We start from the raw sequence: 224590 nt of genomic DNA on the forward strand, positions 1-224590 counted from the left end.
CGAAGTGGCAGCCAAGGCGTCGCGGCTGCTGGTGGTCGTGGCAGTCGCCCGAACGCTGGACGCGGGCGCCATCGGGATCGCCGCCGCCGCCATGGCCGCCGCCGATATCCTCAAGGCCCTGACCGAGACCGGGGTGAACCAGCGCATCATCGCCGCCCCTCGGGGCGAACTGGAGGCCACCTGCCGCACCGCGCGGCGGATCTTCGACGGCTGGTGCCTCGGGCTTTTCGGGCTTCAGATGGTCCTCGGCGCCGCGCTCTGGCTGGCCGGGGGCGAGGCGCTGCTCTTTGCCCTGATCGCGATCCTCGCGGGGGAATACCTCTTCATGCCGCGCGGGCTGGTGCAATGTGCGCTCGCCATGCGGGCGGGCAAGATGCGCCAGACCGCGGCCATCGCCGCCGGTCAGGTGGTGGGGGCGAATATCGCCACCGCCGTGCTGGTGCTGGTGCTGCCCGGGCCGCTGGCGCTGGTGCTGCCGCGGCTGCTGGCCGCGCCGATCTGGCTGATCGCCATGCGCCGCCTCCACCCCTGGCGCCCGGACCGCAGTGTCGCGCCCGCGCCGCTGGCGCCCTTCGCCCGCTACGGCTGGGCCGTGCTGGGGGTCGAACTGGTCAAGGCGCTGCGGCTGCAGGCGGACAAGCTGGTCGTCGGCCTGCTCATGGGCCCCGAGGTTCTGGGGCTCTACTTCATGGCCTTCAACGCGGGCCTCGGCCTTGCGAATTCCTTCTCCCAGGCGCTCTCCGTCGCGCTCTTCCCCTCGCTCTGCGCCGCCGCGGACCGCGGGCTGGAGCTGCGCCGCGCCCTGATGCTCTCGGTCGGGATCATCGCCCCGGTGGTCGTGCTGCAGGCCTTTGCCGCGCCGCTCTACGTGCCCGTGCTCTTCGGGGATCAGTGGGCCGGGCTGGCCAAGGTGGTCTCGATCCTCTGCCTTGCGGCGATCCCGGGCGTGATCTGGTCCGCCGTGGCGCAATACCTGCGCGCCGAGGGCCGCCCGCAGCGCGAATTCACCGTCACGCTGGCGATGACCGCCGCGCTGATCGCCAACACCGCCCTCATGGCGCCGCACGGCCTGACCGCGCTCGCCTGGGGCTACCTCGCCGTCGCCGTTGTCACCCAGGCCGCAAGTGCGCTGCCCGTGCTGTTGGCGACCCTGCATTCCCCGCTGATCCGGAGGGCCTGACATGCCGTATTTCTCGATCCTCATCCCCTGCCTGAACGCCGCCGCCACCCTTGGCGAGACGCTCGACAGCCTGCTGGCCCAGACCGACGCCGACTGGGAGGCGCTGATCGTCGATGACGGCTCTTCCGATGGCAGCTGGTCGCTGGCGCTTGCCTATGCCCGCCGTGACACCCGCATCCGGGTGATGCGCAATCCGGGGCAGGGGCCCAGCACCGCCCGCAACCTCGCCATGTCGCTGGCTGGCGGCGAGGTGGTGGCCTTCTGCGATGCCGACGACCTCTGGGACCGGGCCAAGCTGGCCTGCATGCGCGCGATCTTTGCCGACCGTCACGTGGACGCGGCCTATGCGCAGATCGCCTTCTTCGACGCGCGCGGCTCGCGCACGCTCTCGACCGTGCCGAGGGGCGCGCTGACCGTACCGCAGCTCATGGGGGAAAACCCGGTCTGCACCATGTCCAACCTCTGCGTCCGCACCCGCGTGCTGACGGCCACGGGTGGCTTCGACCCGGCCATGGTGCACAACGAGGACCTTGAATGGCTGATCCGCCTTGTGGGCCTCGGCCACCGGGTGATCGGGCTGGACCGGCTGCTGGTGCATTACCGGACCTCGCCCACCGGCCTCTCCGCCGATCTGGAGAAGATGCGGCTGGGGCGCGAGGCAGCACTGGCCACGGCGGCGCAGCTCGGCTTTCGCCCCGATGCGCGGGCCGAGGCGATCCACCTGCGCTACCTCGCCCGCCGGGCGTTGCGCACCGATGCCCCCGCACGTGAGGCACTGCGGCTGGCGCTGCGCGGTGCCTGCCTCAGCCCGCTGGGGTTCTTTTCCGACCTCAGGCGCGGCGGGCTGACCTTCGCCTGTGCCGCCGCCGCCCCCCTGATGCCGCGGACCCTGCGCCGGGCGCTCTTTTCCCACTGAACTACTCACCCACCGAGAGGAGGCTTTCCGATGTCCAACCGCACCCCCAGGGCCACGATCGTGGTGCCCGCCTACAACGTCGCCGAAACCATCGGTGAGACGCTTCAGAGCCTGCTGGCGCAGACCTTCACGGATTTCGAGATCGTGGTGGTCGACGATGGCTCCCACGACCGGACGCTGGCCGTGGTCCGCGCCATGGGCGATCCCCGCATCCGGGTGATCCAGCAGCCGAACCGGGGCCTTGCCGGGGCGCGCAACACCGGGATCAATGCCGCACGGGGGGCCTATATCGGTTTCTGCGACAGCGATGACCTCTGGCGCTCGACCAAGCTGGCCGCCCATGTGGCGCACCTGGAGGCCAACCCGCAGGTCGGCCTCAGCTACTCCGGCTCGGAACTGATCGACGCCGCCAGCCGCCCGATGGGCCTTGCGCAGCGCCCGCGCCTGCGCGGCGTGACGGCGGCCCATGTGTTCCGGCGCAACCCCGTGGGCAACGGCTCGGCCGCTGTCCTGCGGCGCGCGGCGCTCGATGCCATCGCCTTCCGTCCCGCCTACGAGGAGAGCCGCGACTGGTGGTTCGACGAACGCTTCCGCCAGTCCGAGGATATCGAGTGCTGGATGCGCCTGATGTTGACCACCGACTGGGAGGTGGAGGGCGTGCCGGGCCTGCTGACCCGCTACCGGGTCGTGCCGGGCGGGCTCTCCGCCGGGATCGCGCGGCAGTACCAGACGTGGGAGGCCGTGGTGGCCAAGCTGTCGCGCCTCGCGCCCGGTTTCGTGGCCGCCCATGCCCCCGCCGCCCGGGCCTTCCAGCACCGCTACCTCGCCCGTCGGGCGATCAGCTCCGGCGACGGGGCCGAGGCGCTGCGCCGCAGCCGGGCCGCATGGGCCGCCAGCCCGCGCGCCCTGCTGCGCGAGCCGGTGAAGACCGCCACCACCACGCTGGCCGCCGGGGTGCTTGCTGCCCTCGGCCCCAACGCCATCGCCCGTCTGGCCCGCGTCGCCGGCCGCCGCGCCACCTGATCTGCCCGTCGGAGGACACCCCATGATCCGCATTGCCCATCTCGTTGACGACACCACCGCCGGCGGCGTGACCCGCTACCTCGATTTCCTGCGGCAGGACCCGAAGATGGCCCGCATCGCCGACCATCAGGTCTGCGTCGTGCCGCGCCATGCGCCTGCGCGCGCCGGGATCGACGCCGACATGATCGTCTCGCATCTGGCGATCACATGGCGCGGGCTGCCGGGGCTGATGGCCCTGCGGGCGCGTCACTCCGGCCTGCCGCTGGTCCATGTGGAGCACAGCTATTCCGAGGGCTTCACCGCCGCCAATGTCACCCATCGGACCCGCTTCCACCACCTGCTGCGCTGCGCCTATGCGCTCTTCGACCGGGTCGTGGCGGTGAGCGCGGCGCAGGCCGGCTGGATGGAGCGGCGCGGGCTGGTGCGGGCGCAGGCGCTCGACGTGATCCCGCCCTGTGTCGACCTTGCCCCCTGTACCGCGCTGGAGGCCCCGCGTGGCCCGGTGCGGGTGCTGGGCGCCGTGGGGCGGTTCGAGGCCCAGAAGGGCTTCGACGTGCTGATCCGGGCGTTCCGGTCGCTGCCCGACCCCTTCCTGCGGCTGGCGCTCTTCGGCGAGGGTGCGGCGCGGGCGGAACTGGAGACGCTCGCCGCGGGCGATCCGCGCATCCTCTTCCCCGGCTTCACCGCCCGCCCCGAGGAGGCCTATGCCGCCTGCGACGCCATCGCCATGCCCTCGCGGTGGGAGCCCTATGGCCTCGTCGCGCTGGAGGCCAATGCCGCCGGTCGCCCCGTGCTGATGTCCCGCGTGGACGGGCTGAAGGACCAGGTGGCGCGCGGCAATATCCCCGTGACGGAGTTGAGCGAGGAGGCCTGGACCGATGCCATCGCCCGGCTGACGGAAGCGGAACGCTCCGAGATCGACCGCAGCCTTGCCACCGCGCGGCCCACCCGTGACGGCTGGGCGCGGCTGGTGGAGGACCTGCTGGGCGAGAACGAGGGCGAGAGGCTGGCGCAGACCGCCTGAGGGCGAGCCATCGGGGCAGCGCGGTCGGGCACGACGTCCGTCGATGCCGGGCCGGGCATGGGACACGGCCCGGCTGACCCCCGGGACAGGTCCGGGCAGGGGGCGCGGCCCTGCGTAGCCTTGCGCGGGACCCGGTGCAGTGCGTGACTGCGGTGGCGAGGCGCGGCGGAACGCTCCCCGCCCCGCCAGCCCCTCAGAGGTCGAAGATCCGCCCCCGGTTCAGGATGCCGTTCGGGTCCAGCGCCCGTTTCAGCCGCCGCATCACCCCGATCTCGCCGTCGCTGCGGGCGAGGGGAAGCCACGGCTTCTTGTCCACGCCGATCCCGTGTTCGGCCGAGATCGCGCCGCCATGATCCGCCACCACGTGATAGAGCCGGTCCAGCGCCGCCTCCTTCCGCGTGGTGGTGAAGACGTAGTGCAGGTTGCCGTCGCCGATGTGGCCGAACATGTAGAAGTTCGCCCCCGGATCGACCTCCCGCACCGCCTTTTGGCTGGCCACGGCAAAGTCGGCCATCCGCGTCAGCGGGACCGAGATGTCGCCGCTCGCCGTATTGTCGAGGTGACGCACGAATTCCGCCCCGCCGTCGCGGATCTCCCACAGCGTCTCGTATTCCTTGAGCGATTGCGAGACGACGGCATCCAGCGCCAGCCCGTCCTCGATCCCCTCCATCAGCGTGTCGAGGAAACCTTCTGCCGCGCCGCCGGGCGTTGGGGACTGGCTCTCGGCCAGCAGGTAGAAGGGCGCCTCGGTTGCAAGTGGCGGGGTGCGGCCCTGATGGCGGCAGATGCCGAAATAGGCGCCGGGCCACATCACCTCGCAGGCGGTCAGCCGGGGGCCGAGTGCCGCGCGCAGCCGTTGCAGAAGGCTCAGCGCCGCCTCCAGCGAGGGCACGGCGAGGAGGGCGTTCATGGCATCCGCCGGGGCCGGGTGTAGGCGCAGCAGGGCCTTGGTCACCACGCCCATGGTGCCCTCGCTGCCGATGAAGAGCTGGTTCAGGTCGCAGCCGCTGTTGTCCTTCTCCAGCCCGCGCAGGCCCGACAGGATCGTGCCATCGGCCAGCACCGCCTCCAGCCCGGCCACCTGTGCCCGGAACATGCCGTAGCGCAGCACCCGGATGCCGCCCGCGTTGGTGGCGATATTGCCGCCGATGGTGGCGGTGCCGCGCGCGCCGATGTCCACGCCGAAGGTGAACCCCGCCGCACTTGCGGCCTCCTGTACGGCTTGAAGGGGGGCACCGGCCTCGGCCAGAACGGTTGCGCTTTCGGTCGAGATGGCGCCGACGGCGGTCATGCGCTCCAGCGAGAGGACGGCCTCGCCCTCCACGATGCGATGCGCGCCCGAGAGGCCGGTACGCCCGCCATGGACCACCACGCGCTGCCCGGCCGCATCGCAGAGCCGCAGCGCGTCCGAGACCTCCTGCGTCGTGGCAGGCCGCAGCACGAAGCGGGGCCGGGCCGAGACGCGGTCGCGCCGGTCCTCCTGATAGCGCGGGTCGATCCTGTCTCCGGTCAGCAGGGCCTGCGGCGGCAGCACCGCGCCCAGCCGTTCGATCAGGGCCTCCTCGACCCCGCTCAGTACCTCTGTCATCCGCTCCTCCCCAGGACCTGTGATGGGCAACGCAACGACGGTCGCAGAATTAACCTATTTGTCAAACCTTTTAATCTTTTGCGCGCGGTGCTAGCCTCCGAGTCGCTTGAGAGGGGGACCGCCATGGCGCTCGGCAGTGGGCTACAGACAGGATTGCAGACCGGTTTGCAGACCGGAGAGATCGTCCGTGACGGGCTGTCGCGGCAGGTGGCCGACCAGCTGCGCGCCGCGATCCGCGACGGGCAGCTCAAGGTCGATGACCGGCTGCCGAACGAGGAGGACCTCGCGAAGCATTTCGGCGTGTCCCGGCCCACGATCCGCGAGGCGCTCAAGATCCTCGCGGCCCAGAACCTGATCCGCTCGCGCCGCGGCCCCGCCGGGGGCACCTTCGTCTCGCGTCCCGATCCGCAGGGGCTGGGAGAGGCGATTGCCGATGCCGCCACGCTGCTGGTGGGCACGGGCGATATCGACGTGGAGGAGATGCTGACCGCCCGGGCCGAGACCGAGGCCGTCTGCTGCCGCCTTGCCGCCACCGCCCGGACCGAGGCGGACCTCGCCGCGCTGCGGGCCGAGGTTGCCCTGCAACGGGACGAGAACCTGCGCGATGAGGACTTCTGCGCCTCCGACGTGCGGTTCCACCGGGCGCTGGTGCAGGCGACGCACAACCAGCCGCTCAAGCTGATGATGTACGCGGTGATCGAAAGCTTCATCCCCGTGACCAACATGCTGATCTACCGCGAGCATGAGCGCCGCCGCTCGGTCGATCTGCACGACCAGATCACCGAGGCGATCGCGGCGGGCGAGGGGGCCCGCGCCGCAGAACTGATGGGCCGCCACCTCGAGGGGATGCGCGACCTGCTGAATGCCACGCTCGACCGGCGGGCTGCGGGGCGCCCCGGTTGAGACGGCACGCTGACACACCACCAAGAGATCTATTCCGGGAGGAGAACGGAAATGAGCGAAACCTTTCGCGCCATGATGATCACCGATGTCGAGGGCAAGCCCAAGGCGAGCTTTGCCGACATCACGCTGGCCGATCTGCCCGAGCACGAGGTGCTGGTCGAGATCGCCTATTCGACCGTGAACTACAAGGACGGGCTGGCGGTCAGCGGCAAGGGCCGCATCGCGCGCCGCCGCCCCATGGTGGCGGGGATCGACCTTGCCGGCACCGTGGTGGAAAGCGCCTCCCCGGCATGGAAGGCGGGCGACAAGGTCGTGGTGAACGGCTGGGGCCTGTCCGAGACGGAATGGGGCGGCTACAGCCGGTACCAGCGGCTCAAGCCCGAATGGCTGACACGTCTGCCCGAGGCCTTCAGCATGGAACAGGCCATGGCGATCGGCACCGCGGGCTATACCGCCGCGCTCTGCGTGGATGCGCTGGAGCAATGGGGCGCGATCCAGCCCGGCGGTGGCGAGGTGCTGGTGACCGGGGCGGCGGGCGGCGTCGGCTCCACCGCGATCAGCCTGCTCTCGGCCAAGGGCTATACTGTCACGGCGGCCACCGGCCGGCCCGAGACCCATGACTACCTCGCAGGCCTCGGTGCCAGCGGCTTTGTCGCTCGCGCCGATCTGGCCGAACCGGGCGGCGTGCTGCAGAAGGAACGCTGGGCGGGGGCGGTGGATTCCGTCGGCTCCACCACGCTGGCGAACGTGCTGGCGCAGACCTGCTATGGCGGCGCCGTGGCGGCCTGTGGCCTCGCAGGTGGGATGGACCTGCCGGGGTCGGTCGCGCCGCATATCCTGCGCGGCGTGGCGCTTCTGGGGATCGACAGCGTGATGGCCCCGCAGGCCAAGCGGGACCGGGCCTGGGCGCTGCTGGCAGAACATCTCGACACCGCCAAGCTGGCCGAGATCGCCCATGTGGAGCCGATGTCCAACCTGCCGCAACTGGCCGCAGATATCGTCGCGGGCAAGATCCGGGGCCGGGTGGTGGTGGACGTCACCGCCTGAGGGCCTGTCCTGTATGCGGCCTGACACTGGGCCTGCGCCCCCGCCTTTGGTCTCGCCCGCGCCTTTCGGGGGGCGGGCGTGCCACGCTTTGACCTTGGCCGGTGGGCTGCGCTATGCTGCCCGCCGGGACACGGGAGGGTGCCATGGCCGGTGGATGGGCGCGCGACGGCGCGGTGAGCGAACAGATCGAAGCCTCGATCAGCGATGAGTTGAAGCGGATGCAGGCGCGCCGCGGCCCCGTGGGCGAGAGCCTGACCCATTGCGCCGAATGCGAGGAGGAGATCCCCGAGAAGCGCCGCGTGGCGATCCCGGGGGTGAAGCTCTGCATCGACTGCCAGAACGAGCGCGACGGCCGTGCAACGCAGCGCGGCGGGATCAACCGTCGCGGATCGAAGGACAGCCAGTTGAAGTGACCTGAGCCGGGCCATCGCTTGCCCGGCGCTTATCCGGCGCAGCGGACTTCTCCACGCGGAATGGTCTCGGTGACGGGACAGGGGACTGCCTCCGCGAGGCCTGCGTGCAACGTCTCAGGCGGGATCCGGAATTTTCAAAAATTCCGGTCCGTTTTCTTCGAAGAAAACGGGCAGGGCCTCGGATGCGCAGCATCACGTGAGGGCCTTGCCCGGGAGAGAGGCGACCGAAACCCGGCCGCCGCGTCCGTCATTCCGCAGCCATCATTCCGCAGCCACGCCTGCGGCCATTGCCTTGGCCCGCTCGCGCAGCACGAACTTCTGGATCTTGCCGGTCGAGGTCTTGGGCAGATCGTCGAAGACCACCCGCGCGGGGCATTTGAAATGCGCCAGCGACCCCCGGCAATGGGCGATCAGCTCGGCCTCGCTCAGCACGCGGCCCGGGCGCAGTTCCACGAAGGCCGCGGGCCGCTCGCCCCATTTCTCGTCCGGCATCGCAACCACGGCGCAGAGCGACACGTCGGGGTGCCGGAAAAGCGCCTCCTCCACCTCGATGGAAGAGATGTTCTCGCCGCCCGAGATGATGATGTCCTTGGACCGGTCCTTCAGCTGGATATAGCCATCCGCATGCATCACGCCGAGGTCGCCGGTGTGGAACCAGCCACCGCCAAAGGCCTCCTCGGTCGCCTTCGCGTTCTTGAGGTAGCCCTTCATGATCACGTTGCCGCGCAGCATCACCTCGCCCAGCGTCTCGCCGTCGGCGGGCACCGGCTGCATCGTCTCGGGGTCCAGCACGGCGGCCTCGGAGAGCGAGAGGTAGCGCACGCCCTGACGCGCCTTGTGGGCGGCCTGATCGGGCAGGGACAGGGCGTCCCAGTCGCGGTTCCACTCGTTCACCACGGCGGGGCCGTAGGTCTCGGTCAGGCCGTAGAGGTGCAGCACCCGGAAGCCCGCGTCCTTCATGGCGGCCAGCACCGCCTCGGGCGGGGGCGCGGCGGCGGTGATGAAGATCGCCTCCTGCGGGAAGGTCCGCTTGTCGGCCTCCTCGGCGTTGAGCAGCGTCGACATGACGATGGGCGCGCCGCAGAGGTGGGTCACGCCATGTTCGGCGATCAGGTCGTAGATCGGCTTGGCCCGAACCCAGCGGAGGCAGACATGGGTGCCCGCCTGCACTGCCACGGTCCAGGAGAAGCTCCAGCCGTTGCAGTGGAAGAGCGGCAGCGTCCAGAGGTAGACCGGATGCTTGCCCATCTCGCCGTGGATCACCTTGTTCAGCGCCATCAGCGCCGCGCCGCGGTGGTGCAGGACGACGCCCTTGGGGTTGCCCGTGGTGCCCGAGGTGTAGTTGAGCGAGATCGCCTCCCACTCATCCTCGGGCGGCGGCGCGACATAGGCGGGATCGCCCGAGGCGAGGAACTCGGCATAGTCCCACGTCCCGATGGCCGGTCCCTTGGGATAGGGCGCATCCTCGGGATACTCGGGATCGTCGTAGTCGATGATCAGCGGCGGATTTTCGAGGCCCGCCACCGCCTCGGCGGCCAGCGTCGCGAACTCGCGGTCCACGATCAGCACCTTGGCCTCGGCGTGCTCCAGCTGGAAGGCGATGGCCGGCGCGTCGAGCCGGTAGTTCAGCGAATGCAGCACCGCGCCCTCGGCCATGGCGACGCCGTAATGCGCCTCCACCATGGGCGGCGTGTTGGAGAGCAGGACCGAGACCGTATCGCCGCGCCCGATGCCGTGGCGCACCAGCGCCGAGGCGAGGCGGCGGCAGTTCTCCCAGAGCTGCGCATAGGAGGTCCGCTGGCTGCCGTGGACCACGGCGAGGTGGTCGGGATAGGTCAGCGCCGCCCGCTCCAGATAGGAGATCGGCGTCATCGGCTGGTGGTTGGCCGGGCAGGGGGCGAGCCCCTCGTCGTATTTGGTCATCTGTTCCTCCACCGGTCTGGCCCGGTCTCCTCGTGGCCCCGGGGGCCAACTGCCGACCCCCGCGCGGGCGGCGGGGGCGTCCTCGTACTTGGGGGCCGGGGCGCGGGGCCGTCAAGCCCGCGGCGCCGCCGGCGGCAGTCGCCTCAGGCGCTGCGCTTTTCCTTCTCGGCGGTGGGGTGGCCGTCCTTCTTCCAGCCGCCGAAGCCGCCGCGCAGGCTCTGCGCGTCCAGCCCCATCTCCTGCCCGACACGGGCCGCCAGCAGCGACCGCCAGCCGGAGGCGCAGTAGAAGACATAGGTCTTGCCCTCCGCGAACCACTCCTTGTGGTAGGGGCTCTCCGGGTCGATCCAGAACTCCAGCATACCACGGGGCGCGTGTTTTGCGCCCGGGATCATGCCGTCACGCTCCAGCTCGCGCGGGTCCCGGATGTCGACCAGCACGATGCCCTCGTCCTCCAGCTTGCCTGCCATCTCCTCCGCAGTGACCGAGGTCACCATCGCGTCGGCCTCGTCGAGCATCTGCTTGTAGCCTTTTGCCATCGTTCAACGTCCCATGCTGTAGAATTCGGGGTTCGGTTTCATGCTGGTCAGGTTGGCCAGCCGGTTCGACATGCCGAAGAAGGCGGTGATGGCACCGATGTCCCAGATGTCCTCATCCGTGAACCCGTGCCCGTGCAGCACCGCGATGTCCTCCTCGCCGACCTCGTAGGCACGCTCGCAGACCTTCATGGCGAAGTCGAGCATGGCCTTCTGGCGGTCGGTGATCGCCGCCTTGCGGTAGTTGATCGCCACCTGGTCGGCGATCAGCGGGTCCTTGGCGCGGATGCGCAGGATCGCGCCGTGGGCCACGACGCAATACTGGCACTGGTTCAGGTTCGAGGTGGCGACCACGATCATCTCGCGCTCGGCCTTGGTGAGACCCTCCTTCTTGTCCATCAGCGCATCGTGATAGGCAAAGAAGGCCCGGCATTCGTCGGGGCGGTGCGCCAGCGTCAGGAAGACATTGGGCACGAAGCCGGATTTCTCCTGCACGGCGAGGACTTTCTCGCGGATGTCCTCCGGCAGGTCGGCGATTTCCGGCACCGGAAAGCGGCTGATCGGGGTCTCGGTCATCTTGGTCCTTTCTCAGGTTTCGGCGGCAGCCAGAAGCTCCGCCTGGTAGGTCTCGATCGCGTCACCGGCGGGGCCCTGGTAGGGCGCCACGCGGATCAGGCAGGTATGGGCCGAACAGCCCTGCCCGAACTTGGAAGAGCCCACGTCCACGGTCAGCACGTTGGCATTGCCCGCCAGCTCCGGCCCCTGCGCCTGCGGGGTGAACCACGCGCCGGTGGGCAGGACGGCCACGCCCGCGCGCTGATCCGTCGTCAGCGTGGCGGTGGCGAGGCACTCGCCACGGTCGTTCCAGACCCGCACGGTCTGGCCGTCGCTGATGCCGCGCGCCGCCGCATCCTCGGGATGCAGGCGCAGCTGTTCGCGGCCATGGCGTTTTTCGGCAAGGCTCGCAGCCCCGGTTTCGAGCTGCGAATGCAGCCGCCCCTTGGGCTGGTGCGAGATCAGGTGCAGCGCCTCGCCACTGGTGTCGTTGCCGAGCCATTCGACCGGCTCGATCCATGCGGCGTGGGACCAGCAGTCGTCGTAGTCGAGTTCCGCCAGCTTGCGGCTGCCGAGGACGATCTTTCCGCTTTCGGTCGCCAGCGGGGCGGCCTCGGGGTCGGCGCGGAATTCCTTGAGGTAGGTGTGATGCCGCTCGACCGGGGCGGGGGTGTGGCCCTGCGCCCAGAAGGTGTCGAAGTCGGGCATCTCGAACCCCAGCCGCTCTGCCGCATCGGCCCGCGTCTGGTCATAGAGGTGGCGGATCCAGCCCATCTCGTCCCGGCCCTCGGTAAAGGCCTCCTCGACCCCCAGCAGGGCGGCAAGGCGCGAGAAGATCTCGTAATCCGACAGGGCCTCGCCCACGGGCGGGATCGCCTGACCCATGGCCAGCACGTAGTCCGACCGGCGGGCCCCCGCGATGTCGTTGCGCTCCAGCGAGGTGGAGGCCGGCAGCAGGATGTCGGCGCGCCGCGCGGTGGGGGTCATCATCGGCTCCTGCACGATGATGGTCTGGGGCCGGGTCCAGGCCTCCGACAGGCGGTTGAGGTCCTGATGGTGGTGGAACGGGTTGCCGCCCGCCCAGTAGACGAGGCGGGTATCGGGGTAGGTGCGGGTTTCGCCCTCGTAGGTGAACTCCGCCCCCGGGTTCAGCAGCAGGTCGGTGATCCGCGCCACGGGGATGAAGCTGTCGATCACGTCGCGGCCCTTGCTCATCGCGGGCAACTTGCCCCGCGCGATGGGGGAGCCGACACCGCCGAGCGAGCCGTAGCCATAGCCCACGCCGCCGCCGGGCAGGCCCAGCTGGCCGATGACGCAGGCAAGCGCCAGGGCGGCCCAGAACGGCTGTTCGCCGTGATGCGCCCGTTGCAGCGCCCAGCTGACGGTGATCATCGAGCGGGAAGCCAGCATGGCCTCCGCCTGCGCGCGGATCGCCGGGGCCTTCAGCCCGGTGATGCGCGCGGCCCAGTCGGCGTCCTTCACGACGCCGTCGGCGCGGCCGTCGAGATAGGCCAGCAATTCCTCCGACCCGCTGGTGTAGCGGTCGAGGAAGGCGGTATCGGCGCGGCCGGTCTTCACGATCTCGCCCGCCATGCCCAGCATCAGGGCCGCGTCGGTGTTCGGGCGGATCGGCCACCACTCGGCCTCCAGCCACTCGGGCAGGTCGTCCTTCAGCGGCGAGACGAGGGTCACCTTGATACCGCGTTCCTGCATCCGGGCGAGGAATTTTTCCAGCTGGTGGGTGCCGATGCCGCCGGCTTCGCTCTGCGCGGTGCGCGGCGAGAGCGCGCCGAAGACCAGCAGGGTCTCGGTGTTCTCAGCGATGGAATCCAGCGTGTTGGCCCCGCCGCCGCAGGCCTGATCGTCGCCCAGCGTGTGGCGCAGGATCACGGGACCTGCGGCGATGGAATAGGTGTCGCGGTGGCCGGTGTAGCCGCCCACGAGGTTCAGTACCCGTTTCAGCAGGGTCGAGGCATGGTGGAAGCGCCCGCAGCTGGTCCAGCCGTAGGAGCCCGCGAAGATCGAGTCATTGCCGTGGTCCCGCGACACGCGGGTGATTTCCTCCGCCACCAGCGACAGGGCGACGTCCCAGCTGACCGGGATCATCTTTTCCGACCCGCGCCCGCGGCGGTTGCTGTCCAGACGCTTCTCCAGCCAGCCCTCACGCACCATGGGGCGCAGCACCCGACGCTCTTCCTTGGCCCATTCCGGCACGGAATGGATGATGGGCGAGGGCGCGGGATCGGCGGCGAAGGGCTCGACCCCGGTGATCTGGTCGCCCTCCACCAGCAGGGTATAGGCGCCCCAGTGGCTGCAATGCGGAATGCGTCGGGTGGTGGTCATGTGTCGATCCCTCAGATCATGGCTTCGATCAGGAAGGGGCCGGGACGGGACAGGGCGGCGGTAAGCAGATCGGCAAAGCCCTCTGCGGTGTCGGCGCGGGCCGCTTCGACCCCCATTCCGTTTGCCATTTGCACCCAGTTGAGCGCCGGGTCATCCAAATCCAGCATCTTGCGTGCATTTTCACCGGGGTCCCCGGCGCCGACGCCTTTCAATTCACCATGCAGGATGTTGTAGCGCCGGTTGGCGAAGACGATGGTGACCACGTCCAGCCGCTCGCGTGCCTGCGTCCAGAGCGCCTGCACCGTGTACATGCCCGAGCCATCCGCCTGCAGCGAGATCACCTTGCGGTCGGGGCAGGCGACGGCGGCGCCGGTGGCCATGGGCAGGCCGAGGCCGATGGCCCCGCCGGTCAGTTGCAGGAAGTCATGCGGGGCCGCGCCATAGGTGGTGCGGAAGAAGTCCCGCCCGGAAGAGACGCTCTCGTCGCAGATGATCGCGTGATCGGGCATGTGACGGGCAAGCGCCACGGCGATGACATCGGGGGTCAGCGCGCCGGTGGGCATGTCGGGCGCCCCGCGCGCGGCCAGCTGGGCCGCGGGCGCGTCCGCGAGGCCCACCTCGTCCGCAAGCGCCGCGATGGCGGCGGGCACGTCATGGGCGCCGGTGGCCATGTCGATGACGGTGCAACCCTCGGGCAGCATGTTGCCGGGCTGGCCGGGGTAGGCAAAGAAGCCGACAGGCGACTTGGCCGAGATCAGGATCACCTGTTCCGTCTCGGCAAAGGTCTTGAGCGCCAGTTCTATCTTGTAGGGCACCCGGTCAAGCAGCGGGCGGCCCGCGCCCCGTTCCATCCGCCCGTTCGACTGCTGCGCGATCAGCCGCGCGCCGGTCTTGCGGGCGATCCGGTCCAGCACCGCCTGCTGCTCGGCGCGCAGGGCCTTGCCGGAGACGATGATCGTGGTGCTCTTGCCGTTGCGCAGCGCCTGCGCGGCCGCGCGGATCTGCGCGGCCTCGGGGGGCAGCGGCGCGGGCGGGATCAGGGCGGCGGGCACCGCCTGCTGCGCCGCGCCCCAAGAGGCATCGGCATGCAGGGTCAGCGTGGCGATCCGACCGGGCGCGGTCATCGCCTCTGCGATGGCCTCCTCGGTGCGGTCCACGACGGTGTCGGGGCTGTCGGCGCGGCCGACCCAATGGGACATCGGCGCGGCGAGGCTGTCGATGTCCGAGGTCAGCGGCGCGTCGAGCGCGAGGTGATAGGTCGCGTGATCGCCCACCACGTTCACCATCGGCGTGTTCGCGCGCTTGGCGTTGTGGACGTTCGCCAGCCCGTTGGCGAGGCCGGGCCCGAGGTGCAGCAGCGTGGCGGCAGGTTTCTCGGCCATGCGGGCATAGCCGTCGGCGGCACCGGTCACCACGCCCTCGAAGAGCCCCAGCACGCAGCGCATCCGGGGCTGCCGGTCAAGGGCGGCCACGAAGTGCATCTCGGAGGTGCCGGGGTTGGCGAAACAGGTGTCGATCCCGTTGGCCAGCAGGGTTTCGCAAAGCAGGTCGGCGCCGATGGTCATGCGTATTCCTTGTCGTGCAGGGGGGCGGCCTTGGCCGCGAGGTCTGAAAGCACGGCCCAATGGGGCCGGGTCGTGTCGATGAGCTGCCGGAAGGCGGCGTATTTGCCTTGCGCGTAGTCAGCGACGGGGCCGGTGTCTGGGATCAGCCGTTCCTCTGCCGGGCCGATCCAGTGCAGGGCGATGTCCTCTTGTCCGGCGTCCAGCAGGTGGGTCGCCGCTATGGCCGCAAGGCCGCGCGGCCCGGCGTGGGCGGTGGGCGAGCGCAGCACCGGCACCCCGGTGCAGGTGGCGAGGAAGCGGGCGAAGGCCGCATCCCGCGCCAGCCCGCCGCCAAGCGAGAGCGCCCCGCCGGGGGCCCCCATCATCGCGTGCGACGTGCAGGCCACGAAGGCGAGCGCCTCGCGCCCGGCCCAGGCGATTTGCGCGGGCGTGGTGGCGGCGGTCAGGCCGAAGAGCGCGCCGGAGGCCTGCGGATCGGTCCAGGGCGCGCGTTCGCCCCCCGGTTCGAGGAAGGGATGCAGGATCAACGGGGAATAGGCGGGCTCATGCGGGGTGGCGGGATCGCGGAAGACGCCGCCCAGATGGGCCAGCACCGTCGCCCCGTTGAAACAGGGGTGGAAGCAGAGGTAGCCCTCGCCGAGGACGTATTTCTGCACCATCGCCCCGCGCGGCGCCTCGGGCATCGTGTCGGGATCGTCGAGCAGGCAGGCGTGAATGGCGCTGGTCCCGAAGACCGAGGCGCGGGTGACCTCGGGCCGCGTGCCAAGGCCGAGGCCGATCAGCGTGGACTGCACATCGCCCGGCCCCAGCAGCACCGGCAGCCCGGCGGGCAGGCCGGTGATCGCGGCGGCGGCAGGCGAAAGCGCGGCACGGGCCTCGCCCACGGGGGCGAAGGCGGGTTGCAGCTCGACCCCGCGGGTCAGGCCGAGGGCTTCCTGCACGAGGCGGGAGGTCTCACCGCTGCGCCAGCTGCCCCAGACGGGCAGGGCGGCGGTGGGCTCTGCCAGCAATGTGCCGGTGAGCGTGTAGAAGAGCCAGTCCTTCAGCCGCAGGGCATGGGCAATGCGGGCAAAGCGTTCGGGCGCGTTCTGTTGCAGCCAGAGCAGTTGCAGCGATTGCGCGGCGGCGGTGGGGCGGGCGCCGGTGACGGCCTCGATCGCGTCCAGCGCGGGCGCCATGGCGGCGGCGAGCGCACGGGCCCGCCCGTCGAGCCAGGTGAAGGCGTTGCCCACCGGGCGGCCCTCGGCGTCCACGGGCCAGAGCCCGTCGCCCTGACCGGTGAGGATCAGCCCCTCGGGCCGGCCCTGCGCCTGCGCGGCCACATCGCGCAGCACCGCCATGGCGAGGTCACGGCTCGCCTCCATGTCCTGTTCGACCCGCGCGCCCTCACGGCGCAGCGCGGTGTTCGGCCGTTCGGCCGAGGCCAGCAGATGCCCCGCGAGGTCGAAGGCCGCAGCCTTGACCGCCGTGGTGCCGCTGTCGAGACAGATCAGGAGGCGGGTCATGGATCAGGACGCCTTGCGCAGCCCTTCCAGCGTGCCGGGGCTCTGCTGGCCATAGGTCTTGAATTTCACCAGCACCTCGGCGATCTGCGCCTCGGAGAGGGCAGGCGGCTCGCCCATGGGCAGCAGGAGCAGCAGCTGCGTCGCCAGTTCCTCGACCGTCACGGCAAGGGAGAGGGCGCGCGCGATGGAGACATGACCGGCGATGACGCCGTGATGTTCCATCAGGCAGGCGCGGCGGCCCTCCAGCGCCTTGACCACCTGATCCGCCAGCTCCTGCGAGCCGAAGATCTCGTAGGGCGCGCAGCGGATGCTGTCGCCCCCGGCGGCGGCGATGGAATAGTGGATCGCGGGAATGTCGCGGCCCAGGATCGAGACCGAGGTCGCCTTGGTCGAATGGGTGTGCACCACGGCGTTCAGGTCGGGACGCGCCTGCAGGATATCGCGGTGGAAGCGCCATTCGCTCGACGGCAGCACGTCGCCCTCGAAGGTGGCGTCCCAGTTCATTGCCACCACGTGTTCGGGGGTCAGCTGGTCATAGGGGATGCCGGTGGGCGAGATCAGGAAGCCGTCGCCATGACGGACCGAGATATTGCCGGACGTGCCCTTGTTGATGCCAAGGCCGTTCATTGCCTGACAGGCCTTGATCAGCTCCTCGCGGAGTGCGTATTCCTCGTCGGTCATCTGTCCCTCCTCACTTGCACAGATGGCGCGGGGTGTCGCCGGCCAGGAACCGGGCCACATCCTCCGCGATCAGGGTGGCGGCCTTCTTGGCCGAGTAGCGCGAGGCCCCCGCGATATGCGGCGAGAGCGTCACGTTGGGCAGTTGCAGCAGCGGCATGTCGGCGGGCGGCGGCTCGGGCGTGAAGGTGTCCAGCGCGGCCCCCTTCAGGTGCCCCGAGACGAGCGCATCGTAGAGCGCGTCATAGTCCAGCACCTGCCCGCGGGTGGTGTTCACGATGTAGCCGCCGGGCTTCATCATCGCGATCCGCTCGCGGCTGATCATGCCCTTGGTCTCTTCCGTCACCCGGGGATGCAGGGTGATCACGTCGGCGCGCGCCATCAGCTCGTCCAGCTCGGCCTTTTCGTAGCCGTCCGCGATCTCCTGCTCCGTCAGGGGCTTGAAGGGATCGTAGATCAGCATCGAACAGCCGAAGGGCTGCAGCAGCTTGGCCACCCGTGTGCCGATGTCGCCATAGCCCACGATGCCCACCGTCAGCTCGCAAAGCTCCCGCCCCGCGTTGTCGTAGTGGTAGTAATCGCGGCTGAAGGTGCCCGCCCGCACGGCGAGGTGGCCGCGGATCAGGTTGCGCGTCTCCGCCAGCAGCGAGGCCACGGTGAATTCCGCCACCGCCGAGGCATTGCGCCCGGGCGTGTTGATCACGGTGATGCCCCGTTCGCGGGCCGCCGCCATCTCGATGTTCACGGGCCCGCCGCGCGACACGGCGATCAGGCGCAGGTCGGGGGCGTGCTTCAGGCTCTCCGCCGTGATCGGCGCGAGGTGGGTGACAAGGATGTCGAGCCCCTCGAGGAAGCCGAAATATTCCTCCGGCCGGCCGAGGAATTCCGCCACCGGCAGGGTCGGGTCATACTTGGTGGTCTTGGCGTTCAGCGGCCAGTCGACCTCCATCTGGCGGTAGTCCACCGGGCGCGATCCCAGCCGCGCGGCCAGCGCCTCCTGAAACCGGTCCGGCTTCATGAAGCCGTCGCCGATCACGCCAATGGTCAGCGGTTTGGTGTCGAGCGTGCTCATCCCATGCCCTCCTCAGGCGGTTTCGTCCGTCTTCACCGGGGCGAGCCCGGGCAGGACCTCGGCAAATTGCTCCGTGTCCAGCCCGTATTGCGCCATGACCTCGGCGGTGTGCTGGGCAAAGCGGGGCGGGGCGGTGCGGTAGCTGACCGGGGTGCGCGACAGCTTGATCGGGCTGCCGGTGCCGCGATAGGCGCCGATGTCCACCACCATCTCGCGGTGTTTCGTGTGCGGGTCCGCCACCACTTGGTCGATGGTGCGCACGGCGCCGCAGGGGACGCCGCCCTTGATCAGCGTGTCGGAGAGCGTGGCGCAATCGTGCGCGGCCATCGCGGCCTCCAGTTCGACCTTCAGCGCATCCTGATGCGCCAGCCGGTCGGCGTTGGAGGCAAAGCGCGGGTCCTCGGCGATCCCGGGCCGCCCGATGGTGGCGCAGAGCTTGGCGAACTGGCGGTTGTTGCCGACGGCGAGGAAGAGCGGCGCGTCCTTGGTCTGGTAGGTGTCATAGGGGCAGATGTTGGGATGCGCGTTGCCCGTGGGCGCCGCGACCTTGCCCGAGAGGTAATAGTTCGGCAGGTGCGGGTGCAGCAGCGAGACGCCGCAGTCATAGAGCGTCGCCTCGACGAACTGGCCCTTGCCGCTCTGTGCGCGTTCGTTCAGCGCCATGCAGACGCCGAGCGCCGCGTTGAGGCCGGTCACCATGTCCACCACGGGCAGGCCGACGCGGGTCGCCTCGCCGCCCTTTTCGCCGTTCACGCTCATGATCCCGCACAGCGCCTGGATCGCGGCATCATAGCCCGGCAGCCCGCCCATGGGGCCATCGGCGCCGAAGCCCGACACGCGGCAATGGATCAGCTTGGGAAACCGCTCCGACAGCTCGTCATAGCCGAGGCCCCAGCGCTCCAGCGTGCCGGTCTTGAAGTTCTCGATGAAGACATCGGCGCCCGCCAGCAGCTCCAGCAGAAGGTCGCGGCCCGCGTCCAGCGACAGGTCCACGGCGATGCCGCGCTTGTTGCGGTTCAGGCCCTGAAAGTAGCTCGCCGCCCCGTCGAGGAAGGGCGGGCCCCAGCCACGGGTCTCGTCCCCCGCGGGCGGCTCCAGCTTGATCACGTCGGCGCCGTGGTCTGCGAGGATCTGGCCGCAGTAGGGACCGCCGAGGACACGGCTGGCGTCGATGACCTTGAGATTGGCAAGGGAACCGGTGCGGGGGATCATGGAGCTCTCCGTCTCGTCAGGGGGCGTGGGAGGGGCCCGGGGCCGGGCCGCTCAACGTTTGGTCGCAGGCAGGTCGCGCTCTGATCGCGGTCTGCGCGCTCAGGCCGGAACCGACAGCGCGGCGAGGTCGCGGCGCCAGTCGGCGGCAAAGGCGGGGTAGGTCTCTTCCAGCTCGTCCAGCACCCGGGTGCGCAACAGTTCCAGCGTGGCGGCATCGGGCGCGGGCGTTTCGGGCACGCTGTCGGCATGCTCGAAGGCAAAGCCCGTCGCCTCCTGGATCGAGGCCAGGCTCTCGCCCTCGTGGGTGCTTTCCAGCGTGAAACCGGGCCGGGTCTTGTCGAAGCTGAAGAGCCCCTTGCCGGTCAGCAGGGCCACCGGCCCGCCGGGGCGGTAGACCTCGGGGTCGGAGACGCCGGGGGCGGAGACGAAATCGACCTTCTCGACCATGACGCGGGGGGTGTGTTCCTCGCGGAAGAGGATCACCTTGGGCACCACGAAGTAGAGATAGGCCGAGCCGAAGGAGCCGGGCCAGCGGACCTTGATCTGCGGGTAGTGGCCTACGCCTACGAGGTTCACGTTGGCCTGTCCGTCGATCTGGCCGCCGCCGAGGAAGAAGGCGTCGATGCGCCCCTGTCCGGCGCTGTCGAAGAGCTCGCACGAGCCGTTGGTGAAGAAGTTGTGCTCCACCGAGCCGAGGATCGAGAGGCGCACGGTGCGCTCGTTCTCGTCCAGCGCGCGGCGCAGCATCGCGCCCGCGGCCGGCATCGGGGAGGAGGCACCGACGGCCACGTGGCGCACGCCCTCCAGCAGCCGGGCAATGGTGGTGATCAGGATCTCGCGGGGCAGGACATTGCTCATGCGGGCTCTCCCTGTTGCGCGGTCTCGGACATGTAGGCGTCAAAGCCCTCCTGCGTACGGGCGGCGGCGGCGTAGCGCTTCAGCTCGTCCACGTCGGCGGGGTATTCCCCCCAGAGCCCATAGGGCCATGCGCCCTTCGGCGCCTCCGCCACGGCGGAGACATAGAGCGCGGGCAGGACACCGGCGCCGGTCATCTCGTCCGCCAGCAGGTTGCCCTCGACGATGCGGTCCACGGTCACGTAGGTCTCGCGCGCGGCATAAGCCATGGGGGCCAGTTCGCGGCGGCGGCCGATCCAGACGTTGCCGTGCCGGTCCGCCATGGGGGCATGGAAGATCGCCACGTCGGGATGGATCGCGGGGATCAGCACCACGGGATCCTTCTGATCCGACAGGGGGTTGTCGATCACCTTCCAGTCCGGGCGGTTGGCCAGAACATCGGTGCCGATCAGCCCGCGCAGCGGCAGGAAGGGCGATCCCTTCTGGGCCGCGATCAGGCCCGCGTGGACGGCGGGGCAGGTGGCGTCGATCACCTTGATGCTCCCCTCCTTGACCGCGGCGTTGAACCGGGGCGCGCCCCCGGCCTCGCCGAGGCTGACGGCGCTGGTCTCGACAGAGCGGACGCAGCCTGCGCCCACCAGCATGTCGACCTGCAAGCCGCCCGTGGGTACGCAGACCAGATCGAGATCGCGCAGGCCGGCCTCGATCATCGGGCGCGTCAGCGCCATGGAGACACCGGCGTAATCCACCGGCACCGCAATGCGCATACCGCTGCGCAGCTTCGAGACGATCCCTTTCAGGTCGCTTTGCATGGGGTCCTCCTCCCTCGCGCCCCTCTGGCGCGTGTTCCGAATTGTGGAACGATGCTTCGAAATCGAACATAGGTTAGGGCGCTTGCCACTGTCAATCGCCCAATTCATGCTGCGCCGCCGCAAATGACGCTGCGGAATCCGGGGCATTGACAGAAATGGAATCGTGATCAAAGATAAAACTCGGAAAATCGTTCTATTATATGGAACGCAAGGGAGGAAAACATGATCGTCAACCTGGCAGAGCGCCCCGGCGCCTCTGATCCCGCCGCCCTATCCGGTGCGGGGCCGCAGCCCCAGACCGGGATCGGTTCGGGCATTTCCATTCGCGACGCGGTCAAGCGCTACGGCAGTTTTGCCGCCGCCGACCACATCAGCCTCGACATCCGGCCGGGCGAATTCGTCACGCTGCTGGGGCCCTCGGGCAGTGGCAAGACGACGCTGCTGAACCTGCTGGCGGGCTTCCAGCAGCTGAACGCGGGCGAGATCCTCGTGGACGGCAAGGCGATCCATAACGTGCCGGTGCACAAGCGCGGCTTCGGCATGGTGTTTCAGAGCTATGCGCTCTTCCCCAACATGACCGTGGCGCAGAACGTGGCCTTCCCGATGCGGATGGCGGGGCTCGACCGGGCCACCAGCGACCGCCGCGTGCACGAGACGCTGGAGATGATGCGCCTGACGGAACACGCGCAGAAGATGCCCTCGGAGATGTCGGGCGGCCAGCAGCAGCGGGTGGCGATCGCGCGCTCGATCGTGATGCGCCCGCGGGTGGTGCTGATGGACGAACCGCTCTCGGCCCTCGATCGGCGGCTGCGCGAGTCGATCCAGATCGAGATCCGCGAGATCCACCGCACCATCGGCTCCACCTTCCTCTTCGTGACCCACGACCAGAGCGAGGCGCTGACCATGTCGGACCGGATCGCGGTGATGGATGCGGGCAAGATCATCCAGGTCGATACGCCCGATGAAATCTATCGCCGTCCGCGCAACCGCTTCGTGGCGTCCTTCATCGGCGAGAGCAACCTCGTGGAGGCCGAGATCCTGCGCCGCGAGGGGGGCGCGCTGACCCTGCGCACTCGCACCGGCCACCAGTTCCGCGCCGAAAGCCGCGACGAGGTGACGGGCCGCAACGTGACCGTTCTGGTGCGCCCCGAACGGCTGCGCCTGCATGAGGCCGCGATGCCCGGCTCGATCCCCGCCAGGGTGCGCTCGGCGCTCTTCCTGGGCGAGGTGCTGCGGATCGAGGTGGAGCTCGACTCGGGCGAGGTGATGCTGGTGCGCTGTCCTGACCGGGCCGGGCAGGTGCTGCCCGATCCCGGCAGCGAGGTGCATGTCAGCTGGGGGGCCGAGGACGGCTGGGTGCTGGCATGACCGATGTGCCCGCCGATGCGCTGACGGCACCGCGCCGCTCCCTGCGCCAGAGGCTGAGCAATCCGGCCCTGCTGCTGCTGCCGGCCTTCGCCTTCCTCGCCTTCATCTATGTCCAGCCGCTGATCGACCTGATGATGACCTCGGTCGAGGGCGAGCCGTGGTATGCCGACCTCGCGCGGGTCTTCTCGACCCCGCTCTATTTCGACAGCCTGATCCGCACCATGCAGATCGCCCTGACGGTGGCGCTGCTCTGTGCGCTTTTCGGCTACCCGGCGGCGCTGCTGATCCAGCGCACCCGGGGCGTCACGCAGATGCTGGTCGCCACGGCGATCATCCTGCCGTATTTCATCGCGATCCTGATCCGCACCTATGCCTGGATGGTCCTTCTGGGCCGCAACGGGCCGATCAACAAGGTGGCGGTCTGGCTGGGCATCTTCGACGAGCCGCTGGGTCTGCTTTTCAACCGGGGCGCGGTGCTGCTGGGGATGACGGCGGTGCTGCTGCCGATCATGGTGCTCTCGATCTATTCCAGCCTGACGCGGGTCGATCCGGCGCTGAAACGCGCGGCCATGGCCAATGGCGCGGGGCCGCTGGCCGCCTTCTGGCGGGTGCTGCTGCCGCTGACCCTGCCGGGTGTCGGCGCGGGCTTCCTGCTGGTCTTCGTGCAGGCGCTTGGCTTCTTCATCACGCCGACCCTGCTGGGGGGGCCGGGCGACATGATGTTCGCCATGCACATCACCCAACAGGCCGACAGCGTGACCGGCGAAGGCTTCCTGCAGGCGCTTGCGGTGGTGCTGCTGGTGATCACGCTGGTGACCGTGGCCATCGCGGGCCGCCTGCTGGGGTTCGAGTTCATCTGGGGCGGCACCCGCGCCGCACCTGCGCCGAAACCGGCCAAGGCGGTGGAGCGGACCCCGCGTCGCGGGCTGTCGGCCACCGTGGCCGATACCGTGGGCTGGCCGCTGCTGCGCATGGTCAGCGGCTTGCAGGCCCGCTGGGGCGCCTGGACCGTGCGGTTGATGGGCGGCTTCATCGTGGCGATGCTGGTGATCCCGATCGTCGTGGTGATGATCATTTCCTTCAGCAAGGCCAGTTACCTGACCTTCCCGCCGCCGGCCTATTCGCTGCGCTGGTACGAGAAGTTCTTTTCCGACAGCAACTGGATGGATGCCTTCTGGAACTCGCTCGGCATCGCCTGCCTCTCTGCCGGGATCTCGGTCTCGCTGGGGGCGACGGCAGCGATGGGGATCGTGCGCAGCACCATCAAGTACAAGTCGACCGTGATGCTGCTGCTGGTCAGCCCGATGATCGTGCCGCCGGTGGTGCTGGGCCTGTCGCTCTACTCGCTGTTCCTGAAGTTCGAGCTGGTAGGCACCTACCTTGGCCTTGCCGCCGCGCATTCCATCGGGGGCATTCCCATCGTGGTGGTGATCGTCGCCGCCGCGCTGCAGGGGGTGGACCGCCAGCTGGAGCAGGGGGCGGCCGTGCATGGCGCCTCGCCGCTGACGGTGTTCCGCACCGTGACCCTTCCGGCCATCGCGCCGGGGCTGGGGGCGGCGGTCTTCTTTGCCTTCCTGCATTCCTTTGACGAGCTCGTGCTGACGCTGTTCCTGTCCAGCCCGCGCATGAAGACCCTGCCGCTGATGCTCTGGGGGGACATCAACTACCAGCTGAACCCGGTCCTGGCCGTGGTCTCGACGCTGGAGGTCCTGCTTGTCGTCGGCGGCATCATCCTCGCCCGGCCGGTCCTGACCCGGCGGGCGGGGGCCAATTAACCAAAAGCACCGTAAACAGTGGAGGAGAACACGATGCTGAAACTCACGAGGAGGACCCGCCGGCTGCTGGCGTTTGCCATGGCCGCGATGCTGATGGGCGGGGCGCAGGGCGCGCTCGCCGAGGGCGAGGTGATCATGCAGGACCCGGGCGGCAGCTACGGCGACGCGCTGCGCTCCGTCATGTACGACAACTTCGAGAAGGAGACCGGGATCGACGTGATCACCGTTCAGGAAGCGCGCTCCGGCCCGCGGATCAAGGCGCAGGTCGAGGCCGGCAAGGCCGAGTGGGACCTGACCTTCATCTTCGACCAGGAGACCAAGCTGCTTGGGGATTGCTGCCTTGCGGACATCGACTATGACAAGCTGTCGGACACCGCCAAGGAAACCCTGGCCACCATGCCCGACAACCTGAAGCGGCCCAAGGGCGTCGCGCTGCAGGTGATCGGTGTGGGCCTCGTCTACAACACCGATGTCTACAGCGACGAGAAGCCCACCACCTGGGCCGATTTCTGGGACCAGGAGAAGTTCCCGGGCAAGCGTTGCCTGCCGGCCTGGCCGCGCTTCAACATGGAGGCCGCGCTGATGGCCGACGGGGTGGCGAAGGAGGATCTCTACCCGCTCGACATGGAGCGCGCGCTGAAGAAGCTGGAGGAGATCAAGCCCTACGTGACGAAGTGGTGGACCACCTCGGCGCAGTCGCCCCAGCTGCTGCTGGATGGCGAGGCCGACATGTGCATGGCCTACACCGGCTCGACCTCGCTTCTGGCGCTGGAAGGCGCCCCGATCGAGGTGGAGTGGAACCAGGGCTTCGTCTACTACGACTTCTTCTCGATCCCCAAGGGCGCGCCGAACTATGACAACGCGCTCAAGCTGCTGTCCTGGCGGCTGGACCCCGACCTGGCGGCCGAGCTGACCTCGACCTACCCGGTCGCGCTGCCCTCGCCGCTGGTCTTCGAGAAGGCCGACCCCGAGATCAGCATCTACTGGGCCAACAACCCCGACAACGTGTCGAAGGCGATCGAGTGGAGCCCCGAGTTCTGGGGCGCGATGACCGCCGACGGCAAGATGACCAACGAGGAATGGGGTCAGGAGAAGCTGAACGAGCTTCTGGCGAAGTAAGCCCCCAGTCGCCGGAATGACGTGGCCGCGGGAGGCTCCCTTCCGCGGCCACTGCTTTGGGGTGGGGTGTTGCGCGGTTTTGCGGATGTCGGCTTGCTATGAGGTTTGGCTTGGGGTGCGACAGGGCGAAGGGCTGAGGGGTAAAGGGCTTTTCGCGCCCGGGCTTCCCTTGTCATGCAATAGGCGTTTCCCTCGGGGCTTAGCCCCGCAAGCTGGCACATTACTAAGGTTCCCTCTGGGCTTGGGGCTTAGCGTCGCAATCGGGCACTTAGCCACTGTTCCCTCGATAGGTCCCGCCCGGCCTCAGGCCGGGCAGCGCCGACCCGCCCCCCTGGGGCGGCGCTGCCCTTTGTGGGGGCCAGTGGGAGAGCAGTGGGGGAGTAGTGGGGTCCAGTCGGGCCAGTTTGGGGCAGTGGGATCGGGGACCGAGAACCCAACCACCCCCACACCATCATTCCCGGGTTTGCTCGGCCCCGGGAACATCGTATTGCTGAGTGAAACAGGTTCGGGGACGGAATGGACAAGGCATTCGTGAAGGGATTGCGGCTGATCGAGGCCATGGCGGCCAGTGACGGCGCCCGCGGCGTGACCGATCTCGCCAAGCAGCTGGAACTGACCAAGAGCAACGTCCACCGGCTGCTCACCACGCTGTCCGCCCATGGCTACATCCGGCAGGACCCGGCCAGCAGCGGTTACGAGCTGACCACGAAACTCTGGGAACTGGGCAGCAAGGTCGTCGGACGGCTTGACCTGACCAAGGTCGCGCGCCCCGCGATGGAACGGCTCGCTGCGCTCACCGGGGAGACGGTGCACCTGTCCGTGCTGGAAAACGAGGATGTGGTCTATCTCGACAAGATCGAAAGCTCGCACCACATCCGCGCCTATACCAGCGTCGGCCAGCGGGCGCCCGCCTATACGATGGCCACTGGCAAGGCGATGCTCTCGACCCAGCCGGATGCCTATCTCGAACGCTACCGAAACCGGCTCCAGCCTTTCACGGAATACACCGTCACCACGATGGATGCGCTCTACCGCGACATCGAGGAGGTGCGCCGCACGGGCTATGCGCAGGTGCTCCATGGCCAGTGGCGCACCGGGATCGCCGCCTGCGCCTGTCCGATCCGCGGGCCGCTGGGGGACCTCGCGGGGGCCATCGGTGTCTCGGGGCCCGATACGCGGGTGCAGCAGGCGGAACTCGATGCCTTCGCGCCCCATGTGGTGACCGCAGCGCAGACGATCTCGCGCGCGCTCGGCTACACGGGCGAGTAGAGCCACCGTCGCCCTCAGGCCACCGTCGTCCGCTCCACCAGCTCCACCGGCACGGCAAAGCGCGTGGGCGGGGCCTCGGCCGGGCGGTCGATGGCCTCCAGCGTGGCGGCGGTGAGCGCGTCGAGCGACTGGCGGATCGTGGTCAGCCCGTGGGAGGACCACTCCGAGATCGGCGCATCGTCGAAGCCGATGACCGAGAGGTCGCCGGGCACCGACAGCCCCAGTTCATGCCGCGCCGTGTTCAGCACGCCGAGCGCGATTTCATCCGTCACGCCGAAAATCCCGTCGAGCCCCGGCCGCGCCAGCAGGCTGCGCGCCGCCTCGACCCCGGTGGCATAGGCATTGGCCCCGTCGGCCCATGTGGTCACCGCGACGCCCCGCGCGGCCATGACCGCGCAGAAGGCCTCGGCCCGGGCCTTCTTGGCCGTGGTGCGCGAGCCCGAGACCACCACCGCCACCCGGCGGCAGCCCGCCGCGATCAGCCGCTCCGCCGCCAGCCGTCCGCCCCGGGCGCTGTCGGCGAGGATCAGGTCGGCCTGCGTGCCCTCGGGCGGGGGCGGGCGATTGATCAGCACCATCCGTGCCCCGTTCTGGGCGCAGAGCCGGATCAGGTCATCGGGCGCGGCCCCGGAGAGCAGCACCACGTTGCGCACCCGGTAATCCAGCAGCCGGGCCAGATGTTCGGAGACATCCGCCCCGGCGGTGGCGGTGTTCATCAGCAGGCATTGCAGCCCGCGCCCCTGCAAGGCGCAGGAGAGCGCGTCAAGCTGCGCCGCGATATAGGGGTTGGAGAAATTGCCGCCCACGAGGCCGACAAGGTCGGAGCGGTCCTGATGCAGGGTCCGCGCCAGCCGGTTGACCCGGTAGCCCAGTTCCTCCGCCGCCGCATGGATCCGCTTGCGCGCGGCCTCCGAGACGGCGGCGCCGGGGGTGTAGGCCCGGCTGACGGCAGAGCGGGACACGCCCGCCAGACGCGCCACGTCCGCGGCCGAGACGAAGCGCGGCTTTGTCATGCCGGGATCAGGCCGCGGTCCAGCGCCGCGCGGGCAAGGGCGATCATCGGCGGCAGGGGATAGCTCTCATCCTGTCCGCGGACCTGCCGCAGGTGGTGCAGCGCCGCGTCCAGCGTCGGGAAGGCCTCGCGCCGCCGCATGTGCAGCCAGAGCGCCAGCACGGTGACCGAGCGTGAGCGCCCGCCCCGGCAATGGACCAGCAGGCCGCCCTTGGCGTGCGGCGGGTAATGCGGCTTGCCGGGCACGTAGACGCGCGCCAGCCCGTCCACCAGCTGCACGGCGGCGGCCAGCATGGCTGGATCGTTGCCGGGCCCGTCGAGCATCCCGATCTGGTAGCGCCGCACATGGACCCCAGAGGGCAGCTGCACCGGCCCGGGGAAGATGTTGATGGCGAGGTTCAGCGTCGCGGTGATGCCCGCCGCCTCCAGCGCCTGCGCATCCTCCGCCGCCGTCAGGTTGCCAAGCCAGAGCTGCGTCAGCCCCGGTTCCGCCGCGCTGACCGGGAACAGCAGCGGGCGGGCATCCTCCAGCGCCTCGGCCTCGGGCGTGGCATCGGGGAGGAAGTGGCGGGTGGTCTCGGTCATTCTCATACCTCTGCGCAGGTCGCGCGGTTCAGTCTGTCCCCGAGGGCGGCCACAAGGCGTGGCGCCGCGTCGAGGTCGAGGAAGGCGGGCAGCACCTGCCGCGCACCGGTGGACTGCGCCAGCGAGACGAGGTCATCGAGGCGGGGGTGGACGTTCCAGCCCATCCATTCTGCCGCACCGCTGGCGATCATGCCATGGGCCGGGCTGCTGCGCGGCACGTGGGAGGAGAAGATGAAGCGGAAGCCGGTGCGCCACCGCAGCGCGGCGGGCAGCCCGTGTTCCGCGTTGGGGCCATCGGCGACGATCACCATGCCGGGGCGGGCGGTGTCCTCGGTCACGGCCTTGGGCAGGGCAAACCCCAGCCGGGCGCATTCGGCGGCGATCACCGGGCAGGCGTGGACGGTCAGCCCGGCCTCGGAGAGCCCCGCCACCATGTCCGGCCCGCGCCCGTCGGCGGGGCAGGGCAGCACGGCCCCGCCACGCGCCGCGCGCGCCAGCCGCTCGATCTGGTCGGCGAGCGCCTCGTCCCGGTCGCCGTAGGAGGCATCGGCCAGCACGCTGGCGGCACGCGGGAAGGGATCGCAGGAGAGCAGCGCGCCCTCGGTGCTGAAATCGCCGGTATAGAGGAAGCCCCCCGCCTCGGTCTCGAAGCGCATCCAGATGCCACCGGGCGCATGGCCCGCGCGGCCGGTTTCCACCGTCAGCCCTGCCACCTCGGCCAGGCCCGTTTCGGGTAGGGCCTGCGCACTCGCGGGGCGGGTGCCGTTCAGCTGGCGCAGGCATTCCGCGCTTGCCAGCACAGGGGGCGATCCGATCTCGTCGAGCCGGTTCAGGGCCCCTGCGTGGTCGATATGGGCATGGCTCAGCAGCACCGCATCCACCCGGCCCGCGCCGGAGAGGTCGGGCACTTCGCCCACCTCCAGCCCCGCGCCGAGGTCCAGCAGCAGGCGGCGGTCGTCGATTTCCAGCAGGAAGATCGCGGCGCTCTTGCGCCCGATCCCGCTGAGGGCGGTCAGTCGCGCCATGGCAGCACCCCCTCGGGCAGGCGGCGGCCGAAAGCGAGGCTCAACCCCATCAGCGCCAGCACCAGCAGCACCATCAGGCAGCCCACCGCCGCGGCCAGCGTGGAGGACCCGGCCTCTTCAAGGAAGATGATCATCGGCCCGATGGTCTGGGCCCGCGAGGAGACGAGCAGGACCGAGGTCTGGATCTCGTTGATCGCGGTCATGAAGACGAGGATGCCCGCCGCCGTGGCCGCAGGGGCGACCGAGGGCAGGATGATCGTGCGCAGCCGGGTGAAGATGCCGGCGCCTGCCAGTTGCGCGGCCTCGTCCAGCGCCCGGTCGATCTGGGCATAGCCGCCGAGGACCGGCCGCAGGGCGAGGGCGAGGAAGTTCGAGAAATAGGCCGCGAGGATCACCCAGACCGTGCCATAGAGCCCGGTGCCGATGAAGGGGAGCGGGCGCAGGAAGAAGAGGATCATGGCCACGCCGATGATGATGCCCGGCAGCGCATAGGCCAGTTCCGAGGCCAGCCGCAGCAGCTTGGCCACCCAGCCGCGCCGCCACGTCAGCACGTAGCCGAGGGCGACCGCCACCGGGATCAGCACGGCAACGGTGGTGCAGGTGATCCAGAAAGAGGTCACGAAGGCCTCGCGGATGCCCTTGTGGTGGAAGAGCGCGTTGGCGAAGTTCTCGAAGGTGATCGTCTCGGCGCTCAGCGGCTGGCCATAGCCGCGCACGAGGGCGGCGGCGAAAAGCGCGCTCAGCGGCAGGGCGAGGCAGACCAGCAGGTAGCCCCATGCGGCGAGGCCCACGGGCCATTGCCAGCGGCCGAGGCTCATCCGGGGGGCGCGGTGCGCGCTGTCGACCCGCTGGTCGCCCTTGCGGCCCAACCACGCGGTCAGGGTCATGCCGATGACGGTCAGCACCGCCAGCAGCAGCGCCAGCAGCGCCATGTCGTTGAGCGCGGAGGGCCCGTAGGAGTTCAGCCGGCGATAGATCATGGTGATCAGCGTCTCGACCCGCGCGGGAATGCCCAGCATGGCCTGGATGCCGAAGTTCCCGATCGAGGAGACGAAGGCGAGCGCGGCACCCGCAAAGACGCCGCCCCGGATCAGCGGCAGGATGATGTCGCGGATCACCGCGCCCCGGCCCGCGCCGTTGGAATGGGCGGCCTCGATCAGCGCGGCGGGCAGCCGTTGCAGGCTGGCCCGGACGGACAGGAACACCAACGGCGCATTGTAGAGCCCCAGCAGGAAGATGATGCCGCCCATGGAATAGAGCGGATGGCGCGTGCCCGGCGGCAGCGACAGCCCGAGCGCACCCAGAACGGGGCTCGAGGGCGAGAAGGCCTGCACCCAGGCCAGCGCGGTGACCTGCGGCGGGATCATAAGGGGCAGCACGAAGCCGAAGACCCAGAGCGTGCGGGCGCGCATGTCGGTCAGCGTGGTCAGCAGCGCGGCCAGCGTGCCCGCGACGGTGGCAAGGCAGGTGGCGGCGACGGAAATCCAGATCGTGTTGAGCGTGGCCCCCACGACGCGGCGCCCGCCGAGGATGTCGGCGATCCGGCTGGCATCGAACTGGCCCTGCGGAAGAAGCGCGGCCCAGGCGAGGCGGGCCAGCGGCGCGATGGAGAGGACGCCCACGAAGAGCACGAGCGCCAGCATCAGGGCGGCTTCGCCCGTCAGCCATCGCGGCAGCCGAAGCGCCCGCAGGGGGCGCTTCGACAGGGTTTCGGTCAGGCTCACAGGCTCAGAACCCGAAGATATCGGCGAACTTGGCGCGGACCTCTTCGTTGGTCTTCACCGCCTCGTCGGCGTCGTAGCCCAGCAGGGTCAGGTCCTCGATCGCGGGATAGCCCTCGGGGCCGGCGACGCCGGGCAGGATCGGCAGGTTGCCCTGCTTGGCAACCAGTTCCTGGCCTTCGCGGCTCAGCAGGAAGTCGATGAAGAGCTTGGCGGCCTCGGGCTCATCGGTGGTCGACATGATCGCGGCCGGTTCGGTGATGAAGGAGACGCCGTCCTTGGGGGTGATGTAGTCCACCGGCGAGCCGTCGGCCTTGGCGCGCAGGGCGTTGGCGTCGACGATGATGGCGTATTTCGCCATGCCCGAGGCGACGGCCTTGGTCGCCGGGCCATTGCCGCCCTCGGGGACGATGTCCAGATCGGCGAGGCCTTCGTAGAAGTCCCAGCCGATGCCGTCTGCGTTGATCAGCGCGTGCAGGTGGTTCAGCGCGGCGCCGGAATAGAGCGGCGAGGGCACGGCGATCTGGCCGCGGTTCTCTTCCTTGAGCAGGTCCATCCAGCTCTCGACCGGCTCGGCGGTGTTGGTGTTGAAGGCGATGCCCGTGGTCAGCGCCTTGGTGCCGAAGAAGGTCATGTCCGGGTCATAGGTGGCGGCATCGTAGTCCGCGACGGGCGCCTCCGGGTAGGCCATCAGGTGCCCGCCGGCCTTCAGTTCGCCGAGGTTGATCACATCGGCCACCAGCAGCACGTCGGCCTGCACCTGGCCGGCCTCGATCTCGGCGCGCATGACGTTCATCAGGGCCGAGGTGCCGTTGCGGGTCCATTCCACGGTGATGTCGGGATGCGCCGCTTCGAAGGCGTCCACGGTTTCCTGCGCCTGTTCCGGCGCCTGGCTGGTGTAGAGCGTGAGCGTGGTTTCGGCATAGGCCGCCGAGGAAAGCAGCGTGGCCGCGAGGGTGAGGGAGGCGAGTTTCATGTCTCTGTCCTTGGTTCGGGTCAAAGGAGGGGAGGAGGGTCGTCAGGCGGCTGCGTCGGGAATGACCCAGCCGTCGCGCAGGGCGAGGGTGATCCGCTGGCCGCGCGTCAGCGAGGCGGGGGCGGCGATGTTCACGGAGAGGGGCACATGGCCCCCGGGGCCCGCCATGACCTCGGCGCGCAGGTAGGCGCCGCGATAGGTCGCGCGGGTGACATTGGCTGCGATGCCCTGCGTCTCGGTCAGGTGCAGGTCACCGGGGTGGAAGGAGATCTTGGCCCGCCCCCGGGCGCGTTCGCCCGGTGCGCAGCGCAGCTCGACCGGCTGGCCCATGAGCGAGGCGGCGGCGCGGCCATTGCCGAGGAGGCGGATATCCTCCGCCTCCAGCACGCGGCCCTCGCCGATGAAGCCCGCGACGGTCTCGGATGCAGGCTGGCTGAAGAGCGCCTGTGGCCGGTCGAACTGCAGGATGCGGCCCGCGTTCATCACCGCCACCCGGTCGGCAAGGGCGAGCGCCTCGGCCTGGTCGTGGGTGATGTAGAACATGGTCGCACCCGAACGGGCGTGGAAGGCGGCAAACTCCTCCTCCAGCGCGCCGCGCAGGTGCACGTCGAGGTTGGCCAGTGGCTCGTCCAGCAGGACGACGCGGCTTTCCATGGCGAGGCAGCGCGCCAGCGCCACCCGCTGCCGCTGCCCGCCAGAGAGGTCGGCGGGGCGTCGGTTCGCCAGCGGGCCAAGCGCGACGAGGTCCAGCACGCGGGACACCCGTTTCGTGCGCTCGGCCCGGGGGATGCCGGCGATCTTGAGCCCGTAGGCCACGTTCTGAGCGACGCTCATATGCGGCCAGAGGGCATAGTTCTGGAAGACCACGCCAATGCCGCGGCTTTCGGGCGGGACATGGGCGCGGGGCGTGGAGACCGCCTCGCCGCCGATGGCGATGGCGCCCCCGTCGAGCCGCTCGAACCCGGCGAGGCAGCGCAGAAGCGTGGTCTTGCCACAGCCCGAGGGCCCCAGCACGGCGACGAATTCGCCCGCCTCGATGGCAAGGGAGACGTCCTTCAGCACCTGCGTCGGGCCGAAGGATTTCGAGATGGCGTCGATGCGGATGTTGCTCACGTCGGGTCCTGTCTGCTGTCACTGCACAGCTGTGCAGTCGGTGCGGCAGATGTGCCCGGCGCAGGCAACAGGTCGGTGACGGCCCTGTGACGGTTTGGTGAAGATCGGCCCGGATCATGTCCGGATCACACTTGGAGTCCGCGGGCAGGGGCGCATTCATGAAATCGACACATGATGGCAATCGGAAACCGGCCTCTAGGCTAGTTTTCGCCCGTTCCTATCTGGAAGGGAGACCCGGAGCAGAAAGACAGGGGCAACAGGCCGCCATGAAGAGAATACTCGTGATCGGGGCCGACGGGGGTATTGCCCGTCAGGCCACCCGCGCCTTCGAGGCGCGATTCGACTGTGCCCCCACGCTTTACGTGTGCGATGCGGGTACCCTTGCGGACAGCCCGCACCCGGTGATCGAGGGGGCGGCGTCCGACGGGGCCGCTTTGCGCGCGGCCATGCAGGGACAGGACGTGGTCTTTGCCAACCTGTCGCAGGACATTCCGCAGGCGGCTCAGGCCATCGTGGAGGCCATGTGGGACAGCGGGCCGACCCGGCTGATCTTCGTCACCCGCATGGGGATTCACGACGAGGTGCCCGACATGCTGCCCTCTGCGCGGCCCTGTGCCAGCCTCGACCCGCACCGGGAGGCGGCGCGGATCATCGAGGGCTCGGGTCTCGACTACACCCTGGTGCGCCCGGGGCGGCTGACCGACCGGGCCGAGATCGCCTATGCCACCACCCGCCGGGGCGAGCCATTTGCCAATCCCACCGGGAAGGTCTCCAACCGTTCGGTCGCGAACCTCGTGCTGCGGCTGGCGACGGAACCCGGCTTTGGCCGGGGCGAGAGCTTCGGCGTGCACGCGCTCTGAGGGACACACGCAAACGGGCGCCCGCAGGCGCCCGTCGATCCCCGCCGCGTGGGCAGGGCATGTCTCGGATTGCTCACATCGCGAAGGAGGTCCCGCAGCCGCAGCTGGAGGTGGCATTCGGGTTCTCGATGACGAAGCGCGCCCCGATCAACTCGTCGGTGAAATCGATCGTGGCCCCAGCGAGGAAGGGCAGCGAGATACTGTCCACCACGACCTTCTGGCCCTTGCCCTCCAGCACGAGGTCATCCTCGGCGGGGGCATCCAGCGTGATCTCGTACTGGAAGCCCGAGCAGCCGCCGCCTTCGACGGCGACGCGCAGGGCCTGACCCTGGGTGTCCGCGCCGATCTCGGCGAGGCGGTCGAAGGCGCGATCGGTCACTTGCGGCGGCAGGTTCATGGTCTGGTCTCCTGACAGGACGGGGTCGGGTCGAGCGGGGCGTGGAGGGCAGGCAGGGCGCGTGGTGCTTCCGGCCGGCGCTTTTTGCCAACTCTTTTTGCATGTTACGTCCCCGCAATATAAGGGGTGCACTCAAGGGCGACAAGAACGCCGGACAGACTGAACGTGGGACTTTGACATGCGTGCCTCCTATGCCTCCGACCCGGCCCTGACCCGTGGGCGGCTCTTCCCGGAGGAAGAGAGCCATTTCCGCTCGCCCTTCCAGCGCGACCGGGACCGGATCATCCATGCCTCGGCCTTCCGCCGGCTCAAGCACAAGACGCAGGTCTTCGTGGAGCACGAGGGCGATTACTACCGCACGCGTCTGACCCATTCCATCGAGGTCGGACAGGTGGCGCGGACCATCGCCGGCACGCTGGGCCTGAACCAGGAGCTGACCGAGGCGGTGGCGCTGGCCCATGATCTCGGCCATCCGCCCTTCGGCCACACCGGCGAGGACGCGCTGGAAGAGCTGATGGCGCCCTACGGCGGCTTTGACCACAACGCGCAGGCGATCCGCATCGTGACCAAGCTGGAACGCCACTATGCCGAGTGGGACGGGCTGAACCTGACCTGGGAAACCCTCGAAGGCATCGCCAAGCACAATGGCCCGGTGGGGGGCGAGATCCCCTGGGCGCTTGCCGAGTACAACGCCCGCCACGATCTGGAACTGCACACCCACGCCAGTGCCGAGGCACAGGTGGCCGCGCTCTCCGACGACGTGGCCTACAACAACCACGACCTTCACGATGGCCTGCGGGCGGAGCTCTTCTCGACCGACGAACTTGCCGAGATGCCGATCCTCGACACCTGCTTCGCCGAGGTCGACAAGAAGTATCCCGGCCTCAACTACTACCGCCGCCGCCACGAGGCGCTGCGCCGCTTCTTCGGCGTACTGGTGGAGGACGTGATCTCGGTCTCGCAGGCCAACCTGAAGGAGCTGAAGCCCCAGCGGGTCGAGGACATCCGCGAGGCGGGCCGCATGATGGTGCAGTTCTCACCGGGGATCTGGAAGGACCTGAAGGTGGTGCGGGAGTTCCTCTTCCACCGCATGTACCGCGCCCCCGACGTGGTCGAGACCCGGCGTATCGTCACCCAGATGGTGCGCGACCTCTTCCCGCTCTTCATGGCCCAGCCGGAACTGCTGCCGAAGCAGTGGCGCAAGGACGTGGAGGAGATCGCGGGCGACCAGACCGCGCTGGCCCGGATCGTCAGCGACTACATCGCCGGCATGACCGACCGTTTCGCGATCCAGGAACACGCCCGCCTGCTGGACGGGCCGGGGCTGGACGTGCTGCGCGGCTCGGGCCCGGGCCGCGTGCGCCAGGGCTGAACGGCAAGCTCGGATTGAGTATTTGTAGAAAGATGAAGACCCCGGAGATCGCCTCTCCGGGGTCTTTCACATCCACTGTTCCCAAATATCCTCGGGGGGAGGCCCGCAGGGCCGGGGGGCAGACAGCCCCCTCCCACGGCCGACTTCCGGGGCCAGTCTCAGGCGCCGTAGGTGCCGCGCAGCGCGAGGGCGGCGGCGAGGATCTGCCCCGTGGCAGCCTCGGCTTCCGTGAAGGGCGCCCCGCCGCGCAGGAAGTTGATCGTCCCGATCACCTGGTCGGCGCGGATCACCGGCACGTTCAGCACCTCCGTCAGGCCGAGCCCGAGGATCGTCTCGTGGTCCGAGAAGGCCCAGGCGATGTCATCGGGGCCGGAGCCGAGGTTGGGCCGGCGCTGCACCAGCACCTTGGTGCCCCACTCGGTGTCGCGCTTGGGCTTGCGGCCCGAGACCGGGTAGACATCGGGCATCGAGGAGAAGAGCCGTTCCACCTCCATCGCATCTTCATGGAACCGCATCGCGGTGAAGAGCCCGTTGGGGATTGCCGCATTGCAGAGCGCAAGCGCCTCGTCCTGCGCGACGGCGGGGTCCATGATCCGGGCGAGCGTCTCGGTGAAGGCGGTCATGCGGTCTCTCCTGTGGTGGCCGTGCCCGCGCGGCGCGGATCGGCGATGGCGATGGTGGTTCCGGCCTCGCGCAGCGCGACGCAGAGGCCGCCGGCCTTCCACGTCAGCGCGGGCCATGGCTCGAGGTCGTGGCCCCGGGCGGCAAGGTCGGCCTGTTGCGCCTCGGGCAGGTCGGCCTCGTAGAGCACCTTGTTGGGGTGCACGTCATGGGGCGCGAAGCTGCCCGGATAGGCGTAGGTCGCCACGCGGGGCGCGTTGATCGCGTCTTCCAGCGGCAGGCCGAGGTCGAGCATCTGCACCAGCACCTGCGTCATCGCCTGCACCTGCACGTCACCGCCGGGTGTGCCCATGGCTATCCAGGGCTTGCCGTCCTTCAGGGCGAGGATCGGGTTCGGCGTCAGCCGGGGCCGCTTGCCGGGGGCGAGCGCGTTCAGGTGGCCGGGGATTGCGCGGCTCTGCGACCCGCGGGAGGAGACGGAGAGCCCGGTGCCGGGGATCACCACGGTGTCATAACTGGGATCGGAGGGTGTGGCGGAGAAGATGTTGCCCGCCGCGTCGATCACGCTGACATGGGAGGTATCGGCGCAGCCCGCGCGGAAGACCGGCGTCTCGCCACTGTCGGTGACGGGGGCGGGGGCCGCTCCGGGGGCAGGGGCCGCGTCCCCGGGGGCGGGCAGGGGATCGGAGGTGCCGGTGATCGTCGCGAGGCGGTCGCGCAGGAAATCGGGGGCGAGCAGGGCGCGCTCCTCCACCTGCATGTAGCGCGGATCGGTGACATAGGCCTCGCGGTCGGCGAAGACCCGTTTCAGCACCTCCAGCAGGAAGTGCAGGTCCGGCGCGCCGTCCTTCACGGTGGCCCCGGGGCCCGCCGCCTCGATCATCGAGAGTGTCTCGGCCATGGAGATGCCCTGACACCATGCGCCGCAGCAATGCACTTCGGCCCCGCGGAAGGCGACCTTGTGGGTGGGCTCCTCGCGGACCTCGTAGGTGGCGAGATCCTCTGCCGTCATCAGCCCGCCGTTCCGGGTGTGGAAGGCCACGATCTTCTCGGCGATCGGGCCCTCGTAGAAGGCGGCGCGGGCGGCATCGAGGCCGGCAAGGCGATCCCCGCCTGCGGCCAGTGCGGCGGCCTCGGCGTCGATCATGCACTGAAGCGTGCGCGCGAGGTCGGCCTGAACGAAGGTCTCACCCACCTTGGGCGGCTGGCCATCGGGCAGGAAGATCGCGGCGGTGGAGGGGAAGCGGCGGTATTTCTCGACCCGTGTGGCGACGAAATCGGCGAAGAGCGGGTAGACCTCGAACCCGTCGCGGGCGGCCTCCAGCGCATCCTGCGCGATCTCGGCGAAGCTGCGGGTGCCGTGGCTGCGCAGGGCCTTGATCCAGCTTGCCGGGGCGGCGGGGATCACGGTGCGCAGCAGGCCCTCGGGGACGTGATCGCCATGGGCGGCGTGCATCGCCTCGACATCCGCCGCGGCGGGCCAGGGCCCCACGCCGTCATAGCTGGTCACCCGGTCTTCACCGGCAAGGTACATCACGATGGGCGCCACGCCCGCGACCGACACCAGATCGGGCTGCACCACCCCCAGCGTCAGCCCGGCGGCGACGCCCGCGTCGACCGCGTTGCCGCCCGCCTTGAGGATTCGCTCCGCCGCCTGCGTGGCGCGGGGATGACCGGAAGCAACCGCCCAAGTCTCGCTCATGTGCCTGTCCCTGTATAACTTTCTGTGTATATACAGTGGATATTGATTAACTACGTAGTTGACAAGATCAAAACTATTCTTTCTACCATAGTTTTCATGAGCGAACCGATGACCAAACTCTCGCTGGAGCCGCTGGTGCAGGCCTGGGAAGCGCAGGACAGCGCGGCCCCCGGGACGACGAAATATGCCCGCCTGGCCGGGGCCTTCGGCGACTGCATCGAAAGCGGCGCCTATGCGCCGGGCGATCACCTGCCGGGCGAGACCGAGATCTGCGCGGCGCTGCCGCTGGGGCTCTCCACCGTGCAGAAGGCGCTGTCGCAGCTGGTCGAGGAGGGGCTCATCGTGCGCCGCCGCAAGGCGGGCAGCTTCATCGCCGATCAGCGCCACCAGGTGCCCGAGGTCCACGTCTACCGGTTCCGTGATCCGGTGAGCGGCGAGATCCTGATGCCCTTCACCCGCATGGTGGGCGTGCACCGTGTCGCCACCGCCGAGTTCGGCCCGCTGCTGACGGGCTTTGGCTGCGAGGAGGCGATCCGCATCGACCGGATGGTCTGGGTCACCGGCGAGCCGCCGGCGTTTTCCTCGCTCTTCCTGCGGCCGGAGCACGGCGGGCACCTGCCGGGCCAGTCGCTGGAGGCGCTGCACGGCATCTCCTATCACCGGCTGCTCTGGGAGGACTTCCGCGTCCGGACCCACAGCGTGCGCCACTCGGTCTGCGCCGACCTGCTGTCGCGGCAGGCCTGCGCCAGCCTCGACCTCGCCGCGCCCCACGTGGGCATGGTTTGGGATGCCTACGAGGAAGACCGCGCGGGCAAGTTGCAGCTCGTCCAGCGGTTCGAACTGCCCCGGGGCCACAGGCCCATGGAACTCATCGAAGCGAAGGCCGGGTTCTGATCCGCGCCTCGCTCCCGTCACCACCAACAACCGAATGACCAACAGGAGAACGACATGAAACGCACCCTCATGATGACCGCATCGCTGATGATGCTGGCCGCCCCCGCCTTCGCGGAGTGGAACCCCGATGGGCCGATCCGCCTGTGGATCGGCTATGGCGCCGGCGGCGGCACCGACGTGCAGGGCCGGACGCTCGCCAAGGAGATCGAGGCCAAGCGCGGCTGGCAGGTGATCCCCGAGAACAAGGCCGGTGAAGACGGCACCGTGATGTCGGCGCAGCTGAAGGGCGAAGAGCCCGATGGCCAGACGCTGGGCTTCGCGATCACCACGACCTACGACTTCGCGCCGATGAACTCGGACAACCTCACGCCCGAGGATTTCACCTACATCACCACCACCGCAGGGTCGCAGATGGCCGTGCTGGCGCGTGCCGAAAGCGGCTGGACCTCGATCGAGGACATGGCGGCAGCCGCGGCGGCCGGGGAACAGATCGTCTGGGCCAACTGGGGCACCCAGGTGGAAGCCGGCGCCGAGATCGTGGCCCGTGCGCTTGGCATCGAGGTCAACCACCTGCGCACCAAGGGGGGCCGCGGCGCGCTGAACGCGCTCGTCTCCATGGATGCGAACGTCGGCTGGGGCGGTGGCGTCCAGAAGCCGCTGGTCGAAGCCGGTGAACTGGTGATCCTCGCCTCCGCCGAGAACGGTCCGGTGGCCCTGGCGCCCGAGCAGCCCACGCTGAAGGACCTCGGCGTAGAGCTGAACCTCGGCTACCAGTACATCATCACCGCGCCCGCCGGCATGTCCGACGAGATCCGCGACGAGATCGCCGGTGTCGTGGCCGAGATCCTCGCCGATCCGGAAAGCGAAACCCGCCAGTTCATCGAGAAGCAGTATCCGCCCGCGCCGATCGTCACTCAGGGCGCAGAGCTGCGCGAGCAGATCCTGACCACCTATGACGCCAACGTCGCCATGATGAAGGCCCTCGCGGAATGAGCGAGCGTCCCGTGGAAACCGATGCCGCCCCTCAGCGGGGCGGCCGCTGGAACCTCTGGCTCGGGCTTGGCACGCTGGTCTTCGCGGCCGTCTGCCTGCTGATCTGGTTTCCGCGGGACATCGGCAGCGGCTTTCTCCAGACCAACCTTACGGGGCGTCTGGTGCCGGGCGATGCCTTCTTCCCGATCCTGCTGGTGGGGCTCATGGTCCCGCTGGCGCTGCTCCTCGTCTTCAGCCAGCTGCGCGGCGGGACCGCCCGCGGCGGCGAGGCAGTGGGGGACATCAGCGGCGCGAACCTCCTGTTCCTGCTGCGCGCGATCCTCTTCGTCACCATCTCCCTTCTGGTGATGAACTGGACCGGTCCGGCGCTGGTCTGGTTGACCAACACGCTGGGCCTGACCGAGGTCAGCGGCTACCGCGCCGTCTCCGGCACCTTCCCCTTCCGTGCCAGCGGCTTTTTCGTCGGCGGCACGCTGCTGACCTCGGGCTTCATCCATACCACGCGGCACAGCCTGCGCCCGCGCGACGTGCTTGTCGCGGCGCTGACCACCGCCTTCCTGATCCTGATCTTCGACGGCCTGCTCGACAACGTGCAGCTGCCGCCCAACGCCGACCTCTGAAGGACATTTCATGGACCTCGTGCTGCAATATATCGGCCTCGGCGTGACCTCTGTCTTCACCGGGGCAGAGGGCGGGCTCTGGCTCATGCCGCTGGCCATGGTGGTGGTGGGCGTGCTGGTGGGCATCCTCGTCGGTGCCACGCCGGGCCTCTCGGGGCCCTTTGCCATGGCCATCGCCCTGCCGGTGCTGGTCTCGGTCTTCGGCTATTCGAACGAGGCGCTCTATCCCGTGCTGGGCTGCCTTGTGGGGATCATGAAGGGCGCCACCGTGGGCGGCGCCGTGCCCGCGATCCTCTTCAACACGCCCGGGACACCAGATGCCTTCCTGACCACGCTCGACGGCAACCCGATGGCCCGCAAGGGGCTGGGGCGCAAGGCGATCCAGACCGCGCATTTCTCCTCCGTGATGGGCGACAACTACTCGGACATCGTGCTCTTCGTGGCGGCCCCGATCATCGCCGTGACGGTGGAGCGGGTGCTGGGCCTGCCGGAGAAATCCGCGCTGATCATCCTGTCGCTGTGCTTCATGGCCGCCGTGGTGGGCGGGGCGCCGCTGAAGGGGCTGATCGGCGGGCTTCTGGGCATGTTCGTCTCGCTCGTCGGCTCGACCCTGTCGGGCAACGGCCCGCGGCTGACCTTCGGCATCCCCGAGCTTGGCGGCGGCCTGCCGCTGACCTCCTGCGTGCTGGGTGTGCTGGTCCTGTCCGAGGTGCTGATCTCGATCGAGGACATGCGCAACGAACGCCGCCGGCAGACCACCCTGCCCGAGGCGCCCGAGATGGGCCCCAGGCTGACATGGGGCGAGCGCGGGCGCATGCTGCCCGGCATCCTGCGCGGCGCGACCATCGGCACGCTGATCGGCGCGCTGCCCGGCATCGGCACGACCACTGCCGCGACGCTGAGCTACGACACTGCCAAGCGCCGCTCGAAAGAGCCCGAGACCTTCGGCAAGGGCAATCCGCAGGGCGTCGTGGCGACGGAATCCGCCAACTCCGCCGTGTCGGGGGCCAACCTGATCCCGGTGATGAGCCTTGGCATTCCCGGCAACTTCGCCGCCGTCTTCATCATCCTCGCGGTCGAGACCATCGGCGATTTCGCCTTCGGCCCGCAGGTCTTCCGCTTCACCCCGATCCGCGAGATCGAGGGCTTCGACACGATCCTGAACAAGGACCTCGTGATGGCCTTCGGGCTCTTCACCATGATGGTGATGGCCAATGCCGTGAACTGGACCGTGGGCGGCGTCCTGATGGGGCTTCTGGGCTACCTCGTGCGCATCCCGAAGGACGTGATGCTGCCGGTGATCCTGACCGTGTCGCTGACCGCGGCCTATGTGCAGGACGGTGGCTACCTCGGGCTGCTGAGCGCCTGTGGCTTCGCGGTGATCGGCTACGGCCTGCGGCGGCTCGAGATCTCGATCCTGCCTTTCGTCATCGGCTTCCTGCTGGCACCGACGCTGGAGGGGCTGGTGCGCGGGGCCTATACCGCCTCGGGCGGGGATGCGCTCTTCCTGCTGAAATCGCCGATCGCCCTGGTGATGCTGGCGCTCTCGGTCTTCCTGCTGGTGCGCATGGTCCGGCAGGCCCGGCGCGCCTGAGCCCGCGGGCGGCGCGGGGCCCCGCATCCGCACCGCCTTGAATCCGCCCCGCGATTAATCGAGCGAACGCTCAGACGGGCGGTAGCCGGGGACGCGTTCCCCGGCTATGAAGTTCCCGAAGAGGCCATTTCAAGGCCCGCACTCGACACTCCGAGGAGACATCCGAATGAACATTGATCCATCCACCCTGCTGACCCTGATCGCCGTGGCCGTGGGGGCCGGTATCGTGGGCGGCGTGCTGGCGGGCCTGCTGGGCGTCGGCGGCGGCATCGTCATCGTGCCCGCGCTCTACTTCGCGCTTTCGCTGACGGGGATGGAGCCGGGCCTCGTGATGCAGGTGGCCGTGGGGACCTCGCTGACCACGATCATCTTCACCTCGCTCTCCTCGGCCTCGGGGCACTACAAGAAGGGCGCGGTGGACTTCGCGCTGCTGAAGCTCTGGGCCCCCTCGATCCTCGTGGGCGTCTTCCTCGGCTCGGCCGCGGGCGGTCTGATCGACGGGCGGATCCTGATGGGTGTCTTTGCCGTGGTCGCTGCCGTGGTGGCGCTGAACATGGTCTTCGGCAAGAAGAAGACCGAGGTCGAGCCCAAGGGCTTCTCCAAGCCGGTCTGGGCCGGTTTCGGTGTCTTCGCCGGCGCGATTTCCTCGATGATGGGGATCGGGGGCGGGACGGTCTGCGTGCCGCTGCTGAACATCCTCGGCTACGACATCCGCAAGGCGGTGGGGACCTCGGCGGCCATCGGTCTGGTGATCGGCCTGCCGGGCGCAATCATGTACATGATCACCGGTTTCGGGGTCGAGGGGCTGCCGCCGTTCTCGCTGGGCTACGTGAACCTCGTGGCGGCAGCGGTGATCATCCCGCTGACCGTGGTCTTTGCCCGTGTCGGGGTTGCGATTGCCCATTCCATCCCGCAGCGGGTGCTGCAACTGGCCTTCGGCCTGTTCCTCGGCCTGACGGCGGTGCGCATGGCGCTGGACCTCTACCACTCGCTCTGAGCGGTTTGGCTGACGTGAAGGGGGCGGGGGTGTCATGCGACGCCCCCGCCTTTTTCCTGTCCGCGTGGGTCTTGCGCCTGAACGGCACCCCTCGATATGTCCCGCCCGGCCGAGAGGCCGGGCAGCGCCGACCCGCCCCCATGGGGCGGCGCTTGCGCGCCACCCCGCGGGTCGGCACTGCCCGGCGCGAAAGATGGAGAGGGGCGGGGCGTCGCGTTGGGCAATAAAGGCGGCACTCTTCCACGGGGCGCGTCACCCGTGGGCCGGCACTGCCGGTGGAGATAGATCAACCGACCGGGCAGGGCCGACCACGCCCGATCCCCCAAATCCCCCGGAAACTTCCCGCTTTCCGCCGCTCCCTTTGTTGACGCGGGCGGGCGGCGTGATAAACCCCTGCCACCAGTTCCAGGAGCCACCATGAACCTCTTTTCCGATATCCGGACCGTCGTGATCTCTGCCCTCGAGACGATGATGGCCGAGGGCCGACTGCCCGAGGGGCTCGACCTCGCCAATGTCGCGGTGGAACCGCCGCGCGATGCCGCCCATGGCGACATGGCGACCAACGCGGCCATGGTGCTGGCCAAGCCCGCCAAGATGAAGCCGCGCGACATCGCGGAGGACCTCGCCGCACGGCTGCTGGCCGATGACCGCATCGCCACCGCCGAAGTGGCCGGCCCCGGCTTCCTGAACCTGCGCCTCGCGCCCGCCGTCTGGCAGGGCCTCGTGGGCCTCGTGCTCAGGGACGGTGCGGCCTTCGGCAAGTCCGACCTCGGGCAGGGCAAGAAGATCAACGTCGAATACGTCTCGGCCAACCCGACCGGGCCGCTCCACGTGGGCCACACCCGGGGCGCGGTCTTCGGCGATGCGCTCGCCTCCCTGCTGGATTACGCGGGCTACGACGTGACCCGCGAATACTACATCAACGACGGCGGCGCACAGGTCGACGTGCTGGCCCGCTCGGTCTACCTGCGCTACCTCGAAGCCCACGGGCAGGAGGTCACCTTTGCCGACGGCACCTATCCCGGTGACTACCTGATCGAGGTCGGCGAGGCCCTGAAGGCCAAGGTCGGCGAGGCCTACATCGGCCAGCCCGAGGAGGTCTGGCTCGAGGAAGTGCGCGAGTTCGCCACCGAGCGGATGATGGACCTGATCCGCGAGGACCTGAGGGTGCTCGGCGTCGAGATGGACGTCTTCTACTCCGAGAAATCTCTCTATGGCACCGGCCGGATCGAGGCCGCGCTGGAGACCCTCGAACAGAAGGGCCTGATCTACGAGGGCGTGCTGGAGCCGCCGAAGGGCAAGGTCCCCGAGGATTGGGAACCGCGCGAGCAGACGCTCTTCAAATCCACCGAACACGGCGATGACGTGGACCGGCCGGTCAAGAAATCCGACGGCGCCTGGACCTACTTCGCGCCCGATATCGCCTATCACTACGACAAGATCTCCCGCGGGTTCGACGCGCTGATCGACGTCTTCGGCGCCGACCACGGCGGCTACGTCAAGCGGATGAAGGCGGCGGTCTCGGCACTCTCCGATGGCAAGGTCTCGGTCGATATCAAGCTGTGCCAGCTGGTGAAGCTCTTCAAGAACGGCGAGCCCTTCAAGATGTCCAAGCGGGCAGGGACCTTCATTACCCTGCGCGACGTGGTCGACCAGGTGGGCCCGGACGTGACCCGCTTCGTCATGCTGACCCGCAAGAACGACGCGCCGCTCGACTTCGACTTCGACAAGGTGCTGGAGCAGTCCAAGGATAACCCGGTCTTCTACGTGCAATACGCCCATGCCCGGGTCTGCTCGGTGCTGCGCAAGGCCGTCGAGGCGGGGATCGCCGTCGATGACGCCACGCTGGCGGGCGCCGACCTGTCGCTGCTCGACCACGAGGCCGAGATCGCGGTGGCCAAGAAGATCGCCGAATGGCCGCGTCTGGTCGAGATCGCCGCACGCACCAACGAGCCGCACCGGGTGGCCTTCTACCTCTATGAACTGGCGGGCGATCTGCACGGCCTGTGGAACCGCGGCAACGACGACATGTCGCTGCGTTTCCTTCAGGAGGACAACCCGGCAGCATCGCAGGCGAAAATCGCCCTAGCGCGAGCCGTGACCGTTGTTATTTCCGCAGGCCTTGGTATTCTTGGCGTGACCCCGGCGGAAGAGATGCGTTAACAAACCGCGCCTCCGTCGGTCGAGCAGTTCGGACAGCCGGGACCAACCCGGGCACGAAGGTGAGGCACATGGCGGAGTATCAGGCGGACGGGGCTTACGAGGCCCCGCGTGGCGTTTCTGTACAGACGATGGTGAACTGGATGGGCGCAGCCGCGTCCGTCGCCCTGGTGGCCGGGATCGGCTACTGGGGATACAAGATGGTCATGCGGGATGTTTCCGGCGTGCCGGTCGTGAAGGCCATGGAGGGCGAGATGCGCATCGCCCCCGAGGATCCGGGCGGGCAACCCGCCGCGCACCAGGGCCTCGCGGTGAATGCCATTGCCGCCGACGGCGTGGCCGAGGAGACCGCGGACACGCTGCATCTGGCGCCCAAGGCGATGACCCTGCGGGCCGAGGACGTGCCCACCGGCGCGATCCCCTCCGAGGAGACCCGCGCCCTCGTTGCCTCCAGCGAGCCCAAGCCCGACGCCAACCGCATGGCCTCGATCCAGGCGCTGGCCGACCGGCTGGCGCAGGGCGCCGCGCCGCTGTCGGGCTTTGCCGCTGACGAGAGCACCGCGCCGGACGCTGCCGCCACCGGGGAGGCCGGCATCGCCGAAGAGGACCTGCCCGCCGACATGACGGCGCAGGAAGAGGGCGAGCCGCAGGTGCAGGATGACGCCGTCGACCTTGCCGCCGTCGCCCAGGGCATCGTCGAGGAGACCCAGGCCGGCATCGAGGAGGTGGTCGCACAGTCCGCCGCCCAGACCCCGGAAGAGAAGGCCCTTGCCCTCGCGCTTGCCACCGCCGCCGCGGAGCAGACGCTGGAGGAAGAGGAAAAGCTGATGAACGCCCCGCAGGAGGGGGCCGTGGTGCATTCGCTGCGTCCCAAGACCCGCCCGCTGAAGCTGGCCTCGGTCATGGCGACGGCCACGCCCACGCTGGCCTCGGTCGAGACCGGGCAGGTGGCGGAGGCCGCGACGCCCGCAGTGGGCGGCCTCGACGTGTCGGCGACGGATGTGCCCGCGGGCACCCGTCTTGCACAACTCGGCGCCTTCGAAAGCGCCGAGGTGGCCCGCTCCGAGTGGGATCGCCTGAACGGGCGGTTCAGCGAGTTTCTCGACGGCAAGCAGCGCGTGATCCAGCGCGCCCAGTCCGGCGGGCGGACCTTCTACCGCCTGCGCGCCATGGGCTTCGAGGACCTCGCCGATGCGCGCCGTTTCTGCGCGGCCTTCGTGGCCGAGAAATCCGACTGTATCCCGGTGGTGTCCAAGTGAGCAATTTCGGCGCAACGATCCTCGACGCGGAGGGTCTCCGCCTGACCGAGCCCGAGAAGCGGTTCTTCCGCGACGTGCGGCCCTTCGGCTTCATTCTCTTTGCGCGCAACATCGACACGCCGGACCAGGTCCGCGCCCTGACCGACGAGATCCGGCAGGCAGTGGGCCATGACGCGCCGATCATGATCGACCAGGAGGGCGGGCGCGTGCAGCGCCTGCGCGCGCCGCACTGGCGCGAGTGGCTGCCGCCGCTCGACTTCGTGGAGCGCGCGGGCGAGAACGCCGACAGCGCCATGCTGCTGCGCTACCGGATCATCGCCGCCGAGCTGCGCGCCCTTGGCATCGACGCCAACTGCGCCCCCATGGTTGACGTGGCCCGGGCCGAGACCCACGACTTCCTTCGCAACCGCTGCTACGGCGACACGCCTGACCGGGTGGCCGACCTGGGCCGCGCCGCGGCCGAGGGGCTGTTGCAGGGCGGCGTGCTGCCGGTGGTCAAACATATCCCCGGCCATGGCCGCGCGATGGCCGACAGCCATTTCGACCTGCCCCACGTGACCGTGCCGCTCGATGAACTCGACAGCGTCGATTTCGCGCCCTTCCGGGAACTCCGCGACCTTCCGATGGGGATGACCGCCCACATTGTCTATGACGCAATCGACGACCGCCCGGCGACGCTGTCGCCCGACGTGATCGGGGTGATCCGTGGCCAGATCGGCTTCGACAACCTGCTGATGACCGACGACATCTCGATGAAGGCGCTCTCGGGCACGCTGCCGGATATCACCCGCGACAGCCTCAACGCGGGCTGTGACGTGGTGCTTCTGTGCAATGCCACGCTGGCCGACCGGGCGCGGGTGGCTGGTGCCGCCGGAGAGATGACGCCGATGGCGCAGCTCAGGGCCGAGCGGGCGCTCGCCGCGCGCAAGACACCGGCTGAGGTTGACATTGCGGCGCTGGACGCGAAGCTGGACAAGCTTTTTGCCACGTCCGGGGCCTGACATCGCCTGATGACCACTGCCTGATGACCACTGAATGACCGAACGGGATCTCTTCGAGGACGACGAGAACCGCTCCGTTGCCGAACGCCTGGCAGCGGAGGCGCTGATCGTCGACGTGGACGGGTTCGAGGGACCGCTCGACCTGCTGCTGACCCTTGCCCGGACGCAGAAGGTGGACCTGATGAAGATCTCGGTCCTGCAACTGGCGCGTCAGTACCTCGCCTTCGTGGAGGAGGCCAAGCGCCTGCGGATCGAACTGGCGGCGGATTACCTCGTCATGGCGGCCTGGCTGGCCTTCCTGAAATCGCGCCTGCTGCTGCCGCCCGACCCCGAGGAAGAGGGGCCGTCGGGCGAGGAACTGGCCGCGCACCTTGCCTTCCAGCTGGAACGGCTCTCGGCCATGCGCGAGGCCGCCGCGCAGCTGATGGCGCGCGACCAGCTGGGGCGGGATTTCTTTGCCCGGGGCCAGATCGAACAGGTCGAGCGGGTCCGGAAGGTGAAATACACCGCCACGCTGCTGGACCTGATGCAGGCCTATGCCCGCATCCGCACCAAGGACGATTTCCGCCCCTTCGTGATGGACCGCGACAACGTCTTTACCATGGAACAGGCGCTCGACCGGATGCGCGGCATGATCGGCTTCGCCGGGGCCTGGACCGATATTTCCTCCTACATGCCCATGGGCTGGGACAAGGACCCGATGCGCCGTCGCTCGGCCACTGCCGCGACCTTCGCCGCCTCGCTGGAACTGGTGAAGGAGGGCAAGGCCTTCATCCGCCAGTCCGAGACCTTCGCGCCCATCCAGCTGCGCCGCAGGGACAAAGACAATGAGTGACGAGACCGACAACCTGCCCGGCCCCCTCGTGGAGGAGACGCAGGACACGCTCTTCGAGGCCCCGCCGATGGCGGAGCAGGAGCGGATGGTGGAGGCAATCCTCTTCGCCTCGGCCGAGCCTGTGACCGTGGCCGACCTGAACGCCCGGCTGCCGCATGGCTGCGACGGGGCGACCGCCGTGGAACTGGTGCGCCGCCGCTACGAGGGCCGGGGCGTCCACGTGGTGCGCGTGGGCGAGGCCTGGGCCATGCGCACGGCTGCCGATCTCGCCTTCCTGATGCAGAAAGAGACCGTGGAGATGCGCAAGCTCTCCCGCGCGGCGATCGAGACGCTGGCGATCATCGCCTACCACCAGCCGGTGACCCGGGCCGAGATCGAGGAGATCCGCGGCGTCTCCGTCTCGCGCGGGACGGTGGATCAACTGCTCGACATGGAGTGGATCCGCTTCGGCCGGCGCAAGATGACCCCGGGGCGGCCCGTGACCTTCGTGGTGACGCCGCATTTCCTCGACCATTTCGGGCTGGAGAACGCCCGCGACCTGCCGGGCCTGAAGGAGCTGCGCGCCGCGGGCCTGCTCGACAACCGGCCGCCGCCGGGGCTGCACCTCGTCGAGGACGATCCCGAGGACGACGACGGCGAACAGGGCGAGATGTTCGAGGAGTAGGGCCTGCGCGCGCCGGTGCATCGGGCGCGCGGATCTGGTAGTCTTGCGGCAGAGCAGAAGGGACACCCCAGATGAATACCGAAGGACTGATCCGCATGTTGCTGCGCCGTTTCGGCTTTGGCGCAGTCAACAAGGGCATCCGCAAGATGGGCCAAGGCGGTCCGCAGACGGACGGGCGGAAAAGCGGGCAGGGCGAGCCGATGACCCCCGCGCAGCGCAGGCAGAAGCAGCAGGCCCGTCAGGCCGCGAAACGCGCCCGTCAGGCGGCGCGGCTCACCCGGCGCCTGGGGAAATTCTGAAGCTTCTGAGAGGCACCAGCACCTCGACCAGGCAGAGCGCAAGCGCCGTGGCCGAGACCACGGTGCAGCCCATCATGCCGAAGGCATCGTAGACCGGGCGGTAGAGCGCGATGGCGATGCTCACCGCGAGGTAGGTCACGGCAGAGTTCAGCCCCATGATCGCGCCCCTCTGGCGCGGCTCCAGCGCGGCCAGCCGGGAGACGACGTAGTTCAGCCCGAGGTGCTGGATCACGCCCCAGACCAGACCGAAGAGCGCCATGGGCCATATCCCGCCCGAGAGCGCGCCCAGCATCAGGTAGGTCAGCGACAGCAGGCCGAAGACCCAGAGCCCGGCCATCCGCGCCGACATCCGGTCGATCCAGGGATCGGCAAAGACAGACAGGCCGAAGCCCACGCCATAGCCCAGCACCACCCAGCCGGTGCCCGTGGCCCCCAGCCCAAGGTGATCCGCCACATGGGCGCCGAGGAAGCCGAAGGTGCCGTAGAAGCCGAACATCAGCAGCCCGGCGGAGAGCAGCCCGCGCGGCACGCCCTCGACCCGCAGCGCGGTGAGAGGCGAGGTCCGCGAGACGGCCACGCGCGGGACCGAGAGGTCGCTGCGCAGCATCGCCACCAGCAGCACCGCCATGCAGCTGGCCAGCACCGCGTAGACCGTCCGCCAGCCCGCCGCCCCCGCGAGGAAGCCCGAGCCCGCGACGCCTGCCACCAGGGCCAGCGTCCAGCCCGTCAGCACGAGGCCGGTGGAGCGTTTCTCCTCGCCCGGCGGGCCGACCTGCGGGGCCAGCGAGTAGATCGCCGGCAGCGCCATGCCCGCGCCGATCCCGCCGATCGCCTGCGCCACGGCCAGCACCAGCAGGCTGGGCGCGAGCATCGAGGTGACAAGCGCCACCAGCAGCAGGGTGACCGCCTGTTTCAGGGCCTTGTCCGGGCCGATCATGTCCGCGCGCGGGGCCAGCAGCAGCGCCGACAAGGCGGTCGAGAGCCCGAAGGCCGCCACGGCACGGGTGATGTCCGCCGGCGCTCCGCCGAGGTCGGCTGCGACCGCTGCGGTGATCGGGGCGAGAACCATGGAACTGCCGCCCACGACGCCGATGGCACCGGTGAGCAGGGCAAGCTTGCGGGGGATCATGCGGGGAACTCCTGTTGCCGCGCGACACTACAGCGGAGGCAGGCAGAGGCAAGAGGGGGCGGGTCTCTCCCGGGGACAAGAGCGGGAATGCGGCTTGCGGTTGCGGAGGGCGCAACGAGCCTGTTCCCGGCAGGAGGCAGGAGGCAGGAGGCAGGAGGCAGGAGGCAGGAGGCAGGAGGCAGGAGGCAGGAGGCAGGAGGCAGGAGGCAGGAGGCAGGAGGCAGGAGGCAGGAGGCAGGAGGCAGGAGGCAGGAGGCAGGAGGCAGGAGGCAGGAGGCAGGAGGCAGGAGGCAGGAGGCAGGAGGCAGGAGGCAGGAGGCAGGAGGCAGGAGGCAGGAGGCAGGAGGCAGGAGGCAGGAGGCAGGAGGCAAGGTGCCCCGGGGGCGCGATTTCCGTCTTGGCGACCCGGCGGGCGAGGGATACTCAGGAGGCATGCGAGTGCCCCTTGTCCTGTTCTGCGCCGCCGTTGCGGTTGCCCTTGCCGCCGTCACCCAGCCGTCGATGGCGGATTTCCTCATCCCCGCCCTGGCGGCCGCGCTTGCGGCGCTGGTGCTGCTGGTCGCGGCGCTCCGCGACAGGCTGCGGCGGCGCCCGGTGCTGGTGGATGGCTCCAACGTCATGCACTGGCGCAAGGGCGCGCCGAGTGTCGAGACGCTGCGCGCCGTGCTGGGGCTGCTGCGGCGGCAGGGCTACCGGCCGGGCATCGTCTTCGACGCCAACGCGGGCTACAAGCTGGCCGATCGCTACATGGACGATCGCGAAATGGCCAAGGTGCTGGGGCTGCCCGCGAACCGTGTCCTCGTGGTGCCGCGGGGCGAGCCCGCCGATCCCACCCTGCTGCGCGCCGCGCGGGACATGGGCGCCCCGGTGGTGAGCAACGACCGGTTCCGGGACTGGGCACAGGCCCATCCGGAGGTGAGCGAACCGGGCGCCCTGATCCGCGGCGGCTTTCGCGATGGCAAGCCCTGGCTGGAACCGCGCCAGTAGGCCCGGCGGCTTGTCATGACGCGGTGCGATCAAGGATTAAGTCCGCGAAAACAGGAGGCTGCCGGGCTTGGCTCATGTGATCTGGATGCGGCCCGGCGTCTGAGCAGCCGCCAGCTCGAGCCACGAGTTGGGTCGCGGGTTGAGCCACACGCGCGCTGCCCTGTGACGGCGGCGGTATCGGCCCCCGGCGTCAGTGCCGTCGGCGTCCCAGTCTCACCCCTCGCAAGAACGTCCGGGGCGTCTCTCTTGACGGCCTACGCGACGGCTCTCGCGACAGCCCATCCATCAACTCATGTGGAGGCTCATCTGGCGGCACCAGCAACGGCGCCTGCACCGGCTCTCGTGGACGCGGGGAGCCCGCTCAGGCGCTCTTGAAATGCTTCGCCAGCTTCAGCCCCTGGCCCTGGTAGTTCGAGGCGATCTCGCGGCCGTAGAGCGTTTCCGGGCGTTCGCCCATGCGCTCGTAGACCAGGCGGCCCACGGTCTGCCCGTGTTCGAGGACGAAGGGCGCCTCGTGGCAGCGCACCTCCAGCACCCCGCGCGAGCCGGTGCCCCCGGCGCCGTCATAGCCGAAGCCGGGATCGAAGAAGCCCGCGTAATGCACCCGGAACTCGCCCACCATGGCAAGGAAGGGCGCCATCTCGGCGGCGTAATCGGGCGGAATGCAGACTGCTTCCCGGCTCACGAGGATGTAGAAGGCCCCGGGATCGAGGATGATCTGGCCGTCGCGGCTGTGGAGCTCCTCCCAGTACTCGGCGGGGTCATAGTGGCCGATCCGGTCGAGGTCGATGATCCCGGTGTGCGGCTTGGCGCGGTAGCCCACCAGCGTGCCCTCTGCCGGCTCCAGATCGACCGAGAAGCCGAGGCCCTCGCCGATCACCGGGGGCGTGTCCACGAGCGGCGTCTCGGCGTGGAGCGCGCGCAGTTCGGCATCGGTGAGGATCGACTGGCCCTGCCGGAAGCGGATCTGGTTGAGCCGCATGCCCGGACGCACGAGGACCGAGAAGCTGCGCGGGCAGATCTCGGCGTAGAGTGGCCCGGTGTAGCCGGCGGGGATGCGGTCGAACTCTGTCCCGCCATCGGTGATCGTGCGGGTCAGCAGGTCGAGCCGCCCGGTGGAGCTCTTCGCATTGGCGACGGCCTGCATGTCGTCGGGCAGGTCGAGGGATTCGAGCAGCGGCACCACGTAGACGCAGCCCTTCTCCAGCACCGCGCCCTGGGTCAGGTCGACCTGGTGCATCTCGAACTCCGCCAGACGCTCGGCCACGGTGCGGCCTTCGCCTGCGAGGAAGGAGGCGCGCACCCGCCAGGCCCGCGTGCCGAGGCGCAGATCGAGGCTCGCCGGCTGCACCTGTTCGGGCAGCACCGCGGGTTCGGCGCTGATCTGGCCGGTCTCGATCATGGCGCGGATACGCTGGCTGGCGCAGATCCCTGTCATCGCTGTCCCCTTGCTCGGGCCCTTTTGTTCTGGCCCCTTGGTCTGGAGGGCGAGACTAGAGCGCAGGGGCGGGAAAGAAAAGATCGCGCCGCCCGCCGTCGGGACGGAAAATTCTTCGAAGAGTTTTCCCAGGAATTTCTGAAAATTCTTGGTTGCCGGACGGAGACGTGTCGTGAGGAAGAGAGTGGGATCCCGGTGTCGGACGCCACCCCGGAGGGTGGCATCCCTTGCGGGATGTACCGTCGGTCATTTCGCGATATTCGTGAAATGGTCGGGCTAGCAGGACTCGAACCTGCGACCTTCCGTCCCCCAGACGGACGCGCTACCAGGCTGCGCTATAGCCCGACGGTGCGCGCTTAATATCCGATCTGACGGTGGGAGCAAGAGGGGATCGCGACTTTTTTCGCCCGCATCGCCCGGCTGTCCCTAGGTCACCCGCGCAGACGAAAACGGGGCGCCGCGCGCCCCGTTCCGGTCCCCTTGGGACGCCTTGGCGAACGGCCTTATTGTGTTGGGCTTTCGGCGAATTGCGCCAGCCGCGCCGCCAGCGGGCGGATATGGGCGAGGTCCTGCGCCGAGAAGCCGGTGCGCCGCTCGCTGATCCGGCTGAGCAGGCCGGGCGCTGCCACCAGCTCGGAATCGGCCGGGTCGGGCGGCGTCGTGACGGAGGTCGCGCGGGGGCCGGGCGTGGGCGTCACGGGCTCCTGCGTCATCGCGAAGAGCGAAGGCCGCGGGGCGGGCGGTGCGCGGTGCGCAAAGATATCGGTGGGCGCCTGCGCCTCGTCCTCCTCGGGCTCGGCCTCGATGAAGGGCGCTTCCTCGATCTCCCCGGAGTGCGCCGGGTCCTCGTAGATGGCCTCGATGAAGGGGGCGGCCTCGATCTCGTCCTCCTCCGCGAAGGCGGCGGGGGCGATCTCATCGCCTGTCTCGTCGCCTGCCTCGGAGGCAGGGGGCTCGGGCGTGAAGGCCGGGTCCGGGGCGGCGGGCGAGAGAGCCTCGACCGGATCGCCGAAGGGCAGGGCGGGCGTGTCATCCTCGCCCTCGTCGACGGTCTCGCCGGTTGCGGCGGTGACCTCCTCGGAGGCGGTGTCCGGTGCGGCGGTGTCTTCGGGCGCGGGCTCCTGAAGGGCGCTCGCCTCGACGGGCTCCCCGGCAGGAGGCTGCGACTCAGCGGTCGGCTCTTCCGGGGAGGTAGCGTCGATGGATGCTTCGGCCGCAGTCTCGTCGGCCACAGTCTCGTCGACCACAGTCTCTTCCGCCGTGGTCTCTTCAGCGACGGGCGTTTCGACCGGCGCTGCCTCGGCCGCGGGGGCGTCGGGCTCGGCCTCGGTCGCTTCGGTGGAGGCCTCGTCGGGCTGCGCGACCGGTGCGGGGCGCGCGGCGACCGGGAAGGTGACGACTTCGGCTTCCTTGGGCGGCGTGATCGCATTGGCCTCTTCGACCTCCGAGTCGCCGTCCAGCGGCGGGGCGAGGCCCGCCACATGGCCCACGCCCTTCTCGCGCAGGAGCTTCTGCACGCCCTTGATGGTCATGCCATCCTCGTGCAGCAGCCGCTTGATCCCGCCAAGCAACAGCATGTCCGCGGGGCGGTAGTAGCGCCGCCCCCCGGCCCGTTTCACGGGTTTCACCTGGGTGAACTTGCTTTCCCAGAACCGCAGAACATGTGCCGGCGTGTCGAGCCAGTCGGCCACCTCGCTGATGGTGCGGAACGCGTCTGCGGACTTGCTCATTGCCTCAGGCCTTGTTGCCCGCGGCGACGCGCTCTTTCATCAGGTGGGAGGGCCGGAAGCTCAGCACCCGGCGCGGATTGATCGGCACTTCTTCACCGGTCTTCGGATTGCGGCCGACGCGGGCGGCCTTGGACCGGACCGAGAAGGTCCCGAAGGAGGAGATTTTCACCTGCTCCCCGTCCACCAGCGCGTCCGACATGTGCTGCAGCACCGATTCAACGAGCTGTGCAGATTCGTTGCGGGAAAGGCCCACCTCGCGGAAGACGGCCTCACTCAAATCCATACGCGTCAGCGTCTTGTCACTCATCCCTGTCCCCTCTTGGCTGCGTTAAGCATAGGGGGTGCGATTTTTCCGAGTCAATATCAACCACTTGGATGGGTGAATTAAAGAGCCTCGGCAGGACACCGCCTTACCAGCGCAGGATCACCGATCCCCAGGCCAAGCCACCGCCGATCGCCTCCATCAGGAGGACCTGACCGGGCTTGATCCGGCCCTCGGCGACGGCCACCGACAGCGCCAGCGGGATCGAGGCGGCCGAGGTGTTGCCGTGGTCCTGTACCGTGACCACAACCTGTTCCATCGGCAGGCCCAGTTTCTTGGCCGTGCCCTGGATGATCCGGATGTTCGCCTGATGCGGAACGATCCAGTCCAGCTCCTCGGCGGGCATATTGATCTTGGCCAGCGAGGCCTCGGCCGTGGCGGCCAGCTTGCCGACCGCCTGGCGGAAGAGCGGGTTGCCCTGCATCCGCAGCTTGCCCGACTCACCCGTGGTGGAGACGCCGCCATCGACGTAGAGCATGTCGCGGTAGTTGCCGTCCGAGTTCAGGTCGGCGGCGAGGATCCCGCGGTCGTCATTGGTGCCGCCGCCATCCCGGCCTTCAAGGACGAGCGCGCCTGCGCCATCGCCGAAGAGAACGCAGGTCGAACGGTCGGTCCAGTCCATGATCCGGCTGAAGGTCTCGGCCCCGATCACGAGGATGCGGTTGGCCTGACCGGAGACGATCATCGCGTTGGCGGTTGAGAGCGCATAGACGAAGCCCGCGCAGACCGCCTGCACGTCGAAGCCGAAGCCCCGCGTCATGCCGAGCCCCTGCTGCACCATGGTGGCGACGGAGGGGAAGGTGAGGTCGGGCGTCGAGGTGGCCACGATCACCGCGTCCATGTCGCTGGCGGCAAGGCCGGCCTGCGCAAGCGCCGCGGTCGCGGCCTTGATGGCCATGTCCGAGGTGGTCTCGCCTTCGGCGGCGAAGTGGCGTCTCTCGATCCCGGTCCGGGCCTGAATCCATTCGTCCGACGTATCCAGCGTCTTCTCGAATTCGGCATTGGGAACGATCCGCTCGGGCAGGTAATGGCCCACACCAAGGGCCACGGCGCGCATCGTCATTGTCTTATTCTCCCTCAGCTCGCCCGGTATCCTGCGGCGGCTGTACGGCACTTGCAACCCGGGCGGCGAGCTTGTCGGTAAAACCTTGCTGAGCCAGTTGGAAGGCCAGCTTGATGGCGGCCGAGACACCCATGGCGTCGGCCGACCCGTGGGACTTCACCACCGTCCCGTTCAGTCCGAGGAACACCCCGCCGTTCACCCGCCGCGGATCGATCCGCTTCTGCAGGCGCCGCAGCGAGGTCATGGCCAGAAGGGCCGCGACCTTGGACAGGGGGGAATACTGGAAGGCTTCCTTCAACAGGTCCCCGATGAGTTTCGCGGTGCCTTCGCCGGTCTTCAGCGCAACGTTCCCGGTGAAACCGTCGGTGACGATCACGTCACAGACATCGCCCGGAATGTCGCCGCCTTCGACGAAGCCCACGAAATCGAAATGCGCTTCCTCCGCCTGCGAGGCGATCAGGTCATGGGCGAGTTTCAGCTCGGCCCGGCCCTTGTGCTCCTCGGTGCCCACGTTCAGCAAGCCGATGCGCGGACGCTCGAGGTGCATGCCGTTGCGGGCATAGGAGGCGCCCATCAGCGCGTATTGCAGGAGGTCCTGTTCGTCGGCGCGGATGTCTGCGCCCACGTCCAGCATCACGTTGAAGCCCTGCGGGTTGCGCGACGGCCAGAGCACGGCGATGGCAGGGCGGTTGACGCCCGGCAGCTTGCGCAGCCGCACCATCGACAGCGCCATCAGCGCACCGGTGTTTCCGCAGGACACGGCGACGGTGGCTTCGCCGTTGCGCACGGCGTCCAGCGTCGACCACATGGAGGTGCCCTTGCCGTGACGCATCACGTGGCTGGGCTTGTCGTCCATGGTCACGACGCCGCCGGCGTCGCGGATCTCGATCCGGTCCCGCAGCCACTTGCGGCGCCCGATGAGCTTCTCGAGCTCGTCCTCGGGGCCGTGCAGCAGAAAGCGGATATCCGGATTCTTCTTGGCAGAGCGCGCGATGCCGGCAACGACTGCCGCCGGCCCACGGTCACCGCCCATGGCATCGATGGAAAGCACGTAGGATGCGCCGGCCTTGCTGCCGGCGGCATCCACCGCGGAACCCGTCGTGTCTGGAGCTGCGCTCATGCGATTGCCGCCCGGGCGTTCTTTCAGGCGGCGTCGTCTTCCAGATCGATTTCGTCGGCCTGAGCCACGACTTCACGATCGGCATAGTGGCCGCAGGCGCCGCAGACGTGGTGCGGACGCTTCAGCTCACCACAGTTGGAGCATTCGTTGGGGTTGCCGGCGACAAGCGCGTCATGGGCGCGGCGGTTGTTGCGGCGCGACTTGGAAACTTTGTTCTGTTGGACAGCCATGTCACAACCTCTGTTTGATGGGCCGCGGCCCGGTTTCGTTTTCGGTGCGGAGCCGACGGGCAGGGCCCGGATCGGATCCGCAGAATGGGTGAGGGGCTCTTAGTCTGCCCAAGGCCCCGGCTTCAACCCAAAATTCGGATGAGGGCGCGAAAATACGTCTATTTCCGAAAACCGCAAGCGATTCGTCGCCGGTCTTCCGGGGACGTGTCGCCGCGGCTGCGCCTTGCAGCAAAGGGCCCTGCGCGTCCCGGCGCCGGCTGCGCGGGCCCGATCGCGCGTCGCCTCTCACTCCTCGGGTTTTTCCAGCTTTGCCTTGAGGGCCGCCAGACCGGCAAAGGGTTTCGTCTCCTCGTCGGTCATCGCCTGCTTGCCGGGCTCGGTGAACTGCGCCTCTTCGATCTCGGCGCCTTCGGCGCGGGGGTAGAGCGGCAGCGCAAGCGCGAGCGCCTCGGCCAGGACGACGCCCGGGTCGATCACCTCTCCGAGAGGTTCCACGGAATCATCTTCGGGCATTTCCATCTCGTCGATCTCGGGCGCGGCTTCGAGGGTGGGGTCGTAGCGGCGCACCACCTCCTCCTCGATGCGGGTGGTCACCGGGGCCAGGGTCACGATGCAGGGCTGCACCACGGTGGCGCCCAGCTTGCCCTTCAGACGCCAGCGGCGCTTGCCCTCGGCCTTCACCTCGCCGGTGAAGCTGACCTTGCGCAGGTCGCTCAGCTCCAGTTCGGTGGCCAGACGCTCCATCTGCGCGGCATCCGGCCTGATCTCGAATGACGTGGGCCGCGAGGTCGGCAGATCGGCCACGCGCAGCGGCGTGAAGAGAGGGCGGGCGGGGTCGGCGTCGGCCATGGGGCGGCGGTTCCTTCCTTGAACGGGGGGCTTTCCTTCTGTAATGGCAGATAGAAGGCGGAAGACGCCGGAGCAAGAGGGCAGGAATGCTGGGCATGACGAATTGGGCGAAACGGGCCGTGGCCGTACTTCTGGTTATGGCGGCGGCTTCCTGCACGGCACGCTACCGCGACCACGGCTATGTGCCTCTGGACAGTGATCTTTCCCAGATCACCATCGGCAAGGACACCCGCGAGACCGTGACCGAGAAGGTCGGCGCCCCCTCCACCTCAGGCATGCTCGACGGTGGGAATTATTACTACGTGCACAGCCGCGTGCGCCACTTCGCCTATACCGAGCCGGAAGTGGTGGAGCGCGAGGTGGTCCAGGTCGCCTTCGACCAGCGCGGCCTCGTCTCCAACGTCTCGCGCTACGGCCTCGAGGATGGGCGCATCGTGACCCTGTCGCGCCGCGTGACGCTGGATGACGGCAGTGGCAACAACATCATTGCGCAGCTTCTCGGCAACCTCGGCCAGTTCACCGCGAGCGATTTCGCGAACTGATCCCCCATGCCGGGCCTCCGCAAGGGGCAGCGAGAGATCACAAGGCGCGGCGCCGGACAACGGCCCGCGCCTTTTGCGTCTCGGCACGTTGGCCCGGCCGCGTGCCATGACCGCGACAGGGACCGCGACAGGGACCTCCGCGGTCACTTTCCAGCCGGACATATCCCGGACCGGGGCCGCGCCCCGGTGCAGGCTTTCTGTCCGCGAGACCTCCCGCGAAACCATCCCCGCCGGCCGCCCGATCCCTGCATCCGTCACGCCGCTGTCATCCCTTGTATGATAGGTCACGCGCGAATACCCTGACTGCATCGCCCCGGAGGCCTGCCATGCTGTCGCTCATGAAGGGACGTTACCGCGCCCGCTTCGCCGAGACCCCCGATGACATCCTCGCCGCACAGCGGCTGCGGACCCTGTGTTTCCACGGCGACCCGGACAGCCATCCCCTCGATGCCGATGCCTTCGACGCGGTCTGCGCCCATGTGCTGGTCGAGGATCAGCGCGACGGCGCGCTCGTCTGCTGCTTCCGTATCCTGCCGCTGACCGGCGGGGACGAGATCGCGCGCAGCTATTCCGCGCAATACTACGAGCTCTCCGCCCTGAAGGATTTCGAGGGGCCGATGGTCGAGATGGGCCGCTTCTGCATCCACCCCGAGGCCCGCGACGCCGACATCCTGCGGGTGGCCTGGTCCGCGATGACGCGCTACGTGGACGAGAACGGGGTCGAGATGCTCTTCGGCTGTTCCTCCTTCCATGGCACCGATACGGCCGATTACCTCGACGCCTTTGCCATGCTGAAGGAACGCCACCTCGCGCCGAACCGATGGCTGCCGCGGGTCAAGGCGCCCAATGTCTTCCGCTTTGCCCAGAAACTGCGGCGCAAGCCGGACGCGAAACAGGCCATGCTGCGGATGCCGCCGCTCCTGCGGACCTACCTGCTGATGGGGGGATGGGTCAGCGATCACGCGGTGGTCGACAGCCACATGAACACGCTCCACGTCTTCACCGGGCTCGAAATCAAGGCGATCCCGCCCGCGCGCAAGCGCCTGCTGAGGGCCACGGCGGGCTGATCTATCCGCGTTGATCAATCGGGCTGTCCGCGCAGCCTGATCCGTTTGGCGTCCGGGGCGGCCTGATCCGGCAGCGTGCTCGTCCGGGCCGCAGCCGGGCATCCGTCTCTGGCATCGGGTTCTGCCATCGAGGCTCGGCCGGACATGCAAACGCCGCCCCGGGTAGGGGCGGCGCCTTGGAAATCTCTTGTCTGGCTCCGGGGGGCAGACCCGCGGGCGGAGCCTCAGAACGGGATCTCGTCGTCGAGATCGCGCGAGGGCGCGCCGCCGCCGGAACGGCCGCCACCGCCACCGCTGCCACCGTAGCCGCCACCCGAGGGGCCGTCATCGTAGCCGCCGCCGTAATCGCCGCCGCCGCCACCACCGTAGCCGCCGCCCGATCCGCCGCCGAAGCCGCCACCGCCGCCGCCTTCACCGCGGCCGTCGAGCATCACCAGAGTGCCGCCGAAGCCCTGCAGGACGACCTCGGTCGAATAGCGGTCCTGGCCGGACTGGTCCTGCCACTTGCGGGTCTGCAGCTGGCCCTCGATGTAGACCTTGGAGCCCTTGCGCAGGTACTGTTCGGCCACGCGCACGAGACCTTCCTGGAAGATCGCGACCGAGTGCCACTCGGTCCGCTCGCGCCGCTCGCCGGTGTTGCGGTCCTTCCAGTTTTCCGAGGTCGCGATCCGCAGGTTGCAGACCTTGCCCCCGTTCTGGAACGACCGGACCTCCGGGTCGCGGCCCAGATTGCCGATCAGAATGACCTTGTTCACCGATCCCGCCATGAGACCCCCTGTGTCGAATCCGAATTCAATGATCCCGGCGTTAAAGCAGGCACCGCCGCCCGCCGCAACCGCCGCCGTGCGGCAATGGAAGCGCAACACGGTTAATCCAACGTTAGCGGGGCCGGAGCGCCTGAGCAATGCGCCAAGATGCGGCGCGGCGGGCCGGTGGTGTGGCGGCTGAACTGCCCGGGGGCCTGAGGAGAGAGCCGCCGGTGGTGACGGGCCGCGTCGGCCGGCACCGAGCTGCGGGGGAAGCGCCGACCGGGGCTGTGACCGGTCGTGCCCGGTGGCGCCCGTCCCGCGAGGGGCCCGCCGCCGCCGATGGGCCCGAAACGCCCGGAAATCGGCCCTAAACTCCGGTTATAGGCGGGTCGTTCGGCACTCCGGACGGATCGCGCGGCCCGGTGCGGCGGGGCAGATGGGAGGGGCAGGGCGCCAGATGGTCTGGCCCCCCCACATCGGAGAATGAAGATGCTGAAATCCCCAAGGCTGCAATCCCTCTGGAACGCGACCGCCCTCGGCATTGTCACCGTCACCGGTACGCTGGCGCTCTGCCTCGTCACCGCCTCTGCCGCCTTCGCCTCGGGGATGCCCGACGATGCCACCAAGGCCCAGATCACAGAGAAGCTGACCGCGGAGGGCTACGAGGTGCGGCGCATCGACATGGAGGACGGGATGATCGAGGTCTATGCCCTCAAGGACGGCAAGAAGCTCGAACTCTACCTCGACGAGGCACTGAACATCGCCAAGGTCCACGGCGATGACTGACGCGGCCCTCGCGGGTCGCACGGTCCGGAGCGCCCGTAGTGCGCGCCGGGTCTGGGATCCGCTGGTGCGGGTGTTCCACTGGTCCCTGGTCGTGCTCTTCGCCTCGAACGTGCTGATCACCGACCCGGAGAAGGACCTGCACCACCTGATCGGCTACGCGGTCGTGGCCCTCGTGGCGGTGCGGCTGGTCTGGGGGCTGATCGGCTCCCGCCACGCAAGGTTCCGGGACTTCCCGCCCTCGGTCTCCGCAGCGCTCGGCCAGCTGGGCGATATCGCGAAGGGGCGGCGCAGGGTGCACCTCGGGCATACGCCGCTGGGTGCGCTGATGATCTACAACCTGCTGGCCACGATGCTGCTGATCGGGCTGACCGGCTGGATGATGACCACCAACGCCTACTGGGGCGTCAAATGGGTCGAGGAGATGCACGAATTCTTCGTCACCTGGGCCGAGATCTGTGTCGCAGCCCATATTGCCGCCGTGATCTGGGAAAGCCGCCGGACCGGTGTTAACCTGCCACGAGCCATGGTGACGGGGGTTAAGATGATAGAGCCGCGCGATCTGCCGCAGTCCGGACAGCCGAAATCCGGCAAGCCGACCTCCGGACACGCCTCCGAATGAGCGAGGTCAAACCGACGAAGAACAGCCTGGCGCTTGCCTGGCTGATCCTCGTTCAGGCGCTCTGCACCACCTTCTTCATCGCCGATGCCATCGCGGACACGATCGACGAGGGGCGGAGCATCCTGACCGATCCGGGCCAGATCATCGAGGGGCTGGCGGCGCTCTCGCTGCTGTTTGCCCTCGGGGTCGAGATGCGGGTGCTGATGATCCTGCTGCGGCGCCAGAAGGACCTCGAACGCACCCGCACCGTGGCGCAGGGCGCGCTGCACGAGGTGATCCAGGCCTATTTCGAGGACTGGGCCCTGACGCCCTCCGAGGCGGACGTGGCGGGGCTCACGCTCAAGGGGCTCTCCATCGCCGAGGTGGCGGAAATCCGCGGGTCGGCGGAGGGCACGGTGAAGGCGCATCTCAACGCGATCTACCGCAAGGCCGGTGTGCAGGGGCGCAACGGGCTGATGTCGCTGCTGATCGAAGACCTGATGGGGGCGCCACTGGTGCCGCATGAGACACCGGAGGATGCGGGGGCGACCCTGCGGACGGGGGGTGGCAATTCACGCTCCGCCGGATAGAATGCCGGCCAACAAGAGACATCTGAACGGACGGGACAATGCAGAGATACCTCGGGGTAGCCCTTGGCGCCGTGCTGGCGCTTGCCCAACCGGTGAGTGCGGACGTGTTGTCGTCCAAGTCGCGCGTGAAGCTCTTCAAGTCCCAGACCTCGATCCTCGACGGGCGGGCCTCGCAGCAATACAACAACTCGGTCCGGCTGCAGCCGCAGGCCGTGGTGGTGCCCTCCAAGTTTCCGATCAAGCCCTTCGCGGGCAAGTACACCGGCCCCTACCTCGACGTGGCCCGCTCGGCCGCCAAGCGGCACGGCATTCCCGAGGATCTCTTCCTGCGCCTCGTGCAGCAGGAGAGCGGCTGGAACATCCACGCCAAGAGCCACAAGGGTGCCCTCGGCCTCGCGCAGCTGATGCCGGACACGGCGCGGCACCTCGCCGTCGATCCCATGGACCCGGAACAGAACCTCGAAGGCGGCGCGCGCTACCTTGCGCGGCAGTACCGTGATTTCGGCAACTGGCGGCTGGCACTGGCGGCCTACAATGCCGGGCCGGAAGCGGTGCGCAAGTACGGCGACATCCCGCCCTACAAGGAAACCCAGAACTACGTGAAGGTGATCTGGGGCCACTGAGCCCCGGAGGCTATCTCGGACGCAATCCCGGTTCAGGGGCCCGGATCATGGGCCCTGATCACGAGGTGGGCGTCCTGACCGAACCCTCGCCCGCAGGTTGCGGGGCGGGGCAATCCGCGATCGGCGGAATTCGACCGATGCCCGGACGGGTTCTTTTCGTCCCGATGGAACCGATACGGGCGGCTAACGTTCTCTCCCCACAAGCGAAACAGATGCGGCACCGCGCTGCCACCGACCCCGGAAGAGGGGTCGGGCGCGTGCCAGGAAAGGACGTAAACATGTTGAAACGGACCCTGATCGCCCTTGGTATGGCCACTGCCGTGGCTGCTCCCGTCTATGCGCTCGACAACCCGCAGGTGAGCAGCGTCGATGTCGCCGCCGGCGCCGAGCTGGACGGAAACGCGTCGCTGGGCCAGTTCCCGACCCTGAGCGACGACCTGTCGAAAACCATCACCGCCGCGCTCAACGACCAGCCGGTCGGCGTCGAGCCGGGTTACAAGGTTCAGGTCGAGTTGACCGAACTCGACATCAGCCCGAACCCCACGGAATCCTTCGTCGAAGGCTTCAACAAGCTGGCCGGCACCGTCACCGTGATGGACCCGGGCGGCGAGGGCGCCATCGGGGCCTTCCCGATCGAGATCAACGCCCAGTCGATTCTGCCGGCGCCCGGCACGCTGACCGTGGCCCCCTCGGACGAGGAACTCTACACAGCCATGCTGGTGGGCTTCGCCGAGGCGACCGAGAACGGCATGGACAGCATGTCCGACGCGACGACCGACGCGAACGACCGCTGACACATACGACGTCCCCGGGACGGTTCTCCCCAGGACCGTCCCTGTCTCACCCCCCGAGACGCAGCCCCCCCGGTGCCCCAAGCGCCGGGGGTGTCTGTTTGTGCAGCGGTCTCGTGGCTGGCCCCCGGGGATCAGCCGGCGAGATCAGCCTTGGGACTCAGTCTGCCGCCTGCCGCAGCACCGGCGACATGCCCTCCAGCACCTCCGGGTCGAGATGACAGCGGATCTGATGCGCGCCGAATCGGCGCATCTCGGGCAGGTCTGTCGCGCAGCGGTCGCCCGCGACCTGCGCCTTCCAGCGGCAACGGGTCTGGAACGGGCAGCCCGGCGGCGGATTGGTGGCCGAGGGCAGCTCCCCCTCCAGCACGATTCGCTCCTTCTCGACCGAGGTATCGGCAATGGGCACCGCCGAGAGCAGCGCCTCGGTATAGGGGTGGTAGGGCGGCGCGAAGACCTGCTCCACCGTCCCCAGTTCGACCACGTGGCCGAGGTACATGACCAGCACCCGATCCGCGAGGTAGCGCACCAGCGACAGGTCGTGGGAGATGAAGATCAGCGTCGTCTTCTCGCGCTTCTGGATCTCCATCAGCAGGTCGGTCACCGCCGCCTGAACCGAGACATCCAGCGCCGAGACCGGCTCATCCGCCACCACGATCCGTGCGCCGCCCGCAAAGGCCCGCGCGATGCCCACCCGCTGCTTCTGCCCGCCCGACAGCTGGCGCGGCATCCGCTCGGCGAAATCGCGCGGCAGCTTTACGAGGTCGAGCAGCGTCAGCATCCGTTCGCGCCGCTCCGCATCCGAGGCGCCATAGCCGAACAATTCCAACGCGCGGGTGATCTGGCGCCCCACGGGGATCGAGGGGTTGAGCGTGTCGAAGGGGTTCTGGAACACCATCTGCAGATCGCTCAGCAGGCCGCCGTCCCGCGCGGCCACTGGCAGGTCCTGGATTTCCCGCCCATCGAGCAGGATGCGCCCCTCGGTCGCCGTCTCCAGCCCCATGAGCATCTTGGCCAGCGTGGATTTCCCGCAGCCGGATTCCCCCACGATCGCCAGTGTCTCGCTCTCGCGGGCGTCAAACGTGAGCGCCTCGTTGGCCTTCACCACCTGCGTCGCGCCCCCGAAGAGCGCATTGGCCCCGGTCTCGTAATACTTCTTCAGCTGCTCGACGCTGAGGACGACCTTGCCGGGCGTTCGGGCCTCCGTTTCGGCCTCGGCCTCCGGAACGGCCGTCCAGTCGATCTCCTGCGTGCGCAGGCAGCGGGTGGCATGGCCGGGGCGGACATCCTGCATCGGGATCGCCTGCGCATCGCAGCGCCCGGCCTCGAAGTAGCTGCACCGCGGGCCGAAGTTGCAGCCCGGCGGGCGCTGGTGGGGCAGGGGAAAGTTGCCGGGGATCGCCTGCAGCGGGCGGGCCGTCTTGTCGGCCCCGGGCAGCGGGATCGCGCGGAAGAGCGCCTGCGTGTAGGGATGGCGCATGGTGTCGAAGACCTCGGCCACGGTGCCGGTCTCGACCGCCTCGCCGGAATACATCACGCAGATCCGGTCGCAGGTCTCCAGCACCAGCCCGAGGTTGTGCGAGATGAAGAGCATCGCCGTGCCGTACTTGCGCCCCAGATCGCGGATCAGCTCCACGATGGCCGCCTCGACGGTGACGTCGAGCGCGGTGGTCGGCTCGTCGAGGATCAGCAGCGCGGGTTTCGACATCAAGGCCATGGCGATGACGATGCGCTGCTGCTGCCCGCCGGAGAGCTGGTGCGGATAGCTGTCGAGGATGCGCGCCGGATCGGGCAGCTTCACGTCGTCCAGCATCTGGAGCGCGCGGGCGCGGGCCTCCTCGGCCGTCACGTCCTCGTGGATCATCGGCACTTCCATCAACTGGCGGCCCACCTTCATGGCAGGGTTCAGCGAGGCCATCGGCTCCTGGTAGATCATCGCGATCTCGTTGCCGCGGATGCGGCGCAGCTCGGCCTCCGACATCTCGGCCATGTCGCGGCCCTTGAAGCGGATCGTGCCGCCCGCGATGCGCCCGTTGCGGCCCAGATCGCGCATGACGCCAAGCGCCACGGTGGACTTGCCGCAGCCGCTTTCGCCCACGAGGCCCATGGCCTCGCCCGGTTGGACCGAGACGGAGAAGTCCATCACCGCCGGGATCTCGGCCCGGCGGGTGTCGAAGGAGATCGAGAGGTTGTCGATGGCGAGGATGGGCTCTTGTGTCATGGCCTCAGTCCTTCAGGCTTTCTTCGCGCAACCCGTCGGCCAGCAGGTTCAGGCCGAGGACGAGCGAGAGCAGCGCCACGGCGGGCGCGATGGCGGGATGGGGGAAGATCGACAGCAGTTTGCGGCCCGCGTTGATCGTGGTGCCCCAGTCGGGGCTGTCCGGCGGCAGGCCGAGGCCGAAGAACCCCAGCGTGCCCAGAAGGATCGTCGTGTAGCCGATGCGCAGGCAGAAATCGACGATCAGCGGCCCGCGCGCATTGGGCAGGATCTCCCACAGCATGATGTACCACGGGCCTTCGCCCCGGGTCTGGGCGGCGGCGACGTAATCGCGGGTCTTGAGGTCCAGCGTCAGGCCGCGCGTGAGGCGGAAGACCGTGGGCGCGTTCACGAAGATGACCGAGACGAAGACCACGAGGATGCCGCCCGGCACATCGAAGAGGTCGTGCGTAGCGGGCAGGAGGTCGAGCGCCGACCCCTCCGCCGAGATCAGCGAGAGATAGGCCCAGCCGAGCGGCAGCAGCACCACGGCCAGCAGCATCCAGCGGCGGCGCGGATTGGTCCGGGCACGGGCGTTGATCAGCAGGCCGAGGAAGACGAGCGGCAGCAAGAAGAGCCCGGCAGAGAGATAGGCGGGCAGGCCGCTCTCCACGATCTCGGGGGTGACGAGGAGGTAGAAGAGCAGGATCACCGGGAAGGCGAGGATCAGGTTCGCCGCGAAGGTCAGGACGCTGTCCAGCCGCCCGCCGAAGTAGCCCGCCGGCAGCCCCAGCGTGATCCCTGCCATGAAGGCAAAGAGCGTGGCCAGCGGCGCGATCTGCACCACGATCCACGATCCCGCCACCATGCGCGAGAAGACATCGCGCGCCAGCCCGTCGCCACCCAGCAGATAATAGGGATAATCCCCATCCTCGGCCCCGCGCAGGGGCGTGCCGGGAACCTTGTTCTTCATGCCGGATACGGCGGTCAGCGGGTCATGGGTGGCGATCCAGTCGAAGAGCCCGGCGGCAAGCGCGGTATAGACCCAGAAGAGCGTCAGGAAGAGCCCGATCAGGCCAATGCGATTGTCGAAGAGTTTACCGTAAAGGCCCAATCTTGAACGATAAACCCACGACAGGCCAAAGGTCGCGGCAAGGGCGATCCAGACCGGCAGGAACTGCAACAGGATGCGGGCGGCGATGGCGCCCCAGCTCAGCGGTTCCATGCGGTGGCCTCCGGTTTGGCAGCGTGCGGGGCGGGTGTCGTCATTCTCGGCGCCCTCATGCGATCCGGATCCGGGGGTTCAGATAGACGTAGCCGATGTCCGAGATCAGCTGCGTCAGCAGCACCACCACGACCGAGACCAGCGAGATCCCCAGCAGCAGGTCCACGTCGTTGTTGCCCGCCGCCTGTACCAGAGCCCAGCCGAGGCCCTTGTAGTTGAAGAGCGTCTCGACGATCACCACGCCGTTCAGCAGCCACGGGAATTGCAGCATGATCACCGTGAAGGGCGCGATCAGCGCGTTGCGCAGCGCGTGTTTCAGCACGATCTCGCGGAAGGGCAGACCCTTGAGCCGCGCGGTGCGGATGTACTGCGAGGTCATCACCTCGGCCATGGAGGCGCGGGTCATCCGGGCGATGTAGCCCATGCCGAAGAGCGCGATGGTCAGCACCGGCAGGAAGAAGTTCTCGAAGGTGGCGTTCTCCATGGCGGAGGTGGCGGTGCCCTTGAACCATTTCAGCCCGAAGGCGGAGGAGGCGAAGACCGCGATCAGGATCACGCCCGAGACATACTCCGGCGTCGCCGTGGTCAGGATCGAGAGGGTCGAGAGGCCGCGGTCGAGCTTCGAGCCCTCGCGCATGCCCGCCAGCACGCCGATCACCAGCGCCATGGGCACCATCAGCACCATGACCCAGAACATCATCTTGCCGGTCAGGGCGAGGCGGGTGGCGATGAAGGGGCCCACGTCTTCGCGGAAGACACGGCTTTCGCCCCATTCGCCCTGCAGGATGCCGCAGCGCGCGGGGCTGTCGGCAATCGTGCCGCCCACGGGGACGCAGCGGCCATATTCGCCGCTCTCGTCCGTGCGGGTCCAGCCGGGCCATGCGCCCAGCCATTCGCCGTAACGCACCAGCATCGGCTGGGCATAGCCGTTCTTCTCCAGCCAGCTTTCGACCTGCGCATCGCTCATCCGGGCGTTGCCCTCGAACTTGGCGATCTTCTCGAGGTTGGCGGGCAGGTTCGTCAGGGCGAAGACGATCAGCGACAGGCAGAGCGCCGTCAGGAGCATCACGCCGAGGCGGCGGAGCAGGAAGAGGATCATGGGGCCGTCCTGTCTGTGGCAGGCCCCGCGAAAGGCGGGACCGGGCCGGGATGGGAGCCGTCACGGGACATGCGCTGCGCCGGGCTGATCGGGCGCCCGCGCCCGCGAGTGTCCGGGCGGCTGGCCGCGAGGCACGGGGCCGGGCCGCAGCCGGGATGGATCAGACCGATGTCGGGGCCACCCTCAGGGCGGCCCCGGGCAGGGCGCGGGCCGGTGGCCATGGGCTGTGCCAGGGCGCTCAGGCCCGGATCCACCACTTGTCCATGTGCATCTCGAAGGTCGGATGCATCTCGGTGCCCATGACGTTTTCCTTCATGTGGCGGAAGAGCGAGCGCCAGTAGGGCTGGATCGTCACGCCCTCGTCGAGCATGATCTGCTCGAGCTTCGCCATGACCTCGCGCCGCTTGTCGGCATCGGCAATGGCAAGCGCCTCGTCCATCAGGCTGTCGAATTCGGCATTGGCGAAGGCGGTCTCGTTCCAGGCTACGCCGGACTTGTAGGCCAGCGACATCACCTGCACACCCAGCGGGCGCATGTTCCACTCGGTCGCGGACCACGGGAAGGTGAGCCAGTCGTTCCAGAAGGTCGAGCCGGGCAGGATCGTGCGTTTCACGTTGATGCCCGCATCGCGGCACTGCGCCGCCACGGCGTCACAGGTCGCCGACTGCCATTCGTCGTCGATCGAGATCAGCTCGAACTCGGTCTCGGCATGGCCCGCCTCGGTCAGCATCTGCAGCGCCGCGTCCGGGTCCGGGCTGATGCCGGGGATGTCGGCGTATTCCGGGTGGATCGGGCAGACGTGGAAATCCTTCGCCACGGTGCCGAGGCCGGAATAGCCCAGTTCCAGCACCACCTCGTTGTCCACCGCCGTCATCAGCGCGCGGCGCACGTTCACGTCGTCGTAGGGCGCGTTGGTCTGGTTGAAGCGCACGCAGATCGTGGCCGCCGTCACCGCCTCCGAGACCTTCCAGCCCATGGCCGTCAGCACGTCGACGAATTCGCCGGTGGACTGGTAGGTCATGTCGATCTCGTCCGCGTCCGCCGCCGCGACCCAGGAGGCCATGTCGGTGCCGAAGTCGATGAACTCGATCCGGTCGAGGTAGGCGCCTTCGCCCCACCACTGGTGATCGGCGTTCTTGACCAGCACCTGGCGCACGCCGACCTCGTTGCTCTCGGGCAGGAAGGGGCCGGTCCCGATGGGGTTTTCCGACGGATCGCCGCCCGCGTAGGAGGGGTGCACCACCGCCGCCGGGTAATCGGAGAAGCCCGCGGGCAGGGTGATGTCGGGGCTTTGCAGGATCAGGCGGACCGTGAAGTCATCGACCTTCTCCACCGCGCCCTCGCGCAGCTCCTGCGTCTCGCTGTCGATCAGCGCGCCAAGGCGCGAGGCCATGGAATTGCCCTCGACCCCGGCCTCGCACCAGCGGGTGAGGTTGAAGATCACGTCGTCGGCGGTGAAGGGATCGCCGTTGTTCCAGCTCACGCCCTGACGGACATGGAGCACGTATTCGGTGGCGTCCTCGTTGACCTCCCAGCTCTCCAGCAGGCGGCCCTCGAAGGAGCCGTCGGCGTTGTACTGCACGAGGTATTCCAGCCAGCCGCGGGCGAAGTTCGCCATCTCCGACCAGTCGAAGTTGCGCGGGTCCTTCAGCGCCTTGGTCTGCATCTGCACCCGCAGCGTGCCGCCCGGGGTGGGGGCCTCCTGCGCCATCACCGGCTGTTCCAGACCGCCGAGTGCATAGACCAGCGGCGTGGCGACCCCCAGCGACGACGCGCGGGTGATGAATTCCCGACGGCTGAGTTTCCCGGCCTTGAACTCTTCGGCGTACATGCGGGCACCGGGGTGCACGGTGCCGGTCAGCTCGGTCTCTGGCTTGGTCATGGTTCTCTCCCTGTGACAGTTTGTCTGTCTGTCTGTCTGTCTGTCTGTCTTGCCGCGCGAGCGTGGCGGTTTCGTGAAGGGCGCCGGGGCGCTTGGGTCGACAGGATAGGAGCGCGATTGCCGCCTGCGTCAATGGCCCGGTCCGGTCTCACGGCCTGCGAGCGCCGCAGACGGGGGCAATCCTCCCCGTACTGGCTTGATTGCGACATTTATCATGTCGCAAATGGACTGCCACCGATTTTCGCCCTTCGGGGGCGTATGGGACGCGATTTCCAGGGGCCGGGGTGTCAGGCCGCCATCATGCCCGCACCGGCTGGGCCGAGAGCGGGGCGGACTGGGCCTGCTTTCGCAGGGCCGAGGGCGTCATTTTCGTGTGGTGCTGGATGAAGCGCGTGAAATAGGCAGCGCTGGAGAAGCCGAGGCTTTCCGCCACCAGCCGGATCGGCAGGTCGCCGTCCTGCAGCATCTCGCGCGCGCCGTGCAGCACCCGTTCGGTCAGGATGTCGGCGGCGGTCATCCCGGAGGTCTGGCGCAGGGTGCGCGTCAGGTGGGTCGGTGTCACGCCGAGCGCGGTGGCATAGGCCGCCATGGGGGCACCGCTGCGATAGTCCCGCGCCACGAGAGAGCAGAAGGCCTCCGACAGGCGCTGCGCGGCATTGGGCTGGGGCGCGGGCGGCTCCTGTGCCTGCACCCGGCGGATCCAGACCGAGAGCAGCCCGGCATGGGCGCGGGCGGCCTCGGCACCGAAGGGGCGGTGGGTCGACTGCTCGCGCTGCATGGAGTCGAGGATCGCGGTGGCCTCGCCCTGCACCAGCACGTCGCGCACCCGCAGGTGGAGCGCATCCTGCGTCGGCAGGAAGGGGACGGAGCCCGGCGGGATGCGCACCGCGAGGCCGAAGACCTGCTTGCCGAGGTCGAGCGACATCAGGGTCTGGGCGGGCAGCAGCAGCGCATTGTGCGGCCCCAGCCCCCGGCGGCGGCCCATGACCAGCACGCGGCCCTGTCCCCGGGTGATCCAGAGGAAGAGGTGATCCTCCCGCGAATGCTGCAATTCCGTGCGCCACGGCCCCCCGCGGCTGAGCTGGGCGAGCGAGAGCAGGCTGGGCGCGGCGGGATCGGTCATCGGCGTCCCCTCGATGGAGGTGGTGGCATTGCGGTGACGGCGTGAGGAACCCCAAGATGTGGTATTTGGGTAGAAGTCCCCTGAATTTATTGGGGAATGCTGCGAAAATTGTCCGCTTATGTAAAGAAAATAGCTCAGGCGTCGGCGCTGAGGTGCTGCCAGTGTCGCATCCTTGCGCGGAACCACGTCCGCTGCCGCTTGGCGAAGCGGCGGGTGGCCACGGTGGCGGCCTCGCGGGCCTCGTCGAGGGTCATCTCGCCGCGCAGGTGGGCGATCAGCTCCGGCGCGCCGATGGCCTTGGCCGAGGGCAGGTCGGGCGACCAGAGGGGCAGGTTGGTCCGCGCCTCCTCCAGCGCGCCGCCCTCCAGCATCAGGTCGAAGCGGCGCTCGATCCGGGGCGTGAGCCACTCCTTGGGCGCCGAGACGACCATGGGCGCGGTCTGGTCCAGCGGCAGCAGGGGCGGCGGCGTCTCATCCTGCCAGGCGGCGATGCCTCGGCCGGTGGCCTGCAGCACGGACCACGCTCGCGTGACCCGCGCCGGGTTGGCGGGGTCGATGCGCGCGCGGCTCTCGGCGTCCAGCTCGGCCAGCAGGGGGGCGAGGCCCTCTGCGGCGATGCGGGCATTGGCCGTCTCGCGGATCGCCTCGGGTACGGGCGGGATGTCGGCCAGCCCCTCGGTCAGCGCGGTGAAGTAGAGCCCGGTTCCGCCGGTGATGATCAGCCGCTCGGGCCCGTCCAGCAGGGGGGCCACCTCGCGCAGCCATTCGCCGGTGGAATAGGGCTGATCGCCGGCGACATGGCCGAAGAGCCGGTGCGGGGCCGCGGCCTCCTCCTCCGCCGAGGGGCGGGCGGTGAGCACGCGCCAGTTGGCGTAGACCTGGATCGCATCGGCGTTGACGATCACGCCGCCCTGACGCTGCGCCAGTTCGATCGCCAGCGCCGTCTTGCCGCTGGCGGTGGGGCCGGCGATCAGCACATGTCGCTCCCGGGATATGCCCGCCAGATGGGCGGACCATCCCGCACGGGCGATCATCGGGGCGGCGGGAACCGGCGGCTCCCCCGGAAAATCTTGATTTTTCAGGCTCATTGTTGGCGGTATTCAGCTATTCGGGCAGGGCGGGCAATACCGGATTGAACCGGGCGTCGTTTTCCGACATTTTGCCGCCGATCCTAGTCCCCCACATATGCGGAGCGCAACATGGCCGACACGCCCCAGAATCCGACCTACAAACGGGTCCTGCTGAAGATCTCGGGGGAGGCCCTGATGGGGAATACGGGCTTCGGCCTGCATCCGCCCACGGTCGAGCGCATCGCCCGCGAGGTGAAGTCGGTCCACGACATGGGCGTCGAGGTCTGCATGGTGATCGGCGGCGGCAACATCTTCCGCGGGCTGCAGGGCAGCGCGCAGGGCATGGAACGCACCACCGCCGACTACATGGGGATGCTGGCCACCGTGATGAACGCGCTCGCCATGCAATCCGCGCTGGAGGGCCTCGGCATCTTCACCCGCGTGATCAGCGCAATCCCGATGGACCAGGTCTGCGAGCCCTACATCCGCCGCCGTGCCGTGCGTCACCTCGAGAAGAAGCGGGTGGTGATCTTTGCCGCCGGCACCGGCAACCCGTATTTCACCACCGATACCGCCGCGACGCTGCGCGCCTCCGAGATGGCCTGCGAGGCGATCTTCATGGGCAAGCAGGTGGACGGGGTCTATGACAAGGACCCCAAGAAGCACGACGACGCGGTGCGCTACGACAGCATCACCTACGACGATGTGTTCAGCAAGAACCTGAAGGTCATGGATGCCTCGGCGATCGCCCTTGCACGGGACAACGACATGCCGATCGTGGTCTTCTCGCTGGACGAGCCGGGCGGGTTCCGCGGCATCCTTGCCGGGCAAGGCACCTATACAAGAGTGCACAGTTGACGATAAGAGAGGCGCAGCGAAAACGCCGCGCCGCTCCGGTGTAAGGCCGCCACGGCCCGGGACCGACCCGGCGCCGCTCTGGCTGGCACGACCGACACAAGGTACGACCGGCACAGGGCGCGACCGACACAGGACCGGCAAAGCCGGCGGGAAAGAAAGAGGAACGGACGAGATGGCCGACGAGGATTTCGAGATCGACACCGATGACCTGCGGCGCCGGATGGACGGCGCAATGGGCAACCTGAGGACCGAGTTTGCCTCGCTGCGCACCGGCCGCGCCTCCGCCTCCATGCTGGAGCCGGTGCAGGTCGATGCCTATGGCCAGATGACGCCCATCAACCAGGTCGGCACCGTGAACGTCCCCGAGCCGCGGATGGTCACGATCAACGTCTGGGACAAGGCGCTTGTCGGCAAGGTCGAGAAGGCGATCCGCGAATCCGGCCTCGGCATCAACCCGCAGCTCAACGGCACGATCATCATGCTGCCGATCCCCGAGCTGAACGAGGAACGCCGCAAGGAACTGACCAAGGTCGCCGCACAATACGCCGAAAGCGCCCGCGTTTCGGTGCGCAACGTGCGCCGCGACGGCATGGACCAGATCAAGAAGGCCAAGGCCGACGGCATGCCCGAGGATGACCAGAAGTTCTGGGAGACCGAGGTGCAGGACCTGACCAACGAATATATCGCCAAGGTCGACAAGGCGCTGGAGACCAAGCAAGCCGAGATCATGCAGGTCTGAGGCACTGCGGGAGGAGAGGCCCATGGCCGCCGACAAGCCGAACGCGCGGGGTCCGCGCCACGTTGCCGTCATCATGGACGGCAACGGCCGATGGGCGCAGGCCCGCGGCCGGCCGCGCCTCTTCGGGCACCACGCCGGTGCCCGCCGCGTGCGCGAGATCGTCGAGGCCTGTCCGGATTTCGGGGTAGACTACCTGACGATCTTCGGCTTCTCGACCGAGAACTGGAAACGCACCCAGATCGAGGTGGCGGGGCTGATGAGCCTGTTCCGCCGCTACATACAGAAAGAGGCCCGCGCCCTGAAGGCCGAGAATGTCCGCGTCCGCTTCATCGGCGACCGGGTCAAGCTCGACGCCAAGCTGCGCGGGCTGATGGATGAGCTCGAAGAGATGACCGAGGGCTGCACCGGCACCAACCTGACCATCGCGCTGAACTACGGCGGCCGCGACGAGGTGGCCCGCGCCACCAAGCGGCTGGCCTGCGACGTGGCGAACGGCAAGCTGGACCCGGAAAGCATCGACGAGGAAACGCTGCCGCGCTACCTCGACACCTGCGTCCTGCCGGACCCGGACCTCGTGATCCGGACCAGCGGCGAGGCGCGGATCTCGAACTTCCTGCTCTGGCAGTCGGCCTATGCCGAATACGAGTTCATCGACACGCTCTGGCCCGACTTCACCCGCGAGATCTTTGGCCAGGTGGTGGGCAACTACGGTGGCCGCGACCGCCGCTATGGCGGGGCGAAGCCTTGAGCGGGGAGCCGACACAACCGCGCCCCAAGCGCAGCTGGGACGACCTCGGCCCGCGGCTTGCCTCCGGCCTGACGATGGTGGTGCTGGGCCTCGCGATGATCTGGCTCGGCGGGCACTGGTTCCACGTCTTCGCGGCGCTGATCGCGGGCGGGATGGTCTGGGAACTGGTCCACATGGCCGTGCCCAATGTCTCGGGTGCGAAATGGCAGATGGGCGGCATTGCCTGTCTCGCCATGCTTCTGGCGGTCTACCTGCCGGTCTCGGCGGCGCTGCCGCTGCTGCTGGCGCCGGGCATGGTGGCGCTCTCCATCGTGCCGCACCGGCGGACCATCACCATCACCTTCACCGCGCTGATCCTGCTCTCGGCCTATGGCATGGTGCAGCTGCGCGACGGCTACGGGATGATCTGGCTGCTCTGGCTGGTGGTCACCGTGGTGGTCACCGACGTGCTGGGCTATTTCGCCGGCCGCCTGATCGGGGGGCCCAAGTTCTGGCCCCGCGTCAGCCCCAAGAAGACATGGGCCGGCACCATCGCGGGCTGGCTCGGCGCGGGGATCGTCGGGCTGATCTTCGGCCTGTGGACCGGGGCAGGGATGGAGCTGATCGGCTTCTCCATCGCCGCCTCCATGGCCTCGCAGATGGGCGACATGGCGGAAAGCGCGATCAAGCGGAAGGTCGGCGTCAAGGACAGCTCCTCGCTGATCCCGGGCCACGGCGGGCTGATGGACCGTTTCGACGGGATGCTGGGCGCCTCTCTCTTCCTCCTGCTGGCCGGGTCCGTGGCAGGGTTCCCACCGGGGTTGTAATGAAACGCGTATCCATTTTCGGGGCCACCGGCTCGATCGGGCAGAACACCATCGACCTGATCAAGCGTGCCCCGTCCGAGTATCAGGTCGTGGCCCTCACCGGCGGCGGCAATGTCCGCCAGCTGGCCGCGGATGCCCGGGCGCTGAATGCCGAGGTGGCGGTGATCGCCGATCCCGCACGCCTGCCCGACTTGCGGGCTGCCCTCGAAGGCACGACGGTCGAATGTGCCGCGGGCGCCTCCGCGTTGCAGGAGGCCGCGAGCCGCCCTGCCGATTGGGTGATGTCCGCGATCATCGGCGCCGCGGGCCTGCGCCCCGGCCTTGCGGCCCTCGCGCAGGGGACCACGCTGGCACTGGCCAACAAGGAGACGCTGGTCGCCGCCGGGCCGCTGGTCATGTCCGAGGCCGCGCGCCACGAGGCGACGATCCTGCCGGTGGACAGCGAGCATTCCGCCATCTTCCAGGCCCTTGCGGGCGAGGCCCCGGCCACGGTCGAGCGGGTGATCCTCACCGCCTCCGGTGGGGCCTTCCGCGACTGGCCGCTGGAGAAGCTGGAGACGGCGACGCCCGAAGAGGCTGCGACCCATCCCAACTGGGCCATGGGGCAGAGGATCACGATCGACAGTGCCTCCATGTTCAACAAGGCGCTGGAAGTCATTGAGGCGCGAGAGTTTTTCGGCTTTGCGCCCGAACAGATCGAGGTGCTGATCCACCCCGAGTCCATGGTCCATGCCCTTGTCGGCCACGTGGATGGCGGGCTGATGGCGCACCTCGGCGCCCCCGACATGCGCCATGCCATCGGCTATGCGCTGCACTGGCCGGCCCGGGCGCCGCTGCCGGTGGCGCGGCTCGATCTTGCCGCTCTCGGGAAATTGACCTTCGCGGACCCGGACCCGGCACGCTACCCGGCGCTCGACCTCGCGCGGCGGGTCATGCATCGCGGCGGGCTCTCGGGGGCGATTTTCAACGCCGCCAAGGAGCGTGCGCTCGATCACTTCATCGCGCGGCGCATCGGCTTCACCGACATGGCGCGCATCGTTTCGGCGGTTCTGGACCGAACGGATGCAGCGCCGGGCGTTGTTGACGCGGAATTTACCCTTGATAACGTTTTAAACGCCGACCATTTGGCCAGAATACGCACTGACGAAATCATTGCATCGCGCGGCTGACGCGCGGCGGGGCACAGCAGGTAAGAGATATGGACGTGATGGCACTACTACCCGAATTCGGCGGGCTTCTCTGGACATTGCTGGCCTTCGTCGTCGCACTTTCGGTGATCGTCGCCATCCATGAATACGGCCACTACATCGTGGGCCGCTGGTCGGGCATCCATGCCGAGGTCTTCTCGCTGGGGTTCGGGCCGGTGCTCTTCAGCCGCACCGACAAGCGCGGCACCGTCTGGCAGGTCGCGGCCCTGCCGCTGGGGGGCTACGTGAAGTTCCTCGGCGACAGTGATGCCGCCTCGGGCAAGGACGGCGAGGCGATGCAGGGGCTGAGCGAGGCCGACCGCCGCCACACGATGCATGGGGCCCCCCTCTGGGCGCGGTCCGCGACAGTGGCCGCGGGGCCGGTCTTCAACTTCATCCTCTCGATCCTCGTCTTCGCCTCGATGCTGATGTTCCAGGGCCGCGTGGCGGAGCCCCTGACCGTGGGCGCGCTGACACCGCTGCCGGCGCAGGGCATCACGCTTGAGCCGGGGGACGAGCTGCTCGCCATCGGTGGCGCGCAGGTGCCCAGCTTCGACGATGCCGATGGCTATGGCGCGTTTTCCGACGCGCTGCCGCTGGAGGCGATCCTGCCCTACGAGGTGCGTCGCGACGGGCAGGTGATGACCGTCGAGGGGCCCTATCCCTATCCGCCGCTGGTGAGCCAGCTGGCGCCCAATTCCGCCGCCTACAGCGTCGGGCTGGAGCAGGGCGACGTGATCACCGCGATCGACGGCGCGCCGGTCTTTGCCTTCGGCCAGCTGAAGGAGCGGGTCGAAGCCTCCGATGGCAAGCCGCTGCTGCTGACCGTCTGGCGGGAGGGGGCCAGCGAGGCGCTGGAATTCGCCCTCGCGCCGCGCCGGGTGGACGAACCCGCGCCGGGCGGTGGCTTCCGCACGGAATGGCGCATCGGCATCGCGGGCGGCATGGCCTTCGAGCCGGCGACCGAGCGGGCAGGGCTGCTGGCCTCGCTCTCGGGCGGCGTGGGCCAGACCTGGGGCATCATGGTCAGCTCGATCTCCGGGCTCTACCACATGATCACCGGCGCCATCAGCACCTGCAACATGTCCGGCCCCATCGGGATCGCCGAGACCTCGGGTGCCATGGCCAGCCAGGGTGCGCAGAGCTTCATCTGGTTCATCGCCGCGCTCTCGACCGCGGTGGGCCTGCTGAACCTGTTCCCGATCCCGGTGCTGGATGGCGGCCACCTCGTCTTCCACGCCTTCGAGGCGGTGACGGGCCGTCCGCCGTCGGACAAGGCGCTGCGGGTGGCGATGACGGCGGGGCTGGCATTGGTGCTCTCGCTGATGATCTTCGCGCTTGGCAACGATCTCTTCTGCCCCTGATCCGTGGCTGATCGGTGGCGCTTAGGACAGGGCGGCGACCTGCGGGGCGCCGCCGCACCCCGGGCATGCCGCAATCCTGACACATTGTGATGCGGAATTCCGCCGCATTCCGGCGCGACTGTGCGAGGTGATACCCCGCGGAGACGGGGCCTCTGCGTCATGAAGGGTTCCGATATGCACACCATCGAGAATGTCTATCCGTTCTTCCGCCTGATGTTCGACCTGAACTGGGACCGGCTGCTCTACGTGGCCGCGATCGTCATGGCGCTGCTCTTCGGGACGTTCCTCGGCACCGTTCTGATCTCGCTGCCCTGAACCTGTCGTCGAGGGCCCGCGGCCCCGACCGGTCCGCGGCCGCTCCGCGCCAGAGTTCTCCCCTCGTTCGGGCCTTGGCCTAGGGCCCTAATTCGCATCCCAAAGCTGGCTTGATGGGGCATGTCCCGACGCGCTGATTTCCGCTACGTCATGACCGCGCCGGGCAGGGGCAGGAAACGGGACGAACGTCAGGGAACCCGAGGCGCGGTGAACCGCCCGCCGAAGCGCCGGGGTCCTAGAAAAACAGGCCATGGGTTGTTCGATTCCTCGGCAACGACCCACCATATTGTGCCTCGGCAGCGCCGAGGCCTTTTTGCTGTTTTGACAACCACCCCCATTCCCGGTACCACCTTCAAAACGACAATCGGGACAGGGTCTGCTAGATGCCGCACACGACCAGTTCGGGGGCTCGCGCCTCCAAGCGCCGGAACGGGGCTGCCAAACCACTCCTTGCCGCGCTCCTGCTTGGTTTCACAGGGACATACAGCGTTCTGCCCGACGTCGCCGTGGCGCAGAGCTACACGTTCTCCAACGTGACCATCAACGGCAACGACCGCATCAGCGCCGGCACGATCCTGTCCTACGCGGGAATCGCCCGGGGGCAGGCGGTCAGCGGCGGGCAGCTGAACGACGCCTATCAGCGAATTCTTGCCTCCGGCCTGTTCGAGAGCGTCGACCTCGAACCGCGCGGCGGCACGCTGGTGATCAACGTCGTCGAATTCCCGATCGTCAACCGGATCTCCTTCGAGGGCAACACCCGCAAGAAGGACGAGGAACTGGCCGCGCTGGTCAAGACTCAGACCCGTCGGGTCTTCTCGCCGTCGCAGGCCGAGTCCGACGCCAATGCCATCGCCGAGGCCTACTCGCAGTCGGGCCGTCTGGCCGCGCGTGTGACGCCCAAGATCATCAAGCGCGACAACGGCACCATCGACCTCGTCTACGAGGTCTTCGAGGGTGGCAACGTCGAGGTGGAGCGCATCAGCTTTGTCGGCAACGAGGCCTATTCCGATGGCCGTCTGCGCCGGGTGCTGCAGTCCAAGCAGGCGGGCCTGCTGCGGGTCATCTTCCAGCGCGACACCTTCGTCGAGGATCGCCTGAACTTCGACAAGCAGGTGCTGACCGACTTCTACAACTCGCGCGGCTACGTGGACTTCCGCGTCACCGGCCTGAACGCCGAACTGGCGCGCGAGCGCGACGGCTACTTCGTCACCTTCACGGTGGAAGAGGGCCAGCAGTTCCGGATCGGCAACGTCTCGGTCTCCAGCGAGATGGAAGGCGTGAACCCCGCGGTCTACGAGGCCGTGAAGCGGATCAAGCCCGGCGTGGTCTTCTCGCCCTCGCTGATCGAGACCGATGTCGCCCGGATGGAGCGGCAGGCGATCAAGGACGGCGTGAACTTCATGCGGGTCGAACCGGTGATCACCCGGAACGACCGCGATCAGACGCTGGACATCAATTACAAGATCTCCCGCGGGCCGCGCATCTTCATCGAGCGGATCGACATCGAGGGCAACACCACCACGCTCGACCGCGTGGTGCGGCGCCAGTTCCGCGTGGTCGAGGGCGATCCCTTCAACCCGCGCGAAATCCGCGAAAGCGCAGAGCGTATCCGCGCCCTCGGCTTCTTCGCGAATGCCAGCGTGAACGCACGCGAGGGGTCCTCGCCGGATCAGGTCATCGTCGACGTGAACGTCGAGGAGACCACGACCGGGTCGCTCTCCTTCGGCGGCACCTATTCGACGGCCAACGGCGTCGGTCTTGCCATGAGCCTGTCGGAGAACAACTTCCTCGGCCGTGGCCAGCGTCTCGGCGTGACCTTCTCGGGCGCGACGGACCTGCGCAACTACGGGCTGACCTTCAGCGAACCGGCCTTCCTCGGCCGCGACGTGCGCTTCGACTTCCGTCTCGCCTATACCGAGACCGAGGCCAGCTATACCGAGTATGACACCTCGAACCTGAGCTTCTCGACCGGTCTGACCTTCCCGATGACCGACCGGACCCGGCTGAACCTGGCCTACAAGTTCGACCGCAACGACATGTCGCTGACGGAAGACGGCAACCCGGGTCAGATCATCTCGGACGACATCGCCGAGCCGGATCGCTTCACCTCGGCGCTTGGCTACACCTACACCTACGACAGTCGCCTGACGGGTCTGAACCCGAACGCGGGCGTGCTGCTCGAATTCGGTCAGGACGTGGCCGGGCTCGGCGGGGACAGCAACTATGTCCGCACCACCGCCCGCGCCATCGCCCAGACCAAGGTCTTCAACGAGGAAGTCACCCTGCGCGCGACCTTCCGCGCGGGCGCCCTGTCGTACTTCAGCGGCGATGACGGCATCACCACGGACCGGTTCACCATCGGCAACTCGATCATGCGCGGCTTCGAGCCCAAGGGCATCGGCCCGCGCGAGGTCGATACCGCGAACGACGTGGACGATGCGCTTGGCGGCAACTTCTACGCGGTGGGCTCCTTCGAGGCGGAATTCCCCCTCGGCCTGCCCGAGGAATACGGTATGACCGGCGGTGTCTTCTACGACGTCGGCTCGCTCTGGGGGCTCAACAAGAGCAACGCCAATGTGCTCTACGAAGATGCCAGCCTGCGCCACGTGATCGGGGTCTCGCTGTTCTGGACCACGCCGATCGGCCCGCTGCGGCTGAACTGGTCCAAGGCGCTGGTCAAAGAAGACTACGACAAGGAACAGACCTTCGATCTGACGATCCAGACCGACTTCTGATGCCTGTCTTTCCGACCCTTCGGACCCTGCGGCCCGGGCGATCCTTCGCCCGGGCCGTGGCCTTTGGTCTGGCATTCTGGGCCGTGCCCGCCGTGATGCCTGCCGTGACGCCTGCCGTGGCGCAGGACGCAGGCCACCTGCGCAGCCCGGTCCTGACCATCGACAGCCAGCGGCTCTTCACCGACAGCAAGCTCGGCCAGCAGATGGCCGACCGGGTGGAGCAGGAGAGCGCCGCGCTCAATGCCGAGAACCGCAAGATCGAGGCGGAGCTGATCGCCGAGGAGCAGGCGCTGACCGACAGGCGCCCGACGATGGAGCCGAAGGCCTTCCGCGATCTGGCCGATGCCTTCGACGAGAAGGTGCGCCGCATCCGCAGCGAGCAGGACACCAAGGCCCGCGCCCTCGGCCAGACCAACGAGGCGGCGCGACGGGAGTTCCTGACCCGTGCCCGGCCCGCGCTGGAGCAGCTGATGAAGGAGATCGGCGCCGCCGTGATCCTCGAACAGCGCAGCGTCTTCCTCTCCGCCGGGGTGATCGATGTCACCGACGAGGCGATTTCTCTGCTGGACAAGCAGATGCCCGAGGTGCCCGCGGAGACTCCTTCCGAGGCGTTGCCTGAGGCGCCTGATGGGGCCCCTCAGACGGCGCCCCAGACGGCCCCCGAGAAGACCCCGGCAGAGCCCGGCAGCCCCGCTGCGCCGGACGGGACCGTGCAACAGCCCTGAAACATCGCTCACAGGCGCGCTTGCCCCCTCGGGGGCTTGTTGCTACTGACGCGGGCGACCGGGAAAGGAGCCCTGACATGTCCGACCTTCAAAGCGCCGATATCGGCCTGATCCAACGGATCATTCCGCACCGCTATCCCTTCCTCCTCGTGGACAAGGTGGAAGAGATCGACAGCCACAACAGCTGTGTCGGCATCAAGAACGTCACCATGAACGAGCCCCATTTCCAGGGCCACTTCCCCGGCAAGCCGATCATGCCCGGCGTCACCATCGTCGAGGCGATGGCGCAGACCTCGGCGGTGATGATCGGCCTCGCGCTCGGCCTCGAAGGCAAGAACGCGCTGGTCTATTTCATGTCCATCGAGAGCTGCAAGTTCCGCCGTATGGTGGTGCCCGGCGACGTGCTCAAGATGAAGATCGAAACCCTGCGCGGCAAGCCCGGTGGCAAGGTCTGGAAGCTTCAGGGCACCGCCACGGTCGATGGGGAAATGGCCTGCGAGGCCGTCTTCATGGCCATGATCGACGTGCCCAAGGAGTAAATCCCATGGCCATCAGCCCGCTTGCCCAGATCCACCCCTCCGCCATCGTTGAGGAGGGGGCCCAGATCGCCGACCGCGTGAAGGTTGGCCCGTTCTGCCACATTGGCCCCGAGGCGGTGCTGCATCCGGGCGTGGAGCTGATGAGCCACGTGGTCGTGCAGGGGATCACCGAGATCGGCGAGGACACGCTGGTGCATCCCTTCGCGGTGCTCGGCGGCATCCCGCAGGACCTCAAGTTCAAGGGCGAGAAGACGCGGCTGGTCATCGGCAAGCGCAACCGCATCCGGGAGCATGTGACCATGTCCACCGGGACCGGGGGCGGCGGCGGGCTGACGCAGGTCGGCGATGACGGGCTCTTCATGGCGGGCTGCCACGTGGCGCACGACTGCATCGTCGGCAACAACGTCATCCTCGTGAACAACTCGGCGCTGGCGGGCCATTGCCACATCGGCGACGAGGTGATCGTCGGCGGCCTCTCCGGGGTGCACCAATGGGTGCGCATCGGGCGCGGCGCGATCATCGGCGCGGTCACCATGGTGACGGCAGACGTGATCCCCCATGGCCTCGTGCAGGCGCCCCGCGGCAAGCTCGACGGGCTGAACCTCGTCGGGCTCAAGCGCCGTGGCGTGGATCGCTCCGACATCACCGCGCTGCGCGCCGCCTTCCAGATGCTGGCGCAGGGCGAGGGGGCCTTCCAGGACCGCGCCCGCCGCCTGGGCGAGGAGACGACCTCCGACTACGTGCGCGAGATCGTGGCCTTCGTCACCGGCGAGACGGACCGCTCCTTCCTCACCCCGGGCAAGGCGTAAGCGCTTGGCCGGGCGGCTCGGCATCATCGCCTGTGCGGGCGCGCTGCCGCCTGCACTCGCCGAGGCCGATCCCGCGGCCTTCGTGGCGGGCTTCGAGGGGATCGAGACCCGTTTCGCCCCCGACCGGATCACGCTCTTCCGGCTGGAGAAGATGGGCGGCCTCGTCAAGGCGCTGAAGGCCGAGGGCGTCACCCGCCTCGTGCTGGCCGGGGCGCTGACCCGCCCGCGGCTCGATCCCAAGGCGCTCGACACCACCACGATGATGCTGGCGCCCAAGGTCATGTCCGCGCTGAACGCGGGCGATGACGGGCTGCTGCGGGTGATCGTGGAGTTCTTCGAGAAGAAGGGCTTCGAGGTGCTGGGCGCCCATCAGGTGCGCCCCGATCTCACCGCGCCTGCCGGGCTGATCGCCGGGCCCGCCCCGGACAAGAAGGCCCTCGCAGACATCGCCCGGGGGGCCCAGATCCTCTCCACGCTCTCGCCGCTCGACCTCGGGCAGGGCTGCGTGGTGGCGGGGGGCCTCTGCCTCGGGATCGAGACGCTGCAGGGCACCGACGCGCTGATCGACTTCGTCGCCCGCACGCCCGACCGTCTGCGCCGCGCGCCCGCCACGCTGGTGAAGGCGCCCAAGGCCGGGCAGGACCTGCGCATCGACATGCCGGCCATCGGGCCGAAGACCATCGCCTCGGCCCAGGCGGCCGGGCTCGCCACCATCGCCCTGGCCGCGGGCCGCGTCCTGCTGCTGGAGCGCGAGGCGACGCTGGCGGCGGCCAGGGCGGCAGGGATCACCATCTACGGGGCGGACATCTGATGCGCATCTACCTGATCGCGGGCGAACCCTCGGGCGATCTCCTCGGCGCGGCCCTGATGCAGGGGCTCCGGGAACTGGTCCCGGGCGTCACCTTCACCGGCGTCGGCGGCCCCGCCATGTGCGCGGAAGGGATGGAAAGCCAGTTCCCCATGGACGAGCTCTCGGTCATGGGCCTCGCGGAGGTGCTGCCGAAGTACTTCCACCTCAAGCGCCGCATCCGCGAATGCGCCGAGGCCGTGCTGGCCCAGAAGCCGGACCTGATGATCACCATCGACAGCCCGGATTTCTCGCTCCGCGTGGCCAAGCTGGTCAAGGCGGGCTCCGACATCCGTACGGTGCACTACGTGGCCCCCACGGTCTGGGCCTGGCGTCCGAAGCGGGCCGGGAAGATGGCGAAGATGATCGACCACGTGCTGGCGCTCTTCCCCTTCGAGCCGCCCTACATGGAAGCTGCCGGCATGGCCTGCGATTTCGTGGGCCACCCGGTCACCACGCGGCCGCAGGCGACCGAGGCCGAGGCCGCAGCCTTCCGCCTGCACCAGGGGCTCGGCGAGGCGCCCGTGGTGCTGCTGCTGCCCGGCTCCCGCAAGGGCGAGGTCACCCGCCTCGCACCGGTCCTGGGCGTCGTCCTCGACGAGTTGCGCACCCGCTACCCCGACCTGCGCGCCGTGCTGCCCGCTGCCGCCCCCGTCGCAAGCCTCGTGCACGACCTCGTCGAAAGCTGGCCGGTCAAGCCGCTGATCCTCGATCCCACCGGACAGGACAGCGCGGCTTTCGAGGCCACCAAGCGCGCCGCATTCCGGGCCGCCGACGTGGCCGTGGCCGCCTCCGGCACCGTCTCTCTGGAGCTCGCCGCCGCCGGCACCCCCATGGTGATTGCCTACGACATGGCGCCGCTCACCCGGTTCATCCTGAAACGCATGATGCTGGTGGACACGGTGACGCTGGTGAACCTGGTCTCCGACACCCGCGCGGTGCCCGAGTTCCTCGGCGAAAACTGCCGTGCCGACCTGATCGCCCCGGCGGTCGCCGCCACGCTCAAGAATCCCGGCCCCCAGCAGCAGGCCATGACCCTCACGATGGAGCGCCTCGGCCGCGATGGCGAGGCCCCGGGCCTGCGCGCCGCCCGCGCCGTCCTCGCCCGCCTCTGACGCGCGCCGCTGCCCCCGGGCACCGGCCACCCCTCATTTCCGTTTCCCAAATATCCTCGGGGGACGGCCCGCCGGGCCGGGGGGCAGACAGCCCCCTCTCACCACCATCCGCAGGCGACCCCGTCACCCTTGGCCCTCTCAGCACCCGATGATCCGCCTTCGTGACCGGATGTAACCGCCCGGGCGACCGCCACTGCGCCGCCCCGTGGCGAGCCACCCCTGCGAGTCACCCCTTGTGGATCCAGCCGCCCCCCAGGATCCGGCTGCCCTCGGTCTCGTAGAAGACGCAGGCCTGCCCCGGCGAGATGCCTTCCTCGGCGGTCAGCAGTTCCACTTCGGCGGTCGTGGCGCTCAGCGGGCGCAGGATCGCCTCGCGCGGCGGCCGGGTGGAGCGGACCTTGACCGAGACATGGCGCTCGGAGAGGTCTGCAAACCCGCCGTCACCCAGCCAGTTGATCTCGCGCACGGGCACGATCCGGGTCGCCAGCATCTCCTTCGGGCCGACGACGACGCGGCGGTTGTCCACGTCCAGTTTCACCACGTAGAGCGGCTCGGACAGGCCGCCGATCCCCAGGCCCCGCCGCTGGCCGATCGTGTAGTGGATCACGCCGTTGTGGGTGCCCAGAACCCGGCCTTCGGGATCGACGATCTCGCCCGGTTCCGCGGCGCCGGGGCGGAGTTTCTCGATCACGCTGGCGTAATTGCCATTGGGCACGAAGCAGATGTCCTGGCTGTCGGGCTTGTCGGCGACGGGCAGACCGTATTTCGCGGCGAGCGCCCGTGTCTCCGCTTTCGACGGCAGATGGCCGAGCGGGAACCGCAGGTAATCAAGCTGTTCCTGTGTCGTCGAAAACAGGAAATAGCTCTGATCACGATTGCTGTCTGCCGCGCAATGCAATTCCGCGCCAGTCTCGCCCATTTTGCGTTGTATATAATGGCCGGTGGCCATGCAATCCGCGTCCAGGTCCTTCGCCGTTTGCAGCAGGTCCTTGAATTTCACCCGCTCGTTGCAGCGAATGCAGGGCACCGGGGTTGCACCGGCGAGATAGCTGTCGGCGAATTCGTCGATCACCGCATCCTTGAAGATGTTCTCGTAGTCCAGGACATAATGCGGAAAGCCCATTTCCTCGGCCACCCGGCGCGCGTCGTGGATGTCGAGCCCGGCACAGCAGGCGCCCTTCTTGGCCAGGGCCGCGCCGTGGTCGTAAAGCTGGAGCGTCACGCCGACCACGTCGTAGCCTTCCTCGGCCAGCATGGCGGCCACGACGGAAGAGTCGACGCCGCCGGACATGGCGACGACGACGCGCGTCTCGGCCGGGCTCTTCGCAAAACCCAGCGAATTCAACTCATTGGTGCGGTCCAGTGCCATGGCTTTGCTCCTGAAAGGGCGCGGGTAAACGGCGGGGCGCGGCCCGGTCGGACCGCAGGAGAACCCGGAGAATATAGGAAAATGCGACATAGTCTCAAGGTCGCGTTTCATCCCCCGTTAAGGCGCGCGGCACAGGATGCCCGCGCATCGACAAGGAACAGGTGCCATGTATCTGAAGAAAGTGCCGGGGCCAAGGGCGGTGACCCTTCCCGATGGCAGCGTGATGAGCCGCGCGGATCTGCCCGCGAAGGACACGAGACGCTGGGTCGCCTCGCGCAAGGCCGCCGTGGTGCGCGGGGTGGTGCACGGTCTGATCTCGCAGGACGAGGCGCTGGAGCGCTACGGGCTGAGCCGGGAGGAATTCCTGTCCTGGGTCTCCGCGGTCAGCGAATTCGGAGAAGAGGCATTAAAAACCACCAGTCTTCAAAAATATCGACATTGCGAAAATCTTGATGGAAAATGGAACTCGGAGTAACGTGTCGTTAACTAATTCGCCGCAAAGTTAATTCGGGTGAGCGGATATACATTGTTAAATTGACTGAGCGGAGTATGACCATGCGCGTCCTTCTTGTCGAAGACGACCCGACGACGTCCAAGAGTATCGAGCTGATGCTCACCCATGCGAACCTGAACGTCTACACCACGGACCTCGGGGAGGAAGGGATCGACCTGGCCAAGCTCTACGATTATGACCTGATCCTGCTGGACCTCGGCCTGCCGGACATGAATGGCCATGACGTGCTGCGCCAGATGCGCCTCGCCCGGGTCGAGACGCCGATCCTGATCCTCTCCGGCGCCGACGACACCGAGAACAAGATCCGCGGCTTCGGCTTCGGCGCCGATGATTACCTGACCAAGCCCTTCCACCGCGAGGAACTGGTGGCGCGCATCCACGCGATTATCCGGCGGTCCAAGGGGCATTCGCAATCGGTCATCCGCACGGGCAAGATCTCGGTCAACCTCGATGCCAAGACGGTCGAGGTCGGGGGCAAGTCGGTGCATCTGACGGGCAAGGAATACCAGATGCTGGAACTCCTCAGCCTGCGCAAGGGCACGACGCTGACGAAGGAGATGTTCCTGAAACATTGACATTGAGGCGTAAGGTTTTGAAATTATTGACTACGTTTTTTGCGTTTCACTGTCGTTTCAGTGTTCACGTTTCGTATTCGTTCTGTCCGTTCGCGCCTTCTGAGCCTCTGTGGCACGGAGCTTTTGCACGGCAGCCCCTGCATAGAGGCGGATCATGGCTGCATCTGCGTGGCCGGTAATCGCTTGAATATGTTCTCTGGTCAGGCCGGGGATTGAAGCGATCTCAGAGGCGGCGGCGTAGCGCAGCGCGTGAATGTCATACTCATCTGCGCCGATCCTCTTCCGCACCGCCATCACGTCCTTGTGGGCAAGTTGGTAGCTGATCTTGGTTCCGTCATCATGGCAGATGATGAACAGGCCGCGCCGCTTCTGAGACGCCAGCACGGCGCGCAGGCGGTCTGTCAGCGGGATGTAGAGCTCGGTCTTCGTCTTGCGCTGCGTGAGCTGGAAGCCGTCCCCGTCCAGGTCCGACCAGCGCAGGGACAGTACGTCATTGATGCGCTGGCCTGTGCCAAGCAGCATTTCGAAGATGAGCAGCGTTCGTCCATCCGCCTCGGCGCGGAATGCTTCGATCAGATCGACCGGCCATGGCTTCCGCTTCCGTCCCGTCGCCTTCAGGCGCTCGACGCCATGGGCGGGGTTTCGGTCAATCCACCCGATCTGGATAGCGTAGTTCATCAGTGCCACGAGGGTGTCGATCTTCCGGTTCGCATCGGTCGGCTTGTCCGCCAAGCTATCCCGCATCTCATAGACATGCACAGTGCGCAGCTTGGCGGGATCGATGTTCCCAGCAGTTTCCCGCAGATATGTGAGGTGGCGCTCATGGCCGCGCCGCGTGTTGTGCGCGTACCCAGCCCATTTCGGTGAGCGCATGAAGAGTTCTATGAGCTTTCCGATGTTCCGCTTCGGCGTGACGGATCGACCGCGCATTAGGCGGGCGTAGTCTGCGGCGAACTCGGCGGAACCAGGCTCGCTGTGGATTCGCTGGCACACGCCACCGCGGATGAAATAGAGGTAGCCGCGCTTTCCCCTGGCATAGACGTAGGCGGGCAATCCACGCTTCACTTGCGGCTCCAGTTCACGAGGTCAGGATCGGCGCTTTCGCGCGAGGGCGGGGTCACTTCGATTGTGCCGTCAGAGCCGATCTTCACCGCGCAGCCCAGCCCGGTCCACTCTGCGACTGCCTTGCGAAGTTCTGCGCCCTTGAGAGGCTGTGCTGCGGTGGCGATGGTGCTCATGCCGCCGCCTCCTGTGCTGCGCTCACCGCCAGATGCCCGCAGTTCGACCGCGCCAGCGCCTCGGCCACTGGGGGGCAGACGCTGTTGCCCACGCAGGAGACCTGCACGTCCTTCGGGAAGCTGGTGAAGGTCCACTCGCCATCATGCTCTGTCCAGGTGCCGTCGATGACGTAGTCGGCGGGGAAGCCTTGGGCGTTGAACAGCTCGCGCGGGGTGAGCATCCGCATGCCGACGTCCACGATCACGAAGGTGGCGCCGTCAATTTCGACGGTGACGAACTCCCGATCATCCCAGAGCCCGTGCGTGCGCATCAGCTCTGCGACCTTGCGGGCCCGGTCCGCGTGCGCTTCGGTGAAGGGCGGCACGTCGAGCTGGGCCTCGATATGACCCATGCGGTCCTTGACCGTGATCGTGTGGAGCGGGGCATCCGCCCGGGCGCCGTCTCCGGTGCCGTAATACTTTGCGAAGAAGGCCGAGACCGGCGTCTGCTGGCTACCCGAGCCGGTGACGGTGGAGAGCGGCGCGCGCGGGTCGTGGCCGCTGTGGCCGTCCATCCGGGGGCCGCCATTCTGCTGGGCGAGGAAGGCCGCAATCGGCACGTGCTTCAGGCCGCCCGCGATGATCGTGCCGAGCGGGCGGCCGATGTCGAGGCTGCGCGGCGCCTGGCCAGCGCGCTCGCCATATCCGGTCTGGATCAGCGAGGCGGCGATCACCGCGTTCTGGTCCTTCTTGCTGGCGCAGATCGTATGATGCGGTGCCTCGATGTCGCGGCAGCGCCCGCCCTGCTGTGCGTAGGTCAGCACCGGCGCGAGGATGGCAGAGTGCCCGCCGCCCGCCAGAACGGTTGGGTGCGGCGTCGTCGCGGCGCTGTCGCGGCGAGAGGTGCCTTTCAGGCTCATGAGGCTTGGCGCCAGCAGGCCGAGAGGTGCGGCGCCGCCCGGTCGCTTGATGTAGCTATTCGAAGTGACCGTTGCCATGGGGTCGGTGATCGCATGCCCGGTCGCACCGCTGTTGAAGCGCGCGATCGAGGGGGCGATGACGGCATGAGCGATGCCGCCTGCCGTGGTGGTGCCCATGGGATCGGTGAGGGGATACTCGCGGCGGCCGCCGCTGTAGCCGTGCGCGATGCTGGCGAGGCAGGGGGCGAGCAGTCCAGATTTGCCACCCCCGCCCGCTGGTGTCGTCGGGGCCGGGCGCTCAATGGATTGGCCTGTCGATCCGGCAAAGTGCCGGACAAGCACTGGAGCAACCGCGGCCTTCTCGCCCCGATGCGCGCCGGTGATCGTGCGCACTGGCGCGGCCACGTCCTCGCACCGCCCGCCGTGGGTGAGGTTCACGAGGAAGGGGCGCTCGGCCTCCAACACGTAGCGATGCAGGCCTCGCGCGACACGGGCGAGCGTGTTGTGGGCGAGGGGGCGCTGCGCGCGCAGGCCGTGCTTCTCCATGATCTGGGCCTTCGTGTCGAAGACCGAGGGGCAGGGCAGGGACCAGTCGATGCATTCCGCCGCGGCGCGCCATGGTTTCAGCTTGCCGGCCTTCACCTGGCGCGACTCCGGGTCGCCGTGGGTCTGGGCGGGCCAGACGATGGGCTTGCCGTCGAAGCGGATGATCACGAAGAGCCGCTTGCGGATCGTGGGGGCCCCGTATCCCCGGCACGACCGATGGCCAGATCGCCTCCTACGGCGGGACCGAGGGAGGGACGCAAGGAGACCCGGAGGGCCTTCGCGGCCTCTGGGCCTCCGTGCTTCTCCGCGCGTGGGAGGATTCCATCGAGTTGCGCTGGTGCGGCAGTAATGGGGTCGCGCAACGGGCGCACGACAGTGCGGATGCCTGGTTCGGAACCCGCGACTTCTACGCGGTCTGCGCGCTCGCGGGGCTGGACGGGGCGGCGGTCCACGAACGATGGAAGCGCGCCAGAGCCGCGCGGGAAATGGCGCAGTGAACGGGCCCCGGAAATTGACCATCCTACGGCGCGTTGCGCTGCCGCTAGGCCATCTCTGGCTCGAAGTGCTCGCATCGGATTGCGGCGCGCTTCGGTGGGCTTTGCGGGTGAGCGTTCATGACGCCGACACGCCAGGCCCAGCCGGGCCGCCGATCGCCTCCGGGGCGGTCGATGACGAATTCCGCCACGACCTCGCGGGCCTCTGCCCTGCGGTCGAGACGTTACTGAGCGAGGTTGAATGATGACAGAGGCACATGAGCGGGTCGACCTGACGGATTTCGATCCCCGCAAGCCCGAGTTGGAGGCGGCGGTCGGACCCGGCCGGCGCATGCTGGGGGTCGCGGAATGGGATCGGCGCCTTCGCCGCAGCCATCGGCGCGATCGCCGGTCCGCTGGCGCTGGCCATTCCCCTGATCACCGGCCTCTTCGGCAAGACCAAGCTCCTGGACTCCGGCCTGCGGGTGACGGTCGACGGGATGGACGCGCTGGTCGAGACGTTCAAGTACGTCAAGAAGACCGCGCTCTTCGGCCTCATCTCCTCCAAGCGGTACAGCTATTCGCCCGCTGAGGCTGAGCTGGCCGACCCGGTCAAGGGCGGCGTGCGCCGCCAGATCGGGGACAGTTTCGAGAAGCTCCGCATCGAGATCGTGCCGCCGGCTGATCTCTTCCCGGGGCGGATCGAGCTTTACCTGGTCCTGGACTACGAGTGCGGTGGCAAGCGCGTGCCTGATCGGACCGACGTGGTGCCGTATCCTCATAAACCGTAATGGCTTACGCTGGCGGGATGCACCGAAAGAGTATGGTCCTCACAAGACGCTGTAGAATCGTTGGAAGCGATGGAGCGACAAAGGCATCTTTGCTCAGATGATGGCCGGGCTGGCTGCCGAACACGGCGAGAAGAAAACGGTGATGACTGATGCGACCTACCTCAAGGCACATCGCACCGCGTCCAGCCTAGGCGCGAAAAAGGGGCGTGTGGACGCCTGATCGGTCGCACGAAGGGCGGCGTGAACACCAAGCTGCATGCCATCTGCGACAGCAACGGTCGCCCGTTCAGTTTCTTCGTCTCCGTTGGCCAAGTCAGCTCTCACATAGGGGCGCGAGCGTTGCTCAGCAGCCTGCCCGATGTCGACTGGCTGCTCGGAGATCGGGCATCGGGGCTACGACGCCGATTGGTTCTGAGAAGCGTTGCAAGACAAAGGGATCCGCGCCTGCATCCCGGGCAGGAAACACGAAAGGCAACCGTGAAATACGACAAACGTCGCTACGCACGCCGGAACCGTATCGAGATCATGTTCGGTAGGCTCAAGGACTGGCGTCGTAACGCGACCAGATATGACAGATGCCCTAAGGCACTATCTCCGCCATCGCGCTCGCCAGACGGGGAACACGAATACCCAAATCCAACCTGCAGGCTCTCGTTATGGACGAGGGACTAGCACGATGCAGGCCACCACCACTATTATAACTATTGCAATTGCCAGATTTCGAGGGGCCTTTGCTTCTGGGCTCCCTTCTTTTGTTTTTGCTTTGGGAAGGTATTTTCGTGCTGGGTCTGACATGTCCTCAGTTGACGTATCTTCCGCAGGCTCATCTCTGGGAATATATTTCAGGGCATGATCTGACGAACCAACCTGCGACTTATAAGGTTCCTTATGTGATTCGGAGATGATATCTGCGGCAACCGCAGCCGATACTGTGTTGTAGGTGCCATTGAGACCTCTGCCGTCTATCACCTGGCTGACAGCCTCGTATGCCCTTAAGAGCTGGTTCTCATCGGGTATGTTCACAAAGAATTTTGGAGTCTCGAGTGAGCGGAGCATCAGTTCTAAGCCAGACCTAGCTGCGGCCTTCTTCCTCTCCATGCTATTTCTGATTGCCAATCCAATACTCGATCCAAGATCGTGCGCTGCCCCCGCGAGCCCTCCTCCGCTCCTGGAAGAGTCAAAGAATTCATCAGGCGCAAAGGATGCCCGCTTGATTGATCTTATGTCGTCGACTTGGTGAATTGCTTGCTGCCACGTTGATGAGCTAGAAGCACGCGTAAGCAGGATTAATGTGTTGCTCTCAGGGTCAATGGCAATACCACTATTAAAATGAAGAAACGCCACTGGAAAAGTGGAGATATCGAACCGCTGGGTGTCTGTCATGATCAAGCCGTGTATATGGTGTCAGAGAAAACAATTCGGATGCTTGCGGCGATGTTTCCGCGACTAACGCCGACAAGTAAACACGGTTTTGCAGCCGTGTTAGGCGGAAACCATGAGCACTCACGAAATTGCCGAAAAGCGGCCCTGTGCGTTGATCCGGCGCTTAAATCTTGGGCCAGTGCTTGACTAAAACGAGCCGACGTAGGCCCCCCCCCACCATTGGTGGGGAGCGCATCGACAAGGTCTCCAGCGAGCTCGGATTCGTTGGGCTCACGGACCATTGATCTCAAATCCCTGAGATGGTTTCCTGCGCCAAAACAGGGTGGGGTCATGTCCGATTTCTTCTTTGGGTTGAACTATGCGCAGATCGCGCGAGTAGCCTCTTCGGCTTGAGTTCACTCTTTGGTCAATCAACTCTTAAGGTCATCTCTGGCGACAAGGCCATCTCACAACGTTCTTGGTGTCTAGGCTCCGGACTCATAGCCAATAGATGACGATGGCGGCGAGAGCGATGGCGGAGAAGAAGGCTTGGGGCACAGGTCGTATCTGGTTGCGACACGTCGCCAATTCTTGAGCCGGCCGAACATGATCTCGATGCGGTTGCGGCGTTTGTAGCGGCGCATGTCATATTTTGCCGGAGTTTTCTGCTGTTTCCGGCCAGGGATGCAGACGCGTATACCCCCTGTCTTCTAATGCTTGCCGGAACCAATCGGCGTGGTAGCCACGGTCCCCGAGCAGTCGGACGACATCCGGCAGGCTGCTGAGCAGTGCCCGCGCGCCGATGTAATCGCTAACCTGACCGGCAGAGACAATGAAGTTGATCGGGCAGCCCTTGCAGTCGCAGATGGCATGAAACTTGGCATTCATGCCGCCCTTGGTGCGGCCAATCAGGCGGCCGTGCCCCCTTTTTTCGCGCCTAGGCTGGACGCGGTGCGATGGACTTTCAGATAGGTGGCGTCGATCATCATTGTCATTTTCTCGCCGTGCTGAGCGGCCAGGCCAGCCATCGTTTGCGCAAAGATGCTCTGGTCGTCCCACCGCTTCCAAAGATTATAAATTGTCTTGTGCGGACCATACTCTTTCGACGCATCGCACCAACGTAAGCCATTGCGATGGATAAAGTGAATTCCACTCAAGATGCGCCTATCATCGACACGAGGCTTGCCGTGGGGCTTCGGAAAATAGAACTCCAAGCGCGCCATCTACGCGTCGGTCAGCCAGAAGAGATCAGGCATGTGCACCGCTCTTTTCGAGCCGTGAATCACGCAACAGACCTGAAATCAATGGGTCCAGACCCTAACCGGCCGCTCACTGTGCACTGCCGACCTTCATCCTCCGAAGATGCCGCGCGATGTACGAATGGCTGGTTTGGTGAAGCTGCACCGCGGCGACCGGCCAGGGACTGAGCGGCAGGTCTGGGCCGCGAGCGGACCTGGTCGGAAAGGGCGGAAAGCGGCCGTTCGCTGCGTCTTGGGCGAGCGGCAGCGACGCGCACCGGGCGGACGGTCAAGTTGCCACCCATAGTCGATGCGTCCGGCAGAGAAGCAGACTTGCAGAAGCTCAAGCGAAATGATCTCATAAGACCCAATGTTTCGCACTCAGCGCTTACGAAGAGAAAGCCATAGTAGTAAACAGCTTCATAAAAATGATGCACGCTACGCTGATCATTGGCGGCGCGAAATTATTGTCGGCTTTTATAAGGGATTGCTATGAAACTGGCTGCAATAGAGGTTGAGAACTTTCGTGCCTACAAAGACCGGCGAAGAGTTGAGCTTGACGATCTGACAACGCTTATTGGCAAAAATGACGTCGGAAAATCAACCCTCTTGGAGGCACTTGAAATATTTTTCAATAATGATGTGGTTAAAATCGAGAGCTCCGATGCAAATGTAGATTCGGACCATAGAATGGTTTCGATCCTGTGCGAGTTTGAAGACTTCCCCGAGACGATCACATTGGATGCTGGTGCAGAAACAAGCTTGGCAGATGAGTATCTTCTTGCCGAAAATGGCAAACTACAAATTGAGAAAGTTTTTGACTGCTCCAAGCCTAAACCTGGTGAGCAGGTTTTTTTGGTTTGCAGTCACCCCACAGCCAAAGGCTTCGACGATCTTCTCAGCCTGAAAGAATCTGGCTTGCAAGCCAAAGTTAAGGAGCTGGGCCTTGATGTCGCGCTAAAAGGCAATCCAAAGATGCGCAAGGCTATCTGGGAGAGCGCCGAGGAACTTGAGCTGAAGCCTCAGCGACTGGAACTTGGGAAAGGCAAAGAGGATGGAAAGAAAGTTTGGGATAAGTTGAACAGCTATCTTCCCATGTTCGCACTTTTCCAGAGCGACCGCGCAAGTAGGGATAGCGACAACGAGGTTCAAAACCCACTTAAGGGTGCCATTAAGGCGGCTATCGCCGAAGCAGCCGAGCACATTCATGAAATTGAGGAGCTCGTGCGGGCAAAGGCAGAAGAAATTGCAAAACTTACACACTCTTCCCTGACCGAAATTGACCCAAAGCTTGCGGAGTCATTGACTCCAAAATACAATCCCCCTCAAGCGTCGAAGTGGGCTGGATTGTTTTCGCTCGGCATGGAAACGAACAACGGCATCGCTTTGAATAAGCGTGGCAGCGGTGTTCGACGCATGATTCTTGTCAGTTTCTTTAAGGCTGAAGCTGAACGCCGTTTGAAGACCTCCGCCAAATCCAACATCATATACGCTATCGAAGAGCCGGAGACGTCGCAACACCCAGACAATCAGCGGGTGCTCATGAACGCTTTTAGAGACCTCGCTTCAATGCCCGGTTGTCAGGTGGTGCTTACTACACACAGCCCAGGTCTCGCCGCAGACCTCCCGACGGAAAGCATCCGGTTTGTCCAGAACCCAAGTGGAGCGGATGTTCCCGACATTACTTCGGGTGCAGATGTTTTCGGAGAGGTAGCTGGAGTTCTCGGTCTTGTGCCAGACAATAGGGTCAAGGCATTGGTCTGCGTGGAAGGATATACCGATGTTGTGGCATTCAAAGCTCTTAGTAGAATAGCTCATCAAAATAACAATTCTCTACCTAACCTTTCGGACGACCCTCGCTTTGCCTTTGTGGTATTGGGAGGCAGCAGTCTGAAGCATTGGGTAAATAATCACTACCTAAAGCCGCTCGGCTTGCCTGAGGCACACATTTACGACTCTGATGTGCCCGCATACGCCGATTCTGTTGACGGTGTTAATGCGCGAGGCGATGGTTCTTGGGCAGCCCTGACGGAGAAGCATGAAATTGAGTGCTACCTGCATCCCGATGCAATCCAAGATGCGTTCGGGTTCACTTGCAATGTTGTTGATACTCCCGACGCACAAAACCCTGGAGTGCCTCGTGCCTTCGCCCTTCAATGGCAGGCATTTAGTGGCTTTGATGGAGTGCCGAAAGACGCAAAGGCCAAAGAACGATTAGCCCAAGCGTTTGAACATATGACATACGAACGCTTGCAAGCTCGCGGAGCCGACAATGAAGTTAACGGGTGGTTGGCACGATTGGCAGAAATGGTAGAATAATTCAATTTGGTGATATATCTGGCGGAAAAATTTCATTCTGCCCCGCGGTCGATATTTTATGAGACGCTGCTCGCGCTGCTAATGTGGCGTTGTTCGAATTCGCAACTCATCTCGTTTTCATCTGCGCGTCGGGTAGCAAGCGCTAATTATTTTCTTGCCTCGGCTCGAATGGACAGAGTGACTGGGGACCGGTCATTTTTCGGAGGCAGGTCCGAATGTCCGCAGAGGGCCGTCAGCGCCCTTCGGAGCCCGCGCACCATAGCAAAGAGACTGGGGCGTAGTCGCATGACCGCTATAAGCCCAAAGTTCATGATGTATGGATGGCTGCTTTGGTGACAGTCATCGAAACGTAAGCTAGTTAGGCGCAAGATATTAGAGACTGTTGAGTATGATTGAAGACCCAAGAATCAAGTTCTCGTCCGAGCTTCAGGCTGGCGCGCGGCTCTGCTTACTCCCATTTAGTCGGGTATATGCAGAGGAACCTATACAACTTGCCGAGAACCTCATCTTCTACCCACCAGGTTCGCTTTCAGCAGATGACCTTCATGTGGTCTCCTTTCCTGCCCATGAATGGCAGGAGGCCGTATGCCGTAGCGATGCTAACACTCCAGGAAGGATAGAGGCGTCGGGCTCCGATCTTACTTGGCTCAAAAGTGGCGCTACGCAGATCACTATTGACGACTTTTTCGACTGCGGGCTTCTGGCCTTACCGGTTGTTTTAAACTGGGATGAGTTCCTCGAAGCGAGAAATCACCAAGTGCATCTCGACGCAATCTCTGTGGCAGCGAGGCAAGCCGAAGCGATAATCGACTTGCTTCGGTTTTGGTATTGTAAGATCGACCTTCCTGACTCTCTTCCTGGCAGGGCCGGGTACTTGCCAAAGCGCCGTTTCACGGCAGGTTTGTTTTATAGCCTAGAGGATCACGAGAGTTACATCGTCGCGGGACAGTTAGTCACGCACGACATCGTGGCCGGGCTTGGCCTTGAAATCAACGAGGGCTGCTTTGTACCCGAGTTGGAGCACGGCGAAGTCGGCAACATAGCGCGACGTGGCCTTCGATTACACTCGACCGCTTTGGAAGCGGCAAGCGACACCGAAAAATTTCTCCAACTCATGACTCTCATAGAGTACTTGGCCGACCCCGACGGGTACATCGCCATGCAAAAAGTCAAAAAGCAAATTGGTCGCCACGTAGCTCAGGATCGGACAGAGTACGACGAAATCATGCAAGATTTTCGTTTCCTTACAAGCATGGGTAAAGACAGTAGTGGCAGGGATCCGGGCTTGCGACACAATGTCGTGCACGTTGGCGCGAATTTAGAGGACCTTTTGGATCAGGCCGAAAGGCGAGACGTCCTTAATCGGGTCAATCGCTATATAGGAGTTGTCCTTACGCACTTCATCGAGCGGTCGGACAAGGGCTGGGACGCCATCGAACATTACCGCAGCGAGAGAGGCATTGCGCTTGGGTTGGAAGCAGACGTGTAGCATTTGCTCAACCGGACAGGGCGTCCATCCATAGCGCAACGAAAGTCCCAAAAGCCCGCAGAGCTGACCTTGGCACGCCAGGTCATGCTGTGTGACGATCATAGATCGCGGGTTTGGGCAAGCTGCACCGCAGCAAAGCCCGACTTGCCGAAAGTCCGGTTTGGGCCGAGAGTCGAACAAGGAACACTCAGCCCTTGTTCTTATGATCCTTCGCGACAATTATGCCAGCTTTACCTGTCACAAGAACCACGACGGCACCGATCCAACCAACGAAAAATGAATTAATTGCGACAGCGGTGCCCATCAACGCTAGCCCCATGTTTCCGACCAAGAGCGTGAAAACCATGGCGCACAGGAAAGGAACGACCAACAAAATCTGCACAAAGATGGGATAACTGCGGAAGCGCTTCCAAATGGCGCCGGCAAGAGGTTTCGCGCGTTCGAACATTTGGTGGCTTTCTGTAACTCTACTGTTGCTATGATTGCATTTATTGAGCGGCCAAAGTCAACAGTCGGGCTGGGACGAAGCTCCCTAGGCCGGCGATATCGCTGCAAGATATATGAAAGTCTGCTTTGGTAGACCGCAACGCAGCATCGCGATCGAGGGGCAAGGTCCGCTATGGGCCGGAAGCGTCGGTGGCAGGTCACCCGGCACTCTCTATGCGTGCGGCCTCATCGTAGTCCGCTTCATCTTCCAGCCGAGGCATCAGCCAGGTGAACCTCACTGGCTCTGGGCCGTCTGGACGCATACCGTCTGAATGCGATTTCGAGAAGGCGTTCGAGTGAGGTTGACCGTGCCATCCCTGCTAGGTGTCTTGAACCTAAGCTACGCTCAGATTCTCCTGCTGAACTTGCCGCCTCGCGTCATCATAGGCGTTGTTGAACACTAGCTGCTGTTCTTGGCTCAAATGCTCTTTTCTAGCTGCGCAAAACTCAAGTGCTTCCCTTGGATTGTCTGCGATGTCGGTGTCTGCGCCGAGGTCCAAGGCCAGCATTCCGATCTTCGTGATCATTGGTTTTCCTTTCGATTCATGGGGACTGTGAGGGGCTCAGTGAAGGAATGGTGGAGCTGTCTCGACACTATGAACCCGATCGGAAGGCGTTCTCTCTTTCCCAAACGCGTGTGTAGCTGATCCGTTCGGCTGAATGTACCAAGCCGCTCCGTTCCATTCTTCGCAATAGGCTGAGAATACCGCTGTTACTCATGCCAAGCAGCTCCCTGAGTTCGGATTGTGTCCTTGGGTGGGCAAGTGCTCGGTATACGCGCTCTTGGCGCAGTTCGGCTTGTGAACGCCTCTTCCCGGAGGCGCGCCTAATATCCCATCGTTTAGGCATGTTACTGCATATTGGGCGAAACGGCTTTGAGGCGGACGCCACGGCCGCCTTGAAGGCTTTGCGCTCCTTCCCCGATCAGCTCAACACCTGCGTCATCCAGCGCCGCGACAATCTTGACTAGGCTGTCGATCACCCCGCGCACGTTGCCATTGCAGGCCTCCATTCTCTGTATGGTCGGCACGGACAGCCCTGAGAGTTCCGCAAGCCGCTTCTGGTCGATACCCAGCAGGGCACGTGCGGCTCTCATTTGCATCGAAGTGATCATGTCAGGCGCAGCCTATCAGTATAAAAGTGCAAGGTATCTATCGTGATGTTTGAAATATCAATAGCGATCTTTGGGCGGTATGGGGCGTGTACTCGAGCCGTGGCTTGGGTTCGGGCGGCTAGCCGTTTCAAAGTTCACGATCTGTTTTTGCTTTGTCCTTTGAAATGATTGACGTTGATCCTTTGATTTTATTGGGGTTTTCAGGCTATCCTGAACCATCTCTACGGCGGCATGGACGAACCCGAGCTCAAGATCATCGATGTCTTCATCTGCAAATTGCGCAAGAAGCTGTCCACTGCCACGGGCGGCGAGAATTATATCGAGACGGTCTGGGGACGGGGCTACGTGCTGCGCGATCCGGAGCCGAGCGAGATCAACGAAGAGCGGCTCGCGATCCGCGCCTGACGGGGCTGGCGCGGGCTGCGCAGACCACGCACCTTCAGGCGCCGGCGGGGGGCTGAAGGCCCAAGGACCAGCATGCCGTGACACTCACCTGCCCCGGGGCGCGCGGGGCGGTTCGCCACTCACGGAACGGCATGCGGTCTGCGGGTCTGGACCCGGGCCGCGGGCCCGCCTATCACTGGCCTGATCACAGACTTCAGGGCAGGGGCAGGCATGACAGCCGACATTTCCGTATCCGATCTCACGGAAGCACAGGCGAAGGAGGAGCTTGCGCGGCTCGCAGACCTTCTGGCGCGCGCCAATACCGCCTATCACGGCGAGGATGCGCCGGAGATTTCGGACGCGGACTATGACGCGCTGAAGATCCGCAACGCCGAGATCGAAGACCGTTTCCCCGATCTGAAACGCAGCGACAGCCCCAGCGAGCAGGTCGGCGCCGCCCCGGCGGAGGGCTTTGCCAAGGTGACCCATGCGCAGCGCATGATGTCGCTGTCGAATGCCTTCACCGACGAGGATGTCACGGATTTCGACGCCCGCGTGCGGTCCTACCTCAACCTCGGGGCGCAGGCCCCGCTGCCCTTCACGGCGGAGCCCAAGATCGACGGGCTCTCGCTCTCTCTGCGGTACGAAGACGGCAAGCTGGTGCAGGCGGCCACCCGCGGCGACGGCGAAGTGGGCGAGAATGTCACGGCCAACGCGCGCACCATCGCGGATATCCCCGAGCAGATCGCCGGCGCGCCCAAGGTGCTGGAGGTTCGGGGCGAGGTCTACATGAGCCACGAGGATTTCGAGGCCCTGAACCAGCGCCAGGCCGAGGCGGGCGCCAAGACCTTTGCCAACCCGCGCAACGCCGCCGCCGGGTCCCTGCGCCAGCTCGACGCGGAGATCACCCGCGCCCGCCCGCTGCGCTACTTCGCCTACGCCTGGGGCGAGCTCTCGGAGCCGTTGGGGGAGACGCAGGTCGAGGCCCTTGCGCGGCTGAAGGACTTCGGCTTCGTGACCAACCCGCTGACGCAACTCTGCGATGGCCCCGCGGAGATGATGGAGCACTACCGCGCAATCGAGGCGCAGCGCGCCACGCTCGGTTATGATATCGACGGCGTGGTCTACAAGGTGAACTACATCGCCCTGCAGGCCCGGCTCGGCTTCCGCTCCACCACGCCCCGCTGGGCCATCGCGCACAAGTTCCCCGCCGAACTGGCCTGGACCCGGCTGGAGGCGATCGACATCCAGGTCGGCCGCACCGGGGCACTCAGCCCGGTGGCGCGGCTGCACCCGGTGACCGTGGGCGGGGTCGTCGTCTCCAACGCGACGCTGCACAACGAGGATTACATCGCCGGGCGCGATGCGAAGGGCAACGAGATCCGCGGCGGCAAGGACATCCGCGTGGGCGACTGGGTGCAGGTCTACCGCGCCGGGGACGTGATCCCCAAGGTGGCAGATGTGGACCTGTCGAAGCGGCCCGAGGGGACCGAGCCCTTCACCTTCCCGACCCGCTGCCCCGAGTGCGGTTCGGAGGCGGTGCGCGAGGAAGGCGACGCCGTGCGTCGCTGCTCTGGCGGGATGATTTGCCCTGCGCAGGCCGTTGAAAAGATGAAGCATTTCGTCTCCCGGTCGGCCTTCGACATCGAGGGGCTGGGGGCCAAGCAGGTGGAGAAATTCCACGATCTGCACTGGATCGCGGAGCCTGCGGACATCTTCACGCTTCAGACCCGTGATGAGGCGGGCAAGCTCCTGATTTCGGAAGAGAAACTGCGCTCCGAGATCGAGGAGACCCAGGCCCGCTACATCCAGGAGGGCCAGCCCGAGGCTTTCCGCGCGCATTACGAAGAGGCGCTCGGTCCGCAAGATCCGCTGTTCCGCTGGACGCCCGAGACGGTGGCCGCGGAGATGATCAAGGCCGCACGCACGCCGCTTGCCGAAACCAAGGGCTGGGGCGAGAAGAGCGCGAAGAACCTCTTCCAGGCGATTGAGGGAAAAAGACAAATTCCGCTCTCCCGGCTGCTTTTCGCGCTCGGCATTCGCCATGTTGGCGAAGTTGTCGCCCGCGATCTGGCCCGCGCCTACCACAGCTGGGAGGCGTTCCTGTCGGCGGTGGATCGCGCTTTGCCAGCCTATGAGCGCTACCGCCGCGCCGCTGAAGCGGTGAGTGCGGAACGCGCTGCCGCGGCCGCCGAAGGCCGCCGCGCACAGGTCACCCAGACCCGCGAAGCGATCTGGGCCGAGGACCCGGCTGTCGCGCCGGAGGCCCGGGCCGCCTGGGATGACCTCGTCGGGATTGACGGCATCGGCGACGCGGTGGCCGCGGCGCTCTGCACCGCCTTCTCGCAGAAGGCGGAGCGGGCCTCGATCCTGCGCCTCGTCGGGCAACTCTCCCCGCAGGAGGAAGCCGCGCCGCAGACGACCGACAGCCCGGTCGCGGGCAAGACGGTGGTCTTCACCGGCAAGCTCGAGAAGATGTCGCGGGACGAGGCGAAGGCCCGGGCCGAGGCGCTTGGCGCCAAGGTGTCGGGCTCGGTCTCCTCCAAGACGGACCTGCTGGTGGCGGGTCCGGGCGCAGGATCGAAGGCCAAGAAGGCCGCCGATCTGGGCATCGAGACCATCGACGAGGACGGCTGGCTCGCGCTGATCGAGGGGCTATGAGCGCCCGGCCCGAGGTCCTCTTTCCGCTCTTTGCCGGGCTGGAGACGCTGGAGGGCGTCGGGCCGAAGACCGCCAAGGCCTTGGACCATATGGGGGTGTCGCTGCCGCGCGACATGCTCTTCGTCTTGCCACACGCCGCCATCGACCGCCGCCGCCGCGAGACGATCCGCGGGCTGGAGATGCCCTGCGTCGCCACGGTCGAGGTGGAGATCGGGGCGCATCGCCCGGCCAGTCGGCGCGGCGGCACCTACCGGGTGAACGTGCGCGACGCGGAGGAGGAGTTCCAACTGGTCTTCTTCCATGCGCGCGGCGACTACCTGAAGAAACTGCTGCCCCCGGGCGAACGGCGGCTGGTCTCCGGCAAGCTGGAGTATTTCGACGGCATGGCGCAGATGGTCCATCCGGATCACGCGCTCCCGCCGGAGGAGGCGTCGTCGATTCCGGATTTCGAGCCGGTCTATCCGCTGACCGCGGGCGTCACCCAGAAGCTGATGGCGAAGGCCACGCAATCCGCCGTGGCCCGCGCGCCGGAACTGGCGGAGTGGATCGACCCGCAGCAGAAGGCGCGCGCGGAATGGCCGGATTGGCACGCAGCGCTGGCGGCCGCCCATGCGCCCGACCGGCCCGGTGCGGTCTCGCCCGCCGATCCGGCCCGCGAGCGGCTGGCCTATGACGAGCTTTTCGCGCATCAGCTGACGCTGGCGCTCGCCCGGCGGGGGATGCGGCGCGGCAAGGGCATTCCGTCCCATGGCGACGGGAGGCTGCGGCAGCGCGTGCTGGCCTCGCTGCCCTATGCGCCGACCGGGGCACAGAGCCGTGCGGTGGAGGAGATCGCCAAGGACATGGCGTCGGACCGGCGCATGTCGCGGTTGCTGCAGGGCGACGTGGGGGCCGGCAAGACGCTGGTGGCGCTGATGGCGCTGCTCGTGGCCGTGGAAGCCGGCGGGCAGGGCGTCATGATGGCGCCCACCGAGATCCTCGCCCGCCAGCACCTCGAGGGGCTGGCCCCGCTGGCACAGGCGGCCGGCGTGCGGGTCGAGATCCTGACCGGGCGTGACAAGGGGGCGGACCGGCGGGAGAAGCTGGCCGATCTGGCCGAGGGCCGGATCGACATCCTCGTCGGCACCCACGCGGTCTTCCAGGCGGACGTGGCGTTTCACGACCTGCGCCTTGCGATCGTCGACGAGCAGCACCGTTTCGGCGTGCGGCAGCGACTGGAACTGGGCAAGAAGGGCGCCGGCGCCGACGTCCTGGTGATGACCGCGACGCCGATCCCGCGCTCGCTTGCCCTGGCGCAATACGGCGACATGGATGTCTCGGTGCTGGACGAGAAGCCGCCCGGACGCAAGCCGGTGACCACGGCGCTGGTCTCCTCGGGGCGCATGGCCGAGGTGGTCGATCACCTGCGCCGCGCCATTGCCGAGGGGCGGCAGGCCTATTGGGTCTGTCCTCTGGTGGAGGAAAGCGAGAGCGTCGACCTGACCGCGGCGGAGGATCGGTTCAAGCGGCTGCGGGCCGAACTGGGCGAAGGGGTCGTCGGGCTGGTCCACGGCCAGATGCCGCCCGCCGAGAAGGACGCCGCCATGGCGCGCTTCGTGGCGGGCGAAACGGCGGTGCTGGTGGCCACGACGGTGATCGAGGTGGGCGTGAACGTGCCCAATGCCTCGATCATGGTGATCGAGCGGGCCGAGATCTTTGGCCTTGCGCAGTTGCACCAGTTGCGGGGCCGGGTCGGGCGCGGCGAGGCGCAGGCGACCTGTCTGCTGATGTACCAGCCGCCGCTTGGCGAGACGGCGGAGAAACGGCTGACGCTCCTGCGCGAGACGGAGGACGGCTTCCGCATCGCCGAGGCCGACCTGCAGATCCGGGGCGCAGGCGACATGATCGGGACCGCGCAATCAGGGCTGCCGCGGTTCCGGGTGGCCGATCTCGAGTCGCAGGCGGCCCTCATGGCGGTGGCGCAGAGCGACGCGCGAACCCTGCTGACCATGGATCCGGAGCTGACCTCGCCCCGCGGGCAGGCCGCCCGGGTGCTGCTCTGGCTCATGGGGCAGGATCAGGCGATCCGATTGATTTCAGTGGGTTAGGGCGCGCCTTCCTTCCTGAGATGCGTTTTGTTCACAAATGTTCTTAAAAAGTTCTTTACTCGGCGGAATGGATATGAGAACAAAGTGGCAACACAGCGCAACGCAGCGGAGGTCATCATGGTTCAGCAAGTCAAATCGGTCGTCACCCGGTCCGGCATGGAGCTGGTACAGGACCTCGTCGGTGCGGTGGCGCTGATTGTCATCCTCGTCGGCAGCCTGCATCTGCCCGGCCTCGTCTGAGGGAGGCGCCGTTTCGACGTTCGATCCGTATTTCTGCCCGCATTTCCGTTAACCCGAGGGCCTGCCCGTCACGTTCCCCACATGTGACCCGCGCCGGGATGCCTGTCTTGGTTGCGCCGGGGTTGCCTCATCCCCCGGTTCCGCTCTCATCTGTCCCCGACGGAAATGTTCACTTACCGCCGCCTTCCGAAAGGGAGTGCGGCGGTTTTTTCTTTCGGGGCCGTCTGCCTTCCGTTCTGTTTTCCTTGGGCGCCGGCTTTCGTGGGCTCCGTCTTTCGTGGGCTCCGTCTTTCGCGGGCTCCATCTTTCGTGGGTCCCGTCTTCCTTTCCCGCCGTCTTCCCTGGGCCCCGTCTTTCCTGGCTGGCCGTTGTTCATGTGTGAGCGTCTTCAGGGCGGGGGCGAGCCCCGGCCCGGACGCCACTGCCGTGGTCCCTCTCGACGGTGCTCAGAACCGATAGGCCAGACGGAGCCCGCCCCAGTGGCGCCCCTGCACGAAGATCGGGGCGGAGAGGTCCTTCATCGTGACGTGCTGTCCGCCACCCATGTCACGGCGGTAGACCTGCAGCAGGAAGGGATCGGTATTGCGCCCGGCCTTCAACCCCACGCGGTCATCGAAGATGCGGCGGTTGCGGCAGTTGGCCGTGTTCCAGACCGGATCGGGACCCTGCATCTGCGAGAACTGACGGTTGTGCGTCGGCAGGTAGCCATTGCGATCAACGGCCGCGCAGAAGACCACCCGGCTGTCGAGCTTGAGGGCGGGCTCCTGTATCTCGGGCAGGAGGGCATCGGTCAGGGTGGTGTAGCGCGTGGTGAACTGCGGTGGATTGCTGCCGCGCACCTCGGCGTATGTCGTGTCGAACAGCTGGTCGGGCGTGATCCGCCCGGCGTCGAGCGCGGCCTCGAAGGCGGCGGCGATCCGGGCGGCGCGGTCCTGCACGTCGGTGATGAAGATCTGGTCGTCGGAGGTGCCGCCGATGGCGACGCTGTCCTCACCAACTGCTCGGAGGTCTCGATCAGGTTCTCCACGTGGCGGTGCGCTTCGGCGACGCCGCGGGTGCCCTCGGCGATCGACTCGGTGATCCGGGCGATCCGCGGGGCGAAGCCCTGCAGCGCCTCGCCGGCGGTCGAGGAATCGCTGGTGATCAGCGTGGTGCGTTCGTTGACCGCGCCGGCGATCTCGAGGGTTTCGGACAGTTTGATGCCGGTGTCCTGCCCGGCGCTGCGCATCTCTTCGGCCTTGCGGGCGAAGTCGCCGGATTCCGCCTGCAGCCGTCCGATCCATCCGGTCAGCGTGCTGACATTGCCCGCGATATCCTTGGCGGCGTGGCCGGTGTGGCGCGACAGTTCGTTGATCGCGTCGGCCACCACGGCAAAGCCCTTGCCGGCCTCGCCGGCGCGGGCGGCCTCGATCTTGGCGTTGATGGCGAGCATGTTGACCTGCGCCGCGATGGCGGCGATCTGCTCGTTGTCCTTCTCCACCGCGTCGAGGGTGACCTGAACCCCGCGCGCGCGGTCGTCGAGGGTGAGTACCCAGGTGATTACTTCCTCGGTGGTGAGGGCGGTGGCCTGCATCTGTGCGCCGGTGGCGCGCAGCGTGTCGAGCATCTGGCTGATGGCACCGGAGACCTTGGTCAGGGTCTCCATCGCACTGGCGTTCGACTGGACCACGCGGCCGGCGCCATCGCGCAGCTGCGCAAGGGCGGTGGCCTGCTGCTGCGACTGGTCCTCCAGCGCGTCGAGGTGGCCCGCAATCTCGACAATGGCGCGGCCCATCTTGGTCGCGGCGCGGGCGAGCCTGTCGAGATGGGCGCGATCGGGGCCATGCCCGGGCCCGGAAGCCGAAAGTGGAGGATCAGCCGGGGACTGCGCGTCAACCGGGCCCGTGCCGGCGCGGGTGCTGCTCGGACCGCCGTCCGGAGTGTCGGGTAGGCCCACCGGGCGGACAGTAGGGCCGATTGCTGGGTTAGGTGCGCGGCCCAGAAGAGGGCCGGTCGCGGGGATGTCGGGCTGTAGGGTCATGCGCGCCTTCGCTCCTGCGGATGGGGCAGCCTAGCCCCGCAGGTGCGAACAAGCGGTTAAGTGCGATCCGGAGGCGGAGACATCTGGCAGGGACGTCAGCCGAGGCGCCCGACCCGACCTGCGGGCCCACACCTCAGCCGAACGTCAGGCGCAATCGCGCTGCGCGATCTTGTCCATGGCCTCGGCGGTGGCCTCCAGCGTCAGCAGGATCGAGGCGTGGCGGTTCTTGTAGTCGCGCGCGGGGCGCAGCACCTCGAGCCCGTCGAAGGGGGCAGGCGGCGTCGGCCCGTCGTCCTTCAGCATTGCCTTCAGCGCATCGCGGGCGGCGTGGATCTGGTCCCGGTCGCAGCCGACCACATGGGCGCCCACCACCGCGGCGGCGGCCTGCCCGAGGGCACAGGCGCGCACCTCCTGGCCATAGTCGCTGATCCGGCCGTCGGTGACCTTCACGTCCACCGTCACGGTCGAGCCACAGAGCGGAGCGCGGCGTTTCACGGTCGCATCGGGGGCGTCCAGACGCTCCTGCCGGGGGATGTCCGAGGCGAGACCCAGAATCCGCTGGGAATAGAGTTTGATCAGGTCGCTGTCGCTCATGGCTGTCCTTTCCCCGCGGGCCTCTGTCGGGCGATGGCTGGCGCCGGGCGGGTCCTTCCCCTAGATAGTCCTCTCACGCCCGGATGCAAAAGGTTTTGCCGATGAACTTCGATCCCGACACGCTCAAATACGACGACAAGGGCCTGATCCCCGCCATCGCGCAGCAGGAGGGCACCGGCGAGGTGCTGATGATGGCCTGGATGAACGCCGCCTCGATCGCGCGCACGCTGGAGACCGGCCACGTGACCTACTGGTCGCGCTCGCGCCAGAGCTTCTGGGCCAAGGGCGAAAGCTCGGGGCACATGCAGCGGCTGGTGGAGATGCGGATCGACTGCGACCGCGACTGCCTGCTGCTGGTGGTGGACCAGACCGGGCCCGCCTGCCACACCAACCGGCGCAGCTGCTTCTACACCGCCGTCACCGGGGACGGTGAGGCGGAGCTGATGAAGCCCATGGTCTGACGCGCCTCAGAGGCCGACTTTGGCACGGACCTGTGCCGGGGTCAGCCCCTCGGCGCGGTAGAGCGCGATGGCCCGTGCGTCGTCGCGCTTGGCCAGCCGCTTGCCGGTCTCGTCGCGGATCAGGCGATGGTGGTGATAGGCGGGCCGGGGCAGGCCGAGGAGATGTTGCAGCACCACGTGGATCGGGGTCGCCTCGAAGAGGTCGGCCCCGCGGGTCACGAGGGTGACGCCCTGCGCGGCATCGTCCACCACCACCGAGAGGTGGTAGGAGGTGCCCATGTCACGCCGGGCGAGAACGATGTCGCCCACGCCCTCGACAAGGTGCCTGCGGTCGATAAAGATACGCCCGGTCCCCCCGTCTGGTCCGGTGCCTTCTTCTTCGAAAAGTATTTTGCAATCAATTTCTTGCAGAGCGAGGTGCATGTTTAGCCTGAGCGCCGTTCCCGCAGGCATCGGGCCCTCGGGCGGCTCAGTGGGACGGCAGGTGCCAGGGTAGACGATGCCGTCCGGGCCCATCAGCGGCGCGCCTTCCTGCGGGGCACTGGCGGCGGCGAGGATGTCACGCCGGTTGCAGTGGCAGGGGTAGAGCAGCCCGCGGTCCCAGAGCACGCGGAGCGCCGCCTCGTAGGCGGTCCTCCGGTCGGACTGGCGCATCACAGGTTCGGGCCAGCTGAGGCCGAGCCAGTGCAGGTCGTCGTAGATCTGCGCCTCCCACTCCGGGCGGGCGCGGCTCTGGTCGATGTCCTCGATCCTCAGCAGGAAGGTCCCGCCTGCTGCCTCGGCCAGATGCTGCGCCAGAAGCGCCGCGTAAGCGTGGCCAAGATGCAGCGGCCCCGTGGGCGACGGGGCAAAGCGCGTGACGGGACCGGAGGGCATGGAGGCCCCCCTCAGCCCTGCGCGGTCTGGCCTGCGAGCCAGCCGCTGAAGAGCTCCTTGGCCCGGTCGGTATAGCCCTTGTAGCGGTCCTTGCGGCCGCGCCGTCCACCACGCACGCCGTCGAGCGGCGGGAAGAGGCCGAAGTTCACGTTCATCGGCTGGAAGGTCTTGGCCTCCGCGCCGCCGGTGATGTGGGTGATCAGCGCGCCCATGGCGGTCTCGGCGGGCGGCGGGGGCAGGTCCTGCCCGAGGATCTCGGCCGCGGCCATGCGGCCGGCAAGCAGCCCCATGGCGGCGCTTTCCACGTAGCCCTCGACCCCGGTCACCTGACCGGCGAAGCGGATGTTGGGCCGGGATTTCAGCCGCATCCGGTCGTCGAGCAGCGTGGGCGAGTTGATGAATGTGTTCCGGTGGATGCCGCCAAGGCGCGCGAAGCTGGCGTTTTCAAGTCCGGGAATCATTTTGAAAACAGCGGTTTGTGCGCCGTACTTCATCTTCGTCTGGAAGCCGACGATATTGTAGAGCGTGCCGAGGGCATTGTCGCGGCGCAGCTGCACCACGGCATAGGCCTTTTCCTCGGGCTTGTGCGCGTTGGTCAGGCCCACGGGTTTCATCGGGCCGTGGCGCAGGGTTTCGCGGCCCCGTTCGGCCATGACCTCGATCGGCAGGCAGCCGTCGAAGTAGCCCGCCGTCTCGCCCTCGTGGAACTCGGTCTTCTCGGCGGCCAGCAGCGCGTCGATGAAGGCCTCGTACTGGTCCTTGGTCATCGGGCAGTTGAGATAGGCCTTCTGCTCTTCCTCGGTCTCGCCCTTGTCATAGCGCGACTGCATCCAGGCCGTGTCCATGTCGATGCTCTCGGCATAGACGATGGGGGCGATGGCGTCGAAGAAGGCGAGCCGTTCGGCCCCGGTCTCGGCCTGGATCGCGGCGCCGAGCGCGGAGGAGGTCAGTGGGCCGGTGGCGATGATCCAGTGGCCCTCGGTGGGCAGCTCGGTGATTTCCTCGCCCGAGACGCTGACATTGGGCAGCGCGGTCAGGGCGGCGGTCACGCTTTCGGCGAAGGGATCGCGGTCCACGGCGAGCGCGCCGCCCGCGGGCAGGCGGTGCTTGTCCGCGGTCTGCATGATCAGCCCGTCCGCCGCGCGCATCTCCCAGTGCAGGAGGCCCACGGCGTTCTGCTCGCTGTCGTCCGAGCGGAAGGAGTTGGAACAGACCATCTCGGCGAGTTTGCCGGTCTGGTGGGCGAAGGTGCCGACCTTGGGGCGCATCTCGTGGATCACCACGTTGACGCCCTGCTTGGCAGCCTGCCAGGCCGCTTCCGAACCGGCCATGCCGCCGCCGACGATATGCAATGTCTGTGTCATGCCCGCGCAGATAGGGGATCGGGGGCGATTTGGGAAGGGCTAGCGCAGGGGGCCGGGCGACAGGCCCGAGGGCAGCTGGTCCGGCGCGCCGCCCGCCGGGGTGAGGGCCCCGGTGTCGGTCAGGGCGAAGAGGAAGGCGAGGAGGTCGTCGACCTCTGCCGTGGTGAGCGATACCGGGGCCAGTTCGATGGCCCCGGCGATCGGCAGCCGGGCGTCGCCGGTGCCCGGGGCGCTGTCGAGGCGGACCCTGTGCACCCCCGGGCCACTGTCGAGGCCACTGTAGGAGGTGAGCGCCGCCATCGGATCGAGGTGATGGGTGACCATGGCGCGCAGGGAGCCATAGGCACCATTGTGGCCGTAGGGCCCGGTGAAGGCGACATTGCGCAGGCTCGGGGTCCGGAAGCGGTAGCGGTCTTCCTCCAGCCCGGTGACGCCGTAACGGCCCGGATCGGCCTCCGCGCCGGGGCGCGGTGGCACGCCGATGGCATGGAAGCCCTGATCGGTCTGGAACGGGCCCGCGTGGCAACTGCCACAGCCGGCGGGGCCGTAGAAAAGGTCCATGCCGCGGATCTGCTCCTCGGTCAGGGCGGCGCGGTCGCCACGCAGGTAGGCGTCGAACGGGCTGTCGATGGCGCGGAAGCTCTCGGTCACGTAGGCGGCGAGGGCCATGGCGATATCGGCGGGCGCAAGCGGGCGGGGCCCGGTGACGCTGGCAAACCCCTCGGCATAGGCGGACAGGGCGGCGATGCGGGCCGTGGTCGCCCCGGCGCTGCCGGGGGCGGCGGGCCGTCCGGCATGCGCGTCGATGCCCCGGTCAAGCGCGCTGTAGGCCTGCGCCGCCAGCACCGAGGGCAGCGGCCGGTCGAGCACGGCTCCGCCGGGCAGGCGCAGGCCGAAGGGGGCATCCGGATCGGCGGCGAGGCGGCCATCGCGGTAGAGCACCCCGCGATCATAGGCGCCGAGGTTCACGAGGCTGGGCGTGTCGCGGGCCAGTGGTGGGACCGGTGCACCGCGGGCGGGCGCATGGCAGCTGGCACAGGCGAGGGGACCACCGGCGGAGAGTACGGGATCGTGGAACAGGTCGCGCCCGAGGCGGACGAGTTCTGCATCCTGGGGCGGGAAATCCGAGGGGGTCACCGCGCCGGGCACGTCCGTAGCCTGAGAGAGAGAGGCCTGGAGGGACAGGATTGCGGCGGTGACCCACACTCGCATCGTTCAACACCTGAGTTGTTGAGGTGTCCCTGAGGGATAGCAAATTGAATTGTGTTCAGAAAGTGGCGATCTGGAAAAAATGCGGCAGAAATGTGGAAACGCTGTCGGGGGCATGAGGGCGCGCTACGGGGTGCCTGTGACGTGGGCAGTGGGGCTGCCGCTGGAGCCGCGCGGTGAGGATGTGCGTGTCGTGCGCGGGGGGAGACCAAGAATTTTCGAAAATTCTTGGCAAAATTCTTCGAAGAATTTTGCGTGTGGCGAGAGGGGCGCGCTGCCGGACCCGGGCTGTGTCCGGGGGCAGGCGCGGGAGGGGGCTGTCTGCCCCCTCTTGCGGGCGGGGCCCGCAATTCACCCCCGAGGATACTTCGGAACAGTGGATGGACGCTGTTACTGGGTCCAGTCGGGGGGGCGCTTCTCGATGAAGGCCTGTATGCCCTCGGCGGTGTCCCTATTCAGCATGTTCTCGACCATGACGTCTGCCGTGTGGGCATAGGCGGCGTCGACGGGAAGCTCGAGCTGGTCGTAGAAGGCGCGTTTGCCGATGCGGACGGCGGAGCCGAGCTTGGCGGCGATGGTTTCGGCCAGGGCGAGGGTTTCGCTCACCAGCGCCTCAAGAGGCACGGCGCGGTTGATCAGGCCGAGTGCCATGGCGCGGTCGGTGTCCAGGAAGGTGCCGGTGGTTAGCATCTCGAAGGCCTGCTTGCGCGGGATATTGCGGGAAAGCGCGACCATGGGTGTGGAGCAGAAGAGGCCGATATTCACGCCATTGACGCCGAAGCGGGTGCCCTCGGCCGCCACGGCGAGATCGCAGGAGGCGACGAGCTGGCAGCCCGCCGCGGTGGCGATGCCGTGGGGGCGGGCGATGACCGGCTGGGGCAGGGTGCGGATTGCCGTCATCACCTCGGTGCAGCGGGCGAAGAGATCGGCGAAATAGGCCGCGCCCCCGTCCTCGGCCTGGCGGCCCGCCTGCATCTCCTTCAGGTCGTGGCCGGCGCAGAAGGCCTTGCCCGCGCCCGAGAGGATCACGACGCGGATGCTGCGGTCTTCGGCCAGGCGGGCGAGTTCCGCCTTCAGGGCCGCCAGCATCCCGTCGGAGAGCGCGTTCAGCGATCCGGGCGCGGTCATCTGCAGGTGGGCAATGGCGCCCGTGTCGTGACGTTCCAGCAGGGACATCTTGTTCCTCCTCCTCTTTGGCGAAACTGTAGGGGCCGGAGAGGCCGATGGCCAGAGAGGTGGCCCGAGACGTGGCCAATGGGAGGATGAATGGCACTGAAGATGGATGTGGCGGCGCTGAACCGCTTTCTGGAAACGGAATTCGCGCAGGTGGCGGGGGAGTTCACCGTGGAGGCGGTGGAGGAGATGGCCGTCACGGTACGCCTGAACGTCGGGGAGCGGCACCTGCGGCCGGGGGGCACGGTCTCGGGGCCCACGATGTTCGCCCTGGCCGATGTCTCGGTCTACCTCGCGATCCTCGCCATGATCGGGCCCAAGGCGCTGGCCGTGACCACCGGCTGCTCCATGGACTTCATGCGCAAGCCCGCGGCGGCCACGGACCTGATCGGGCAGTGCCGCCTGCTGAAGCTGGGCCGGGTGCTGGCGGTGGGCGATGTGCTGATCTATTCCGAGGGCCTGGCGCAGCCCGTGGCGCGGGCCTCGATGACCTATTCGATTCCGCCGGAGCGGTGAGCTGCGGGCGCGTGCGGGTCAAAACGGGTGCAAAACGGGTCGAACTTGGTGGGGTAAAATAATACCGTTTTTCTAAGATGTTGTTTTGCAATGGTTTTGTCTGGATGGTTGTTGTTGACTGGATGCGCGAAGTGTTTATAACCCGCCCATCGAATTGCCCCGGGGGAGACGCTCTGCCCGGGGAAGCCACCAACAAGGGCACCCGAGATGAAAACCTTTTCTGCTACCCCGGCAGACATCGAGAAGAAATGGATCGTGATCGACGCCGAAGGCGTGGTCCTGGGCCGTCTCGCCTCGATCGTCGCCATGCGTCTGCGCGGCAAGCACAAGCCGTCCTTCACCCCCCACATGGACATGGGTGACAACGTCATCGTCATCAACGCCGACAAGGTGCAGATGACGGGCAAGAAGCGCGCCGAGAAAAAATACTACTGGCACACCGGCCACCCGGGCGGCATCAAGCACCGCACCGCGGAACAGATCCTCGAGGGTGCACACCCCGAGCGCGTCGTGACCGCTGCCGTCAAGCGCATGCTGCCGGGCAACCGCCTGAGCCGCACGCAAATGACCAACCTGCGCGTCTACGCAGGCGCCGAGCATCCGCACGAGGCGCAGGCGCCGGAAGTGCTGGATGTCAAATCCATGAACTCCAAGAACACGCGGAGCTGAAAATGGCCGAACAGATCAACTCGCTCGATGAGCTGAAAGGCGCCGTGTCGGAATCCGCAGCGGCTGTCGAGCTCGACGCGCCCCGCGAACCCGTCCGTGACGAACTCGGCCGCTCCTACGCCACCGGCAAGCGGAAAGACGCTGTCGCACGCGTCTGGATTAAGCCCGGCTCCGGCAAGGTCTCGGTCAACGGCAAGGACATGGACGCCTACTTCGCGCGCCCCGTTCTGCAGATGATCCTGCGCCAGCCCTTCACCGTGGCCGGCGTGGAAAACGAATTCGACGTCTATGCAACCGTCACCGGTGGCGGCCTCTCGGGCCAGGCCGGTGCGGTCAAGCACGGCATCTCGAAAGCGCTGCAACTCTACGATCCGTCGCTGCGTGGCGCTCTGAAAGCCGCTGGCTTCCTGACCCGCGACAGCCGCGTCGTCGAGCGGAAGAAATACGGTAAGGCCAAGGCCCGCCGCTCCTTCCAGTTCTCGAAGCGCTGATACGCTTTCGCATCGCACAGAGGAAAGGCCGCCCGAGTGGGGCGGCCTTTTCGCTTGGGAGCAGGTCCCCGGGGCAGCCTGTTCCATGTTTGGATGGCCCTGACACGTTTCCCCTTCATGGGCCCTCGGCAATGGGCCGCCTGCGAGCGGCATGGCCGACTAACCTTCAGACTTGGAACTTTGCTCCGTGATACTTTCCCCGCTTTCCCAAGCGCTTGAAGCGCGTGGTTATGAAACCCTTACCCCCGTTCAGGAGGCCGTCAGCGCGCCCGAACTCGCCGAGAAGGACCTTCTGGTCTCGGCGCAGACCGGCTCGGGCAAGACCGTCGGCTTCGGCATTGCGATTGCCCCCACGCTGCTGGGCGAGGCCGAACACTTCGGCCCGGCCGAGGCGCCGCTGGCCCTCGTGATCGCGCCGACGCGCGAACTGGCCTTCCAGGTGATGCGCGAACTTCAGTGGCTCTATGCCCGCACCGGGGCGCAGGTCGCCTCCTGCGTGGGCGGCATGGACATGCGGCAGGAACGCCGCACGCTGGAACGCGGCGCCCATATCGTCGTGGGCACGCCCGGCCGTCTGCGCGACCATATCGAACGCGGCTCGCTCGACATGTCGGGCCTGCGGGCCATCGTGCTGGACGAGGCCGACGAGATGCTCGACCTCGGCTTCCGCGAGGACCTCGAATTCATGCTGGGGCAGGCGCCCGAGGACCGGCGCACGCTGCTCTTCTCGGCCACCGTGCCGCCGATGATCGCCAAGCTGGCGGGACAGTTCCAGCGTGACGCCGAGCGGATCTCGACCATCAGCAAGACCGACCAGCACGCCGATATCTCCTATCAGGTGCTGCGCGTGGCCCAGTCCGATGGCGACAACGCCGTCTTCAACCTGCTGCGTTTCCACGAGGGCGAGAGCGCGATCGTCTTTGCCAACACCCGCGCCGCGGTGAACCATCTGACCGCGCGGCTGACCAACCGCGGCCTGCCGACGGTGAGCCTGTCGGGCGAGCTGAGCCAGACCGAACGGACCCATGCGCTGCAGGCGATGCGCGATGGCCGGGCCCGTGTCTGCGTGGCGACCGACGTGGCCGCCCGCGGCATCGACCTGCCGAACCTCTCGCTGGTGATCCATGCCGAGCTGCCGACCAACACCGAAAGCCTGCTGCACCGGTCGGGCCGCACGGGCCGCGCCGGGCGCAAGGGTGTCTCGGCGCTGATCGTCACGCCCAAGGTGGTGAAGAAGGCCGAGCGTCTGCTGAAATGGGCCAAGATCAGCGCGGAATGGACCCTGCCGCCCTCCGTCGAGGACGTGCTGGAGCGTGACGAGGCCCGGCTGCTGGCCGATCCCTCGTGGTCCGATCCGCTGAACGAGGACGAAGCGGCCTTTGCCGAGCGTCTTCTGGCGGCCCATTCTCCGCAGGAGATCGCGGGGGCCTTCCTGCGTCTGCACCGCCTGCGCCACGCCGCGCCCGAAGACCTGATGTCGCCGGACGAGCGGGGGCCCAAGCGCGAGCCGCGCGAGTTCGGGCCGAGCCGCTGGATCTCGCTCTCCGTCGGGCGCAATGACCGGGCGGAGGCACGCTGGCTGCTGCCGCTGCTCTGCCGCGCGGGTGACATCGAGAAGACCGCCATCGGCGCGATCCGGGTGCAGGACAGCGAGACTTATGTCGAACTGGCCGAGCCCGCGATCGACGGCTTCATGACGGCACTTGGCGACGGCACGCTGGAGCAGGGCATCACCGCGACGCTGATGGAGGGCGCACCCGTGCTGCCCGCCCGCAGCCCGCGTCCGCCCCGCGACGACCGCGGCCCCCGTGGCCCGCGTGAGGATCGTGGTCCGCGCGGCCCGCGCGAGGATCGCGGCCCCCGTGGTCCGCGTCCCCAGCGTGACGATTTCGCCGCCCGTGGCCCGCGGCGGCCCTACGATGACGGCGATGCGCCCCGTGGGCCCAAGCCCGCGCCGCGTCCGCGCCGCGAGGAAAGCGCCTACCACCCCGATGGCCCGGCAGAGGCCTCGGACAGCCGCCCGGCGCCCAAGCGCAAGGGCGTCTGGAAGACCGAGAAGCCGTCCCACGAAGGGGCCCACGGTCCGGCCAAGGCGCGCGGCAAGCCGAAGGACGACAAGCCCAAGGGTGGCAAGCCCGCCGGCAAGTTCGCCAAGCCCGGCGGCAAGCCTGCCGCGAAGGGCAAGGCGCCTGCCAAGGGCGGAAAGCCCGCGGGCAAGTTCGCCAAGCCGCGCCCCGGTGGCGGTGAGCCGCCCAAGCGCAAGAACTGATCACTGCGATCTGCGGGCCGTCCCTCTCCGGGGCGGCCCGTGTCCGTTCGGGGGGCCGGGCCCCGATGCGATGTCACCTGCCGCGGCGCGGTGCGGCGATGACGGAAGTGCGTTGCGGGACCGGAGGGAGGGCTGGCCGCGGCGCGATGGGTGAAGGCGGGACGGAGTTGGCGAGGCAGGACGGGGCGGGCCGGCGCAGGGCGGACCGTGCGAGGGCTGGTCTCGAGCGACGCTGCGCATTGGCAGGGTGCGCCTGGACCGGGCCGGAGGGTCGCCGTGCTGTGCTGTGGCGGGGCGGGTACGCGGATGGGCCTCGGCGCGGGCGGGCATGGTATTGCCGCGCCGGATCGGCTATGGCGCCGGGAGTTGGGCAGGGAGACACCGATGCAGGACCAGTCGATGCAGGATCAGACCATTCTGGCGCGGATCGCGCCCTCGATGCCGCGTCGGCTGTTCGGGACGGCGGTATTGCTGGGGCTGGGGGCGCTGCTGCTTTATCTCGCGCTGGCCACGCCGGTGCAGGGGGTGATCCTGAAACTGTTGCTGATCGCCCTTGCGCTTGGCGCGCTCTGGGTTGCGGGGCTGCTCTATGGCGCCACCCGGCACGAGTTGCAGCTGACCGAGGCCGGGCTGCGTGACAGCACCGGCGTGATGATCGCGCCCATGGCGCTGATCGAGCGCGTGGATCGTGGCACCTTCGCCTTCAAACCCTCCAACGGGTTCCTGCTGCGGCTGCGGCCGGGGGCGGGGGGCGTGCTCTGGCGGCCGGGTCTCTACTGGCGGTTCAGCGGGCGCGTTGGCGTCGGTGGGGTGGCCAAGGCGGCCGAGACCAAGCAGATGGCCGATATCATCGCGGTGAAGCTGGCGGACCGCGCCGCCGAGAGTTGAGGGCGGGCGTGCCGGTCGACAGGCCGGGACGCGCCCCGCGCGTCACTCGAAGGTGACCTGCGGCGCAAAGCGGGGCCGGACGAAGACGAAGGTCCGGATCGCGAAATCATCCATCCCGATCCGGAACGGCAGTTCGTAGGTCGTCCAGGTCTCCACGAGGATGATGCGCTCGTCCTCGGGCATGATCGGCAGCCGGTTGTTCCAGTCGCGGATATCGTTGTCGGTCAGGGCACTGCGTGCGCCGCGGGCCTCGGACCAGTCGACAAGGAAATAGTCGGGATCCTCTGTCCAGCGAAGCTGGCTGATCCGCATCGCCGTGCCGTCGTTCACCCGCGCCAGGTATTCGAAGAGCGTCAGCGCCCCGTTGATATAGGTGTCGTCGATGGCCGTCGTCTCGCGCGAAAGCATGTCCGCGACGGTGAAGGCGGCCTTTTCGTTGATGTTGTACTGCCGGACCATGTCATAGAAGGTGAACATGCCCAGGTAGCCCCAGATCAGGATCGGGAACATCACCACCGCCTCGATGGCCACGGTGCCGCGGGTGTCGCGGGTGAACCGGGCGAAGGGGCGGGACAGCCGGGCGCAGAGGGTGCGGATCGGGGTCAGCATGGCGGCACTCCTCACAGCGGTTCCTGCACGAAGGCAGAGAGGGCGACCATGGCCGCGTCGCCGTTGCCGTCGACGGCCATGCCCTTGCCGAGGCCGATGGTCGGGAACAGCGGTTTGAACTTCACGCAGGCGCGCAGCAGCATCATCTGGTTGCCATCGCCGGCAACGAAGGCGCGCACGGGGTTCACCTCCTCGGCGCGGTCGGCGCAGTCGACGGTCGTCGGCAGGGTCGAGAAGGACCACATGCTGACGGGCTCCATCTCCAGTTTCAGGGAGGTGGAGCAATCCTCGATGATGCCGGCATAGGTGCAGATCAGGTCCTTCAGCTCGTCATGGGTGGTGGCCTGCCCGGTTGCGAGCCGCAGGTCGCGCACCGCAAGGTCAAGCCCACGTTCCAGCATGGTCTGGCGCAGGGTCCAGATGCCCAGTTCCACACCCGACAGCATGACCGTCAAGTAGAGCGGCAGCATTACGGCGAACTCCACGATGGCGTGGCCGGTCTCGTTGCGCCAGAAGCGCTGAAGGGGGGAAAGAAGGCGCTTCATCATTGGGTCAACTTCAGGGTGACGAGTTGCGTGGCGATCGTCCGGAAGGCGGTCGAGATCTCGATCCCGTCGACCCGGAAGAAGTGGCTGTCGGAGGAGGCGCAGTTGCGCATGACCTGCGCGCCGTGGTTCTCGACCTCGAAGCCGATGGTCCAGACCACGATGCCCTTGGCCTTGGCCGCGTCGCACACGTTGTAAAGCAGGTTGTCGGCCTCGTTCGCGCTGTAGCGGGTGTAGTAGAACTGGCTCCGCAGGTTCGAATAGGCGTCATAGATCGTTTCGTAGAAGCTGCGGTAGCCCCAGTGGTAGACCATGTCCGGGGTGGCATAGACCTCGGGCCGCAGGCGGATCGTGTCCACGTTCTCACCGTCGGTCATGAGAATGACGTTCTTGGCGCTTTCGCCGTAGTCCATGGGCCGGCCGAGGAAGAAGTCCTCCACGAGGCCGTCGTTGACCATGTCGGTGATGGCCGGGCGCAGGGCCGGGTCCAGCAGGCCGACGCCCCATTTCATCCCGAGGTGGATCGCGGTGTTGGCCCGGTCGGTCAGCTGGTTGATGTTCGACTTCAGCTGCGTGGCATTGTGGCTGAAGGGCTGGATGCGTTCGTAGCTGCGCATCGGGCAGGCCGGGTTCTGGATGCCGTTGCGCGTCGACGAGGTTTCCTCGAAGTGCTGGCCCTGGATGTATTGCTGCGTGGTCGAGATAGCGGTGGTCGAGAAGTCGGCGTTCGCGAACTCGATGCAGTGGGAATACCCATGCACCTGCGTCACGTTCAGTCGCGACATCAGTTCGGGGCCGGCGTTCACGTTCGAGGTATAGGGCACGACCGAGAGCGAGATCTTGTTGTAGTCGTCGCTGCCCAGCACGGTATCCACGAATTCCGAGGCGGCCGAGCGCAGCTGGGACATCTTGCTGCCCTGCCGCATCGAGCCCGAGATATCGAGCACGAGAGAGATCTCCGCGTCGCCCACGGCCTCCTGCGCCTCGCCCGCGATCGGGATCGGCAGGGTGGGGAAGCCGAGGGGACGCAGGAACTGTGTCGGCATGTCCTGATGCGCCACCACGTGCACGGTCCGCGCGCCGGCTTCGCCGGTCACGGTGACCGTGTCCACGTAGGACAGCATGTCATACTTGCGGAAGTAGTCGTCGACCACGGCCTCGGGGTCGAGGGTCTGGTCCTTGTCCGCCGCCGCCAGAACGGCCCGGTCGAGCACCGACTGCATGCGCGAGCGCTGCAGTTCCTGCCGCATGAAGTCCACGCCCATGCCGCCCACGGTGATCATGATCAGCAGGAAGCAGAGCGCGAGCACGATCATCACCCCGCTTTCGTCCCGTGCGAACCGGGACAGGTATTGCTGCAGACGCGCGCTGGGGCTCATCTTGCCTGATCCTTCACTGTGACTACCCGTGGCCGCCTTTGCAGCCGATGCCTTGCGGCTTTTCATTCCTGTGAAGAAATAGTCCCGGATCGTGGCGAAAGTTGGACCTGACCCGGGGCCGGCCTTGGGAAAACCGGCGGCATTGTCGGGGCAGCGCGGACAATGCTGCCCTGCGGCGGAAAACACGCCTTCCGGGCAACAATGTGCTGTGCTCTAACGGTAGGGGAACGCGGGATTTTCAGGGCCCGGACCGCGGGGAGGCGCGGAATTCACCGGAACTTCACATTCATGCCCCGATCCTGCCGCGTTGCGAGTCGCCCTCTCCGGGGGCCGGCTCAGGCCCATCGACAGGCCCGTCGACAGGCCATGCCCCGACGACCCTCAATTCCGCAACCGTGCAAAGGGGAGGACAATGCACATATTCCAGGAACCCTCATTCCGCGACTCCGTGGACCTGATGTTCAACCGCGCCGTGGCGCTGATGGACCTCGAACCCGGGCTCGAGGAGAAAATCCGCGTCTGCAATGCGACCTATACCGTGCGCTTCGGCGTCCGGCTGCGCGGGCAGATGCATACGTTCACCGGCTACCGCTCGGTCCATTCCGAACACATGGAACCGGTCAAGGGCGGCATCCGCTATGCGCCCGAGGTGAACCAGAACGAGGTCGAGGCGCTGGCGGCGCTGATGACCTTCAAATGCGCCCTCGTGGAGGCCCCCTTCGGCGGCTCCAAGGGCGGGCTCTGCATCGATCCCCGCGACTGGGAGGAGCATGAGCTGGAGCGGATCACCCGCCGCTTCGCCTATGAGCTGATCAAGCGCGACATGATCAACCCGGCCCAGAACGTGCCCGCCCCCGACATGGGCACCGGCGAGCGCGAGATGGCCTGGATCGCGGACCAGTACGCGCGGATGAACACCACCGACATCAACTCCCGCGCCTGCGTCACCGGCAAGCCGCTGAACGCCGGCGGCATCGCCGGCCGGGTCGAGGCCACGGGGCGCGGCGTGCAATACGCGCTGCAGGAGTTCTTCCGCCACCCCGAGGACGTGGCCAAGGCCGGTCTCTCCGGCACGCTCGACGGCAAGCGGGTGATCGTTCAGGGCCTCGGCAACGTGGGCTTCCACGCGGCCAAGTTCCTCTCGGAGGAGGATGGGGCAAAGATCATCGGCGTGATCGAACGGGACGGGGCGCTCTACAACCCCGGCGGCATCGACGTGGCCGCCCTGCGCGACTGGCTGGTGCGCCACGGCGGCGTGGCGGGCTTCCCCGACGCCACCCACACCGCGGAAGGCGCCGCAGTGCTGGAGGAGGAGTGCGATATCCTGATCCCCGCCGCCCTCGAAGGCGTGATCACCATGGAGAACGCGCCCCGGATCAAGGCCCCGCTGATCATCGAGGCCGCCAACGGCCCGATCACCGCCGGGGCCGACGACATCCTGCGCAGCCGCGGCACGGTGATCATCCCCGATCTCTACGCCAACGCGGGCGGCGTCACGGTCTCCTACTTCGAGTGGGTCAAGAACCTCAGCCACATCCGCTTCGGCCGGATGCAGCGCCGCCAGGAAGAGGCGCGCCACCAGCTCCTCATCGACGAGTTGGAACGCCTCTCGCGCGACAGCGGCATCGGCTGGACCCTGAGCCCGGGCTTCAAGGACAAGTACCTGCGCGGGGCAGGGGAACTGGAGTTGGTCCGCTCCGGCCTCGATGACACGATGCGCACGGCCTACCAGTCCATGCGCGAGGTCTGGCACGCCCGCGCCGACGTTCCCGACCTGCGCACCGCCGGCTACCTCGTCTCCATCGACCGGGTCTCCGCCAGCTACCGCGCCAAGGGGCTCTGACGCACCCGACACCCCAATGAGGGCGGACCGCCGCACCGCGCACCGTCCGCCCTCATCCACTGTTCCGAAATATCCTCGGGGGTGAATTGCGCGCCCGCGCGCAAGAGGGGGCAGACAGCCCCCTCGCGCCATCGCCGGATTGCAAATCCGTGTACACACGCCCGCCACCCCTCACCGGTCCGGCGGCACCAGTCCCAGCCCGCGCAGGTAAATCCCGATCCCTGTCTCCAGCAGATCCTCCGGCGAGAAGGGGGAGCGGCCGCCGGCGTTGCGGGCATAGAGCTCGACGACGCCGTGGCTCATGGCCCAGACATGGGCCGAGAACATCGAGGCCGGTGGCCTGCGGTCGGGGGGAATGAACTCGGAAAGGTCGGCGGCCGCCTGTTCCAGAACGCCGCGTGCCCGGGCAGAGACCGCCGCCAGTTCGGGCGTGCGGTTCATGGAGATGCCGCTTTCGAACATGGCGATGTAATGCCCGGGATACTTGCGGGCGAAGGCGAGGTAGGCGCGGCCCGTGGCCTCGAAGGCCGAGAGCGCGGACGGCTGGCCGCTGTCATAGGCGTATTGGATGACGTCGGCGAAGATCTCGTAGCCCTGCCGGGCGGCCTCGGCGATCAGGTCCTCGCGGCCCTCGAAGTGGCGGTAGACCGCGGCAGGGGTGACCCCGGCGAGCTTGGCCGCCTCCGAGAGGGTGAAGCCGGTGGGGCCCTTTTCCTCGATCAGCTCCAGCGCCGCCTCCACCAGCGCCTGCCGCAGGTTGCCGTGGTGATAGCCGCGTTTCTTATGCATCCCAGATGTCCGGACCGCCGCAGATCTGCGGATCGGGCGTGCCGACGGCCTTCTTGTCCTTGTCGGCGTAGTCGATCCCGGCCAGCACGGTGCGGATCGCGGCGAGGCGGGCGCGTTTCTTGTCGTCTGAGCGGATCACCGTCCAGGGCGCGTGGGGCTGGTGGCTGCGTTCCAGCGTCTCGCGGATCGCGTCCGTGTAGGCATCCCACTTCTTCAGCCCGTCCACGTCGATGGAGGAGAGCTTCCACTGCTTCAGCGGGTCACGCTCGCGGTCGATGAAGCGGCGCAGCTGTTCGGCCTGGCCGACGTTGAGCCAGAACTTGAAGAAATGGATCCCCTCGTCATAGATCATCCGCTCGAAGGCCGGGACCTGGCGGAAGAAATGCTCGCGCTGTTCCGGGGTGCAGAAGCCGAAGACATGTTCGACCACGCCGCGGTTGTACCAGGAGCGGTCGAAGAAGGTGATCTCGCCGCCGGAGGGGAGCTGTTCCACGTAGCGCTGGAAGTACCACTGGGTCGCCTCGACCTCGGTCGGCTTGGGCAGGGCCACGACGCGGGCGCCGCGCGGGTTCAGGTTCTCGCGGAAGCGCTTGATCGTGCCGCCCTTGCCGGCGGCGTCGCGGCCCTCGAAGACGGCGACCACCCGCGCGCCGGTGTCCTGCACCCAGGCCTGCAACTTGCACAGCTCGATCTGGAGCATTGCAAGCTCGGCCTCGTAGGTCTTCTTCTTCATCTCCTCCGAGTAGGGGTAGCTCGCGGTGATGATGTCATCTTTGTCCGCCCGCTTGATCGCGTTGCGCACGGCCTTCGGGGCCTCTTCCTCGTGGAACCTTGTGATCGCACCGTCATAGGGCAGGGCCATGATCTCAATCCTTTTTACATCAATATGCTGTCGAAACCGGATGCGTTCAATGCGGGTGTTTCACTGTGGCGCGGTCAGGCCTGCGCGGGCGGCGGCGCGGTGGATCGCGGCGACGGTCTCATCCTGCGCGACGTGGTGCGGCATGTGGCCGATGCCCTCCAGCGGGGTCAGCCGGGCGCTGTCCACCTCGCGGGCGAGGGCGACGGAGTGAAGCTCGAAATAGACCGTGTCGTCGGCGGTGCCGTGCAGGACCTCGATCGGCATCGTGAGCGTGCCGTAGTGGCGGGCCATCTCGGTGACCTCGTCCTTGATGTCCCGGCGGTGCAGCGCATTGGCCAGCAGCGAGGCGCGGCGCAGGGTCAGCCCGGCGCCGACCGCTTCGGCATAGCCTTCCGGCGGGGTCTGGGGCGCGAAGATGCTGCCGATCTCCTGCCGGACATAGCTTTCGGGCACCCAGGCGGTCAGGAGGGGCGCCAGCAGGGGGCCGAAGACCGGGTGCGAGAGGGTGCGGTAATAGGGGCTGAGGCCGCCGGGCCAGCGATGCGCGGGGGCAGCCAGCAGCACGAGGGCCGAGAGCGCGTGCGGCTGGTAGACGCCCCAGGCGAGCGCCACGGCCCCGCCGAGGGACTGGCCGACTACCACGGGCCGGGTTGCGCCCAGCTCTGCCGCCGCACGGGCGAGGAGGGCGGCCTGGTCGCGGATCGGGGAGCCTGCGGCATCGGGTTCTTCGGTATAGCCGAGGCCCGGACGGTCGAAGGTGATCACCCGGAAGTCCCGCGCCAGCCGCTTGGAGAGCGAGAAGGTCATGTCCCGGGTGTTGCCCGAGGCGCCGTGGATCAGCACCACGTCCGGGCCCGACCCCTCGACGACGGCATGGACGGTCACGCCCTCCACCTCGATGAGCCGTCCCTCGGGCGGGAAACGGGCCTCTGCGGCAGCCTCGTTCCGGGCCGCCCGCCACAGCGTGACAACCCAGAAGACCGCCAGAACGGCGAGAAGGCCCGCGAGGATCTTAAGTGCCAATATCTTCGAGCCTGTAGGGCGTGGATTGATAGAGCTCGTTGATCCAGTTGCCGTAGAGCAGGTGGGCATGGCTGCGCCAGCGGTTCAGCGGCGGGCGGGAGGGATCGTTGTCCGGGTAGTAGTTCATCGGCACGTTGATCTCCGTTCCGGCGGCGACATCGCGGTCGTACTCCTGCTTCAGCGTGTCACTGTCGTATTCGAAGTGGTTGAAGCAGTAGAGCGTCCGGTGTGCCGGATCATCCACGAGGCAGGGCCCGGTCTGGTCCGATCCCAGCAGCGTGCGCAGGTCGGAATTGGCGAGGACGTCGGACTGGCGGATTTCCGTCCAGCGCGACACCGGCACCACGCAGAGGTCCGAGAAGCCCCGCAGGTAGGGCGAGGTCGGATCGAGGTTGGTGTGCGGGAAGCAGCCGAAGGCCTTGGCCTCCAGCAGGTGCTTGGGCACGCCGTGGAAGTAGTTGATCATCGCCATGCCGCCCCAGCAGACGGCCATGGTGGAATGCACATGGGTCTGGGTCCAGTCGAAGATGCGGCGCAGCTCCTCCCAGTAGGTGACCTGATCGAAGTCCAGCTGCTCCACCGGGGCGCCGGTGATGATCAGCCCGTCGAACTTCTGACCCGAGGCCTCGACCTCATCGAAGGGCTGGTAGAAGCTCTCCATGTGTTCGGCGGCGGTATTCTTGGTCTGGTGCTCGCTCATGCGGATCAGCGTCAGCTCGATCTGCAGCGGCGTGGCCCCGATCAGCCGCGAGAACTGGGTCTCGGTCTGGATCTTCTTGGGCATCAGGTTCAGCAGCGCGATCTTCAGTGGGCGGATGTCCTGCCGCGCCGCCACGTCTTCCGACATGACCATGACCCCTTCGCGCACGAGAACGTCGAAGGCGGGCAGGTCGGACGGAAGCTTGATAGGCATGGTGAACCCTTATGGCTGTTGCGGAGCGTCTAGATAGGCAATGGCCGGGAAAAGGGAAGCGCTACCTCCGGTCAAGAGCCCGTGCGACAAGCGTCTCGAAGTCCGCGGCTGTGCGGATCTGCGAGACCTCCTCGGCCGTCACGGTGACCCCGCGCTCGGCCATGGCGGCATAACGCGGCTGGCGGTGGGCTAGGGCCCGGCCATAGGACCACCGGACGAATGCGTCTGGGTCGATCTCCTCCGGACCCAGACCCGTCTCCTCCTGGTAGGCTGCCCAACCCTCGGTCAGGAACCGGGTCTGGTAGTACATCGGTTTCGGGGCGCGGTCAAAGCGGCGGATCAGTTCTTCGGTATGGGCCTCGCTGCCCTTGAGCCAGATCAGCAGGGCATCGGTTTCCAGCGCCTTGAGCACCGGGTCCTCGGGATCGGCCGGGTCCACCACCTCGCAGATCGAACCGCCGCTGTCGCAGACGAAATGCGGATAGCCATAGAGCCGCTGTGCCCGTTCGCTGAAATGCGCGGTGTCCAGCAGCGCGGCCACTTCGGCCTCCATGTGCTGCTCCTGCCGGCGCATGTATTCCGCGAAGGTCAGGCCGCCCTTCTCCGGATTGCCCGGCTTGCCGAGGTAGGTGGAGAGCGGCGTGAGGTTGTTGAAGGTGATGTTGGAGCCGATGTAGATCGAATCCGTCATCAGCAGGTGCCGCAGGAAGGGAACCTGCATGGCGTGTTTCTTGGCGTTGTCGGCGATGTGCTCGCCCATGTAGCGGGTGCCGATCCGGTAATCGACGGAATAGTGGAACCAGTCGCCGTCGCCGCGCAGCAGGTTCGAGACATGGGTCTTGCCCAGTCCGGACATGCCGAAGAGAACTACCTTCTTGCGTTCGGCCTTCAGCCAGTCCTGCCCGTCGACGTAGATCATGTCTGTACCCCTGTTTCTCTCCCGGGTGTTAGGGGCTTGCGCGGGGATGGTCAAATTCAATCCCCGGCAGGGCCCCCGAGATGACGCGCTGCCGCTGGGGGCGGTTGCGCGGGGTGCCCTGGACTGGACAGAGGGGGCAGAGAGGGCAGGCGGCCCGGGTCGGGCCTTGGCCTGCCTTCTGTCGGTCTTGCGCCGGGGATGGGGCGGCGTCGGACAAAACACGACGGCATAAACACCACGGGCGGGGCCCGTCGGCCCCGCCCGCTGACGGGCATCGTCATGCCCGCCCCCTCGCGTCCGTGAGTGTGCTTCGGATCAGAAGGTGTAGGCCACCTTGAGCCCGAAGGCCGTGGCGGTGTTGTCGGTGAAGTCCCCGCGCGCGGTGCCGCCGGTCTGGGGCATCGCATCGCCGAACCAGATGTGGCTGACGCCGCCCGAGATCTCGACCTGCTCGGAGACCTTGTAGCTGCCCCCCAGCGTGATCGCGGTCAGGCCGGTGCGCGGCGACAGCGGGCTGACCAGTTCCTTGCCCGGCGCCTCGTAGGCGACCGAGACGGAGGCCGCGAACTTCGGCGTTAAGCGTCGCCCGACCCCCAGCGTGTAGGTCGTCGTATCCTCCAGCGAGACGAGGTCGCGGCCAAAGGCGGTGGGCTTGATCCGGAAGGCCGAATGTTCGGCCCAGCGGACCGAGGCCATCAGAAGCGTGTCCTCGGCGATGCCGGTCTGGAACTCGAGGTTCACGCTCTGCGGGGTCTTCACCTTCGTGGTCGAGGTGACGCCCGGCGCGATGTTCTCCTGCGTGTCGAAGTCATGCTCGATCTCGGAGTTGTAGGTCAGCGCGAGCCGGAAGGCGATCTCCGGGATCTCGTAGGCCGCACCCACCACGTAGCCGGTGGCCCAGTTCTCCTCCAGCTTCACGTTGTAGCCGCTGGCGGGGCCGTAGGCCGCGCCCGAGAGGGTGATCTCCCCCTCGGCCTTCTGGAAGCGCAGGCCCCCGAAGACGCTGACGTTCTCGTTGATCTGGAACTTGGCGAGCGCGGTCAGCGCCGAGGTCTCGGCCTCGGCGATCGTGCCACCCAGCACGATGTTCGACGGATCATACAGGATGTCCGCGCCGAAGGGCTTGTCATAGATCAGCGCAACCGCAACGCGGTCGCTCACGTCCATCTTGAGCCCGATGCTCGGCAGATTGAAGCTGTCGGCGACATTCGGCACCCGCGCGGTATCCACCGTGGTGCCAGTCAGGTCCGGGTTGACGTGGCCGTAGCTCAGCTCGGCACGGTTGCCTTCTGCGAACAGAAGCATTGCCGATTGCGTGGTGCGTTCGATGCCGCCTGCATGGGCTGCGGTCGACGCTGCTACGGCCATTGCGGCGCCAGCCGCGATGGTCCCCACCCTCATCATCATCCTCTCCTCCCGTTGGATGTGACAGATATGTGATGCGATGGTGGGGGAAGTCGATGCGCCTCGTCAATCTGGGGGGGCGGTGTGACGTGGCGGAAGTTTACGTAATCTGCCGCCACGTCAACTTGCGCCTTTTCAGGCCGGAGGCGCGACCGGGGGAGCGGCCCGCCGGGCGCGGGTTTCCGTCCATATGTTCAGGTAGTTGCCGCCAAAGATCACCAGCGCCCCCAGCAGGACGAAGGGATCCAGCGTCTCGCCATAAAGGATCGCCGCGACCACCGCGACCCCGGGCAGCCGTGCGAAGTCGATCGGCACGACGATGGTGGCAGGGGCGAAGGACAGCGCCGAGGTCAGGCAGAAATGGCCCATCAGGCCGCAGCAGCCGATGACCGCCAGCAGCAGCCATTCCTGCCCGGCGGGCAGGGCCATGGCGCCGTCGGCAAAGGCACAGGCAAAGCCCATGACCGCCTGCATCACGGTCAGCCAGAACAGGATCGAGGGCGTGCTCTCGGTGCGGGTCAGCAGCTTGGTGGTGGTGATGGAGCCGGCAAAGCCGATGGCGGCGAGGGCGGCGAAGATCACCCCGGTGCTGATCGGCACCGCGCCGGGACGGGCCACCAGCAGCACCCCGGCAAATCCGATCACGGCCGAGAGCGCGCGCATCTTCGTCAGCCGCTCGCCGAGGATCAGCGGGGAGAGCACCAGCACCCAGAGCGGAGAGGTGAACTCCAGCGCGAAGACCTGCGCCAGCGGGATCGAGGTGAGGGCGTAGAACCACAGGTTCTGGCCGGTGAAATGGCTGAGGTTGCGCACCGCGTGCAGCCCCATGCGGCGCGCCTTGACCCGGGGCCAGAGCCCGAAGGCCGTCAGCACCGCCACCATGATCAACACCCCGAAGAGCGAGCGGAAGGCCATGATCTCGAAGGTGTCGAGCCGCAGCCCCGCCTGACGCCCGGCCACGGCCATGACGATGAAGGAGACGACGGAGCCGGACATCCAGATGACGGCCCGCAGGACATCGGAACGCGGCTTGGATGCGGACGTGCGTGATGCCCCCATGGCGGGCCCTCCCTCTTGCCGCTTTCTCTTGGCAGGGGGCGGGCCGGGGCGCAACCCCGCCAGATGGGCCCGCCAGATGGGCCCACCGGATGGGCGGCTCTCGAAAGCGGGCGCAGGGGCGCCTGTGCTGCGCTGCGGGCCCGTCTGCCTTACCGGGGATGCGATCCTCAGGCGTTGCGAATGACGTCGAGCCAGATCGGCAGGTGGTCCGAGGCCACCCGCGCCGGGCTGGCCACATGGGCGACGGGCGGATCGGCGCGCAGCCCGGGGCCGACCGCGAACCGGTCAAGCGCCGCCACGGGCCGGGGCGCGGGGTAGTTCGGACCGGCGGGGACAAGGCGGAGGTCGCGCAACTGTGCCTGCAGCGGCGCGTCGTCGCCCCATTCGTTGAAATCCCCGGCCATGATCACCGGCGCATCGGGCAGAAGCTCCAGCGCGCGGCGGATCGCGGCCAGTTGCAGGATCCGGTAGCGCCGTACGAGGCCGAGGTGCGTGCCCACGACGCGCACCACCCCGATCGGGGTGCGGGCCAGCACCCAGACCGCGCCGCGCGGCTCCAGCCCGGGCAGGTCGATGTGACCGGTCTCCACCACCTCGATACCGTCGCGCAGCAGGATCGCATTGCCATGCCAGCCAAGCGAGCCGCCGGGCTCTCCCAGGTCTGCAACCTGCCAGCCCTCGGCCTCGGCCATGGCGTGGGGAAGCGCGGCAGGCCGCGGCGGCAGCCGCTTGTCGGCCTCCTGCAGGACCGCGATCTGGGCCCCGGTGGCGCCTAGTACGGCAAGCGAGCGGTCCGGACGGCGGCGCAGGTCCAGTCCGACGCATTTCTGCAGGTTGTAGGTTGCGATACGCAGTCTATCTCGTGACATGATCCACTAATGTGCACGGTCCGGCGGGGAAGTCATCCATGTTGCGCGAACAAAATCTGGTGACGCGGACGATCTGGGCCCTGCTTCTGATCGACGCAACGTTTTCGATCATCGAGGGGCGCTATTCCCTCGCCTTCATCGCGCTGGTGACGCTGGCGCTCTCAATTGCGCCCAGCTACGTCGCCCGCTGGGCCGGGGTCCATGTGCCGCCGGGCTTCATGGCGGCGGTGGTGGCCTTCGTGGCCGGGACGCTCTTCCTTGGCGAGGTCTTCGATTTCTACAACCGTTTCTGGTGGTGGGACATCGTCATGCACGGGGGCTCGGCCATCGGCTTCTCGCTGCTGGGGTTCATCCTCGTCTTCATGATGTTCCAGGGCGATCTCTACGCGGCGCCCCATTGGGCCATTGCCTTCTTCGGGTTCTGCTTTGCCGTGACCATCGGCGCGGCCTGGGAGGTGTTCGAATTCACCATGGACCAGACCTTCGGCATGAACATGCAGAAGTCCGGCCTCGTGGACACCATGGGGGATCTGATCGTCGACATGGTGGGGGCCTTCATCGGTGCGCTGGTGGGCTTTGCCTATCTCAAGGGGCGATCCTTCGGGGGGATGGGGCATGTGATCGCCGAGTTCATCCGCCGCAATCCGCGCTACTTCGCCCGCACCGGGAACAGGGGGCACGAGATCGCCAACCGTCTTTCGGGGCGCAAGGTGCCCGGAGGCAATGCCGGCCCGTTGGATTTCGCCCTGCGCGCCGCGGAGGGCGACACTTCCGACAGGCCGGAGACCTGAGGGCGGTTCCCCGGGGGGGGAGAGCAAGCCACCTGTTTCCCGAGGGGACCGTGTGCCTGGCCACAGGGGGGCGGTTTGGCCTCAGCCGGTGACCATCAGCCGATCCAGCCCGTGGAAGTGATAGAGGTTCGCATAGCGCGGGGCCTCTGCCAACGAGAGGCGGGGACGCGTCTCGAACAGGATCGGCAGCGCGATCTGCAACTCGAGCCGTGCAAGGGGCGCACCGACGCAGAAGTGCAGCCCGCCGCCAAAGGCCGTGGTGGTCTTCACCGGGCGGGCGGGATCGAAGACCTCCGGCTGCGTCCAGACGGCGGGATCGTGACAGGCCGCCCCGAGGACAAGGGCCACCTGATCGCCCCGGGCAAAGCGATGGCCGAAGACCTCGATGTCCTCGTAGGCGTAGCGGGTGAAGATATGCAGCGGGGGATCGCGGCGCAGGATCTCCTCGACAGTGCCGGCCACGCGGTCGGGGGTCAGAACCTCCGCACCCATGCCGTTCTCCAGCAGCAGTTTCACACCGTTGCCGATAGTATGGACCGTCGCTTCATGGCCCGCGTTCAGCAGCAGGATGCAGGTGGTGATCAGCTCGTCCGGGGTCAGCTTCTCGCCGTCCTCCTCTGCCGCGATCAGGTGGGTGATCAGATCATCCGCGGGACGGGCGCGCCGCTCTTCCACGTAGCCCCGCAGGAAGTCAGAGAACTCCGTCGCGGCGACAGAGGCCGCGTCCTCTGTCTCGCGGGTGCGGCTGGCCTGGTAGACGGCAACCATCGCGTTGGACCAGCTGAGCAACTGCGGCACCATGCTCTCGGGCACGCCCAGCAGACGGGCAATGACGATGGCGGGCAGGGGGGCGGCAAAGGCGGGCAGCAGGTCATAGGCCCCGTCCCGGGGCAGACCCTCCGCCAGGTCCCGCGCCAGCTGCGCAATCTCGGGCCCAAGCGCCTTGATCCGCCGGGAGGTGAAGGCCCGCAGCACGAGGCCCCGCAGACGGGTATGACGGGGCGGCTCCAGCTCCAGCATGGAATGGGCCTCGACCTTGTAGAAGGGCTCCAGATGCGGGGGGATGACAGGGGCCTGCTCGGGCGGCACCTCGCGCCCGAAGCGACGATCCTTCAGCAGCGTGTTGACCACATCATGGGAGAAGGCGGCCACCATGCCATACTCCTCCCACCGCACGAGGGGCCCGAGGGACCGCGCATGGGCATAGAAGCCATAGGGGGACTGGACGAACTCTGGATCGGTCGGGGATTGGGTCACGCTCTGCATGGGATCAGATTGCGTGCCCGGCTGGTCAAGGCAAGAGGGGGCGTCTAGATTGCGGCCATGACTTCGGGTCTTCTGAGACGTGCACCGGTTCCGGTGCTGGGGCTGCTGGTGGTGGCCGCGCTCGCCTATGGCGCGTGGAAGGTCAGCTATGCACGGGCCCTCGATGGGCTGGCACAGCGTGGCTGGTCCGATCTGGCGCTGACCACGGACAGGCTCACCGGGCAGCTGCAGCGCTACCAGGACCTCGCCGTGATGCTGGTGACCCATCCCGCGCTGGTGGGGCGGCTCGATGGCTCCGTCCCGCAGGGGGAGGCCGATGCCCTGCTGCTGCGCGCTGCCGACCGGACGGGGGTGATGAACATGGCCTACGTGGATGCCGAAGGCCATGTCCTCGCCGCCGCGCGGCCCGTGCCCGACAGTGCCCTGCCACGCTCGCCCGCGATGCCGGCCTACGTGCGCGCCCTGACCGGCGCGCTGGGCACCGCGCATGGCATCGACCCCTTCCTCGACCGCCGCGCCTATTACTTCGCCGCGCCCAGCTTCGCCGTGGGCGGGGGCGTCACCGGGGCGCTGCTCGTGGCGGTGAACATCGACGCGCTTGAACAGGAATGGCGCGGTGAACGCCCGGCGGTCTTCTTCACCGACACGACGGGCGAGGTCTTCGTCACCAACCGCTCCGAGATCCTGTTCTGGCGCCGTCCCGAAGGCTCGCCGGGCCTCGTGCCCGCCATCGGCCCCGCGCCGCCCTTCCGGGCCGAGATCACCGGGCGCGGCGAAGAGCTCTGGCATACCGATTGGGGCGTCTACCTGCCGCGCACCGGCCTGCATCTTGCCCGCGACCTGCCCAAGATCGGCCTCACCGGCGAGGCGCTGATCGAAACCGCCCCCGTGCGGCGGATCGCGGCGCTTCAGGCGGCGCTGGTGGGTCTTGTCGGCCTCGCCGCGCTGGGCACCTTCCTCTGGGCCTCGCAGCGCCGCCGGGTGCTGGCGCGGGCCAATGCTCTGCTGGAAACCCGGGTCGCGGCGCGCACGGCCGAGCTTTCGGGCACCAACCTGCAGCTGCGCCGCGAGGTGGCCGAACGGCAGGAGGCGGAGGCCGCGCTGAAGAAGGCGCAGGCCGACCTCGTGCAGGCGGGCAAGCTCTCGGCCCTCGGCCAGATGTCCGCGGGCATCAGCCACGAGCTGAACCAGCCCCTGATGGCGATCCGCCAGTTCGCCGAGAACGGCACCCTCCTGATGGAGCGCGGCCGGACCGAGGCCGCCGCGCAGAACCTCTCGCGCATCTCCGAACTGGCCGAGCGCATGGGCCGGATCATCCGCAACCTGCGGGCCTTCGCCAAGCAGGAGAGCAGCCCGGTGCGCCCGATCGACCTGACCCGCGCGGTGGAGACCGCGCTGGAGATGACCGAGGCCCGCCGCGCCCGCGAGGGCGTGACGCTGGACTGGACCGCGCCCGCCGGGCCCGTCATGGCGCTCGGCGGCGAGGTGCGGCTGGGGCAGGTGCTGCTCAACCTGATCACCAATGCGCTCGACGCCATGCACGGCCGCGAGACGCGCCACCTGACCGTGGCAATCGACCGTGGCATCGGCGGGCGGCACCGCATCCGCGTGGCCGATACCGGGCCGGGCATCGCCGCGCCGGAACGCATCTTCGATCCCTTCTACACCACCAAGGAGGTCGCCGCCCCCGAGGCCGACGGCACCGGCGAGGAGGGCATGGGCCTCGGCCTCTCGATCTCCTATGGCCTCGTGCAGAGCTTCGGTGGCCGCATCCGGGGCCGCAACCGGCCCGAGGGCGGGGCCGAGTTCACCGTCGAACTGGACCGCGCCCCGCAGGAGGCCGCCGCATGACCGGCCGCCCTCCGGAACCGGTCCTGCACTGCCGGGGACCCCGCGCCGTCGCACGTAGCGCCACGCGCGTCCGAGCCTCTTCACAGGGGGCCACCCGTCCCCATAGGGCGGCACAGCACGCAGGCCGCCTTCCAGCCACGACCCCCATCCTGCTTTCCGTTTCCCAAATATCCTCGGGGGGAATTGGCCCGTCAGGGCCAAGGGGGGCAGACTGCCCCCAATTCCGCCCCCAATTCCGGCCCCAGTTCCGCCCCCGAACCCGCCCGCCGCAGGCGCTTCCCCAGCTTCTCCCAACCCCGGACCTCCTCCCATGACCACCCGCCGTGTCCTCGTCGTGGACGATGACATCGCCGTGCGCGATGCCCTTGCCCAGACCCTTGACCTTGCCGACCTGCTGCCCACCAAGGCGGGGTCCTTCATCGAGGCCAAGGACCATATCTCGCGCGACTTCGAAGGCGTCATCCTCTCGGACATCCGGATGCCCGGGCGTGACGGCTTCCACCTGCTGGCCCACACCCAGGGGCTCGACGCGGAGCTGCCGGTGATCCTGCTGACCGGGGAGGGCGACATTCCCATGGCGGTTTCGGCCATGGACAGGGGCGCCTTCGGCTTCCTCGAGAAACCCTGCGGCCCGGGGGAGCTGCTGCCGGTGATCGAACGGGCGCTCAAGACCCGCGAACTGGTGCTGGAAAACCGCCGCCTCAAGGCCCAGCTGGAGGCCGGCGATCCCGCGGCGCGGCTGATCTTCGGCTCCTCGGCGCTCTCGGAGGCGCTGCGCGATCAGGCCCGCCTCGCGGCACAGGCCCGGACCGAGGTGCTGATCGACGGCGCGCCGGGCTCCGGCATCTCGAAGGTGGCCGAGGTGATCCACATGATGTCGCCTGCCGCCAAGCGCCCGTTCCTGAAACGCGCCGCCGCCGGGATGACCCGCGAGGGCTTCGACACGGCCTGCGAGGAGGCGGCCTCGGGCACGCTCTTCCTGAACGAGATCGGCGCGCTCTCCACCGACATGCAGTTCGCCCTGACCGAGCGGCTGGAGCAGGGGCTGCCGGCGCGGCTCTTCGGCGGCACCTCGGAGGACCTCGCCGCGCATGTCGCGGAGGGGCGCTTCAGCCCCGATCTCTATTACCGGCTCGACGTGATGCGGGTGCGCATCCCCGCGCTCTCGGAGCGGCCCGAGGACATCCCGGTGATGTTCCGCCAGTATGTCGCCCAGGCAGCGGAGCAGGCGGGCCTTCAGCCGCCGGAGGTGGGCGCGGAGGTGCTGGCCGGGCTGATGGCGCGGGACTGGCCCGGCAATGCGCGGGCGCTGATGTCGGCGGCGATGCGCTTCGTGCTGGGAATGCCGGACGAGATGCAGGCGGACCGCTCCGACCTCGGCCTCGCGGAGCAGATGGCGCAGGTCGAACGCTCGCTTCTGGCGGCGGCGCTGAAACGGCACGAGGGCCATGCCTCCGCCGCCGCTCAGGCGCTGAAGCTTCCGCGCAAGACCTTCTACGACAAGCTGGCCCGCTACGGGCTGAAGCCCGAGGATTTCCGGTAGTCGGCGCAGTGGGGGGCCCGATCCTTCCATGGTCCGGCGATCAGGTGGTCGGGCCGGGAGGGCGCGCGCTTGAGGGGCGGTGTCCCCGCGACGAGCGGGTCGCGCCTGCGACAGGCGGGTCGCGCTTGCGGCGGGCGGGGTGCGCCTGCGGCGGGCAGGGAGGGGGCTGTCTGCCCCCCTTGGCCCCGTGCCGGGGCCAATTCCCCCCGAGAGTATTTTCGGAAAGATGAAGGCTGGATCAACGGCTTGCGGGGGGGGGGCGCAAGAATCGGGACGATTCGGAGTGGGAGGCGCTACGAATCAATCTCGCAGATGTGTGCGGAAATCCGCACATTTTGCGGGTCGGTCTGTGTGGTATTTCGCACATTGCTGCCATGCAGCATGCGCAACGCGGATCCGCGATAAATGCAAGTCTTTGAATCGCAATGGATAAAGTGAATTTCTCACGGCAGGCGCACAACCGCTTGAGCGGACCCGGCGCAGGTCGGAATTTGCCGACACCGGGGCCACGGCCCCACGGCACACTCACTTGATCTTCATCCGGGAGGAGACCCCATGAAATTCCTGACCACTGCCGCCACGGCTCTGGCCCTGTCCGTGACCGCCGCCTACGCCGATACCGCGGGCTGCGACTCCGGCGAGATCGTCATCAAGTTCAGCCACGTCACCAACACCGACAAGCACCCCAAGGGCATCGCGGCAGAGCTGCTGAAGACCCGCGTCAACGAAGAGATGGACGGCAAGGCGTGCATGGAAGTGTACCCGAACTCCACCCTCTACGATGACGACAAGCTGCTGGAAGCCATGCTGCAGGGCGATGTCCAGCTGGGCGCCCCCTCGCTGTCGAAATTCGAGACCTTCACCAAGGTCTTCCGCATCTTCGACCTGCCGTTCATGTTCAAGAACATGGAAGCCGTGGACGCGTTCCAGAACTCGGACAACGGTCAGGACATGATGTCCTCGATGGAGCGCCGCGGTCTCGCGGGCCTCGCCTTCTGGCACAACGGCCTCAAGCAGTTCTCGGCCAACAAGCCGCTGATCATGCCGGAAGACGCCAAGGGCCTGAAGTTCCGTGTGCAGCCTTCCGACGTGCTGGTCGCCCAGATGGAAGCCATCGGCGCCTCGCCGCAGAAAATGGCCTTCTCGGAAGTCTACGGCGCGCTGCAGCAGGGCGTTGTGGACGGTCAGGAAAACACTTGGTCGAACGTTCTGGGCCAGAAGTACTACGAGGTGCAGGACGGCATCACCGAGACCAACCACGGTGTGCTCGACTACATGGTCGTGGCTTCGGTCGACTGGCTCGACAGCCTCGAGGAAGGCACCCGCGACCAGTTCCTGACGATCCTCGACGAGGTGACCAAGGAGCGCAACGCGGCCATCGCCGAGGTTGACGCCGCCGCCCGTCAGGGCGTGCTGGACGCCGGCGGCACCATCCGCGAACTGACGCCCGAGCAGCGCGCTGCATGGGTCGAGGCGATGAAGCCGGTCTGGACGCAGTTCACCGGCGACGTGGGCCAGGAGAACATCGACGCGGCCCAGTCGATCAACGCCAACTTCTGATCCGGTCCCTCGGACCGGGGAAGGGCGCGGCGCACCCGCCGCGCCCTTCGTTCATCCCACCAACATCAAGACCAGAGGGGGAAGGGCCATGCATCCCGCACCGGGGGAATCCTTCATCGACCGCATCGAGGAGACGCTGATCGCGCTGATCCTCGGGCTCATGACGCTGATCACGTTCGCCAACGTGGTGGCGCGCTACGTCTTCAACTCGAACATCCTCTGGGGGCTGGAAGCGACCGTCTTCCTCTTCGGCTGGCTGGTCCTTCTGGGGGCCTCCTACGCGGTGAAGAAGAACGCGCACCTCGGCGTCGATGCCATCGTCGACATGTGCCCGCCGCACGTGCGCCGCGTGCTCTCGCTCATCGCCGTGGCGGTCTGCATCGTCTTCTCGCTGCTGCTGCTCAAGGGCGCCTGGGACTACTGGGCCAACTTCGCCAACCTGCCGCAGACCGAGGGCCGCTGGTTCCCGCTCGGCTTCGAGGACAAGTTCCGCGCGAAGAGCTGGTACGAGGTCAACGACATCCCGAACCCCGCCTTCCTGAAGTTCCTCGAGGACGCGATGAACGAGGGCGAGGCCTACGAGAAGCTGCCGCGCTTCATTCCCTACGCGGTGCTGCCCGTCTCCATGGCGCTGCTGCTGTTCCGCTTCATCCAGGTCGCCGTGAAGATCTGGACCGGCAAGATCGACCGCATCGTGGCCAGCCACGAGGTCGAAGACGAAATCGCGGAAGTCCGCGAAAGAAAAGGGGATCTCTGACCCATGTCCGTCGCGCTTCTCTTCGCACTCGTCGTCGGGTTCATGCTGATCGGCGTGCCGATCGCGGTCTCGCTCGGCATGTCCTCGGTGCTCTTCCTGCTCTGGTACAGCGACACCTCGCTGGCCTCGGTGGCGCAGACCCTGATGCAGGCCTTCGTCGGTCACTTCACCCTGCTGGCGATCCCCTTCTTCATCCTCGCGTCCTCCTTCATGTCCACCGGTGGCGTGGCCAAGCGGATCATCCGCTTCTCCATCGCCTGCGTCGGACACATGCGGGGTGGCCTGGCCATCGCGGGCGTCTTTGCCTGCATGATCTTCGCCGCGCTCTCTGGCTCGTCCCCGGCCACCGTGGTCGCCATCGGCTCCATCGTGATCGGCGCCATGACCCAGGCGGGCTATTCCAAGGACTTCGCCGCAGGTGTCATCTGTAACGCGGGCACCCTCGGCATCCTGATCCCGCCGTCCATCGTGATGGTCGTCTATGCCACCGCCGTCGACATCTCCGTCGGCCGCATGTTCCTCGCGGGGGTCTTCCCGGGCCTGCTGGCCGGTCTGATGCTGATGGTCACCATCTACATCATGGCGCGTATCAAGGGCATGCCGAAAGGCGTCTGGCTGGGCTGGGGCGAGGTTGCGGACAGCTTCCGTGACGCCTTCTGGGGCCTCATGCTGATCGTCATCATCATGGTGGGCATCTACGGTATCCCCGGCATCACCGGCGCGATCTTCACGCCGACCGAAGCCGCCGCCGTGGCCTCGATCTATGCCTTCATCGCGGCGAACTTCATCTACCGCGACATGGGCCCGCTGTCGGAGAAGTCGGGCGGCAAGCGCCGTGCCCTGTGGCAGAAGCCGATCGCCCTGGTGACCGCATGGTTCCACCGCGACACGCAGCGGACCCTCTTCGAGGCCGGAAAGCTGACCATCACCCTGATGTTCGTCATCGCCAATGCGCTGATCCTGAAACACGTCCTCACCGACGAGCAGGTGCCCCAGCACGTGGCTGAGGCGATGCTGTCCGCAGGTTTCGGCCCGGTGATGTTCCTCGTGATCGTCAACGTGATCCTGCTGATCGGCGGCCAGTTCATGGAGCCCTCGGGCCTGCTGGTGATCGTCGCGCCGCTGGTGTTCCCGATCGCCATCGAACTGGGGATCGACCCGATCCACCTCGGCATCATCATGGTCGTCAACATGGAGATCGGCATGATCACTCCGCCCGTGGGCCTCAACCTCTTCGTCACCTCCGGTGTCGCGGGGATGCCCATGATGCGGGTCGTGAAGGCGGCGCTGCCCTTCCTCGCGGTGCTCTTCGTCTTCCTGATCATCGTCACCTATGTGCCGATCATCTCGACATGGCTTCCGACCCAGCTGATGGGGCCCGAAACGATCACGAACTGATCGGATCGGATCGCTGGGAAGGAGAAACCGGGGCGTGGGGGCGCCCCGGTTTTTCTTTTGCCTTGTCATGAGGTTGGGCGGCTCCTACGCCGGGATCACCTGACGAGGACAGATCATGAGCTTTTCCAATACCGAGCCCCGCCTGCTGCCCTGCTGGGAAGCGGAGGTGCTGATCTCCAAGACCCGCGTGAACGGGCCCGGCCCGCTTGGCGTGCGCAACGTGGTGCCGATCACGGGGGGCACCTTCAAGGGCGTGCTGGCGCCCGAGAGCGCCGATCCGCGCCCCTTCCAGGGGGTGGTACTGCCCGGCGGCTTCGACCTGCAACGCGAACGCCGCGACGGGGTGAAGGAGTTGGAGGCGATATATCACATGCAGACCGACGACGGCGTGACGATCGAGATCCGCAACCATGCCATGGTGGTGAAGGACGAGACCGGCCAGCCGACCTACCGCCGCTCACACATCCGGGTTGAGGCGCCGGAAGGGCCCTATGCCTGGCTCAACACGCGCTTCTTCCTCGGCACGGTGGAAAGCGCGCGACCCGGCGAGATGGTGATCATCCGGTCCTTCGTCGCGGTCTGATCCGAGGCGGCCAGACATGAAAAAGCCCGGGTCCATCGGCCCGGGCTTTTCCGTTGTCAGGGAGGGCTGGCTCAGGCGCCGAAGAGCGCGAAGAGCACGAAGGTGCCGCCGATCGCCACGCCGGAGATGCCCAGCCAGATGATCAGGTAGCCCATGATGTCCCGGGCCGAGAGGCCGGCCACGCCCAGCAGGGGCAGGGCCCAGAACGGCTGGATCTGGTTGGTCCAGCCATCGCCCCAGGTGAAGGCCATGATGGTCCGCGCCGGGTCCGCGCCGATCTCGTAGGCTGCCTGCATCACGATGGGGCCCTGGATCGCCCACTGACCGCCGCCCGAAGGGATGAAGAAGTTCACGATCCCCGCCGAGAGGAAGGTCACCACCGGGAAGGTGGCGGGCGTGGAGATCGAGATCATCATGTTCGAGAACTCGGTCACGAGGCCGGAGTTGGTCATCATCCCGGCGATCCCGGCATAGAGCGGGAACTGGATGATGATGCCCCGTGCAGCCCCCACGGCCTTTTCGGCGGCGTGGAGATAGGCGGCAGAGCTCTTGTGCATCAGCAGGCCCAGCGACAGGAAGATCAGGATGATCGTGTTCAGGTTCACGCTGAAGGTGCCTGCCACGATCTTGCCGATGATGAAGGCCGCCGCCAGCAGGCCGAGGAAGAGCGTCGGCAGGCGGCTGTGTTCCAGCCGGTCGGAGGGCGACATGTCGGCGCGGTCCATCTCGGGCGCCTTGTCGTCGTCGTCGGTATCGGTCAGGACCTCGATCTTCGCGGGCTGTTTCTGGAACATGAAGAAGATCACCAGCAGCGCCAGCAGCGCAAGCGTCAGCAGGATGTTCCACCACGAGTAGAGCGTCTGGGTCACCGGCACGATGCCGATCTGCGCCTCGAGGAAGTGGCCCGGGGTCGCGATGACCAGCGGGATCGAGGAGGAGGGGCCACGCACCAGCTCACCGCCGTAGGCCGCGGCCACGATCAGCGGGAAGTGGATGTGCACCCGGCGGCCCATTTCGCGGGCCAGGATGGCGCCGGCGACCATGCCGAAGCCCCAGTTCAGGTAGTAGCAGACGAAGCTGGTGACGATGGTGATCGCCATCGCCTGTTTCGGCGTCGAGGCCAGCCCGGTCAGACCGGTCAGCATCGACTGGACGAAGGGCGTCATGGCCAGAACGTAGCCGGTCAGCAGGACCAGCGTCATCTGCATGCCGAAGTTGAACAGCTTGGCGAACCCGTCGCCCCAGAACCCGGCCATCGCCATGGGGCCTTCGCCGCCCACGACCATGCCCAGGACGAAAACGATCACGGTCAGCAGCAGCGCCAGGACGAAGGCGCTCGGCAGCCAGCGCTGTACGACGCGGACCGAGAAGTTGGTGATTGCTTCCATGCGTATCTCCTCAATAATTGTCAGTGACAATTTCCTGCGGAGCGCTTTGAGCGCGAATTGTACGGAGTACAAGGGTATACCGCGCCGGGAACGGGCGGTTAACGGTAACTTTCTCGCAATTTCCACTGTGACGTCGCGTCGTTTGCGCGCGGACGGCCAGTTTTCGCGGTAGGTCTGGCGTCCGGCCCTTGGTTTCAAGGCCTGATGCCCATGAGGGGCGCGGCTTTGCCGCAGGCTTGGGCACAGGCTTGGGCACTGCGGCCTTGGGCCGGCCGGGCGGGGGCGTCGAGGCTTCCCTCGCGGTCCTGCGCTCGCTAGCACCGGGGCAGACAACAGGAGTACCCCATGGACCCGATCACCTATTTCCCTCCGCCCGAAGGCCTGCCCGGTGTGCCGCCGCTGGTCTATGCCACGGCGCATCGCGGTATCCTTTATGTCTCGGGCCTGCCGGGGCACGACGACAAGGGCGGCTACCCGGAGGATTTCGCGGGGCAGATCCGAAATGTTTTCAAGAACCTGCGCGCCGTTCTTGATCGTGCGGGATCGACCATGGCGGATATCATCGAAGTCTCTGTCCTGCTGACCGACATCGGCGACGTGGGCGAGATGAACACGATCTACCGCGAAGAATTCGGCGATGGCCCCTATCCGGCGCGGATCACCTCTGCCGTGGTGGCGCTGCCCGACCCGCGGATGAAGATCGAGATCCGCTGCACCGCGCGCTGTCCCGAGTGAGGCCTGCGGGCCGGGGCCTCGCGGTTCCGACCCCGCGCGCTTCGTTTGCGCCCAGACATGCAAAAAGGCCCCGTGAACCACGGGGCCTTGCTTGGTCCGGCCGGTGATCCGGCGCGCGCTCAGTAGCGCCAGTTCGCGGGATCGGACAGTTTCGCGCCGACGACCTTGCCGGCGGTCTCGATCATCTTGGCGCCCTTGTCGGCGGAGGCGAGATCGGGCCGGCCATAGGCACCGGACTCCGTCATCGCGCTGAACGGCCGCCAGAGGTGCAGCCCCTGCGGCGGCACCGTTGCGGGGACGTCGGCGTCGGCAAGCTTCTCCATCGCCACGGTTTCGGGCTTCAGGTGCAGGATCATCGAGGTCTCAGCCTCGCAGGCATGGTGCAGCATCTTCTGCCCTTCAAGGAGCGGGCTCAGCTCTGCCATGGCGGTCTCCCAGTAGGTCGAATAGGCCACGTTCATGGTCAGGTCGCGGGTCAGCTTGTCGGCGATGACGGGCAGGGCGTTGCGGTTGCCGCCGTGGCTGTTGAGCAGCAGCAGGCGTTTCACCTTTTGCCGGTCGAGCGCCTTGGCAATGCCGGTGATCAGCGCGTCCAGCGTCGCCATGTCCAGCGTCAGCGTGCCGGGCCGGTCCATGTGGTGCTCGGCCAGCGAGATCCAGACCGGGGGCAGCACCCGCACCGGGATCGTCGCCTGCGCCGCCGCCTCCAGCGCCACTGCTTCGGCGAGGTGGATATCGGTGCCCACGGGCATGTGGCGGCCGTGCTGCTCGGTCGAGCCGACGGGCAGGATCACCACCATGTCCTCGGGCGGGGCGAGGTCGGGAGAGCGGTAGTCGATCCAGCGGTAGGAAGGGGCGGTCATGTGTGGGGTCCGTTTCATCTGATCTGTCTGGGCGCAGGCTCGGCCCGGGGGGCCGCAAGGGCAAGGGGCGGGGTGTGAAATTTACGGCGTAGAGGGGGTGGGCAGGGGGTGTGCCGGAGCAACTGCCTGTCGCTTTGGCAGGGCGCACGCGGGCGGGCCCTTTGCGGGCGCGGCGCGTGCTGCTAGCAGGGACTGACCGAGGTGACTGCGGAAGAAACTGCGAGAGAGACCGACATGCCCAAGCTCAGCGCCGACACCCCCTACCTGCATCCCGAGACCGAGATCGAGGACAGCCAGCTTGGCGCCTGGACCGAGGTCGGCCGGGGCACGCGGTTCAACAATGTCCAGCTCGGGGATTATTCCTACTGCGACCGCTTCTGCGACTTTGCAAACACCCGCGTGGGGAAGTTTGCAAATATCGCCAGCTTCGTGCGGGTGGGCGCCACGGATCACCCGCTGGAGGGCGCCTCGCTGCACCATTTCCTCTATCGGTCCGCCGATTACTGGGAGGGAACCCCGCGCGATGATGCCTTCTTTGCCCGTCGCCGCGCCCGGATCACCGAGATCGGCCATGACACATGGCTGGGCCACAACGCGCAGGTGAAGCCCGGCATCCGGGTCGGCCATGGCGCGGTCGTGGCCTCCGGCGCGATCGTCACCAAGGACGTGGGCGACTACGAGATCGTGGCCGGCACGCCCGCGAAACCCATCCGCCTGCGCCAGCCGCGCGAGATCGCGGACCGGCTCATCGCGCTTGGCTGGTGGGACTGGGACCACGCACGCCTGGGGGCGGCGCTGGAGGACTTCCGCGCCCTGAAGGCCGAGGCGTTCCTGGAGAAATACGGCGGCTGAGGCGCCCTGCGTTTTCTTCGAAGAAAACGGTCCGGAAAATGTGCATTTTCCGGGTTGGATCGAGGGGGCATGGCCCGTGGGGGGCACTGCATTTGCCGGAGGGCGGGGTGCGCCGGAGAGTGGGGCCAAAATTCTTCGAAGAATTTTGCCAAGAGTTTTCGAAAATTCTTGGGCGCTTTGGGGGGAGGGTGTCGTGATCCTATAGGGGAGGGGGCTGTCTGCCCCCCGCCGCTGGCGCGGCCCCCCCCGAGGATATTTTTGAGCGAAAGATGTTCAGATGCCGAGGCGGTCGCGGAGGGAGAACCATGTCATCGCGAGGATGAGGAGCGGGTGGCGCATCGCGGGGCCGCCGGGGAAGCGGGGCGTGGGCAGGCGGGACATGGCGTCGAAGCCTTCGGCCTCGCCCTGGATCGCCTTCGCGGCGAGGAGGCCGGAGTGGACCGCCGTGCCCACGCCGTGGCCGGAGTAGCCGGAAGCGGTGAGGATGTTGGGCGCGAGGCGGGCGAGGTGGGGCAGCCGCTTCATGGTGATCGCCAGCGTACCGCCCCATGCGTGGGTGATCTTCACGTCCCGGAGGTGCGGGAAGATCTCCAGCATGGGTTTGCGGACCTTGGCGGCGATGTCCGCGGGGAAGCGGTAGCCGTAGCTTTCGCCGCCGCCGAAGAGCAGGCGGCCGTCCTCGCTGAGGCGGAAATAGTTCACCACGAATTTCGTATCCGCCACGGCGACATCGCGGGTGAGGACCTCTGCCGTGCGGGGGCCGAGCGGTTCTGTCGCCGCGACGAAGTTGTTGATCGGCATTACGCGCGTCGCCACCCGGGGCTCCAGCCCCCCGAGGTAGCCGTTGCAGGCGAGGATCACGTGCTCCGCCGTGACCTTGGCCTGCGCGGTCTGCACCGTGGCGGGGCGGCCCTCGGTCAGGCCGGTGACGCGGGTCTCCTCGTGGATCGTGACGCCTGCGGCTGTGGCGGCCCGGGCAAGGCCGAGGGCGAGGCGGAGCGGATGCAGGTGGCCCGCGCCCATGTCGAGGATACCGCCCTTGTAGGCGGGCGAGGGGCAGAGCGCATGGCAGGCGGCGGCGTCGAGTGTCTCGACCTCGGTGTAGCCATAGCGGTCTTCTAGAAACTCCGCATAATGGTGCAGATGCGCCGTCTCGCTGTCCGAGAAGCCGGTCCAGGCCACGCCGGGGCGATAGGCGGCGTCGATGCTATGGCGCGTCATGAGGGAGCGGACGAGGTCCTTGGCCTCTTCGCCGAGGCGCCAGTAGAGCGCGGCATCGTCGCGCCCCAGCATCTTTTCCAGCACCTCCTGATCCTGCCGCTGGCCGGAGCCGAGCTGCCCTCCGTTTCGCCCCGAGGCCCCGAAGCCCACGCGCTGCGCCTCCAGCAGGACGACCTTCAGCCCGGCCTCCGCCAGGTGCAGCGCGGCGGAGAGCCCGGTGAAGCCCGCGCCGATGATGCAGACATCCGCCGTCACCTCGCCCCGCAGAGGAGGCAGGGGCGGCAGCGGGTCCACCGTGGCGGCGTACCAGCTGCCGGGATAGGCGCCGGGACGGTCGTTGGCGTCGAGCAGGTTCATCAGACGTTCATCAGCAGGTGTTCGCGTTCCCACGGGCTGATCACGCCGAGGAATTCCTCGTATTCGGTGCGTTTCACGACGGAATAGACGCGGCAGAACTCCTCCCCCAGCACCTTGGCGAGGGCGTTGTTCTCGTCGAAGACGTCGAGCGCCTCGCCGAGGGTGCGGGGGAAGTCGCCCTCGCCCTCGTAGGCATCGCCGCGGAATTGCTTCTCGGCCCGTTCCTCGTTCATCAGCCCGAGGTAGCCCGCCGCGAGCGAGGCCGCGATGCCGAGGTAGGGGTTGCAGTCCATGCCGGCCACCCGGTTCTCGACCCGGCGCGCGGCGGGATCGGAGATCGGCACGCGGATGCCCGTGGTGCGGTTGTCGCGGCCCCATTCAAGGTTGATCGGGGCGGCGTGGTCCTTCACGTAGCGGCGGTAGGAGTTCACGTAGGGCGCCAGCAGCGGGATCGCCGCGGGCAGGTGTTCCTGAAGCCCGCCGATGAAGTAATAGAAGGCATCGGTCTCGCCGCCCTGCGGACCGGTGAAGATGTTCTTGCCGGTCTCGATGTCCATCACCGAGTGGTGGATGTGCATGGCGGAGCCGGGCTCGTCCTTGATCGGCTTGGCCATGAAGGTCGCAAAGCAGTCGTGGCGCAGCGCGGCCTCGCGGATCAGGCGCTTGAAGTAGAAGACCTCGTCCGCCAGCTTGACCGGGTTGCCGTGGCGCAGGTTGATCTCCAGCTGGCCGGCGCCGCCTTCCTGGGTGATGCCGTCGATCTCGAAGCCCTGGGCCTCGGCGAAGTCGTAGATGTCGTCGATCACCGGGCCGAATTCATCGACGGCGGTCATGGAGTAGGCCTGCCGCGCGGCGGCGGGACGGCCCGAGCGGCCCATCATCGGCTCGATCGGCTTGGCCGGGTCGAGGTTGCGGGCCACGAGGTAGAACTCCATCTCGGGGGCGACGACCGGTTTCCAGCCCTGGTCCTCGTAGAGCTTGCAGACCCGTTTCAGCACGTTGCGCGGCGCATAGGGGATCGGGTTTCCCTTGCGGTCGAAGGCATCGTGGATCACCTGCAGCGTCCAGTCGCCGGTCCAGGGCGCGGCGGTGGCGGTCGACATGTCGGGCTTGAGGGTCATGTCGGGTTCGACGAAGCCCTCTTCGCCCGCCGCATCGGACCAGTCGCCGGTGATCGTCTGGAAGAAGATCGAATTGGGCAGGTGGAAGTACTTCTGCCGGGCGAATTTCGAGGCCGGCACGGCCTTGCCGCGGGCGATGCCGGGCAGGTCGGAGATGATGCACTCCACCTCGTCGAGGCGGCGCCCCACGAGGTAGTCGCGCGCGGGCGCGGGCAGGTCCGCCGTCCAGTCCGCCTGTTCGACGGGGGGCGCCACGGGGGTGCTGCGTTCGGCCTCGGCGATCTTCTGGGCCTTGGGGGTGGGGGTCTTCATGCCTTTTCTCCCTTCAGGACGCCGGCCATGCGGTCGGCCATGTTGGTGCGCGCCAGCGGCGCGTCGAGCTGTGCCACGGCGGCGTCGAGCAGCGGATCGGGGACATTGCCCCGGCCCCGGGTGCGGATCAGCCCGTCGATGACATCGGCGCCGAACTCGGGGTGCGGCTGCACGGTGTAGATGTGATCGCCGTAGGCCAGGGCCGCGTATTTGCAGAAATCGGTGGAGCCGATGACGCGGGCGTCGGTTGGCAGTTCTGTCACCTGGTCCTGGTGCCAGGCGTTGAGCGGGAACTCCTCGCCCTCGATGGTATAGACCTGACGGCCCACGGACCAGCCGCCGGTAAATTTCTCGACCTTGCCGCCGAGGGCCTGGGCGATGATCTGGTGGCCGAAGCAGATGCCGACGAGGGGGCGGCCCTCGGCGTGGATCGCGCGGATCATCTCTTCCAGCGGCGGGATCCAGGCGTGGTCCTCGTAGGCGCCGTGACGCGAGCCGGTGATGAGCCAGCCGTCGCAGGCCCCCGGGGGCGGCACATCGGCGCCGTCGACGATGGGGAAGACCTCGAATTCGAAGCCCTTGTCGCCGAGGAGGGTCAGGAACAGCTGGTCATAGTCTTCCAGCTCACCCCGAAGTGCATCGGGGATGTGGCCGCATTGCAGAATGCCGATTTTCATGGGTCACCAATTGGGTTGATGGGGGCAGACTACGAGAGGGCCGGGTCTGCCACAAGGGGGCGCCGGGGCGGTGCGGGGCTGCAAAGAGGCAGACCCGCGCCTGCGCCTCAGACGGTTTCGAGATAGACCTGCCACCAGTCTTCATGGGGCATCTCTGCGAGGCGTCGCTGCTCCTGCCGCTTGGTCATGACGAGGTTTCGGATCAGCATTTCGGGGAAGATGCGCGCGATCAGGGGATCGGTCTCGAAGGCATCGATGGCCGAGGCCCAGTCCGGCGCGAGGCCCGGCAGCTCAAGGTCATAGGCGCTGCCCGAGATCGGCGGCGGCGGGTTTTCCCCGTCCTCGATCCCCGCCAGTGCCGCGCCGAGGATCACGGCCAGCATCAGGTAGGGGTTGATGTCGCCGCAGGGCACGCGGTGTTCGATCCGGCGCGCCTTGGTGGGGCCGCCCGGAATGCGGATCGCGGCGGTGCGGTTCTCGTAGGCCCAGCAGGCCCCGGTGGGGGCATGGGCGCCGGGTTCGAACCGGTCATAGGAGGACCCGTGCGGTGCGAAGATCAGGGTCGAGGGATGCATCCCCTTCAGGCAGCCCTGCACCGCGTGCCGCAGCAGGTCGGTGCCCTCGGGGCCGCCGTTGTCGAAGATGTTGTTGCCCGCCTTGTCCAGCACCGAGAAATGCACGTGCATCCCGTTGCCCGCGTCGCCTTCGAAGGGTTTCGCCATGAAGGTCGCGGCCATGCCGTGCTTGCGCGCCATGCCCCGTACCAGCGTCTTGAAGAGCCACGCGTCATCGGCGGCGGCGAGCGCCGAGCGGTGGGTCAGGTTGATCTCGAACTGGCCAAGGCCGGATTCCGAGATCGCGGATTCCGCGGGAATGTCCATCGCCTCGCAGGCCTCGTAGAGGTCCGTCAGGTAGGCGTCAAAGGCATCCAGCTGCCGGATCGAGAGGATGGCATTGCCCCAGAGCGGCCGGCCGGTCAGCGGGTTGGTCGGCGGCAGCAGGCTGTCCTGCGTGTCGTTGACGAGGTAGAATTCCATCTCGACGGCGGCCTGCACCTCCCAGCCGCGGGCGGCGTAGCGCTCCAGCACGCGGGCGAGCGCATGGCGCGGGTCACCCTCGAAGGGCTCTCCGCTCTCGTGGAACATCCACATCGGCACGAGGGCCGAGGGCGAGTTCAGCCAGGGCATCGGCACCGGGCCGTGGTCGGTGGGATAGAGGATGCCGTCGGCATCGCCGCTTTCGAAGACCAGCGGGCTGTCCTCGATATCCGCGCCCCAGACATCGACGTTGAGCACCGACAGCGGCATCCGCACGGTGCCGTCCTTCAGCTTGTCATATTGTCCGTGGGGCACGCGCTTGCCGCGCATCTGGCCGTTCAGGTCGGCGGCGGCCACGCGAAACGTTCTGAAGCCTTCGAAGTCGATCATGGTTTTCTCATCTGGCAATCGGGCCGAAGCCCTGCTTTCAGGCACAAGGGGTCACTGCCCGTCCGGCCCGCCTGTGAGAGAACATGCGATCGGAAGGGCCTCAGAAGCCCTGGCCGCCGGCCCCCGGGGTCCGGCCCTGCCATTGGCCCATGCGGCGGCGCCACCAGACGCAGCCGACCGCGGCCATTACCTTGGGATCGAAACGCATGGGGTCACCTTACCAGCATCATCCGCGGGCGTAACCCCTTGCGGGAGGATTGCGGCAGATGCCGGTTCAGCCGCCTGTTGATCAGGCCGAAGCCCCCGATGATCGCCAGCGTCAGCATCATGAAATAGAAGGCGAGGATCGGGTAGGGGATGAAGGGGTTGAAGGTCTTGTCCGCGAAATAGCTCGCGTAGTAGAGCGCATCGCCCTTCTGCTGCCACGCCGGGAAGGAGCTGAAGTAGACCAGCGTCGTGGCGTGGAAGAGGAAGATCGCCTCGTTCGTGTAGGCGGGCCAGGCGAGGCGCAGCATGGTGGGCCAGGTGATCTTGCGGAACTTCTTCCAGCCCGAGAAGCCGTAGGCATCCGCTGCCTCCAGATCGCCCTTGGGGACCGAGCGCAGCGCGCCATAGAAGATCTCGCCGCCATAGGCGGAGGTGTTCAGGAACAGCACGATCAGCGCGCCCGCCCAGGCCCGAGTCAGCCAGCGGGTCGCCATGTTGATCTCGACAAAGATCAGGTTCAGCTCGATCCCCGCCTTGGGCAGCAGGGTCAGCGCCTCGTAGAAGAGGAAGAACTGGATGAAGAGCGGGCTGCCGCGGAACACGAAGACGAACCACTCTGCCGGCTTGCGCAGGAAGGGCGAGGGCGCGGTGCGGGCAAGTGCCACCCCGGTCGACAGGAAGAAGCCGAGCGCGAGGGCGAAGACCGCGAAATAGATGTTCCAGATCAGGCCGGAGCCGATCAGCGTGAACTGCTGGCACAGGGTGAAATCCGAACGCGGCAGCAGGCGCTCGCCGATCCCGATGGAGCGCAGGGCATAATCCTGAAGGGTCTGGACGCAGCTCATGCGGTGGCCTTCCTCTGTTCTTCACCGGCCATGGTGGCCTGTCCGCGCGACAGGCGGCGGTTGAGCCGCGACAGCCCGATCTCCGAGACCTTGGTCAGCCCGAGGTAGAAGACCAGCAGCGCGAGGAAGTAGTAGAGACGCCAGTCGGGGTGGGGGTAGGCATAGGCGCTGGTCTTCGAACCGCCCAACTCCCGCGCCCAGTAGACGATGTCCTGAACCCCCAGCAGGAACAGCAGCGGCGTCGCCTTGATCAGCACCATCCACAGGTTCGACAGGCCGGGCAGCGCATAGACCCACATCTGCGGGATCAGGATGCGCCGGGTGATCTGGCCGCGGCTCATGCCATAGGCCTCGGCGGTTTCCAGCTGTGCCTTGGGCACCGCGTTCATCGCGCCCGACAGGACATGGGCCGCGAAGGCCCCGAAAACGAAGGCGAAGGCCGCCACGGCGAGGATGATGCCATAGGTCTCATGCTGCCATTGCGGGGCCGAGCCGAGCGGCAGCTTGGCCTGCGCGCAGACCACGAAATCGTTGCCCTGCCGGATCGGCTGATCCCAGTCGGGGCATTTCACCTTGTGCCGCATCCATTCCAGCCCCTGATCGAGGGCGAGCGGCACGAAGAGGAAGAAGGCGATGTCCGGCACGCCGCGCACCATCGCGGCATAGCCCTTGCCGATCCAGCGCAGCGGCGCCACGTGCGAGCGTGCGGCAAGCGCGCCGCCAAAGCCGAAGGCCATGGCGCAGGGCACGGTGATCAGCATCAGCCCGATGACCACGAGGAAGCTCTCGTAGAACATCATGTGCTTGGCCGTGGTCAGGTAGCAGCTGACCCAGCGGACCCCTTCAAGCGTGTCGGGATTGGCGCAGTATTCGAACATCGGTGTGAAATCCGGGTTGGGTCCGGAGGGAGCGGCCGCGCACGGGCGCGGCCACCCCGATCAGGAAAGCGGAAGAACCGCCGGGATCACTCGTAGGTCAGGGCGTCTTCGCCGAACCACTTGGTGATCATCGCGTTGAGCGTGCCGTCTTCCTTCATGGAGCCGATGGCCGCGTCGAGCTTCTCTTTCAGCTCGGTGTCGCTTTCGCGCAGGCCCGCGCCGACGCCACCGCCGAGCGGCACGTCATCACCCACGAAGCTCAGCTCGCCGCCGGATTCCGCCACGATCGGCACGAGGAAGTCCTTGTCGGCCAGCACCGCGTCGGCCTCGCCGTTGCGCACGGCGGCGACGGTTTCGTCGGGGGTCGCGAATTCCAGCAGGGTCGCGCCGGTCTCGGCCACGTGGGCGGCCTGGATGGTGGCGGTCTGGGCGGCGATCACGCCGCCGGTGATGTCCACGTCATCGGACAGGCCGACGTAGGAGGAGGAGGAGGGCGGGGTGTAGTTCTGGGTGAAGTCGATGACCTCGTCCCGCTCGGGCGTGATCGACATGCCGGCCATGATCACGTCGTAGTTGCCCGACACGAGGTTCGGAATGATCGAATCCCAGTCGTTGGTCACCCACTCGCAGGTCAGCTCGGCGCGCTTGCACAGCTCGTCGCCCAGTTCCCGCTCGAAGCCGTCGACCTCGCCCGCGTCGTTGATCAGGTTGTACGGAGGGTAGGCGCCCTCGGTCCCCAGACGCACGGTCTGAGCCATGCCCATGCCGGCGGTCAGCGCCAGAATGGCCGTGGCTTGGATCAGCGTTTTCATGAAAGTTCTCCCGTTTGTGTTGGACTTGGGTCCGATTGCCTCAGGCGCTCTGCGTCGCACTGAGGAATTGCTGCAGGCGGGCCGTCTTGGGCGCGCCGAAGAGGGCGGAGGGCGGGCCCTCCTCCTCGATGCGGCCCTGGTGCAGGAAGACGACGTGGTCCGAGACGTCCGCTGCCAGCCGCATGTCATGGGTGACGAGGATCATCGTCCGGCCCTCGTTGGCCAGGTCCTTGATGACCTTCACCACCTCCTGTTCCAGTTCCGGGTCCAGCGCCGAGGTCGGCTCGTCGAAGAGCAGCGCCTCGGGCTCCATGCAGAGCGCGCGGGCAATCGCCGCCCGCTGCTGCTGGCCGCCGGAAAGCTGCGCGGGCCAGGCGTCGGCCTTGTCGCCGATGCCCACCTTGGCGAGGTAATGGCGCGCCTTCTCCTCCACCTCGGCCCGGTCGCGGCCCTGCACGGTGACGGGGGCCTCCATGACGTTCTGAAGGATCGTCATGTGGGACCAGAGGTTGAATTGCTGGAACACCATGGAAAGGTTTGTCCGGATCCGCAGCACCTGTTTGGCGTCGCCCGGACGGCGGTGCGATCCGGTACCTTTCCAGTGCACGGCCTCGCCCTTGAAGAGGATTTCGCCCTGCTGGCTGTCCTCCAGCAGGTTGGCACAGCGCAGAAGGGTCGACTTGCCGGAACCGGAGGAGCCGATCATGGACACGACATCACCGCGATGCGCGGTGATCGTGACACCCTTGAGCACTTCGAGATCCGCATAGGCTTTGTGCAGATCCCGGATTTCGATCACGGGGGGCTGGTGGCTCACGGGGCCTCTTCTGGTGTCATTGATCCGTTACGCGGCCAGTAGGGCGCGATTCCGGGGTATAATCAACGATGATGTGCCCCATGACGTAGGGAAATGCCCTGAATCCGGGCAGATGACGCCGCGCAAGGCAGCGTCAACCGTGCCTCCCGCGGCGGCACTGTCCGTTTTCTTCGAAGAAAACGGGCCGGAATTTTCAAAAATTCCGGATAATACCAAAAGACCTGCGGATCAGCGCGGCGTCACGCGCAGACGCGCGGCGTTGCTGTCCTGATCCGTGATGCCGAGCAGCGAGGCCACGAGGCGCATCAGCGCGTTCTCTTCCTCGTCCCGCTTGCCGTCGGCCATGACGATCTCCCACATCGCCTCGATCACGCCGATGCGCTCGTCCAGCGGTACGGCGTCCTTGATCGCGCGGGTGAAGCGGACGGTGTCGGGGGCTTCGCCCTCCAGCGTCTCGGCCTCCTCCAGCAGTTGCGCGGCGGCGGCGCTGTCGAGGCCATAGCGGCTCTGGGTGATGCGGAAGATGCGATCCCGCTCGGCCCCGGAATACTCGTTGTCGCTGCGGGCGACGCGGACCAGCAGGGCAATCAGCGCAAGACGGGCCTCCGCCTGCGGCAGGCGGGGCGGCTCGGGCTGGATCAGGCGGGCAAGGAAATCTCCGAACATGACACCGATATAAGCGGGGAGCGGGAGGTCGCCAACACAGAAAGCCCTCGGTGCGCGCGATTACAAGCACTTGTGAGAAACGGCAGTGGGCGACCCCCCCCCCTTCATTTCATGACCAGATGGTCAAAACATGACCTTTCCCGTAATTGCCACATTTTTTCCGAATTATTTCCCAAGTGCCCTGAAAGAAGGACAGCATCTGAGACGTAATTGGTGCAACGGAGTACTGTGAAATGCTCGCGACGATGTCGCTGGTGCAGGACCTCAACGAAGAGGTTGAAGACGCATCCCGGCCGCAGCTTGTGGCCAACCCTGTGAATGAGATGTGCCGGCGCGCCCTGCTGCTGCCCTGGACCGAGGACAACCTGCCCGAGCTGCGCGATATCCTTGCGCATCAGGGGGTGGATCTGGGCACGGCCCTGACCGTGTTCATGAACGGCAACCCATTGAAATATAACGCGACCGCGCGCGAAGGCGTGCCTCAGAAGGACCGCGCCGCCTGCGCGCTTCTGGATGCGATCTGCCAGCGGGTGAACTGTGGCTTCTACCTGCCGGACACCTCGCGCCAGATGCGCGACTGCCGTGGCTTCTGCCAGTGGGTCTCGGGACAGCAGGCCGATGCCCGCAACGGCCGCCGGGGCCGCTGGTGCTTCAACCCGGTCCTCGTGGCACCGATGATCGCGGAATACCGCGCTTCGGGCAAACGCCGCTGCATCGTGCGCGACTCGGGGCTCTTCCGGAAACACGTGCTGCCGCTCTTCGGGGGCTGACCGCCGGGGCCGATCGTCGGGGCCGATGGTCGGTCGGGGCTGACCGCTCCGGTCGATCCGCCCGGCTGGCCCGCCCCCCCACGCGAGATCCCTTTGCAAAAAGGCCCGGCATCTGCCGGGCCCTTCGCCGTTTCACGGTGCGACGCAGCACGCAGAGGCGAAGCCGCCAACCGGTCTCAGTACTTCGACGGCACGTAGAGATCGGGCGGCAGCACGTCGCGCTCGTAGGCCGGGTTAAAGACCCGCTCCGGCAGGGCGATCTCCTCGTGGTCGACCTCGGCGTAGGGGATCAGCGACAGCAGGTGGTCGATGCAGTTCAGCCGGGCGCGCTTCTTGTCGTTGCCGGGCACGATGTACCACGGCGCCTCGGGGATGTTGGTGCGGGCCAGCATCTCTTCCTTCGCCTTGGTGTACTGCTCCCACTTCACGCGGCTCTGCAGGTCCATGGGCGAGAGCTTCCACTGCTTCAGCGGGTCATGGATGCGCATGAGGAAACGCATCTGCTGCTCCTCGTCGGTGATCGAGAACCAGTACTTGATCAGCCGGATGCCGGAGCGTTTCAGCATCCGCTCGAATTCCGGCACGTCGTCGAAGAACTGCGAGACCTGCGTTTCATCGGCAAAGCCCATGACGCGCTCGACCCCGGCGCGGTTGTACCACGAGCGGTCGAAGAGCACGATCTCGCCGCCGGCGGGCAGATGCGGCACGTAGCGCTGGAAGTACCACTGCGATTTCTCGCGCTCGGTCGGGGCGGGCAGGGCGACAGTGCGCACCACGCGCGGGTTCAGACGCTGGGTGATCCGCTTGATCACGCCACCCTTGCCGGCACTGTCCCGGCCCTCGAAGATCACCACGACCTTCTCGTTGTTGGCGATGACCCAGTCCTGCAGCTTGATCAGCTCGGCCTGAAGGTGGAGCAGGGCGCGGAAATACTCCGGTCGCGGGATCGTGGGACCATGGGCCTTGCGATAGATCTCGCGGATTTTCATCGAGAGGACGGCATCCTCCAGCTCGATTTCGTAATCCTCGTCCAGCTCATCCTGCAGTTCGGCTTCCAGCCAGTCCTGGGCGGCATCGAGATCATCAGGGGACATCGGCGGCTCCTTCGCGCAACTATACAGGCCCCACGCCGGAGCGGGGGCCTTCGGAGAGCTTAGACCATGGATTTGTGACAGGGCGATGATGCTGCGGACCGATCCCGCCCGGGCCCGGGCGGGTGCGGGCAAGCTGCTGACTTTGCGTCATTCTGCCCCTCTTTCCCGTTGCCTGTCGCGGAGCCCGATGGTGACTGGCCGGCGCTGCTGGACATGGTCGGACAGGGGGGCGAAATTGTTTACCAAAGAGCCACAGGCCCCAAATTCGACACATACTGTTCCTAATGTCACCACGTGTCCTCGCTATGGACAGGTTAACGAATGTTACGAGTGCATCTTTTCGTCTGTAAATAACGAATCTCCCGAGGCGTGATGCTGAGAAATCCGAAAAAAGACCCGCCCAAGATCCCCGCCACCTGGGTCGAGGTCCCGACCGACTATACCAATTCGCCGCGCTGGACGCCGAGAATCGGTGAGAATTTCCCCAACTTCTCAGCCGACTCGACGATCGGGAAGGTCACCTTCCACCCCTATACCACGGGCAACTGGACGATCTTCTTCTCGATCGCCGATGCCTTCTCGGAGACCTGCACGCGTGAGCTGATCTCCCTCGCAGCGCTGCAGGACGACCTGTGGCGCGCGGGCGTGAAGGTTTTGGGCATCGCGCGCAACAGCGTGGCGGAACTGAACGACTGGTGTGCGCAGGCCTCGGCCCGCGGCGGCCAGCGGATCAGGCTGCCGATCATGTCCGATCCGGACGGGCTGCTGACCAGCACCTTCGGGATGATCCTGCCGCACGAGGAAGTCGAGACGACGATCCGCAAGACGATCATCATCAACCCGCAGCTGAAGGTCAGCATGTTGTTCGAATATCCGCTCTATATCTCGCGGTCGACGGACGAGATGCTGCGCGCCCTCGATGCGGCGCAGGAGCATTACGACGAACTGGCCGCGCAGCGGATTCGGTTCTGAACCGCCACGCAGGCAGGACTGTCGGGGGAATGCAAAAGGGGAGCCGCGAGGCTCCCCTTTGTCATGTCTGGTCCGGGTCCGGTCCGGGCGGGATCACACCAGCCGCGAAACCTCCTTGGCCGCGCGCACGAAGTCGCGGAACAGGGGATGCGGGTCGAAGGGTTTCGACTTCAACTCCGGGTGGAACTGGACGCCGATGAACCACGGGTGATCCTTCACCTCGACGATCTCGGGCAGGCGGCCGTCGGGGGACATGCCCGAGAACTGAAGCCCGCAGGCTTCCAGCTTCTCGCGGTACTTGATGTCCACCTCATAGCGGTGACGATGGCGTTCCTCGATCTGCGTGGAGCCATAGACCTCGGCCACCTTGGAGCCTTCGGTCAGCGCCGCGGTATAGGCGCCAAGACGCATGGTGCCGCCCTTGTCGTCGTCGACCTTGCGCTGCACCGCGTGGTTGCCCTGCACCCATTCCTTCAGGTGGTAGACCACCGGTTCGAAGCGTTTCTTGCCGGCTTCGTGGTCGAATTCCTCGGAGCCCGCGGTGGTGAGACCGGCAAGGTTCCGGGCCGCCTCGATCACGGCCATCTGCATCCCGAGGCAGATCCCGAGGTAGGGGATCTTGCGCTCGCGGGCGAATTGCGCCGCCTTGATCTTGCCCTCGGTGCCGCGCTCGCCGAAGCCGCCGGGCACGAGGATCGCGTGGTAGCCTTCGAGGTGGGGGGCTGCGTCTTCGTGGTCGAAGACCTCGGCATCCACCCATTCCACGTTGACCTTGATCCGGTTGGCCATGCCGCCGTGGGTCAGGGCCTCCTTGATCGACTTGTAGGCGTCTTCCAGCTGCGTGTACTTGCCGACGATGGCGATGTTCACCTCGCCGTCGGTGTGCACGAGACGGTCCGACACGTCTTCCCAGACGCTGAGGTCCGGGCGCGGGGCGGGCGAGATCTGGAAGGCGTCGAGGACGGCCTGGTCCAGCCCCTCGCGGTGGTAGGCCAGCGGCGCCTCGTAGATCGACTTGAGGTCATAGGCCGCGATCACGGCGTCCGAACGCACGTTGCAGAAGAGGCCGATCTTCTCGCGCTCCTTGTCGGGAATCGGGTGCTCGGAACGGCAGACCAGGATGTCCGGCTGCAGGCCGATGGAGCGCAGCTCCTTCACCGAGTGCTGGGTCGGCTTGGTCTTGAGCTCTCCGCTCGCCGCCAGCCAGGGCAGCAGCGTCAGGTGCATGAAGATGCACTGGCCGCGGGGCCGGTCCTGGCTGAACTGGCGGATCGCCTCGAAGAAGGGCAGGCCCTCGATGTCGCCGACGGTGCCGCCGATCTCGCAGAGCATGAAGTCGACCTCGTCCTCGCCCACGGCGAGGAAATCCTTGATCTCGTTCGTGACGTGGGGAATCACCTGGATCGTCTTGCCCAGGTAATCGCCGCGGCGCTCCTTCTCGAGCACGTTGGAATAGATCCGGCCCGAGGAGACGCTGTCGGTCCTGCGGGCGGCCACGCCGGTGAAGCGCTCGTAGTGGCCGAGGTCGAGGTCGGTCTCGGCACCGTCGTCGGTCACGAAGACTTCCCCGTGCTCGAAGGGCGACATCGTGCCCGGGTCCACGTTCAGGTAGGGATCCAGCTTGCGCAGGCGGACCGAGAAGCCGCGCGCCTGCAGAAGCGCCCCAAGGGCCGCCGAGGCCAGACCTTTGCCAAGGGACGACACGACGCCGCCCGTGATGAAGATGTATCTGGCCATATGCTCGGATAACCCCCGTGAAGTCTCGTTCAAAGCGTTGGAAACGCCAATTCATGCCCAAAACGGCCCCTTGGGGCCGCAGCATCACGGGATTTGACCGCTATCAGATTCGGAGGCCCTTGGCAATCCAAACGCAAGATGCTGTTGAGGATTGTGGGCGATCCTCAACTTGTTGTATGTCGTCAGGGGTGCTGTCCCCGATGCCCGCGCCGATGGGTCTGGGGCGGGCTGCGGCGGTTTGGCCGCGTGGCGGGCGGGCAGGGCGGACCTGCCCCCGCAGCGGGGCCCCGGCTCAGTTGGCCGAGGGCACCAGGGTATTGTCGTCAGCCGCCGGCGGCGGGACGAGGCTGCCGCCGGTGTCCGGCGAAACAGGGGCGGTCTGGCTCTGCTCGGCGGCCGGTGCGGCCACGCCGAGACGGTCGAGGATCGAGGAGCCCGCGGATTTCTCGGCGGCGACGATGGTCAGCACCAGCGAGGTGATGATGAAGCCGATCGCGAGGAACCAGGTGATCTTGCTGAGCGCCGTGGCGGCCTGCCGCCCGGTCATCGCGCCGCCGCCACCCATGCCGAGACCGCCCCCTTCGGAGCGTTGCAGCAGCACCACGCCAATCAGCGAGAGCGCCAGCAGCAGGTGGATGATGAGGACGACGTTTTCCATGCCCGGGCCTTCCTTTTCGTATCAGCAGGCTATCTAGGCCAGCACGCCGCTTGGCACAACCCCATTTAGCGAGGCAAAGGGGGTGCAAGACGGATCGCCGCGGGTCCCGTGGTGCGTCCTGCGGCGGGGAATGCGCGCCTCACGCCGCGGAAGGCGCGGGCTCACTCGTCCACGTCGTCCACATCGGCCTGCCCGGCAAGGCGGCGGCGCACATGGGACCAGCTGAGTCCGATACCGAGCACGAAGGAGAGCGCGACAATGGCCAGCCAGGTGTTCATCCCGGGATTGTCGAGCGAGAGCAGGCCGTAATCCACCAGCACCCAGATCAGCGCCGCCACGATGGCCAGCACCAGCATCATGCCGAGCGCCCCGGTCGAGCGCAGCGTGGCCCGCAGGTAGACGATGTAGCCCACAAGCAGGAGCAGGCCCAGGAGAAGGATCAGTGGCAGCTGCGCCCCGCCGTCGGTCCGTGCCCATGTGACGTAGTTCCAGGGCGTCGGGTTGAAGGTCAGGGCCAGCAGCAGGAAGGCCATGATCCAGCGGGCGAGGAACAGCATCGGCGTCTCCGTATCTGGTGCGTCATCTGGTGCGCGCGTGGCGCGCGGCGTGCGGCGCGACCCGGCGCGTTCCTTTTATGTGGGCGCGGGGGGCGAGCTGTCCAGCGGTCTCCGCCCCGGGCGGGGCGGAGGCGCGAAGCTGTGCAGGGGCCATCCGGCCCCTGCGGGTGCGGGGGCGCTGCCCCCCTTGCACGGCTGCGCCGTGCAATTCCCCCCGGAGTATTTCGGGAAAGATGAAGCGGGCGCGGGCAGCGGGGAAGACGGCGGGCGGGGCCTGCGGCAGGGCCGACCGGTCAGGAGAGGGAGATGGGCCCGGTGGCGGTTGTGGCCCGAGGTTGCGGCCCTTTGCGGGGGGCCGGGTTGCGCCGGGCGCAGGCACGCGGCGAAGAAACCGGTTTCGGAGCGGGGCGGGCTTCGCTATAGAGTGCCGGGTTTCATAACTGCCAAGAGGTCCGTCATGGCAAACGTTGTCGTCGTGGGCGCCCAGTGGGGCGATGAAGGAAAGGGCAAGATCGTCGATTGGCTCTCGGAGCGGGCCGATGTCATCGCCCGATTCCAGGGCGGGCACAACGCGGGCCATACGCTCGTGATCGACGGGAAGGTCTACAAGCTGAACGCGCTGCCCTCGGGCGTGGTGCGTGGCGGCAAGCTGTCGGTGATCGGCAACGGGGTCGTGCTCGACCCCTGGCACCTGGTCAAGGAAATCGCCTCGATCCGCGAACAGGGCGTGGAGATCACCCCCGAGACGCTGATGGTCGCGGAGAACACCCCGCTGATCCTGCCGATCCACGGCGAGCTCGACCGGGCGCGCGAGGAAGCGGCCTCCAAGGGGACCAAGATCGGCACCACCGGTCGCGGCATCGGCCCGGCCTACGAGGACAAGGTGGGCCGTCGGTCCGTCCGGGTCGCCGACCTCGCCGACGAGGCGACGCTGATCACCCGTGTCGACCGCGCGCTGCAGCACCACGATCCGCTGCGCAAGGGCCTGGGCATCGCGCCCGTGGACCGCGAGGCGCTGATCGCCGCACTGAAGGAGATCGCCGCCGAGATCCTGCCCTATGCCGCACCGGTGTGGAAAGTGCTCAACGAGAAGCGCAAGGCCGGCAAGCGCATCCTCTTCGAAGGGGCGCAGGGCGCGTTGCTGGACATCGATTTCGGCACCTACCCCTTCGTGACCTCCTCCAACGTGATCGCCGGGCAGGCGGCCACGGGCGTGGGCATCGGGCCGGGCTCGATCGACTACGTGCTGGGGATCGTGAAGGCCTATACCACCCGCGTGGGCGAAGGGCCGTTCCCGACCGAGCTGGAAGACGAGGATGGCAACCGCCTCGGCACCCGGGGGCGCGAGTTCGGCACCGTCACCGGCCGCAAGCGCCGCTGTGGCTGGTTCGACGCGGCGCTGGTGCGCCAGACCTGTGCCACCTCGGGTGTCAACGGCATCGCGCTGACCAAGCTCGACGTGCTGGACGGCTTCGAGACCCTGAAGATCTGCGTGGGCTACGACTGTGACGGTGAGCGGCTGGACTACCTGCCGATGGCCGCCGAGCAGCAGGCCCGCTGCGTGCCGGTCTACGAGGAGATGGAAGGCTGGAGCGAGTCGACCGAGGGCGCCCGGAGCTGGGCCGACCTGCCGGCGGCGGCGATCAAGTACGTCCGTCGTGTCGAGGAACTGATCGACTGCCCGGTTGCGCTGCTCTCGACCTCGCCCGAGCGGGACGACACGATCCTCGTCACCGATCCCTTCGAGGACTGAGGCCATGGCGCTCGGCTACAAGGCAAGGCGGCGCTGGTCGCTGGTGATCCTGCTGGTCGGGCTGCCGCTCTACATCGTGGCGGCCGTCACGATCATGACCTGGCTCGAACGCCCGCCGATCTGGCTGGAATTCCTCGTATATGTCCTGCTGGGGATCGTCTGGGCGCTGCCCTTCAAGATGGTCTTCCGCGGCGTGGGCCGGGGCGACCCGGAGGCCGACCGCGAGGAGTGATCCCGAGGCTTCGCGCGGGGGGGGCGTGCAGGGCTTCGGGTCCGTGGCTCGCGTCCTATGCCCCGTATAGGGCAGGCGGTGCGGAGCAGAGGTCAAATCGCAGGCGAATGACACGGCGCCGCGGACTTTCGGGTCCGCGGCGCTGGTGCTTTCGAGGAGGCTGGCGCAGGGTCCGCGCCAAGACCGACTCGAAAGGAACCAAGATGCAACTCCCCGACATGCCCTTCACCTTCGTGGACTGGAGCGAGATCATCCCCACCGAACACCCGGGCGAGACCGGCTCGACCAGCTGGCGCACCTTCAAGGCGGGCGACCTGCGGGTGCGGGTGGTGGAACACGCGCCGGGCTACCTGGCGGATCACTGGTGCGACAAGGGGCACGTGCTCTATGTCATCGAGGGCGAGATCGAGACCGAGCTGAAGGATGGCCGGACCTTCACCATGAAGGCAGGCACGGGCTACCACGTCTCGGACTTCGGCGATGCGGCGCACCGGTCCTCGACCAAGACGGGTGCGAAGATCTTCATCGTCGACTGATCCGGGGCGCGGTGCGTGGGGGCCGCTTGTCCCGGCGCGGCGCCCGCAGGGACGCGCGTGGAACAGAGAAACGGCCGGGCACTTGCGTGTCCGGCCGTTGGCGTTTCAGGCGGGGTGGGAGGGGGCCCAGACCCATTGTGAGTTGCAGTGCCCCGCCAGCACGACGTCGGGGTCCGGGCTGCGACCGGCGTTGACCCCCTGACGTGTGTGCACATGGCGGGGGTGGGAGGGGGCCCAGTCTAACCGATGTTTGCAGTGCCCCCCTTGGCGCTGCGGGGCGGCCTGGTGAGTCCTTGCCTCCAGTCACCTAGGAAAGTGCAAATTTCGGCGGTGGAAGGGGGCGCTGCCCCCGTCGCCTTGCGACTCCCCCGGGATGTTTGTGAAACGAAAAGGGATCAGCCGAGTTCGGCGAGGCGGGCGAGGGCCTCGTTGAGCTTGGCCTGTTCCTCCTCGCGGGCGGCGAGGTTCTCGCGGGTTTCCTCCACCACCTCGGCCGGGGCACTTTCGGCGAACTTGGGGTTCTTCAGGCGCCCGGCGAGGCCACCGATCTCCTTGGCGAGCTTCTGGAGCGTCTTTTCGAGCCGGGCCTTCTCCTCGGCGATGTCGATGACATCGGCGAGCGGCAGGCCAAAGGTGGCGCCCTCCACCGGGATCGCGATGGTGCCCTTGGGCATGGCGGCGACCTCGGTCAGGCTGTCGATCCGGGCAAGGCGCTTGATCAGCGTCTCGTTCCGGCTCCACGCGGCCATGGAGGCGGCATCCATCTGGGTGGTAACCATCGGGATCTGAAGCCCGGCGGGCACATGCATCTGGGCGCGGGCAGAGCGGACGTTCTCGATCAGCGAGATGACCCAGGTGGTTTCGCGGTCGGCGTCTGCATCGGCGAGCCCGGCGGCGGTGTAGGTCGGCCAGTCGGTGTGGACGAGGGGCGTTTCGCGGCTGCGCAGGTTGTCCCAGAGCTCTTCGGTGATGAAGGGCATGATCGGGTGCAGCAGGATCAGGCACTGGTCCAGCACCCAGCCCATGACGGCCTGGGTCTCGGCCCGTTCGGGCGCGTCATCCATCAGCAGGGGCTTGGAGAATTCCACGTACCAGTCGCAGACCTTGCCCCAGACGAAGGCATAGAGCGCATTGGCCGCATCGTTGAAGCGGAAGGCGGCAAGCGCTGCGTCGACCTCTTCGCGCACGCGGGCGGTTTCACCGAGGATCCACTTGTTGACCGTGGCGGTGGCCACCGGCGCACCTGCGGGGGCGGGCTGCTCGTAGACGCCGTTCATCTCGGCGAAGCGGGCGGCGTTCCAGATCTTGGTGCCGAAGTTGCGGTAACCCGCGATCCGCTGGGTCGAGAGTTTCAGGTCGCGGCCCATGGCGGCCATGGCCGTCAGGGTGAAGCGTACGGCATCCGCGCCGTATTCGTCGATGAGTTCCAGCGGGTCGAGCACGTTGCCGAGGGATTTCGACATCTTCTTGCCCTTCTCGTCGCGGACGAGGGCGTGGACATAGACGGTGTCGAAGGGCCGGTCGCCGACCACGGCGTATTGCATCATCATCATCCGGGCGACCCAGAAGAAGATGATGTCGAAGCCGGTCACCAGCACGCTGGTGGGGAAGTACTTTTCGAGCTCCGCGGTCTGCTCGGGCCAGCCGAGCGTGCCGATCGGCCAGAGGCCCGAGGAGAACCAGGTGTCGAGCACGTCGGGGTCACGCCAGACCGGGTAGACGATTTTCGTCGGGTCCTGGCTGGCGGTGTACTCGGCGAGGCAGCGGGCAAGTGTCTCGATCGCCTCGTGCTTGTCGGCCACCTCGACCACGCGGGCGTGGGAGATCGGGGTGGGCGTGTCGGCGATTTCCTTCAGGAAGGCCGCGGTGACCGCCTCGAAATCGGAGGCGCAGTGCATCACGTCGCCCGCGTGCAGCATCCCGCCGTCGTTCAGCAGCTCCAGCATCTCGACGAGGTCGAGGGCGCCGTCGCCCTCCGCGTCCACCGTCTTGCGGATGCCGAGGTCGAGCCCGTACCACACGGGGATCTGGTGGCCCCACCAGAGCTGGCGCGAGATGCACCAGGGCTCGATGTTCTCGAGCCAGTGGAAATAGACCTTGGCGTCCCGCTCGGGCAGGATCTGGGTCGTACCGTCGCGCACGGCGTCGAGCGCGGGGCCCACGATCTTGGTGGTGTCGACGAACCATTGGTCGGTCAGCATCGGCTCGATCACGACCTTGGAGCGGTCGCCGAAAGGCTGCATGACGGGTTTGGATTCGACGTAAGGAATGTCGGTCTCGCCGTCCTCGTCCTTGATCGTGACCGCCAGACCGGCGGCGTTGATGTCGGCGACCACGGCCTTGCGGGCCTCGGCGCGGTCCATGCCGCGATATTTCTCGGGCACGAGGTTCAGGCTGTCGACTTCCAGTTCGTTCGTCTCGGACCCGGCGGCGATTTCGCGCGCGCGGGCGACCGCGTCGTCGTAGGGCAGGCCATCGGCGCGCATCGCGCCCTTGGTGTCCATCAGGCGGTACATGGGCAGGTTGCCGCGCTTGGCGACCTGATAGTCGTTGAAGTCATGCGCGCCGGTGATCTTGACCGCGCCCGAGCCGAAGTCGGGATCGGGGTATTCGTCCACCACGATGGGGATCAGACGATCGCAGAGCGGCAGGTGCACCATCTTGCCCACGATCGGCGCATAGCGCGCGTCCGAGGGGTGCACGGCCACGGCGCCGTCGCCCAGCATCGTCTCGGGCCGGGTCGTGGCGATCGAGATATAGTCGCGGGTTTCGCGGAAGACGACTTTGCCGTCTTCGTCCTTCTCGACGTATTCATAGGTCTCGCCATCGGCGAGCTTGTACTTGAAGTGCCACATGTGGCCCGCGACTTCGATGTTCTCGACCTCGAGGTCGGAGATCGCGGTTTCGAAATGCGGGTCCCAGTTCACCAGCCGCTTGCCGCGGTAGATCAGGCCCTTGGTGTACATGTCCACGAAGACCTTGATCACGGCATCGTGGAAGTTGCCGTCTTCGCCCTCGGGGGCACCGGGGGCGCCAGACATGGTGAAAGCGTTGCGCGACCAGTCGCAGGAGGCGCCGAGGCGCTTGAGCTGGTTGATGATCGTACCGCCGGACTGCTGCTTCCACGCCCAGACCTTGTCGAGGAAGGCCTCGCGGCCCATGTCGCGGCGGCCCGGTTCACCGGCCTTGGCCAGTTCGCGTTCGACGACCATCTGGGTCGCGATGCCCGCGTGGTCCTGACCGGGCTGCCACAGGGTGTCGTGGCCCTGCATGCGGTGCCAGCGGACGAGGATGTCCTGCAACGTGTTGTTGAACGCATGCCCCATGTGCAGCGAACCGGTCACGTTGGGTGGCGGGATCATGATGCTGAAGGTCTCGGCCCCCGGCTTGGCATTGGCACCGGCCTTGAAGGCGCCCGAGCTTTCCCAGCGGTCGTAGAGGCGCGGTTCGGCTTCGGCAGAGTTGAAGGTCTTTTCCATCGGCATCGGAGGATCCCCAGATCGTGAGGTTATCTTTACGTTTGCAGGGGGGATACCCCGTCCGGCCCCGGAGGAAAAGCCGTGATGCGTGGCAGCGTCGCCGCAGCGTCTGACGGGCCGGGGCCGGGCCCTGCGGTTCGGGGGCGGGGCGCAGGCAGAATTTTCGAAAATTCTGCTCAAAATTCTTCGAAGAATTTTGCCGTGCAACGGAGAGGTCGGGCGCGGATCGCGGGGCGGGCGTCGGCCCCCCGCCATAGGGGGTAGCCCGCGATGACGCCGGCGCGTTTCAGCTGCTCCAGACGGGCCTGAAAGGTGGAGCGGGCGAAGTCCAGCCGCCGGGCCAGCATGGTCACCGGGCTGCGGGCCTTCGACGTGGCGAGCGCTGCCGAAATGGCCTCCGTCCGCGCCGCAGATCCGGAGGCCGTGCCTCACTACAAGAACCCCGTGCGCTCGCGGGGCGAGGTTGCGGAGGTGGCGGGCTCTGGCAGCGCCTCCGCCTCGATCGACGATCCGGGCGAACTGGCCAGGCTGGCGCCGCTTACGGGGATCGCGGTCTCGGCCCGACCCGCGATTCCGTCGACCGGCTGCAGGAGGGACACCCCGCTGCCCGACACCATCGCCGAGGGCGACCACCTCGTCTTCTCGGGCATGGGCGCCTATTCGCTGGCCACGGGCACGCGGTTCAACGGCTACGGGCTTGGCGATCCGGTGGCGGTGCGCGGTCTCTGAGGCGCTGCCCCGGCGATGGGGCTGGACACCGGGTCCATGGCCGGTACTCTCGCCTCAAGAGGTCACATCGAGGAGGGGCACGCCATGGAAAAGTTCGGCAAGAGCCAGCCGGTTCGCCGGTTCGAAGACACCCGTTTCATCACCGGCACGGGTGGCTACGTCGATGACGTCGCCCCGGCCGGATCGCTCTATCTCTACGTGGTCCGCTCGCAGGTGGCCCATGGCACGCTGAGCGCGCTCAGCCTCGACGAGGCCCGTGCGGTCGAGGGCGTGGTGATGGTGGCGGGCACCGCCGAGCTGCACGCGGCGGGTCTCACCGGGGGCCTCGGCGCCACCGTGCTGAAGAACCGCGACGGCTCCAGCGCGGCGGCACCCAAGCATCCGATTCTCGCCGAGGACCGCGTCCGCTGGGTCGGCCAGCCGGTCGCCATGATCGTGGCCGAAAGCCTCGAGGCCGCCCGCGACGCCGCCGAACTGGTGGAAATGGAGATCGACGACCTGCCGGTGCAGCTGGCGCTCGCCCCGGGCGAGGTGGCGCTGCATGACGAGGCGCCGGACAACCGCGGGCTCGACTGGTCCATGGGCGATGCCGCAGAGGTCGAGGCGGCGATGGAAGCGGCGGCACAGGTGCTGACCTTCTCGGTCCGCGACAACCGGGTGATCGTCAACGCGATGGAGCCGCGCGGCTGCTTCGCGGAATGGGAGGCGGGCCGGATGCATGTCTCCTTCGGCGGGCAGGGCGTCTGGGGCGCCAAGGCCGAACTGGCCGAGCTCTTCGCCCTCGACAAGGAAGCAGTGCGGGTCACCCACCCGGACGTGGGCGGCGGCTTCGGCATGAAGGCCAAGCTCTACCCGGAATACGTCATGGCCGCATTCGCCGCCAAGGAACTGGGCCGCCCGGTGCGCTGGATCGCGGACCGGACCGAGTCCATGCTGGCCGACAACGGCGCGCGCGACCTCGACCACGTGGTGCGCATGGGCTTCGACGCGGATCACAAGCTGCTGGCCTATCATGTGAAAACCCTTTGCAATCTGGGGTCTTACAACTCGAACTTCGGGCAGGCGATCCAGTCCGTCCTCTTTGCCAAGGTGCTGACCGGCACCTATGACGTGCAGCCCGCGCTGCTGGAGGTCGAGGGCTTCTATACCAATACCGCGCCCACCGATGCCTATCGCGGTGCCGGCCGTCCCGAGGCGATCTACCTGCTGGAACGCTGCATGGACCTCGCCGCGCGGAAGCTGGGGACCGATGGCTGGGAGTTGCGGCGCAAGAACTTCATCAAACCCGACCAGTTCCCCTATCGCTCGGCCACGGGCGAGCTTTACGACGTGGGCGATTTCGCCACGCTGCTGGACCGCGCCGCCGAGGAAAGCGGGCTGGCGGGCTTCGCCGGGCGCCGTGCGGCCTCGGAGGCGGCAGGCCGCCTGCGGGGGCTGGGGCTCTGCTACTATATCGAAAGCATTCTGGGCGATCCTTCCGAGACCGCGAAGGTGGAGTTCAACGAGGATGGCACGGTGACGATCTACGTCGGCACCCAATCGAACGGGCAGGGACATGAGACGGTCTATGCGCAGTTCCTCTCGGATCAGACCGGCATTCCCGTCGATCTGATCTCGGTCGTGCAGGGCGACAGCGACCGGATCGCCAAGGGCGGCGGCACCGGCGGGTCGCGCTCCGTCACCACGCAGAACAACGCGACACTGGCCACCGTGGGCGCCATGGTGACGAGCTTCACCGAGTATCTCGCCGCGCGGATGGGCGTCGAGGCGGGCGATATCTCCTTCGATGACGAAAGCTTCCGCATCAAGGGCTCCAACGCGGCGCCGACCTTCCTCGACCTTGCCGAGATGGCGCGCGAGGACGGCCGCACGGACCTGCTGACCCATGAGCAGACGGCGACCCTGCCGGGACGGTCCTATCCCAACGGCGCCCATGTCGCCGAGGTGGAAATCGACCCGGGCACCGGCGCGGTGACGCTGGAGCGGTACACGGTGGTCGATGATTTCGGCAACCTGATCAACCCGATGCTGGCCGAGGGGCAGGTGCATGGTGGTGTCGCGCAGGGCGCGGGCCAGGCGCTGATGGAGAATTGCGTCTATGACGCCGAGGGCCAGCTGCTGACCGCGACCTTCATGGATTACGCCATGCCGCGGGCGGACAACATCCCGATGATCTCCTTCACCTCGAACCCGGTGCCCTCGACGGCCAATGCCCTTGGCATGAAGGGCTGCGGCGAGGCGGGCACCGTGGGCTCCATGGCGGCGACCTCGAACGCGGTGATGGATGCGCTCTGGGACAAGGGCGTCCGACAGGCGGACATGCCCTTCACGCCCCAGCGGGTCTGGGCGATGCTGGAAGATGCTGCGGCAGCTCTCTAAGGCGCTGATCGGGCGGCTCTTTCCCGCTTGGAGGGAGGGCCGCCGGAAACCCGGCTACGCCGGACGGCGTGGCCCGGTCACCCATGTGGTGATCCTCGACGGCACCATGTCCTCGCTCGATCCCGGGGAGGAGACCAATGCCGGGCTGACCTATCGGCTGCTGTCCGAGGGCAGCGCGGGCAACCTCTCGCTCTACTACGAGGCGGGCATCCAGTGGGACAGCTGGGGGCATACCACCGACGTCATGATGGGCCGCGGCATCAACCGGCAGATCCGGCGGGCCTATGGCTACCTCGCCTCGCGCTACCATCCGGGCGACCGGATCTTCCTCTTCGGCTATTCCCGGGGCGCCTATGCGGTGCGCTCTCTGGCGGGGATCATCGACCGCGTCGGCCTGCTGCGTGCCCATGAGGCGACGGAACGCAACATCCTGCAGGCCTATCGCCACTACCAGTCCAACACCGGCGGCGAGGTGCTGCACGACTTCGGGCGGCTCTATTGCCACGACATGGTGGACATCGAGATGATCGGCGTCTGGGACACGGTCAAGGCGCTTGGCCTGCGTCTGCCGCTGTTGTGGCAGATCACCGAGCCCCAGCACGCCTTCCACAACCACGCGCTTTCGGAATGCGTGAAGGCGGGCTATCACGCGCTCGCACTGGAGGAGACGCGTTCGGTCTTCGAACCGGTGCTCTGGCAGAGCGATCCCCATTGGCCCGGGCGGTTGGAGCAGGTCTGGTTCGCGGGCACCCATGGCGACGTGGGCGGGCAGTTGGGTGGCGTCTCTGCGGCGCGGCCACTGGCGAATATCCCGCTGGTCTGGATGCTGGAGAAGGCCGAGGCCCATGACCTGCCGCTTCCCGAGGGCTGGCGCATGCGCTTCCCGCGCGACGTCAACGCGCCCTCGATCGGGACATGGCAGGGGGTGGGCAAGATGTTCCTGATCCGGGGCAAGCGGGTGGTCGGGCGCGACCCCTCCGAGCGGCTGCACGATACGGCCCTGGCGCGCGGGCTGGTGATGCCGGACCTGCAGGCGGTCTGATCGGGCGCTGCACCCGAGGTCTGGCAGGAAAATTCTTTGAAGAATTTTCCCAAGATTTTTCGAAAAATCTTGTGTGCGGGCCGGGCAGGGCGCGCGGGCCGCGGGCGGTCTGTTCCCTTCAGGGCCAAAGCGAAACGGCGCCCCGAGGGACGCCGTTTTCAAGGTCTTCGAAGACTATGGATCGGAATTCCCGAAAACTCCGGTCCTGCCTCAAGCCTTAGGCCACCTTCTCCAGCTTGGCCTGCGGGGTCACGCCGAGGGCGTGGCAGACGTCGCGGGTCAGCTCGGGCTTGTTCAGCGTGTAGAAGTGCAGGCTGTCCACGCCCTCTGCCATCAGCTCCGAGCAGAGTTCAGTGCAGAGCGCGGTGGCCAGCAGGTCGGACCGGCCGTCACGGTCGGCCTTCTCGAAGGCATCTTCCAGCCAGGCCGGGAAGGTCGCGTCGCAGCGCTTGGCGAAGTTGCGGATGCCCTTCCAGTTGCCGATCGGCTGGATGCCGGGCAGGATCTTGTCCTCGATGCCCGCCTTGGCGCAGGCGTCGCGGAACCGCAGGAAGGTCTCGGCCTCGAAGAAGAACTGGGTGATCGCCTCGTCTGCACCGGCGTCGAACTTGCGCTTGAGATACTCCACGTCGGCGGCGTGATCCGTCGCCTCGGGGTGTTTCTCGGGGTAGGCGCCGACGCGGATCAGGAAATCGCCACGCTTCTTCAGCGCGGTGATCAGCTCCAGCGAGTCGGCGAAGCCACCGGGATAGGGGGTGAACTTGCCTTCGCCCTTCGGCGGATCGCCCCGCAGCGCGACGATTTCCTTCACGCCGGCCTCGGCGAAACTGTCGGCGATGGCGAGGGTCTCTTCCTGCGTGGCGTTCACGCAGGTCAGGTGCGCGGCCACGTTCAGGCCAGAGTTCTTGTGCAGCGTCGCCACGGCGTCGCGGGTCAGGTCACGGGTCGTGCCGCCCGCGCCGTAGGTGACGGAGACGAAGCGCGGCGCCAGCGGGGCCAGAACCTGCACCGTGTCCCAGAGCCGGAAGGAGGCCTCCAGCGACTGCGGCGGGAAGAATTCGAAGGAGATCGTGGGTACGGTCATCGGTCGGAGTCCATCTCTTGAGTTGATCCCTTGTCGCATCGGGGCGTTCGTGAGACAACTTCATAAAATTCATTCACAACATGAAGGGCGCTCAAGCTTGCATATCGAGTTTCGTCATCTTCGGACCATCAAGGCGATCCACGAGGCCGGAGGCCTGGCCCGCGCGGCGGAGCAGCTGCACATCACCCAGTCGGCCTTGTCGCACCAGATCAAGGGCTTGGAGGATCAGGCCGGGGTGGAGCTCTTCGCGCGCCGCTCCAAGCCGTTGAAGCTGTCCTCCGCAGGGATGCGCCTGCTGCGGCTGGCGGACCGTATCCTGCCCGAGATCGAGGCGCTGGAGGACGAGTTCAAGGGCCTGCGCGACGGCAAGACAGGGCGGCTGCATATCGCGATCGAGTGCCATGCCTGTTTCGAGTGGCTGTTCCCGGTGCTGGAGCAGTTCCGCAAGGCCTGGCCCGACGTGGACGTGGATATCCGCCCGGGCCTCGCCTTCGACGCGCTGCCCGCGCTGCAGAAGGAAGAGGTCGACATCGTCATCTCCTCCGATCCGGAGGACCTGCCGGGCGTGGATTTCGTCCCGCTCTTCGACTACGCGCCGGTCTTCGTGGCCTCGGCCCAGCATCCGCTGGCACAGAAGGAGTACGTCGTGGCCGAGGATTTCCGCGGCGAGACACTGATCACCTACCCGGTGGAACGGTCCCGGCTCGACGTGTTCAGCCAGCTGCTGAGCCCCGCCAAGGTCGAGCCCGCCAACGTGCGCCAGGTGGAACTGACGGCGGTGATCCTGTTGCTGGTGGCCTCGAACCGGGGCGTGGCGGTGCTGCCCGACTGGGTGGTGCGCGAGGTGAAGTATCACTCCGACTACGTCACGCGCCCGATCACCGAGGGCGGGCTGACCCGCAGGCTCTACGCGGCCGTGCGCAGCGAGGACGGCTCGAAACCCTTCGTGGCGCATTTCATGCGGCTGGCCCGGACCGAGCCGCTGAAGCTGCAGCGCACCTGAGGGGGTTTGATCCGGCGCAGCGCGATGCAGGCTGACCTGCTCCGCTGCGTCCCTCAGGCAGGAGAACGGTGCGTCAGGCCCTTATTCCGCTGCAAGTGCACGGGGCTGGGGGCTGTGGAAAAACCTGTGAGCGGCTTCTCCGGCCAGATGGGTGATCCGGCCTGCCACGACGGTCGCCGCTATGGCGCGGGTTTCGGCGTTCACGATGGTCAGATCGGCCCGGCGGCCGGGATCGAGGCGGCCGCGGTCGGCCATGCGCAGGATCGCGGCAGGCTTCTCCGAGATCAGCGCCCAGGCCCGGGGCAGGTCCATGACGCCGCGGTCCACGAGGGCAAAGGCCGCCTGCGCGAGCGCGGGATAATAGTAGTCCGACACCAGCCCGTCGCAGAGCCCGTCGGCGATGATGTCCTGCGCCGAGACATTGCCCGACTGCGAGCCGCCGCGCACCACGTTGGGCGCGCCCATCAGCACCGGGTCGCCGACCGCGCGGGCGAGCGCCGCCGCAGGCCGTGCGGTGGGAAACTCGCAGATCTTCGCCCCGATCATCGAGAACATCTCGCGGGTTTCGCCATCGGGGTCGTCGTGGCTGCCGTAGGTCACGCCGAGCGCGTCGAACCGTTCCGCCAGCTTGCACAGGTAGCGCGGCACGTCGCGCGACTGGCGCTTGGCGGCATGGACCGTGGCGAGGAATTCCTCGGGCGTTTGCAGCGCCTTGCGGGCCCAGGCAGCGACGTCCTCGGGCTTGAGCAGGGCGGTGGTCAGGGTCTCTTCGATGTGGTTGTTGAAGACCACGTAGTCGATGCCATGACGCTCCACCGCCTCGATCAGGCGGTCTCCGGTGCCTACCGTATGGGTCTCGCAGCGGACCTGCAGGCGCAGGTCGGTCAGGGCATGGCCCCGGTAGGAGGCCAGCCCCTGCATCATCTTGATCGCGAAATCCGGGCTGCGGAACCCGCCCTCCCAGGACCAGCTCTGCGCCATGTAGGCCGTGGTCACCCCATTCGCCGCCGCATCGGCATCGGTGGCGCGCAGGGCGGTGGCAATGGGGAAGGGGGCAGAGGGCCGGGGGGCGAGGTGACGCTCGAAGGCATCGCCGTGCAGGTCGATGATCCCCGGCAGGATCAGGTAACCGGTCAGATCGACCTCGGGCAGGGGGCCGCGCGTGATCCGGCCCTCGCTGAAGGCCAGCGAGCGCTGCTGCAACTCGCCGTCGCGCAGGATCGTGGCGCCGGTCAGGCGCAGGGAAGGATAGGACAGGGGCATCGTCTGCTCGGGTCAGTGATTTTCGCTGGTGATTTTCGCTGTGGATAACCGACTCATGTATCGGTTGAGTGACAAAAGAGGCTTATTTTCATGGCAGTTTGCGCGGCGATGCGGCATTGCAGGTGCAGCGCGGGCGGGGGTGCCTGACGAGAGCCCCCATGGGCCGCCCGGGCAGGCCGTGGCTGCGCACCGCCCAACAACCCGTCCCAGTATCACTGCCCCGGCGCTCAGCCCGCCTCATTCTCATGCAGGGTCAGGGTGATCCGTTCACCCGCGAACCAGGTGTGCCCGAATTCCACCGGCACGCCCTCAGGGTCGACGTTGATCGAGACGGCAAAGATCAGGGGCGCGCCTTCGCGCAGCCGCAGGTGCAGCGCCTGCATCGCATCGGCGGCGGTGGCGGTGATCCGCGTGGACGTGCGCGTATAGTCCGGCACGCCCTGTTCCCGCAGGGCCTCGGTGACGGAGCCGATCCGCGCCAGCACCTCGCCCATGTGGGGGAAGCGCTGCGCCGGGAAGACGGCGCGAAAGACGGCGATCGGCTGATCATCGGAGAGAGAGATGCCTTCGGAGATATGCACCATCGCACCGGGGGAGAGCTTCAGCGCGGCGGCTTCCTCGGCGTCGGCGGCGCGGGTCTCGAAGCTCAGCCGCTGACGGCTGGGCAGGCGGCCCGCGGCGCGCATGTTGTGGTGGAAGCGGACGCGCCGGCCGATGGGGTAATCCGTGGGCCGCTGCGCCACGAAGACGCCGGCCCCGCGCCGTGCATGGACCAGCCCGTCCTCCGCCATCTCCGCAAGGGCGCGGCGGACCGTGTGCCGGTTGACACCGAAGCGCGCAGACAGCGCGGCCTCGGTCGGCAGCTTGTCGCCCGGGGCGTAGTGGCCCGCGGCAAGGTCCTCTGTCAGCCGGTCCCGGATGCTCTGCCAGATCGAGGATTTTTTCGCATCCCGAGGGGCAGCGGCGCTCTCTGTCATGAAATCTTCACCTCGATAGGTCTTGTGCGACTCGGGTTGGCTGTCTAATGATTTGTCTAGTTGTATAGTAATCTCGACAAATTCGCAAGGTGTCTAGATGAGCCCGAGCCCCGTCCCAGAAACCCCCGACACCGCTGCCGGCACCGCTGCTAGGCGCGACTGGATGTCGGTCCTCGCCAAGGCCCCCGCAGCTGACCTCGACGCCCTGTGGCAGGCCCATGGCGCCACACCCGGCTTCACATGGCTGCGTGCGCCCGAGGTGGGCGCCGTCATGGTGCGCGGCCGGGCCGGTGCCGTGGGGGCTGCCTTCAACCTCGGAGAGATGAGCGTGACCCGCGCCTCGCTGCGGCTTGCGGACGGCACCGTCGGGCATGCCTACGTGCAGGGCCGCAGCCGCCGGAAGGCAGAGCAGGCGGCGCTGGTGGATGCGCTGATGCAGACCGGGGCAGCCGACAGCATAGGTACGGCGATCCTCGCGCCGCTGAAAGGCGCGGCCTCCGACCGGGCCGAGGGCCGCGCCGCCCGCGCCGCCGCCACCAAGGTCGAGTTCTTCACCATGGTCCGGGGAGAAAACAAATGATGGCCTCCGAAGCCCTCACTGACGCCCTCACCGGGGGGTTCGCCGATGCGCCCACCGAGGCCGCGCGCGCCTTCCGCGCCGCGATGAATGCCATGGCCTTCCCGGGCCGCATCCAGCCGATCACCGGCGGGCAGGGACCGGCGCCGCTGTCGCCCGCCGCCGCCACGCTGCTGCTGACGCTCTGCGATCCGGAAACGCCGCTCTACCTTGCGGGTGCCCACGACACGCAGGCGGTCCGCGACTGGGTCACCTTCCACACCGGTGCCCCGCTGGTGGGGCCGTCCGAGGCGATGTTCGCCGTGGGAAACTGGGGCGCGCTGCAGCCCGTTTCGGCCTTTGCCATCGGCACCTCGGAATACCCCGACCGCTCCGCCACGCTGATCGTGGAAAGCGCGGCGCTGGAGCAGGCGGGCAGCACGCTCACCGGCCCCGGCATCAAGGAAACCGCCGCGTTCTCCCTGCCGGAGCCGGAGGTCTTTGCCGCCAACGCGGCCCGCTTCCCGCTGGGATGGGATGCCTATTTCACCTGCGGCGACCGCCTCGCGGCGCTGCCCCGTTCGACAAAGGTGTCCTGATGTACGTTGCAGTGAAAGGCGGCGAACGCGCCATCGACAACGCCCATGACTGGCTGGCGGAGGAGCGCCGCGGCGACCTCTCGGTGGCTGAGCTTTCCATCGCGCAGATCCGCGAGCAGCTGGCCTTGGCGGTGAACCGCGTGATGGCCGAGGGCTCGCTCTACGATCCCGACCTCGCGGCGCTTGCGATCAAGCAGGCGCGCGGCGACCTGATCGAGGCGATCTTCCTGATCCGCGCCTATCGCACGACCCTGCCGCGCTTCGGCCATTCCGCGCCGGTGGACACCGGTGCCATGGCCTGCGACCGCCGCATCAGCGCGACCTTCAAGGATGCGCCGGGCGGTCAGGTGCTGGGGCCGACCTTCGATTACACCCATCGGCTGCTCGATTTCGCGCTCGAGGCCGAGGGACTGGAGGCGCCGCAGGCCGCGCAAGCCACGCCAAGGCGCGACCCCACGCCGCATATCACCGAGTTCCTCGACAGCGAGGGGCTGCTGCAGCCCGACCTGCGCCCCGAGGACGACACGCCCCGTGACCTGACCCGCGAGCCGCTGGAACTGCCCGCCGACCGGCCGTTGAGGCTGCAGGCGCTGACCCGGGGGGACGAGGGCTTTGTCCTTGGCATGGCTTATTCGACGCAGCGCGGCTACGGCCGCAACCACCCCTTCGTGGGCGAGTTGCGCGTGGGCACTGTGCCGGTGGAAATGGAGATCCCCGAGTTGGGATTTGCCATCGAGATTGGAGAGATGACCCTGACGGAATGCGAAACCGTGAACCAGTTCACCGGCTCCAAGTCCGAGCCGCCGCAGTTTACCCGGGGCTATGGCCTCGTCTTCGGGCATTCCGAGCGCAAGGCGATTTCCATGGCGCTGGTGGATCGCGCGCTCAGGTGGGAAGAGCTGGGAGAGGACAACGTGGGCGCCCCGGCGCAGGACACGGAATTCGTCCTGTATCACGCCGACAACATCCAGGCGTCGGGCTTTCTTGAGCACATAAAACTCCCGCATTACGTGGACTTCCAGTCCGAACTTGAACTGATACGAAAGCTGCGCCGCGAGGCGCAGGCGACCAGCCGGAAGGAGGCTGCGGAATGAGCGCTGGAGAGGTGAAAGCCGTCGTCTTTGACATCGGGGGTGTGCTGATCGAATGGGACCCGCATCTCGCCTGGCTCGACCAGATGGGCTCGCGCGAGGCGGTGGCGGCGTTCCTTGAGCGCGTCGATTTCCCCGCCCGCAACCTGCGTGGAGACGGGGGCGAGACCTTCGCCGACCTCGCCGCTGAAATCTCGGACCCGGAGGACAGCGCGCATCTCGCGGCCTACGTGGCCCATTACCACAAGGCCGTCCCCGCGAAGATCGAGGGCACATGGGCATTGCTCCACCGGCTGAAGGCCGCGGGTGTGCCGGTCCACGGGATCACCAACTGGTCCGCCGAGACATGGCCCGAGGGGCTGACGGTCCATCCGGAACTGGCGGAGATTTTCGAGGTCCTCGTCGTTTCGGGGCAGGAGAAGATGTTGAAACCCGAGGCCCGGATCTTCGACCTGCTCTGCTCCCGCGCAGGGCTGGAACCGGGGCAGTGCCTCTTCATCGACGATGCGCTGAAGAACGTGCAGGGGGCGCAGGCGGCGGGGATGGATGCCGTGCAGTTCACCGATCCCGCCACGCTGGAACGCGACCTGATGGAAAGGGGGCTGCTGTGACGACGCAGACCGCAGAGGCGGGCCAGAGCGCCTACAACTTCGCCTATCTCGACGAACAGACCAAGCGGATGATCCGCCGCGCGATCCTCAAGGGGCTGGCCGTGCCCGGCTACCAGGTGCCCTTCGCCAGCCGCGAGATGCCCATGCCCTATGGCTGGGGCACCGGCGGCGTGCAGGTCTCGGCCGCGACGCTGACCCCCGAGGATTGCTTCAAGGTCATCGACCAGGGTGCGGACGACACGACGAACGCGGTCTCGATCCGCAAATTCTTCGAGCGCACCGCGCAGGTGGAAACCACGACCCACACCGCCGAGGCCACGGTCATCCAGACCCGTCACCGCATCCCCGAAGAGCCGCTGCGCGAGGATCAGGTGCTGGTCTACCAGGTGCCGATCCCCGAGCCGCTGCGCTTCCTCGAACCCTCCGAGGTCGAGACCCGCAAGATGCACGCGCTGGAGGAATACGGCCTGATGCACGTGAAGCTCTACGAGGACATCGCCCGTCACGGCGCGATTTCCACCGCCTATGCCTATCCGGTGAAGGTGGAGGGGCGCTACGTGATGGACCCGAGCCCGATCCCCAAGTTCGACAACCCCAAGCTCGAGATGGCCGCGATCCAGCTCTTCGGCGCGGGCCGCGAACAGCGGATTTATGCGCTGCCGCCCTATACGCAGGTGGTCAGCCTCGACTTCGAGGATCACCCCTTCGATCCCTCCAAGGCCGATCGTCCCTGCGATCTCTGCGGGGCCGAGGACAGCTACCTCGACGAGGTGATCACCGATGACGCGGGCAGCCGGATGTTCGTCTGTTCCGATACCGATTACTGCCTGGCGCGGCGTGATGCCGGCCATGAAGGCGCACAGGGGGCACGGGCATGAGCGGAAAATTCTTCGAAGAATTTCCCCAAGATTCTTCGAAAAATCTTGGGGGCGCCCCGCAGCCGTTGTTGCAGGTCGAGGGGCTGTCGAAGTTCTACGGCGCGCGGCGGGGCTGTGCGGATGTGAGCTTCGATCTCTGGCCCGGTGAGGTGATGGGCATCGTGGGCGAGAGCGGCTCGGGCAAGACGACGTTGCTCAACTGCCTCGCCGGGCACCTCGCGCCGGATACGGGCCGGGTGATGTTCGATACGCGGGCGAATGGGATGCAGGACACGGTCACCATGTCCGAGCCCGAGCGCCGGATGCTGGGCCGCACCGACTGGGCCTTCGTCCATCAGCACGCCAGCGACGGGCTGCGCATGAACGTCTCCGCCGGGGGCAACGTGGGCGAAAGGCTGATGGCCGTGGGCGCGCGCAACTATGGCGATATCCGCGACAAGGCCACCGACTGGCTGGGCCGGGTGGAGATCTCGGGCGACCGGATCGACGACCGTCCGACCGCGTTTTCGGGGGGCATGCGCCAACGGCTCCAGATCGCGCGCAACCTCGTCACCGGGCCGCGGCTGGTCTTCATGGATGAACCCACCGGGGGCCTCGATGTCAGCGTGCAGGCGCGCCTGCTCGACCTGCTGCGCGGGCTCGTGCGCGAGATGGGGCTTTCCGCGATCATCGTCACCCATGACCTCGCCGTGGTGCGCCTGCTGGCGGACCGGCTGATGGTGATGAAGGACGGGCAGGTGGTCGAGACCGGGCTGACCGATCAGGTCCTCGACGATCCGCAGCACGGGTACACGCAGTTGCTTGTTTCCTCGGTGTTGCAGGTATGAGCCGTTTCCCGCAGACCACCGCACCACATCAGGGCCGGGCCCGACCGCGGGGGGGCGCAATCGCGCCCGCCCGGGGGGGCGGTCGGGCGCGGCCCGGGCCGTCGGCCCGGGCGTTCGGGAGCCACCAGCGTCGCTCCGCACATTCGAAGGCAATGCCATGATCCAGATCGAGAACCTCTCCAAGACCTTCACGCTGCATAACCAGGGTGGCGCCGAAATCCCCGTGCTTACCGGCGCCAGCTTCTCTGTCGCGCCCGGCGACTGCGTGGCGCTCACCGGCCCCTCGGGGGCTGGGAAATCCACGCTGATGCGGCTGATCTACGGCAACTACCGCGCCGCTTCGGGCCATATCCGCATTGGTGACCTCGACGTGGCACGGGCCGCGCCGCGCCAGATCATCGCCCTGCGCCGCGAAACGCTGGGCTATGTCAGCCAGTTCCTGCGCGTCGTGCCCCGGGTGCCCACCCGCGAGGTGGTGGCCGAACCGCTCCTCGCCCTCGGCACGCCCCGCGAGGAGGCCATCGCCCGGGCCGAGGCGCTGCTGGCCCGCCTCAACCTGCCCGAACGGCTCTGGTCGCTCAGCCCCACGACCTTCTCGGGCGGCGAACAGCAACGGGTGAACATCGCGCGCGGTTTCGTGCACCCGTACCCGGCGCTGCTGCTCGACGAACCCACGGCCTCGCTCGACGCGGGCAACCGCGAGGTCGTCCTCAGCCTCGTGGAGGAGGCCAAGGCCCGCGGCGCCGCGATCATCGGCATCTTCCACGACGAGGCCGCGCGGGATCGGCTCTGCGACCGGCAGGTGGACGTGGGCGTCTTCACGCCCGCGCGCGCCGCATGAGCCGCGCCACGCCCCAAGGCCGCCTGATCGCGGTCGTCGGCCCCTCCGGCGTCGGCAAGGACAGCGTCATGGAGGGCCTCGCCGCGACACCCGGTTTCGCCCTCGTGCGCCGGGTCATCACCCGGCCCTCTGAGGCCGGGGGCGAGGCCTTCGACGGGGTGACGCAGGAGGCCTTCGACCGGATGGCCGGGCAGGGTGCCTTCGCCCTCCATTGGCAGGCCCACGGCCTCAGATATGGCATCCCGGCGGCGGAAACGGCGCGGCTGGCGGAGGGCACCGACCTCCTCGTCAACCTCTCCCGTGCGGTGCTGGTCGAGGCCGCCCGCCGGTTTCCCGGCCTCATCGTCCTCAACCTCACCGCAGCGCCCGAGGTCCTTGCCGCGCGCCTCGCCGCCCGGGGCCGTGAAACGCCACAGGACATCGCCCGCCGCCTTGCGCGTGCCGATCTCGCCCTGCCGCAGGGCCTCGACATCCGCACCGTCGACAACGGCGGTGCGCTTCCCGATACGATCCGCGCCGCCCGCGCGGTGCTTGACCCCCAGCAGGAGTCCCTCGATGCCCCGCGATAACCAGCGCCCGGATCAAACCGGGACCACAGAGCAGATCCTCACCAACGCCCGCCTCGTGCTCCCCGACGAGGTGATCGACGGCCACCTCGTGATCCGCGACGGCCTGATTGCCGAGATCGGCACCGGCGGCAGCGACGCCCCCGGTGCCCTCGACCTCGAAGGCGATCTCCTGATCCCCGGGTTGATCGAACTGCACACCGACAACCTCGAACGCCACATGACCCCGCGCCCCGGCGTCCACTGGCCGCACGCCGCCGCCATCGCAGCCCACGACGCGGAACTGGCGGGCTGCGGCATCGCCACGGTCTTCGACGCGGTGCGCGTGGGCTCCATCGTGTCGGGCCAGTCCAAGGGCTATCGCAAATACGCCCGCGAGGTGACGGACGAGATCATCGCGCTCCGCGCGGCAGGCCTGCTGAAGATCTCGCACCGGCTCCACATCCGGGCCGAGACCTGCTCGGAAACCCTGCTGGAGGAGCTGGCGGAATTCGGCCCCGACGACCGGATCGGCATCGTCTCGCTGATGGATCACACCCCGGGCCAGCGGCAGTTCCGCGACGAGAGCAAGTTCAAGGCCTACCTGCAGGGCAAGCACGGCTACACCGATCAGGAATTCGCCGACTACTCCGCCTATCTCAAGGGGCTCTACGACCGGATCGGCGCGCAGCATGAGGCCGGGGCCGTGGCTGCCGCTGCCCGTTTCGGTGCACGTCTGGCCAGCCATGACGACACGACGACCGCGCAGGTCGAGACCTCCGCCGGCCACGGCATCACCATGGCGGAATTCCCCACCACGGTGGAGGCCGCGCGCGCCTGCCACGCCAACAACATCGCGGTGATCATGGGGGCGCCCAACATCGTGCGCGGCGGCTCGCATTCGGGCAATGTCTCGGCGGCGGAGCTGGCGCAGGCGGACCTGCTCGACATCCTGTCCTCGGACTACGTGCCCGCCTCGCTGCTGCTGGCGGCGACCCAGCTGGCCGATCTCTGGGGGGACCTGCCGCGCGCCATCGCCACGGTCACGGCCAACCCGGCCCGCGCCTCCGGCCTCACCGACCGGGGCCGCCTGCTGCCCGGCCTGCGCGCGGACCTGACCCGCTACCGCCCGCTGCAGGGCGTGCCCACCCACCGGGGCACATGGGTCGCCGGCGCCCTCGTGTCTTGAGCGAAAGGCGCGGCACCCACGGCCGCGCCCGTCGCTTCATCTTTCCGAAAATACTCCGGGGGGAATTGGCCGCAGGCCAAGGGGGGCAGCGCCCCCACCCCCCGGCGAGAGTCCGGAGGCCCTCGCAAAAAGATCGGCTCCCGTCCCTCAGCCCCCGTCCGACCGCCTCAGATCGCGCGCCACTCTCCGGGCTTCAGCCCGTCGAGGTGCCATTGCCCGATGCCCGCGCGGATCAGCCGCAGCGTGGGGTGGCCCACATGTGCCGTCATGCGCCGGACCTGACGGTTGCGGCCTTCGGAGATCACCAGCTCGATCCAGGTGTCGGGGATCGACTGGCGCACGCGGATCGGCGGCACCCGGGGCCAGAGGTTCGGCGGCTCCCCCAGCAGGCGCGCCTTGGCGGGCCGGGTCGGGCCGTCCTTCAGCGTCACGCCCCGGCGCAGCGCGTCGAGCGCGGCCTCGTCCGGCACGCCTTCGACCTGCGCCCAGTAGGTCTTGGGCTGCTTGTGTTTCGGGTTGGAAATCCGCGCCTGCAGCCGTCCGTCATCGGTCAGCACCATCAGCCCCTCGCTGTCGCGGTCAAGCCGCCCGGCCGGGTAGACCCCGGGCAGGTCGATGTAGTCGCTCAGCGTGGCGCGGGTGGTGCCCTCCGTGCCGCGATCGGTGAACTGCGACAGGACATCGAAGGGCTTGTTGAAGAGGATGGTGCGGGCCATGGCGCCCGGGGTACGCGGCCCCGGACGCCATGGCAAGAGTTCGTGAGTGGTGCGCTTTGCGTTTTCGGAAAGGCCTTCGAAAACAAGGCCTTCCAGGCGGAGGCGAATGTCGCGCCTCCGAGGTTAAAGCAGGATTAACGTTCTCTGCGCGACCTGAAATTGATGGCGCAAGTCACTGCTGCTCAACGGAAATTCACCCGATGTTGACCCCAGGGGAGAGAGAAGGTCTTGACGTTGGTAAAGCTCTTCATCGCTTCCATCACGCCCTCCTTCTCGCCGTTTCCGCTGTCCTTGATGCCGCCGAAGGGCGACATTTCGATACGGTACCCGGGAACCTCCCAAATGTTAACCGTGCCAACCTGCAAACCCGCAATATAGGCCTGCATCCGCCGAAAGTCGTTGGTGCAGACGCCAGAGGACAGGCCGAAGGCGGTGGAGTTGGAGATCTCCATGACCGCCGCGTCGTCGTCCGGCACCCGGATGATCGGCACCACGGGGCCAAAGGTTTCCTCCTGCACCAGCTCGCTGTCATGGCGCACGTGGTCGACCACGATGGGCGGCAGCAGCGCGCCGCTGCGGCCCGGGTGGTAGAGGATCTGCGCGCCCTCGGCCTCGGCGGTGATCACGCGGGCCTCGAAGGTCTCGGCCGCCTTGGCCGAGACGACGCAGCCAAGCTCGGTCGCGCTGTCCATCGGATCGCCGAAGCGCAGGGCGCGGGCGCGCTCCAGCACCAGCGGCACGAAGCGATCCGCGACGCTCTCCTGACAGAGGATGCGCTTGACGGCGGTGCACCGCTGGCCCGAATTCTTGGTGGCCCCGGCGACGGCAAGGTCGGCGGCCTTGGCGAGGTCCGCATCCGACAGGTCGTTGCAGATGATCAGCGGATCATTCCCGCCAAGCTCCAGCACCTGCCGCTTGTAGACCGCCTTGGCCGCGATCATCTTGCCCACGGGCACGCCGCCGGTGAAGGTGATCAGGTCGAAGTTCGGATCGGTGATCATCGCATCGCCGATATCCCCCGGCAGGCCGGTCACCACCGACAGCATCTGCGGCGGCAGCCCGGCCTCGTAGAGCGCATCGGCCAGCCAGAGCGCGGTCAAGGGCGTCACCTCGGTCGGCTTCACCACGATGCAGTTGTTGGTGGCGATGGCGGGGGCGATCTTGTGGCTGACCATGTTCAGCGGGTGGTTGAACGGCGTGATCGCCGATATCGCCCGCAGCGGCTCGCGCAGGGTGAAGATCTTGCGCGCCTTGCCATGGGGCGTCAGATCGCAGGAGAAGATCTGCCCGTCGTCCTGGATGCAAAGCTGACCCGCCAGCGTGTAGACGTCATAGGCCCGGCCACATTCATAGAGCGCATCGGCCAGCGAGATCCCCAGCTCGGCGGTGATGATCGGCGCCAGCTCCGCCTTGCGGTCTGCGATGATTTTCGCGGTGTTGAAGAGGATCTGCTGGCGCTCATATCGCGTCAGCGTCGGCGTGTAGCCCGCCGCGATCTCGAAGGCCTCCGCCGCGTGCTCGGCGCCGCCTGCGGGGACCGAGCCTATGGTCTCGCCCGTGTAGGGGTAGATCACCGGGATATGGTCGGCGCAGTCGACCTTGCGGCCCGCGATGCGCATCTGCTCCTTCCGGAAGGAGATCGGGGCGCTCATAGCGCCGCCGCCGTGGTGGCATAGAAGAAGGCGTCGAAGTTGCGCAGTTCGGGCGCGCCGGGCAGGTCGAGGATGCGGTTCGCGATGAAGGGCACCTCCTGCTCGGTCAGCCCGCCGTGGGAGCGCAGCGGCTCCTTCAGCGCGGCGAGGTCGTTGCGGTGGGCTGAGGTGCCGATGGTCATGTTCTCGCCCGAGATCATGACGATATCGCCGATCCGGTCGGCGGGCAGCTCGTAGCGTTTCACTGCCTCGGCCTTGTTCACCACTTCGATGATCCCGTCGGTGGCGGCCAGCTTGGCGATGATCCCGGCCTCGTCCGCGCCCTCGGGCAGATAGGCCGTGGCGAAGGAGCCGAGCGCGCCGTGGTGCACCACGTAAGGATCGGTGATCGGCAGGATGACACGGGCCGCAGCCTCGCCCAGCCAGTCGTCCAGCAGGTCCTGCACGTAGACCACCGCCGGCGAGCCATCGGCGAGGTGCTTGGGCTTCATGCCGTGATCCGCCGTCACCACGATGGCCGCGCCCATGGCGTCGAGCTGCGCGAGGTAGCGATCGAACATCTCGTAGAAGGCCTGTGCCTCGGGCTCATCGGGGGCGTATTTGTGCTGCACGTAGTCAGTGGTGGTCAGGTACATGACATCCGGTTTCCACTCCGCCAGCAGCTTGACGCCCGCGGCGAAGACGAACTCCGACAGCTCCGCCGAATAGACCTCGGGCACGGCGCGACCCAGCCAGTCGTTGGCCTTGTCGATGCCGTTCTCGGCCTTGGTGGCAGTGTCGGACTTCTCGGACGAGAAGCAGATCGCGCGGTCGTCGTCGAACTTCAGGCCCGAGCCGAGCAGGGCGCGCAGCTTGTCCTTGGCCGTCACCACCGCGACGCGCGCGCCGGCATCGTAGAAGGTGCCGAAGATCGTCGGCGCGCGCAGGAAGCGCACGTCGTTCATCATCACCTCCTCGCCGGTCTCCGGCTCGTAGAGGTAGTTACCGCAGATGCCATGCACCGCAGGCGGACGGCCAGTGGCGATGGAGAGGTTGTTGGGGTTGGTGAAGGAGGGGATCACCGAATGGGCCAGCCGCGAGGTGCCATCCTTGCGCATCCGCTCCAGCGTCGGCATCAGCCCCTTGGTGATCGCCACGTCGAGGTATTCCGGCTCGCAGCCGTCAAGACAGATGGCGATGGCGGGCACCTTGGGCCAGGGGTAACTGCGGTCGTTCACGGTGACGGCGGTGGGATGGGTCATCGGGGTCTCTTCCGTTCGGATATGTCGGTGGCCATGGGGCCGGATGTCAGCGGTGGCCGCAGGGGCCGGGTGTCAGGCGAAACGGGGCGCTGCGAGATGCGCGCGCCCCGCGATGTCTCTGGCGTGTCCCGCGCTCAGGCCGCGAGGCGGGCCCGTTCGGCAAGGGCCTCGGCCGGCGGGGCGGCGCTTTCGACGCCCATGTCCGCCAGCGTCTCCCTGGCGGCGGCAACCACGCGGCGCATGATCGCGGCGTCCATCTGCCCGATGCAACCGATGCGGAAGCTCTCCACCACGGTCAGCTTACCGGGATAGATGATGAAGCCGCGCGCCTTCATCCCCTCGTAGAAGGCGTTGAAGGCAAAGCGGGGATCGGCGGGGCAGAAGAAGGTGACGATGATCGGCGAAAGCCAACCGTCCTTCAGCAGCGTCTCGAAGCCGATGTCGCGCATCCCCTCGACCATGACGTCGCGGTTTTCCCTGTAGCGCATGCCCCGGGCCGCCACGCCGCCCTCCGCGGCATGGAGCGTCAGCGCCCTGTCGAAGGCCGCCATGACATGGGTCGGCGGCGTATAGCGCCACTGGCCGGTCTTTTCGAGGTAGGCCCATTGCGCATGGAGGTCGAGGGCGAGGGAATGGGCGTTGCCCTTGGCCTCTTCCAGCGTGCTGCGCCGGGCGATGACGAAGGAGAAGCCGGGCACGCCCTCGATGCACTTGTTGGCGGAGGAGACGACGGCCTCGGCCCGCAGCGCCTTCACGTCCACCGGCAGGGCGCCGAAGGCCGACATGCTGTCGATCAGCAGGCGGCAGTCCTCTTCGGCCACGACCTTGGCGATCTCTTCCAGCGGGTTCAGGATGCCCGATGAGGTCTCGCAGTGGATCGCGATCACATGGGTGATGGCGGGGTCGGCCTTCAGGGCGGCGCGCACCTCTTCGCCGCGCGGCGGCAGGTAATCGCCCTTGTCGATCACCTCGTGGTCACGGCCAAGGTAGGCCAGCGTCTCGGCCGCGCGCTTGCCATAGGCGCCGTTGGCCAGCACCAGCACCTTGCCGTGGCGCGGCACCAGCGTGCCCAGCATCGCCTCGACCCCGAAGGAGCCGGAGCCCTGCATCGGCACGCAGACGTATTCGTCGGCGCCGTTGGCCATGGTGACCAGTTCGGAGCAGACCCTTGCGGTCATGGCGCGGAAATCGCCGTCCCAGCTGCCCCAGTCGCGCAGCATCGCCTGCTTGACCTCGTAGGCCGTGGTCAGCGGGCCGGGGGTGAGGAGGAAGGGCTCTCCCTCGTGGGGATCGGGCAGGTTGGTCATGGCGCACCTCGTCGTGGGTTGTCCCCTTGTGGCACGGGGATTATCATATGAAAAATCGTTCCTTTGTATCTTTCCATAAGTCTGGCTGATGGGTAGAGAGGGCACATGCGCTATACCCAGCTTCGTGCCTTTCACCATGTGGCCCTGCACGGCGGATTTTCCCGTGCGGCGGAGGCGCTTTTCCTGACCCAGCCCGCGATTTCCGATCAGGTCCGCAAACTGGAGGAGGAATATGACATCCTGCTCTTCGACCGGCGCAAGAAGCAGGTCACCCTGACCGAGGAGGGCCGCCGCCTGCTGGAGATCACCCGGCGGCTGTTCGAGACCGAGCATCAGGCGCTGGAGCTTCTGTCGGAAAGCCGCGCGCTGCGGGCGGGGACGTTGCGGATCGTGGCGGACAGCGCGCATCATGTGACCGGCCTGCTGACCCGCTTTCGGACGCAGCATCCGGGGGTGAAGGTGTCGCTCCGCGTCGGCAATGCGACCGAGGTAGTGGAGCGGCTGCACCGCTACGAGGCCGACGTGGGCGTGCTGGGGGAATTCCCGCAGGTGCGCACGCTCGACTGGGTGCCGCTGGATTCCGCGCCGCTGGTGGCCTTCGTGTCCGCGGATCACCCGCTTGCCGTGGAAAAATCAATCCATATGAGTGCCTTGTCAGGGCAAGCTCTTGTGTTGCGCGAGCCCGGTTCGCGCACCCGCCGCAAGCTGGAGGAGGCCGCCGCGACGCTCGGCTTGACGCTCGATCCGGCCGTCGTGGCCGAGGGCCGCGAGGCCGTGCGCGAGATCGTGGCGGCAGGGCTTGGTGTGGGCGTGGTCTCGGCGGCGGAGTTCACGCCGGACGCGCGGTTGCACGCGCTGGAGATCACCGGCGCGGAGGGCCTTCAGATGGACGAGGCGCTGGTCTGCCTGCGCGAGCGGCGCGGCGGAAAGCTGGTGCGCGCGCTCTTCGGCCTCGCCGAGGCGCAGGTGGCGGAGGGTGCCCGGCCTGCCGGGAGCTAGGCGGAGGGGCCGCGCCGGACCATCGCCGCCGCCCGCTCGATCCGGCGTCGTATGGACTGGGTCAGCTGCGCGGCGCCGGGGCAGCCAGACGCGGGCGGCGGCGCAGGCTCAGGCGCGCGCCAGCAGGTCGCCGTAAAGGTCGAGCAGCGCCTGCGTCCAGGCCTCGGGCGTCATGGCGATGGCATTCTCGGGATCGGTGCAGCGCAGCGACATCTCGCGGATCTCTTCGGCGGGCATCGCCGAGAGTTTCTTCAGCGCCGCCGCCAGCATCGAGCCATCGGTGCGGTGATAGGTCAGCCCCAGCCCGCGCCGGTCGATCTCTCCGGCCAAGAGTGCGAGGTCGGGGATCACCACCGGCAGGCCGGAGGCCGAGGCCTCGGCCGCCACCAGCCCGAAGGGCTCGGGCGCGCGGGAGGGCATCACCAGCATCCGCGCCCGGGTCAGGTGCTGGCCAATCTGGTCGTGGGCCACCCAGCCGGGCATGGTGAACTGCGGATAGCGGGCGGCGATCTTTTCCCGCAGGGGGCCGTCGCCGATCAGGGTCAGCGGCAGGTCATGGGCGTCGCAGACCTGCGCCAGCTCCGGCACGCCCTTTTCCTCGGTCAGACGCCCGATGAAGACGATCTGGTCGTTCTCCTCCACCCGGATACGTTCGGGGGACAGGGGCGCTGCGGGGTTGCGCACCACGCGCAGCATCTCGGAGGGGTAGCCCGCCTGTTCCATGACCTCGCGCAGGCCGGGGTGGATCAGCGCGATCGCCCCCCAGGGTGCGGTCTTGTCCAGAAGGCGCATCAGGTTCACCTGCCGCAGCACGCGCCAGCCCTTCTGCACCGCGTTGCGCTTGTCGCAATTGGCCAGCAGGCAGCTGCCGCTCAGCTGGATGCGGTCGCAGTTGCGCATGTTGCGGTAGTCGTAATGCGCGCCGTTGGGACAGGCGAGGAAATAGTCATGGGCGTGGATCACCACGCGGGGGGCCACGGGACGCAGGGCGCCGAAGACGGCCGGGGAGAAGATCTGCGCCCAGCCATGCAGGTGATAGACCGTGTCGGGCGTGTCGGTCTTCGCGATGTAGTCGGCCAGTGCCCGCTGCGCCGGGGCGTTGTGCAGGCCCTTGGTCAGCGCCGTCAGCCGCCCGGCCTCCATCAGCCGCGCGCCGCCAAGCCCGATGCAGGTGACGCCGGTGCCCTCCAGCGAGGGCGCCTTGCCGTCATCGCCCGCGAGGTAGGTCACGTCGCAGCCCGCCGCGTCCAGCAGCTTGGCCGACCAGACGGCGAGACCGGTCGCGCCGCCCTTGGCCACGCTGGAATCGTTCAGGATGACGATACGAGGGCGGGCGCCGGGCGATCCCGTGGGCGGCGCGGCCTGGGGCGCGCGCTCGGCGTCGTCGGTCAGCGTGGTGTCGGGCATCGGGGATCCTTGGCGGCGGCGCGGGGGCCATGCGTGTCGATGTTGCAACCTTTCGCAAAAGAACCGCAAGGGGGGGACGCAAGACGGGGCAGCATCTGTGACCTTGCGGTAAGCCTGTGGCGGTCTTGTGTCGAGAGGGTGAGATGAAAGTCGTTCAGTTCGGTTTGCACTACAGCCCCAATCTCGGCGACGGGATCATCGCCGAATGCCTCGCCCATGGGATCGTCACCCGCGCGCCGGGGGCCGAGGTGGTGACGGTCGACATCTCGGGCCGGCAGGGCTTTGACGAGGTGGTGGTGAAGAACCGCCAGCTGGTGATGAAGCTGCTGGGGATGATGCCGCTGCCCCTGCGCCAGCGGGTCGTGCTGGCCAAGCTGGGTCCGATGGTCGCGCGGTTCGCGGAAGGCTGGCAGCAGGAGCTGGAGGGCGCGGACCTTGCCGTGGTGGGGGGCGGGCAGATCCTCTCGGACGCCGATCTGAATTTCTGCATCAAGCTCTCTGCCGTGGCCCGGGCGATCCACGCGGGGGACGTGCCGGCGGCGATCTTCGGGGCCGGCGTGTCGAAGAACTGGACGCCGAAGGGCCGGGCGCTGTTCCTCGACCTGCTGGCGACGGACCTGCGGATGGTGGGGCTGCGCGATGCGCCCTCCATCGAGGCCTGGCGCGCACAGACCGGCAATCCCGCGCCGCAGGCCGTGCTGACCCGCGATCCGGGGCTGCTGGCGGCGGCCTGCTACGGCGCGCCCGCGCGGCATCCCGGCGGCGTTGGCATCTGCTGCACCGATCCGGCGCTGCTGGCCTATCACGCCGATGCGGAGGTGGCCGGCGGCAGCACGCTGCACCGGGACCTTGTCACCGCGCTGATCTCGGCGGGCCACCGGGTCACGCTCTTCAGCAACGGGGCGGAGGAGGACGGCGCCTTCCAGCATCGCTTGGGGCAGGAGCTGGCCGAGTTCGTGTCCTCCGGCGCGCTGACCATGGCACCGGTGCCGACCCGTCCGGAAGAGCTGGCGCATCTGGTGGCGGGTTTCGACGCGGTGGTGGCGCACCGGTTGCACGCCTGCATCATCGCCCATTCCTACGGCCTGCCGGTGGTGGGCCTCGGCTGGGACCGCAAGGTGGAGAGCTTCTTTGCCTCCGTCGGACAGGAAGCGGCCTTCGTCGGCGCCGCGGAGGCCGGGGGGCAGGCGGTGGCTGAGGTGCTGGCGGCTGCCATGGCCCGGGGCATCGACGCCGACCGCCACGCCCGCGTGCTGGCCGAGGCCTGGGACGCGATCGACAGGCTGCTGGCCTGCGCCTGAGGGCGGTCGGGGCAGGGTGACGGCGTCAGCCTGCGGTCAGGGTGAAGCGATAGGCCGTCACGTCGCCGCGCACGGTGGCACCGGGGCCGATGTGCAGTTCCAGCACGTCGCCCGGGGCGAGGGTCACGGGCAGGTCACGCTCGAACGCCTCTTCCACCGTGGTCTCCAGCAGGGGGGCGCCGTTCAGGGTGACCGCCAGCGTCACGCCGTCGTCGCTGCGCTCGGCCGGGCGCAGGGCGATGTGCAGCGTGGCCGGACCCTCGGCCTGCGCGACATGACGGAAGATCAGCGCCTCCGAGCCGCCGGGATAGAGGCTTTCGGGCAGGACACGGACCTCGGCGTCACTCTCGAGCCCGAGGTAGGGCACCCAGGGCACGCCCTCGCGCCACTGGCCCTCACGGGCGGTGAGCGGCGCCGTGCCGGTCCAGTTCGTGGCCAGCACCTCGAACGCACCGGTATTGGCGAGGTCAAACTGGTCGAAGCTGTCGGCGAGGCAGGTCTGCGGGCGCAGGGTCACGGCATCGGCGAGGCTGCGCGGCGCGGGCGTATCGGGGCGCGGCACGAGGATCAGCGGCTCCGCTGCGTCCAGTTCCACGGGGCCCGTGGGCAGCGGATGGCCTTCGACGTCGAGCCGCTGCATCCCGGCGGCGGGGATCACCTCGCGGGGGGCGCCCCAGAGCAGCAGCGCACCGCCCTCGTAGAGACAGCCGTAGGTGAAGGGATCGGGCGCGACATCGGTGACCGCACGGCCGGACAGGCGGGCCTGCGCGAAGTGGAAGACGCGGCCCGTGTGGGTCGGCCGGGCGGCCTCGGTCAGCAGCGGCTCCAGCCCGTCGCCCCGGGGGTGCAGCGGATACCACGCCGCCCGTGTCACCCCCGCAAGCGCCATCTGGCAGTGCGAGCGCAGCAGCAGGCCGGGCGCCGCATCGGCGTCAGTGGTTCCGAATTCGGTGATCTGCAGCGGCATCGCCTCCAGCCCCGGGATGCGGCGCATCCAGTCGACCTGCCGCACCAGCTGCTCGGGCGCGGTGTCATAGGGGTGCAGCGCGAGCGCATCCATGTACTCCCCGGCGCCGAGGGCGAAGAGCCGCGAGAGCCAGGCCGTCGGGATCGAATGCAGCCCGCCGCCGAGGATCTGCACCTCGGGCCGTGCGGTCTTTACCGCGTCATGGGTCGCCTTGAGCAGCGCCAGCGAATAGGCGGGACGTTCTGCCAGCGGTGCCTCTGCCATGGGGCCCGCGACGAAATTGGCGGAGTTCACCTCGTTCCCGACCTCCACCGCGCGGATCGCAGGATAGCGGGTGACGGTGCGGGCAGCGAAGCGGGCAAAGGCGGCGATGGCCTCGGGGGTGCTGGGGGTCAGCCCCTCCTGGTGATCGGGGTGGCCGTTGTTCACGGTCAGGCTCATCCGCGCACCGGTATGGGGCAGAAGGCGGGGGTAGCTGTCGCGCTCGGCGGCATAGTTGTAGGCGCCCGCCGTCTCGACCCGGTCCCAGTAGACTGCGTCGCGGAAGTCCCTGACGCCAAGCGAGATCGCCGCGTCGTAGAGATCCGGGCGCCAGCCCTGGCCGAAGTTCGACGCCGCGGCGAGGTCGGGCCCGATGCGCGGCGGCCGTGCCGCGGCGGCCTGTTCGGGTTTCCCGGAGGCCTCCTGGGCCGAGGCAGTGGCCGGCAGGACGGTGGCAAGGGACAGGCAGATCAGGGCCGCAACCCGGGCGGAGGCGCAGCGCAGCGCCTGCACGCGGCGCAGCGCTTGCACGCGGCGCGGTGCCACGCGGGAGGTGAGGAAAACACGGTTTTGGCCGGTCGTCATGCGGCAAGGTCTCCCCGGGGGCGGATGGCCCGTTTCTGATCCGGCGCGCAGGGACCGCCTGCACCTGTGAGCGGGGCGCGGCGATTCTCCTGACGGACCGGCCTTGGAAGACTGCCGCGCAAATGGGGGTGCTGCAAGCATGGCACAGCCGCGGGCCCCGGACACACCCGGTGATGAGAAATTCGCTGCCCATCGGGGGGCATCGCCGCTATGGTCGCGCAAAGTCCGCCCGGAGGTTTGATTGCAGTTCGTCCCCAGCACCCTGATTGCCCTGATCGTCTGCGGGGTGCTGATCTGGCGCGGTCCCTACAAGGGGATGGCGCTGTTCTGGGCGATGACGCCCCTGGGGGCGGCGGCGGCCTTCAACCTGCCGGCGGCGGGCGGGGCCTCGATCCTGCTGCTCGACCTTGCCACGCTGACGCTTTTCGCGCTGCTCTGCCTGACGCCCTATGGCATGGCGCGGATCGCCGGGGCGATGCGGCCGTTCCAGCCCGGGTTCTGGCTGCTGCTGCTGCTGGTCTATTCCATCGTCGCCACGCTCTTCTTTCCGCGTCTTTTCGCGGGCCAGACCGAGGTCTTCTCGCTCTCGCGTTCGGCCAATGACGGGGGCATCATCTCGGTCCCGCTGCGGCCCACGAACGGCAACCTGACGCAGCTCTTCCGCATACTGCTGGGGGGCATGGCCTTCTACGCCATGGCGGTGCTGTTCAGGATGCGCCCCTCCGCCGACCTCGCGCTCAAGGCCGTGGGCACGGCGACGGTGGTGCATGTGGGCATGGGCTGGCTCGATCTGCTGACCGGGATGACCGGGACCACCTTCCTGCTGGAGCCTTTGAGATCCGCCAATTACGCCATGCTCTTCGAGCACCGGATGATGGGGATCAAGCGCATGGTGGGCGGCTTCCCGGAAGCCTCCTCCTTCGGCTATTTCTCGCTCGGGCTCTTCGGCTTCTGGCTGCTCTACTGGATCAACGGGACCCACTCCAAGCGGGCGGGCTTCGCGCTGATCATGACCGGCGTCGTTCTGCTGCGCTCGACCTCCTCCTCGGCCTACGTTGCGCTCGTGGTCTTCCTGATGACGCTGGCGCTGTGGCACATGGTGGCCGGGCTCAAGCCGAACGTGCCGCGCCGGGCGGCGACGGCGCTGATCTTCGGGATCATGGGGGCGTGGTTCGCCGCGATCGCGATCTTTGCCGCCTACCACATGGTCGAACCGGTGACCGCCTACCTCGACCGCACGCTCTTCGACAAGCTCGACAGCCAGTCCGGGGTGGAACGGATGAGCTGGAACACGCAGGCGTGGAAGAATTTCCTCGACACCGGGATGCTGGGGGCGGGGCTGGGATCGGTCCGGGCGTCGAACTGGCTGCTGGCGGTCATGGCCTCGCTGGGGGTGATCGGCACGGCGCTGTGGGCCTTCTTCCTCGGGGCCACGATGCGCCTGCCGCGCCGCACCGATGACCCGCGCCGCGATGCGGTGATCAAGGGGCTGAAGGCCGGGGGGCTGGCGATGCTGGTCTCGGGGATGCTGACACTGGCCACGCCGGACCTTGGAATCACCTTCTTCCTGATGGCCGGCATGGCGGCGGGCCTGTCGCGGGGCGGGGTGCTGGTGCGCTACGGGCACAGCGATCCGGTCGACTGAGGTCATTTCGTGGCGGATTGCACGCCTCTGTTAGCGCAATCCGACCGGTCGGGTGCGATTGTCACCGGAGCGTCACGAAACCGCGCGCCAGAGGGCGTTTTCTTTGACGACACGCCATTTTTCTGACAGAAACAGCTTTATAAGTGAAACTCTTCGCGGGGCTGTCCCGTAACTGGGTACAGCTCCTTCGCCTGAGGATCATCCGGTCCAGGGCCGAAGGCCGCCAAGATCACCGGGCCAAAGGCCCCACAGGTCCAGCCAATAGGACCGGAAACACAGTCGGGGGAGCCGCCGGTGCACACGCGCCGGCCGGGTCCGTTGTCGAGCAAGGAAGCCTACCGTGAGCCCCAGGGTCATGAACCTGAATGCCGATCCCGTCGTGTTCCGCTCTCCGAAATCGCCGGAGCAGGAACCGGATTACGTTGACCTGAAAGGTCTGATGCGCGCCGTCTGGCAGCGCAAGAAGATCATTATCGGCACAACGCTGGCCGGGATGGTCGTCGCCTTCCTGCTGACCTCGCAGATCACCCCGCAGTATACCGCGCTCTCCAAGGTCATGCTCGACCCGCGCAAGAGCCGCGTGGTGACGGATACCGAGGTGGTCTCGAACCTTGATCTCACCGATCAGGTGGTGAACTCCGAGGTCGCGGTGCTGCGCTCCAACCTGCTGATCGAGCGGGTGATCCGCGACGTTGGCCTCGAGAAACTCGCCCCGATCGACCCGGCGCTCGCCACGCCCTCGCTGATGAGCCGCGCCAAGTCGACCGTGAAGGGCCTGCTGGGGGCCGATGCCCCGCCGCCGCTCTCGCCCGAGGCGCAGGAGCAGGCGCGCATGGAATCGCTCGTCTGGGCGATCCGCCGCGCCACCTCCGTGGCCCGCGAGGGGGAAAGCTACGTCATCGACATCTGGGTCGAGACGGTGAACCCCGAACTCTCCATGCTGCTGGCGAATTCGCTGTCCAACCAGTACCTCGCGGACCAGCTGGAAAGCCGTCAGGGCAAGGCCGCCCGCGCCTCCGACTGGATCGGCGCCCGCGTCGACCAGCTGCGGCAGGACGTGGAACTGGCCGAGCAGAAGGTCGAGGAATACCGCACCCAGTCCCTGCAGGCGGAGGGCGGAAGCCTCGCCACCACGCAGGAGCAGGTGACGGAACTGAACAACCAGCTGGCCCTGGCCCGGACCGACCGTGTCGCGGCCGAGGCCAAGCTGAACCGCGTGACCCAGCTGATGGACACCGGCGGTGTGGACGCGGTGGCCGAGGTCGTGACCTCGCCGCTGATCGAACAGCTGATCGCCGAACGGGCACCGCTGATGCGCGACGATGCCGTCTGGGCCGAACGCTTCGGCCCCGAGCATCCCGAGCGCGTGCGCCTGAAGAACCAGATCGACCGGTTCAACGACCAGCTCGACAAGGAAGTGCTGCGGATCGTCGAGCAGATGCGCTCGGACGTGGAAGTGGCGCGCCTGCGCGAGCAGACCATGCGCGACCAGGTCTCCGAGACCGAGGCCAAGGCGGCCGAGATGTCCCAGACCACCATCGGCCTGCGCCAGCTGGAACGCGAGGCCTCTGCCGCGCGCACCGCCTACGAGACGCTGCTGTCGCGGCTGACCGTCACCCAGACGCAGGAACAGCTGCAGGAACCCGACGCCAAGCTGATCGAGCGCGCGACCATTCCCGGCGCGCCCTCCGCGCCGCGTCCCAAACTGATGACCGTCATGGGCGGCATGGTGGGGATGCTGGGCGGGCTGGCGGCCGTGCTCTACATGGCGCTGACCTCCAACGCCTTCCGCCGTCCCGACGAGCTGGAGCGCGAGACCGAGCTGCCGATCCTCGCCACGCTGCCCGCCGGGCCCTGGGTCTCTTCCGCCGCGGCGGTGAACGAGCTGCGCCAGAGCCCGAACGGCGCCTATGCCGAACGTATCCGCTACCTGCGCACGACGCTTCTCGGCTCCTCCAAGCGGGCGCAGGCGATCCTCGTGATGTCCTCGCTGCCCGGCGAGGGCAAGACCACCACGGTCATGGCGCTTGCCGAGATGGCCGCGCGGGCCGGGCGCAAGGTGCTCGTCCTCGACGGTGACCTGCGCCATGCCTCGGTGCAGCGCAGCTTCGGCCTGCGGATGGAGCATGACTTCGGCGATTTCATCCACGACCGCTGCACGCTGGATCAGGCGGTGCACTCCGACCCGCGGCTCAGCTTCGACGTGATCTCGATGAAGAAGCCGACGCCCGCGGATGCGGACGAGCTTCAGGTGAGCTGGATGAAACCGGTGATCGAGGGGCTCAAGGAGGTCTATGACCTGATCCTCATCGACAGCCCGGCGCTGCTTTCGGTGCCCGATGCGCTCGTGCTCGGCAAGGTGGCGGACAGCGCGATCTACCTCGTGAAGTGGAACGACACGCCGAAGCCCGCCGTGCGGCAGGGGCTGGGCGTGCTGGCCGATCAGGGCATCGCCGTGACCGGCACCGTGATGACGCTGGTGGACGTGAACAACAGCCCCGAAAGCTACAGCTGGGAATACGCCGAATATGCCTGACACCCGCCGTGTGGCGCTGATCCACTACTGGCTGGTGGGGATGCGCGGCGGCGAACGGGTGCTGGAATCCCTTTGCCGCATGTTCCCCGAGGCCGACATCTTCACCCATGTCCATGTGCCCGGCCAGACCAGTGACCTGCTGAACGCGCATCGCATCACCCAGACCCGGGTGGGGCGGTTGCCGATGGCGCCGAAGCTCTACCAGAAGTACCTGACGCTGATGCCGCGGGCGCTGGAGGAGATCGACCTCACGGGCTACGACCTGGTGATTTCCTCGGAGAGCGGCCCCGCCAAGGGTGTCATCGCGCCGCCCGATGCGCCGCACCTGTGCTACGTGCATTCGCCGATGCGCTATCTCTGGGACCAGTACCACGCCTACCGGAACAGCTCGGGCCTGCTGACGCGCACGCTGATGCCGCCGCTGATCCACGGGCTGCGCGGCTGGGACGTGACCTCGGCCGCGCGGGTCGATGGCTTCGCCTCGAACTCGACCCATGTGGCGAACCGGGTGAAGAAATACTGGCGCCGGGAGTCGGATATCGTGCATCCGCCCGTGGCGGTGCAGGATTTCGCGTCCGTGCCGAAGGACGAGCTGGGGGATTTCTACCTCTGGGCCGGCGAGTTGGCACCCTACAAGCGGCCCGATCAGGCGGTGGAGGCCTTCACCCGCATGGGTCGCAAGCTGGTGGTCATCGGCGGCCCGGACAAGACCCGCGACGCGCTGAAGGCCAAGGCGGGGGACAATGTCACTTTCCTCGGCAAGGCGCCGTTCTCGGTGCTGAAGGAGCATATGGCGCGCTGCCGTGCGCTGATCTTCCCGGGCGAAGAGGATTTCGGCATCGTCCCGGTCGAGGTCATGGCCTCGGGCCGCCCGGTGATCGCCTATGGGCGCGGCGGCATTCTCGACACGGTGGTCGAGGGGCAGACGGGCGTCTTCTACCGCGAGCAGAACGTCGAGGGGCTGATCGACGCGGTCGAGCGGTTCGAGCGCGAGCTTGAGGCCGATCTGGACCCGGCAGCCCTGGTCGCCCATGCGGCGAAGTTCGACGAGGCGACGTTCCAGGCGGGGATCCGGGCGAGCCTGGCGAAGATCGGGGCGTGAGCGGGCTGTCGTCTGCTTTCCGCTGAACGGTGGGCGAGACGGGATCACCGTCCCGTATGGTGCGTGTCCACGTGGCCGCTTCATGGATCGTGGCCGCTGCTAGAAGTGCCCCGCCCGCAAAGTGCCGATCCAAAATGCCCCGTATAGTGTCGGCCCAAAGCGCACCGCTTTGCACCAGCCAATTCCAGCTCTGCACACTCCATCCACCACCCGCCCGGCCGATAGGCCGGGCAGCGCCGACCCGCCGCCATTGGGGCTCGGACCAATGGCGCCCCAGTAGCGACCGGCGCTTATGCGCCACCCCGCGGGACGGCGCTGCCCTGCGTGGTAGATCGGGAGGGAAGACCGTGTCAGGGCCACGGGTTTTGCCTAGTCTCCCGGCGGACGCCCAAAAAGCGACCGACAGGATCGCGCTGCCCTGACCAGCCGCCCGCAACGCCGTCCTCACCACTCCCGCAAGATCACCCGTCCGCCGAGCACCGTGATCTCGGCCTTGCGCAATTCCGTCTCCCGATAGGGATCGCCGCCGGTCTGCGGGTTCCGCGCCAGCCGCGGGAAGGACGATCCCGCCACGTGCAGCCGCAGCCGGTGCCCGGCCTCCAGCCGGTAGGCGATGTCCCGCAGGTCCACCGAAACGGTCACCGGCACGCCCGGCTCCAGCAGGTCCGGCGCATCGAAGCCCTTGCGATAGCGCAGCCGCAGTGCGCCCTCCTGGATCGTCCGCGACATCCCGTCCGGTGCCACATCCGTCAGCCGCAGCACGAGGTCCGCGTCGGGCGCATCCACCGCCACCGTCACCTCGGCCCGCATCGGACCGGCCAGCACCAGCGGCGCCTCCATCGGATCGGAGGTGAAGAGCAGCAGGTCCGCGCGCCCCTCGATGGGCCGCTGGTCGATGGGCCCGGTCTTCAGGTCCGGATCGCCGGTGCAGCAGATCGCGCCCCCCAGCGTCGGCACCGGATCGGCGGGATCGGAGACGAAAGACCGCGGCGCCATCGGCGCGCCATCCGCCGCCAGCCGGTCGCCTGCGAGGTGGAACACCCGCGCGGTCGTGTCCTGCGGCGGCCAGTTCTCGGCCCCGCGCCATGTGTCGGCGCCAAGCACGTAGACGAGGTAGGGCGGCAGGTCGGGCCCCGGGCCGCGCCCGGTCTGTGCGTCGATGAACCGGGCAAAGATCTCGTCGAAATCCAGCGCCGCGCCGGTCACCGGCAGGTCGCCCACGCGGCCCCGGTCAAAGGGGGCCTCGGCCTCGCAATGGGTGCCGGGCCCGATGATCACGTGCTGATCGGGGGCGGTGCGGCGCATCTGGCGGCTCATCAGCAGGGTCTCGCGCGCGCCGTCATACCAGTTGTCCACCATGAGCGCGGGGGTCTCGAACCGGTCCTGATCCGAGATGAAGCCCTCGAGGTTCCAGAATTCCGGCTCCTCGAAGTGGTCGAGGAAGGCCTCGAAATCCGTCGGATCGGGCCGGGCGGCGGCCACGGCATCGCGCAGCGGCAAGGTCCGCAGGGCGGTGGCATAGTCGATCCGGGGGCTGCCCATATGGGCGCTGCTCTTGCCGCCCTCGGTGGCGAACCAGCCGAACCCGGAGGCGAGCGCGAAGATCCCGCCCTCGAAGAAGCCGAAGGCGCCGTAGGTGCCGAAGGCGGTGCCGATCGCGCCGCCCGCGCCCATGGGGACGATCGCCTTCAGCGCGGGGGGACGGTGCGCGGCCAGCACGATCTGGCTCTCACCCAGGGCGGAACAGCCAATGGTGGCGACCTGACCGTCGGACCAGTCCTGCCGGGTGATCCAGTCCAGCGTATCCGCCCCATCGGTGGCGGCATTGGGATAGGGGGCAAAGATTCCCTCGGAACCGTAGCGCCCGCGCATGTCCTGCACCACCACGGCATAGCCGCGTGCAAGGTAGATCGGGACGTAGTGCCGGACCGAGCCGAAGGCGTTCTTGTTGTAGGGCAGGCGCAGCAGCACGGCGGCGCGGGTCTCGGCCCCGTCCGCGGGCAGGTAGAGGTCCGTGGCCAGCCGCATCCCGTCGCGCATCGGGATCATGAGGTCGCTCTGCCGGGTGGCGGGGCTCAGCTCCTTCAGGAAGGCGCGTTGCTTCTGGTGTTGGCGCAGGCGCCAGAGATCACCGCGCGGATCGCCGAGCATCGCATAGGCGATGGCGCCGGCGGCAAGGGCCCCGAGGCCCAGCAAGGCTATGGATATCATGCGCTTCTTCATCTAGCTCTCGACCGGCCTCTGCGGGGCAGTCTATCCTGCGGGCCGGGCCGAGGGGAATGGCGGACGTGATCGATATCGACTTGTATTTCTGGCCGCTGACCGGGGACGACTGTGGCTACCGTGCCTGCCTTTCGCCCGACGAGGTGGCGCGGGCCGACCGCTTCGTACGGCCCGGACACGGGGCCTCCTTCACCATCGGGCGTGGGCGCCTGCGCGAGATCCTTGGCCAGTACACGGGTCAGCCTGCCGATGCGCTGCGCTTCGATTACAACGCCGAGGGCAAGCCCTCGCTGGCGGGCGGGCCGCTCTTCAACCTCAGCCATGCGGGCGGATGGGCCGCGCTTGCCGTCTGTGCCGCGCCGCCCGAGGGGCTTTTGCTGGGCCTCGACATCGAGGCGCACCGCGAGGTCGAACCCATGGTCGCCGCGCGCTTCTTCTCGCCCAACGAGGTGGCGGCCATGCCCGAGGTGGGCAGCGCCGCATGGCAGGGCGCCTTCTTCCGGATCTGGACCCGCAAGGAAGCGGTGGTGAAGGCCGTGGGGCCCGGTCTCTCGATGCCGCTCAGCGATTTCGACGTGACGCAGGCGCCGGGCGCAGGGGCGGCGATCACCCGGATCGAGACGCCGCTGGCCCCGGGTGGGCCCGCCGACTGGTCGCTGACCGACCTCGACACCGGAAAAGGGATGGCGGGCGCACTGGCCCTCTGCGCCGGGCGCGGACGGGGATGTCCCGTTCCGCGCCTGACGATCCGCGAGGGACAGCTGCCGCTGCCCCGGTGAGAGCTCAAGTGAGCGCCCCAACGCGGGCCTCAGCGCGCCGCGCCCCGCTCCGCGAGGAAGGTCTCGATCTCCCGCGCGAAGGCCTCGGTCCCCGACCGTTTGTTGCCCACGACGCTGACCTTGGGGATATGCACCGTCTTCAGCTGGCCCTCCGCCACGACCTTCTCCCAGCCGATGGAGGGAGAGAAGCCGCTGCCCTGCGGGGTGATCTCGGTCACCACGTGGAGCACGGGGAAATCCACCGGGGCAGGCCGGTAGGCATCGCGCGCCTTGGACAGATAGCTGATCGCGCGCTGCTGCTCCTCCTCGAGGTCGGAGGCATGGGCGCGATTGTAGAGGCCGAGCGCCTCGGCCGCATGGACGATCCCGGTCTTGCGGGCGACACGGTACATGTCGAGCATGGCCCAGAAGGACATCTCGCCCTCGCGCACCATGCGGATGCGGTTGCGCAGCGCCTGCCACTTCTCGGCCTTGCGCATCTTGGGGTCCTTCAGGAGCGCCTCGGCATAGCCCGGCTCCCAGACGTCCTTCATGGTCACGCCCGCGATCTCCGCGCCCTCGGCATGGAGGATGCGCGCGGTCTCCAGCGCGAGGTTGCCGTGCACGCAGTTGCCGTAGAAGAGATAGGGCCCCTCGGGCTGCGCCTCGCGGACGAGGTCGGCATAGGCGCGGGCCACCTCCTCGAAGCTGCGGTCGGTCTGGTCGAGACCGTGATCGCCCTCGAAGAGCCGGACGCAGGTGGCCTTGCGCGGTGTGGTGCCGTCCTGCGCAAGCGCCATAGGCGTGGCCGCGTTGTTGACCGAGATCAGCGGCACGCCCGCACCATCCTTGCGCAGCGGCAGGATGCGCCAGTCGGGTTCGGCCGGGGTGGCCTCTGCCTTGGCGCTCAGCCGCTCCCAGACCGCGCCGGTCAGTGTGGTCAGCGTGGGATATTCATAGGCCGTGGCGATCCCCAGTTCGAGGCCATAGGCCTCGCGGATGCGGGTCAGCATCCGCACCGTCAGCAGGCTGTCGCCGCCGAGGTCGAAGAAACTGGCCGTGTCGGGCACCGCCTCCAGCCCCAGAAGCTCCTGCCAGATGCCGCGAATACGGGCCGCGACCTCGGGATCGACGGCACGCCGTGAGGCACGGGCGGCGTCACGGCGCTGCGCGGGCGGACGCAGCAGGGCGCGGTTCAACGCGCCGTTCTGCTTGCGCGGCAGCAGGGCGAGGACCGAGACACCGCGCGGCATGTCGGCTTCGGCCAGTTTCTGGGCGAGGTGATCCATGAGCACGTCGGGCAGGGTTTCCAGCGCCACGGTCGTGCCGGGCGCGGGGGTGACGAAGCCATAGGTCTCGGTCCCGTCCGAGATCGCGGCGGCCTCGGCCACGTAGGCATGGGCGGCAAGCGCCTCCTCGACCCGCGAGAGCGCCCGCGAGGACCGGTCGCGCCGGTTGGCAAGCCGTTCGGGCAGGGGCAGCGTGGCAATCGGCGCCTCCGCCTCGGCGAAGGCCTGTTCGAAGGCCTGCGCCAGCAGGTCGAGGAAGGCGGCGATCGTCTCGGCCTCGAAGAGCTGCGACTGGAATTCCGCGTTCATCTGCCAGCCGGTCGGACGGCCGATGACGGCCACGTCCATGTCATAGACCGCGCCCGGCGCATGGCTGGGCGAGGAGCGCAGCGAGAAACCCTCGTACTCCTGCGTCTTCATGAACACGGTCTGGAGGTTGAAGTTGATCGAAATCAGCGGGTTCCGGCCTGCATCGCGGACCGGGTTCAGCACCTGCACCAGCTGGTTGAAGGGCATCGTCTGGTGGCTGAGCGCCCCGGTGACGACCTCCCTTGCCTGATCGAGATGGGCGGCGAAGGGTTTCGCCGGGTCCACGTCGAAGCGCAGCACGAGGTTGTTGATGAAGACGCCGATCAGCGGCTCGAGGTCGACATCGTTGCGGCCCGCGATCTGGCTGCCGAAGCTGACGTCGCTTTCGCCGGTCATCCGTTGCAGCGCGGCCGAGAAGACCGCGCAGCCGAAGGCAAAGGTGGACATGCCGCGCGCCTGCGCGGCCTTGGCCAGCCGGTCACCGAAGTCGGGCGGCAGGTCCATGTCGACCTGCGCGCCCTCGACCGAGCGCACGGCGGGGCGGGCCCGGTCGGGCTCGATCTCGAAATAGCGCATGTCATGGAGCGCGGCGGTCCAGTATTCCGTCTCCTCGTCCAGCACGCCGGAGGCGAGGTATTCCTGCTGCCAGAGCGCATAGTCGCCGTATTGCAGCGGCAGCTCGGGCAGGTCGGGCTCCACCCCGCGGTTGATCGCATCGGCGGCGATGCCGATCTCGCGGCCAAGCACGCCGATGGAATAGCCGTCGAAGCAGCTCTGGTGCGCCACGATCAGCAGCATGGCGCGGTCGGCCTCGAAGCGCACCAGCGTGGCGCGCAGCAGGCCGGCCTTGGAGAGGTCGAAGGGCCGCTCGGCGTTCTCGCGGGCGATGGCGTCGACCCGCAGCAGCGGATCGCCCTGCACGGCGGCGCGGATGTCGACCTGGTCGAGCTTGAACTCGACCGCGGCTGCGACCTGCTGCACCGGGCCGTCCTCGCCCTCGACCAGCCGGGTGCGCAGCACCTCGTGGCGGGCGATGACGTATTGGAACGCCTCCTCCAGCACCTTGGCCGAGACATTGCCGCGCAGCTCCCAGCGGACGGCGACGTTCAGCGCCGGGTTGCCGGGGCGCATCTGGTCGAGAAACCAGCAGCGCTTCTGCGTGGCCGAGGCCGGGAATTCGGCCACGATCCCCTGCGGGGTCTTTGCGGTGGGCGTGCTCATGATGCTTTCACCTCGTTCCGGCGGGCGCCCTTGCGGAAGTCGCGCAGGGAGGGCCGCTTGGGGGCTTCCGCGTCGCCGCGGCTGTCGGCAAAGGCCGCCAGCTCACGGATCGTCGGATGGGCCAGCATGTCCTTGGCCTCAAGGTTCAGCCCCTCGTCCAGCATGCGCGCGGCGATGCGGAAGACCATCAGGCTGTCGGCCCCCATGGCATAGAGCGTATCGGTGACGCCGACGCTCTTCAGTCCCAGCACCTCGGCCCAGATCTTGGCCAGCCGGGTTTCTGTCTCGGTGGCCGGGGCCTGGGCAGCGGCGGGCGCGGCCTGCACCGCCTCGACCGGCTCGGGCAGGGCCTTGCGGTCAAGCTTGCCGTTGGCGGTCTGGGGCAGGGCGTCGAGCGTCACGTAGGCGCGCGGTACCATGTAGTCGGGCAGTGTCTCGGCCAGCGTGGCCGACAGCGCGGCGGCCTCCGGCGCGGCACCTGACGGCACGATATAGGCCACCAGCTGCTTGTCGCCGTTGGGCCGGGCCTTCAGCGCGACGGCGGCCTTGTCGACGCCTTCGCAGGCGCGCAGCCGGGTCTCGATCTCTCCCAGTTCGATGCGGAAGCCGCGCAGTTTCACCTGCGTGTCGATCCGGCCGAGGATCTCGACCTCACCGGCGGCGGTGATCTTCGCCAGGTCCCCGGTGCGGTAGAGCCGCTGTGCCGTGCCGTTGATCGTGACAGGGCGGAAGGCGGCCTCGGTCAGGTCGGGGCGGTTGTAGTAGCCAAGCGCCAGACCGTCGCCGCCGATGTTCAGCTCGCCCACGGTGCCCACGGGCAGCGGGCGGTCCTGCTCATCGAGGATGTGCAGCGTGGTGTTGGCGATCGGATGGCCCGCGCTGACCACGCCGTCGATCTGCTTGACGGTCGACCAGATCGTCGTCTCGGTGGGCCCGTACATATTCCACAATTCGGCCCCCCCGGCACGCAGCTTGTCGGCGAGGTCCTGCGGCAGGGGTTCGCCACCGGCGAGGATCTTGAGCCCGGCGGCGGGTTTCAGCCCGGCATCCAGCAGCATGTCCCAAAGCGTCGGCGTGGCCTGCATGACGGTGATGTCACCCTGCGCCATGCGCTTGACCAGCGGGAAGCCCTCGATCACCTCCTCTGTGGTGGCGATGACGGTTTTGCCCCCGGTGATCAGCGGCAGGTAAAGCTCCAGCACCGCGATGTCGAACATGACGGTGGTGACCGAGAGGATCGTGTCTTCGGCGGTGAAGCCCGGTGCCTCGGCCATGGAATGCAGGAAGTTCACCACCGCGCGGTGCGGGATCGCCACGCCCTTGGGCGTGCCGGTCGAGCCGGAGGTAAAGATGACGTAGGCCGGGTCCTCGGCCTCGAGCGCGACCGGTGTAGGCGTCGCCCCGGCGGTTGCCTCGGCGGGCGAGATCAGCGGCAGGCCAAGGCCCTCGGCATACTCGGGCGCGGCGTCCAGCGTGACCACGGCTGCGGCCTGTGCCGTTTCGAGGATCGAGCGCAGGCGCGCTGCGGGCTGGCGCGGGTCGAGGGGCACATAGGCATGGCCCGCTTTCTGCACCGCCAGCAGCGCCACCAGCATGTCGGTGGAACGCGGCAGGGCCACGCCCACGCGGGTCTTGGTCGCGCCCAGCTTGGACTGGATCAGCGCGGCAAGCGCGTCGGATTTCGCGTCCAGTTCGGCATGGGTCAGCCGGCTGTCACCGCATTCCACGGCCACATTGCCCGCGTGGGTCGCCGCGGTCGCCCGGGTCAGCGCGGGCAGGGTCTGCGTCAGGTCATAGGCGCGGGCGGTGGCATTCAGCGTGTCGCTGATCGCCGCGGCCTTGGCGGCTTCCTCGGCGTCCTGCACCGGCAGGGCGGCCACGGGCTGCGCGGTGTCGGCGGCAATCGCCTCCATCACGCCCCGGAAGCGGGCCAGCAGCCGGTCGGCGGTTTCGGCGTCGAAGAGGTGGCTGTTGTAGTGCAGGTCGAGGCGCAGCCCCTCCGACACTTCGCAGACGTTGAAGAAGAGGTCGAAGTTCACCGCCGCCTTGGGGTTCGGCTCCACATGGGTCGTCAGCCCCGCCATGCCGCCCTCGTCGGAGTAGCGTTCGACGTTGAACTCGATCTCGGTCAGGGGCAGCCGGTTGAGGGTGCGGGGCACCTCCAGCGCACGCACCAGCGTGCCATAGGTGATCTCCTGATGATCAAAGGCCTCCAGCAATTTGCCGGACAGCGCCTTCAGGTGATCAGCCACGGGGGCCTGCATGTCGAAGGCGGCGCGCACCGGCAGGAAGTTCACGCAGTGACCCACCAGTGACTGGTTCGCCAGCAGCGCCTGACCGCCCGTGGGCACGCCCAGCACCACGTCCGAGGTCCCGGCCATCCGGCCCACCATCATCTGCAACGCACCGAAGAGCGTGGCGAAGAGGGTGCAGCCCTGTTTCGCGCCGGCTTTGCGGACGGATTTGGCCACGTCCAGCGGCACGAAGGCCGTGGCGGTGGCCCCGTCATGGACGCGCCGTTCGCCGCGCGGGCGGTCGGTGGGCAGGTCGGGCAGGGCGGGCACATCGGCAAAGGTCTCGCGCCAGTAGGCCAGCGTCTCACCCGCCGGTTGCTTGCCGGCTTCCTTGCGCGCATGGGCGGCGAAGGAGGGCGCGGTGGGCAGGTTGGCAGACGTGCCCTCGGCATGGGCCGTGTAGAGCGCGTTCAGATCGTCGAAGAGCACCCCGAAGGACCAGCCATCGGCAATGATGTGGTGCGCGGTGAAGATCAGGACGTGCTTGTCCTCGGCCAGCTTGAAGAGCGACAGCCGCAGCGGGTCCGCATCGGTGAGCGTGAAGGGTTCGGCCACGTCGGCCGCGAGCGCCTCGCGGTAGGCGGCCTCGGGCTCGGCCTCGCCGCTCAGGTCAATCAGGTCGAGGGTGACAGGCGCCGCATCGAGGATGTCGAAGGACATGCCAGAGCGGGCAAAGCGCGCGCGGAGGGCATCATGCCGGGCGACGAGATCGCTCAGCGCCGCTTCCAGCGCGGTCTGGTTCAGCGGGCCCTCCATGAAAAGCGAGGCACTCTCGTTGAAGCTGGCAGCGGCCTTGCCGCCCATCTGGTGGGTCATCCAGATTTCGGACTGGCCCTCGGTCAGCGGGATGCCTTTCAGCTGGTCGCCGGTCAGTTTCGGTTGCCAGTCGGGAGCGCGCAGGTGCACGAGGATGCCGTTCTCCAGCAGCGTATCCAGCGCCGAGCAGAAAGCGGTGTAGATCCGTTCGATATCCGCCGCCGAATGGGTCGTGGTCAGGAAGCCGCAGAAGCCGTCCATGATGTGCACGCCCTCCATCCGCATCAGCGGGTAGAGCAGCGAGGCACGCGGGTCTTCCTCGGTCACCTTGATGACGAACCAGCTGGAATATTGCTCGACCAGCACCGGCAGGCCGCGATCCGTCATGGCCTGTTTCATGCGGTCGCCAAGGTCACGGCAGCGGTCGGCCACATCGGTCCAGAGCGCCGCGCCCTCGGGCGTTTCCATGTGGTCGAGCGTGGCGGTCAGCGCCGCCAGGATCAGCGGGTGACGCACGAAGGTGCCGGCAAAGAAGGTCGGGATCGCCTCGGGCTGGCTGTCATCGCCGAACTGCCAGTCACCCCCGTCGAGCGCATCCATGAACTTCGACGACCCTGCCAGCAGGCCGATGGGCATGCCGCCGCCCAGCACCTTGCCGTAGGTCGCCATGTCGGGCTTGATGCCCCAGACGCCCTGCTGCCCGGTCTTGGAGGTGCGGAAGCCGGTCACGACCTCGTCGATCACCAGCGCCGCGCCGCCGTCAGCGGTGATGCGGCGCAACTCGCGCACGAAGTCCTCGGGCCGGTGTTCGGGATGGCGCGACTGCACCGGCTCCACGATCACGGCGGCGATGTCCTTGATGTTGTTGGTGATCCAGTCGAGGCTGTCCTGCCCGCCATAATTCACGACGACCATGTTGGCGAGGCCCGAGCGCGGAATGCCCGGCGCGATCGGCAGCGCGGTGGGCTCCCCGCCCGAGCGCGCCTTGCCCTTGATCAGCACCTCGTCGAACTGGCCGTGGTAATCGTTGCCGAAGACCACGATCTTCTCGCGCCCCGTGACGGTGCGGGCGACGCGCATGGCGGCCATCACCGCCTCGGAGCCGGTGTTGCAGAAGGTGATCCGGTCATGGCCCAGCCATTGCGACAGGCGCGCGGCCAGCGGCCCGGCCTCGTCGGCCTGCGGGCCGATGGGGAAGCCGCGCTCCATCTGGCGGTTCACCGCGTCCACCACGAAATCGGGCGAATGGCCAAAGGCGGTCTGGCCGAAGCCGTTCACCACGTCGACGTAGTCGTTGCCGTCGATGTCGGTGATATGCGCGCCCTTCGAGATCTCGGCCACGATGGGGAAGGTCAGCTCCTTCCATTCGGGGCGGAAGGCGGCCGCGGTGCGCGGGTCGGCCAGCGGCTTGCGGTACTGCTGGGTGTAGGCCTTGGATTTCGGATGCTTGTCCGTGTAGCGGGCGCAGAGGTCCTTCACGAAGGCCAGCTGGCTTTCGTCGAACTCACCGCCAGTGACAGAGGCGCCGCGGCCGGTCTTGAACTCTTTCTTGGCCGGTTTCTCGGCTGGCGTTGCCGCCGGTGCAGCGGCGGCAGGTGCCGGTGCCGCGACAGGTGCCGGGGCCGGGGCCGCCACGGGCGCGGGGATCGCGGCCTGCGGAGCGGCAGCCGGGGCCCCGCCGAGGGCGCGCATCTGTTCGGCAAAGATCGCCTGCATCGTCGCCATCTGGCTTTGCATCAGCGCGGCCATGTCACCGGCGGCGGCGGGCATCGCGGGGGCTGTGACAGGGGCTGCAGCCGGGGCAGCGGCGACGGGGGCCGGGGCAGCCACGGGGGCAGCAGGCGCGGCAGCCGGTGCGGCCTCGGGCGGCAGCATCTCGTCGAGATGGGCCGCCAGCGCCTCCATCGTGGGCCAGTTCGCCATCAGCTCGCGGAAGCCGATCTCGACGCCGTATTCCTTGGCGAGCCCCTGGCTCAGCTGCCCCATGAAGAGGCTGTCGAGCCCCAGTTCGAGGAAGGGCACCCCCGCATCCTCGGGCGTGTAATCCTCGCCGGAGAGGGTGGAGAAGAGGGCGATCAGTTCAGTGGTCAGTCGGTCGGTACGAGGTGCGGACATCTGGGGCTCACTGGCAACGGTTGTTTCTATGGACTGCTCTTGGAATTGCGGGGCGGCCACCGGGGGCGGCGCGGTCAATGTCGGGTCGGGCGGCGCGGCGGCGGCCTGCACCGGCGCGGCGTCTTGGGCCTTCCGCTCGATCCAGTAGGATTTGCGCTGGAAGGCATAGGTCGGCAGCGGCACCCGGCGGGCATCGCGGGGGCCGAGTTTCGCCCAGTCGAGGGGCAGGCCCAGCGACCAGAGCTGGCCGGCGGTCTGCGCCGAGACGAGGGCATCCTCACCGGCGCGGGAATGATCGGGCAGGGTCTGCACCGGCGTTGCACCATGGTCGCGGCCCAGCGTCTGGCGGGCAAAGGCACAGAGCGTGGTGCCCGCGCCCATCTCCATCAGCACCGCCCCTTCGGCGGCGGTAGTGAGGGCGGCCCGGAAGTCGACACAGGCGCGGGCCTGCGCGGCCCAGTAGCCGGGATCGGTGGCCTGCGCCCCGAGCTCCTCGCCGGTCACGGAGGAGGTGACGGGGATCTGCGGCGCGGCGAGCGTCATCTTCGCCACGGTCTCGTGCAGCGGCGCGACCACCGGGTCCATCATGGCCGAGTGGAAGGCGTGCGAAGTATGCAGCCGCGAGTAGGCGAGACCGGCCTGCGTCAGCTGCGCCTCGACGGCTTCGATGGCATCGAAGGGCCCGGCCAGTACTTGCAGACCGGGCGCATTGCGCGCGGCGTGCTGGACACTGTCGGACAGGAAGGGCGCGATGTCTTCGGCCTTGGCCTTCACGCCCAGCATGGCCCCGCCGGGCAGGTCCTGCATCAGGCGGCCACGCTCGGCGATGATCCGCAGCCCGTCGGCGAAGGACATGACGCCGGCCACGGTGGCGGCGGCGAATTCCCCGACCGAGTGGCCGATCATCCGGTCCGGGGTCATCCCGCGCGACAGCCACAGGCGGGCATTGGCCACCTGCGTCAGGTAGAGCGCAGGCTGCGTCAGGCTGGTGTCGCGCAGGGCACGCGCGGCCTCGGCATCCGAGACCTCGCCGAAGCAGAGCAGCTGGTTGATGTCGAGGCCCAGCAGGGGCTCCAGCAGGGCGGCGCCCTCGTCGATCGTGTCGCGGAAGACCGGCTCGCTCTCGTAAAGGCCACGGCCCATGCCGGGGAACTGCGAGCCCTGCCCGGGGAACATCCAGACCAGCTGCGGTGCCTGTTGTGGCGCGGGCTTGCGGGGGCTGGGCGCGGCGCGCAGGGCGGCCGCGGCCTCAGCATTGGTCGTCGCCGCGACGGTCAGGCGCAGCGGATGGGCGCGGCGGCCCTCCTGCAGCGTGAAGGCGGCGGCGGAAAGCGCGGGCGCATCCCCGGCCTCCAGCGCAGTGGCCAGTTCGGCGGCCATCTGGGACAGCGCCTCGGGCGATTTCGCGGAGAGCGGCAGCACCTGCGGACGGTCCATCGCGGGCGTCTGAACGGCAGGGGCCGGGGCCTCCTCCATCAGGATATGCGCGTTCGTGCCGCCAACCCCGAAGGACGAGACACCGGCGCGGCGCGGCCCGTCGCTCTCCCACTCGATCAGGTGATCGGCCACGAAGAACGGCCCCTGCGAGAAGTCGATGCGCGGGTTCGGCGCGCGATAGTTGGCCACCGGCGGGATCTGCGTGTGCTGCAGCGCCAGCACCGTCTTGATCACGCCCATGATGCCGGCGGCGGCATCCATGTGGCCGATATTGCCCTTCACCGCGCCAAGGGCGCACGGGGTGGAGGAGCCGGCAAAGGCCTGCGTCAGCCCCTCGATCTCGATCGGATCGCCAAGCGGCGTGGCCGTCCCGTGGCATTCCACGAAGGAGACCGAGCCCGGTTCGACCTCGGCATCCTGATGCGCCATGCGGATCGCCATGGCCTGCCCGGTGACAGAGGGCGCGGTGTAGGAGATCTTGTCCGCGCCGTCGTTGTTCAGCCCCACGCCCTTGATCAGCGCGAGGATATTGTCGCCATCGGCCTCTGCATCGGAGAGCCGTTTCAGCACGATCACCCCGGCGCCATGGCCAAAGACCGTGCCCGCGCCCTCGGCATCGAAGGGACGGCAGACGCCATCGGGCGCGGCCATGCCGCCCTCGATCGCCATGTAGCCGCGCTTTTGCGGGAAGGTGATGGAGACCCCGCCGGCAAGCGCCACGTCGGTCTGACCGCCGCGCAGGGCCGCCACGGCCTGACCGATGGCCACCAGCGAGGTCGAGCAGGCGGTGTTCACGGAGAGCGCAGGCCCGGTGAGGCCGAGGCGGTAGGAAATCCGCGTTGCCATGCTGTCGGTGTCGTTGCCGGTCAGCTGGGTGTAATCATCGACCTGGAACCCGGTGAGGAAACGATCCAGCTCGGCCCGGCTTTGCAGCACGTTGTTGAGCAGGTAGGTCGACTGGGTCGACCCGGCATAGACCCCCACGGCGCCGCGATAGCGGGCGGGGTCGAGCGCGGCCTGTTCCAGCGCCTCGTGGCAGACCTCGAGGAAGATGCGCCCCTGCGGGTCCGTCACCGTGGCCTCGCGCGGGAGCATGTTGAAATACTTAGCGTCGAAGAGGTCCACATCCGGCAGCCACGGGCGGGCGGCGACATAGGCGGCCATGGCGCGTTCGGCCGGGGAATAATCGTCCTCGATCTCCTCGGGCGAGAACTGCGGGATCAGGTTGTCGCCCGCCTTCAGGTGCTCCCAGAATGCGGCGAGGTCCTTGGATCCGGGAAAGCGGCCCGCCATGCCGATGATGGCGATGGGCTCGTTGGCCTTCACCCGGGCGCGCAGCGGCCCCGAGACCTCGGGCGCGGCCTTGGCCAGCCGCTCGCAAAGCGCGCCGAAGCGGGGCACCTCGAAGAGCAGGGTAATGGAGAATTTCGTATCCAGCCGCTTCTCCAGCGCCGCATGGGCGCGGATCAGGTCCATGGAGGTGCCACCGGCCTCGAAGAAGGTGACATCGTCCGCGACCGGGCCGCAGTGCAGGATCTCGTCCCAGACCGCGCCCACGATGGCGCGGATGCCCTGCGCCTTGGCGTGGGGCGCCGGGGCGGCGGCCTTGGGCAGGCTCTCGCGCAGGGCGCGGCGGTCGACCTTGCCCGCGGGCGTCAGGGGGAAGCTGTCGCGCAGGTGCAGCGTGCGGGGCAGCGTGGTTTCCGGCAGGCTCTGCGCGGCATGGGCCAGCACGGCGCGGGTAAAGGCGGCCGCGTCGGTGACCGGGGCCTCAGGGCGCAGGAAGGCGACCATCTGCTTGGCCTCGCCGCTGCCCGTCACGTCGACGATGGCATCGGCCACGCCGGGGGCGCTGCGGATCTCATGCTCGACCCCGTCGAGCTCGATCCGGCGACCGGCGAGCTTGACCTGACGGTCGGCGCGGCCGTGGAATTCAAAGACACCGTCGGCGCGTTCCAGGGCCAGGTCACCGGTGCGATAGACGGTGCCGTCCTGACCGGGACGCGGGTCCTTGATGAAGACCTCCCCCGTCTTGTCGGGCCGCCCGTGGTAGCCGAGCGCCACGCCGGGGCCGCCGATGACCAGCTCGCCCACTTCGCCCGCGGGCAGGGGCGCGCCCTCGGGATCGACCACGAAGGCCGAGGTCTGCGCCAGCGGCGTGCCGATGGGCAGGGGCCCCGCAGCGGCCAGCTCGGGCGTGACCTTCAGCCCGAGACTGTCGGTGGTGCATTCCGTGGGCCCGAAGACATTGCAGAGCGTGATCTGCGGCCAGGCCTTCACCAGCTTGGCGGCATGGGGCGGCGACATCACGTCGCCCCCGGCAATGGACAGCCGCATGGTGGCAAAGGCGTCCACGTGATGTTCGATCATTAGGTGGTGCACACCCGCGTACCAGCCCGCCACGGTCACGTGGTCACGCTTCATCACGGCGGCGACGTCGTCGAGCGAGGGGAAGGCCGCCTCGACCACGGCGACCTGCGCCCCGGTCAGAAGCCCGCCCCAGATGTCGTAGATCGCGCCGTCGCAGGCGATGGTGGAGGCATGCAGGATCACGTCGTCCGCGCGCACCTGCGTCAGCGTCTGGTCGAGGACGAGCGCCGTTACCGCGCGCTGGGGCGTCAGCACCCCCTTGGGCGTGCCGGTGGTGCCGGAGGTATAGAGAAGATAGGCCACGTCATCGCCATGCCCTTCGGGCCAGTCGCGGGGCACATGCGGCAAGGCCGCGGCCTCGCTCAGGGCGATGCGGGGCGTGTCGGCCGCAAGGGTCTCACCCGCCAGATCGGCATGGGCGGTGGAGAGGAAACAGGCCGCCAGCCCACAGTCGCCCGCGATGAAGGAGAGCTGTTCCGGCGCATGGGTCGGGTCCAGCGGCACGCAGGCGGCACCGGCGCGGAAACAGGCCAGCATGGCGACGATCGCCTCGACCGAACGGCCGCCGAGGAACCCCACGAAGGCCCCCCGGGTGACGCCCTGATCCAGAAGCCAGCCCGCAGCAGCCTCGGCTCGGGCGGCGAGATCGGCGTAGGAGACCGGGCCGCCAGCGGTCAGCAGGGCCGGCGCATCGGCCCGCGCGGCGGCGATGCGGGCAAAGACGGGATAGAGTGGGGCAGCGGCATCGAAGCGCTGCAGCAGGTCAGCCTCGGTCATCAGCGCCCCCTCAGGGGCCGGCGGACCGGCATGGCGGCGGGTTTGAATGCGAAGGAGAGGTTATAGGCGGTCGCACACGCAGAGGTTGCTTTCAGTTGGGCAGCAATCTTTCTTGCCGTGTCCGGCTTGCGGTCAGTCTTCACGGTCATGGAGGACCTCGTAGCGGGTTGAAGACCCGTCGCAGGACCGAAATGGCCCCGGTGCGGCGCGATCTGGGAAACAATAGAGAAGTGCGGTTTAATCAATTCGTCACCTTATACCCGAAACCGGGGCAAACAGATAGTTACAGGTGCTGATCATTCCTTGGGATCACGGCATAAGTATGTGGAATCGGGGGAATTTCGCGACAATCAACAAATTGTTTGCGCCAATTGCGGCACGCCGGCGCGAAAACGCCACATTCTCGCCTCAGTTGCACCCGTGGTGCACAATTCGGCCCCGGTCGTGGGAGTGTTGATTTCCGCCGTGACAATCGGCGGCGTTTCGCCGGGAAAACGGCCTCAGCGTGTCAGAACGAAGCCGGTACTGCGGCTGGCGCCGAGTCGCGGATGGGTGGGGATGCGGTGCGCGAGGGGTTCGATCTCCCACCGGTCGGCAATGCGGTAGCCCAGCGTTTCGATCTCGGCAACGAAGGCCGCCTCGGAGCGGATCTGGTAGGGCACCCGGGACGCGCCGATCTTCTCCAGCGTGACCACCTGCGGCCCGTCGCGCAGGGCGACCTTGTTCAGGATCACCCGGTCCGGCGGCGCAGCCAGCGGCGCCAGAACGGCGCCGAGCCCGCCGGGGAAATATTGCATCACGCCGGAGGCAAGGAAGAGATCGGGCGCGGGGCAGGCGGCGAGGTCCTCCTCGAAGCGGATCGGCCCCGGCAGCCGCCCCGCGGTCTGCGCCGCGCGGGCGGCCCGGATGATCGCGGGCAGGTCGCAGACCGTCCAGTCATAGCGGGCCATGTCGAGATAGGGCCCGAAGGCGATGTGCTTGGTCCCCATGTGGCCGCCGAAATCCACCACCGCGCCGCCCTCGGGCAGCAGCTTCCCGATCCAGTGGAACACGGGGTAATCCCAGAGCTCCGCCCTGGTCATCGCCTCGAAGGAGACCTCGGCCACCTCGTCATGATCGTATCCGGCCAGCGAGGCCTTCGGCAGCGAGGCAAGTGCCGCCTCGATACTGGGGAAGGCGCCGGCAAAGCGCGGCGGGCGCGGCCCGTGGACAGAGGCCCGCGCAAGGGCGGCGGTCATCGGCTCGGTGGCGCGCGCAGCCCCGCGCTTCATCTTTCCCAAAATACTCATGCCGCGCCTTTCCTGCGGCGCAGACGTGCCAGGATCGGGGCACGCAGCGCGGGTTCCACCAACAAGGTCAGGGCAACGTAGACCACGAGCGAGGGCAGGGCCATGACGAAGGCATGGAGCAGCGGATTGATCTGCGGCAGAAGGTCGGCCTCGCGCTCCCAGATCAGGATCGCGGCGGCGGCGGCCAGCGGCAACAGCAGGCGCTTGCAGTTGGCCGCCACCTCCAGCCCGTCGATCCCGGCATATCGGCGCAGCATCGGCAGGGTGATGGCGAGGGTGATCACGGCGATCGCCACCTGCATCCAGGCCACCGCGAGCAACCCGCCGGTCATGGCGGCGCCGAGCGTCAGCACGACGGTGACGATCATCAGCCGCGCGGTGAGCCAGGGCAGGCGGCCCACTTCGCCCGCGATGGTCAGCACCGGCTCGGTCACCACGCCGACGAGCGCGATGGCCCGCGCGGCGGCAAGGATCGCGACCACATGCAGCGCGGGCAGCCATTCCTCGCCCAGAAGGCCATGGACGATGTCCCCGGACATGACCGCGACCCACATGAAGATCGGCAGGGCGATGGCAGAGAGGATCTTGAAGAAGCCATTGGCGGCGGACTGGAAGCCGGCGGTGGAGCCGTCGTGTTCATCCCGCGCGTGCCGGAACAGGTTCCACGCCAGCACCTGCGTCGGGACCGAGACGATCTCTCCGACCGATCCGACGAGGCGTTCCGCCGCGCGGTAGTAGCCCACGGCCGCCGGGCCGAGGAAACCGCCGATGATGAAGGTTGCCACGTAGAGGCGGACGTTGATGATCAGCCGACTGGTGAACATCCGCGCCGAGAAGGCCCAGAGATCGCGCCGCTCCGCCTTCGGCATCCCGAGGGCCGGGGCCATGCGCGTGAAGACGAAGCTGAGCCCGAGGTGGGTGGTCTGGTAGGCGAGCCGCCCGTAGGCCAGCGAGAAGAGGCCGGCACCGTTCAGCAGCGCCGTGACCGCGACCGCCAGGCCGGCCAGTTCTCCGGTGATCTCGCAGATGGCGGAGGCCTTGAGCCGGTTGCCCCAGATCATCACGCCCTTCTGGGCGGAGGAGATCGTGGCGAGGAAGACCCAGACCGAGAACAGCGAGAAGAGATGGCCGGTGTCGGCCCCCAGACCGAAGACGGGCAGGGCATATCCGGTCGCCACGCCGACGGCGCCGACGGCGAGGCCCGCGATCATCGCAAGCGCCAGCACCTGCCGCGGGACCCGGGAATCACCGGACCACGACATGATGTAAGGCGCCCATCCGACCTCCGCCACGCGGAGCAGAATTATGGCAACCGCGGACACGAGGGCGAAGGCGCCGAACTCGGCCGGGGACAGGATCCGGGCGGCAATGATGAAGATCGCCAGTTGGCAACCCTGCGAGATGACGCGCTCCAGCGCTGTCATCGCCCCGGACCCGATGAGGCCCTTCCGTTGGCCCGAGGTCGTTTTTTCGGCGCGTGTCACGTTGCGTTTCTCACCCGGGCGTGAACGCCGGAGTCCTTGTTTTGTAAGGGAAAGGCCTGTAGGTGCACCCGGAGTAGCGCCCGAACGCGCGAGGTGTCAACGCCTTCGCCCGGATAGGAGCGCTATCCGAAAGAGTTGTTGCGGGTCGCATCTTGTTTTCTTTATGTATTGGTTTCTGGATCGTGGCGAGAATGTGTTCTCGGAGTGACTGAAACCGATTGTTTTTGTGACGGGAACAGATTGTCCATCTCGAAACAGTCGCGCAAATCCTCCCAACAGGTTAACCCGTCGTTATCCAGTTCGGTGTGTGGGGGCACATTTGAGAGGAAGGGGTCGCCCCGGCGGCCAGCTGCTATGTCTGTTGATGATTTTCACCTCAACTCGTTCAAGCAGGAGCGCGCCATCGGCCGTCTCCGTCTTGCAACGCAGAACGGACTGGCGCGGGCGAGGAAACTCGACCCTAAGCGCCTGACCGATATTGTTCTTTCCGCAGCGGCCTTGCTGTTTTTTGCACCGTTTCTCTTGGGCACGGCTCTCGTGATCTGGATTGCGGATGGCCGCCCGATCCTGTTTGCCCATGAACGCGTGGGGCTGAACGGCACGCCGTTCAAATGCCTCAAGTTCCGCACCATGGTGCGGGATGCGGACGCCCGGCTTGCCAAGCTTCTGGAAGAAGACGAAGTGATCCGGAACGAGTGGCTCACGCAGCGCAAGCTGACGAAAGACCCGCGCCTGCATGTCCTCGGCAACTTCCTGCGGAAAAGCTCTCTCGATGAACTTCCCCAGCTTATCAACGTGTTGCGTGGCGACATGTCGATTGTCGGCCCGCGGCCGGTGGTGGCGGAAGAGGCGCGCTTCTACGGCGATGACTTCGAGGCCTACAAGTCCGTGCGTCCCGGTCTGACCGGCGCCTGGCAGGTGTCCGGCCGGTCGAACACGACCTACGCCGAGCGGGTTGCCCTGGATGTCGACTATGTCGAGACCCACAGCTTCTTCGGGGACCTGCGGATCATGGCGAAGACGGTCAAGATCGTCCTCTTCATGGTCGGCGCGCGCTGATCCCGCATAGCGACAGGCTCTCACCCGGGTCCTCCGGATGCGATGTAACTCACTGAACTGACTGAGGGATCTTCAGGATCCAGCCGGGGCAGGGACGCACCATCCCATCGGCCTCGGCACGCCTTTTGGCCGGTCCTGCTGTCATGTGGGGAAGGTCTGGCGCTCTCGCCACTGTCGGGACAACCGCAACGGTCCCTATCCTGTCACGCGGCGCCTTGCGCCTTGGGCCATTCGCCCGCGGACAGATCGACATAACGCCCCTCGGGGCGCTGTCAGTCTCTTGCCCCGGACTTGCGGGGCCTGCCGGTGGATGTCCCCGCGGGGACCCCGGCCTGCTGTCTCAGCCGAAGACGGCCATTGCGATGCCGCCCCAGAAGACCGCGCAGCCTGCGACAACGCCAAGGCGCATCATGCGGCCAGCAAAGGCGTCAGCGCTTTCCTTGGAGGAGGCTTTGTAGGGGAGATCAGCAATATAAGCCATCGTGGTCTGTCCTTCGGTCTCTGTGTTCCGGTGCTGGGGGCAACTGAGGAACGCGGGGGCGGAAGCAGGGGTGCTTCGCTGCTAGCCTCCTTAGAACAGACGAATCGGAGCGTAACGTTGACCGGAATGTGTTCAAAATGAGATTGCTTGTCGGAATTGCCACAACGGGCCGGGCCCCCATCCTGACCGAGACGGTCCGGGCCCTGATCCAGCAGGATCGGCAGCCCGATGGCCTGCTGTTGAGCGTCGGCGGCCCTGGCGACCTTGAGCCCGGGGCACTCGAGGACCTGCCGTTCCCGGTGGACGTGCTCGAGGGGCCCAAGGGGCTGACCAAGCAGCGCAATCGCATGATCGAGGCCTGCGGCCCCGAGGACGTGGTCATGATGATCGACGACGATTTCCTGATGGCGCCCGATTACCTGACGCGCTGCGAGGAGGTCTTTGCCGCTTATCCGGACGTGGTCATGCTGACCGGCACCGTTCTGGCCGATGGCATCGGCGGGGCCGGTTTCGATCACGCCATGGGCCGGACGCGGCTGGAGGAGGGGCTCAGGACCCCAGCCACCGGCGACCTGGCCGAGGTCTACAACGGCTATGGCTGCAACATGGCCTTCCGGGTCGGTCCGGCGCTTGCCTCGGGGCTGCGCTTCGACGAGGACCTGCCGCTCTATGGCTGGCTGGAGGACGTGGACTTCTCGCGCCGGTTGGCGGCGCACGGGCGGATCGTCAAGGCGGGGGCCACGCGGGGCGTGCACCTCGGCACGAAGACGGGGCGGACGCCGGGGGTCAAGCTCGGCTACTCCCAGATCGTCAACCCGGTCTACATGATCCGCAAGGGCACGCTGGCCCCGCGCCGCGCCTATCGCCTGATGCTGGGCAATATCGGCAAGAACATTCTGCGCACCCCCTGTCCCGAACCCTGGATCGATCGCTGGGGGCGGCTGAAGGGCAACCTGCTGGCCCTCGCCGATGTTGCCCGCGGTCGGGTTGATCCAATGCGCGTGATGGAGATGTGACCATGACCCTGCACCGAGATATCCCGACGCTTCCGGCCGCGCCCGCCCTCGGGGCCAAGGCCCGTCCGCCCGCCGAGGCGGCCGCAGGCGGGGACGTGTCGGGACAGCCGTCGGAGAGCAGGGTGCAGGGGCATATCTACGGCATGGACCTGATGCGCTTCGCCGCGGCGATGATGGTCGTGCTCTACCATCTGGGCACCTACGGCGCGGCGACCCCGATCTTCGACCCGCCGGTGAGCGAACGCGCCTTTCCCGCGCTGTCGCAGATCACATGGGCCGGATGGGTCGGGGTGCAGGTCTTCTTCGTCATCTCGGGCTTCGTCATTTCCGCCAGCCTGCGGCAGGGCAGCGTCTCGCGCTTTGCCGGCAAGCGGGCGGTGCGCATCCTGCCGACGCTCTGGGTCTGCACCACGCTGGCGCTGCTGATCCGGCTGGCCTGGGGCGAGCCGGTGGGCGACCGGGTGGCGGACTGGATGCGGGCGTTTTTCCTTTCCCCGAAAGGGCCTTACATCGACGGCGTGGTCTGGACCCTCGTGGTCGAGGCGGTCTTCTACGTGGTGATCGGCACCGGGGTCTGGCTGGCCGGGCGCCTGCGGATCCCACGCCCCGTGCTGCTGGACTGGGGCGCCTTTGTGCTCGCAGTGGCGAGTGCCGGTTTCCTCACGCTCTATGTCCTCAGCGCGATCGAGGCGCCGGCGCTGCACGCGCGGCTCAGCTGGTTCGGCTTCAAGGTCGTGCTGCTGCATCACGGGGTCTTCTTCGCCGCCGGCATGGCGCTCTCGGCGATCCACCGGATGGGGCCGACGCCGCTAAGGAACACGACCTTCCGCATCGCGATGATCTTTGGCATCGGCGAGATCTATTCCAAGGCCGACATGGGGGCGGCCTCTCTCTACCCGCTGGCGATCTTCCTTCTGATGATGGTGGCGCTGCATGTCTCGCTCACCGCGAACCAGAAGATCGGCGCGCTGCCGCTTGCCAGCCATTCGCCGACGCTGGGTCTGATGTCCTACCCGATCTACCTGTGCCACTTCACGCTTGGCATGTATCTCGTGCCGTTCCTGGAGCCCTACGTGGGCAACGCGGCGCTGCTGATGACGGTGACGCTGCTGGCGACGCTGACGCTGGCCTACGTGATCACCCGGGGGCCGGAACCCTGGCTGCAGGCGCGCCTGCGGGCGGTGCTTCTGCCCCGGCGCTGAGGCCGGGCAGACCGGCACCAAGGCACTGACCAAGGCAACGACCAACGCCCGGGGCAGACAGGGCGTGCTGCCCCTCCGGGCCTGCCGCAGGGTCAACTGGCCTGCTGCCCAAATCGTTCGCGTACCAACTTCATTCCACCGCTCTCGTTCGCGTGATGCTTGACGCATGGGCGCGGGCCCTCGCAACATCCTCGCGAGGTGTACACAGATCACCCTGTGTCACGAAAGTGACAACAAGGACCGGGGCAAACCCGGCCATGATCCCACGGAATGGAGGAATGACCCCAATGAAGACGCGCATGAGGGCTTTGCTGCTGACGGCAGCGGCCGGTTCGCTGATGGCGGGCACGGCAGTCGCCGAATGTCCCGCGGTCACCCAGGCTGACATGATGGGCGTGACGCCCGGCGATTTCAGCCAGCAGATGGAACTGGCGGATTTCACCGCCGCTGCCAGCTGCGAGATGTCCTACTCGGAAAACCCCGAGATGGCAGAGCTGAACGCCGCGATCCGCGGCAACCCCGAGCTGCCCCCGCTGGCCGAGCGCCTGCCGGAAGAGCCGCTGGTCGTGATCCCCTATGCCTCCGTCGGCAGCTACGGCGGGACGCTGCGTGCGCTCTCCAACGCGACCGAGGCGGGCACCTCCGACTTCCTGTCGGTGCGTCACGTGAACCTCGTGCGCTATGCGGACGACCTGCAGACCATCGTGCCGAGCGTGGCCAAGTCCTGGGAATGGAACGAGGATTTCACCCAGCTGACCTTCCACCTGCGCAAGGGCCACAAGTGGTCGGACGGCGCGCCCTTCACCTCGGCCGACGTGAAGTTCTGGTATGACAACATCTCGCTCGATCCGAAGGTGATCGAGAAGCCCAAGGACTACGTCCTCGTGGCCGGCGAGCCGATGACCGTCGACACGCCCGACGATGAAACCGTCATCTTCAACCTGCCGTCGCCCAAGCCGGGCCTGCTGGCACACTTCGCCACCACCTTCGCGCAGGCCTTCCTGCCCAAGCATTTCCTTGGCCAGTACCACCCCGATATCAACCCCGATGCGGATGCCCTGGCGCAGGAAGCGGGCTACGAGACCGGGCTGGCAGTGATCTCGGCCTATTTCGGCAACTCGGACTGGACCGACACGCCGACGCCGATGCTGAACAGCCCTGACAAGGTGGGCAAACTGGCCAAGGACACCTATCCGACGCTGGAGAGCCACATCTACGTCTCCGAGACCACCGAGGGCCGCAAGCTGGTGGCCAACCCCTACTTCTTCATGGTCGACACCACCGGCCAGCAGCTGCCCTACATCTCGCGTCAGGATGAGCTTTACGCCAACGACAACGAGGTGCGGATCCTGAAGCTGGTCAACGGCGAAGTGGATTACAAATCTCAATCACTTACGCTAGCTGCGGCGCCTATCCTTCTGGAAAGCCAGGAGAAAGGCGATTACGCGATCCAGCTGAAGCCGACCATCGCGATGCCGACCTTCTCGTTCAACGTGACCTCGGCCGACGAGGGCAAGCGCGAGGTCTTCGGCAATCTCGAGTTCCGCAAGGCGATGTCGATCGCCATCAACCGCGACGAGCTGAACGAGACCTCCTTCTTCGGTCAGGGCGAACCCAAGCAGTTCATCGGCTTCTCGCCCACGCCCAGCTTCGTCGATCCCGAGCTGACCTCGATGTATGCCGAATATGACCCCGAGAGCGCCAAGACGATGCTGGACGGCATCGGAATGGTCGACACCGACGGCGACGGCTACCGCGAGCTGCCCAACGGCGAGAAGATCGTGCTGAACATGCAGTTTGCCACCCAGGGCATCGGCGGCGAGGTTGTCGAACTGGTCGCCCAGTACTGGGCCGATGTGGGCGTGCAGACCGCGGTCAAGGAAGTCACCCCGGACGAATACCGCTCGGCGCAATCCTCCAACCAGCTCGACGTGGGCATGTGGGAGAAGGGCCAGCCGGTCGCGATCGTTCTGGGCAACAACGAGCTCTGGGTGCCGCCCTTCGAAAACTACTTCGCGCACCGCACGGGCATGCTGTGGGCCGAATGGGTCGAAAGCGGCGGGGCCAGCGGTGTCGAGCCGCCGGCCTTCGTGAAGGAGCTGATGGACGACGTGAACGCCTTCCAGGGCGCGACCCCGGGCTCGGAAGAGCAGGCGGAGATCGGCGCCAAGATGGCCAAGACCATGACCGAGAACCTGCTCTTCATCGGCACGGTTCAGGCGCCCAACGTGATCTATTCGCGTAACGCCCTGAAGAACATGGCCGAGTTCAAGACCCAGTCCTACGAATACTACCGGACCTATCCCTATCTCGCCGCCCAGTGGTGGCTGGACGAGTGATCCGGATCTCGTAAGACCCGACCCCGGGCGGCATCACCGCCCGGGGCCTCCGCCACGTGACGGCACATGTGCCGCCCCCAGCCGGATCGGAGCCCATGCTGCAATTCGCCCGTTTCGCCGCCGTGCGCGCCGCCATGGCGCTGTTCACGCTGCTGCTTGTCTCGCTCATCGTCTTCTCGCTCATGGAGCTTGTGCCGGGGACATGCGCCGAACGCTACCTCGCCTTCAAGAACACCCAGGGGTCGGGCATCTCCATCGCCGATATCGAGGCGGAGGAACGTCGTCTCGGCCTCGACCGGCCGTTCCTGATCCGCTGGGGCAGCTGGGTCGGCAATGTCTTCGTGAAGGGCGAGTTCGGCGACAGCTGTATCCTGCGGCTCAACATCAATGACCTCCTGGGCGACAAGTTCCTGATCTCGGCAGCGATCTGCTTTGCCTCGCTGATCCTGGCCTACCTGATCGCGATACCGGTGGGGATATTGTCCGCCTCCTCGACCTCAGCGGTGCTGAACGGCTCGTTGCGCTTCGTCAGTTACCTCGGCCTCGCCATGCCGAACTTCCTTCTGGCGCTGATGATCATGCTCTTCTCGACCGTGATGTTCGGGGATTCCATGACCGGCCTCTTCTCCAATGCCTACCGGGATGCGCCCTGGAGCCTGGCCAAGCTGGGCGATTTCCTGAGCCGCGCCTGGTTGCCGGTCTTCATCCTCGGCTGGTCGGCCACCGCTTTCGCACTCCAGACCGTGCGCGCGCTGATGCTGGACGAGAACGACAAGCTCTATGTCACCGCGGCGCGCGCCCGCGGGCTCTATGGCCGGCGGCTGCTCTGGCGCTATCCGGCGCGCCATGCGCTCGGGCCGATCGTGAACTCGCTCGGTTTCGACCTGAACCGGATCTTCAACGAACTGCCCATCGTGGCGATGATCCTGACCCTGACCGAGGCGGGTTCGCTCCTGCTGGAAAGCTTGGCGCGGTCCAATGACCAGCAGTTGGCGGGGGCGATCATCTTCCTGCTGACGGCGACCATCGTGGGGCTGAACTTCGTGACCGACATCGCGCTTGCGCTGATCGACCCGCGGGTCCGGAAATCGGTGATGGGAGGATGAGGATGCGCCTGAAATCCCGCGAAATTACCGTCTGTCTGCCACCTCGCGCGCGAGCCGAAGACCGTTGTGAAACGCGTCACACGACCGGTCCGCACTGTGATGCGTCACGTTCAACAAGCATCGCCCTCCATCTGCCGCCGCGCGCCCGACCCGAGGGGGGGCGCAGAGCGCCCTCCCTGGGGGGAGGGTCGGGCGCGGCGCAGGGCCTTGGCCCTGCGCTGGAGAGCCACACGTATGGCCCCCAGAAGGTAAGGCGTGCGAAGTCGCGACGTGTGGGCACCATCGGTTTGCGCGCCAGTACCGCCACCCATGGCCGCGCGCCCCGGATCGGGAGGGCCGCGTGATGCACACGATGATGACCCGCGCCGAAGCCCTCTACCTGCCGCTGCCGCGTAGCACCCCGCCGGACAAGGCCTGCGACACGACCAAGGGAGCCCCGACATGAGCGAGAAAATCCCCGCCACCACAGGCCCGAACGTCGAGATCGTCGAGACCGAGGACGCCGTCGCCCGCCGCGCCCGCGAGGCCTATTTCACCGCTTCCCAGCGACAGCTCATCTGGGCCCGCTTCAAGAAGAACCGCACCGCCATGGTTGCTGCCACGATCCTCATCGTGCTGGTGCTGATGGGGCTCTTTGCGCCCTTCCTGTCGCCCTACAACCCGACGGTGGCCGGGCGTGACAAGGACTATACCAACGGCGCACCCCAGATCCCCAAGTTCTGCGATGACCAGGGCTGTTCCATGCGGCCCTTCATCTACGGCGTGACCCGCGAGCGGTCGCTGGCGACCAACTTCCGCTGGGTGACCAAGGTCGATCCGACCGACCGGCGCTATGTGCAGCTCTTCGTGAAGGGCTGGGAGTACGACCTCGGTCCCCTGACCTTCAACCGCCACCTCTTCGGCGTGGACAAGGGCTTCATCCACCTCTTCGGCACCGATGACACCGGCAAGGACATCTTCTCGCGCACGCTGCACGCGATCTACACCTCGCTGGCGGTCGGGACGCTGGGGGTGCTGATCAGCTTCGTCCTGGCGCTGATCATCGGGGGGATATCCGGCTATTTCGGCGGGGTGACAGACGGGATCATTCAGATGGTGACCGACGCCATCCGAACGGTGCCGATCATCCCGCTCTTCATGGCCATCGCGGCCTTCATCCCGCAGGAATGGTCGTCGGAAACCCGGTTCTTCTTCATCTCGATCATCATCGGCTTCATCAACTGGCCGACACTGGCCCGCCGGGTGCGCACGCACCTGCTGGTGGAGCGGAACCAGGAATACGTGCTGGCAGCGCAGCTCTGCGGCGCGCCCGCGGGCCATATCATCCGCAAGCACCTGCTGCCGTCCTTCACCAGCTACATCATCGTCGATCTGGTGATTTCCTTCCCCTATATCGTGCTGTCCGAAACGGCGCTCAGCTTCATCGGGCTGGGGCTGAAGGACCCGGTCAATTCGCTCGGCGTCATGTTGCAGAACACGACCTCCGCCGATGTCCTGCTGAACTATCAATGGTACTTCATCCCCGTGCTCTTCTTCATCGCCCTCGTGATGGCCTTCGTCTACGTGGGTGACGGGCTGAGGGATGCCGCCGATCCCTACGGAGGGACGAAGAAATGGGCCTGATCTCCGTCAAGGACCTGACCATCCGCTTCGCCACGGACGAGGGCCTGATCACCGCGGTGGACGATGTCTCTTTCGACATCGCGCCGGGGGAAATCCTCGGGCTGGTGGGCGAGAGCGGCTCCGGCAAATCAGTAACCGCCAAGGCGCTGATGCGCCTCAACGGCGGCAACACGCGCTATGACGAGAGCAGCCAGATCACGCTTGGCGTGCCCGGTGAGGCACCGGTCGATGTGCTCTCGCTCAAGCGCGAGCGCGACATGGAGCCGATCCGGGGCGGCGCCGTCTCGATGATCTTCCAGGAGCCGATGGCCTCCTTCGCGCCCGCGATCACCGTGGGCCAGCAGATGGTCGAACAGCTGCTGATCCACACCGACATGACCAAGGCGCAGGCCAGGAAACACGCCATCGACATGCTGGACCGGGTCGGCATCCCCGATCCCGCGCGCCGGTTCGAACAATACGCCTTCGAGTTCTCGGGCGGGATGCGGCAGCGGGCGATGATCGCCATGGCGCTTTCGACCTCGCCCAAGCTGCTGATCGCGGATGAGCCGACCACCGCGCTCGACGTGACCATTCAGGCGCAGGTCATCGACCTGATGAAGGACCTCGTGCGGGAATTCGGCATGGGCATCCTCTTCATCACCCACGACCTCGGCGTGATCGCCCAGACGGCGGACCGGGTGGCGGTGATGTACCTCGGCAAGCTGGTGGAGACCGGCACCGTACGGCAGGTGATCCGCACGCCGGGGCATCCCTATACCCGCGGCCTGATCGACGCGCTGCCCAAGCTGTCGGACCTCGACGCGCCGCTGACGCCGGTGCCGGGGGACATCCCCTCGCCACTGAACCGGCCGGCGGGCTGCGTCTTCCACACCCGCTGTTCGATGGCGCGGCCCGGGCTCTGTGACGTCTCGGTGCCGCTGGCCGAAGGGCTGCCGGGCGGGCAGTCCGTGGCCTGTCACTTCGCGCTCGACATCCGCCAGAAGGAGGGCGCCGCATGAGCACAGATCCCGTCATCGAGGCCAAGAACCTCTCGGTCCGCTATCCGCTCGGCAAGGGGTTCCTCGGGCCGCGCGCCACGCTCGCGGCGGTCGACAACATCTCGCTCAACATCGAGAAGGGCAGTTTCTTCGGGCTCGTGGGCGAAAGCGGCTCGGGCAAGACGACTTTGGGGCGGGCGCTGCTGAAGGCGGCCCCGATCTCGGAGGGCGAGGTTTTTTATCGCGACGAGGACGTCAGCCACGACCTGCGCACTATCAAGGGGTTGGAGCTCAAGGACTACCGCAAGCGGGCGCAGCTGATCTTCCAGGACCCCTACGCCGCGCTGTCCCCGCGCATGACCGTGCGCGACATCATCGCCGAGCCGCTGGAGGTCATGGGCCTGACCAGGACCCGGGCCGAGACCGACGCCCGCGTGCGCGAGATCGCCGCGAAATGCCGGCTTAACCTCGAACACCTGCGCCGCTTCCCGCATGCCTTCTCGGGCG

Annotated in this window: 195 protein-coding genes, 1 tRNA gene and 3 pseudogenes (2 of these 199 cut by a window edge); 103 read left to right on the forward strand and 96 right to left on the reverse strand. The window is 67.4% G+C overall.

Annotated features, from left to right (window positions below; genetic code table 11):
- The 4 genes in view from ACX9MO_RS16195 to ACX9MO_RS16210 are tightly spaced (at most 30 nt apart) and all read left to right on the forward strand, a layout consistent with a single transcriptional unit that may run on beyond the window.
- Positions 1-1180, forward strand: the 3' portion of a protein-coding gene (locus ACX9MO_RS16195) for an oligosaccharide flippase family protein (protein ID WP_222489638.1). The gene continues 59 nt to the left of window position 1, outside the view; 1180 of the gene's 1239 nt are visible here — the last part of the coding sequence; the start codon falls outside the window, past its left edge; its stop codon occupies positions 1178-1180.
- Position 1181: 1 nt separating this feature from the next.
- Entirely contained in the window at positions 1182-2096 is a 915-nt protein-coding gene (locus tag ACX9MO_RS16200) for a glycosyltransferase family 2 protein (RefSeq protein ID WP_462212583.1), read from the forward strand.
- Positions 2097-2126: 30 nt separating this feature from the next.
- Positions 2127-3119 carry a glycosyltransferase family 2 protein gene (locus ACX9MO_RS16205; protein WP_462212584.1) on the forward strand — a complete coding sequence of 331 codons (993 nt, stop codon included), beginning with the start codon at positions 2127-2129 and terminating at the stop codon, positions 3117-3119.
- A gap of 22 nt (positions 3120-3141) precedes the next feature.
- A complete protein-coding gene (locus tag ACX9MO_RS16210; protein WP_462212585.1) occupies positions 3142-4143 on the forward strand; it encodes a glycosyltransferase family 4 protein in 1002 nt (333 codons plus the stop codon).
- Positions 4144-4336: 193 nt separating this feature from the next.
- Here the strand turns inward: ACX9MO_RS16210 and ACX9MO_RS16215 are convergent, their stop codons facing one another.
- Positions 4337-5731 (reverse strand): FAD-binding oxidoreductase, encoded by a 1395-nt coding sequence (locus tag ACX9MO_RS16215; RefSeq protein WP_462212586.1) that lies wholly within the window; start codon positions 5729-5731, stop codon positions 4337-4339.
- A gap of 153 nt (positions 5732-5884) precedes the next feature.
- Here ACX9MO_RS16215 and ACX9MO_RS16220 point away from each other — a divergent pair, with 153 nt between their 5' ends.
- From ACX9MO_RS16220 to ACX9MO_RS16230, 3 genes are all read left to right on the forward strand, one after another.
- Entirely contained in the window at positions 5885-6634 is a 750-nt protein-coding gene (locus tag ACX9MO_RS16220) for a FadR/GntR family transcriptional regulator (RefSeq protein WP_462212587.1), read from the forward strand.
- 51 nt (positions 6635-6685) lie between these two features.
- Entirely contained in the window at positions 6686-7681 is a 996-nt protein-coding gene (locus ACX9MO_RS16225) for an MDR family oxidoreductase (RefSeq protein WP_462212588.1), read from the forward strand.
- 143 nt (positions 7682-7824) lie between these two features.
- Complete coding sequence (locus ACX9MO_RS16230) at positions 7825-8094, forward strand: DksA/TraR family C4-type zinc finger protein (protein WP_222489645.1); 270 nt, start codon at positions 7825-7827, stop codon at positions 8092-8094.
- 261 nt (positions 8095-8355) lie between these two features.
- Here ACX9MO_RS16230 and ACX9MO_RS16235 read toward each other — a convergent pair whose 3' ends face one another.
- The 11 genes from ACX9MO_RS16235 to ACX9MO_RS16285 all read right to left on the reverse strand — a co-directional run bounded on the left by ACX9MO_RS16235 (position 8356) and on the right by ACX9MO_RS16285 (position 21150).
- Complete coding sequence (locus tag ACX9MO_RS16235; RefSeq protein WP_462212589.1) at positions 8356-10017, reverse strand: acyl-CoA synthetase; 1662 nt, start codon at positions 10015-10017, stop codon at positions 8356-8358.
- A 143-nt stretch (positions 10018-10160) separates the two neighbouring features.
- A complete protein-coding gene (locus ACX9MO_RS16240) occupies positions 10161-10556 on the reverse strand; it encodes a rhodanese-like domain-containing protein (protein WP_462212590.1) in 396 nt (131 codons plus the stop codon).
- A 3-nt stretch (positions 10557-10559) separates the two neighbouring features.
- Positions 10560-11129 carry a peroxidase-related enzyme gene (locus ACX9MO_RS16245; RefSeq protein ID WP_222489648.1) on the reverse strand — a complete coding sequence of 190 codons (570 nt, stop codon included), beginning with the start codon at positions 11127-11129 and terminating at the stop codon, positions 10560-10562.
- Positions 11130-11141: 12 nt separating this feature from the next.
- Positions 11142-13451 carry a molybdopterin-dependent oxidoreductase gene (locus ACX9MO_RS16250; protein WP_462212591.1) on the reverse strand — a complete coding sequence of 770 codons (2310 nt, stop codon included), beginning with the start codon at positions 13449-13451 and terminating at the stop codon, positions 11142-11144.
- A gap of 11 nt (positions 13452-13462) precedes the next feature.
- The gene (locus ACX9MO_RS16255) at positions 13463-15016 is read right to left on the reverse strand and encodes an acetolactate synthase large subunit (protein ID WP_462212592.1); all 1554 of its coding nucleotides are present in this window, start codon (positions 15014-15016) and stop codon (positions 13463-13465) included.
- The gene (locus tag ACX9MO_RS16260) at positions 15013-16521 is read right to left on the reverse strand and encodes an FGGY family carbohydrate kinase (RefSeq protein ID WP_462212593.1); all 1509 of its coding nucleotides are present in this window, start codon (positions 16519-16521) and stop codon (positions 15013-15015) included. The genes ACX9MO_RS16255 and ACX9MO_RS16260 overlap by 4 nt, the downstream gene beginning before the upstream one ends.
- Positions 16522-16524: 3 nt before the next feature.
- Positions 16525-17202: a class II aldolase/adducin family protein gene (locus tag ACX9MO_RS16265; protein WP_462212594.1), complete on the reverse strand. Its 678-nt coding sequence runs from the start codon at positions 17200-17202 to the stop codon at positions 16525-16527.
- A 10-nt stretch (positions 17203-17212) separates the two neighbouring features.
- Positions 17213-18271, reverse strand: coding sequence for a 2-hydroxyacid dehydrogenase (locus tag ACX9MO_RS16270; protein WP_462212595.1), 1059 nt, complete (start codon positions 18269-18271; stop codon positions 17213-17215).
- 12 nt (positions 18272-18283) lie between these two features.
- Positions 18284-19483 carry a CaiB/BaiF CoA transferase family protein gene (locus ACX9MO_RS16275; RefSeq protein ID WP_462212596.1) on the reverse strand — a complete coding sequence of 400 codons (1200 nt, stop codon included), beginning with the start codon at positions 19481-19483 and terminating at the stop codon, positions 18284-18286.
- Positions 19484-19582: 99 nt separating this feature from the next.
- Positions 19583-20341, reverse strand: coding sequence for a CoA-transferase (locus ACX9MO_RS16280; RefSeq protein ID WP_462212597.1), 759 nt, complete (start codon positions 20339-20341; stop codon positions 19583-19585).
- Positions 20338-21150: a CoA transferase subunit A gene (locus ACX9MO_RS16285; RefSeq protein WP_462212598.1), complete on the reverse strand. Its 813-nt coding sequence runs from the start codon at positions 21148-21150 to the stop codon at positions 20338-20340. Before ACX9MO_RS16285 ends, ACX9MO_RS16280 begins: the two co-directional genes overlap by 4 nt.
- Positions 21151-21372: 222 nt before the next feature.
- Between ACX9MO_RS16285 and ACX9MO_RS16290 the strand changes: the two genes are divergently transcribed.
- The 4 genes from ACX9MO_RS16290 (at position 21373) to ACX9MO_RS16305 (ending at position 26681) form a co-directional block, all read left to right on the forward strand.
- A complete protein-coding gene (locus ACX9MO_RS16290; RefSeq protein WP_462212599.1) occupies positions 21373-22518 on the forward strand; it encodes an ABC transporter ATP-binding protein in 1146 nt (381 codons plus the stop codon).
- On the forward strand, positions 22515-24293 hold the full coding sequence (locus tag ACX9MO_RS16295; protein WP_462212600.1) for an ABC transporter permease subunit: 1779 nt from the start codon (positions 22515-22517) through the stop codon (positions 24291-24293). Before ACX9MO_RS16290 ends, ACX9MO_RS16295 begins: the two co-directional genes overlap by 4 nt.
- Before the next feature lie 33 nt (positions 24294-24326).
- Positions 24327-25412 carry an extracellular solute-binding protein gene (locus ACX9MO_RS16300; protein WP_222489658.1) on the forward strand — a complete coding sequence of 362 codons (1086 nt, stop codon included), beginning with the start codon at positions 24327-24329 and terminating at the stop codon, positions 25410-25412.
- 516 nt (positions 25413-25928) lie between these two features.
- A complete protein-coding gene (locus ACX9MO_RS16305) occupies positions 25929-26681 on the forward strand; it encodes an IclR family transcriptional regulator (RefSeq protein ID WP_224820044.1) in 753 nt (250 codons plus the stop codon).
- Between the two features lie 14 nt (positions 26682-26695).
- On the opposite strand, the gene ACX9MO_RS16310 is transcribed toward ACX9MO_RS16305, so the two are convergent.
- From ACX9MO_RS16310 to ACX9MO_RS16335, 6 genes are read right to left on the reverse strand one after another with little or no spacing between them, the layout of a single operon-like run.
- Positions 26696-27694, reverse strand: a complete 999-nt coding sequence (locus ACX9MO_RS16310) for a LacI family DNA-binding transcriptional regulator (RefSeq protein ID WP_462212601.1) — start codon at positions 27692-27694, stop codon at positions 26696-26698.
- A complete protein-coding gene (locus tag ACX9MO_RS16315; RefSeq protein ID WP_462212602.1) occupies positions 27691-28278 on the reverse strand; it encodes a dual specificity protein phosphatase family protein in 588 nt (195 codons plus the stop codon). The genes ACX9MO_RS16310 and ACX9MO_RS16315 overlap by 4 nt, the downstream gene beginning before the upstream one ends.
- Positions 28279-28280: 2 nt before the next feature.
- Positions 28281-29303, reverse strand: coding sequence for an MBL fold metallo-hydrolase (locus ACX9MO_RS16320; protein ID WP_462212603.1), 1023 nt, complete (start codon positions 29301-29303; stop codon positions 28281-28283).
- Entirely contained in the window at positions 29291-31027 is a 1737-nt protein-coding gene (locus ACX9MO_RS16325; RefSeq protein ID WP_462212604.1) for an ABC transporter permease, read from the reverse strand. The genes ACX9MO_RS16320 and ACX9MO_RS16325 overlap by 13 nt, the downstream gene beginning before the upstream one ends.
- A 4-nt stretch (positions 31028-31031) precedes the next feature.
- Positions 31032-32000: an ABC transporter substrate-binding protein gene (locus tag ACX9MO_RS16330; protein ID WP_462212605.1), complete on the reverse strand. Its 969-nt coding sequence runs from the start codon at positions 31998-32000 to the stop codon at positions 31032-31034.
- Between the two features lie 42 nt (positions 32001-32042).
- Positions 32043-33113 carry an ABC transporter ATP-binding protein gene (locus ACX9MO_RS16335; RefSeq protein ID WP_462212606.1) on the reverse strand — a complete coding sequence of 357 codons (1071 nt, stop codon included), beginning with the start codon at positions 33111-33113 and terminating at the stop codon, positions 32043-32045.
- A gap of 266 nt (positions 33114-33379) precedes the next feature.
- Here ACX9MO_RS16335 and ACX9MO_RS16340 point away from each other — a divergent pair, with 266 nt between their 5' ends.
- Complete coding sequence (locus tag ACX9MO_RS16340; protein WP_462212607.1) at positions 33380-33973, forward strand: NAD(P)H-binding protein; 594 nt, start codon at positions 33380-33382, stop codon at positions 33971-33973.
- A 73-nt stretch (positions 33974-34046) separates the two neighbouring features.
- On the opposite strand, the gene ACX9MO_RS16345 is transcribed toward ACX9MO_RS16340, so the two are convergent.
- Entirely contained in the window at positions 34047-34370 is a 324-nt protein-coding gene (locus ACX9MO_RS16345) for a HesB/IscA family protein (protein ID WP_222489666.1), read from the reverse strand.
- A 178-nt stretch (positions 34371-34548) separates the two neighbouring features.
- On the opposite strand from ACX9MO_RS16345, the gene ACX9MO_RS16350 reads away from it, so the two are divergent.
- Positions 34549-35742 (forward strand): deoxyguanosinetriphosphate triphosphohydrolase, encoded by a 1194-nt coding sequence (locus tag ACX9MO_RS16350; RefSeq protein WP_462212608.1) that lies wholly within the window; start codon positions 34549-34551, stop codon positions 35740-35742.
- A gap of 158 nt (positions 35743-35900) precedes the next feature.
- Here the strand turns inward: ACX9MO_RS16350 and ACX9MO_RS16355 are convergent, their stop codons facing one another.
- Positions 35901-36365 carry a GAF domain-containing protein gene (locus ACX9MO_RS16355; RefSeq protein ID WP_462212609.1) on the reverse strand — a complete coding sequence of 155 codons (465 nt, stop codon included), beginning with the start codon at positions 36363-36365 and terminating at the stop codon, positions 35901-35903.
- Positions 36362-38065 (reverse strand): gamma-glutamyltransferase family protein, encoded by a 1704-nt coding sequence (locus ACX9MO_RS16360; protein WP_462212610.1) that lies wholly within the window; start codon positions 38063-38065, stop codon positions 36362-36364. The genes ACX9MO_RS16355 and ACX9MO_RS16360 overlap by 4 nt, the downstream gene beginning before the upstream one ends.
- 96 nt (positions 38066-38161) lie before the next feature.
- Here ACX9MO_RS16360 and ACX9MO_RS16365 point away from each other — a divergent pair, with 96 nt between their 5' ends.
- From ACX9MO_RS16365 to ACX9MO_RS16415, 11 genes are all read left to right on the forward strand, one after another.
- A complete protein-coding gene (locus ACX9MO_RS16365) occupies positions 38162-38959 on the forward strand; it encodes a GntR family transcriptional regulator (RefSeq protein WP_462212611.1) in 798 nt (265 codons plus the stop codon).
- 54 nt (positions 38960-39013) lie between these two features.
- A complete protein-coding gene (locus ACX9MO_RS16370; protein ID WP_462212612.1) occupies positions 39014-39952 on the forward strand; it encodes a tripartite tricarboxylate transporter substrate binding protein in 939 nt (312 codons plus the stop codon).
- Positions 39949-40572: a tripartite tricarboxylate transporter TctB family protein gene (locus ACX9MO_RS16375; RefSeq protein WP_222489671.1), complete on the forward strand. Its 624-nt coding sequence runs from the start codon at positions 39949-39951 to the stop codon at positions 40570-40572. The genes ACX9MO_RS16370 and ACX9MO_RS16375 overlap by 4 nt, the downstream gene beginning before the upstream one ends.
- Before the next feature lie 10 nt (positions 40573-40582).
- Positions 40583-42166, forward strand: coding sequence for a tripartite tricarboxylate transporter permease (locus ACX9MO_RS16380; protein WP_462212613.1), 1584 nt, complete (start codon positions 40583-40585; stop codon positions 42164-42166).
- A gap of 166 nt (positions 42167-42332) precedes the next feature.
- Positions 42333-43163: a sulfite exporter TauE/SafE family protein gene (locus ACX9MO_RS16385; protein ID WP_222489673.1), complete on the forward strand. Its 831-nt coding sequence runs from the start codon at positions 42333-42335 to the stop codon at positions 43161-43163.
- Between the two features lie 417 nt (positions 43164-43580).
- A complete protein-coding gene (gene argS / locus ACX9MO_RS16390; protein ID WP_462212614.1) occupies positions 43581-45326 on the forward strand; it encodes an arginine--tRNA ligase in 1746 nt (581 codons plus the stop codon).
- A 68-nt stretch (positions 45327-45394) separates the two neighbouring features.
- Complete coding sequence (locus ACX9MO_RS16395; protein WP_462212615.1) at positions 45395-46582, forward strand: SPOR domain-containing protein; 1188 nt, start codon at positions 45395-45397, stop codon at positions 46580-46582.
- Complete coding sequence (nagZ, locus tag ACX9MO_RS16400) at positions 46579-47583, forward strand: beta-N-acetylhexosaminidase (RefSeq protein WP_462212616.1); 1005 nt, start codon at positions 46579-46581, stop codon at positions 47581-47583. The genes ACX9MO_RS16395 and nagZ overlap by 4 nt, the downstream gene beginning before the upstream one ends.
- 34 nt (positions 47584-47617) lie before the next feature.
- Entirely contained in the window at positions 47618-48418 is an 801-nt protein-coding gene (locus ACX9MO_RS16405) for a segregation and condensation protein A (RefSeq protein WP_222489676.1), read from the forward strand.
- A complete protein-coding gene (gene scpB / locus ACX9MO_RS16410) occupies positions 48411-49082 on the forward strand; it encodes an SMC-Scp complex subunit ScpB (protein WP_222489677.1) in 672 nt (223 codons plus the stop codon). Before ACX9MO_RS16405 ends, scpB begins: the two co-directional genes overlap by 8 nt.
- Before the next feature lie 71 nt (positions 49083-49153).
- A complete protein-coding gene (locus ACX9MO_RS16415; RefSeq protein WP_462212617.1) occupies positions 49154-49381 on the forward strand; it encodes a hypothetical protein in 228 nt (75 codons plus the stop codon).
- On the opposite strand, the gene ACX9MO_RS16420 is transcribed toward ACX9MO_RS16415, so the two are convergent.
- Positions 49356-50510, reverse strand: a complete 1155-nt coding sequence (locus ACX9MO_RS16420) for an MFS transporter (protein ID WP_462212618.1) — start codon at positions 50508-50510, stop codon at positions 49356-49358. The two genes, ACX9MO_RS16415 and ACX9MO_RS16420, sit on opposite strands and share 26 nt — an antisense overlap.
- Positions 50511-50942: 432 nt before the next feature.
- Between ACX9MO_RS16420 and ACX9MO_RS16425 the strand changes: the two genes are divergently transcribed.
- Positions 50943-51497, forward strand: a complete 555-nt coding sequence (locus ACX9MO_RS16425) for an NYN domain-containing protein (protein ID WP_462212619.1) — start codon at positions 50943-50945, stop codon at positions 51495-51497.
- Positions 51498-51858: 361 nt separating this feature from the next.
- Here the strand turns inward: ACX9MO_RS16425 and ACX9MO_RS16430 are convergent, their stop codons facing one another.
- From ACX9MO_RS16430 to ACX9MO_RS16465, 8 genes are all read right to left on the reverse strand, one after another.
- Positions 51859-52935, reverse strand: a complete 1077-nt coding sequence (locus tag ACX9MO_RS16430) for a 2'-deoxycytidine 5'-triphosphate deaminase (protein ID WP_462212620.1) — start codon at positions 52933-52935, stop codon at positions 51859-51861.
- Positions 52936-53203: 268 nt separating this feature from the next.
- Positions 53204-53280, reverse strand: a tRNA-Pro gene (locus ACX9MO_RS16435).
- A gap of 158 nt (positions 53281-53438) precedes the next feature.
- Positions 53439-54665 carry a MerR family transcriptional regulator gene (locus ACX9MO_RS16440; RefSeq protein ID WP_462212621.1) on the reverse strand — a complete coding sequence of 409 codons (1227 nt, stop codon included), beginning with the start codon at positions 54663-54665 and terminating at the stop codon, positions 53439-53441.
- Between the two features lie 4 nt (positions 54666-54669).
- Positions 54670-54972 carry an integration host factor subunit alpha gene (gene ihfA / locus ACX9MO_RS16445; protein ID WP_222489683.1) on the reverse strand — a complete coding sequence of 101 codons (303 nt, stop codon included), beginning with the start codon at positions 54970-54972 and terminating at the stop codon, positions 54670-54672.
- A gap of 103 nt (positions 54973-55075) precedes the next feature.
- A complete protein-coding gene (locus ACX9MO_RS16450) occupies positions 55076-56050 on the reverse strand; it encodes a beta-ketoacyl-ACP synthase III (RefSeq protein WP_462212622.1) in 975 nt (324 codons plus the stop codon).
- Between the two features lie 4 nt (positions 56051-56054).
- A complete protein-coding gene (gene plsX / locus ACX9MO_RS16455) occupies positions 56055-57083 on the reverse strand; it encodes a phosphate acyltransferase PlsX (protein ID WP_462214466.1) in 1029 nt (342 codons plus the stop codon).
- A 110-nt stretch (positions 57084-57193) separates the two neighbouring features.
- Positions 57194-57400, reverse strand: a complete 207-nt coding sequence (rpmF, locus tag ACX9MO_RS16460) for a 50S ribosomal protein L32 (RefSeq protein ID WP_222489686.1) — start codon at positions 57398-57400, stop codon at positions 57194-57196.
- A gap of 285 nt (positions 57401-57685) precedes the next feature.
- On the reverse strand, positions 57686-58249 hold the full coding sequence (locus tag ACX9MO_RS16465) for a YceD family protein (protein ID WP_222489687.1): 564 nt from the start codon (positions 58247-58249) through the stop codon (positions 57686-57688).
- Between the two features lie 86 nt (positions 58250-58335).
- Between ACX9MO_RS16465 and bamE the strand changes: the two genes are divergently transcribed.
- Complete coding sequence (gene bamE, locus ACX9MO_RS16470) at positions 58336-58791, forward strand: outer membrane protein assembly factor BamE domain-containing protein (RefSeq protein ID WP_222489688.1); 456 nt, start codon at positions 58336-58338, stop codon at positions 58789-58791.
- A 326-nt stretch (positions 58792-59117) separates the two neighbouring features.
- Positions 59118-59858: a GNAT family N-acetyltransferase gene (locus ACX9MO_RS16475; protein ID WP_222489689.1), complete on the forward strand. Its 741-nt coding sequence runs from the start codon at positions 59118-59120 to the stop codon at positions 59856-59858.
- 224 nt (positions 59859-60082) lie between these two features.
- Here ACX9MO_RS16475 and ssb read toward each other — a convergent pair whose 3' ends face one another.
- Positions 60083-60625 carry a single-stranded DNA-binding protein gene (gene ssb, locus ACX9MO_RS16480; RefSeq protein ID WP_462212623.1) on the reverse strand — a complete coding sequence of 181 codons (543 nt, stop codon included), beginning with the start codon at positions 60623-60625 and terminating at the stop codon, positions 60083-60085.
- A gap of 471 nt (positions 60626-61096) precedes the next feature.
- Here ssb and ACX9MO_RS16485 point away from each other — a divergent pair, with 471 nt between their 5' ends.
- From ACX9MO_RS16485 to ACX9MO_RS16505, 5 genes are all read left to right on the forward strand, one after another.
- Entirely contained in the window at positions 61097-61393 is a 297-nt protein-coding gene (locus tag ACX9MO_RS16485; protein WP_222489691.1) for a PepSY domain-containing protein, read from the forward strand.
- Positions 61386-62012, forward strand: coding sequence for a cytochrome b/b6 domain-containing protein (locus ACX9MO_RS16490; protein ID WP_462212624.1), 627 nt, complete (start codon positions 61386-61388; stop codon positions 62010-62012). Before ACX9MO_RS16485 ends, ACX9MO_RS16490 begins: the two co-directional genes overlap by 8 nt.
- Positions 62009-62581, forward strand: a complete 573-nt coding sequence (locus ACX9MO_RS16495; protein WP_462212625.1) for a helix-turn-helix transcriptional regulator — start codon at positions 62009-62011, stop codon at positions 62579-62581. Before ACX9MO_RS16490 ends, ACX9MO_RS16495 begins: the two co-directional genes overlap by 4 nt.
- A gap of 38 nt (positions 62582-62619) precedes the next feature.
- A complete protein-coding gene (locus ACX9MO_RS16500; protein ID WP_222489694.1) occupies positions 62620-63204 on the forward strand; it encodes a lytic transglycosylase domain-containing protein in 585 nt (194 codons plus the stop codon).
- A 278-nt stretch (positions 63205-63482) separates the two neighbouring features.
- On the forward strand, positions 63483-63998 hold the full coding sequence (locus ACX9MO_RS16505; protein WP_222489695.1) for a hypothetical protein: 516 nt from the start codon (positions 63483-63485) through the stop codon (positions 63996-63998).
- A gap of 157 nt (positions 63999-64155) precedes the next feature.
- On the opposite strand, the gene ACX9MO_RS16510 is transcribed toward ACX9MO_RS16505, so the two are convergent.
- The 6 genes from ACX9MO_RS16510 to miaA form a co-directional block, all read right to left on the reverse strand.
- The gene (locus ACX9MO_RS16510) at positions 64156-66216 is read right to left on the reverse strand and encodes a dipeptide ABC transporter ATP-binding protein (RefSeq protein ID WP_462212626.1); all 2061 of its coding nucleotides are present in this window, start codon (positions 66214-66216) and stop codon (positions 64156-64158) included.
- A gap of 4 nt (positions 66217-66220) precedes the next feature.
- Positions 66221-67417 carry an ABC transporter permease gene (locus tag ACX9MO_RS16515; protein ID WP_462212627.1) on the reverse strand — a complete coding sequence of 399 codons (1197 nt, stop codon included), beginning with the start codon at positions 67415-67417 and terminating at the stop codon, positions 66221-66223.
- A gap of 55 nt (positions 67418-67472) precedes the next feature.
- A complete protein-coding gene (locus ACX9MO_RS16520; protein WP_462212628.1) occupies positions 67473-68516 on the reverse strand; it encodes an ABC transporter permease in 1044 nt (347 codons plus the stop codon).
- Positions 68517-68754: 238 nt separating this feature from the next.
- Positions 68755-70398 (reverse strand): ABC transporter substrate-binding protein, encoded by a 1644-nt coding sequence (locus ACX9MO_RS16525; RefSeq protein ID WP_462212629.1) that lies wholly within the window; start codon positions 70396-70398, stop codon positions 68755-68757.
- A gap of 298 nt (positions 70399-70696) precedes the next feature.
- The gene (locus ACX9MO_RS16530) at positions 70697-71521 is read right to left on the reverse strand and encodes a helix-turn-helix domain-containing protein (protein WP_462212630.1); all 825 of its coding nucleotides are present in this window, start codon (positions 71519-71521) and stop codon (positions 70697-70699) included.
- A gap of 134 nt (positions 71522-71655) precedes the next feature.
- Positions 71656-72555: a tRNA (adenosine(37)-N6)-dimethylallyltransferase MiaA gene (gene miaA, locus ACX9MO_RS16535; protein ID WP_462214467.1), complete on the reverse strand. Its 900-nt coding sequence runs from the start codon at positions 72553-72555 to the stop codon at positions 71656-71658.
- Positions 72556-72720: 165 nt separating this feature from the next.
- Between miaA and pyrH the strand changes: the two genes are divergently transcribed.
- From pyrH to lpxB, 13 genes are all read left to right on the forward strand, one after another.
- Positions 72721-73449 (forward strand): UMP kinase, encoded by a 729-nt coding sequence (gene pyrH, locus ACX9MO_RS16540; RefSeq protein ID WP_222489701.1) that lies wholly within the window; start codon positions 72721-72723, stop codon positions 73447-73449.
- A gap of 172 nt (positions 73450-73621) precedes the next feature.
- Positions 73622-74188: a ribosome recycling factor gene (gene frr / locus ACX9MO_RS16545; RefSeq protein ID WP_462212631.1), complete on the forward strand. Its 567-nt coding sequence runs from the start codon at positions 73622-73624 to the stop codon at positions 74186-74188.
- 22 nt (positions 74189-74210) lie between these two features.
- A complete protein-coding gene (gene uppS / locus ACX9MO_RS16550) occupies positions 74211-74936 on the forward strand; it encodes a polyprenyl diphosphate synthase (protein ID WP_222489703.1) in 726 nt (241 codons plus the stop codon).
- A 74-nt stretch (positions 74937-75010) separates the two neighbouring features.
- On the forward strand, positions 75011-75742 hold the full coding sequence (locus ACX9MO_RS16555) for a phosphatidate cytidylyltransferase (RefSeq protein WP_222490537.1): 732 nt from the start codon (positions 75011-75013) through the stop codon (positions 75740-75742).
- Positions 75742-76911, forward strand: coding sequence for a 1-deoxy-D-xylulose-5-phosphate reductoisomerase (gene dxr, locus ACX9MO_RS16560; RefSeq protein ID WP_462212632.1), 1170 nt, complete (start codon positions 75742-75744; stop codon positions 76909-76911). Before ACX9MO_RS16555 ends, dxr begins: the two co-directional genes overlap by 1 nt.
- A 29-nt stretch (positions 76912-76940) precedes the next feature.
- A complete protein-coding gene (rseP, locus tag ACX9MO_RS16565) occupies positions 76941-78293 on the forward strand; it encodes an RIP metalloprotease RseP (protein ID WP_462212633.1) in 1353 nt (450 codons plus the stop codon).
- A gap of 159 nt (positions 78294-78452) precedes the next feature.
- Positions 78453-78608: a hypothetical protein gene (locus tag ACX9MO_RS16570; RefSeq protein ID WP_222490603.1), complete on the forward strand. Its 156-nt coding sequence runs from the start codon at positions 78453-78455 to the stop codon at positions 78606-78608.
- Between the two features lie 383 nt (positions 78609-78991).
- Positions 78992-81343 (forward strand): outer membrane protein assembly factor BamA, encoded by a 2352-nt coding sequence (gene bamA, locus ACX9MO_RS16575; RefSeq protein ID WP_462212634.1) that lies wholly within the window; start codon positions 78992-78994, stop codon positions 81341-81343.
- On the forward strand, positions 81343-82068 hold the full coding sequence (locus ACX9MO_RS16580; RefSeq protein WP_462212635.1) for an OmpH/Skp family outer membrane protein: 726 nt from the start codon (positions 81343-81345) through the stop codon (positions 82066-82068). The genes bamA and ACX9MO_RS16580 overlap by 1 nt, the downstream gene beginning before the upstream one ends.
- Before the next feature lie 77 nt (positions 82069-82145).
- Positions 82146-82607 (forward strand): 3-hydroxyacyl-ACP dehydratase FabZ, encoded by a 462-nt coding sequence (gene fabZ, locus ACX9MO_RS16585; RefSeq protein WP_222489708.1) that lies wholly within the window; start codon positions 82146-82148, stop codon positions 82605-82607.
- A 5-nt stretch (positions 82608-82612) separates the two neighbouring features.
- Complete coding sequence (gene lpxA / locus ACX9MO_RS16590) at positions 82613-83416, forward strand: acyl-ACP--UDP-N-acetylglucosamine O-acyltransferase (protein WP_462212636.1); 804 nt, start codon at positions 82613-82615, stop codon at positions 83414-83416.
- A 4-nt stretch (positions 83417-83420) separates the two neighbouring features.
- Complete coding sequence (locus ACX9MO_RS16595; protein WP_462212637.1) at positions 83421-84227, forward strand: LpxI family protein; 807 nt, start codon at positions 83421-83423, stop codon at positions 84225-84227.
- A complete protein-coding gene (lpxB, locus tag ACX9MO_RS16600) occupies positions 84227-85378 on the forward strand; it encodes a lipid-A-disaccharide synthase (RefSeq protein WP_462212638.1) in 1152 nt (383 codons plus the stop codon). The genes ACX9MO_RS16595 and lpxB overlap by 1 nt, the downstream gene beginning before the upstream one ends.
- A gap of 226 nt (positions 85379-85604) precedes the next feature.
- Here the strand turns inward: lpxB and mnmA are convergent, their stop codons facing one another.
- Positions 85605-86747 (reverse strand): tRNA 2-thiouridine(34) synthase MnmA, encoded by a 1143-nt coding sequence (mnmA, locus tag ACX9MO_RS16605; protein WP_462212639.1) that lies wholly within the window; start codon positions 86745-86747, stop codon positions 85605-85607.
- Positions 86748-86913: 166 nt separating this feature from the next.
- On the opposite strand from mnmA, the gene sciP reads away from it, so the two are divergent.
- Positions 86914-87222 (forward strand): CtrA inhibitor SciP, encoded by a 309-nt coding sequence (gene sciP, locus ACX9MO_RS16610; RefSeq protein ID WP_462212640.1) that lies wholly within the window; start codon positions 86914-86916, stop codon positions 87220-87222.
- A gap of 80 nt (positions 87223-87302) precedes the next feature.
- Positions 87303-87833, forward strand: a pseudogene (locus tag ACX9MO_RS16615) (response regulator); the annotation flags it as partial.
- Between the two features lie 60 nt (positions 87834-87893).
- Here the strand turns inward: ACX9MO_RS16615 and ACX9MO_RS16620 are convergent.
- The 3 genes from ACX9MO_RS16620 to ACX9MO_RS16630 are packed head-to-tail and all read right to left on the reverse strand — an operon-like array spanning position 87894 to position 90687.
- Positions 87894-88901, reverse strand: a complete 1008-nt coding sequence (locus ACX9MO_RS16620; RefSeq protein WP_462212641.1) for a tyrosine-type recombinase/integrase — start codon at positions 88899-88901, stop codon at positions 87894-87896.
- Positions 88898-89074, reverse strand: coding sequence for a hypothetical protein (locus tag ACX9MO_RS16625; RefSeq protein WP_462212642.1), 177 nt, complete (start codon positions 89072-89074; stop codon positions 88898-88900). The genes ACX9MO_RS16620 and ACX9MO_RS16625 overlap by 4 nt, the downstream gene beginning before the upstream one ends.
- A complete protein-coding gene (locus tag ACX9MO_RS16630) occupies positions 89071-90687 on the reverse strand; it encodes a DNA cytosine methyltransferase (RefSeq protein WP_462212643.1) in 1617 nt (538 codons plus the stop codon). Before ACX9MO_RS16630 ends, ACX9MO_RS16625 begins: the two co-directional genes overlap by 4 nt.
- Positions 90688-91492: 805 nt before the next feature.
- Here ACX9MO_RS16630 and ACX9MO_RS16635 point away from each other — a divergent pair.
- Positions 91493-91783 (forward strand): hypothetical protein, encoded by a 291-nt coding sequence (locus tag ACX9MO_RS16635; protein WP_462212644.1) that lies wholly within the window; start codon positions 91493-91495, stop codon positions 91781-91783.
- Between the two features lie 240 nt (positions 91784-92023).
- Positions 92024-92455, forward strand: coding sequence for a transposase (locus ACX9MO_RS16640; protein ID WP_462212645.1), 432 nt, complete (start codon positions 92024-92026; stop codon positions 92453-92455).
- On the opposite strand, the gene ACX9MO_RS16645 is transcribed toward ACX9MO_RS16640, so the two are convergent.
- Both ACX9MO_RS16645 and ACX9MO_RS16650 read right to left on the reverse strand, forming a co-directional pair.
- Positions 92438-93166, reverse strand: coding sequence for a hypothetical protein (locus tag ACX9MO_RS16645; protein ID WP_462212646.1), 729 nt, complete (start codon positions 93164-93166; stop codon positions 92438-92440). The two genes, ACX9MO_RS16640 and ACX9MO_RS16645, sit on opposite strands and share 18 nt — an antisense overlap.
- 477 nt (positions 93167-93643) lie before the next feature.
- Positions 93644-94368: pseudogene (locus ACX9MO_RS16650) on the reverse strand (IS5 family transposase).
- A gap of 507 nt (positions 94369-94875) precedes the next feature.
- Here ACX9MO_RS16650 and ACX9MO_RS16655 point away from each other — a divergent pair.
- Both ACX9MO_RS16655 and ACX9MO_RS16660 read left to right on the forward strand, forming a co-directional pair.
- Entirely contained in the window at positions 94876-96702 is a 1827-nt protein-coding gene (locus ACX9MO_RS16655; protein WP_462212647.1) for an ATP-binding protein, read from the forward strand.
- Positions 96703-97090: 388 nt separating this feature from the next.
- Entirely contained in the window at positions 97091-98191 is a 1101-nt protein-coding gene (locus ACX9MO_RS16660) for a hypothetical protein (protein WP_462212648.1), read from the forward strand.
- Between the two features lie 187 nt (positions 98192-98378).
- Here ACX9MO_RS16660 and ACX9MO_RS16665 read toward each other — a convergent pair whose 3' ends face one another.
- The 3 genes from ACX9MO_RS16665 to ACX9MO_RS16675 form a co-directional block, all read right to left on the reverse strand.
- The gene (locus tag ACX9MO_RS16665; protein WP_462212649.1) at positions 98379-98639 is read right to left on the reverse strand and encodes a hypothetical protein; all 261 of its coding nucleotides are present in this window, start codon (positions 98637-98639) and stop codon (positions 98379-98381) included.
- Between the two features lie 373 nt (positions 98640-99012).
- Positions 99013-99204, reverse strand: coding sequence for a hypothetical protein (locus tag ACX9MO_RS16670; RefSeq protein WP_462212650.1), 192 nt, complete (start codon positions 99202-99204; stop codon positions 99013-99015).
- Positions 99205-99527: 323 nt separating this feature from the next.
- A complete protein-coding gene (locus ACX9MO_RS16675) occupies positions 99528-99791 on the reverse strand; it encodes a helix-turn-helix domain-containing protein (protein WP_462212651.1) in 264 nt (87 codons plus the stop codon).
- A 201-nt stretch (positions 99792-99992) separates the two neighbouring features.
- Between ACX9MO_RS16675 and ACX9MO_RS16680 the strand changes: the two are divergent.
- The 4 genes and pseudogenes from ACX9MO_RS16680 to ACX9MO_RS16695 all read left to right on the forward strand — a co-directional run.
- Positions 99993-100196, forward strand: a pseudogene (locus tag ACX9MO_RS16680) (winged helix-turn-helix domain-containing protein); the annotation flags it as partial.
- A gap of 210 nt (positions 100197-100406) precedes the next feature.
- Complete coding sequence (gene ligA / locus ACX9MO_RS16685) at positions 100407-102836, forward strand: NAD-dependent DNA ligase LigA (protein WP_462212652.1); 2430 nt, start codon at positions 100407-100409, stop codon at positions 102834-102836.
- Positions 102833-104923, forward strand: a complete 2091-nt coding sequence (gene recG / locus ACX9MO_RS16690) for an ATP-dependent DNA helicase RecG (protein WP_462212653.1) — start codon at positions 102833-102835, stop codon at positions 104921-104923. The genes ligA and recG overlap by 4 nt, the downstream gene beginning before the upstream one ends.
- 117 nt (positions 104924-105040) lie before the next feature.
- Positions 105041-105163: a hypothetical protein gene (locus tag ACX9MO_RS16695; protein WP_261397834.1), complete on the forward strand. Its 123-nt coding sequence runs from the start codon at positions 105041-105043 to the stop codon at positions 105161-105163.
- A 446-nt stretch (positions 105164-105609) separates the two neighbouring features.
- On the opposite strand, the gene ACX9MO_RS16700 is transcribed toward ACX9MO_RS16695, so the two are convergent.
- From ACX9MO_RS16700 to ACX9MO_RS16710, 3 genes are all read right to left on the reverse strand, one after another.
- Positions 105610-106002: a hypothetical protein gene (locus ACX9MO_RS16700; RefSeq protein WP_462212654.1), complete on the reverse strand. Its 393-nt coding sequence runs from the start codon at positions 106000-106002 to the stop codon at positions 105610-105612.
- Positions 105954-106937 (reverse strand): methyl-accepting chemotaxis protein, encoded by a 984-nt coding sequence (locus ACX9MO_RS16705; RefSeq protein ID WP_462212655.1) that lies wholly within the window; start codon positions 106935-106937, stop codon positions 105954-105956. The genes ACX9MO_RS16700 and ACX9MO_RS16705 overlap by 49 nt, the downstream gene beginning before the upstream one ends.
- 390 nt (positions 106938-107327) lie before the next feature.
- Positions 107328-107777 (reverse strand): iron-sulfur cluster assembly scaffold protein, encoded by a 450-nt coding sequence (locus tag ACX9MO_RS16710; protein ID WP_462212656.1) that lies wholly within the window; start codon positions 107775-107777, stop codon positions 107328-107330.
- A gap of 83 nt (positions 107778-107860) precedes the next feature.
- Between ACX9MO_RS16710 and hisI the strand changes: the two genes are divergently transcribed.
- Positions 107861-108238, forward strand: a complete 378-nt coding sequence (gene hisI / locus ACX9MO_RS16715; RefSeq protein WP_462212657.1) for a phosphoribosyl-AMP cyclohydrolase — start codon at positions 107861-107863, stop codon at positions 108236-108238.
- Between the two features lie 6 nt (positions 108239-108244).
- On the opposite strand, the gene gluQRS is transcribed toward hisI, so the two are convergent.
- The 4 genes from gluQRS to ACX9MO_RS16735 all read right to left on the reverse strand — a co-directional run bounded on the left by gluQRS (position 108245) and on the right by ACX9MO_RS16735 (position 112863).
- The gene (gluQRS, locus tag ACX9MO_RS16720; protein ID WP_462212658.1) at positions 108245-109114 is read right to left on the reverse strand and encodes a tRNA glutamyl-Q(34) synthetase GluQRS; all 870 of its coding nucleotides are present in this window, start codon (positions 109112-109114) and stop codon (positions 108245-108247) included.
- 11 nt (positions 109115-109125) lie between these two features.
- Positions 109126-110478, reverse strand: a complete 1353-nt coding sequence (gene trmFO, locus ACX9MO_RS16725; RefSeq protein WP_462212659.1) for a methylenetetrahydrofolate--tRNA-(uracil(54)-C(5))-methyltransferase (FADH(2)-oxidizing) TrmFO — start codon at positions 110476-110478, stop codon at positions 109126-109128.
- 39 nt (positions 110479-110517) lie between these two features.
- Complete coding sequence (locus ACX9MO_RS16730) at positions 110518-111690, reverse strand: cytochrome-c peroxidase (protein ID WP_462212660.1); 1173 nt, start codon at positions 111688-111690, stop codon at positions 110518-110520.
- A 387-nt stretch (positions 111691-112077) separates the two neighbouring features.
- Entirely contained in the window at positions 112078-112863 is a 786-nt protein-coding gene (locus ACX9MO_RS16735) for an enoyl-CoA hydratase (RefSeq protein WP_462212661.1), read from the reverse strand.
- Between the two features lie 90 nt (positions 112864-112953).
- Between ACX9MO_RS16735 and ACX9MO_RS16740 the strand changes: the two genes are divergently transcribed.
- From ACX9MO_RS16740 to ACX9MO_RS16760, 5 genes are all read left to right on the forward strand, one after another.
- Entirely contained in the window at positions 112954-113376 is a 423-nt protein-coding gene (locus ACX9MO_RS16740; RefSeq protein WP_222489723.1) for a PaaI family thioesterase, read from the forward strand.
- Positions 113377-113583: 207 nt separating this feature from the next.
- Positions 113584-114045, forward strand: a complete 462-nt coding sequence (gene rplM, locus ACX9MO_RS16745; RefSeq protein ID WP_222489724.1) for a 50S ribosomal protein L13 — start codon at positions 113584-113586, stop codon at positions 114043-114045.
- Positions 114046-114047: 2 nt separating this feature from the next.
- Positions 114048-114536, forward strand: coding sequence for a 30S ribosomal protein S9 (gene rpsI, locus ACX9MO_RS16750; RefSeq protein WP_222489725.1), 489 nt, complete (start codon positions 114048-114050; stop codon positions 114534-114536).
- A 190-nt stretch (positions 114537-114726) separates the two neighbouring features.
- Positions 114727-116805, forward strand: a complete 2079-nt coding sequence (locus tag ACX9MO_RS16755) for a DEAD/DEAH box helicase (RefSeq protein ID WP_462214468.1) — start codon at positions 114727-114729, stop codon at positions 116803-116805.
- A 384-nt stretch (positions 116806-117189) separates the two neighbouring features.
- Entirely contained in the window at positions 117190-117693 is a 504-nt protein-coding gene (locus tag ACX9MO_RS16760) for a hypothetical protein (RefSeq protein ID WP_462212662.1), read from the forward strand.
- A gap of 42 nt (positions 117694-117735) precedes the next feature.
- Here ACX9MO_RS16760 and ACX9MO_RS16765 read toward each other — a convergent pair whose 3' ends face one another.
- The 3 genes from ACX9MO_RS16765 to ACX9MO_RS16775 are packed head-to-tail and all read right to left on the reverse strand — an operon-like array spanning position 117736 to position 120226.
- Positions 117736-118302, reverse strand: a complete 567-nt coding sequence (locus ACX9MO_RS16765) for a TadE/TadG family type IV pilus assembly protein (protein ID WP_222489726.1) — start codon at positions 118300-118302, stop codon at positions 117736-117738.
- Positions 118303-118313: 11 nt separating this feature from the next.
- On the reverse strand, positions 118314-118847 hold the full coding sequence (locus ACX9MO_RS16770; protein ID WP_462212663.1) for a TadE/TadG family type IV pilus assembly protein: 534 nt from the start codon (positions 118845-118847) through the stop codon (positions 118314-118316).
- Positions 118847-120226, reverse strand: a complete 1380-nt coding sequence (locus ACX9MO_RS16775; protein ID WP_222489728.1) for a TadE/TadG family type IV pilus assembly protein — start codon at positions 120224-120226, stop codon at positions 118847-118849. The genes ACX9MO_RS16770 and ACX9MO_RS16775 overlap by 1 nt, the downstream gene beginning before the upstream one ends.
- Before the next feature lie 412 nt (positions 120227-120638).
- Between ACX9MO_RS16775 and ACX9MO_RS16780 the strand changes: the two genes are divergently transcribed.
- Positions 120639-122069: a Glu/Leu/Phe/Val family dehydrogenase gene (locus tag ACX9MO_RS16780; protein WP_222489729.1), complete on the forward strand. Its 1431-nt coding sequence runs from the start codon at positions 120639-120641 to the stop codon at positions 122067-122069.
- A gap of 171 nt (positions 122070-122240) precedes the next feature.
- Here the strand turns inward: ACX9MO_RS16780 and ACX9MO_RS16785 are convergent, their stop codons facing one another.
- From ACX9MO_RS16785 to ACX9MO_RS16820, 8 genes are all read right to left on the reverse strand, one after another.
- Positions 122241-122858: a TetR/AcrR family transcriptional regulator gene (locus tag ACX9MO_RS16785; RefSeq protein ID WP_222489734.1), complete on the reverse strand. Its 618-nt coding sequence runs from the start codon at positions 122856-122858 to the stop codon at positions 122241-122243.
- Positions 122851-123720 (reverse strand): polyphosphate kinase 2, encoded by an 870-nt coding sequence (gene ppk2 / locus ACX9MO_RS16790; protein ID WP_462212664.1) that lies wholly within the window; start codon positions 123718-123720, stop codon positions 122851-122853. Before ppk2 (ACX9MO_RS16790) ends, ACX9MO_RS16785 begins: the two co-directional genes overlap by 8 nt.
- A gap of 60 nt (positions 123721-123780) precedes the next feature.
- Positions 123781-124743, reverse strand: coding sequence for an alpha/beta fold hydrolase (locus tag ACX9MO_RS16795; RefSeq protein ID WP_462212665.1), 963 nt, complete (start codon positions 124741-124743; stop codon positions 123781-123783).
- Entirely contained in the window at positions 124733-125656 is a 924-nt protein-coding gene (gene metA / locus ACX9MO_RS16800) for a homoserine O-acetyltransferase MetA (RefSeq protein ID WP_462212666.1), read from the reverse strand. Before metA ends, ACX9MO_RS16795 begins: the two co-directional genes overlap by 11 nt.
- A 61-nt stretch (positions 125657-125717) precedes the next feature.
- On the reverse strand, positions 125718-126575 hold the full coding sequence (locus tag ACX9MO_RS16805) for an ATPase (protein ID WP_462212667.1): 858 nt from the start codon (positions 126573-126575) through the stop codon (positions 125718-125720).
- A gap of 315 nt (positions 126576-126890) precedes the next feature.
- Positions 126891-127982 (reverse strand): OmpP1/FadL family transporter, encoded by a 1092-nt coding sequence (locus ACX9MO_RS16810; protein WP_462212668.1) that lies wholly within the window; start codon positions 127980-127982, stop codon positions 126891-126893.
- Between the two features lie 132 nt (positions 127983-128114).
- Positions 128115-129038, reverse strand: coding sequence for a DMT family transporter (locus ACX9MO_RS16815; RefSeq protein WP_462212669.1), 924 nt, complete (start codon positions 129036-129038; stop codon positions 128115-128117).
- Between the two features lie 167 nt (positions 129039-129205).
- Positions 129206-129907, reverse strand: a complete 702-nt coding sequence (locus ACX9MO_RS16820; RefSeq protein ID WP_222489740.1) for an endonuclease/exonuclease/phosphatase family protein — start codon at positions 129905-129907, stop codon at positions 129206-129208.
- Positions 129908-129945: 38 nt separating this feature from the next.
- On the opposite strand from ACX9MO_RS16820, the gene ACX9MO_RS16825 reads away from it, so the two are divergent.
- Entirely contained in the window at positions 129946-130698 is a 753-nt protein-coding gene (locus ACX9MO_RS16825) for a hypothetical protein (protein WP_462212670.1), read from the forward strand.
- An 81-nt stretch (positions 130699-130779) separates the two neighbouring features.
- Here ACX9MO_RS16825 and ACX9MO_RS16830 read toward each other — a convergent pair whose 3' ends face one another.
- Complete coding sequence (locus ACX9MO_RS16830; RefSeq protein ID WP_462212671.1) at positions 130780-131964, reverse strand: cytochrome P450; 1185 nt, start codon at positions 131962-131964, stop codon at positions 130780-130782.
- 57 nt (positions 131965-132021) lie between these two features.
- Between ACX9MO_RS16830 and ACX9MO_RS16835 the strand changes: the two genes are divergently transcribed.
- From ACX9MO_RS16835 to ACX9MO_RS16860, 6 genes are all read left to right on the forward strand, one after another.
- Positions 132022-133815, forward strand: a complete 1794-nt coding sequence (locus ACX9MO_RS16835) for a sensor histidine kinase (RefSeq protein WP_462212672.1) — start codon at positions 132022-132024, stop codon at positions 133813-133815.
- 310 nt (positions 133816-134125) lie between these two features.
- On the forward strand, positions 134126-135358 hold the full coding sequence (locus tag ACX9MO_RS16840) for a sigma-54-dependent transcriptional regulator (RefSeq protein ID WP_462212673.1): 1233 nt from the start codon (positions 134126-134128) through the stop codon (positions 135356-135358).
- A gap of 555 nt (positions 135359-135913) precedes the next feature.
- Entirely contained in the window at positions 135914-136918 is a 1005-nt protein-coding gene (locus ACX9MO_RS16845) for a DctP family TRAP transporter solute-binding subunit (RefSeq protein ID WP_222489744.1), read from the forward strand.
- 88 nt (positions 136919-137006) lie between these two features.
- Positions 137007-137675 carry a TRAP transporter small permease gene (locus tag ACX9MO_RS16850; protein WP_222489745.1) on the forward strand — a complete coding sequence of 223 codons (669 nt, stop codon included), beginning with the start codon at positions 137007-137009 and terminating at the stop codon, positions 137673-137675.
- A gap of 3 nt (positions 137676-137678) precedes the next feature.
- Positions 137679-139073: a TRAP transporter large permease gene (locus ACX9MO_RS16855; protein ID WP_462212674.1), complete on the forward strand. Its 1395-nt coding sequence runs from the start codon at positions 137679-137681 to the stop codon at positions 139071-139073.
- A 115-nt stretch (positions 139074-139188) separates the two neighbouring features.
- Positions 139189-139656, forward strand: a complete 468-nt coding sequence (locus ACX9MO_RS16860) for a DUF3237 domain-containing protein (RefSeq protein WP_462212675.1) — start codon at positions 139189-139191, stop codon at positions 139654-139656.
- 71 nt (positions 139657-139727) lie between these two features.
- Here the strand turns inward: ACX9MO_RS16860 and ACX9MO_RS16865 are convergent, their stop codons facing one another.
- The gene (locus tag ACX9MO_RS16865; RefSeq protein ID WP_462212676.1) at positions 139728-141044 is read right to left on the reverse strand and encodes a short-chain fatty acid transporter; all 1317 of its coding nucleotides are present in this window, start codon (positions 141042-141044) and stop codon (positions 139728-139730) included.
- A gap of 345 nt (positions 141045-141389) precedes the next feature.
- Between ACX9MO_RS16865 and ACX9MO_RS16870 the strand changes: the two genes are divergently transcribed.
- Positions 141390-141779, forward strand: a complete 390-nt coding sequence (locus ACX9MO_RS16870) for a RidA family protein (protein WP_462212677.1) — start codon at positions 141390-141392, stop codon at positions 141777-141779.
- A 119-nt stretch (positions 141780-141898) separates the two neighbouring features.
- On the opposite strand, the gene ACX9MO_RS16875 is transcribed toward ACX9MO_RS16870, so the two are convergent.
- Complete coding sequence (locus ACX9MO_RS16875) at positions 141899-142642, reverse strand: creatininase family protein (protein WP_462212678.1); 744 nt, start codon at positions 142640-142642, stop codon at positions 141899-141901.
- 234 nt (positions 142643-142876) lie between these two features.
- Here ACX9MO_RS16875 and ACX9MO_RS16880 point away from each other — a divergent pair, with 234 nt between their 5' ends.
- Entirely contained in the window at positions 142877-143494 is a 618-nt protein-coding gene (locus ACX9MO_RS16880) for an LbetaH domain-containing protein (RefSeq protein ID WP_462212679.1), read from the forward strand.
- A 273-nt stretch (positions 143495-143767) separates the two neighbouring features.
- Here ACX9MO_RS16880 and ACX9MO_RS16885 read toward each other — a convergent pair whose 3' ends face one another.
- The 9 genes from ACX9MO_RS16885 to ACX9MO_RS16925 form a co-directional block, all read right to left on the reverse strand.
- The gene (locus tag ACX9MO_RS16885) at positions 143768-145072 is read right to left on the reverse strand and encodes an NAD(P)/FAD-dependent oxidoreductase (protein ID WP_462212680.1); all 1305 of its coding nucleotides are present in this window, start codon (positions 145070-145072) and stop codon (positions 143768-143770) included.
- Positions 145072-146505, reverse strand: a complete 1434-nt coding sequence (locus tag ACX9MO_RS16890; protein WP_261397841.1) for a glutamine synthetase family protein — start codon at positions 146503-146505, stop codon at positions 145072-145074. The genes ACX9MO_RS16885 and ACX9MO_RS16890 overlap by 1 nt, the downstream gene beginning before the upstream one ends.
- Positions 146502-147182, reverse strand: coding sequence for a type 1 glutamine amidotransferase (locus ACX9MO_RS16895; protein WP_462212681.1), 681 nt, complete (start codon positions 147180-147182; stop codon positions 146502-146504). Before ACX9MO_RS16895 ends, ACX9MO_RS16890 begins: the two co-directional genes overlap by 4 nt.
- Positions 147183-147289: 107 nt before the next feature.
- Positions 147290-148606, reverse strand: a complete 1317-nt coding sequence (locus tag ACX9MO_RS16900) for a glutamine synthetase family protein (protein WP_409996968.1) — start codon at positions 148604-148606, stop codon at positions 147290-147292.
- A gap of 215 nt (positions 148607-148821) precedes the next feature.
- Positions 148822-149661: an ABC transporter permease gene (locus tag ACX9MO_RS16905; RefSeq protein ID WP_462212682.1), complete on the reverse strand. Its 840-nt coding sequence runs from the start codon at positions 149659-149661 to the stop codon at positions 148822-148824.
- Positions 149658-150539, reverse strand: a complete 882-nt coding sequence (locus tag ACX9MO_RS16910; RefSeq protein WP_222489756.1) for an ABC transporter permease — start codon at positions 150537-150539, stop codon at positions 149658-149660. The genes ACX9MO_RS16905 and ACX9MO_RS16910 overlap by 4 nt, the downstream gene beginning before the upstream one ends.
- 86 nt (positions 150540-150625) lie before the next feature.
- The gene (locus ACX9MO_RS16915; protein ID WP_222489757.1) at positions 150626-151351 is read right to left on the reverse strand and encodes a transporter substrate-binding domain-containing protein; all 726 of its coding nucleotides are present in this window, start codon (positions 151349-151351) and stop codon (positions 150626-150628) included.
- A 40-nt stretch (positions 151352-151391) separates the two neighbouring features.
- Positions 151392-152168, reverse strand: coding sequence for an ABC transporter ATP-binding protein (locus ACX9MO_RS16920; RefSeq protein WP_222489758.1), 777 nt, complete (start codon positions 152166-152168; stop codon positions 151392-151394).
- 228 nt (positions 152169-152396) lie between these two features.
- A complete protein-coding gene (locus ACX9MO_RS16925; protein WP_222489759.1) occupies positions 152397-152834 on the reverse strand; it encodes a tellurite resistance TerB family protein in 438 nt (145 codons plus the stop codon).
- 233 nt (positions 152835-153067) lie between these two features.
- Between ACX9MO_RS16925 and ACX9MO_RS16930 the strand changes: the two genes are divergently transcribed.
- Positions 153068-153604 carry a hypothetical protein gene (locus ACX9MO_RS16930; RefSeq protein ID WP_462212683.1) on the forward strand — a complete coding sequence of 179 codons (537 nt, stop codon included), beginning with the start codon at positions 153068-153070 and terminating at the stop codon, positions 153602-153604.
- A gap of 176 nt (positions 153605-153780) precedes the next feature.
- On the opposite strand, the gene ppk2 (ACX9MO_RS16935) is transcribed toward ACX9MO_RS16930, so the two are convergent.
- The gene (gene ppk2, locus ACX9MO_RS16935; RefSeq protein ID WP_222489761.1) at positions 153781-154698 is read right to left on the reverse strand and encodes a polyphosphate kinase 2; all 918 of its coding nucleotides are present in this window, start codon (positions 154696-154698) and stop codon (positions 153781-153783) included.
- 372 nt (positions 154699-155070) lie between these two features.
- On the opposite strand from ppk2 (ACX9MO_RS16935), the gene ACX9MO_RS16940 reads away from it, so the two are divergent.
- Complete coding sequence (locus tag ACX9MO_RS16940) at positions 155071-155670, forward strand: redoxin domain-containing protein (RefSeq protein ID WP_222489762.1); 600 nt, start codon at positions 155071-155073, stop codon at positions 155668-155670.
- A 93-nt stretch (positions 155671-155763) separates the two neighbouring features.
- Here the strand turns inward: ACX9MO_RS16940 and ACX9MO_RS16945 are convergent, their stop codons facing one another.
- The 3 genes from ACX9MO_RS16945 to ACX9MO_RS16955 form a co-directional block, all read right to left on the reverse strand.
- Positions 155764-157407, reverse strand: coding sequence for a CTP synthase (locus ACX9MO_RS16945; protein WP_222489763.1), 1644 nt, complete (start codon positions 157405-157407; stop codon positions 155764-155766).
- Between the two features lie 292 nt (positions 157408-157699).
- The gene (secG, locus tag ACX9MO_RS16950; RefSeq protein ID WP_224821956.1) at positions 157700-158065 is read right to left on the reverse strand and encodes a preprotein translocase subunit SecG; all 366 of its coding nucleotides are present in this window, start codon (positions 158063-158065) and stop codon (positions 157700-157702) included.
- Positions 158066-158226: 161 nt separating this feature from the next.
- Complete coding sequence (locus tag ACX9MO_RS16955) at positions 158227-158622, reverse strand: DUF6524 family protein (RefSeq protein ID WP_462212684.1); 396 nt, start codon at positions 158620-158622, stop codon at positions 158227-158229.
- A 457-nt stretch (positions 158623-159079) separates the two neighbouring features.
- On the opposite strand from ACX9MO_RS16955, the gene ACX9MO_RS16960 reads away from it, so the two are divergent.
- From ACX9MO_RS16960 to ACX9MO_RS16970, 3 genes are all read left to right on the forward strand, one after another.
- A complete protein-coding gene (locus ACX9MO_RS16960) occupies positions 159080-160375 on the forward strand; it encodes an adenylosuccinate synthase (protein WP_222489766.1) in 1296 nt (431 codons plus the stop codon).
- 4 nt (positions 160376-160379) lie between these two features.
- Positions 160380-160607: a DUF2842 domain-containing protein gene (locus tag ACX9MO_RS16965; protein ID WP_222489767.1), complete on the forward strand. Its 228-nt coding sequence runs from the start codon at positions 160380-160382 to the stop codon at positions 160605-160607.
- Between the two features lie 203 nt (positions 160608-160810).
- Positions 160811-161143 (forward strand): DHCW motif cupin fold protein, encoded by a 333-nt coding sequence (locus ACX9MO_RS16970; protein WP_462212685.1) that lies wholly within the window; start codon positions 160811-160813, stop codon positions 161141-161143.
- 395 nt (positions 161144-161538) lie between these two features.
- Here the strand turns inward: ACX9MO_RS16970 and ACX9MO_RS16975 are convergent, their stop codons facing one another.
- Positions 161539-164628, reverse strand: a complete 3090-nt coding sequence (locus tag ACX9MO_RS16975; RefSeq protein WP_462212686.1) for a valine--tRNA ligase — start codon at positions 164626-164628, stop codon at positions 161539-161541.
- Positions 164629-164934: 306 nt separating this feature from the next.
- On the opposite strand from ACX9MO_RS16975, the gene ACX9MO_RS16980 reads away from it, so the two are divergent.
- The 3 genes from ACX9MO_RS16980 (at position 164935) to ACX9MO_RS16990 (ending at position 168772) form a co-directional block, all read left to right on the forward strand.
- Positions 164935-165351 (forward strand): hypothetical protein, encoded by a 417-nt coding sequence (locus ACX9MO_RS16980; RefSeq protein WP_462212687.1) that lies wholly within the window; start codon positions 164935-164937, stop codon positions 165349-165351.
- Between the two features lie 84 nt (positions 165352-165435).
- Positions 165436-167730 (forward strand): xanthine dehydrogenase family protein molybdopterin-binding subunit, encoded by a 2295-nt coding sequence (locus ACX9MO_RS16985; RefSeq protein ID WP_462212688.1) that lies wholly within the window; start codon positions 165436-165438, stop codon positions 167728-167730.
- Positions 167711-168772, forward strand: a complete 1062-nt coding sequence (locus ACX9MO_RS16990) for a DUF2235 domain-containing protein (RefSeq protein WP_222489772.1) — start codon at positions 167711-167713, stop codon at positions 168770-168772. Before ACX9MO_RS16985 ends, ACX9MO_RS16990 begins: the two co-directional genes overlap by 20 nt.
- A gap of 217 nt (positions 168773-168989) precedes the next feature.
- On the opposite strand, the gene metF is transcribed toward ACX9MO_RS16990, so the two are convergent.
- A complete protein-coding gene (gene metF, locus ACX9MO_RS16995; RefSeq protein WP_462212689.1) occupies positions 168990-169856 on the reverse strand; it encodes a methylenetetrahydrofolate reductase [NAD(P)H] in 867 nt (288 codons plus the stop codon).
- A gap of 97 nt (positions 169857-169953) precedes the next feature.
- Between metF and ACX9MO_RS17000 the strand changes: the two genes are divergently transcribed.
- Positions 169954-170859 carry a LysR substrate-binding domain-containing protein gene (locus ACX9MO_RS17000; protein WP_462212690.1) on the forward strand — a complete coding sequence of 302 codons (906 nt, stop codon included), beginning with the start codon at positions 169954-169956 and terminating at the stop codon, positions 170857-170859.
- A gap of 81 nt (positions 170860-170940) precedes the next feature.
- Here ACX9MO_RS17000 and ACX9MO_RS17005 read toward each other — a convergent pair whose 3' ends face one another.
- A complete protein-coding gene (locus ACX9MO_RS17005) occupies positions 170941-172122 on the reverse strand; it encodes an alpha-D-ribose 1-methylphosphonate 5-triphosphate diphosphatase (protein WP_462212691.1) in 1182 nt (393 codons plus the stop codon).
- Positions 172123-172349: 227 nt separating this feature from the next.
- Positions 172350-173099, reverse strand: coding sequence for a phosphonate metabolism transcriptional regulator PhnF (gene phnF / locus ACX9MO_RS17010; RefSeq protein ID WP_462212692.1), 750 nt, complete (start codon positions 173097-173099; stop codon positions 172350-172352).
- A 97-nt stretch (positions 173100-173196) separates the two neighbouring features.
- Between phnF and phnG the strand changes: the two genes are divergently transcribed.
- The 9 genes from phnG to ACX9MO_RS17055 all read left to right on the forward strand — a co-directional run bounded on the left by phnG (position 173197) and on the right by ACX9MO_RS17055 (position 180236).
- Entirely contained in the window at positions 173197-173679 is a 483-nt protein-coding gene (phnG, locus tag ACX9MO_RS17015) for a phosphonate C-P lyase system protein PhnG (protein WP_462212693.1), read from the forward strand.
- Positions 173676-174254 carry a phosphonate C-P lyase system protein PhnH gene (gene phnH / locus ACX9MO_RS17020; RefSeq protein ID WP_462212694.1) on the forward strand — a complete coding sequence of 193 codons (579 nt, stop codon included), beginning with the start codon at positions 173676-173678 and terminating at the stop codon, positions 174252-174254. Before phnG ends, phnH begins: the two co-directional genes overlap by 4 nt.
- Positions 174254-175348: a carbon-phosphorus lyase complex subunit gene (locus ACX9MO_RS17025; protein WP_462212695.1), complete on the forward strand. Its 1095-nt coding sequence runs from the start codon at positions 174254-174256 to the stop codon at positions 175346-175348. Before phnH ends, ACX9MO_RS17025 begins: the two co-directional genes overlap by 1 nt.
- Positions 175345-175956 (forward strand): HAD family hydrolase, encoded by a 612-nt coding sequence (locus ACX9MO_RS17030; RefSeq protein ID WP_222489779.1) that lies wholly within the window; start codon positions 175345-175347, stop codon positions 175954-175956. Before ACX9MO_RS17025 ends, ACX9MO_RS17030 begins: the two co-directional genes overlap by 4 nt.
- A gap of 68 nt (positions 175957-176024) precedes the next feature.
- The gene (locus ACX9MO_RS17035; protein WP_462214469.1) at positions 176025-176834 is read left to right on the forward strand and encodes an alpha-D-ribose 1-methylphosphonate 5-phosphate C-P-lyase PhnJ; all 810 of its coding nucleotides are present in this window, start codon (positions 176025-176027) and stop codon (positions 176832-176834) included.
- Positions 176831-177661: a phosphonate C-P lyase system protein PhnK gene (gene phnK, locus ACX9MO_RS17040; protein WP_462212696.1), complete on the forward strand. Its 831-nt coding sequence runs from the start codon at positions 176831-176833 to the stop codon at positions 177659-177661. Before ACX9MO_RS17035 ends, phnK begins: the two co-directional genes overlap by 4 nt.
- Positions 177662-177818: 157 nt before the next feature.
- The gene (gene phnL, locus ACX9MO_RS17045) at positions 177819-178502 is read left to right on the forward strand and encodes a phosphonate C-P lyase system protein PhnL (protein ID WP_462212697.1); all 684 of its coding nucleotides are present in this window, start codon (positions 177819-177821) and stop codon (positions 178500-178502) included.
- Complete coding sequence (phnN, locus tag ACX9MO_RS17050; RefSeq protein ID WP_462212698.1) at positions 178499-179071, forward strand: phosphonate metabolism protein/1,5-bisphosphokinase (PRPP-forming) PhnN; 573 nt, start codon at positions 178499-178501, stop codon at positions 179069-179071. The genes phnL and phnN overlap by 4 nt, the downstream gene beginning before the upstream one ends.
- Positions 179058-180236 carry an alpha-D-ribose 1-methylphosphonate 5-triphosphate diphosphatase gene (locus ACX9MO_RS17055; protein ID WP_462212699.1) on the forward strand — a complete coding sequence of 393 codons (1179 nt, stop codon included), beginning with the start codon at positions 179058-179060 and terminating at the stop codon, positions 180234-180236. The genes phnN and ACX9MO_RS17055 overlap by 14 nt, the downstream gene beginning before the upstream one ends.
- 167 nt (positions 180237-180403) lie before the next feature.
- Here ACX9MO_RS17055 and ACX9MO_RS17060 read toward each other — a convergent pair whose 3' ends face one another.
- From ACX9MO_RS17060 to ACX9MO_RS17075, 4 genes are all read right to left on the reverse strand, one after another.
- Positions 180404-180952, reverse strand: coding sequence for an rRNA large subunit pseudouridine synthase E (locus ACX9MO_RS17060; protein WP_462212700.1), 549 nt, complete (start codon positions 180950-180952; stop codon positions 180404-180406).
- A gap of 182 nt (positions 180953-181134) precedes the next feature.
- Positions 181135-182604 (reverse strand): phosphonoacetaldehyde dehydrogenase, encoded by a 1470-nt coding sequence (gene phnY / locus ACX9MO_RS17065; RefSeq protein WP_462212701.1) that lies wholly within the window; start codon positions 182602-182604, stop codon positions 181135-181137.
- The gene (gene phnA / locus ACX9MO_RS17070) at positions 182601-183845 is read right to left on the reverse strand and encodes a phosphonoacetate hydrolase (protein ID WP_462212702.1); all 1245 of its coding nucleotides are present in this window, start codon (positions 183843-183845) and stop codon (positions 182601-182603) included. The genes phnY and phnA overlap by 4 nt, the downstream gene beginning before the upstream one ends.
- Positions 183846-183979: 134 nt before the next feature.
- Entirely contained in the window at positions 183980-185152 is a 1173-nt protein-coding gene (locus tag ACX9MO_RS17075; protein ID WP_462212703.1) for a 2-aminoethylphosphonate--pyruvate transaminase, read from the reverse strand.
- Between the two features lie 105 nt (positions 185153-185257).
- Between ACX9MO_RS17075 and ACX9MO_RS17080 the strand changes: the two genes are divergently transcribed.
- A complete protein-coding gene (locus ACX9MO_RS17080) occupies positions 185258-186151 on the forward strand; it encodes a LysR substrate-binding domain-containing protein (protein WP_462212704.1) in 894 nt (297 codons plus the stop codon).
- A 108-nt stretch (positions 186152-186259) separates the two neighbouring features.
- Here ACX9MO_RS17080 and ACX9MO_RS17085 read toward each other — a convergent pair whose 3' ends face one another.
- Positions 186260-187558, reverse strand: a complete 1299-nt coding sequence (locus tag ACX9MO_RS17085; protein WP_462212705.1) for a glycosyltransferase family 4 protein — start codon at positions 187556-187558, stop codon at positions 186260-186262.
- A gap of 143 nt (positions 187559-187701) precedes the next feature.
- Between ACX9MO_RS17085 and ACX9MO_RS17090 the strand changes: the two genes are divergently transcribed.
- A complete protein-coding gene (locus ACX9MO_RS17090; RefSeq protein ID WP_462212706.1) occupies positions 187702-188859 on the forward strand; it encodes a polysaccharide pyruvyl transferase family protein in 1158 nt (385 codons plus the stop codon).
- Between the two features lie 25 nt (positions 188860-188884).
- On the opposite strand, the gene ACX9MO_RS17095 is transcribed toward ACX9MO_RS17090, so the two are convergent.
- Positions 188885-190672: a hypothetical protein gene (locus ACX9MO_RS17095; RefSeq protein WP_462212707.1), complete on the reverse strand. Its 1788-nt coding sequence runs from the start codon at positions 190670-190672 to the stop codon at positions 188885-188887.
- Positions 190673-190913: 241 nt separating this feature from the next.
- Between ACX9MO_RS17095 and ACX9MO_RS17100 the strand changes: the two genes are divergently transcribed.
- The 3 genes from ACX9MO_RS17100 (at position 190914) to ACX9MO_RS17110 (ending at position 195955) form a co-directional block, all read left to right on the forward strand.
- Positions 190914-192317, forward strand: coding sequence for a hypothetical protein (locus ACX9MO_RS17100; protein WP_222489793.1), 1404 nt, complete (start codon positions 190914-190916; stop codon positions 192315-192317).
- Positions 192318-192657: 340 nt separating this feature from the next.
- Positions 192658-194853: a GumC family protein gene (locus ACX9MO_RS17105; RefSeq protein ID WP_222489794.1), complete on the forward strand. Its 2196-nt coding sequence runs from the start codon at positions 192658-192660 to the stop codon at positions 194851-194853.
- Positions 194846-195955: a glycosyltransferase gene (locus ACX9MO_RS17110; RefSeq protein ID WP_462212708.1), complete on the forward strand. Its 1110-nt coding sequence runs from the start codon at positions 194846-194848 to the stop codon at positions 195953-195955. Before ACX9MO_RS17105 ends, ACX9MO_RS17110 begins: the two co-directional genes overlap by 8 nt.
- A 444-nt stretch (positions 195956-196399) precedes the next feature.
- On the opposite strand, the gene ACX9MO_RS17115 is transcribed toward ACX9MO_RS17110, so the two are convergent.
- Positions 196400-198166, reverse strand: coding sequence for a CocE/NonD family hydrolase (locus ACX9MO_RS17115; protein WP_462212709.1), 1767 nt, complete (start codon positions 198164-198166; stop codon positions 196400-196402).
- A 77-nt stretch (positions 198167-198243) separates the two neighbouring features.
- On the opposite strand from ACX9MO_RS17115, the gene ACX9MO_RS17120 reads away from it, so the two are divergent.
- Positions 198244-198957 carry a 4'-phosphopantetheinyl transferase family protein gene (locus tag ACX9MO_RS17120; RefSeq protein ID WP_462212710.1) on the forward strand — a complete coding sequence of 238 codons (714 nt, stop codon included), beginning with the start codon at positions 198244-198246 and terminating at the stop codon, positions 198955-198957.
- A gap of 29 nt (positions 198958-198986) precedes the next feature.
- Here the strand turns inward: ACX9MO_RS17120 and ACX9MO_RS17125 are convergent, their stop codons facing one another.
- The 4 genes from ACX9MO_RS17125 to ACX9MO_RS17140 form a co-directional block, all read right to left on the reverse strand.
- A complete protein-coding gene (locus ACX9MO_RS17125; protein ID WP_462212711.1) occupies positions 198987-201755 on the reverse strand; it encodes a condensation domain-containing protein in 2769 nt (922 codons plus the stop codon).
- Positions 201752-211504: an amino acid adenylation domain-containing protein gene (locus tag ACX9MO_RS17130; RefSeq protein WP_462212712.1), complete on the reverse strand. Its 9753-nt coding sequence runs from the start codon at positions 211502-211504 to the stop codon at positions 201752-201754. Before ACX9MO_RS17130 ends, ACX9MO_RS17125 begins: the two co-directional genes overlap by 4 nt.
- 500 nt (positions 211505-212004) lie before the next feature.
- On the reverse strand, positions 212005-212793 hold the full coding sequence (locus tag ACX9MO_RS17135) for a methyltransferase, TIGR04325 family (RefSeq protein WP_462212713.1): 789 nt from the start codon (positions 212791-212793) through the stop codon (positions 212005-212007).
- Positions 212790-214217, reverse strand: coding sequence for an oligosaccharide flippase family protein (locus ACX9MO_RS17140; protein WP_462212714.1), 1428 nt, complete (start codon positions 214215-214217; stop codon positions 212790-212792). The genes ACX9MO_RS17135 and ACX9MO_RS17140 overlap by 4 nt, the downstream gene beginning before the upstream one ends.
- Before the next feature lie 414 nt (positions 214218-214631).
- Here ACX9MO_RS17140 and ACX9MO_RS17145 point away from each other — a divergent pair, with 414 nt between their 5' ends.
- Entirely contained in the window at positions 214632-215336 is a 705-nt protein-coding gene (locus ACX9MO_RS17145) for a sugar transferase (protein ID WP_462212715.1), read from the forward strand.
- Positions 215337-215676: 340 nt separating this feature from the next.
- Here the strand turns inward: ACX9MO_RS17145 and ACX9MO_RS17150 are convergent, their stop codons facing one another.
- Positions 215677-215817 (reverse strand): hypothetical protein, encoded by a 141-nt coding sequence (locus ACX9MO_RS17150; protein WP_222489804.1) that lies wholly within the window; start codon positions 215815-215817, stop codon positions 215677-215679.
- Positions 215818-215954: 137 nt separating this feature from the next.
- Here ACX9MO_RS17150 and ACX9MO_RS17155 point away from each other — a divergent pair, with 137 nt between their 5' ends.
- The 7 genes from ACX9MO_RS17155 to ACX9MO_RS17185 form a co-directional block, all read left to right on the forward strand.
- On the forward strand, positions 215955-216833 hold the full coding sequence (locus tag ACX9MO_RS17155) for a glycosyltransferase family 2 protein (protein WP_462212716.1): 879 nt from the start codon (positions 215955-215957) through the stop codon (positions 216831-216833).
- A 2-nt stretch (positions 216834-216835) separates the two neighbouring features.
- Complete coding sequence (locus tag ACX9MO_RS17160; protein WP_462212717.1) at positions 216836-218035, forward strand: acyltransferase family protein; 1200 nt, start codon at positions 216836-216838, stop codon at positions 218033-218035.
- Positions 218036-218322: 287 nt separating this feature from the next.
- Positions 218323-220374, forward strand: coding sequence for an ABC transporter substrate-binding protein (locus ACX9MO_RS17165; RefSeq protein ID WP_462212718.1), 2052 nt, complete (start codon positions 218323-218325; stop codon positions 220372-220374).
- 95 nt (positions 220375-220469) lie between these two features.
- Complete coding sequence (locus ACX9MO_RS17170) at positions 220470-221480, forward strand: ABC transporter permease (protein WP_222489807.1); 1011 nt, start codon at positions 220470-220472, stop codon at positions 221478-221480.
- A gap of 441 nt (positions 221481-221921) precedes the next feature.
- Positions 221922-223103: an ABC transporter permease gene (locus ACX9MO_RS17175; RefSeq protein ID WP_462212719.1), complete on the forward strand. Its 1182-nt coding sequence runs from the start codon at positions 221922-221924 to the stop codon at positions 223101-223103.
- The gene (locus tag ACX9MO_RS17180; RefSeq protein WP_462212720.1) at positions 223094-224104 is read left to right on the forward strand and encodes an ABC transporter ATP-binding protein; all 1011 of its coding nucleotides are present in this window, start codon (positions 223094-223096) and stop codon (positions 224102-224104) included. Before ACX9MO_RS17175 ends, ACX9MO_RS17180 begins: the two co-directional genes overlap by 10 nt.
- Positions 224101-224590 carry the beginning of an ABC transporter ATP-binding protein gene (locus ACX9MO_RS17185; protein WP_462212721.1) on the forward strand. 533 nt of this gene lie beyond the right edge of the window, so the window shows 490 of its 1023 coding nt (coding positions 1-490); the start codon lies at positions 224101-224103; its stop codon lies off the right edge, out of view. The genes ACX9MO_RS17180 and ACX9MO_RS17185 overlap by 4 nt, the downstream gene beginning before the upstream one ends.

This window comes from Pseudooceanicola profundus (genome assembly GCF_054919315.1).

Excerpts from the sequence above, each read along its gene's own strand:
- ACX9MO_RS16635 (WP_462212644.1), top strand. The coding sequence starts at position 91,493 with ATGGACGCGCTGGTCGAGACGTTCAAGTACGTCAAGAAGACCGCGCTC.
- ssb (WP_462212623.1), bottom strand. The coding sequence starts at position 60,625 with ATGGCGGGATCGGTGAACAAGGTCATTCTGATCGGCAATCTGGGCCGC.
- ACX9MO_RS17140 (WP_462212714.1), bottom strand. The coding sequence starts at position 214,217 with ATGACAGCGCTGGAGCGCGTCATCTCGCAGGGTTGCCAACTGGCGATC.
- dxr (WP_462212632.1), top strand. The coding sequence starts at position 75,742 with ATGAAACGCGTATCCATTTTCGGGGCCACCGGCTCGATCGGGCAGAAC.
- ACX9MO_RS16240 (WP_462212590.1), bottom strand. The coding sequence starts at position 10,556 with ATGGCAAAAGGCTACAAGCAGATGCTCGACGAGGCCGACGCGATGGTG.
- pyrH (WP_222489701.1), top strand. The coding sequence starts at position 72,721 with ATGGCCGACACGCCCCAGAATCCGACCTACAAACGGGTCCTGCTGAAG.
- ligA (WP_462212652.1), top strand. The coding sequence starts at position 100,407 with ATGACAGCCGACATTTCCGTATCCGATCTCACGGAAGCACAGGCGAAG.
- ACX9MO_RS16965 (WP_222489767.1), top strand. The coding sequence starts at position 160,380 with ATGGCGCTCGGCTACAAGGCAAGGCGGCGCTGGTCGCTGGTGATCCTG.
- ACX9MO_RS16840 (WP_462212673.1), top strand. The coding sequence starts at position 134,126 with ATGACCACCCGCCGTGTCCTCGTCGTGGACGATGACATCGCCGTGCGC.
- ACX9MO_RS16255 (WP_462212592.1), bottom strand. The coding sequence starts at position 15,016 with ATGACCATCGGCGCCGACCTGCTTTGCGAAACCCTGCTGGCCAACGGG.
- ACX9MO_RS16915 (WP_222489757.1), bottom strand. The coding sequence starts at position 151,351 with ATGAAAACGCTGATCCAAGCCACGGCCATTCTGGCGCTGACCGCCGGC.
- ACX9MO_RS16825 (WP_462212670.1), top strand. The coding sequence starts at position 129,946 with ATGTTGCGCGAACAAAATCTGGTGACGCGGACGATCTGGGCCCTGCTT.
- ACX9MO_RS16355 (WP_462212609.1), bottom strand. The coding sequence starts at position 36,365 with ATGACCGCCTTCACCGAGACGCTCGCCCGGATCATGGACCCCGCCGTC.
- rpsI (WP_222489725.1), top strand. The coding sequence starts at position 114,048 with ATGGCCGAACAGATCAACTCGCTCGATGAGCTGAAAGGCGCCGTGTCG.
- ACX9MO_RS16230 (WP_222489645.1), top strand. The coding sequence starts at position 7,825 with ATGGCCGGTGGATGGGCGCGCGACGGCGCGGTGAGCGAACAGATCGAA.
- ACX9MO_RS16895 (WP_462212681.1), bottom strand. The coding sequence starts at position 147,182 with ATGAAAATCGGCATTCTGCAATGCGGCCACATCCCCGATGCACTTCGG.
- ACX9MO_RS16830 (WP_462212671.1), bottom strand. The coding sequence starts at position 131,964 with ATGCAGAGCGTGACCCAATCCCCGACCGATCCAGAGTTCGTCCAGTCC.
- ACX9MO_RS16805 (WP_462212667.1), bottom strand. The coding sequence starts at position 126,575 with ATGATCTACGTCGACGGGCAGGACTGGCTGAAGGCCGAACGCAAGAAG.
- ACX9MO_RS16405 (WP_222489676.1), top strand. The coding sequence starts at position 47,618 with ATGACCGAACGGGATCTCTTCGAGGACGACGAGAACCGCTCCGTTGCC.
- scpB (WP_222489677.1), top strand. The coding sequence starts at position 48,411 with ATGAGTGACGAGACCGACAACCTGCCCGGCCCCCTCGTGGAGGAGACG.
- ACX9MO_RS17110 (WP_462212708.1), top strand. The coding sequence starts at position 194,846 with ATGCCTGACACCCGCCGTGTGGCGCTGATCCACTACTGGCTGGTGGGG.
- ACX9MO_RS17175 (WP_462212719.1), top strand. The coding sequence starts at position 221,922 with ATGAGCGAGAAAATCCCCGCCACCACAGGCCCGAACGTCGAGATCGTC.
- ACX9MO_RS16370 (WP_462212612.1), top strand. The coding sequence starts at position 39,014 with ATGAAACGCACCCTCATGATGACCGCATCGCTGATGATGCTGGCCGCC.
- ACX9MO_RS16290 (WP_462212599.1), top strand. The coding sequence starts at position 21,373 with ATGATCGTCAACCTGGCAGAGCGCCCCGGCGCCTCTGATCCCGCCGCC.
- ACX9MO_RS16280 (WP_462212597.1), bottom strand. The coding sequence starts at position 20,341 with ATGAGCAATGTCCTGCCCCGCGAGATCCTGATCACCACCATTGCCCGG.
- ACX9MO_RS16510 (WP_462212626.1), bottom strand. The coding sequence starts at position 66,216 with ATGACACAAGAGCCCATCCTCGCCATCGACAACCTCTCGATCTCCTTC.
- bamA (WP_462212634.1), top strand. The coding sequence starts at position 78,992 with ATGCCGCACACGACCAGTTCGGGGGCTCGCGCCTCCAAGCGCCGGAAC.
- phnA (WP_462212702.1), bottom strand. The coding sequence starts at position 183,845 with ATGACCCATCCCACCGCCGTCACCGTGAACGACCGCAGTTACCCCTGG.
- ACX9MO_RS16310 (WP_462212601.1), bottom strand. The coding sequence starts at position 27,694 with ATGACAAAGCCGCGCTTCGTCTCGGCCGCGGACGTGGCGCGTCTGGCG.
- fabZ (WP_222489708.1), top strand. The coding sequence starts at position 82,146 with ATGTCCGACCTTCAAAGCGCCGATATCGGCCTGATCCAACGGATCATT.
- miaA (WP_462214467.1), bottom strand. The coding sequence starts at position 72,555 with ATGATCGCCCGTGCGGGATGGTCCGCCCATCTGGCGGGCATATCCCGG.
- ACX9MO_RS16425 (WP_462212619.1), top strand. The coding sequence starts at position 50,943 with ATGCGAGTGCCCCTTGTCCTGTTCTGCGCCGCCGTTGCGGTTGCCCTT.
- ACX9MO_RS16210 (WP_462212585.1), top strand. The coding sequence starts at position 3,142 with ATGATCCGCATTGCCCATCTCGTTGACGACACCACCGCCGGCGGCGTG.
- ACX9MO_RS16200 (WP_462212583.1), top strand. The coding sequence starts at position 1,182 with ATGCCGTATTTCTCGATCCTCATCCCCTGCCTGAACGCCGCCGCCACC.
- frr (WP_462212631.1), top strand. The coding sequence starts at position 73,622 with ATGGCCGACGAGGATTTCGAGATCGACACCGATGACCTGCGGCGCCGG.
- ACX9MO_RS16735 (WP_462212661.1), bottom strand. The coding sequence starts at position 112,863 with ATGTCCCTGCTGGAACGTCACGACACGGGCGCCATTGCCCACCTGCAG.
- ACX9MO_RS16785 (WP_222489734.1), bottom strand. The coding sequence starts at position 122,858 with ATGCATAAGAAACGCGGCTATCACCACGGCAACCTGCGGCAGGCGCTG.
- ACX9MO_RS16505 (WP_222489695.1), top strand. The coding sequence starts at position 63,483 with ATGTTGAAACGGACCCTGATCGCCCTTGGTATGGCCACTGCCGTGGCT.
- ACX9MO_RS16675 (WP_462212651.1), bottom strand. The coding sequence starts at position 99,791 with ATGATCACTTCGATGCAAATGAGAGCCGCACGTGCCCTGCTGGGTATC.
- ppk2 (WP_222489761.1), bottom strand. The coding sequence starts at position 154,698 with ATGTCCCCTGATGATCTCGATGCCGCCCAGGACTGGCTGGAAGCCGAA.
- ACX9MO_RS16760 (WP_462212662.1), top strand. The coding sequence starts at position 117,190 with ATGCAGGACCAGTCGATGCAGGATCAGACCATTCTGGCGCGGATCGCG.
- ACX9MO_RS16450 (WP_462212622.1), bottom strand. The coding sequence starts at position 56,050 with ATGACGATGCGCGCCGTGGCCCTTGGTGTGGGCCATTACCTGCCCGAG.
- plsX (WP_462214466.1), bottom strand. The coding sequence starts at position 57,083 with ATGGGCGGTGACCGTGGGCCGGCGGCAGTCGTTGCCGGCATCGCGCGC.
- ACX9MO_RS16875 (WP_462212678.1), bottom strand. The coding sequence starts at position 142,642 with ATGACCGCCCCTTCCTACCGCTGGATCGACTACCGCTCTCCCGACCTC.
- ACX9MO_RS16890 (WP_261397841.1), bottom strand. The coding sequence starts at position 146,505 with ATGAAGACCCCCACCCCCAAGGCCCAGAAGATCGCCGAGGCCGAACGC.
- uppS (WP_222489703.1), top strand. The coding sequence starts at position 74,211 with ATGGCCGCCGACAAGCCGAACGCGCGGGGTCCGCGCCACGTTGCCGTC.
- ACX9MO_RS16960 (WP_222489766.1), top strand. The coding sequence starts at position 159,080 with ATGGCAAACGTTGTCGTCGTGGGCGCCCAGTGGGGCGATGAAGGAAAG.
- ihfA (WP_222489683.1), bottom strand. The coding sequence starts at position 54,972 with ATGAGTGACAAGACGCTGACGCGTATGGATTTGAGTGAGGCCGTCTTC.
- ACX9MO_RS16645 (WP_462212646.1), bottom strand. The coding sequence starts at position 93,166 with ATGACAGACACCCAGCGGTTCGATATCTCCACTTTTCCAGTGGCGTTT.
- ACX9MO_RS16250 (WP_462212591.1), bottom strand. The coding sequence starts at position 13,451 with ATGACCACCACCCGACGCATTCCGCATTGCAGCCACTGGGGCGCCTAT.
- ACX9MO_RS16880 (WP_462212679.1), top strand. The coding sequence starts at position 142,877 with ATGCCCAAGCTCAGCGCCGACACCCCCTACCTGCATCCCGAGACCGAG.
- ACX9MO_RS16865 (WP_462212676.1), bottom strand. The coding sequence starts at position 141,044 with ATGGAAGCAATCACCAACTTCTCGGTCCGCGTCGTACAGCGCTGGCTG.
- ACX9MO_RS16300 (WP_222489658.1), top strand. The coding sequence starts at position 24,327 with ATGCTGAAACTCACGAGGAGGACCCGCCGGCTGCTGGCGTTTGCCATG.
- ACX9MO_RS17025 (WP_462212695.1), top strand. The coding sequence starts at position 174,254 with ATGTACGTTGCAGTGAAAGGCGGCGAACGCGCCATCGACAACGCCCAT.
- ACX9MO_RS16860 (WP_462212675.1), top strand. The coding sequence starts at position 139,189 with ATGAGCTTTTCCAATACCGAGCCCCGCCTGCTGCCCTGCTGGGAAGCG.
- recG (WP_462212653.1), top strand. The coding sequence starts at position 102,833 with ATGAGCGCCCGGCCCGAGGTCCTCTTTCCGCTCTTTGCCGGGCTGGAG.
- ACX9MO_RS16375 (WP_222489671.1), top strand. The coding sequence starts at position 39,949 with ATGAGCGAGCGTCCCGTGGAAACCGATGCCGCCCCTCAGCGGGGCGGC.
- ACX9MO_RS16870 (WP_462212677.1), top strand. The coding sequence starts at position 141,390 with ATGGACCCGATCACCTATTTCCCTCCGCCCGAAGGCCTGCCCGGTGTG.
- ACX9MO_RS16520 (WP_462212628.1), bottom strand. The coding sequence starts at position 68,516 with ATGATCCTCTTCCTGCTCCGCCGCCTCGGCGTGATGCTCCTGACGGCG.
- ACX9MO_RS16295 (WP_462212600.1), top strand. The coding sequence starts at position 22,515 with ATGACCGATGTGCCCGCCGATGCGCTGACGGCACCGCGCCGCTCCCTG.
- ACX9MO_RS16660 (WP_462212648.1), top strand. The coding sequence starts at position 97,091 with ATGATTGAAGACCCAAGAATCAAGTTCTCGTCCGAGCTTCAGGCTGGC.
- ACX9MO_RS16845 (WP_222489744.1), top strand. The coding sequence starts at position 135,914 with ATGAAATTCCTGACCACTGCCGCCACGGCTCTGGCCCTGTCCGTGACC.
- ACX9MO_RS17090 (WP_462212706.1), top strand. The coding sequence starts at position 187,702 with ATGAAAGTCGTTCAGTTCGGTTTGCACTACAGCCCCAATCTCGGCGAC.
- ACX9MO_RS16415 (WP_462212617.1), top strand. The coding sequence starts at position 49,154 with ATGAATACCGAAGGACTGATCCGCATGTTGCTGCGCCGTTTCGGCTTT.
- bamE (WP_222489688.1), top strand. The coding sequence starts at position 58,336 with ATGCTGGGCATGACGAATTGGGCGAAACGGGCCGTGGCCGTACTTCTG.
- ACX9MO_RS17085 (WP_462212705.1), bottom strand. The coding sequence starts at position 187,558 with ATGCCCGACACCACGCTGACCGACGACGCCGAGCGCGCGCCCCAGGCC.
- ACX9MO_RS16955 (WP_462212684.1), bottom strand. The coding sequence starts at position 158,622 with ATGCTGTTCCTCGCCCGCTGGATCATGGCCTTCCTGCTGCTGGCCCTG.
- ACX9MO_RS16655 (WP_462212647.1), top strand. The coding sequence starts at position 94,876 with ATGAAACTGGCTGCAATAGAGGTTGAGAACTTTCGTGCCTACAAAGAC.
- ACX9MO_RS16205 (WP_462212584.1), top strand. The coding sequence starts at position 2,127 with ATGTCCAACCGCACCCCCAGGGCCACGATCGTGGTGCCCGCCTACAAC.
- ACX9MO_RS16265 (WP_462212594.1), bottom strand. The coding sequence starts at position 17,202 with ATGACCGACGAGGAATACGCACTCCGCGAGGAGCTGATCAAGGCCTGT.
- ACX9MO_RS16360 (WP_462212610.1), bottom strand. The coding sequence starts at position 38,065 with ATGAGCGAGACTTGGGCGGTTGCTTCCGGTCATCCCCGCGCCACGCAG.
- ACX9MO_RS16500 (WP_222489694.1), top strand. The coding sequence starts at position 62,620 with ATGCAGAGATACCTCGGGGTAGCCCTTGGCGCCGTGCTGGCGCTTGCC.
- ACX9MO_RS16625 (WP_462212642.1), bottom strand. The coding sequence starts at position 89,074 with ATGAGCACCATCGCCACCGCAGCACAGCCTCTCAAGGGCGCAGAACTT.
- argS (WP_462212614.1), top strand. The coding sequence starts at position 43,581 with ATGAACCTCTTTTCCGATATCCGGACCGTCGTGATCTCTGCCCTCGAG.
- ACX9MO_RS17075 (WP_462212703.1), bottom strand. The coding sequence starts at position 185,152 with ATGACCAACCTGCCCGATCCCCACGAGGGAGAGCCCTTCCTCCTCACC.
- ACX9MO_RS17030 (WP_222489779.1), top strand. The coding sequence starts at position 175,345 with ATGAGCGCTGGAGAGGTGAAAGCCGTCGTCTTTGACATCGGGGGTGTG.
- ACX9MO_RS17180 (WP_462212720.1), top strand. The coding sequence starts at position 223,094 with ATGGGCCTGATCTCCGTCAAGGACCTGACCATCCGCTTCGCCACGGAC.
- phnY (WP_462212701.1), bottom strand. The coding sequence starts at position 182,604 with ATGAGCGCCCCGATCTCCTTCCGGAAGGAGCAGATGCGCATCGCGGGC.
- ACX9MO_RS16485 (WP_222489691.1), top strand. The coding sequence starts at position 61,097 with ATGCTGAAATCCCCAAGGCTGCAATCCCTCTGGAACGCGACCGCCCTC.
- ACX9MO_RS16315 (WP_462212602.1), bottom strand. The coding sequence starts at position 28,278 with ATGACCGAGACCACCCGCCACTTCCTCCCCGATGCCACGCCCGAGGCC.
- ACX9MO_RS16305 (WP_224820044.1), top strand. The coding sequence starts at position 25,929 with ATGGACAAGGCATTCGTGAAGGGATTGCGGCTGATCGAGGCCATGGCG.
- gluQRS (WP_462212658.1), bottom strand. The coding sequence starts at position 109,114 with ATGCCCTCCGGTCCCGTCACGCGCTTTGCCCCGTCGCCCACGGGGCCG.
- ACX9MO_RS16495 (WP_462212625.1), top strand. The coding sequence starts at position 62,009 with ATGAGCGAGGTCAAACCGACGAAGAACAGCCTGGCGCTTGCCTGGCTG.
- trmFO (WP_462212659.1), bottom strand. The coding sequence starts at position 110,478 with ATGACACAGACATTGCATATCGTCGGCGGCGGCATGGCCGGTTCGGAA.
- ACX9MO_RS16395 (WP_462212615.1), top strand. The coding sequence starts at position 45,395 with ATGGCGGAGTATCAGGCGGACGGGGCTTACGAGGCCCCGCGTGGCGTT.
- ACX9MO_RS16930 (WP_462212683.1), top strand. The coding sequence starts at position 153,068 with ATGCTCGCGACGATGTCGCTGGTGCAGGACCTCAACGAAGAGGTTGAA.
- ACX9MO_RS16350 (WP_462212608.1), top strand. The coding sequence starts at position 34,549 with ATGCGTGCCTCCTATGCCTCCGACCCGGCCCTGACCCGTGGGCGGCTC.
- ACX9MO_RS16910 (WP_222489756.1), bottom strand. The coding sequence starts at position 150,539 with ATGTTCGAATACTGCGCCAATCCCGACACGCTTGAAGGGGTCCGCTGG.
- phnN (WP_462212698.1), top strand. The coding sequence starts at position 178,499 with ATGAGCCGCGCCACGCCCCAAGGCCGCCTGATCGCGGTCGTCGGCCCC.
- ACX9MO_RS16570 (WP_222490603.1), top strand. The coding sequence starts at position 78,453 with ATGAAGGGTTCCGATATGCACACCATCGAGAATGTCTATCCGTTCTTC.
- ACX9MO_RS17080 (WP_462212704.1), top strand. The coding sequence starts at position 185,258 with ATGCGCTATACCCAGCTTCGTGCCTTTCACCATGTGGCCCTGCACGGC.
- ACX9MO_RS16780 (WP_222489729.1), top strand. The coding sequence starts at position 120,639 with ATGCACATATTCCAGGAACCCTCATTCCGCGACTCCGTGGACCTGATG.
- ACX9MO_RS16985 (WP_462212688.1), top strand. The coding sequence starts at position 165,436 with ATGGAAAAGTTCGGCAAGAGCCAGCCGGTTCGCCGGTTCGAAGACACC.
- phnL (WP_462212697.1), top strand. The coding sequence starts at position 177,819 with ATGATCCAGATCGAGAACCTCTCCAAGACCTTCACGCTGCATAACCAG.
- phnK (WP_462212696.1), top strand. The coding sequence starts at position 176,831 with ATGAGCGGAAAATTCTTCGAAGAATTTCCCCAAGATTCTTCGAAAAAT.
- ACX9MO_RS16815 (WP_462212669.1), bottom strand. The coding sequence starts at position 129,038 with ATGGGGGCATCACGCACGTCCGCATCCAAGCCGCGTTCCGATGTCCTG.
- ACX9MO_RS16925 (WP_222489759.1), bottom strand. The coding sequence starts at position 152,834 with ATGTTCGGAGATTTCCTTGCCCGCCTGATCCAGCCCGAGCCGCCCCGC.
- ACX9MO_RS16530 (WP_462212630.1), bottom strand. The coding sequence starts at position 71,521 with ATGACCGATCCCGCCGCGCCCAGCCTGCTCTCGCTCGCCCAGCTCAGC.
- ACX9MO_RS17055 (WP_462212699.1), top strand. The coding sequence starts at position 179,058 with ATGCCCCGCGATAACCAGCGCCCGGATCAAACCGGGACCACAGAGCAG.
- ACX9MO_RS16320 (WP_462212603.1), bottom strand. The coding sequence starts at position 29,303 with ATGGCGCGACTGACCGCCCTCAGCGGGATCGGGCGCAAGAGCGCCGCG.
- ACX9MO_RS16555 (WP_222490537.1), top strand. The coding sequence starts at position 75,011 with ATGGTGGTGCTGGGCCTCGCGATGATCTGGCTCGGCGGGCACTGGTTC.
- lpxB (WP_462212638.1), top strand. The coding sequence starts at position 84,227 with ATGCGCATCTACCTGATCGCGGGCGAACCCTCGGGCGATCTCCTCGGC.
- ACX9MO_RS16765 (WP_222489726.1), bottom strand. The coding sequence starts at position 118,302 with ATGCTGACCCCGATCCGCACCCTCTGCGCCCGGCTGTCCCGCCCCTTC.
- ACX9MO_RS16330 (WP_462212605.1), bottom strand. The coding sequence starts at position 32,000 with ATGAAACTCGCCTCCCTCACCCTCGCGGCCACGCTGCTTTCCTCGGCG.
- metA (WP_462212666.1), bottom strand. The coding sequence starts at position 125,656 with ATGCCTATCAAGCTTCCGTCCGACCTGCCCGCCTTCGACGTTCTCGTG.
- ACX9MO_RS16580 (WP_462212635.1), top strand. The coding sequence starts at position 81,343 with ATGCCTGTCTTTCCGACCCTTCGGACCCTGCGGCCCGGGCGATCCTTC.
- ACX9MO_RS16215 (WP_462212586.1), bottom strand. The coding sequence starts at position 5,731 with ATGACAGAGGTACTGAGCGGGGTCGAGGAGGCCCTGATCGAACGGCTG.
- ACX9MO_RS17160 (WP_462212717.1), top strand. The coding sequence starts at position 216,836 with ATGACCCTGCACCGAGATATCCCGACGCTTCCGGCCGCGCCCGCCCTC.
- ACX9MO_RS16740 (WP_222489723.1), top strand. The coding sequence starts at position 112,954 with ATGGCACTGAAGATGGATGTGGCGGCGCTGAACCGCTTTCTGGAAACG.
- ACX9MO_RS16670 (WP_462212650.1), bottom strand. The coding sequence starts at position 99,204 with ATGATCACGAAGATCGGAATGCTGGCCTTGGACCTCGGCGCAGACACC.
- ACX9MO_RS17155 (WP_462212716.1), top strand. The coding sequence starts at position 215,955 with ATGAGATTGCTTGTCGGAATTGCCACAACGGGCCGGGCCCCCATCCTG.
- ACX9MO_RS16515 (WP_462212627.1), bottom strand. The coding sequence starts at position 67,417 with ATGGAACCGCTGAGCTGGGGCGCCATCGCCGCCCGCATCCTGTTGCAG.
- ACX9MO_RS16465 (WP_222489687.1), bottom strand. The coding sequence starts at position 58,249 with ATGGCCGACGCCGACCCCGCCCGCCCTCTCTTCACGCCGCTGCGCGTG.
- ACX9MO_RS16385 (WP_222489673.1), top strand. The coding sequence starts at position 42,333 with ATGAACATTGATCCATCCACCCTGCTGACCCTGATCGCCGTGGCCGTG.
- ACX9MO_RS16490 (WP_462212624.1), top strand. The coding sequence starts at position 61,386 with ATGACTGACGCGGCCCTCGCGGGTCGCACGGTCCGGAGCGCCCGTAGT.
- ACX9MO_RS16775 (WP_222489728.1), bottom strand. The coding sequence starts at position 120,226 with ATGAGCCCCAGCGCGCGTCTGCAGCAATACCTGTCCCGGTTCGCACGG.
- ACX9MO_RS17005 (WP_462212691.1), bottom strand. The coding sequence starts at position 172,122 with ATGCCCCTGTCCTATCCTTCCCTGCGCCTGACCGGCGCCACGATCCTG.
- ACX9MO_RS16285 (WP_462212598.1), bottom strand. The coding sequence starts at position 21,150 with ATGCAAAGCGACCTGAAAGGGATCGTCTCGAAGCTGCGCAGCGGTATG.
- ACX9MO_RS16885 (WP_462212680.1), bottom strand. The coding sequence starts at position 145,072 with ATGAACCTGCTCGACGCCAACGACCGTCCCGGCGCCTATCCCGGCAGC.
- ACX9MO_RS17150 (WP_222489804.1), bottom strand. The coding sequence starts at position 215,817 with ATGGCTTATATTGCTGATCTCCCCTACAAAGCCTCCTCCAAGGAAAGC.
- ACX9MO_RS16990 (WP_222489772.1), top strand. The coding sequence starts at position 167,711 with ATGCTGCGGCAGCTCTCTAAGGCGCTGATCGGGCGGCTCTTTCCCGCT.
- sciP (WP_462212640.1), top strand. The coding sequence starts at position 86,914 with ATGTATCTGAAGAAAGTGCCGGGGCCAAGGGCGGTGACCCTTCCCGAT.
- ACX9MO_RS16970 (WP_462212685.1), top strand. The coding sequence starts at position 160,811 with ATGCAACTCCCCGACATGCCCTTCACCTTCGTGGACTGGAGCGAGATC.
- ACX9MO_RS17130 (WP_462212712.1), bottom strand. The coding sequence starts at position 211,504 with ATGACCGAGGCTGACCTGCTGCAGCGCTTCGATGCCGCTGCCCCACTC.
- phnF (WP_462212692.1), bottom strand. The coding sequence starts at position 173,099 with ATGACAGAGAGCGCCGCTGCCCCTCGGGATGCGAAAAAATCCTCGATC.
- ACX9MO_RS16380 (WP_462212613.1), top strand. The coding sequence starts at position 40,583 with ATGGACCTCGTGCTGCAATATATCGGCCTCGGCGTGACCTCTGTCTTC.
- ACX9MO_RS16430 (WP_462212620.1), bottom strand. The coding sequence starts at position 52,935 with ATGACAGGGATCTGCGCCAGCCAGCGTATCCGCGCCATGATCGAGACC.
- ACX9MO_RS16730 (WP_462212660.1), bottom strand. The coding sequence starts at position 111,690 with ATGCGAGTGTGGGTCACCGCCGCAATCCTGTCCCTCCAGGCCTCTCTC.
- ACX9MO_RS16340 (WP_462212607.1), top strand. The coding sequence starts at position 33,380 with ATGAAGAGAATACTCGTGATCGGGGCCGACGGGGGTATTGCCCGTCAG.
- ACX9MO_RS16365 (WP_462212611.1), top strand. The coding sequence starts at position 38,162 with ATGAGCGAACCGATGACCAAACTCTCGCTGGAGCCGCTGGTGCAGGCC.
- rseP (WP_462212633.1), top strand. The coding sequence starts at position 76,941 with ATGGACGTGATGGCACTACTACCCGAATTCGGCGGGCTTCTCTGGACA.
- ACX9MO_RS16705 (WP_462212655.1), bottom strand. The coding sequence starts at position 106,937 with ATGGGCCGCGCCATTGTCGAGATTGCGGGCCACCTCGACGCGCTGGAG.
- ACX9MO_RS16275 (WP_462212596.1), bottom strand. The coding sequence starts at position 19,483 with ATGATCCCCCGCACCGGTTCCCTTGCCAATCTCAAGGTCATCGACGCC.
- ppk2 (WP_462212664.1), bottom strand. The coding sequence starts at position 123,720 with ATGGCCCTGCCCTATGACGGTGCGATCACAAGGTTCCACGAGGAAGAG.
- ACX9MO_RS17170 (WP_222489807.1), top strand. The coding sequence starts at position 220,470 with ATGCTGCAATTCGCCCGTTTCGCCGCCGTGCGCGCCGCCATGGCGCTG.
- ACX9MO_RS16835 (WP_462212672.1), top strand. The coding sequence starts at position 132,022 with ATGACTTCGGGTCTTCTGAGACGTGCACCGGTTCCGGTGCTGGGGCTG.
- ACX9MO_RS16850 (WP_222489745.1), top strand. The coding sequence starts at position 137,007 with ATGCATCCCGCACCGGGGGAATCCTTCATCGACCGCATCGAGGAGACG.
- ACX9MO_RS16905 (WP_462212682.1), bottom strand. The coding sequence starts at position 149,661 with ATGAGCTGCGTCCAGACCCTTCAGGATTATGCCCTGCGCTCCATCGGG.
- ACX9MO_RS16245 (WP_222489648.1), bottom strand. The coding sequence starts at position 11,129 with ATGACCGAGACCCCGATCAGCCGCTTTCCGGTGCCGGAAATCGCCGAC.
- ACX9MO_RS17095 (WP_462212707.1), bottom strand. The coding sequence starts at position 190,672 with ATGACGACCGGCCAAAACCGTGTTTTCCTCACCTCCCGCGTGGCACCG.
- ACX9MO_RS17165 (WP_462212718.1), top strand. The coding sequence starts at position 218,323 with ATGAAGACGCGCATGAGGGCTTTGCTGCTGACGGCAGCGGCCGGTTCG.
- phnG (WP_462212693.1), top strand. The coding sequence starts at position 173,197 with ATGAGCCCGAGCCCCGTCCCAGAAACCCCCGACACCGCTGCCGGCACC.
- hisI (WP_462212657.1), top strand. The coding sequence starts at position 107,861 with ATGCAAAAGGTTTTGCCGATGAACTTCGATCCCGACACGCTCAAATAC.
- ACX9MO_RS17060 (WP_462212700.1), bottom strand. The coding sequence starts at position 180,952 with ATGGCCCGCACCATCCTCTTCAACAAGCCCTTCGATGTCCTGTCGCAG.
- ACX9MO_RS16270 (WP_462212595.1), bottom strand. The coding sequence starts at position 18,271 with ATGAGCACGCTCGACACCAAACCGCTGACCATTGGCGTGATCGGCGAC.
- secG (WP_224821956.1), bottom strand. The coding sequence starts at position 158,065 with ATGGAAAACGTCGTCCTCATCATCCACCTGCTGCTGGCGCTCTCGCTG.
- ACX9MO_RS16260 (WP_462212593.1), bottom strand. The coding sequence starts at position 16,521 with ATGACCCGCCTCCTGATCTGTCTCGACAGCGGCACCACGGCGGTCAAG.
- ACX9MO_RS16695 (WP_261397834.1), top strand. The coding sequence starts at position 105,041 with ATGGTTCAGCAAGTCAAATCGGTCGTCACCCGGTCCGGCATGGAGCTG.
- ACX9MO_RS17125 (WP_462212711.1), bottom strand. The coding sequence starts at position 201,755 with ATGAGCACGCCCACCGCAAAGACCCCGCAGGGGATCGTGGCCGAATTC.
- ACX9MO_RS16420 (WP_462212618.1), bottom strand. The coding sequence starts at position 50,510 with ATGATCCCCCGCAAGCTTGCCCTGCTCACCGGTGCCATCGGCGTCGTG.
- ACX9MO_RS16810 (WP_462212668.1), bottom strand. The coding sequence starts at position 127,982 with ATGATGATGAGGGTGGGGACCATCGCGGCTGGCGCCGCAATGGCCGTA.
- ACX9MO_RS16440 (WP_462212621.1), bottom strand. The coding sequence starts at position 54,665 with ATGAGCAAGTCCGCAGACGCGTTCCGCACCATCAGCGAGGTGGCCGAC.
- ACX9MO_RS16940 (WP_222489762.1), top strand. The coding sequence starts at position 155,071 with ATGCTGAGAAATCCGAAAAAAGACCCGCCCAAGATCCCCGCCACCTGG.
- ACX9MO_RS16345 (WP_222489666.1), bottom strand. The coding sequence starts at position 34,370 with ATGAACCTGCCGCCGCAAGTGACCGATCGCGCCTTCGACCGCCTCGCC.
- ACX9MO_RS16855 (WP_462212674.1), top strand. The coding sequence starts at position 137,679 with ATGTCCGTCGCGCTTCTCTTCGCACTCGTCGTCGGGTTCATGCTGATC.
- ACX9MO_RS16665 (WP_462212649.1), bottom strand. The coding sequence starts at position 98,639 with ATGTTCGAACGCGCGAAACCTCTTGCCGGCGCCATTTGGAAGCGCTTC.
- ACX9MO_RS16525 (WP_462212629.1), bottom strand. The coding sequence starts at position 70,398 with ATGACCAAGCCAGAGACCGAGCTGACCGGCACCGTGCACCCCGGTGCC.
- ACX9MO_RS16975 (WP_462212686.1), bottom strand. The coding sequence starts at position 164,628 with ATGCCGATGGAAAAGACCTTCAACTCTGCCGAAGCCGAACCGCGCCTC.
- ACX9MO_RS17115 (WP_462212709.1), bottom strand. The coding sequence starts at position 198,166 with ATGATATCCATAGCCTTGCTGGGCCTCGGGGCCCTTGCCGCCGGCGCC.
- ACX9MO_RS16235 (WP_462212589.1), bottom strand. The coding sequence starts at position 10,017 with ATGACCAAATACGACGAGGGGCTCGCCCCCTGCCCGGCCAACCACCAG.
- rplM (WP_222489724.1), top strand. The coding sequence starts at position 113,584 with ATGAAAACCTTTTCTGCTACCCCGGCAGACATCGAGAAGAAATGGATC.
- ACX9MO_RS16945 (WP_222489763.1), bottom strand. The coding sequence starts at position 157,407 with ATGGCCAGATACATCTTCATCACGGGCGGCGTCGTGTCGTCCCTTGGC.
- rpmF (WP_222489686.1), bottom strand. The coding sequence starts at position 57,400 with ATGGCTGTCCAACAGAACAAAGTTTCCAAGTCGCGCCGCAACAACCGC.
- ACX9MO_RS17135 (WP_462212713.1), bottom strand. The coding sequence starts at position 212,793 with ATGAGTATTTTGGGAAAGATGAAGCGCGGGGCTGCGCGCGCCACCGAG.
- ACX9MO_RS16820 (WP_222489740.1), bottom strand. The coding sequence starts at position 129,907 with ATGTCACGAGATAGACTGCGTATCGCAACCTACAACCTGCAGAAATGC.
- ACX9MO_RS17035 (WP_462214469.1), top strand. The coding sequence starts at position 176,025 with ATGATCCGCCGCGCGATCCTCAAGGGGCTGGCCGTGCCCGGCTACCAG.
- ACX9MO_RS16475 (WP_222489689.1), top strand. The coding sequence starts at position 59,118 with ATGCTGTCGCTCATGAAGGGACGTTACCGCGCCCGCTTCGCCGAGACC.
- lpxA (WP_462212636.1), top strand. The coding sequence starts at position 82,613 with ATGGCCATCAGCCCGCTTGCCCAGATCCACCCCTCCGCCATCGTTGAG.
- ACX9MO_RS16770 (WP_462212663.1), bottom strand. The coding sequence starts at position 118,847 with ATGAAGCGCCTTCTTTCCCCCCTTCAGCGCTTCTGGCGCAACGAGACC.
- ACX9MO_RS17145 (WP_462212715.1), top strand. The coding sequence starts at position 214,632 with ATGTCTGTTGATGATTTTCACCTCAACTCGTTCAAGCAGGAGCGCGCC.
- mnmA (WP_462212639.1), bottom strand. The coding sequence starts at position 86,747 with ATGGCACTGGACCGCACCAATGAGTTGAATTCGCTGGGTTTTGCGAAG.
- phnH (WP_462212694.1), top strand. The coding sequence starts at position 173,676 with ATGATGGCCTCCGAAGCCCTCACTGACGCCCTCACCGGGGGGTTCGCC.
- metF (WP_462212689.1), bottom strand. The coding sequence starts at position 169,856 with ATGACCGTACCCACGATCTCCTTCGAATTCTTCCCGCCGCAGTCGCTG.
- ACX9MO_RS16225 (WP_462212588.1), top strand. The coding sequence starts at position 6,686 with ATGAGCGAAACCTTTCGCGCCATGATGATCACCGATGTCGAGGGCAAG.
- ACX9MO_RS16710 (WP_462212656.1), bottom strand. The coding sequence starts at position 107,777 with ATGAGCGACAGCGACCTGATCAAACTCTATTCCCAGCGGATTCTGGGT.